This window comes from Mycobacterium gordonae, assembly GCF_017086405.1.
Classification (GTDB): Bacteria; Actinomycetota; Actinomycetes; order Mycobacteriales; family Mycobacteriaceae; genus Mycobacterium; species Mycobacterium gordonae_D.
The window spans coordinates 6,217,340-6,447,149 of record NZ_CP070973.1 but is presented as its reverse complement, the minus strand read 5'-3'; the positions used below and the strand labels follow the sequence as shown (position 1 = coordinate 6,447,149).

The window sequence follows — 229,810 nt, the reverse complement described above, 5'->3', positions numbered from 1 at the left end:
CGCCGGCGCCGCCGAAGCCGCCGTTGCCGAAGAGTCCCGCCGAGCCGCCATTGCCGCCGGGTTGGCCTGCCGCGCCCGCGGCACCGCTGCCGCCGCTGCCGAACAACCATCCGCCGTCGCCGCCGTCGCCGCCCGGCGTCGTCGCGTTGGCGCCGTTGCCGATGATCGGCCGCGACAGCAACGCCTGGATCGGGTCGGTCGCGGCGGCCGCGGCCAGCTGCAGGTTGGCCGCCTCAGCGGCGGCATAGGAACTTGCGCCGGAGGTCAGTGCCGTCACGAGCTGCTGATGGAACGCCTCGGCCTGCCCGGCGAGGGCTTGATAACCCCGTGCGTGCTGGGAGAACAAGGTGGTGATGGCGGCCGACACCTCGTCTGCTCCAGCCGACAGCAGGCTCGTCGTAGGAGCGGCCGCCGCGTGGGATGCGGCGCTGATGTTCGATCCGAGACTGGCCAGATTGGTAGCCACCGTCGTCACTGTTTCCGGCACTACCACCAGGTATGACATCCGGCACCTCGCAAGAAAACTAAGGCGGCCCGGCGACGGCCAGGCAAGCATCGATGCAAGCGTTAGGCGCGGATAGTATCGCGTCTCCGCAGCCCGTTGTTGGATTCGGGCGCAATAGCGTAATTCAACCCGAAACTCACCCGTCTACGCTGCTCAACGGGGTTGACGCGGTCGACCGCCGCCCCGCCGAACATCAATGGCCACAGGTGGATTGAGGCCGGAGAGCGGGCATCTGGCCGGCCACCCCAGTCGGGGTCGGATTTACCAGCGGTTGCTTTCGCGCCGGTGTGGTGCTAGCGCGGAATGGCAAATACCGGTTCGCCACAGTCGACGCCCTCGGCCGACAGTTGTCGTTTGAGCACCTTGAAGGTCATCGTGCCCGGTAGTCCGGCGCTGATCCGCACGTAGGACGGCCACTGCTTGCGTCCCAGGTCGTCCTGCTCGGACAGAAACGTCCGGAACTCCTGCGCATCGAACTGCGTGCCCGGCGCCAGGACGACGGCCGCCATCACCTGGTCGCCGACCACCGGATCCGGCACCGGGTAGACCGCCGCCTCGGTCACCGCCGGATGGCGTAGCAGCACCGCTTCGATCGGGGCGGTACCCAGGTTCTCGCCGTCGACGCGCATCCAGTCGCCGAGCCGGCCGGCGAAATAGACGTAGCCCGCTTCGTCGCGGTAGGCAAGGTCGCCGCTGTGGTAGATACCGCCGGCCATCCGCTCGGCTTCGGCGGCCGGGTCGTTGTAGTAGCCCTCGAAACCGCCGGCGCCTTTGGTGTTCACCAGTTCGCCGACCACTCCCGGGGGGCAGGGCTTGCTTGTTTCCGGGTCGACGATCTCGACCCCGTCCGGCAGCGGGCCCAGCGAGCCCGTCGGGGTCTCGGGCGTGCGGGCGATGGCCACACCGAGTTCCGTCGAACCGAAGCCGTCCTGAACGCGGCAGCCGAATCGGGTCGCGAACCGTTCGATGTCGCGGGGCACTCCTTCGTTGCCGTACACCGCCCGCAGCGGATTGTCCGCGTCGTCGGGCCGCTCGGGCGTGGCCAGCACATACGACAGTGGCTTTCCCACGTAGTTGGCGTAGGTGGCGCCATACCGCCGCACGTCGGGCAGAAATCCGGATGCCGAGAATTTGCGCCGCAGAGCGATCGAGCCCTGGCATGCCGCGGCCACCGCCCACCCCACCAGCACGGCGTTGGAATGAAACAGCGGCATCGACACGTAGCACACGTCGTCGGCGTTGAGCCGGAAGCGCTGGGTCATCCCTATGCCGGCTCCCGCGACCTTGCCGTGGCTGCACTTCACCGCCTTGGGCTCGCCGCTGGTTCCCGAGGTGAAGATCAGCATGAAAAGATCTGTGGCAGAAGCAGACTGGAATAAAAGCTCGGTGTCCCGGTGCGCGGCGACCGCCTCGGCCCAGTCGGCCGAGTCGACGTTGATGTGATCGATGCCGTCCAGTGCCGCGGCGGAATTCGTATCGGACAGCACCAGCTGGCAGTCCGCATGACCGATGTCGCGGGCCAGCGCCGCACCGCGGCGCACCGGGTTGAGACCCACCGGCACGATGCCGTACAACCCGGCCGCGACCAGCACCGTCGAGAAGGACGGTGTGTTCTCTAGCAGCACGCCGACGTGTGCCGGACGGTCGGGGTCGAGGCGCTCCCGCAGCGCCGCCGCCAGGGCCGCGGCGTCGCGTAGGTGGTCCCGCCAGCTGGTGAAGGAGTCCTCGAAATACACTCCGCGGTCGTCGATCTCGGCCAGGGGGCGCAGCATTGCGGTGACCGTCGGTTCGCTCAAGTTACTTCCTCTTCGTCACGACGGCAGCCGGCCTCGCTCAAGCAGGCGTCTCAGCCAGTTCGCGGCCGATCTGCCGCAGCTGTCCGGTGGCGCCGCCCAGAGCGAACTCGGTTTCCTTGGCGGACAGGAAGTATCGGTGCACAGGGTGGTCGGTGTCGACGCCGACGCCGCCGTGCACGTGCACGATGGTGTGCGCGACCCGGTGCCCGGCGTCGGCCGCCCAAAACGCAGCCGAGGCCACATCGATCTCGGCCGGGATGTCCTCGGCGACCTTCCACGCGGCTTGGGTCAACGTCAACCGCAGGCCCTTGACGTCGATGTAGCCGTCGGCCAGCCGCTGACCCACCGCCTGGAAGCTGCCGATCGGTCGGTCGAATTGCTCACGGGTGCGGGCGTATTCGGCCGTCATCTGCAGGCCGCGCTCCAGCACACCGAGTTGGTAGGCGCTGCGGCCCAGGGTGGATATGGTGCGCAGCCAGGCAACCACCTCGGCGCCCCCGACTTCGCGCGCCGCGTCCACCGGCACCCCGTCGAGCGCCAGATGACCGACACTGCCCAGTCCGGTGGTCTGCAGCGGGGTCACCGTCACCCCGGGGTCGTCGGCGGCGACCAGGAAAACGACTGTGCCGGAATCGGTTTCGGCGGGCACCAGGAAGGCGTCGGCGGCAGGACCGTAGAACACCTGGGTACGACTGCCCGTCAGCCGGCCGTCGACGGCCTGTACGGGCCCGTCGCCCATCTCGCCGTCGAGCGCGACCGTCAGGATCTTCTCGCCGCGCACCGCCTCAGAGCCCCAGCTCTGCTGCAACTCCTCAGAGCCGAACCGGGCCAACGCGCCGGCGGCCAGCACGATTGACTCGAGATAGGGCACGGCCGCCAGTTGGTGCCCGAGCGCGACCAGGATCGCCACCTGCTCGAGCACCCCGAAACCGTCGCCGCCCACTTGGGTGGCGGCCGCACTGGTGAGGATGTCGCTGTCGACGAGCTTGCGCCACAAGTCTCGGTCGAAGCGCGGGTCGAGCTTGTCCAGCTCGCGCTGGTGTTCGGGAGTGCACACCGAGTCGACGATGGTGTCGACCAGACCGCCGAGGTCCTGGGCCGCTTCGGTTGTCGTGAAATCCATGAATATCCTTCTCCTGCTGGAAATTCAGCGATTGGCTCGGGGCAGTCCGAGGGCAACCATGCCGATGATGTCGCGCTGGACTTCGTTGGTCCCGCCGCCGAAGGTCAGAATCAGGCAGGCCCGGTGCATCCGCTCGACGCGGCCGCGTAGCAGTGCGCCGGGGGAGTCCTGTCGCAGCGTGGCCGCGGTGCCCAGCACCTCCATCAGCAGCCGGTATGCCTCGGTGGCCAGCTCGGTCCCGAACACCTTGGCGGCCGAAGCGTCCGCGGGGGACAGGTTCTCACCCGAGGACGACGCGAGCTCCCAGTTGATCAGCTTGAGCACCTCGACCTTGGCGTGCACCCGGGCCAGGTTCAGCTGCACCCACTCGGAGTCGATGAGCCGTCCGCCGCCGGCGTCCTTGGTGTTCTGAGCCCATTCGCGAACTTCCCGCAGGCACATGAAGATCGGCGCCGGCGAGACGAGCGCGACGCGCTCGTGGTTGAGCTGGTTGGTGACCAGCTTCCAGCCCGCGTTCTCCTCGCCGATCAGGTTGGTCACCGGCACCCGCACGTCGCTGTAATAGGTGGCGCTGGTGTCGGGGCCGGCCATGGTGTGCACCGGCGTCCACGAGAACCCCTCGGCAGTGGTGGGCACCACCAGCATGGAGATGCCGCGGTGCTTCTTGGCCTCCGGGTTGGTGCGTACCGCAAGCCAGACCCAGTCCGCGTAGGCGATCAGGCTGGTCCACATCTTCTGGCCGTTGATCACGTAGTCGTCGCCGTCGCGGACGGCGGTGGTGCGCAGGTTGGCCAGGTCGGTGCCCGCGCCCGGTTCCGAATATCCGATGGAGAAGTGCAGCTCGCCCGCCGCGATCTTGGGCAGGAAGAACTTCTTCTGTTGCTCGGTGCCGAAGGCCATGATCGTCGGCGCCACGCTGTTGATCGTCAGGAACGGCACGGGCGCACCCGCGATGGCTGCCTCGTCGGTGAAGATCAGCGAGTCCATCGGCTCCCGGTCCTGCCCGCCGTACTCCTTTGGCCAGTTCAGGGTGAGCCACCCGTCTTTGCCCATCTGCGCGACGGTCTCGCGGTAGACGTTGCCGGTGCCGTATTCGCCCTGCACCGAACTCAGCGCCTCGCGCCGCTCCGGTGTCATCAGCTTGGTGAAGTAGGACCGCAGCTCGCGACGCAGCTCCTCCTGTTCGGGGGTGTAACTGATGCGCATTCCCGCCGCCTCCGATCGAGCGATCGTTTCTGTGTGTCGGCCGCCGACACACACGCCGGCGGCCACCCATTCGTTCTCCCGGTTGTAACACGTTCTAGTCTGGGAATCCAGCTGCCGTGTGGCACGGTACCGCTGGCCTGGTGTGGTGCTACATACTGATCGAGTTCGTCCGCAGGCGTGTTTGCAAGCTTCAGTGCAGGTTCGAGGAGGGTGCAGTGCGAGTGATTGTCGACCGTGACCGGTGTGAAGGTAACGCGGTGTGCTTGGGAATTGCACCGGATATCTTCGACCTGGATGACGAGGACTATGCCGTCGTGAAGACCGATCCGATACCGCCGGATCAGGAGGATCTGGCCGAGCAGGCGATCGCCGAATGCCCGCGCGCGGCGCTGTTGCGCGAGGACTGACCGGAAACTAGAGGTATTCATAAATTGAACAGCAATAGCAAGGCGACCGATCTGTCCGGGAAGGTCGCGGTGGTGACCGGTGCCGCGGCGGGCCTGGGACGCGCCGAGGCGATCGGTCTGGCCCGCCTCGGCGCCACCGTCGTCGTCAACGACATCGCGGCGGGCCTGGACGCCTCCGACGTCCTGGACGAGATCGCCTCCGCGGGTTCCAAGGCGGTAGCGGTCGCCGGTGACATCAGCCAGCGCGAGACCGCCGACGAACTCGTGGCCACCGCTGACGGGCTGGGCGGACTGAACATCGTCGTGAACAACGCCGGCATCACCCGTGACCGGATGCTCTTCAATATGAGCGACGAGGACTGGGACCAGGTGATCGCCGTGCATCTGCGCGGTCATTTCCTGCTCACGCGCAATGCCGCCACCTATTGGCGCACCAAGGCCAAGGAGGCCGACGGCCGGGTCTTCGGCCGGATCATCAACACCTCGTCGGAGGCCGGTCTGGTCGGTCCGGTGGGGCAGGCCAATTACGGCGCCGCCAAGGCCGGCATCACGGCGCTGACGCTGTCCGCGGCGCGGGCGCTGGGCCGCTACGGCGTGTGCGCCAACGCAATCTGTCCCCGGGCCCGCACCGCGATGACGGCCGACGTCTTCGGTGCCCCACCCGAAGACGCTGAAATCGATCCGCTGTCGCCCGAACACGTGGTGAGCCTGGTGCAGTTCCTGTCGTCCCCGGAGGCTGCCGCGGTCAACGGGCAGGTGTTCATCGTCTACGGTCCGCGCGTGACCCTGGTCGCCGCACCCACGGCGGAGCACCAGTTCGACGCGGGCGCGCCGGCCTGGGAGCCGACACAGTTGAGCGCGACGCTGCAGGGCTACTTCGCCGAGCGCGACCCGGAAGTGAACTTCGCCGCAACCGGTCTGATGGACTGACACTCCCACGCCTGCCCTGCGGGCACACGTCGAGAGGAAATACCAGCTAGGCATAATTGCCGCAAAATTTTTCGAGCTTCATCGACACTCAGAACTTGTTCTAGTTAGTATGAGCCGGCTCACACCAAGCAACGAGTCATCCAACGGTGTGTTCAGGGCAGACAACACTTCGCCGCGAGCAACAGATTGGGGGGACCGGGCTTGTTGCAGAAAGTTGCCGTACCGGCCCGGGCCGTTGGCGGGTTCTTCGAGATGTCGATCGAGACCGCACGTGCCGCCTTTCGGCGGCCGTTTCAGTTGCGGGAGTTTCTCGACCAGACCTGGATGGTCGCCCGGGTGTCGCTGGTCCCCACGCTGCTGGTGTCCATCCCTTTCACCGTCCTCGTCGCCTTCACCCTGAACATCCTGCTGCGTGAGATCGGCGCCGCCGACTTGTCTGGTGCCGGAACGGCATTCGGCACCATCACCCAGCTCGGCCCGATCGTCACCGTGCTCGTGGTGGCCGGCGCCGGCGCCACCGCGATCTGCGCGGACCTGGGCGCCCGCACCATCCGCGAGGAAATCGACGCGATGCGGGTGCTCGGCATCGACCCCATTCAGCGGCTGGTGGTGCCCAGGGTCCTGGCATCCACCCTGGTCGCCTTGTTGCTCAACGGCCTGGTGTGCATCATCGGCCTGTCCGGGGGTTACGCTTTCTCCGTTTTCCTGCAGGGCGTCAACCCCGGTGCGTTCATCAACGGGCTGACTGTGCTCACCGGGCTGCGCGAGCTGATCCTCGCCGAAGTCAAGGCGCTGCTGTTCGGAGTGATGGCGGGTCTGGTCGGTTGTTACCGTGGCCTGACCGTCAAAGGCGGTCCCAAGGGAGTCGGCAATGCGGTCAACGAAACCGTTGTCTACGCGTTCATCTGTCTTTTCGTCATCAATGTCGTCATGACCGCCATCGGCGTCCGGATCTCGGCCAAGTAGGGGCGGGTAACAGATGACGGCGAACGAGCGATGGTGAAGATGCGATGAGCTACGACGCCACCCTCCGCTTCAAGCGCTTCTTCACCCGGTTCGCCCGACCGGTCGACAACTTCGGCGAGCAGGCGCTGTTCTACGGCGAAACCGTGCGCTACATCCCCAACGCCGTCACGAAGTACCGCAAGGAGACCATCCGCCTCATCGCCGAGATGACGCTGGGCGCCGGGGCCCTGATCATGATCGGCGGCACCGTCGGCGTCGCGGCCTTCCTGACGCTGGCCTCCGGCGGTGTCATTGCCGTGCAGGGCTATTCATCGCTGGGCAACATCGGTATCGAGGCGTTGACCGGCTTCCTCTCGGCGTTCCTCAACGTTCGCGTGGTCGCACCGGTGATCGCCGGCATCGCGCTGGCCGCCACCATCGGCGCCGGCGCCACCGCCCAGCTGGGCGCCATGCGGGTCTCCGAAGAGATCGACGCCGTCGAATGCATGGCGGTGCACTCGGTGTCCTACCTCGTGTCGACCCGGCTGATCGCGGGACTCGTGGCGATCATCCCGCTGTACTCACTGTCGGTGCTGGCCGCGTTTTTCGCGGCGCGCTTCACCACGGTGTTCATCAACGGACAGTCGGCGGGCCTGTACGACCACTACTTCAACACCTTCCTGATCCCGTCGGACCTGCTGTGGTCGTTCCTGCAGGCCATCGCGATGTCGATCGCGGTCATGCTGGTGCACACCTACTACGGCTACAACGCCAGCGGTGGGTCCGTCGGCGTCGGTGTGGCCGTCGGTCAGGCCGTGCGCACCTCGCTGATCGTCGTCGTGGTCATCACCCTGCTCATCTCGCTCGCGGTTTACGGAGCGTCCGGCAACTTCAACCTGTCCGGGTAGCGGCGATGGCAGTCTTTGCATCACGACGGACAGCCGGCCGGGTGGCGGCGGCGGTGCTCGCGGGACTGGTGGTGGCGGCGGCGGTCCTGACTTACCTGTCCTATACCGCGGCGTTCACCTCCACCGAGACCGTCACGGTCGCGTCCAAGCGCGCCGGCCTGGTCATGGAGCCCGGGGCCAAGGTCAAGTTCCGCGGCATCCAGATCGGCAAAGTGGAGGACATCAGCTACAGCGGCGACCAGGCGCGTCTCAAGCTGGCCATCTACAGCGACGACCTGCAGTTCATCCCGTCCAACGCCACGGTGCACATCGCCGGCAACACCATCTTCGGCGCCAAATCGGTGGAGTTCATGCCGCCGCAGGCCCCGGCCAAGACTTCGTTGCGCCCGAACGCCACCGTGGCGGCGTCCGCCGTGCAACTCGAGGTCAATACGCTGTTCCAGTCGCTGACCAACCTGCTGCACAAGATCGACCCGGTCGAGTTGAACGGCACCCTCAGTGCGCTGTCGGAAGGCTTGCGCGGCCACGGCGACGACCTCGGGTCGCTGCTGTCGGGGCTCAACACGCTGACCCGTCAAGCCAATCCGAAGCTGCCGACCCTGCAGGAGGATTTCCGCAAGGCCGGCATCGTGACCAATATCTACGGTGACGCCGCTCCCGACCTGAACACGGTGTTCGCCAACCTGCCGACGATCAACAAGACCGTCGTCGACGAGCAGGCCAACCTCAACACCACACTGCTGGCCGCGATCGGCCTGGCCAACAACGGCTACGAGACGCTGGCACCCGCCGAACAGAATCTGATCGACACCGTCAACAGGCTGCGCGCCCCACTTAAAGTGGCGGCGGACTACTCACCGGAATTCGGCTGTCTGTTGGCCGGCATCGATCGCGGCATCAAGGAGTTCGCCCCATTGATCGGTGTGCGCAAGGCGGGTCTGTTCACCTCGTCGAGCTTCGTCATCGGCGCCCCCGCCTATACGTATCCGGAGAGCCTGCCCATCGTCAACGCCTCCGGCGGCCCGAATTGCCGCGGGCTGCCCGATATTCCGACCAAGCAGACCGGCGGCTCGTACTACCGTGCGCCGTTCCTGGTGACCGACAACGCGCTCATCCCGTACGAGCCGTTCACCGAGTTCCAGTTCGACGCGCCTTCGACGTTGCAGTTCCTCTTCCACGGCGCCTTCGCTGAACGGGACGACTTCTGATGGCCGCTGGGAAGATTCCGTCGCACCGGTCGATGGTGATCAAGGTCAGCATCTTCGTCGTCACGATGGTGCTGGCGAGTGCCGCCCTGGTGGTGGTGTTCGGCGACTTCCGGTTCGGTTCGGAGAACACCTACCACGCCACCTTCCTGGATGCCTCGAAGCTCAAGGGCGGTCAGAAGGTACGTATCGCCGGGGTGCCCGTCGGCGCGGTCTCGGGCGTCAAGCTCAACCCCGACAACACCGTCGACGTCGAATTCGGTGTCGACGCCCGCTACACGCTGTACTCGTCGAGTCGTGCGGTGATCCGCTACGAGAACCTGGTCGGCGACCGCTTCCTGGAGATCACCTCGGGCCCTGGTGAGCTGCGTAAATTGCCGCCGGGCGGGACGATGAACTCTCAACACACCCAGCCCGCACTGGATCTCGACGCGCTGCTGGGTGGGCTCAAGCCGGTGCTGAAGGGCCTGGACGCAGACAAGATCAACACCATCAGCAGCGCCGTCATCGAGCTGCTGCAGGGTCAGGGTGGCGCGTTGGCCAACGTGCTCGCCGACACCAGCAGTTTCTCCAACGCATTGGGCAAGCGCGACCAGCTGATCGGGGATGTGATCACCAACCTGAACACGGTGCTGGGGACCGTCGACCAGCGCAGTGCCCAGTTCTCGGCCAGCGTCGATCAGCTGCAGCAGCTGATCGAGGGGCTCGCCAAGAACAAGGACACCATCGCCGGCGCCATCCCGCCGCTGGCCTCGACCACCACGGATCTGACTGAGCTGCTGCGCAATTCGCGTCGGCCGCTGCAGGGTGTGCTGGAGAACGCGCGGCCGTTCGCCACCGAACTCGACACCCGAAAGGCCGAGATCAACAACGACGTCGAGCAGCTCGGCGAGGACTACCTGCGGCTGGCCGCGCTGGGCACCTACGGCTCGTTCTTCAACATCTACTTCTGCTCGGTGACGATCAAGATCAACGGACCGGCGGGTTCCGACATTCGGCTGGGCCTCGGCGGCCAGGTCGATTCCAGCAAGGGGAGGTGCGCCTTTGCCAAATCCTGAGAAGCCAAGCAATAAGAAGCCAGGCAGCAAGCGCGACCAGGACCCGTTGCGCACCGGCACCATCGGTCTGGCTGTGGTGACGTTCGTCGTCCTCATCGCATTCGGTTACTCGGGGCTGCCGTTCTGGCCGCAGGGCAAGACCTACACGGCGTACTTCGGCGACGCGGGTGGCATCACGCCGGGCAACAACGTGCTGGTCTCCGGCGTCAAGGTGGGCAAAGTCTCCGACGTCGCCCTGGCCGGCGACTCCGCCAAGATCACCTTCAGCGTCGATCGCCACGTGGTCGTCGGCGACCAGTCGCTGGCCGCGATCCGCACCGACACCATCCTGGGCGAGCGTTCCATCTCGGTGAGCCCGGCCGGCTCCGGTAACGCGACCACCATTCCGTTGAGCCGGACGACCACGCCCTACACCCTGGCCGGCGCGCTCGAGGATCTCGGGCAGAACGCCAACAACCTGAACAAGCCCCAGTTCGAGCACGCGCTGAAGGTGCTTACCGAGACGCTGCATGACGCCACCCCCGGGTTGCGCGGCGCACTGGACGGCGTGACGACGCTGTCGCGCACCCTCAACAGCCGCGACGAAGCGCTGCAAGGTCTGCTGGCCCATGCGAAGTCGGTGACGACGGTGCTGTCCGATCGTGCCGGGCAGGTCAAGAAGTTGGTGGACCAGGGCGACCAGCTGTTCGCCGCCCTGGATGAGCGCCGGTCGGCGTTGAGCGCGTTGATCTCCGGGATCGACGACGTCTCGGCGCAGCTGTCCGGCTTCGTCAACGACAACCGCAAGGAGTTCGGTCCGGCCCTGACCAAGATCAACCAGGTGCTGGCCAACCTCAACGAGCGCCGCGACTACATCACCGAGGCCCTCAAGAGGTTGCCGACGTACGCCACCACGCTGGGCGAGGTGGTCGGTTCGGGTCCCGGCTTCAACGTCAACGTCTTCGGCGCCATCCCGGCGCCGCTGGTGGCGACCATGTTCGACGCCGTTTTCCAGCCGGGCAAGCTGCCGGACAGCTTTGCCGACTACCTACGCGGCATGATTCAGGAGCGTTGGACGATCAGGCCGAAATCACCATGACGACACCGAAACGCTTCGGCAGCAAAGGCCTGCGGACCGTCACCATCATCGCGCTGGTGGCGGCGCTGGTGGGCGGCGCCTACGTGCTGTTCTCGGCCGGCGGCGGCGGCCGCAAGCTCACCGCCTACTTCACCTCGGCCGTCGGGCTCTACCCGGGTGACCAGGTTCGCATCCTGGGCGTGCCGGTGGGCGAGATCGAGTCGATCGAACCGCGGCCGTCCGACGTCAAGATCACCATGAACGTGTCCGACGGCATCAAGATTCCCGCGGACGCCAAGGCCGTGATCATGTCTCCGAACCTGGTGGCGGCCAGGTTCATTCAGCTCACCCCGGCGTTCACCGGCGGCCCGGCGCTGCCGGACGGCGCCACCATCGACCTGACCCGCACCGCCGTTCCGGTGGAGTGGGACGAGGTCAAGGAAGCGCTCACCCAGCTGTCCGTCTCGTTGAGTCCGGCGGCCGGCGAGATGCAGGGTCCGTTGGGCGCGGCGATCAACCAGGCCGCCGACACCCTCAACGGCAACGGCGACTCGTTCCACAACGCCCTGCGCGAACTCGCGCAAGTGGCTGGGCGCCTCGGGGATTCGCGCGGCGACATCTTCGGTACGGTTAAGAACCTGCAGGTGCTCGTCGACGCGCTATCGCAGAGCAACGAGCAGATCGTGCAGTTCGCTGGCCACGTCGCCTCGGTGTCGCAGGTGCTCGCGGACAGTTCGCGGGACCTCGACCACACCCTGGGTTCGCTCAACCAGGCGCTCTCGGATGTCCGGGGCTTCCTGCACGAGAACAACTCGACGCTGATCGAGACGGTCAACCAGCTCACGGACTTCACCCAGACCCTGAGCGACCAGAGCGAGAACATCGAGCAGGTCCTGCACGTGGCGGGTCCGGGCATCGCGAACTTCTACAACATCTACGACCCCGCGCAGGGCACCCTGAACGGTCTGCTGTCGCTGCCCAACTTCCTGAACCCGGTCCAGTTCATCTGCGGCGGTTCCTTCGACACCGCGGCCGGGCCGTCCGGGCCGGAGTACTTCAAGCGTGCCGAGATCTGCCGAGAGCGGCTGGGCCCGGTGCTGCGCCGGCTCACCGTGAACTTCCCGCCGATCATGTTCCACCCGATCAACACGATCACGGCCTACAAGGGGCAGATCATCTACGACACGCCCGCCACCGCGGCAAAGGCGGAGACCCCGGTGCCGGAGCTGACCTGGGTTCCGGCCAAGGGTTCGGGCCAGCCGGCGCCGAGCAATGTCACGGACCTGCAGAACCTGTTCGTCCCGACCGCGCCAGGTCCGGGCCCGGGTTCGCCACCCGGGTACGGACCGGCGCCCGGTCCGGCGCCCGCGGCACCGGCCGCGGCCCCCGGCCCGCTGCTGGCCGAGCAAGGAGCGGGTCGATGAAGCGAATCCTGTTGCGCGCCGGCGTGTTCGTCACGGGCAGCACGCTGCTCGCCGGGTGTTCGTTCGGCGGGCTGAATTCTCTGTCGTTGCCCGGCACCGCCGGGCACGGCGGCGGCGCCTACACGATCACCGTCGAACTGCCGGATGTCTCGACGTTGCCGCAGAACTCGCCGGTCATGGTCGACGACGTGACCGTGGGCAGTGTGTCGGGGATCTCGGCCGAGCAACGTTCCGACGGATCTTTCTACGCCGCGGTGAAACTGGCGCTGGACAAGAATGTGGTGCTGCCGGCGAACGCGATCGCCAAGGTGGCTCAGACCTCGCTGCTGGGGTCCCTGCACATCGATCTGGCGCCGCCCACCGACCAGGCCCCGACGGGCCGATTGGGCAACGGGTCGCGGATTCCGGAGTCCCGTACGGGCCGCTTCCCGACCACCGAGGAAGTCTTCTCGGCGCTCGGTGTGGTGGTCAACAAGGGCAATGTCGGTGCGCTGGAAGAGATCACCGACGAGACCTACCAGGCCGTGGCGGGCCGGCAGGGCCAGTTCGTCGACCTGGTGCCGCGGCTGGCGGAGTTGACCTCGGGCCTCAACAAGCAGGTCAACGACATCATCAGCGCGGTCGAGGGGCTCAACCGCGTCTCGTCGGTTCTGGCGCGGGACAAGGACAACCTGGGCCGCGCGCTGGACACCTTGCCGGAATCGCTTCGCGTGCTGAACAAGAACCGGGACAACATCGTCGCGGCCTTCAGCGCCCTGAACAGGCTGGCCACGGTCACCTCGCACGTTTTGTCCAAGACCAAGAGCGACTTCGCCGCCGACCTCAAGGATTTGTACTCGGCGATCAAGGCGCTCAACGACAACCGGAAGAACTTCGTCACCTCGCTGCAGATCATGCTGACGTTCCCGTTCCCCAACTTCGGCATCAAGCAGGCGGTGCGCGGCGACTACCTCAACGTGTTCACCACGTTCGACCTGACGTTGCGCCGGCTCGGTGAAACGTTCTTCACCACCAGTTACGCCATGGACCCCAACATGATGCACATGGACGAGGTCCTCAACGCGCCCGACTTCCTGATGGGCGAACTGGCCAACCTGTCCGGACAAGCGGCCGACCCGTTCAAGATTCCGCCCGGCACGGCGGCGCAGTAGAGGCGGGAAGATGATCGACAGACTCACCAAGATCCAGCTGTCCATATTCGCGGTCATTACCGCGATCACCCTGACGGTGATGGCGATCTTCTACCTGCGCCTGCCGTCCACGTTCGGCATCGGAACCTATGGCGTGAGCGCCGATTTCGCTGCCGGCGGCGGTATCTACAAGAACGCCAACGTCACCTACCGCGGTGTCGCGGTCGGCCGGGTGGAGTCGGTGCAGCTCAATCCGGATGGCGTCACCGCCGAGATGCGGCTCAACAGCGGCACCCCGGTCCCGTCGAACGTCACGGCGACGGTCAAGAGCGTGTCGGCCATCGGCGAGCAGTACATCGACCTGGTGCCGCCGGCCAACCCGGCACCGGGCAAGTTACGCAACGGAGCCAAGATCGACCGTGCCAACACCCGGATCGGTCAGGACGTCGCCGACCTGCTGAAGAAGGCGGAGACGCTGGTCAACAGCCTCGGTGACACCCGGTTGCGCGAGGTGTTGCACGAGGCGTTCCTGGCGACCAACGGCACCGGTCCGGAGCTGGCCCGGCTGGTCGAATCGGCGCGGCTGCTGGTCGACGAGGCCAACACCAACTACCCGCAGGTCTCGCAGCTGATCGACCAGGTCGGCCCCTTCCTGCAGGCTCAGGTCCGCGCCGGCGCCGACATCAAGTCGCTGTCCGACGGGCTGGCACGCTTCACCTCCGAGGTGCGCCGCGCCGACCCGCGGTTGCGCGACACGCTCGCGACCGCGCCGGGTGCGCTCGACGAGGCCAATGAGACCTTCGCCGGCATCCGTCCGTCCTTCCCCGCGTTGGCGGCCAACATGGCCAACCTGGGCCGGGTCGGGGTGATCTACCACAAGTCGATCGAGCAGCTGCTCGTGGTGTTTCCGGCGCTGTTCGCCGCAATCACCACCGCCGCCGGCGGCGAACCGCAGGACGAAGGCGCGAAGCTGGACTTCAAGCTCGACCTCAACGACCCGCCGCCGTGCAGCACCGGTTTCATTCCCTCGCCGTTGATGCGCACACCCGCCGACGAGACGGTGCGGGAAGTGCCGCGCGACATGTACTGCAAGACGGCGCAGAACGACCCGACCACCGTGCGTGGCGCCCGCAACTACCCGTGTCAGGAATTCCCGGGCAAGCGGGCACCGACGGTGCAGTTGTGCCGTGACCCGCGAGGCTATGTCCCGGTCGGCACCAACCCGTGGCGGGGACCGCCGATCCCGTACGGCACGCCGGTCACCAATGGGCTGAATATCCTGCCGCCCAACCACTTCCCCTACATCCCGCCGGGTGCCGACCCCGATCCGGGCATCCCGATCGTCGGCCCGCCCCCGCCCGGGGTGACGCCCGGCCCGGGTCCGGCTCCCAACCAGCCGGCTTACGACCCGCCGCCGCCCAACAACGTCCCCCCGCCGCCGGGTAACCCGTCGTGGATGCCACCGAATTATCCGCCGGTGCCCCCACAGCTGCCCTACCCCAAGTACATCGAGCCGCCCGGGCCGCCGCTGGGCACCGGTCCGGCGCCGGAGGCCAACGGGGCCGGCTACACCGCCACCTATGACCCGTCCACCGGCCGGTTCAAGGATCCGGCGGGCGGCACTGGTATCTTCGCGTCCGGCGTTGCCGGTACCTCCGGCGCCGAGAGCTGGGTGGACCTCATGCTTGCTCCGAAAACCTTTTAGTGGATTCAGTGGTGACAGAAGAACAGGCGACGACTCAGCGCGTCCGCCGCCGGGCCTCGCGCGCGGCCGGTCCGCCCAAAGGCGCGTCCGTGGGCGCCGCGGGAGCCGACGACAGCGGGACGACCGCGGGCGGTGCGGACACCACCTTCGAGACCAGGCAGACCAAACCGGCGCCCAAGCGGGCGGTTAGGGGCAGGAACACGCGGTCGGTCGGCGCCCGGCCGCCGCGGCGGCGCCGACCGCATGGCGCGATGGTCGGGTGGGTCTGCCTGGCGGCGTCGGTACTGCTGATCGGCGGGCTGGTGTGGGGCGTCGCCGTGCTGGCCGGGCAGCACCGTGCCGCGCAGGCGCGGCAGGCCCGCGAGCAACGCTTCGTCGACACGGCCTCGCAGACCGTGGTCAACATGTTCAGCTACACCCAGGACACCATCGACGAGTCGGTCAACCGGTTCGTCAATGGCACCAGCGGTCCGCTGCGCAGCAAGTTCGGTGCGGAGAACGTCGAGTTCCTCAAACAACTGTTCCGCAAGACCAACGCCACCTCCGAAGCGGTGATCAACGGCGCCGCACTGGAAGGCATCGACAACGTCAGCGACAACGCGTCGGTGCTGGTCGCGGTCCGGGTCACCGTCGCCGACATCGACGGGGTGAACAAGCCGTCCCAGCCGTATCGGTTGCGGGTCATCGTGCACCAGGACGAACGCGGCCAGATGACCGGCTATGACCTGACGTATCCCGACGGAGGCAACTGATGCGCCGGTTGCGGTGGCTGTTCACCGTGGCCGGTGCTCTCGCGGCTGCGGCCGTGGTGGCGCTCTCGGCCGCCGGCGGCTGGTTCTACTGGGACCGGATCGAGACCCAGGGTGAACAGGCCGCCCGGGCGGAGTTGCCGAAGCTGGCCGAGAAGGAAATCCCGCAGTTCTTCGGCTACGACTTCCAGACCATCGAGCGCAGCCTCAACGACGTCTACCCACTGCTGACGCCCGACTACCGCCAGGAGTTCAAGAAGGTCGTCAACGCGCAGATCATCCCCGAGGCGAAGAAGCGGGAGATGGTGGTCCAGGCCAACGTGGTGGGCGTGGGAGTCATGGCGGCCAAACGCAATTCGGCGACCGCGATGGTGTACATGAACCGCATCGTGACCGACAAGTCACGCGAGCCGCACTACGACGGCAGCCGGTTGCGGGTCGAGTTCACGCGCGTCGGCGGCAAGTGGCTGATCTCCTACATCACACCGATCTAGAAGCTGATCGCGATCTAGAAGCAGATCGCGATCTCGTTGCAGTCCATCGGGTAACGCTGCACCGGGCTGGGCGGCGGACCCACGAGTTGCAGCGAGAACGATTCCTTCTTCATGTCCGGCTGCAGTCCGCACACCGCACCGTGCAATGTGGTGTGGGTGCCGGTCAGGGTTTCGTCGCTGAACGCGTAGGTCTCACTGGTCTCGCCGAAGCCGCCGCCCGGGCAGGACACACCCTCGGGCTTGCTCACGGTGAAGGTCCACAGCATGCTGCTCATGCGGGCCCTGGCGCTGAAATTCTGCAGATGTTCGGCGCGGCTGTTGTTCGCCGGGGTCGTACTCACCACGTTCAGCGCGCAGTTCATCGCGAACACGATGGGGTCGGAGTAGTCATTCATGTTGCGGGTTCCCGACGGCTGCGCACACAGGGCCGTGATGTTCCAGGTGGTGCCGGAAACGCCCGCCTCGTTCAGGGTGTAGGCACCGTCCGCAGGCGGGCCGATCGCATACGCGGGACTTTCCGATTCCAGAGCCATGCCTGCTGCGACGGCCGAACCGATGGCGGCACCGGCGGCCAGCCCGCGACGGATTTTCACCCGTCCAGTATCACAGCGATCAGCCGCGAAAACCATCGAATCGGACGCTCAGGAGCGGGCACCCGGCTGCGGGTCTTCCGCTCCTGAGGCGAGCGCGTCCAGAAACGCGCGGGCCCAACGGTCTACGTCGTGGGCCAGGACCTGGCGGCGCATCGCGCGCATCCGGCGCCGGCCCTCCTCTTCGGTTTGGGTGAGCGCCGCCTCGATCGCGTCCTTGACACCCTCCAGGTCGTGCGGGTTGACCAGATAAGCCTGCCGGAGCTCTGCTGCGGCGCCGGTGAATTCGGACAGGACCAGAGCGCCGCCCAGGTCGCTGCGGCAGGCGACGTACTCCTTGGCCACCAGGTTCATCCCGTCGCGCAGTGGGGTGACCAGCATGACGTCGCTGGCGACGAAGAACGCGATGAGTTCGTCGCGGGGGACCGGGCGGTGCAGATAGTGCACGACCGGGTGGGCGACCTCGGCGTATTCGCCGTTGATGTGGCCCACCTGTCGCTCGATGTCGTTGCGCAGGATCTGGTAGCTCTCGACGCGCTCCCGGCTGGGCGTGGCCAACTGGATCAGCACGGTGTCGTCCCGTTTTGCGCGACCTTCTTCGAGCAGTTCGTTGAAGGCGCGGAGCCGGACGTCGATGCCCTTGGTGTAGTCGAGCCGGTCGACGCCGAGCAGCACCTTGCGCGGGTTGCCGAGCTCGGCGCGGATCTCGCGGGCCCGACGGCGGATGTTGCGGTGCCGGGCGGCGTGGTCGAGCGCGCCGGAATCGATGGAGATCGGGAACGCTCCCACGCGCACCACACGGGAGTCGTACTCCACCTCACCGAATCGCGACCGTACTCCCACCGAACCCCGTGAGGTGTTGGCGCCGATCAGTTGCCGAGCCAGCACCAGGAAGTTCTGGGCGCCGCCGGCCAGATGGAACCCCACCAGATCCGCGCCGAGCAGGCCCTCGATGATCTCGGTGCGCCACGGCATTTGCCGGAACAGTTCGACCGGTGGGAACGGGATGTGCAGGAAGAAGCCGATGGTCAGGTCCGGTCGCAGGGTGCGCAGCATCTTCGGCACCAGTTGCAGCTGGTAGTCCTGCACCCAGACGGTGCCGTTCTTGGCGGCCGCGCGGGCGGTGGCCTCGGCGAACCGGCGGTTGACGTCGACATAGCGGTCCCACCATTCGCGGTGGTAGATCGGCTTGACGATGACGTCGTGGTACAGCGGCCACAGGGTGGCATTGGAGAAGCCCTCGTAGTACTCCGCGACATCCTCGGCGCTCAGCCACACCGGATGAAGTTGCAGCTCGTCCTGGACGATCGGCTCCTCGTCCGGCTCGGTGACGTTGTCACTGACGAGGCCGGGCCAGCCGATCCAGGCCCCGCTCCGTTTGCGCAACAGCGGCTCGAGGGCCGTGACCAGTCCGCCGGGGCTGCGCTTCCAGGTGGTGCTGCCGTCGGGCAGTCGTTCCATGTCGACCGGGAGTCGGTTGGCGACCACCACGAAGTCGGAGTCTCCGAAAGCCGTTGACGTGGCCTGTGAGGCTCGGCTGCCTCTGGCAGCCATTAGTTGTCGTGCTTCGCCGGACCAATACCGAGCATGGATAGAAAGACGCGGCACTCGTCGGCGTCGGTGGCGTAGGCGGCGACGACGCGCCGGGCCTGGCTTGCGGTGCTGTCGGCCAGCGGTTCCACGTCGCCGATGTCACCATGGTCCGTTTTTGTGGGCATTGGACAATGCTAAGCCAAGTCGGGTAATGGCCCCTCGTGAGTCCGCCGAGAGCGCAAGTGCGGCCGGCCGCCGTAGCGCCGGTGTCCGCATCGGCCGACGCCGGCCAGGTGCCCAACACCCTCAAGTATGTAGTTGAATACAGGAGATTAATTTCATGTAATATTCCTCGTTGAAGGGGCTGACGGAGGAAGGCTGACCACATTCATGGCTGCGGAAGCACGCTCCGATTCCCACGCGAGCCGGCGTGAAAGCATTCTGGGCGCCGCTTATGCGCTGTTTGCCCGATACGGCGTCCGCGCGATCGACCTCGACGACGTCGCCACTGCGGTCGACCTGAGCCGGGCAGAGCTCGGGCGGCATTTCCCGGATACGCAGGCATTGACCTCGGCCGTGCTGCGGCGCCGCGACCAGCTGTGGACGTGTTCTCAGCTGGAATTCAAATCACGGCTGCGAGGAGATACGGCGCAGGGTCAGATTTTGGCGATTTTCGACGTGCTGCACGACTGGATCATCGACTTCGACGGGTGCGGGGGTGGGTCACCGTTGAACGTGTTGATTGAAATGGGCCATGAACAGCACGTCGATGAGATCAGCATGAACTGCCTGTACAGCATCTGTGAAATGGTTCGCGAGCGTGCTTTGCAGGCCGGGCTGACGGACGTGAGTTCGTTCGTCGGTTCGGTGAACATACTACTCATCGGCGCTGTGATCGCCGGGTCGGAAGGTGACCTTTGCGCTGCTCGGCGAGCTCGGGGTATGGCGCACGCGCTGATGGTTCGGCATCTGACCTCGACCGGCGGGTGATCAACCTGCGACTGCGGGCGGCCGTGGCCCGCCCAACCCCATGACACGTCGCTTACATACTCGCCGTAATGTGTAAAGCCCAAGCCCGTGACAAGTGAGGTGGGGCGGAATGACAGTCTCCGATCAGACCAACGTTGGCGCTGAGTCGCAGAACGCCGAAACCCCGCAAATGGTGGTCTACGAAACTCTCGACGAGGGACGCATCGCGCGGATCTGGCTGAACCGGCCAGACGCCCACAATGCGCAGAACCGCACTCTGCTGGTGCAGCTCGACGCGGCGTTCGCCCGCGCGGAGGCTGACGACACGGTGCGCGTAGTCATACTGGCGGCGCGTGGGCGCAACTTTTCCGCCGGCCACGACCTCGGATCTGAGGAAGCGGTGCTGGAGCGCGCGCCCGGGCCGCACCAGCATCCGACCTTCCGCTCGCACGGCGCCACCCTGGAGCCGATCGTCGAAAAGCTCTACCACCAGGAGTGGCACTTCTTCTTCGAGAACACCCGGCGCTGGCGTGATCTGCGCAAGATCACCATTGCCCAGGTGCAGGGCAACGCCATCTCGGCTGGTCTGATGCTGATCTGGGCGTGCGATCTGATCGTGGCCGCCGATAACGCCAAATTCAGCGACGTCGTCGCGGTCCGGTTGGGCATGCCAGGCGTCGAATATTATGCGCACCCCTGGGAATTCGGTGCCCGCAAGGCCAAAGAGCTGCTGCTGACCGGTGATTCGCTGGACGCCGACGAGGCCTACCGACTGGGCATGGTGTCCAAGGTTTTCCCGCTCGACGAACTCGAGCAGAAGACACTCGAATTCGCTCGCCGCATCGCCGAACGCCCCACCATGGCTTCGCTTCTGGTGAAGGCCTCGGTCAACGCTGCCGCCGACGCCATGGGCTTCACCGAGGCGCTGCGGCATGCGTTCCATGTCCACGAACTCGGACACGCCCACTGGGCGGCCCACAACGAAAACAGATTCCCCGTCGGCCTACCGCCCGACGTCGAGGACTGGCGCACCGCCCGGCCCACTAAGGTTGCCCGCCGCGATACGCCGTAGCGGCCATGGTTGCATAGTTGGAACCTGTTTCAGTTTCAGCGGAAGGGCCGGCAGTGCAGCTTTCATTTCAGGACCGGACGTACCTGGTCACCGGGGGCGGCAGCGGTATCGGCAAGGCCGTGGCAAGCGGGCTGGTCGACGGCGGGGCGTCCGTGATGATCGTGGGCCGCAACGCCGACCGGCTGGCTGCGGCGATCGCCGAGATCGAAGGTCTGCAACTGTCCGGTTCCGTTCGCTACGAACCGGCCGACGTGACCGACGAAGACGAGGTCGCCCGCGTGGTGGACGCCGCAACGGCCTGGCACGGGCGGCTGCACGGGGTCGTGCACAGTGCCGGTGGCTCCCTGACGGTCGGGCCGATCACCCACACCGACTCGGAGGCATGGCGGCGCACCGTCGACCTGAACGTCAACGGCACCATGTACGTGCTCAAGCACGCCGCGCGGGAAATGGTGCGTGGCGGCGGCGGGTCCTTCGTTGCGATCTCGTCGATCGCCGCCAGCAATACCCACCGTTGGTTCGGACCGTACGGGGTCACCAAGTCGGCGATCGACCACATGATGCAGCTGGCCGCCGATGAGCTCGGGGCGTCCTGGGTGCGGGCCAACAGCATCCGTCCCGGGCTGATCCGCACCGACCTGGTGGATGCCAGCGTCATCCAGTCGCCGGAGATCAGCGGGGACTACGCGCGCTGCACGCCGCTGCCCCGGGTGGGCGAGGTCGAAGACGTCGCGAATCTGGCCATGTTCCTGCTCAGCGACGCGGCGAGTTTCATCACCGGCCAGTGCATCAACGTCGACGGCGGCCACATGCTGCGGCGCGGCCCGGACTACTCGTCGATGATGGAGCAGATGTTCGGCGCCGACGCGCTGCGCGGTGTGGTGTAGCGCCGCCGTCCCCGCTGTCGAGCCCGCACCGCGCCGAATGTTTATGGCGTTGTACCAAGTGCATTGCTGCACCCATTTTGGTACGCGCGTTGCGCATTGCCGATAATTTGTGAACTCCTTTGACATAGCGGGGTCGCGTGTTCAAATAACGGGTTTCCGTCTACCTCCTGGACCAGCGCGTGTTAGGTTCTGGCCGATGCGTTCGTTATCCGTTCGATATATGACCGTTATTGGCAAACCCGCCGGCTGATCCAAGGAATTAAACATGTCTTATGTGATAGTCGACCCAGAACTGTTGGTGTCTACCGCGGCGGATGTCGCCGGCATCAGCTCGACGCTCAGCGCTGCCAATGCCGCGGCCGCGGCTCCGACGACCGGCCTGGCGGCGCTCGGCATCGACGAGATATCGGTCGCGATCAACCGGCTGCTCAACCTGCAGGCCAGGCAGTACCAAAACATCAGCGCCCAGGTGACAGCGGCCGTGAATGCCCGGATCGTGCAGGCGCTCAGCGCAGGTGCGCAGTGGTACGCCGGCACCGAGACCGCCATTGCGACCTCGTTGCGCGGGGTCGAACAGCAGTTGCAGGGCGTGATCAGTCTGTTGACGGGCCGACCGGCGCCCACCACCCCGTCGACCCCGTCCACGCCCACCACACCCACGACACCCACGACGCCGACCAATCCAACGACGCCCACCACACCCACCACGCCGACGACGCCCACCACGCCGACGACGCCCACCACGCCGACCACACCGAGCGGGTTGTCCGCGACCTACACGACGGCCTCGCAATGGGACGGCGGTTACATCGGGAAGTACACGATCACCAATTCCGGCGCGACTCCGATAACCAATTGGCAGCTGCAATTCAATATGCCCACCGGTTCGTCGGTAACCAGCGCGTGGGGTGGCCAACTGGTCTCGACGGCAGCCCCGCAGTACAGCGTGACCCCGGCGAGCTACAACGCGACCATCGCGCCCGGGACCTCCGTCGACGTCGGCTTCCAGGCCGCCCACACCGGCACCTACTCGCCGCCGACCAATCCGTTGATCAACGGCACCCCGGTCACCGTCACACCTCCGACGACTCCGACGACACCCCCCACGACGCCGCCGACGACGCCGCCGACCGGCGGAACCGTCATCTCGACCCAGTACGGGACGACGACGGTCAACGGCGGCTACGTGGTGCAGAACAATGCGTGGAACAACCCCGCGGGCCAGACCATCAACGTCACCCCGACCGGATTCTCCATCACTCAAATGAACGGTTCGGCGCCCACCAACGGCGCCCCGCTGGGATACCCCTCGATTTTCGAGGGGGTTCACTACGGCACCTCGTCGACGGGCACCAACCTGCCCATCCAGCTGGGGCAGATCAACACCGCGATGACCAGCATCGACTACAACTACCCGACCACGGGCGTCTGGAACGCCTCCTACGACATCTGGCTGGACTCCACCTACACCACCACCGGGGTCAACGATCAGGAGATCATGATCTGGTTCAACCACCAGGGCCCCATCCAGCCGGTGGGATCGCCGATCGGCAGCACCACGATCAACGGCAAGAGCTTTGTGGTCTGGGACGGCAGCAACGGGCAGAACAACGTGATGTCCTACGTCGCCACCCAGCCGATCGAGGTGTGGAGCTTCGACGTGATGGACTTCGTCGACCACACCGCGACGATGGAGCCGATCACCGACTCGTGGTACCTGACGAGCATTCAGGCCGGCTTCGAGCCGTGGAACGGCGGCGTCGGCCTGGGCGTCGATTCCTTCTCGGCGACGGTGAACTGAGGCATCCAGGCCGCGTTACGCTTCCGGCATGAAGCGACTGGACGGCCAGCGAATCCTCGTGACCGGCGCCGGGTCGGGCATCGGCCAGGCCACCGCCCTGCGCCTACTCGACGAGGGTGCCGTGGTGGTCGGCGCGGACATCGCGGTCGACGGGTTGGTCGCCACGCGGGACCGGGCGGCGGAGTCCGCCGAGCGATTCACCACCAGCGTGATCGACGTCGGTGACGAGCGTTCGGTCACCGCCGGGGTGCGCGGCGCCGTCGACAACCTCGGGGGACTGGACTCCCTGGTCAACGCCGCCGGCATCCTGCGCGCCGCACACACCCACCAGACCAGCCTCGAACTGTGGAACAGCATCCTCGCTGTCAACCTGACCGGCACGTTCCTGACGGTCCGCGAAGCGTTGCCGGCCCTGCTGGACAATTCGTGCAGCACCATCGTCAACTTCAGCTCCACCTCGGCGAACTTCGCGCACCCGTACATGGCGGCCTACGCGGCCAGCAAGGGAGGCGTTCAGGCGTTCACCCATTCGCTGGCGCTGGAATACGCCGCCGCGGGACTGCGCGCGGTCTGTGTTGCCCCTGGCAGCATCAAGTCCGGCATCACCGACGCCACCGGCGGCTATATACCGAAGGACGCCAACTGGTCGCTGTTCAGCCGGTTGATGCCGATCCTGCCCACCACGGAGAAGTCCAGCGGCGCCGGTATGGCGGATCCGTCGGTGATTGCCGGCGTTATCGCCATGCTGGTCTCCGAGGACGGCAGATTCATCACCGGAACCGAGATCCGCATCGACGGCGGCACGCACGCCTGAGAGCGCTCGGCGGCAGTCAGTTCACGCAGGGCACCCCGCCGCCGTCGATCGGCTTCCCCTGATCGGGCGTCGGGTAGTTGGTGAAGGTGCCGTTGTAGTAGTAGCCGGTGCTGGTGGGCTTGGGGGTGGTGGTCGTCGTGGTGGTAGTCGTCGAGCTGGTGGTATCCGACATCTCGTCGGCGGCCGGCAGGGAGAAGTTGGTGTCCACGGTCACCCGGATGTGCCCGGGCGCGATCGACGAATCTGGTTGCCTGGGCGCGTCGACGCCGAGCAGGTCCGCCATGTTCCGCGCATCGGCTTCCGCGCCCACGCCGTACTGAATCGTGGTCGTCGAAGGGTCGCCCGATTCCCGGTCGCGGACCTGTCCGGCGGTGTAGCCGCGCTTCTTCAGCGCATTGGACACCTGCGTCGCCAGGCCGCTGATGCTGCCGGCATTGACGACGTCGACGATGGTCGACGGGTTTGGCTTGGTGCTCGTGGTGCTCGGCGCTGACGTCGGCGAGTCCGCCCCTAGCGCCGCCGCAATCTCGGCTTTGATCGCCGCCGGATCGATGATGTTGACGTCCTGGCCGTCGATGTTGTCGTAACGCACCACGGGCAGCGTCCGGAACTCGACCTGACTTTGACCGGGGCCGCCCGCGAGTTCACCCATGCGGCGGAACAGCGCTTCGTCCCATCCGGCGGACAGCACGACGTCCTTGCGCGCGACGGCCATCAGGCTGTTGAGCCGGTCGAAGTTGGTGAAGGTGCCCGAGTCCTGCAGTTCACGCATGACCGAGGATAGGAACGCCTGCTGGCGGTGGGTGCGGTCCAGGTCGCCGTTGTCCAGGCCGTGCCGCTGACGGACGAAGGCCAGCGCCTGCGAGGCGTCCAGCCGTTGACGACCGGCCGGGAAGTCTGCCCCGGAGTACGAGTCGTAGACGGGGTGGTTCAAACACACCTCGACCCCGCCCAGCGTCTGGGCCAGATCGTAGAAGCCGGCCAGGTTGACCTCGGCGAAGTAGTCGATGGGAACACCGGTGAGGCTGCGTACCGCGCGCAACGTGGCGGCGCGGCCGGCTTCGCGGCCCCGCGTCTCGAGCTCGTGCTGGGAGCTCACGCCCTGGTTGGCGAGCTGGTTGGCGACGTACTGCTTGGTGAGCCCGTACGCCTCCTTGATCTTGATGTGGTTGTAGCCGGGAACGCCGTTAAACGGCACCCAGTCGTCACGCGGGATGGAAAACGCGACGACCTTTCCGTCCGCGCCGACGTGCACGACGATCAGGGTGTTGGTGTTGTAGCCGCCCTGATCCGAATCGCCGGCGTGCAGGTGCTTGAGGATCGACCAGGGCAGGTCGTTGCCCTCCTGGTCTTTGCGCGAGTCCAAACCGATCAGCAGGATGTTCATCGTGTTGCCGGTGGACCGGGGATCCTCGGCGGTCAGGGCCTGCGAGATGGTGATGCCGCCGAGCGCGCCGTGCGCCACGTAGTAGCCGGCGCCGGTCATGCCCAGCGCGACCGCAGACACCAACGTCATGAAGCCCCGCGACAGCCGCCGTCGCAGCTGCGACGGCCGTTTTGTTGCACGTTGATTCTTCTGCAGGCGGTGTGCGCCGCCGGATCTCCCCACTAGCGGCCCCGACCAGACACCGGCTCACCGGCCGGCACCGGGCCGGTGGTTTGCGGTGGAGTCGTTCGGCGCATGGCGTCTAGTATGCGGTAGCTTGCTGCGAACTCCCCAACAAAAAGTTGCTGATGTGGGCAGATTCACCTGGACACGCCGTCCACGCCCGCGTCGCTAAAATGTTGCTACCAGCAGTTTCGGGCTACAATCCGCCGAGTTCGGCGAGCGTGGCGTGCTGGTGACCGACGATATGATCGGAAGGGTCTTTTCAGGGATGGTTGCTGAACAGGTCGACCCGGACTGGCCGCCCCCGGCCTACGACCCGTCCGACGACCTGGATACCACCCGCCCCGGCGCTGAACGGCCCACGCCGCGACGCGCCGTTTGGCTGGTCGCCGCGCTGGCGGCGCTGGTGTGCCTGTCCGCCGTGGCGGTGTTCGCGTTCGGCGGCGACGACCGGGGCGCGCGCAAGGCCACGTCGGCGCCATCCTCGAACCCCGGCGCCTCGTCGGCGCCGTCGACCGGCAACGCCCCGCCGACCGCGTGCGGGCCGGACGAGGCCACAGCGCTGTCCGCGGCCCTTGGTCAGGTGCCACCGGACCGCAAGACCGGCAAGCCGTGGGATCGCAAAGCGTCGTCCGGCAACTACAACGCGTGCGCGGACCTGTCCGCGATTGTGGTCACCGTGCAGGACGGCACCAACAGTTCGCCTGACCTGGCTTTGATGTTCCATCGCGGCGCTTTCGTCGGGACCGCCACCCCGCGGGCTTACCCGTTCACCGAGCTGGAGGCCCCGGCTTCCACTAACGACATCGTGGTCCTCACCTACCGGACCCAGCAGAGCTGTTCCACCTGCACCGACGGCACCCTGACCACCGTCGGGTTCCAGTGGCAGGGTGACAAGGTGCAGATGCTTGACTGGCCGCCCGAATCGTTGGATTCGCCGCCTTAGCGGCGCTACCGTTGCCCACCCCTGATGTCCGCCGATCGAATGGAGCTTGACCGTGCCGACTGCACCGCCGGCAGGCTGGTACGTCGATCCCGACGGTTCCGGGGGGCAGCGTTACTGGGACGGTGAAAGTTGGACGACGCACCGGCGGCCCGAGCGGCCGGCGTCGCCGTCGAGGATGCGCGGCCGGTGGGGCGCCCTGCCAGGTCCGCTTCGCGTCGCGCTGTCGGTCATGCTGGTGGTGGTACTGGCCGGCGTCGGATGGGTCGTCTTCTCGGACCCGACGCGCGACGATTGGGCCAGTCTGCCGAACCGGTTGACCTGCGAGACGCGGGACGGTCCGAAACCACCCGAGAACATCACCGTCTCCGGGGTCGAGGTGAAGCATCCCCGCAGCAGCGTGTTGCAACTCACCGTCCACTTCGCCAGGCCGCTGCCGCCGTCGCCGATCGGGACACAGTCCACCAGATTCGTCGGTTACGTCCTGACGTACAGCGTGGCGAATAACGGCACGAAGTTCGCTCAACTCGGACCCGAACACGACACCGACGACCTGGCCGTCACCAGCACTCTTGCCGCCGACGGGAAAGACTCGCGGGTGCGTCCGGACCGCGACACCAACGCCCGCAGGGTGGCGCCGGACACCATCCAGATCCTGCTCGACCTCACACGGCTGGGCATCGACAATCAACCCGTGCGGCCCGACGTCACGCTCGACGCCCAGTTCGACACCCCGTCGACCACGACCGTCCGCTTCGCGACCCAAGAGTGCCGCGGCTGAATCAGCAGTACTGGTAGTCGATGTGCCAGCGGCCATTCACGTAGTCGGCGACGAAGTGTCCGCCGAGCTGGGGGTTCGAGTCGGTGATGTGTCCCGACCCCCCGGCATTGGGGGTGAACCCGGGCGGATCCCAGGTGACCGACTGCGGGTTGGCCGGTGAGTCGGGGGTACAACCGGCCTGCTTGGAGACATAGCCGTCGATGATCCGGCGTTCGGCAGTGGTTTGGTCGCCGCTGTCGGGAGCGGGATCCGCCGGGCACAGGGAGCCGCCCCCACAGATGTTCTCGTGGGCGGTGACCAGCGCGATATCCGTTACCGGGACCGATGCGATGGCTCCGCCGATCAACATCGCCGAAGCGACCAGTGCTGCTATGCGTGCGTGCCCTGCCATTCAGCGGACCCTCTCGATTTCCTCGCCGGACGTGTAATACAACGGGATATTCGAACCGGTAACACTTTCAATAAGGAATATGCCGAACGGCTCCACTTCGTAGTAATAGTGTACGTCGCCGCCGGCGTCGACCGCGGTGGCGCAGGAACGGCCCGGGGCCCCGCATCGCTGCTTCACAGGCATGGCCAGTGCGGCGATCACCACCAGCACGGAGACTGTGATCATCAGCGGCTTCGTCATCGAAGCGCGGAGTTTCGCCAGGGCTGCACCCCCGGGAGTGTAGGCGACGGTAATTCCCGGTGCCGTCTTCGCGAAATGTTCTCCCGATCTGCGACGGCTCGCGAGCACCGGCAGTAGTTTGCTCAGCTATGGCCACTCCCAGCCCCGGCGACGCTCCGCCCGAACCGGACGAGCCGCACACCCGCGTCGAGGTCCTGGGCAACATCGGACCCAACTGGTTCGCCTCGGTGATGGGCACCGGCATCGTCGCCATCGCCGGTGCCACCTTGCCCGTGCACGTCCCCGGGCTGCGGGGATTCACTACCGGCGTCTGGGTGCTCGCGGCCGCGCTGCTGGTGGCGCTGATCGTGCTGGTCGGTGGCCACTGGCTGCGTTACCCGACGGTGGCGCGCACCCATGCCCGCAATCCGCAGATGGCCCACTTCTACGGTGCCGCACCGATGGCGCTGACGACCCTCGGGGCCGGCGGGGTGTTGGTGGGCGGCGACCTCATCGGCCGGCGCCTTGCGGTCGATCTGGACTGGGTGCTGTGGACGGCGGGCACGGTCGGCGGGTTGTTCACCGCCGTCAGCATCCCGTTCTTGATGTTCACCCAGCTGCGCGTCGAGCCCGACGCCGCGTTCGGCGGCTGGTTGATGCCGGTGGTGCCGCCGATGGTGTCGGCCGCGACGGGAGCGCTGCTGCTGCCGCATATGCCGCCGGGCACCGGACGCGAGACCATGCTGTACGGCTGTTACGCCATGTTCGGCCTGTCCCTGATCGCCTCACTCAACATCATCGCGATGATCTGGAGCCGGTTGGTGCTCTACGGCACATCCGGTTCGGCGCGGGTGCCGACGCTGTGGATCGTGCTGGGTCCGCTCGGCCAATCCATTACCGCCCTCGGGCTTCTCGGGACGGCGGCGGCGGGTGCGCTCGACCCTCGACTTGCGGCGGCGTTGAACGACTTCGCCGTCATCTTCGGGGTGCCGGTGTGGGGGTTCGCGGTGCTGTGGATAGCGCTGGCGACTTCGTTGACGGTGCGCACGCTGCGGCGCGGCATGCCCTTCGCCTTGACCTGGTGGAGCTTGACGTTTCCGGTGGGCACCTTCGTAACCGGCACGTCCCAGTTGGCCGCGCACACCCATCTTCCGGCATTCAAGGTGGCGGCCGCCGCCGCCTACGCGGGCCTGCTGCTGACCTGGATCCTGGTCACCGTCCGCACCGCACGCGGCAGCCTGCGCGGCAATCTGCTCACCCTCCCGCCGAGCTCGGCTCCGGTCAAAGTCCGTAAGGAAGACCCGATTACACGCGCGCACCCCGTTTGACGGGTGATCGCCCGCGTTCAGTGCGAAGATTGCTGCCCGTGACAGGAAATTGGGGCTCGCTGCTTGCCACGCTCATTCCGCTGGCTCTGGTCATCGCGGTTTCTCCGTTGACGATCATCCCGGCGGTGCTGGTGTTGCACGCGCCGCGGCCACGGCCGACGAGCTTGGCGTTTCTCGGTGGTTGGACACTGGGACTGGCGGCGCTGACCGGCATCTTCGTCGCCGGATCGGGCCTGTTCGCGGGATTGCACAAATCACCGCCGACCTGGGCGTCGTGGTTGCGTGTGGGGCTGGGTTCGGCGCTGATCCTGTTCGGCATCTATCGGTGGGTGACCCGCCACGGTCATGGCGAGGCGCCTCGGTGGATGCGGGCGTTCGACACCATCACCCCTCGCCGGGCGGGGATCACGGCAGTGGTGCTGACGGTGTTGCGACCGGAGGTGTCGCTGCTCTGTCTGGCGGGTGGGTTGGCTGTCGGCACCAGTGGACTGGGGGTAGGGGGCAAGTGGGTGTTCGCGGCGGTGTTCGTCGCTCTGGCCGGGTCGACGGTGGCCATCCCCATCCTGGGTTACGCCAGTGCCGGTGACCGGCTGGACGAGCCGCTGAACCGCCTGAAGGAATGGATGCAGCAGAACCATGCGGCGATGCTGGCCGCCGTGCTGGTGCTGATCGGTGCGATGGTGGTCTACAACGGGGTCAGCGCGCTGAAATAGCGCATGTGCGATCGGGTGCAGCAGGCTGTCACCGTCGGCCGGGTCTGGCGACCGCCGTCAGGGTGACGGCAAGCGCGATCGCGCCCACGGCGGCCAGCGGATGCCACCACTGCGCGCCCAGCCAGTACGCGTGAGCGCCTACCCACCCGGGGTGGGTCGCATCGCCGAACAGCCGGCCGCGCACCGTCGGGGTAGCCAGCGAAAGTGTCCCGCCGACAAGCGTCGTCGACAGCAGCGCGAACAGCACTCGACCGGAGAACTGCCAGGTGCCCAGGACAACCAGGTAGGCGCCGACGCCGGCCGCGGCGAGCCCCAGCCCGCCGAACGTGCCGGCGGACGCGATCGCGGCTGCCGTGCCGAGCACCAGCAGTGTTGCGCCGGCGATCAGCGTCCACTTGGCGACGCCGCGCGTCAGCGACACCACCCGGTATCCACCGAGCGCCAGCGTCCGCAACGTGGCCAGCGGCGGCTTGACCACGCCGGGGAGTTGCCGGATCGAACCGGCCGCCCCGGAGGCGGTCGCGGCCGCCTTGGACACCGTATGCGCCATCAGCGGCGAACCCCTGTCACTGGCGAAGGTCTCGCCCGCCACCGCATTCTCGTTCAGCAGCGCGTACTTCGCCGGACCGGGCCCGACGGACCGCACCTTCCTGGCCCAGGTTCGGGAGGTAGCCGGACTCCAGTCGGGCCGTTCGCCTTCGGTGCCGATCACCGCGGCCGCCACTTCGTCCAGTTCCTCGTCGAGAACTCGTTGCTGCCAGGCTTGCGCCAACCACAACGATGTCCGCGGCAGACTCGGCGGCACCGTTACCGACGAGTCGTCGAGGAAGGCCAGTTCGGCGAGCAGCATGTCCTCGGTCAGCCGCTCCGATTCCTCACCGCCGGCCGGCAGCCGGTAGCCGGACTTCGGAAACTCCGGCGCGCCGAGCTCCTTGAGGCGGTCGAGGAACCAGTCGCTGGCGCGCTGTGATGGCGCGCGCTGGTTCACCATCCAGCGCACCCGGCGCGGATCCAGCAGCGCATGAACCAGCCATCCGGCGCCGTCCAGCCGGCCCCACATCCAGTCATTGGCCCGCCACGACCGCTTGTAAAAGGCGCCGAAATGGTGGAACTGCATTCCGGTGAGCTTCTGCTGGGCGGTCTGCCAGTCCGGTGCGAGCAGGCTGCGCGAATCGGCGCTCACCTGCACGAGTTCCACCGATTGTTCGATGTCCGCCTCAGCCGGAAGCATCGCGCGCTGCGTCGCAGCCAAGTCGAACAGCGCTAGTGCGGTGGTGTCCGCACTATCCGCCTTGTCCAGATAGTTCAGATACGTGCGTAGCGGGCCCGCCGCGTCCTCGGCTCCGGAACCGTTGGACGCCAACCGCGTCAGGGTTGCGAAGCTGTCGAACAGAACTTGGCCGAGCTGGCTCCAGCCGGCGGCAGGCACCGTGATGTGCTGCAGATAGTCCACGGCGATCAGGGCAGCCGCGCTGGCCAGTGATCCTTTCCGGACCGTCGCATCGGTGCACACCGCGCGCACCAGTGCACCGAGGTCAACCGGCGCCTTCGGCGGCCACGCCGCATGGATTCCGCGGGTGAGTTCGGCCAGTGCCGCGACATCGGCATCGGACCGGGCCCGCTCGTACCCGGCGAGCACGACGGCCAGCGCGCAACTCTTGGCAAGGTCGTAGGCGGGTTGACCGTACCGGGCCAGATCGGCAGGGACCTGCGGCAGCGTCTGACCGGGCGGCAGAGCCCAGCGACTGGTGATCGATTCGGTGATCCGGTGCCGGCATGCCCGGTCCGAATCGCCGCCGACGGCCAGCTCCGGCTCCCAGTTCTTCGGAATGCTCTCGGCGAGGTCGCTAGGGGAGGGAGGCCAGGTACCCAACTGCCGCAGCAGCGTATCGGTGAGCGTCTGCGCCTGCCGGGTTGCCTCCCGGGTCGCATAGTCGGCGAGCAGGGCGGGGGTGACTAAGCGCGCACCATGCGGCAGTGTCGCGGCCATTTCGGCCAGCCGCAGCTTGGTGTCCGTGCGGGCTTCCATCCGGTCCTGGTGGGCCCGGATCGCGCGCAGGTCGGCCGCAATCGACTGGGTGGTGATGGCGGCCAGGTCCTTGAGGAGTCCGTCGAGAAGTCCGAGCGGCGCGTTGACGTCGTCGGGCGTGGGAGCGGCCACCAGATCCGGTGCCGGCCCGGCGGAGGGCACGACGAATAGCAGCACCCGTCGCACCGGGCGTCGGGCCGGTCGGTCGAAGATGCGCTTGAGCAGCACGTCGATCGGCCGGTTGTCGAGCAGACCCCCGTCGGCCGCCCAGTGTGGCCGGGTGATGTTGGCGAACGGCGCCATCGGCGGCCGTGCCGGCACCTTCCCATGGGCCGGCGTGGCCTGGTTGAACGGCAGAAACGACGGTTCGAACGCGATAGGGAAGGAGGCGGAGCTGCGCGCGGCCAGTGCCAGGGCCCGATTGGTGCCGGGCTTGGCCAGGTCGGTCTCGGTGAAGGTGAACAGGCCGCGCCGGTCGACGTCCTGCACCAGGGTGCCGAACGAGTCGGTGAAACGGCTGGCCTCGCCGGTCAGCAAGGTGGTCGTCACATACAGCGTGGTGGACGGGATGCGTGCGCCGCCGGGAAACTCCGCCGGCGGAAATGGGCCCGTCGCCAGCTTCGGGATTTGCTTGGCCAGTGCGGCGAACATCCGCTCGTCGCCGTACAGCAGCGACGGAGTGTACTTGTCGCGCGGGTCGCGTAACAGGTCTGTCAGGGCGCCGAGGTCGAGCCAAAGGTCGCGCAACCCGCCTAGGTCCGCCCCCGAAACCCGGGACGACGCCAGCAGCGCGGCGTTGATTCCGCCGGCGCTCGTCCCGGACAGGATGTCGACGTCGACGATCACGTCGAGCAGTTCGATCAGGCTCGCGTAGAGCCGCAGCGCCGCCGTCGACTCCTTGCCGAGACGGCCCTCGGCGGGGAACGGGCCACCCGCCCGGCGCCACTGCGACGCCTGCGCGAGCAGGTTGATTTCGCGGGCGACGCCGGCCATCCAGACGGCCAGGCTGACCCCACCGGTCATGGTGGTCGCAAGTCGCACTTCCTGCGTCAGTTCCGTAACCGGTGACGGTGTGTCGAATGCCATGTGTGCACCCCCTCGACCTACATCGGGAGTTTCCGGCTCTACGTTTCAGTCTGCGCTTCGTCCGTCCTGCTGCGCCGCGCTATCCGGGATTCCCGGTTTCGTGCTTAGCTTGGCAATACGGCTGTGCATCCTTGCCGGTGCGGCATTAATGTTTTTGCTGCCTATCCACCGAGACTTTCGCTGAGGGGGCGGAGTGCAAGGTACGACATTCGGCCGCTACCAGTTCATCGAGTTGCTGGGTCGCGGCGGTATGGGCGAGGTGTGGCGTGCCTACGACACCGAGACCCAGCGTGTCGTCGCGGTGAAAGTGCTGCCCGCCAACCTTGCCAACGACCCGACCTTCGAGCAGCGATTTCGCCGCGAGGCGCTGGCTGCTGCCGGGCTCAACGACCCGCATGTGGTGCCCATCCACCACTTCGGCGAAATCGAAGGCCGCCTGTATGTGGACATGCGACTGGTCGTCGGCCGCGACCTGCAGGCCGTCATCGCCGAGGGCCCGCTGGAACCCGAACGCGCCGTCAACATCATCGAGCAGATCGCCTCGGCGCTGCGGGCCGCCCATCGGATCGGCCTAGTGCACCGAGACGTCAAGCCGTCCAACATTCTGGTCACCGAAGACGACTTCGCCTATCTGATCGACTTCGGCATCGCTCGCGCGGCGGGTGATTCGCACATGACCGGCACCGGCAATGTGATCGGCACCTGGGCTTACATGGCTCCGGAACGCGTGACCACCGGTCAGACCGATCCGAGTGGCGACACCTACGCCCTCGGCTGCGTGCTGCACGAATGCCTGACCGGCAGCCAGCCGTTCCCGGGTAACAGCCTTGAACAGCAGATCGGCGGACACCTCAGCCTGCCGCCGCCGCGGCCGTCGGCGATCCGGCGCGGCATACCCGAAGAGCTCGACAATGTCGTCGCCACCGCGATGGCCAAGACACCGCAACAGCGCTATCCGACGGTGACCGACATGGCCGCGGCCGCCCGGGAAGCTGTCACCGGGACCCGGCCGATCCCGTTGCGCCGGGCCGAACCGGCGCAGCAGCGAACTCAGCTGGCGCCGCCGCCCAAGCAGCCGCCGCCGGGTCCGCCGCCGCCGAGACAGCCGCCACCACGGCGCGGTCCCGGGTATGTCGACCCGGCGCAGCGTCGGCCGCCGCCCGAGCCGCAGCGCCGCCCCCCTCCGGAGCCCGGTCCGTACCGACAGCCGTCGGAGCCGAAACTGTACCGGCCGCCCATGGAGCCCGGCCCGCAGCGGCCCCCCACCGACCCGACCCAGCGCCGGCCCAACCTGGATCCCAATCAGCCCCGGCACCCCAACGAGGAGCCGACGCAGTTCCGGGTCAGCAGCGAGCCTGCGCCGGCAGCCGCGCCGCCGTCGTCGGCGGAGACCCCGACCGGCAAAACGGGCAAGAACCGTCGCACCCCGCTGATCCTCGCAGGTGCGGCTGTATTGCTGGTGGTCATCGCGGTCGTGGCCGGCATCGTGCTGAGCAACGGTGGGAAGAGCGGTGACAACCAGGCCGCCGAGCATTCGAGCACCGGAGAGCCGTCGTCGGTGCCGGGCAACGGTGGGCCGTTCACCGGTACGTACACGGCCGACTTCGGCCCGAAGCTCTCCCTGGCCGGCAAAGAGGTGGCGAATTCCGAACCACCGGCCAAGGAGACCTGGATACTGCGGTCGACATGCACCGGCGACAACAACAGCGGATGCGTCGCGACCGCGCAGCGTACCGACGGGCCCTACAACCACACCCCGAAACTGGTGTTCGACGACGTTCGAGGACGCTGGATAGCGGTGGCGCTCGAGGGTGGTAACTGCAACGACAAGCCGATCGAGAAGTGGAATTACGTCTGGCTGCAACCGCACGCCGACGGCACCATGGTCGGCGAATGGATCACCGATTCGCTGGACTGCTATAGCAAACGCTCGGTGACCTTCACCCGGGTCGGAGACGCCGATCTCAACAGCCTGCCCAATCCTGCTGAGGAGTCCGCCCGCGAGATTTCTCCAGCCGAGGCGTTGCACGGCTCTTACCACCTGTTGACGACCTACACCGGCGCCAATGCGCCCAAGCCGCAGGAAGCGGACTACAACGTCGACACCATCTGTCTGCGCACCGGGGATCGTTGCCTGAGCCGATTCGTCCGCAACGGCAGCAGCGGTACCCAACTGCTGTTGTTCGCCAACAACGTGTGGACGCGCGACGACGAGTACGACGCGTCCTGTCCGGCCGGCGGAACGTCGCACGTCAGGATCAAGGGCTCGTTCCCGCTTCCGGAGCCGCAGCAGGATCCGATCACGGTGCTCACCGGCAGCGGCACCAAAGACGAGTCGGGAAGTGCGTGCAAAGGCGGCCCCTACGACATGAAGTTCAACCGCACCGGCGGCTGACACCCCGCGGCGTCACGACACGATTCCCGCCTGAACCAGGCTGTCGATGCCGTCGGCGCAGCCCCGCATGAAGTCGGAACCGTCGAATTCAGGCGACTCCTCGACCGATCGGGCTTCGCTGGCGCAGACGGCCGCGGTGCGGCTGGAGATGTCGACGTCTTCCAGGGTGAATCCCTCCGCACGCATCCGGCTGGCAAGTATCTGGAGGTCGTTGGAGGTCTTGTGGTAGCCCAGTTGATACGACGAGCTGGTCGTGTCGGCGCTGTCGCTGCGGACGCTTTCGACGGGGTCGGCGCTTGCGCTGCCGGCCGCCAGGACCGCAGCTCCCACTGGGGTAAGCGCCAGAATCATCAGCCGCTTGCAGGTGCTACGCCCTGCTGACGGCTGGGGCTGGCCGAGGCCGGAACGATCCTTCATGGTGCCCTCCGGGTGGTCTGGTTGCTATTCCGCTAGTGGTCTTTGGTGCCGATTCGAACACTGATAGAGATGATACAAGACAATGTTCCAAAAATGGAACAGATATCCGAAAACTGCCCGCGTGGTCGCCCGGTGAGTCTTTTGACTGACTTCTGGGTAGGCACTACCGTTCGTGAGGTGCCAAGGACAAACCGGGCCGGGAGAGATCTGCGCCGGGTACTGGAGTGGTTGCTTAACCGAGATGTGCCGGACGGCGAAATCGGCGCGGCCCTGGACCTGGCAAAAGCCACTTACTCGCGGCGCAAGGAAGCCTCGGACTTCCCGAATTTCGCAGAGCTGATCGCAGTGGGCGAGGCATTCGGCGTCTCTGCCCGGGTATTGCAGATCGCCTTCGGCTGGCGTGGCGAGGACGAGCTGGTCCTGCTGGACACTGACGAAATCAGGCAGTTCATGGATCAGGCCGGGGCGGCCTTGTTCGCGAACGAAAGAGTCCGTCGCTACATCGAATCGCGCACGGATGGCGGTGACTATCCACTGGCCAACGCGGTCCTGAAAATGGGCGAGCCGCACATGAAGCCTGGCCGGGACAGTGATCCAGGAGAGCCCGAGAGTAGCTGAGCGTCGGCGGGAAGCCCAGTCGGTGCCCGGGGCGCCCGTGCCGGCGAAGTCGTGTGCTGCGGCACGGTTGTTTTGAACGACGCGCGCGGCGGGTAGGCATCGGATCAGGCATTGACCGTGTCATGACAGGCGCGCGAGAGGTCGAGCCATGAAACGCCACCACAGAGATTGGAGAGCGCATATGCGCGCCGAAGAAGGCGATGAAAGCGTCAAGGACTATGCCATCGAGGGCGAGCAGACGCTGAACAGAATCAACGATTCGCGGCGGTCCTCGGGCAACCCGTTGACCCGTATCGGCCGGCGCCTGGCGAAGCTGTTCCCCAGTTCGCGCGGCTGATCCCGCGACCACACCCCGGTAGCGCCGCCCTCGGTCGGAGTCGGACGGGCTCTAGGATCGCCACTGATGATCACCGAACCCGAGTCGTTTGCCACCGAGGGGGTTGGCGGCGTCCGCATCGTCGCCGATCGGCAAGGTGATCCGGCCGCGCGCCCGGTGGTCTTCCTGCACGGCGGCGGCCAGACCCGCCGATCCTGGGGGCGGGCGGCGGCCGCCGTCGCCCGGCGCGGGTATCAGGCCGTCACTGTCGACTTGCGCGGTCACGGCGAGTCCGACTGGTCCAACGAAGGCGACTATCGGGTCACCAGTTTCGCCGCCGACGTGGTCGAAGTGCTGCGCGGCCTGCCGCCGCAACCGGTGCTGGTGGGCGCCTCGCTGGGTGGGTTCACCTCGATGCTGCTGGCCGGGGAGACCGCGCCGGAACTGGCCAGCGCCGTCGTGCTCGTCGACATCGTGCCGAACATGGAGCAGTCGGGGGCGAACCGGATCCACGCCTTCATGTCGGACCGGGTCGAATCGGGTTTCGGCTCGCTGGAGGAGGTCGCTGACGCGATCGCCGAGTACAACCCACACCGTCCCCGCCCCACCGACCTGGACGGCCTGACCACCAATCTGCGCCGGCGCGGCGATCGTTGGTACTGGCACTGGGACCCGAAATTCATCAGCGGCACCGCAGCTTTTCCGCCGTTCGAGGTCACCGATGCCGATCGCATGCACGCCGCGGTAGCGGCGATCCTGAGAAACGGCTTGCCCATGTTGCTGATTCGGGGCCAGATGAGTGACCTGGTGAGCCAGGAACGCGCCGAGGAGTTCCTGGCGCGCTTTCCGCAGGTGGAGTTCGCCGACGTCCGCGGTGCCGGTCACATGGTTGCCGGTGACCGCAATGACATCTTCGCCGGGGCCGTACTGGACTTCCTTGCCCGACACATCGGTGACTGACCCGGGCTCGCCCGCACCGGACAGTTCGAGCGTCGACGGCATCGCGTCGTCGACGCCGCGGCTCGGGCCCCGAACTCGACGGGTCCGCCATGCACACTTTGGGCTACGGTCACATCACGCGGTGACATCGCCAGACCAAGGAGGTAGCCCGTGAGCAAGACCGCCCGGCGGCTGGGTCCGCAAGACATGCTGTTCCTGTACGGCGAGACGTCCAGCACGATGATGCACGTCGGCGGGCTGATGCCGTTCACTCCGCCGCCTGACGCGCCGCGCGACTTCCTGCGCCAACTCGTCGACGAGAGCAAGGCCAACGACGTCGTCGAGCCGTGGAACCTGAAGCTCAGCCACCCGGACCTACTGCTCAGTCCGATCCAGTCGTGGGTGTACGACGACAAGTTCGACCTGGACTACCACGTCCGGCGCTCGGCGCTGGCTAGCCCCGGCGACGAGCGCGAGCTCGGAATCCTGGTGTCGCGCCTGCACAGTAACGCCCTGGACCTGCGCCGCCCGCCATGGGAGATGCACTTCATCGAGGGCCTCGAGGGCGGACGCTTCGCGATCTACGTGAAGATGCACCACGCGCTGATCGACGGCTATACCGGGCAGAAGATGTTGGCCCGGAGCCTGTCGACCGACCCGCACGACACCACGCACCCGCTGTTCTTCAACATTCCCACCCCCGGCCGGGTTTCGGCGGTGACGGAGGATGGCGGCGGCGGCGGCGTTGCGGGCAGTCTGCTCAGCAGCCTCGGTGGCGCGGTGGGCAACCTGGGTGGCGTGATCAGCGGGGTGGGCAGTGTGCTCGGTTCCGTCGCGGGCGCCGGACGGTCCACGCTCGATCTCACCAAGGCGCTGATCAACACTCAGCTGCGCAGCGACAACGAGTACCGCAACCTGATCGGCTCGGTGCAGGCGCCGCACAGCATCCTTAACACCCGCATCAGCCGCAACCGCCGCTTCGCCACCCAGCAGTACGAGCTGGATCGGCTGAAGAAGATTGGCTCAGCAAATGATTCGACGGTCAATGACGTAGCGCTGGCAATATGCGGCGGCAGTCTGCGGCGATTCCTCGACGAACTCGGGGAATTGCCCGCGAAGTCACTGATCGCGATGCTGCCCGTCAATGTGCGCCCCAAGGACGACGAGGGTGGCGGCAATGCGGTCGCCGCCATCCTGGGAACGTTGGGCACGAACATCGCCAACCCCCTGGAGCGGTTGGCGGCGGTCACGGCGACGACCCGCATGGCCAAAGCCGAACTGGCGAAGATGAACCGCGATGCGATCCTGGCCTACACCGCCGCGTTGATGGCGCCGTTCACCATGCAGTTGGCCAGCGCGCTCAGCGGGGTCAAGACCCCGCTGCCGCACGCCTTCAATCTGACCGTCAGCAATGTGCCCGGCCCCCAGGACATTCTCTACCTGCGGGGCAGCCGCATGGAGGCTTCCTACCCGGTGTCTCTGGTCGCGCACAGCCAGGCGCTCAACATCACCCTGCAGAGCTACGCCAGCACGCTGAATTTCGGGTTCATCGGGTGCCGCGACACGCTGCCGCACCTGCAGCGGTTGGCCGTCTACACCGGAGAGGCCCTCGACGAGTTGGAGGAGGCCAGCGGTTGCTGAGCCGTTGCCGGCCGCCGTGGCAGATGGGCGCTCCTGCGAGACGTTGAGTGACGAAGACACGAGCACGGTCGGGAAGCGCGGATGAACACAGCGGAGGGTAGTTATGTCAGACTCGCGTCGAACAGCGGCGTGTCAACTATCCAGCTGATTAATTCAGAACCGCTGAATATCATTGGCAGCCCCGCGATTTCAGAGCTCACCAATGCGTTGCGTACGGCCGGACAAGACCGCGATCTGCGCGTCGTCGTGCTGCGCGGCTCGGGTGAGCGGGCCTTCATCGGCGGGGCCGACATCAACGAGATGGTCGCCCTCGACCAAACAAGTGGTGAAGTGTTCATCCGGTTGTTGTCGGGCCTGTGCGAGGCGATCCGCGAGTGTCCCGCGCCGGTCATTGCCCGTCTTGCCGGCTGGTGCCTGGGCGGTGGCCTGGAAGTCGCGATGTCCTGCGATCTGCGGGTCGCCGAGTCTGGTGCCAGGTTCGGCATGCCGGAGGTGGCCGTCGGTATTCCGTCGGTGATCCACGCGGCACTGATGCCGGCGCTGATCGGGGCCGGGCACTCAGCCTGGATGCTGCTCACCGGCGAGACGATCGATGCCGCCACGGCCCTGAGCTGGGGACTGGTCCACGAGGTGGTCGCGCCCGAAGAGCTTGATGCCCGCCTCGCGCAGCTCACGACGCGACTCAGCGGATTCGGGCCGGCGGCGGTCCGGCAGCAGAAGCGGCTACTCAACAAGTGGTTCGAAATGCCGGTGCACGAGGCGATCGAGGACAGCGTGGGGGAGTTCGGCCGGGCGTTCTTGACAGGCGAACCGCAGCGACACATGCAGTCGTTCCTCGCCCGGAAAAGCCGAAAAGCGTAACGGCAACCGCACGCTCATCATCTGGTCAGACAATTCTCCGATACTCGCTCTTTTTCCCGCGCGGGACGCGATGATGACCTCAAGCGCAATACCAACGAAGGTGGGCGATGTCATATGTGACCACGGCGCCGGGCTTGTTGACGACGGCGGCGACAGACCTGGCAGAGATCGGTGCGGCCCTGCAGGCCGGGAACCTCGGTGCGGTCCTTCCGACGACCGAACTGGCGGCAGCGGCCGCCGACGAGGTCTCGGCAGCAATTGCGGCGCTGTTCGGCACGCACGGCCTGCAGTACCAGGCGGCGGCTGTCCAGGCGGCTTCCCATTACGAGCAGTTCCTGCAGAACCTCGGCGTTGCGGCGGCGTCGTACGCGGGTGCGGAGGCCGCGGCCGCGCAGACCCTCGGTGATCTGGATTCACTTGCCGCTCAAGGGTTTCAAAGCCTGGTCTACGGTCCGATTCATGCCGCCGGCGACGCCTGGATCGCCAGCCCCTTCGGTCAGGCGCTGGACCCGATCATCAACACGCCCACGACACTACTGCTGGGCCGCGGGCTCATCGGCCACGGGGCGGCCGGCACTGCGGCCAACCCCACGGGTGGGGCCGGGGGCATTCTGTTCGGCGATGGTGGCACAGGGTACTCCCCGACCGCCGGCGTCACGCCGGGCGGCGCGGGTGGGAACGCGGGCCTGATCGGCAACGGCGGCGCCGGGGGTGCCGGTTTTGGCGGCGCGATCGGCGGCACCGGCGGCGTCGGCGGCTGGCTGATGGGCAACGGCGGTCTGGGTGGGGCCGGCGGTACCGGAGGTGCCGGCGGTCAGGCGCTGTTCCTGGGCAACGGCGGCGCCGCGGGCGCCGGCGGGTTCGCCGGTCGGGGCGGGCTATTCGTCGGCGTAGCCGGGGCGGGCGCACTTCCTGCGGCCGCCCCGAACACGCCCATCCAGATCGACTTCGTGCGCCACGGGCAGTCGATCGCCAACGCGCAGGGCTGGATCGACACCGCGGTGCCGGGCGTCAGCCTGACGCCGCTGGGTCAGCAGCAGGCCCAAGCCATCGCGAATGTCCTTTTCCCGCAAGGCCCGTATGCCGGAATATTCGAGTCACAGCTGCTGCGGACGCAGCAGACCGCCGCGCCTTTGGTGGGCATGACGGGTCTGGCCCCGCAGATCTTGCCCGGGCTCAACGAGATCAATGCCGGCCTCTTGGAGGGTCTGCCCCAAATCCCCTGGGGCCTCCCCTATCTCGTGGGCCCGGCAGCCTGGGTGCTCGGCTTTCCGCTGTTCCCGATGTTGGCTCCGGGATCCACCGACATCAACGGAATAGTGTTCAACAACAACTTCTCCGGTGCCGTGGAGACGATCTACAACACCTCGCTGGGCAACCCGGTTCTGGCCGCGAACGGCAACATCACCGCAGCCGCGTACTCGAGCGCGTTCACCATCGAGGCGGGCACCCTGATGAACGTCAACAACCCGAACCCCTTGCTGTTGCTTACCAATCAGCTCAACAACACCAGCGTCGTCGTCGTTCAGGGCGACCCCAAGGGGGGCTGGAACCTGGTCAGCTGGGACGGTGTGCCGGTGGGTCCGGCAAACTTGCCGACCAAGCTGTTCGTCGATTTCCGGAACCTGATCGTGCCCCCGCAGATCGCGGTGTGGAACGCGGTCACGGGTCTGCTCTCCGGCGACCCGACCACGTTCGCGATCGCGGTCCGCGACGGCCTCGAAGGGGTCGGCACCGCGACGGCGAACTTCCCGTTGGCGGTTGCCGAGGACTTGGTCGAGTCCCTGACTCACCCCAGCCTGAGCGGTCTGACCGGCCTGCCCGTCCCGGTCTAGCCGGCAGTACCAGCGGATTAGCTGGGGGGGTCGATCGTGGTGAAGACGTGGTAGAAGTACGTGACGCTGTCGCTCTCGCCGTTGTCGACCCGTTTGAACGCCTTCCATATGGGGCTCGCATGCGCTCGGGTCGAGGCGCGGTAAACGGTCAACATCCCGAGCTGCTTGGCGAGATCGGGTGGTGTGTCGACCCACTCGTAGCCCGCATTACGAACCATGACTTCGCCCAGATAGCAACCGAATACAAAGATGGACTCGGCCACCGCGTTCGATCCTGGTTCGCGGAAACCGTCCAATATCCGGTCCACGTGTCGCAACGATTCCGGCTTGTAATCGAGCTCGATCGCGTCCACGTTTCGGGCGGCATCAGCCGCGCGTTGTGCGAGGTAGGCCGCGTTCGCTGGTGTAGGCGTTGCCGGGAGTCGCAGGCTGCGACCCGCCCATGGTGGTCCGTAGGCAGGAGCCACGAATCCTCAATCTCTGATGCGCGTGAAGACCTGATCGTAGGGGCCGCCCTTGCAAGCGCTGCCCGTGGCGTCCTCCAGGCCATGTCCGGAGAGCGAGGTGATCGGGTCCTGGGCAGGCTTGGGCAGCGGGAACACTCCGGTCATCCTGACCCGGCTGGTGCCGCCGGCCGGGCACGGGACGTCCTCTTCGGAGTTCTCCGTCCATGCGTTGTTGGCGAAGATGAACAGCTGATGATCGGTAAAATCTGTCAGCACGAAACGGCTCAGGCACCGGTCTCCGGCGCGCAGGCAGAACGTATCCACACTGAAGTCCTGGTCGCCCAGCTTGGGTTGGCCGGTTGCTGTCGTCACTCTCGAGCGGTAGAAGCCGCGAAGTCCCAGTGCCGGGGACGCGACCCGGGCGGGCAAGGTGGTCGGGTCGGGCAGGCCAGCGATGTCAGCGTCGCCGGTGCGGGTGAACGTCACGCTGCGTTTGCTGTAGCACCTGACGGAGTCGTCGATCCACTCGCCGGCCAAGCTGCCGTCTGGACGCGGTAGAAGGTAGATCCAGTGCCACTCTTCGATGTCTTCGTTGCCGCATCTCTCGGTGTCGAGCGCCACCGCGATCCAGCGTCCGTTGATGTCGTCGAATACGAGAGTCGTCGGGTGTTTGAAGGATCCGGCGCTTCTGGCCGCCGTAGCCACGCAGCCCTTCGCGCCGCACACCGATCGCAGATTCCACGTCTCCTGCCCGGGTGGTTCCATGCCTGGCTCTGGCTTACCCGACAGGCCGATGCTGGGGCCGAAGCTGACGGTGTAGGCGCCGGTTATCGGCCCGGAATTGGCGAGCGGGGTGGTCGCGGGACCACTTTTGTCATCCGGGATCAGCGCGAAGACGGCGACCAGGGCGATGACGGCGATCGCCGCGAGAATTCCGCTCGCCACGACAGCGCGTCGACGTTTCCGGTTCGGCGGTCGCGATGACGTCGTCGCTACGGACCGGGTTGGGCTGACGGGCGGCGGGTTGGAGCTGGGCGGGACATCGGGACCGGCGGCAGGCGGCACGTATTGCCGGTACTGCGTCGCATCGGTGTTGGAAACCGGCGCGGCGGGATAGTAGTTCCGCGGCACGCTGGCTTGCACCGGCACCGGCGCCGGGGTGTGGTGTTGGGCGGGCGCCTTGCCCGGTTGACTGATTGCCGCACGGGCCGCCGCGGCCATCTCGACGGGAGTCGCGTAGCGCTGGTCGGGATTCTTGGCCATCCCGATCGCGATGACGCCGTCGAGTTGGATGGGCAGACCTTTGCGGAACGCCGAGGGCCGCGGCGTCGGCAAGCCGAGATGGCCGCCGATCTGTTGTTCGATACTGGTCCCTGGGTACGGCTGACTGCCGGTCAGGCACTCGTGCAGAACGCAGGCGAGCGAATACGTATCGCTGCGCGGGTCCGTTTGACCTTGATTGAGCCGTTCGGGGGCCATATAGGCCCAGGTGCCGATCACGCTGCCGGTATGAGTCATCCGTGCTTCGCCCGCGGCGCTGGCGATCCCGAAGTCGATCAGGTAAGCGAAGTCGTTGGGTGTGACCAGGATGTTGGACGGCTTGACGTCCCGGTGCACCAGCCCGATCTGGTGCGCGCTGTGCAGTGCCGAGGCGATCTGCTCGATGATCGTCACCGCGCGTCCCGGATCCATGACACCGTCGGCGATCATGCTCTGTAGATCGCGCCCGTTGATCAGGCGCATGTCCACGTAGAGGCGGCCGTCGATTTCGCCGAAATGGTGAATCGGGATGACGTGGGGGTCGTTGAGCCCGGCCGCGGCTAGCGCCTCCCGTCGGAACCGCTGCACGAAAGTCGGGTCGTTGGCGAGGTTCGCCGACAACACTTTGACGGCGACCACGCGTTGGGTCTCCGTGTCGAAGGCTCGCCAGACCTCACCCATGCCACCGCGGCCAATCAGCTCGATCAGCCGATAGCGGCCGAACGGCGTGCCCTCGTCGTCCACAACACTCCCTGAACCGAACGTCACGATCTTGCCAACAGATTGAAGCCGCAAAGTGAAGCCACTGGGCCGTGGCCGACGAGACTCAGAGAATAGTCATATGTTTCACACAAATCCGGCTTCCGCCGACCGGTGCTCGAAGGATTCTCTAGCCGCAGAGGGATTCGTCCGGAGTAGGCACCGCCTGCAGGTGCCGGCGCGTGCGTTGCCGGCTGACCCGCGGTGCGGCGTGCTCAGACCCGGCGCGCTGCGCTGCCGACCAGTCGGCCAGTGACACGGCCGCCTCCCGGTGCTCCTCCTGCGAGCTGATGAATTCGGTGATGAGCCGGGCCACCGTCTCGGCGTGCTCGGTGTGGGGATGGTGGGCGGCGCCCGGGATGATGCGCAGTCGACTGTGCGGCATCGCCCGGTGGGCGGCGTAGGCGTGGTCGACCGGGATCACCGGGTCCTGATCCCCGGTGATGATCAGCACCGGCCGGTCGGCATTGGAGTGCAGACGGGTCAGCGCGCAGACCGCCTGTCCGCTGCCGTCGACGACGGCGCGCAGCGTGCGCAAAAACGCCTGTCGGTTCTCCCGGTTCGCCAGCGCGGCGTGCGCCTCCCAGTGGTGGCTGAGGTCCGATCGGTTGCCCAGCGCCGCGACTGCCATCCGGACTTTGATCACCGGCCTGGCGGACGCCAGTTGCAGCAGCACACCCGAACCTGGCAGCGATGCCAGCCGCAACGTCCGGTTCACCTCGTTGCCGAGGCCGCCGCTGCTGATCAGGATCAACCGTTCGCAGTAGTCAGGGTGCTGATGGGCGAATTGCATCGCGATGCCGCCGCCCAACGAGTGGCCGACAATCGTCACTCGCGGAATGCCAAGGGTGTCAAGGAGATCCCGCAGCCACACCGCGAAAGCGCCCAACGAGTAGTCACCCCGTGGCTTGGCGGTCTGACCGTGGCCCAGCAGGTCCGGCGCGATGACGCGGTACTTTTTGGCCAGCATCGGGATCATCGGCCGCCAGTTGTTCGAGTTGCCGCCCATTCCGTGGATCAGCAGCAGCACCTCGCCGGCCCCTTCGTCGCGGTACGCGACGCGGTCGCCGTGCAGTTCAATCGTTCGGAGAGTAGTCATGTCGGCCTGCTTGGTCACTTCGATGTGGACGGATTGATCCCGGTGAACTGAAGTGTGTGGGGCAGACCTTGTACGTTTCTTGCGTCCTTCTAAATGCTTTCTAGCCAATCCGGTCCAGGTAGCCGCGGCGGCGCTGTTCGTCGAAGTGCCCGGGTGGTTCGTTTCGGGTTGCGATCCGTTTGAGGCGTTGCATCAACGGTTCTGGCGTCACTTCTTCAATGGCTCCGAAGGGTGCCAGCCACCACGGCACGGTGACTTCCCGCCCCGGCCGGCGCGCACTGTCGACGATCGCCGCGGCGATCTGCTCGGGTTGGCGGGTGGGTAAGAGGTCCAGTGACACGCCCGCGGTCAACTCCGTGTGCACGGCGGTCGGCATCAACGTGGTGATGGTGACGTCGGTGTCGGCGATCTCGGCGCGCACCGCTCGCGAAAGTGCCGCTACCGCATACTTTGTCGCGCAATAAACCGAGATTCCGGGGGTGGTGACCTTGGCTGCCATCGACGCGACGTTGACGATATGGCCGTAGTTACGCTCGAGCATGCCGGGCAGGAACTGGTGCATCCCGTTGATGACACCTACGAAGTTCACCGCCACCTCACGGTGGTATGCCGACAGCTGCTGCTCGACGAATGGTCCCATGTATTGGATGCCGGCATTGTTGACCAGCATCGAAACCGGGCCGGCCGCGGATGCGGCGCGGTGAAACGCCGCGACGCTGGACTCGTCGGTCACATCGAGATGAGCCGCATTGACCCCGATTTCGCGCGCGGTGCGGTGGCACTCGTCGGCGTCCAGATCGCCGATCCACACGGTGGCTCCGCGCGCGGCGAGTTCGGCGGCAGTGGCGCGTCCGATGCCGCGTGCGCCGCCGGTAACGCACACGACGGCACCCTTGAGCTTGATCATCGAGTCGCGCTCTCGTCGATGAACTCCCGCAGCGCGAAGTAGGCGATGAGCCGGATTTCGCCGCTGTGCAGTCTCAGCAACGCCCGCCCCAGGTAGAGGCCGGGCAGGAGTTCTACGATCTCGTCACGGGTTCGCTTGATCGGGAAGGTGCGCACGCTGGGATTGCGGTATTCATCGGGGCTGTAGTCCAGTGCACGCACCGTGTTGTACGGCGAAATGGCGGCGGTCTCGATGCGGTGATTGAAGCCGAAGCCCACCATCTCCGGTCCCACCCTGCGTAGTCCCCGGTAGAGCGGGGCGATGACGGGCATCGCGTACCTGGCCAGTGGGGCCAGGCGATTGAAGCCGGTATTCGCCTCGAAGGTCTTGCCGCGCCAGGTGGGGTCGACCTTCAGGAGCGGGTTGGCCAGGTACGCCTCCGGGATGCCGAACAGGTTCCCGACGATGAGGCCCTCCAGCGCGCCCCGCGGTCCGTCGGGGGCGTTACCCCGGGCGAACAGCGCGGCGAGCTGATCACGTCGACCGCTGCTGCCCAGTTCTCGCAGGTAGTCCCAACCTTGGCGGCGCGCCAACACCGGCGCGGTCCGTGCCAGCTGCCGGAGGTCGCTAAGTGCCGATGTGTTCAGCTCAGGCGTCTTGGTGTTGGTGGCTGCTTTGGTCATGGGGCTCTCCGATCGGCGCAATTCTGGTACGAAACAGTGCCAAATATCTGGTACCAGAATGTGCCAGACTTTGCCGGTGTTGTCAACGGCTGCGAGGATCTGACGGTGTCCGAGTCAACCCAGCGTGCCTATGGCGGCCAGTCCGCCCAGGAGCGTCGACGCCAGCGCCGCAGCCGTCTGTTGGACGCGGCGGTGGACGCGATGGCGCGCAACGAATGGCGCGGTGTGACCGTCGACAAGCTCTGCGCCGCAGCCGGTTTGAACAAGCGGTACTTCTACGAAAGCTTCACCGACGTCGATGCGTTGTCTGCCGCGGTCGTCGACGACATCGCGGAAGAGGTGCGCGCGGCCACCCTGGCGGCCGTCGGCGATGTCCTGGAGCAGCCGTTGGAGACGCAAGCGTTGGCGGGCGTGGCGGCGGCGGTGCGAGCCCTAGTCGATGATCCTCGCCGGGCGCGGGTCCTGCTCGCCGGCGTAGCAGCCTCACCGGAATTGCAGGCGCACCGCAATACGGTGATGCACCGGCTGACCGACGTTTTGATCGACCACGGTCGCGCGGTACACGGCGTGGAGCTGGAGTCAGATCCGCTGGCGAAGGTCGCGCCGTCGTTCATCGTCGGCGGCACGGCCGAAGCCATCCTCGCCTTCGTCAACGGTGACGTGGACCTGTCGCTGGATGAGTTGATCGGTCAGCTGGCGACCCTTTGGCTGATCACCGGCAACGGCGCGGTGCAGGTGGCCCGGGCTCGGATGACCTAGCCCCGCCGCTCGGGCGATGAATCCGCAGTTCTGCAAGGGAAAGCGATCGGCTGTCGGCTGCACGTGGTGTCCGGCCCACGCAGGGTGGGGAGCGCCGTGACATGGCGACCGGCCAGATCTGCCCACCCGGCGCTCGGGTGACGTGACGATCCTCAGCTGAGGAAGGGATTGAGAATCGGCGGAATGATCTGGTTGCCGGTCACGCCGGTGAGCCGACACCAGATTTGGGCGGGGATGTTCAGCGATTGGTAAATGCCGGCTCCGATCCAGGACACCGGGAACTGCAGGAATTCCGGCACCGCATCGACGATGTCCTTGATCGGGCCGTACACCAGATAAGGGATCGTGGCCGCGACCGTCCGCGAGTCCAGCAAGTAGTTGGTGACGGGGTCGGGGTAACCCTGTGCGCCGAATGAGGCGTTGAGCACGTTGAATATGTTGTTTCCGGGATCAAAGTAGGTGTTGTCGAAGACGTGCGATGTCAGCGGCGCACCCTGCATGTACGGCAGCGGCGCAAGGCCGAATTGCTGCATGATTGTCGGCGTCACACTGACGGTTTGCCACGAGTTGTTGATCCAGCCGTCGAGCGAATCGTTGTAGGACTGATCGAACATGAGGAACGTCTGTGTCTCGCGGGGGGATTGGAAGCCGTGGCCGCGGCCGAACTGGTCGGGTCCTATTTCACCGTGGTCGGTGACGATGAGCGTGGACCACTGCTCGCCGTGATCCTGCTCCCATTGCGCCACTGCGCCCAAGATGCCGCCACCGCCTATTTCCTGCTTGCCCAGGTTGTAGTCCAGGTTTCGAATGGCTTCGGCGTATTGCGGTGAATCTCCGCCGTATTGGTGGGCGTTGTTATCGACGCCTGCGAAGGACGCGAATATGAGATTGCCCTTGCTTGAACTGGCTGTCGCGATCGCGGCTTGGGTCTTCGCACCGACCAGGTTCTGCGTCGCTATCCAGTCTGTGTCGCCCGGGACCTGCGGCACGAATTCGATGTAGTCGGCGGGGTTCGAGCCGGCACCTGCAATTCGGGTGTTGATGCCGCTGGTGGTGCCCTCGCCGTTGGCGATCACTGTGGTGTCCACCAAGGGGCCCCAGGTGGCCTCGAGTTGGTTGTACACCGTCGACCAGGTGTCGTAGGTCCACGGGGTGTAGACGTTGTTGCTCACGCCTGCCGTCTCCATCCACACACCTGTCTGAATCGTCGTCCATGAGGGGTTGGAGATCGTGGTGTGTCCGACGATCGTCGACGCGGAGGTAACGCTTTGCTTCATGAAGGCGTGAAAGTTGGGAGTGCCGGCGGGGTCGGCCAGGATCTTGGTCAGGTTTGTACCGTCGGTGCCGATCAGCAGAAAATTCATGTTGGGTGCGGTCGTGAGCAACGCAAGGGCCTGTTGTTGAGACACCTGCAGCACGGCTGGATGCTCCCCCGCGGCGCCGGCGGCACCGGGCGTGCCGAATAAGGACAGTGCCCTCCCGCCTGCCCCACCGCCCCCAGCGGTGATGGAGCCCAAGCCGATCCCTCCGACCCCGCCGACCCCGCCGTTGCCCAGTAACCAGCCGCCGGTGCCGCCAGTGCCGCCGGCCCCACCCCCGATACCGCCGCCGCCGCCCACACCGCCGTTACCGATCAGCCCGGCACTGCCGCCGGCCCCTCCACGCTGGCCCAGCGCACCCGATCCACCCGCGCCGCCATTGCCCCACAGGATCCCACCGTCGCCGCCGCGCTGGCCGCTACCGGGCATGGCGTCGACGCCGTCGCCGATCAGCGGGCGCCCCAACAGGAAATTCGTCGGCGCGTTGACCACGCCCAGGAACTCGTCGATCACGGGCTCCAGCGGCCCGGCCGCCTGCGCGGCGCCGGCTGAGGGCAGCAATGAGGCGACGATCGCTCGCTCCGTGTCGGCGTAGGTAGTCTGCGCGGTGTTCAGCAGCTGAGCCAACCGGGTCTGGCCCCATACCACCTGATCGCTTGCGCGAAGATATGCCCGCCCATGATCACCGAACAATTTCGCGATCGCTGCCGACACCTCGTCCTCGGCGGCAGCCAACAGGTCAGTAGTCGGTAACGCCGCGGCGATGTTGGCGCGCGTCACCGCCGCTCCAATGCTCGATACGTCCGCTGCGGCGGCCGCAATCTGCTCAACACCAGCGATGACAAATGACATCCCGACTTCCCCTTGCCCGGCGAACGCGCCTGCCCTGTTCATCGAAGTTGGAAACTGACGACAGGAGCATCTTGCCAGCGGCACCAGCTCAACGACAGCTCATCGCGGCCCAAAATGGGCCAGCGCGTCGGCGGCTGTGGCCGACTCGGCCAGCGAGCCGCCGGCGGGTACCCGGCCTACCGCGTCGACGAGAGCAGCACTCGCGGCCCGCCCGCACATTTCGAAATAATGCAGAGCACAACGTAATTCGAACAGCGGCGCATCCTGTTGGCGGGCCAGTTGCCGGGCGCTGTCCAGGTCGGCGAGCCGCGCAGCGGTATCCGTCTGAAGCGCCCTCGAGTCCCGTCGTCGCCCCTGACGTGGAGCGTTGCCTGCAACTCGGCGGTGCCGACGCGGGGCAAAGCAGTAAACCTGTCGGCATTGTTCAGGTCCGAGTGAGTTGCGGTTTCGTGCTTAGACGGAAGCCCGTTCACCGGTCAGGTCGAGGGCGATGTCGACGAGCACATCCTCCTGGCCGCCGACCAGTCCGCGGCGTCCGGCTTCGACCAGCAGCGAACGCGCGTCGACGTCGAACCGCTCGGCGGTTGCCTCGGCGTGCCGCAGGAAGCTGGAGTACACGCCGGCATAGCCCAGCGTCAGGGTCTCGCGGTCGACGCGCACCGGGCGCTCCTGCAGAGGCCGCACCAAGTCGTCAGCCGCGTCTTCGAGCGCGTTGAGATCGCAGCCGTGCTCCCAACCCATCCGGGTGGCCGCCGCGATGAAGACCTCCAGCGGCGCGTTGCCAGCACCGGCGCCCATGCCCGTCAGCGACGCATCGACGCGGTGGCAGCCGTACTCGACGGCGACGATCGAATTGGCCACCCCGAGCGCCATGTTGTGGTGCGCGTGGATGCCGACTTCGGTTGCATCGCAGAGGCTGTCGCGGACGGCCTGCACCCGTTCGGCGACATCGTGCATGGTCATCGCGCCGCCGGAGTCGACGACGTAGACGCACCCGGCACCGTATCCCTCCATCAGGACGGCCTGTTCGGCGAGCTTCTGCGGGGTGGTCAGGTGGCTCATCATGAGGAAGCCGACGGTGTCCATGCCGAGTTCGCGTGCCGCGGCGATGTGGTGCGCGGAGATGTCGGCCTCGGTGCAGTGCGTCCCGACCCGCACGACACTGGCTCCCGCCCGCTGCGCGGCGGTGAGGTCGCGGACGGTCCCGATGCCCGGAAGTACAAGGGTCGCCACCTTGGCCCTGTGCACAGTCCCAGCCACGGCTTCGATCCACTCCAGGTCGGTGTGGGCAGCGAACCCATATACGCAGCTGGACCCGGATAACCCGTCGCCGTGGGCGACTTCGATCGAATCCACCCCGGCCGCGTCCAGCGCTCGGGCGATTTCGGTGACCTGTTCCAGGGTGTACTGGTGCCGGACGGCGTGCATCCCGTCGCGCAGTGTGACGTCGCTGATGTAGAGCGGCTTGGTCATTGTCGAACCCTCGCCGTCGATTGGGCGGCGACTCGCTCCGCGGCGGCCAGGGCGGCCGACGTCATGATGTCCAGATTGCCCGCGTACGCAGGCAGGTAGTGCGCTGCGCCGGTCACCTGCAACATCACGGTGACCCGGGTGCCGATGAACTTCCCGGTCTCCGGGATGTGCAGCGGCCGTTCGGCTTCGAAGGTTTCGAACTGGACAGGCCTGGTGAGTTGGTAGCCCGGAACGTATCGGGTGACCGTTTCCACCATTTCGGCGATCGAGTCGTCGATGGTCTCGTGGTCGCAGTCGCCCTCGATCAGGCAGTACACGGTGTTGCGCATGAGAACGGGGGGATCGGCCGGGTTGAGGATCATCACCGCCTTGCTTCTTTGCGCTCCGCCAACCACTTTCAGCGCGCTGGCGGTCGTCTCGATGAATTCGTCGATGCTGGCGCGCGTGCCCGGTCCGGCCGACTTGGAAGAGATCGAGGAAACGACCTCGGCGTACGAGACGGGGGTCGCAGTGTTGACGGCGGCGACGATCGGTACGGCGGCCTGCCCTCCGCACGTCACCATGTTCAGGTTCGGCGCGTCGATGTGGTGTTCTAAGTTCACCACCGGCACGCAGTAGGGTCCGACGGCCGCCGGCGTCAGGTCCAGGAGACGGATCCCGCTGTCCCGCAGTATGTTCCAGTGCCTGACATGGGCGCTAGCAATCGTGGCGTCGAACACTAGCCGGATGTCGCCGAAGTGGGGCATCTTCAGCAGCCTCTCGATACCCCCCGAAGACATCGGGACACCAAGGCGTTTCGCCGCGGCCAGCCCGTCGGACCCGGCGTCGATGCCGATCATCGCCGCCATCTCCAGCGGTCCTCCGCTGCGCAGGACCTTGATCATCAGGTCGGTGCCGATGTTGCCGGACCCGATGATGGCGACCGGATACCGTTCACTGCGCACCGGAAGTCGCTCCTTACTCGAAACTGACGCTGACGGAACCGAGCCCGCTGACCGTCGCCGACGCGCGGTCTCCGGCGGCGACGAACATGGCCGTGGTGTAGGAGCCGGACATGACGAACTCGCCGGCCTCGATGGTGGTGCCGTACATTGCGAGCGCGTTGGCCAGCCAGGCGACCGCCGCGCCGGGATGGCCCATCACGGCGGTGCCCGCACCGGTGGCGACGGTCACGTCGTTGATGACGAGTGTCGCGGTGGTCTCGGGGAGCGCGGGCGCCCGGCCGATCGGCACCCACTCACCCAAGACCACGGCACCGGAACTGGCGTTATCGGCGATGGTGTCTGCCAAGGTGATTCGCCAGTCCGCGATCCGGCTGTCGACGATCTCCAATGCCGGGGCCACCGCTTCCGTCGCGGCCAGCACATCGCCGATCGTGATTCCCGGACCGTGCAAGGGTGCGCGCATCAGGAAGGCGACCTCCGGCTCGACCCGCGGTGCGCAGAACGCGGCGATCGGCACGTTCGCCGCGTCGGGCAGCACCATGTTGTCCAGGATGTAGCCGAAGTCGGGCTCGTCGACTCCGAGCAGTTCCTGCATGGGCGCGGAGGTCAGGCCGATCTTGTGGCCGCGCAGCACGTGACCGTCGGCGAGGTAGCGAGCCATGTTGCTGCGCTGCACCGAATAAGCCTGCGACACAGTCATGTTCGGGTTGGTCTGGGTCAGTGGCTGAATCGGGACTGCGGTGCGCCGAGCCTCGTAGAGCAGTCGAGCCGCGTCGGTTGGCTGCGCGGATTGGACGGTCATGCCGGCTCCTCGGGCCGTAGCAGCTTGGCCGCCATGTCGAAGACGATCCGAACGTGCAGGTTCAGCAGTTTGACCAGGTCGACGGAGTCCCCGCCCACTTCCTTGGCGATGAACAAGCCGTCGGCGCCGGCGATCGCGTACGTGGTGAGCAGGCGCACACCCTCTTCGTCGAGCTCTGGCGCCGCCTGCCGGACGATTTCCTGGAACCGGTGGAACGCGCGGTCGCGGACCTCGAGGAACATCTCCCTGGCCCGGGGTTCGACGGGCCGACGCTCCAGGCTCAGCATGAGCCCGAGGCGCAGGAAGTCAGGCGCGTCGAGCAGCGCCTTGGCTACCCGGCCCCCGAACTCGGTCAACCACGTGCGGTCCACCGTCACGTCCTGCAGGTCGAGTTCGGCCAGCCAGCGCCGAAAGCTCCGCTCGATCACCGCCGCGATCAGGTCGTCCTTGTCGGTGAAGTGCCAGTAGATGGACGTGGGGGGCAGGCCGCTCTTCTTGCTGACCAGCGAGATCGTCGTGCCGTCGTAGCCGCGTTCGGTGGCGACTTCGGTTGCCGCGTCCAGGATCCGCTCGCGCGATTGCTCTCCGTTGGCGCGCCTGCGTCGCTGCGGACGGAGTTCGGCGGCGTCCTGCTCGGCCGACTTCTGCTGTGCCACGTTCCCTCCCGTTGAGGTATTGACGACCACTCTGCTCCGAGCTTACTGTAGGGAACGCTACATTAACAACCCACCGTCGAAGGTTCCCCTCATGTCAGACCAGCCGATTTATGACGTAGCGATCGTCGGATACGGGCCCGTTGGCGTCACCGCGGCCAACCTGCTCGGCCAGATGGGCCTCAAGGTCGTCGTCGTGGAACGCGATCCGAACATCTACACGCGCGCCAGAGCCATCTCCACCGACGAAGAGGTCGTGCGCATCTGGCAACAGGTCGGCCTGGCAGACCGCCTCAACGCCGACATGCAACCCGGTAACGGCGCGAATTTCGTTGATGCCAAGGGCGTGCCGTTCGTGCGGCTGCTGCCGGTGTCGCGGGGGAATGGTCACCCGCCGCAGCAGTTCATCTACCAACCCGCGCTGGAGAAGGTGCTGCGCGAGGGGGTGGACCGGTTCCCCAACGTCACGGTCCTGCTGGAGCACGAGTGCCTGCGGATAGTGCAGCGCGACGAGCATGTCGAATTGATGCTGGCCGATCTTCGCGTCGACGAGTTCCGGCGAATCAGGGCGTCGTACGTGATCGCGGCTGACGGCGGGTCGAGTTTCATCCGCGGCCAACTGGGCATCGGTTTCAGCGGGCGCACCTTCGCGGAGCGCTGGATCGTCATCGACACCAAGGTGCTCAAGGAATGGCCGGGCCACGACCGGCTGCGTTTCCACTGCAACCCGCAGCGGCCCACCGTGGACTGCCCCACCCCATTGGGTCACCACCGGTGGGAGTTTCCGGTGCGTGACAACGAGGACGAGAAGAGCCTGCTCTCCGAGGAGGCGATCTGGAAAGTGTTGAGCGCGCAGGGCATCTCACCTGAGAACGTGAAAATCCTTGGGTTCGCGTGCTACAGCCACCACGTCCGCTTTGCCGATCGGTGGCGGGTTGGGCGCGTCTTCCTGGCCGGTGACGCTGCGCACGCGATGCCGCCGTGGATCGGGCAGGGGATGTGCGCCGGGGTGCGCGACGTCGCGAACTTGTGCTGGAAGCTGGCTGCGGTGTTGACCGGATCGCTGCCCGAGTCGGTGCTCGACACCTACCAGGCCGAGCGGCTGCCACACGTGCGAGAGGTGACCAATCGCGCGGTCAAGACCGGCAAGCTCATCATCCAGCACGACCCGCGTCGCGCCGCCGCACGCAACCACTTCTTCCGCGCCGCCAGCAGGGTGCCCGGCTTCACGTCCTGGCTGCGTCAGCACCGTTGGCTGCCGCACGCGCGGTATCGGACGGGGTTGTTGGCGCAGAACGGGAACGGCGCGGTCGGCTGGCTGATCCCGCAGCCGTGGGTCCTCGAAGAGAAGGGCGACGCGGTGCGCCTGGACGACGTCATCGGCGGCCGCTGGACGGTGCTGCATCTCGGAGCCGCCCCCGATCTGCCGGGCTGGCGTGATGCTGGCGTCCCCGTGCTGAAAATCCTTGTCCCCGGAGCCGTTCCGAGCGCGGATAGCGTCGTTGACGCCGACGGCATCTTGACGCGCTGGCTCGACAAGCGAGGTGCTTCGGCGGTGGTGGTACGGCCCGACGGGTTCGTCTACGCCGCCGCCAAGGAAGACCAGCTGCTGCCGGCACCCCCGACCGGACTCAAGGCGTGAGGGCGGATTCGATGACCAGCAACACCATGACCGAGCGCACCGTGCGCGTCCACGGCAAAGACATCTTTCTCGTCGAGCGGGGAGACGGTGCGCCGGTGGTCCTGCTGCACGGCGGTGGACCGGGCGCGTCGGGCGTGTCGAACTTCTCGCGCAACATTGAGCACCTGGCCGAGAACTTCCGGGTGATCGTCCCCGACCTGCCCGGCTACGGCCGCTCATCTAAGGGCGTGGACCGCAACGACCCGTTCGGATACCTGGCCGGTCACATCCGCGGCATGCTCGACCAGCTCGGCATCCAGCACGCGCATCTGGTCGGCAACTCCTTCGGCGGTGCCTGCGCGTTGCGCCTCGCGCTGGACGGTCCGCACCGGGTCGACAAACTGGTGCTGATGGGGCCGGGCGGTGTGGGCACTACGCGCGGGCTGCCGACCGCGGGCCTGAAGAGCCTGCTGTCTTACTACGGCGGTGACGGTCCCAGCCCCGAAAAACTGCGGACCTTCATCCGCTCCTATCTGGTCTACGACGGCGACGCTGTGCCGGAGGACCTGATCGAGTCGCGCTACCGGTCGTCCATCGAGCCCGAGGTCGTCGCAAACCCGCCCCTGCAACGCCCGGCGGGGCTCGGCGCGCTCTGGCGGATGGATTTCACCCGCGACCGACGGCTCAACCGCCTGGCAACGCCGACGCTGGTCATCTGGGGCCGCGACGACAAGGTCAACAAGCCCAGCGGCGCGACGATGCTGGGCGAGCGGTTGCCCAACGCCGACGTGCTCGTTACGGCGAACACCGGCCACTGGGTTCAGTGGGAACGCGCCGACTTCTTCAACGCCGTCACCACCGCGTTCCTGACAGCCTGATCGTTGACAAGGAAATCTCATGACTACTGATGTCTTCGGCAACGTCCACCTGGGCTATGTCGTGATCGAAACCAACAAGTTCGCCGATTGGAAGCGCTTCGGCCGTGACGCGATCGGTATGCACCTCGACGAGATGCTGCCCGACACGATGCGGTTTCGGCTGGACGCCAACGAATGTCGCTTCCTGGTGCGACGAGGGCCGGCGGAGGACGTCGTCGCCCTGGGCTGGCATCTCGACGACCACGCCACTTTCGATGAGGTGTGCCGCAGGGTCACCGACCACGGTGTGCCTGCTGTCGAGGGCTCCGACGACGACGCCAAACTCCGCGGCGTCGAACGTTTCCTGCGGTTCCCCGGACCGAACGGCCTCACCCAGGAGGTGTACACCACCGCCCGCACCGCCCCGCTCGGGCTGGACATACCGGGCAGCGGGTTCGTCACCGGCGCGGGCGGACTCGGCCACGTGGCGATCGCCACCAAGAAGCCGCATGAGATGCGCGGCTATTACAACCAGGTGTTCAATGCGCGCCTGTCGGACTACATCGACGAGACGATCAACGGGCTGAAGCTGAAAATCCGCTTTCTGCGGGTCAACGAACGGCACCACTCGGTGGCGATTGCCTCGGTGAACATGTTGCCGGTCAACCCGATTCGCACGCGCGTGCAACACGTGAACGTCCAGGTGGCCACGCTTGACGACATGGTGACGTCCTATCAGCGCGTCAAGGCGTTGGGATTTGACATGGCGCTGTCGGTCGGGCAGCACACGAACGACAAGGAACTGTCCTACTACGCGTTGACCCCCTCTGGATTCGAGTGGGAGGTCGGCTGGAACCCCATCGTCGTCGATGAGTCCGTCTGGAAGCCCACAACCCACCGGGGCATCAGCATCTGGGGGCACAAGCCGGAGGGGCAAACCGTCATCGACAAGCTCGAGATGTTCGCGGTAGCCGCGCGGTCGGTGGTGCGCCGCGAAGCCACCGTCCCGGCGCTCAGTTCCCCGCCGATCGCTGACGACTGAGTTGCGGCAAGCCAAACACGCCCCGCAAAGAGTCCGACTCCGCCGCCTGATGGGACCGCCTAGGCTGGCTGCGCGGATCCGAGGACTTTCCCTCGGGGAGCGGTCATCCCGAGCAGCGAGGTCCTCCCTGGCGACGGCCGGCCGCACGGATTCAGGAGCGCTGAGCGGTTTCAGCGCCCCCTCTTCAACGCCCCTGTTCAGAGCCCCTGTTCAGAGCCCCTGTTCAGAGCCCCTGTTCAGAGCCCTGTTCAGAGCCCCCTGTCAGGATTGAACTGACGACCGCTCGCTTACAAGGCGAGTGCTCTACCACTGAGCTAAGGAGGCCGGTAAAACCGGTGCCAGCCTAACTGGTCACGGCTCGCCCTCGACGATGCGTTGCGAGCGCACCGGTCGCGACGACGAACGGGGCCGCCGCCCCGGCAACGGGATGCGGTCGGCGATGGTGCTCAACGGGTTGACCACCATGGTCAGCGAGATGACCGCATCCTGCAGGGTGGCGATCGCGGGTTCCAGGGCCTCCATCCCGGGCGCCAGCCGGGCCAGGGTGTCGGCGACATCGGCTAGCTGTTCCAGCGGCCCGTTTTTGGCTGTCAGCTTGTCCACCAGGCCGCCCTCGGAGAGCAGCTTGTCGGCCAAACCGTCCTCGGCCAGCATTCGCTCGATCATGCCGTCGGCCCCCAGCAGCTGGTCGGCCAGGCCGCCAGGCTGCAGGGCGCGCTGCAGGCCGCCACCTTCTGCGGTCAGCCGGTCGACAAGCCCACCCTCGGCGGTCAGCAGATCGACCACCCCGCCCGGGCGCAGCATCCGGTCCATCGGACCGTTGGGGGCCACCGCCCGTCCCAGGGGCATGTCGTCGTCGAGCAGGCGCGCCAGCCGATTGGCCCGCGCCAGCGCGTCGTCGATGCCGAGCATGTTGGCCATCGCGTTCGATCCACTCGGCCCGCTGGTATCGCCCAACGCCTGCTTTGCCAGACCCACCCCCGCGCCGGCGATATTCAGGCTTGCTTCCGCGGCGGCCAACCCGGCGCGCGCAGGAGCGGTCGCAACACCCATGAGGGCTTTGACGAGGTTCATTCTCCGAGTCTATTCGCGGCTTGTGCCCGGCCAACACCGCGCGGTTCCCGATTCACTCCGCGACTCCTGGCAGACTGCTAGCAGATTGTTTGCACCGACCTTTCAGGAAGTTTTCAATGACTCTGAAGCTAATACTCAACTTCGGGAGATTGACGTGACACTGGGACATCCCGGCGGCGAGAACACCAAACCGGAGGCTCGCATCCTCGTCGTCGACGACGAGGCCAACATCGTCGAGCTGCTGTCGGTGAGCCTGAAGTTCCAGGGCTTCGAAGTCATCACCGCGACCAACGGGGCCCAGGCCCTCGACCGGGCCCGTGAATCCAAGCCGGACGCGGTCATCCTCGACGTGATGATGCCCGGAATGGACGGGTTCGGAGTACTGCGCCGGTTGCGCGCCGACGGCATCGACGCCCCGGCCCTGTTCTTGACGGCCCGCGACTCGTTGCAGGACAAGATCGCCGGTCTGACCCTCGGTGGCGATGACTACGTGACGAAGCCGTTCAGCCTGGAAGAGGTGGTAGCCCGGTTGCGGGTCATTCTGCGTCGCGCCGGTAAGGGCACCAGCAACGAACCGCGCAATGCCCGGCTGTCGTTCGCCGACATCGAACTCGACGAGGAGACGCACGAAGTGTGGAAGGCCGGCGAACCGGTCTCCCTGTCGCCCACCGAGTTCACGCTGTTGCGTTACTTCGTGATCAACGCCGGCACCGTGCTGAGTAAGCCGAAGATCCTCGACCACGTCTGGCGCTACGACTTCGGGGGTGACGTCAACGTCGTGGAGTCCTATGTGTCGTATCTGCGCCGCAAGATCGACACCGGGGAGAAGCGCCTGCTGCATACCCTGCGAGGGGTGGGCTACGTACTGCGCGAACCACGTTGAGATGACCGGCCGCTACCGCCGTGGCGTGCCCCTGCGGGTGAGTCTGGTCGCAGCGACATTAGTGCTGGTCCTATGCGGGCTGCTGGGCTCGGGGGTGGCGGTGACCTCTATCCTGCGCCACAGCTTGGTCAGCCGTATCGACTCGACCCTGATGGACGCCACCCGCACCTGGGCGCAGGCCCCGTGGAAGCACACCACGTCCAACGGGCAGGGCTTCGATCCGGCGCGGCCGCCGTCGAAGTTCTACGTGCGGGCGATCAGCCCCGACGGTCGCCCCATGACCGCGATCAATGACCGCAACGCCGAGCCTGCGCTGCCCGCCAACAACGATGTCGGCCCCAACCCGACAACGCTGCCTTCGGTCAGCGACTCGGACATCCGGTGGCGCGCGGTGACGGTCCGCGGACCCCAGGGCGGGATCACGACGGTGGCCATCGACCTGTCCGATGTCGACCACACGGTCCGGTCGCTGGTCTGGTTGCAGGCCGGTATCGGGACCGCGGTGCTGGTTGTGGTCGGCATCGCCAGCTTCGTGGTGGTGTATCGCAGCCTGCGGCCGTTGACCGAAGTCGAGCAGACGGCGGCCGCGATCGCCGCGGGCCAGTTGGACCGTCGCGTCACCGAACGCGACCCGCGCACGGAAGTGGGTCGACTTTCCTTGGCGCTCAACGGAATGCTGTCCCAGATTCAACAGGCGGTGGCCGCCTCGGAATCGTCGGCCGAAACCGCTCGCGATTCAGAGGAACGGATGCGACGGTTCATCACCGACGCCAGCCACGAACTTCGCACGCCGTTGACGACGATCCGCGGCTTCGCCGAGTTGTACCGGCAGGGCGCCGCCCGGGACGTCTCGATGCTGCTGTCGCGGATCGAAAGCGAAGCCAGCCGGATGGGGTTGTTGGTCGACGACCTCTTGCTGCTGGCCCGCCTTGATGTGCAGCGGCCGCTGGAACAGCACCGGGTGGACCTGCTGGCGCTGGCCAGCGACGCCGTGCACGACGGGCGCGCGATCGATCCCCAGCGCACCATCACCATGGAGGTCTTCGACGGGCCCGGCACCCCGGAGGTGTTGGGCGACGAAGCGCGTCTGCGTCAGGTGCTGGGCAACCTCGTCGCGAACGCGATCCAGCACACACCGGTGACCGCTGACGTCACCATCCGGGTCGGCACCGACGCCGACGACGCCTTGCTCGAGATCGCCGACAAGGGACCAGGCATGAGCCAGGAGGACGCGGACCGGATCTTCGAGCGCTTCTACCGCACCGATTCGTCCCGCGCGCGGGCCAGCGGCGGCACCGGGCTCGGGTTGTCGATCGTCGACTCGCTGGTCAAGGCACACGGCGGCACCGTCACGGTGACCACTGCGCCGGGGGAGGGCTGCTGCTTCCGGGTCGCACTGCCCCGGGTGAGTGACGTGGTCACCCCGTCGAGCCTGCCCGGACTTGTTGAGCCTGCCCCAGACGCATCGAGCCTGCGCTGAGGGTAGACGACACGCGGCACCTCGAGCCCTGATGCAGGTTCGGCGCAAAGCGTCCCTACAACAACTCGGCCAGCGCCGCCTTGATCTTGGCCTGGGCCTCGTCCAGCGACTCCGGTGACGGGTTGCGGTCGACGTGTGCGAAGCCGAAGTCGCTGAGGTTGCGGGCCGGAAAGACGTGGACGTGCAGGTGCGGCACCTCCAAGCCGGCGATGATCACGCCGGCGCGGTCCGCCGAGAACGCCTTGGTCACGGCCTTGCCGATCAGCTGGCTCACTTGCATGACACGGGCGAATACCGGCGGGTCGATGTCCTGCCACTGATCGATCTCGGCCCGTGGCACCACCAGGGTGTGGCCTTGCGTCATCGGCTCGATCGTCAGGAACGCGACGACGTCGTCGTCCTCGTAGACGAAGCGGCCGGGGAGTTCGCGGTTGATGATCTTGGTGAAGATCGACGCCATTGCCTCAGCATATGTGCGCCCTGCCCAATAGGGTCATCCGCATGCAGCTCCGGATCGGCCGACGCCAGATGCTCGCGCTCACCGCCGCCGGTACCCTCGGCGCGCTGCTGCCGGCCTGCGGCGCCCAGGACGAAGAGCCCTACGAGCTGACCTCCTACGGTTACGACTCCGACGTCTCGGAGCCGGGAGCGCCCGAGACGCCCGAGCGCCCGGGTCGGCTGCCCGCGGCGGCCTCGGTCAACACGGAGTGGCTACCACCGGTGGGCAGACAGACCATGCCGAACTGTTTCGTGTGGGCCACCGTGTACGGCCTGGCGACGTTCTACGCCGCCGGCAAAAGCGCCACTGCGCCAAGCACTCCCGCACGCCGCGCCGGTCCCGACTATGCCTACATCCGATACCAGTTGGCGAACAAACTCACCGAGAACACCTGCAAGGGCGGCCAGATGGTCAAGTGTCTCAACTGGTTACAGTCCAATGGCGGCACGCCTTCGCTGGCTGCGGCACCCAATGTCGGCAGGCGCAGATCCACCACATCGTGTGAGGCCAACTGGGCCGACTACGGTTCACGCACCGTCGACCCGGATCCGATGTTTCGGATCCCCGGGCACACACTCATCCGGATCACCGGACCGGAGGGCCTGAACAACCTACGCAGCGTGATCGTGAAAGGTCTGCCGGTGGCCTTCGGCGTCAACCTCTACAGCGACTTTCCGCACTACCGCGGCACGCCGTCGCCGTACGTCGGTAACGGACAGTGGCTGATCAACGCATCCGGCAAGAAAGCCGGTCACGTCATGGTCATCACCGCGTACGACGACAACAGGAGCGCCGGCGCGGTGCGAATTCAGAACAGCTTCGGAAAACGTTGGGGGGAGCAGGGATTCATGTGGATGGCATACGAAACCTTGGCCAAGATGGCGCAGGGAACCGGGGTGTACATACCGGACCGGGCTTGACGCCGCAAATCGGTGCGGCCGAATCGTTAACGCACCGTTGCCGTGTCGTTCTCCGTGCCCGCCAGAATGCCATGTGACTCAATTCACGGGAGGCGACCTTGGTGCGTTTTCCCACAGCGCTGCTGGCGATTCCGGTGGCAGTGCTGACCGCATGCGCGGTGTCCCTGATCCCCGCCCTCACGCCGGCCCGGGCGGCCGATGCCTACGGTCCGCTCGCGCCGCCGAACCCGTACCTGGCGCCCAACGGCCTGGCCTCGATGCACAACGACGCTGGATCGGCCGATGCCGGACCGCTCCCCGGTCCCGGCGCGCGCCTGGTGCCGATCTTCGCATTCCCGCTCCTGGCCGCATGTCCGACGATCACCCAGGGCACCGACGGTCTGGTGCTAGCGCTGTGCACCACGATCACCCAACAGGCTCCGGTACTGCATCTGCTTGATCCCGGCGGCATCCTGCCGCAGGTAATTCCGCTGGCCAGTCTGGACATCACCAAGGGCGGCCTGCTCGGCGGCGTCTACGCCTACCTGGACAACAACAACCAGATGGTGCTGATCGACGGCGTCAACCACCTGTTGCGCATCGCGCATACCAGGGACGAACGGGGTCGCTGGCAGTTGGTCGTCACCCAGTCCACGGACCTGTCCGGCGTCATACCCCCCGGTGACAGCTCGGTCGGCGTGGTCCCCGACTATCAGGGCAACGTCTGGTTCGCCACCGCCGGCGGCGTGGTCGGGGTCGCGAAAGCCGCTGGGGGCGTTGCCAGTCTGCAGCTGCCCGCCGGACAGCAAGTGGCCAACAGCATCTCGGCGTCACCCCTCAACCGCATCGCGGTAGCCACCACGTTCGCCGTCTACGAGATCAACCTCAACGGCGGCGGTAATCCGCAGGTCCTGTGGAGCCAGAACTACGACCGGGGGCCGGCCCGCAAACCGGGTCAGCTGAGTTGGGGGACCGGTTCCACCCCAACGTATTTCGGCCCAACCGGCGCCGACTACGTGACCATCGTCGACAACGCCGAGCCGCAGGTGCACGCTGTGGTTTACCAATCCGGCACCGGCAATATCGTATGCCAGCAGACGGTCCTGACGCAGGGAGGACCGGGCAGCGAGAACTCACCGATCGGTGCGGGCAATTCGATGTTCATCGCCAGCACTTACGGCTATCCCTATCCCGCGGTCCCGCCGGGTGCGGGTCCGGCGGTGCCGCCGACGGCGCCGTTCGTCGGCGGGATGACGCGAGTGGACATGGACAGCCCGGGCCCTGGCTGTCACACGGTGTGGGAGAGCAAGGTTCGCAGTGCCGCGCTGCCACACCTGTCCACCGGCGACGGGCTGATCTACACCATCACCCGGATCGGGCTCGACCAGACTACGCCGGCCGACATCTTCGCCTACTCGGTTATCGACCCGACCACCGGGAGATTGATGCACCAGCAACCGAAGTCGGCCACTCTGCTCAGCGACCCGATTCAGACGGCGTGCATGGTCCTGATGGGCGGCAAGATCATGCAGGGCAATATCACCGGAATCGGCCGCATCGGCTAGTTTCTCGCGCGGGGTTACTCCTGCGTGAACTTCATCATGTCGAGGTTCCAGTACCCCCGCATGCTATTGATCAGACCGTCGTCGTTGACGCGATAGGTGAACACGCCGCGCACCTCGCTGGTGAAGCCGCCCTCGAACTTGCTGTTCAGCACGAGGATATGAGCGATCTCGTGGGGTGAACTGGAAGGGAAGGTCTCTTCGCAGGTGATCCTCAGCTGGTTGGCGGCGATGTTGGTGTCATAGAACGTGGCCACCCCCTCTTTGCCCTTCACGCCGGTGCCGTCCGGATTGGTGACGGCTTTACCGATCGGGTCCTCGATCACCACGTCGTCGGCCATCAATGCCAACCAACCTTCGCGATCATGCGCTTGCACACAGCGCCATGACGATTGCGAGGCTGTCAGCGCCGGGGATTGGGCGGTTGGGCTCATTGCGGGTCTCCTTCTCTAGATTGCACACGCGGCACGAGCGCCGTCTTCGGTGGCTTTGCGGATCAGGCCCAGCCCGGTGCAGTCGCCCGCGGCGTGAACCGGGGTGTCGGGCAGTGCGTCGACCAGCGCGTTGAGCAAAACGGTGTCGGGTTCGACGGTGCCGGCGATGACGACGGTGTCGGCGGCCAGTTCGCGGACGACGCCGCCGGACGGTGTGAAAATCACTGCGCCGGAGGTGATCCGCTCGACTTCGGCGCGCACGTGCACGGTGACGCCCAGCCGGTCCAGGCGATCGGTGTGTTCGGTCTTGCGCTTGTTGCCGATCTCGGGTGCGATGTCTGCGTCGCTCTCGAGTATCGAGACCAGTCGGCCGCGTGCCGCCAGGAACTCGGCCAGTTCGAGCGCCACCAAGTCACCGCCGATGACCGTGACCCTGCGGCCGAACGGCATCCAGGCGCGGCTGGCCATCCGCACCGCCTCGGGACGCAGCAGCCGCCGACCGTCGAGCATGCTGCGCAGACCGGGTCCGGTGTGCACGTGCGGTAGCTGAGCTCCCGGAATCGCCGGCACCGCGACCCGGCCGCCGGTGGCCACCACCACCGCTTCCGGTGCCGACGCGACGACGTCGTGCACCGCAACATTCCGGCCCAGTACCGTTTCAGCGCCGCTGAGCCCGACCTCCCGGCGCAGGTACCGCAGGAAGGGCCGATTCTCGGGGTGCAGCACGCTTGCCCAGCGCAGGGCACCGCCGAGTTGCCGGCCGCGCTCGAACAGCGTCACTCGGTGGCCACGGCCGGCAGCCACCCGCGCCGCCTCCAGCCCGGCCGGTCCTCCCCCGATCACCACCACCCGCTTGGCGCGCGCAACCGCGGGTGCCGCGAGTGCGCGTTCCCGGCCGGTGCGCGGATTCACCGCGCAGTCGACCGAGAAGCGTTGTTCCATTGCATCGATACAGTTTTCGCAGGAAATGCACATGCGAACCCGGTGCGCCTGACCGGATCCCAGCTTGCGCGGCAGCTCCGGGTCGGCGAGCAACGGGCGACCCATGGCGATGAAATCGGCGCGGCCGTCGGCCAGGATGCGTTCGGCCCGCACGGGGTGGTGGATGCGTCCGACGGCGATCACCGGCACATCGACCACCTGCTTGACGGCGCCAGCGGCGCCAACGTTCACCGCTTCGCCGTCGTCGGCGCTGTTGACCATGCCCGTGACGAGCCGGTCGATCACGCCGCCACTGACGTGAAACGCGTCAACGCCCGCGGCGACGAGTTCTGGTGCCATCCGGGCGGTTTCGTAGATGGGCCGGCCACCCGCAACGCGCTCGTATCCGGAGATGCGCAGGGTTATCGGCAGCGCTTGGCCGATCTCACTACGGATCGCGGCCAGCGTTTCCAGCACCACTCGCAGCCTGCCGTGTGCGGTGTGCCCGCTGTAGCGGTCGGTACGCCGGTTACGTTGTGGCGCAAGGAAAGAACCCAGCAGCATGTAGCCGTGCGCGGCGTGCAGCTCGATCCCGTCGTAGCCGGCTTCGACGGCCCGGCGGGCGGCTGCCTTGAACAGGTCGAGCACCGCGGTGAGCTGGGCACCGGTGATCTCCACCGACGGACGCCCGGTGAGATATGACGGAACCACCGACGGTCCCAGCGACGTCGCGCCGAACATCTCCGGTCCCAGGCCGTCGGGCCCGGCATGCACGATCTGCGGCTGGATCTTGGCGCCGTGTGCGTGCACCTCCTCCACCAGCGCCCGGTGTGCGTCCACGGCCGCGTCGGTGCCCAGGTGCAGCCCGCCCGGAGTCTCCGGGTGCTGCGGGTCGACTCCGGTGGCTCCCAACGTGATCAGACCGACGCCGCCCTTGGCGCGGGCGGCGAAGTAGTCACGTGTGCGCGCAGACGGCAGGCCGTCGGGGGTGCCGTACATCGTCTCCATCGGAGACATGACCATCCGGTTGCGCACGGTCATGGCGCCGATTCGCCCCGGCGCCAACAGGTGCGGAAAGCTGGTCACTCAGGACCAGGGCTACCGATCAGCGTCCGTGTAGCGGATCACGCCGCGAATGTTCTTGCCTTCCAGCATGTCCTGGTAGCCCTCGTTGATCTGCTCGAGGCGGTACTGGGTAGTGACCATGTCGTCCAGGTTCAGCTTGCCGGCTTTGTACATCGACAGCAGCTGCGGGATGTCGTATTGGGGGTTGCCACCGCCGAAGATGGTGCCCTGCAGGTTCTTCTGCATCAGGGTCAACATGGCGAGGTTGAGGGTGACGTTGGTGTCGAGCAGGCTGCCGATGGCGGTCAGCACGCAGGTGCCACCCTTCTGGGTGATGTTGAGGTAGTTGTCGATGTCGGAGCCTTGCAGCTCCCCGACGGTGACGACCACCTTGTGGGCCATCAACCCGTAGGTGACTTCCATGATGCCCATCAGTGCGGCGTTGATGTCCGGGTAGACATGGGTGGCGCCGAACTTCAGCGCCTGGTCGCGCTTCCACTCCACCGGGTCGATCGCGAAGATGAAACGTGCGCCGGCATTGACCGCGCCCTGCAGGGCCGCCATGCCGACGCCGCCGACGCCGACGATCGCGACATCCTGGCCGGGACGGATGTCGGCGGTGCGCACCGCCGAGCCGTAGCCGGTGGTGACGCCGCAGCCGACCAGCGCGGCAACCTCGAACGGGATGGATCGGTCGATCTTCACCACTGAACTGCGGTGCACGACCATGTACGGCGAGAACGTGCCGAGCAGCGTCATCGGGAAGACGTTCTGACCGCGGGCCTGGATACGGAACGTGCCGTCGCTCACGGCCGCCCCGGCCAGCAAGCCGGCACCGAGGTCACACAGGTTGCGCATGCCGGACTGACAGGTCGGGCATTGTCCGCAGGACGGGATGAAGGACAGCACCACGTGGTCGCCCGGGGCAATGTCTTCAACGCCGGGGCCGACCTCGGTGACAATGCCGGCGCCCTCGTGGCCGCCGAGCACGGGGAAGCCCGCCATCGGGATGCCGCCGGTCACCAGGTGGTGATCCGAGTGGCACATACCGGCCGCTTCCATCTGGATCTTGACCTCGTCCTTGGCGGGGTCGCCAATTTCGATTTCCTCGATGGACCACGGCTGGTTGAATTCCCAGATCAGTGCGCCTTTTGTCTTCACGGTGGACCTGACCCCATTTCGCCTTTGAATTGAGAGTGCCTGGCCCCATCATGCCCGGCACGGTGGTGATGAGTGCCACAGGGCACTCCTAACGGCCAGCATAGCGCGTTTAACAAAACAAATGCTTGGTTGGGTGGCGGCGACTGGTGTAACGCCTCACCAGAGCGGGACCGGCGCCTTGCCCAGCGGGTAGTAGCCGGGCAGCTTCTCGCCGGCGAGGCTGCGCTCGATGCGCTTCTGCATCCCCGGGGACAGCTTTCCGGATTTCATCAGGTCCAGGTACAACGCCTGCACATGGCCGAAGTCGAAGAAGTCGCGTTGCCACTCGATCTTGGCGTCGGCGTCGAGCCGGAACCAACTGCCGCCGATGCCGTAGATCTCCGAGCGGCCGCCGTCGGAGTCGATGGCGACCTGCTTCCAGAAGCCGACGATCTCGCCCAGCTTGTCATCGATGAGGACCTTCTGGTACGGGTACTGCCAGTTCTCCAGGCCCGCCATCTCCAGGCCCAGGGCGATGTCGCGGATCTCATCGATGCCGACGCACATCACGTCCTCTTTCGGCCCGATGTTCCAGCCGTAGGTGGCGTCGTCGGCGTAGAAGTCGGCCAGGGGCTTCCAGTCACCCTCCCGCTCGGCAACTCGATTTGTTTCCAGCCAGCGGTCGACCCAGTCTTCCAATACCTCGCGGGGGTGTGACGCCATCAGCTTTCCTTCTTTTTGATGAACAGTGCCTGGGTAGGACACGACTCGACGGCCCGCTCCACCTCGCCGCGGGCCTCTTCGGGCGGGTCGGCGTCGAGAATCTCGACCTTGCCGCGCTTGGGGACCCGGAAGTAATCCGGGGCCTCCAGTTCGCACATCGCATGGCCCTGGCACAGGTCCAGATCCGCTTCGATCCTGAATCCCATCGCCGTCAGTCCTGCACACGCTTGCGGTAGCGGACCTTTGCCGGCCGGGCCAGCTGCACCACCATCTTGGAATGGTCGTTGTGATAGCTGTCGGGGGGTTGTGCCATCTCGAACTCGTACTCGCGCAACAAGACCGAGAAGATCGCCTTGATCTGCATCTGGGCGAACGCGGCGCCGACGCAGCGGTGCCGGCCCGCCCCGAACGGAATCCAGGTCCAGCGGTTGACCAGGTCTTCCTGTCGCGGCTTCTCGTAGCGGTCGGGGTCGAAAGAATTGGGATCGGGGAAATCCTCCGGGATCCGGTTGGAGATCGCCGGGGACGCGGCGACGAAGTCGCCCTGGTGAATCGGGTAGCCCTCCACCTCGAACTCGCCCTGGGCCACCCGCATCAGGATGATCAACGGCGGGTGCAGCCGCAGCGTCTCCTTGAGCACGTTCTCTAGCTTCGGGATCTGGCGCAGCGCATGGAAACTCACCTCCTGGCCGTCGGCGTAGAGCTCGTCGAGTTCCTGGACGACCTCGGCGTAGGCCTGCGGGTGGCGCATGAGTTCGATCAACGTCCAGGCCGAGGTACCGGAACTGGTGTGGTGGCCGGCGAACATCAGTGAGATGAACATGCCGGTGACCTCGTCGGCGGAGAACCGGAGGTTGCCGTCCTCGTCCTTGATGGACACCAGCACGTCGAGCATGTCCCGGTCGCTCTTGTCCTTGGGCGGGTTGGCAATCCGCTGGTCCATGATCTCCTGCACCAGCGCCACCAGGCCCACCCGGGCTTCGTCGCGGACGCGGAAGCTCTCGATCGGCAGGTTGGGGTCGACGTAGCAGAGCGGGTCGGTGCCGCGCTCCAGCTGGTGGTAGAAGTGCGCGAACCGCGAGTCCAGCTGGTTGCGGAACTTCAGCCCGATCAGACAGGCGGTCGAGGTGTAAATCGTCAGCTCGGCGAAGAAGTCGAGCAGGTCGATCTCGCCTTCATCGCCCCAATCAGCCACCATCTTGCTCACTTCTCCCTCGATGGTGACGGCATGGCCCTTCATGTGTTCGCCGCGCAGCGCCGAATTGTGCAGCATCTCCTTGCGCCGCTCCGGGCTGGCGTCGAACACCACGCCCTTGCCGAAGATTGGCGTCATGAATGGGTATGCCTCGGCCTGATCCAGATCCTCGTCGGCCGAACGGAAGAAGAACTCGTTAGCCCCCGCGCCGGTGAGCAGGATGACGTGCTTGCCGGCCAGCTGGAACCAGCCGACGTCGCCGCATTCGTCGCGGACCCGCTGCATCAGGCCGATCGGGTCGGTGCGGAATTCCTCGAGGTGGCCGTGTTCCTCTTCGCCGCCGGAAACCCGTGGCACGGTCAGTTGGGTGGTCATGGATTCAAAGCCTTCTCATCGACTTTCAACTGTTGACGCTCTTTGTTGGTCACCAACGGCGCTTCGGGCTGCAGCTCCATGTTGACCACGAACCCACCCCGCGGCGTCTCGGCAACGAAGGTGATCGCCCGGGCCAGATCTGACGCCCGCAGGAAGTAGTCGTGGCGGGCCTGTCCCCACTTGGCCCAGTCTTCCAGCGCGGGACCGATCAACTCGGCCGGCAGGCTCCAGCCCATCCCGGTCTTCGTCGGCCCTGGGTGCACGATCGACGCGCGCACGCCGGTGCCTTCCAGTTCCATCTGCAGGTTGGTGACCATGGCGATCAGTCCGGCCTTGGCCGCGCCGTAGGCGCCCATGTGCGGGCGCTGCCGTAGCGCGACATCGGAGCCGACGAAGATCAGGTCGCCGCGCTGACGCTCCAGCATGCCCGGAAGCACCGCTGTGGCAAGCCGGTTCGCCCCGATCAAGTGGATCTGCAGCTGCGACTCGAACGCCTCGCTGTCGATCTCGTGCAGCTTGCCGAAGTACGTGTCGCCGGCTCCGGCCACCAGCACCTCGATGTCGCCCAGTTGCTCGGCGGCTTGCCGCACAAAGCTTTTGACCGACTCCGGGTCGGTGACGTCCAGGGGCAGCGCGACCGCCTCACCGCCCTCGGCGCGGATCTTCTCGACGAGCTCCTGGCATTTGTCCACCCGGCGCGCGCCGAGCGCCACCGGAAAACCATGGGCGGCAAGCTCAACCGCGGTCGCGGCACCGATACCCGAGGACGCGCCCGCGACAATGGCGGGCCGGCGAGCGGGATGCGGGTCGAAGCGGGGCATCAGGCAACCTCCACGGTGACCGGTAGGTGAGCGAACCCGCGGACATTGCTGGAGTGGACGCGGACGGCGCTGGCCTCGTCCACCTGGTATCCGCGGATTCGCTTGAACAACTCGGTTAGTGCCACCCGCGCTTCCATCCGGGCCAGGTGCGCCCCTAGGCAGAAGTGCGCGCCACTGCCGAAACTCAGCAGCTTCGAACCGATGTCACGGCCGATCAGGAAGTCGTCCGGCCGGTCGAACACCCGCTCGTCGCGATGGGCCGAGCCGGGCAACAGCAGCAGTACGTCACCTTCGGGAATCGTGGTGCCGTAGAGCTCGAGTGGACCGGAGACGGTGCGGGCCAGGATTTGGCTGGACGTGTCGTAACGCAACGTCTCCTCGACCCACAGCGGAATCCGGGACGGATCGGCGTAGACCGGGGCCAGCTGATCGGGATTCTTGTGCCCCCAGAACGCAGCGTTGGCCAGGAGTTTCGTGGTCGTCTCATTGCCGGCGATCACCATGAGGAACATGAAACCGAGGACTTCCTCGTCGGTGAGCCGGTCGCCGTCGATCTCGGCCTCCAGCAGCGCTGAGGTCAGGTCATCGGTCAACTTCGTGCGGCGTTCGGCGATCATGCCCTGGTAGTAGACGATCAGGTTGATCGACGCCTCGATCGCCGATGCCGGCACATCGGTGACGCCGTCCTCGCGGTGCATGACGCCGTCGGCCCAGGCCCGGATCTGGTCGCGGTCGGCCGCCGGCACGCCCATCAGTTCCGAGATCACGTCCATCGGCAGCTTGCCGGCGAATTCGGCGACATAGTCCACCGTGCCGCCTGGTCCGGCTTTGTCCAGCATGACGTCGAGGTGCTGCACGGCGAGTTCGGTCACTCGCGGTTCGAGTTCGCGAATCCGGCGCGGTGTGAACCCTTTTGACACCAGGGTGCGCAGCCGTAGGTGTGCCGGGTCGTCCATGGCCAGAAACGACATGGTCTTCGACGCGTGCGGGCCGCGGGATACGGGGTCCAGGGATACACCATCGCGGTTGGACAGCGTGGTGCTGTTGCGAAATCCTTGGTGCACGTCAGCATGCCGCGAAACCGCCCAGAATCCGAGCGCTTCGTTGTGGTAGAGCGGGGCCTCGTCGCGCAACCGGCGGTAATACGGGTACGGGTCCTCGTGGAAGTCGTAGTCGTAGGGGTCGAGTACAAGTTCTGGATCCCCGACGTGAATCGTCATGAGTCAGTGCCTTTCTCGGCCCCGGCCAGAATGAGCCTCACCACTTCGGCCAACCGGTCGGCAATGTCGTGATACGTGAATTCGCCGCTGCCGGCCTGGACCAGCGCCCCGAAGAAGGCCATCTGTAGGGCGGCAACGGTGCCGGCCTCGGCGCCCGGCCCGATGGCCGAGGCGATGCGGCGGTGGATCTCCGCACCGATCCGGTCGCGGACGGCCCGCACCGCGGGATCTGTGCCACCCCCCATGAGTGCGGCGGTGCACGCCGCGCCCACCTCCGGTTCGTCGGCGACGACCAGTGCCAGGTGCCGCAGCGCTTGATCCACGCGGGCGTGCATGGCGACGTTCACGTCGGTGAAGTAGGGCACCTGCCGCACCAGATCCAGGTAGACCTCGGCGATCAGATGGTTCTTGGATGAGAAGTACGTGTAGGCGGTGGCGGGCGCGACCTTGGCCTTGGCCGCCACCATCCGCACGGTCAGATCGGCGTAGGTGTTCTCTCGCATGGTCTGCATGCCGGCGGCCAGTACCTTGCGGAAGGTTTCCTCTTGGCGGCGGTTACGTGGGGTTCTGCCGGCCGGCTGCTGAGCCTGGTCGGCCACCGAAACCGCAGTATCGCTGGACACATGTCCAAGCTAAGGGATGGTCGCACCGCTAAGCAACCCCTGCAAGGAAAAGCCCTTTTCAATCGCGTTTCCGAACCGATGACGGCCAATCACATTGCCGGCTCTTGCACCGCCACCGACTTCGGGGCTATGGTTCGACGAAACAATATCGGACAGTTGTCCATTCGGCTTGGTCGTCAGCTTCGGACGGCTGAGCGCACCTGGTGGGAGTGTTAGATGGCCCTGTTGGCCGACGGCGTGAGTGCTCTGTTCATCGACGGAACGTTCTCGGAGGGCGCGGCAGGCACCTTCCCGACGGCGAACCCGGCCACGGAGGAGGTGCTGGGCGTCGCGGCCGACGCCGATGCGCACGACATGGGCCGCGCCATCCAGGCGGCGCGCCGTGCGTTCGACGACACCGACTGGTCGCGCAACACCGAATTGCGCGTTCGGTGCATCCGACAGCTGCGCGAGGGGATGCAGAAGCACACCGAAGAACTACGAGAACTCACCATCGCCGAAGTCGGAGCGCCGCGGATGCTGACCTCGATGGCTCAGCTGGAAGGACCGGTCAACGATCTGGCGTTCGCGGCGGACACCGCCGAAAGTTACGTGTGGAACCAGGATCTGGGCCAGGCGTCGCCGATGGGCATCCCGACCCGGCGCACCATCGCCCGTGAAGCGGTCGGTGTCGTCGGCGCTATCACCCCGTGGAACTTCCCGCACCAGATCAACCTCGCCAAGCTGGGTCCCGCCTTGGCGGCCGGCAACACCATGGTGCTCAAGCCCGCACCCGACACGCCATGGTGCGCAGCGGTGCTCGGAGAACTCATTGCCGAGCACACCGACATCCCGCCGGGTGTGGTGAACATCGTTACCTCCAGCGATCACAGCGTGGGCGCCTTGCTCGCTAAAGACCCTCGGGTGGACATGATTTCGTTCACCGGATCTACCGCCACCGGCCGCAACGTGATGAGCGATTCGGCGGCCACCATCAAGAAGGTGTTCCTGGAGCTGGGCGGAAAGTCGGCGTTCGTCGTACTCGACGACGCGGATATGGCCGCCGCGTGCGCGATGGCGGGGTTCACCGCATCCATGCATGCCGGGCAAGGCTGTGCGATCACCACGCGTCTGGTGGTGCCGCGGGCGCAGTACGACGACGCCGTCGCTGCTGCGGCGGGAACCATGTCCGGGATCAGGCCGGGTGACCCCGACGACCCCGGAACCGTCTGCGGCCCTTTGATTTCGGCGCGCCAGCGCGACCGTGTGCAAAGCTACCTCGATTCGGCGATCGCCGAAGGCGGCACCTTCGCCTGTGGCGGCGGTCGCCCGGCGGGAAGAGATGTCGGCTATTTCATCGAACCCACCGTGATCGCCGGTCTGGGTAACGATGCCCGCGTCGCCCGGGAGGAGATTTTCGGGCCGGTGCTCACGGTGATCGCCCATGACGGCGACGAGGACGCGCTGCGGATCGCCAACGACTCATCATATGGCTTGTCGGGCACCGTGTTCAGTGCGGACCAAGACCGGGCCGCCCGCTTCGCCGCGCGGATGCGGGTGGGCACCGTCAACATCAACGGTGGAGTCTGGTACTCCGCGGATGCGCCGTTCGGCGGATACAAGCAGTCCGGTAACGGCCGCGAGATGGGCGTGGCCGGCTTCGAAGAATACTTGGAAATCAAAACCATTGCGACTATGGCCATTTGAAAGTGGAGTAGAGGAGCGCAGCGTGCAGTTCGAGAACAAGGTAGCCATCGTCACCGGGTCCGGTGGCGGTATCGGCCAGGCGTACGTCGAGGCGCTGGCCCGGGAGGGTGCGGCTGTGGTGGTGGCCGACATCAACGCCGAGGCGGCAGAGGGGGTGGCCAAACAGATTGTCGCCGACGGCGGAACCGCTATCAGCGTTCCGGTGGACGTGTCCGACCCGGCATCGGCCAAGGCGATGGCCGATCGGACCCTGGCCGAGTTCGGCGGGATCGACTACCTGGTCAACAACGCCGCGATCTTCGGCGGCATGAAGCTGGATTTCCTGCTCACCGTCGACCCGGAGTATTACAAGCGGTTCATGAGCGTGAACCTCGACGGCGCCCTGTGGTGCACCCGCGCGGTCTACAAGAAGATGGCCAAGCGTGGCGGCGGGGCAATCGTCAATCAGTCGTCCACCGCGGCGTGGCTGTACGCCAACTTCTACGGCCTGGCCAAGGTCGGCATCAACGGCCTCACCCAACAACTTTCGCGGGAGCTGGGCGGCCAGAACATCCGGATCAACGCCATCGCACCCGGCCCCATCGACACCGAGGCCAACCGGACCACCACGCCCAAGCAGATCGTCGACGACATCGTCAAGGGACTTCCGTTGTCGCGCATGGGAACCCCGGACGATCTGGTGGGCATGTGTCTGTTCTTGTTGAGCGATCAGGCCCGTTGGATCACCGGGCAGATCTTCAACGTCGACGGCGGACAGATCATCCGGTCGTGACCACGCGCCGACGACGATGCAGAGCGGAGCGATGAGGAGGAGTGGCGCCAGTGTCTGACGCGCCGACGACGATGCAGAGCGGAGCGATGAGGAGGAGTGGCGCCAGTGTCTGACGCGCCGAAACTGGGATACATCGGGTTGGGCAATATGGGCGCCCCGATGGCCAAGAAGATGTCCGAATGGCCGGGCGGCCTGACGGTTTACGACGTTCGGGCCGAAGCGATGGCGCCGTTCGCTGACCGAGGCGCCCGCCTCGCCGATAGCGTGGCCGACGTCGCGTCCGCCGACATTATCAGCGTGACCGTGCTCAACGACGAGCAGGTGCGGGACGTGGTGCATGCACTGGCAACGACCGCAAAACCCGGCACCGTGGTCGCGATCCACTCGACGATCAGCGACACCACCGCCGAAGAGTTGGCGGGTGAGCTGAATACGCAGGGCGTTTACGTCATCGATGCGCCGGTCAGTGGTGGTGGTCGCGCCGCGCGTTTCGGTCAGTTGGCGACCATGGTCGGGGCGAGCGATGAGGTGTTCGCCCGCGTGAAAGAGCCGTTCGAGCATTGGGCGGAGCTGGTGGTGCACGCGGGGCCGCCCGGCGCGGGCACGCGGATGAAGTTGGCTCGCAACATGCTCACCTTCACGACATACGCGGCGGTGGGAGAGGCATGGAAGCTGGCTGAGGCTGCCGGCCTGAACCTGCAGGACCTCGGCAACGTGGTGCGTCACACGGATAAACTGACCGGCGGAGCCGGGTCGATCATGTTCCGCGACGACACGAAAGATCTTGAGCCGGGCCACTTCCTCTACGACGGGTTTACCCATACCCGTGGTCTCGGCGAGAAGGATCTGGGTCTGGCCCTGGCCCTTGCCGAATCGGTCTCGGTCGACCTGCCGCTGGCTAAGCTGGCTCTCGAATGGCTGGCGCCGGGCCTCGGGGTGCCGCATACAGAGAAAGACGCGTGATGGACGAACTGCGCCGCAAGGGCCTGGAGAAGATGAACGAGGTCTACGGCTGGGAGATGCCCAATATCGAGGGCGACCCCTACTTCGACCTGACCGTCGACCACCTGTTCGGTTCAATCTGGACGCGACCGGGGCTGTCGATGCGGGACAAGCGCATCATGACGCTCACCGCGGTGACCGCCGTCGGGAATCGCGATCTGGCCGAGATCCAGATCAATGCAGCGCTGCTGAACGGGGAACTGAGCGAGACCGAGCTGAAGGAAATGGCTCTGTTTCTTACCCACTACCTGGGCTTCCCGCTGGGGTCGGCGCTCAACGGCGCAGTCGACACCGTGGTAGCCAGGCGCAAGAAGGCGGCGGCGAAGGGCGCGGAAGAAGACAAGAAAGCCAATGTCGAGCGCGCGCTCAAGATGAACTCGGGCGGGGCCTGAGCTCGCCGTCGGACAGGGCGGGTTGCCACCCACGAATTGACCGCTTCCTGACACTTCACTCGTCCTGCGTCCGCGGCTGCCTTTAGCTTGCACAGGGCGAGGCAGGCAGCAGATTGCTGTGAAGCTCAGGAAGTGGAGACCTCAGTGGGTCATACGATCGAAAAGACTTTTCGATTCGATGCGGGTCATCGATCGTTGGGATTCGACTATAAAAAAGAAGAGACGATCCATGGTCATACTTGGCAACTGAAGCTGGTATTAGAGTTCAAAGGTGAGTTGAACGGTATGAAAACCGTCTTCGACACCAATGACTTGGCCGTCATCGTCAAACCGGTCATCGATGATTTGGACCACTCTTTCATCATCTGGGACAAGGACCCCATATTCGATGAGTTCGTCAAAGTCTGCGAACTGGCGCATATCGAGGACAAGATTTACCAGGTCGATTTCAATCCAACTATCGAAGGCCTCGTGCAACATATCTACGAGCGAATAAGCGGCAAACTGCAACTCGACGGTTGCGCGCTCAGACGCGCAGAACTCCGCTGCGCTTCGACACTTAATGCCAGTTACGGGCTCGACTAGTGGACGAAGGGGAAACATGCCCTACACCATCAAACAAACCATCCGGCTGGAGATGGGACATCGTACTTGGACGCACGATATGCGCACCAGTCGCGGTGGCAGTGAGCTCTACACACCGGACCTGATTGCGAACAAGTGCGCGAATCTGCACGGCCACACCATATTCGTCTCGGTAACCCTTGTCGGTGACGCGCTGGACGAGCAGTACTTCCTGCTCGACACCGACCTGCTGGAAAATGCATTTCGGCCGATACTCGACGAGGTGGATCACGCGTTCGTGGTCGATAGGAGCGACCCGCTGTACGACGATATCGCCGCGGTGGCCAAAAAAGGTGGACTCAAATTGTGCACCGTGGACTTCTCACCCACTTTCGAGGCGTTGGTTCGGCATTTCTATGACCGCCTGCAATCGACCATCAATGTCAACGGGTTGGCCGACCAACTTCGGATCGCCGAGATGAAGGTGCTCGGTGAACAAACCGTCGAGGCCACCTACTGCGGCGGGTAGGCCCGGTGTGCGGCCGGACATTGCGCCGGTCGCCGGCCCGCTTCGCAGTGCACTAGGACAACCTGCGAAACCCGTTGTTGCCGTGATGCCGCTAGTGTGACCTGTCGTGCGCGTCCTGGTGATCGGCTCCGGTGCCCGTGAACATGCCCTGCTGCTGGCGCTCAGCAGAGACCCGCAGGTCACGGGTTTGGTCATCGCGCCCGGCAACGCCGGCACCGCCCGGCTGGCCGAGCAGCACGACGTCGATATCACCTCCGCTGACCAGGTCGTGGCCCTGGCGCGCAAGGTCGAGGCCGACCTCGTCGTCATCGGTCCCGAGGTGCCGCTGGTTCTCGGGGTGGCCGACGCCCTGCGCGCCGCCGGCATCGTCTGTTTCGGACCCGGCCGGGACGCGGCGCGGATCGAGGGCTCCAAAGCCTTCGCCAAAGAAGTCATGGCCGCGGCCGGAGTGCGGACCGCTGCCAGTGAAATCGTCGACAACCCGGCACATTTGGACGCCGCGCTCGGACGCTTCGGGCCACCGGCCGGTAACCCCGCCTGGGTGGTCAAGGACGACTCGCTGGCCGCCGGAAAAGGCGTGGTGGTCACCGCTGACCGCGAGGCTGCTCGCGCTCACGCCGCCAGCCTGCTCGAGTCGGGTCATCCTGTGCTGCTCGAGTCTTTTCTGGACGGGCCCGAGGTCTCCTTGTTCTGCGTGCTCGACGGCGCGACGGTGGTGCCGTTGCTGCCCGCGCAGGACTTCAAACGGGTCGGTGACGGTGATGCCGGCCCCAACACCGGCGGCATGGGGGCATATGCGCCGCTGTCGTGGCTGCCCGAAGCCGTCTACCGCGAGATTGTCAACCAGGTGGTCGAACCCGTCGCGGCCGAGCTCGTTCGGCGCGGTAGCCCGTTCAACGGCTTGCTGTACGCCGGCCTGGCGATCACCTCCACCGGCCCGGCCGTGGTCGAGTTCAACTGTCGCTTCGGTGATCCGGAGACGCAGGCGGTTCTGGCACTCCTGGAGTCGCCGCTGGGCCAGTTACTGTATGCAGCCGGCAGCGGAAGGCTGGCTGACTTCGAGCCATTGCGGTGGCGTGACGGTGCTGCCGTGACGGTGGTGTTGGCCGCGGAGAACTATCCCGGGCGGCCGCGGGTCGGCGATGTCATCGTCGGCTCGGAAGCCGACGGCGTCCTGCACGCCGGCACCGCACGCCGCGGCGACGGCGCGATTGTCTCCTCCGGCGGCCGGGTGCTGTCGGTGGTCGGCACCGGTGTCGACCTGGCCGAGGCGCGTGCCCGCGCGTACGGAATCCTCGGCTCGATTCGATTGCCCGGCGGGCACTTCCGCACCGATATCGGACAGCGAGCCGCCGAAGGGAACATCAACCTCTAGATCCGGTCTCGCCGGCACGGTCACACTCTGCACCTGACTTGAAATCGCGGTCCGGGGCGCCTATCAACGTCATATCGCCGCGCGGGTGGCGAATCGGATCGCTTGGTGATCGGGCGTGAAACGGAGGGAGTCTTCGTGCTGTTCCTCGGACTGGCGCTGTTTGTGATCGCTGCGCTGCTGGTGTATTTGGCGCTTCACCCGCGGGAGGCGTTCTACCTGGATGAGGGTTGGAAGTTCGAGGCTCCCCCCGAGCCATCCGAAACCTATGTCACGGTCAACGTGGCCGGCCGAATGATCGGCGCTGCACTGGCGGTCGGCATCGGTGTCTGGGTGATCGTCGAAGGCTTTCACGAGCATGCCGTCGCTGATCAGCACCATGCCCTGATCGCCTCGACTGAGCGGTGCAAGCAAGAGGTTCAGCCACGCTTCACGGCCCAGGTCAAATGGGAGGCGGCGTTGGTGGCCAATCCAGACGAAGTGAGACAGCTCGCCCGGGACCTATCGGTGGACGTGGAGATCACGCGTGCGCAACGGCCCGACTATGTGAGCGGCCGCGCCGACCGGACCGTGCCCTATGACGTGGTGCGGGTGTTTGACCCGAAGAGGACGGGCAATAGCAAGGACCTGTTCGTCCTTGATGGCAGCTCCCACATGTGGCAGGTCGATGATCGACCGCTGACCTCGTGCAGATGAATCGTGACCATCCTTGCGTGGCGCTCTTGGCAGCGATATGCGCCGGCTATTGCTGAAATTGCGGACAGTAGACGGTGATCGCCGCGTTGACCCCGGCGGCCGCCTGAGCGGGCGTGACAGTGTTGTTGCCGTTCACCGTCGCCTGCACGGAATCATTGGGCGTCCCACCGTTTTGCAGGCTCGTGCACACGGCGCGGCCGGTCGCGGCGGCTGCGGCCGGATCGGTGACGGTCAGACCAGGGATGCCGGACACCATGTTGACGAAGGCCTGGTCCGGGTCGGCGGGCCGCTGCGGTGGGGGCGCCGGCGCCTTCGGTGGTGACGGCTGAGCCGGAGTCGCCGCGGCCGGCGCGGCCGGAGGGGACGCAGCGGCGGGAACGGACGTCCGGTGTGGAGTGGCTGCGGGCGCCGGAGCCGGCGCCGGAACGGGGCTTGAGGCAGTGTCCTTCGGCGGCAACGCCATCGGCTGCGCGGCCGCCGCGGGTGGTGGCACATTCTCGGCTGCCAGCTGAGGTTGCGTGGAAGCCGGGGACGCCGCGGGCGGCCCGGCGTCAGGCCTGTCGTCGATCTGGTAGCCGCTGGCCGCGATGCCGGTGAGTGCGATGACCGTTGCTGCGGCCGCGATGGTCTGCCGATTCCGCCGTTGTGGTTGGACGGCGGGGGCGGGCTGCTTGGGTGTCCGGACCGCGATGGGTCTGGGCATGGTCCATACCGAGTTTGTTGATTGGCCGATCGAGTGGACGGCGCGTGTGAAGGCATCGGCGAAGTCGGTGCATCGGATGAATCGATCGGCGGGATCTTTGGCCAGCGCGATGGCGAAGACCGGGTCGAAGGCCTTGAGTGTGGGCCGGATGTCGGCCAGGGCGGGAGGTGGCGTGCTGAGGTGGCGGCTGATCACAACGGCGGGGTTGGTGTGCGGGAACAGCGGGGCGCCGGTTAGCAGGTGGTAGGCGGTTGCGGCCAGAGCGTACTGATCGGCGCGGCCGTCGATGGGTTCGTCGGTCAATTGCTCAGGCGCTGCGTAGGGGAAGGTGCCGATCATCATGTTGGTCGCGGTCAGGCCGCCGATGTCGCCGATGTTGCGTGCTATGCCGAAGTCGCTCAACAGGACTCGTTGTTCGCCGGTGTCCGGACCGGTGAGCAGGATGTTCGCCGGACCGACATCGCGGTGTAGCACGTCATGATGGTGATGCGCGTAGTCGAGCGCGCCTGCGATCGCCTGGATGATGTCGGCTACCTGATCGGCCGGCATGCCGACCGGATACTGGGCGCGCAACAGGCTCGCGGCGTCGGTACCGTCGACGAAGTCCATCGAGATCCACAGTTGCCCGTCGAACTCGCCACGGTCGTTGATCCGCACGATATTCGGATGCCACAGTGCGGCAGCCAGGTCCGCCTCTCGGATGAAGCGCTGACGATAGGCGTCGTCGGCAGAGATGTCGTCGTTCAGGACCTTCAGCGCCTCGCGGCGTGGCAAGCGTGGATGCCGGACCAGGTAGACCTCGCCCATGCCGCCGGCGCCCAACAACCGGTCAATCGTGTATCCGGCGAACACATCTCCGGCACCCAAACCCATGCCGGGGCTTCGATGAACTGAGCCAATCATCGCACCGTCCGTAACAGGAATGCCGAGCGCAGCCTCGGCGCCAGCCCGCAATTGCTCATTCGATAGTACCCAGCGATTCATCGCCAAGTCATCTATAGTTTCCTATGAGTTTACCTTTAGTTCACCTTATCTCGTCGGGTGAAGGTCCGAGACGGGGTTGACGGGTGGGCCGCTGATCGTGAGAACCTCAGCGGCTCAACGACCGTCGCGGGATCGGTGACGGTGAAGCCGGGAACGTCGGCAAGCTGGTTTAACGGAGGTCTGGTCCCGACCGACCGCTATGTGCTGTGGGGTGTCTTCGTCCGCGACGCGGCCGAGATGGGTGCCAGTGGCTGGTAGCACGCGCGAGGCGGAGCTGCCGCTGGTGTCGGAACGCGCGCCGGGAAAGGCGACGGCGTGGCTTGCCGTCAATCGATGCCTACGGCCGGGCCAGGGCTTCGCGGCGTCAGAGCGCGGCGGCCTGCCCGTCCCGACGCGGGTCGCTGGCCGCGAGATATCCGTCGTCCAAACGCCAGATCGCCTGGCAACTGCCGAACGCGTTGTAGTCATCCACGGTGAGCAGTTCATGCCCACGCTGACGGAGACCGTCGAGGGTCTTCGGTGGAAATCCGTTCTCGCAACTGACTTCCATGCCCTGTACCCAACGGAAGCGCGGGCCGTCGCAGGCGGCCTGGGGGTTCTGGCCGTAGTCGGCGATGCGCACCAGAACCTGTACGTGGCCCTGTGGCTGCATGGGCCCGCCCATCACGCCCAGGGTCATCACGGGCGCGCCGTCCTTGGTGACGAAGCCCGGAATGATGGTGTGGTACGGGCGCTTGCCCGGTCCGACCTGGTTCGGATGACCCTGTATCGCAGAGAAATTGGCGCCACGATTGTGCAATGATATGCCGGTGCCCGGCACCACCACGCCGGAGCCGAAACCCATGTTGTTCGACTGGATCATCGACACCATCATCCCCGCGGAATCGGCGGCGGTCAGATAAACCGTGCCGCCCTTGGGTGTTCCGGCCGAGGCGGGGTTGGCGCGGGCGGGATCGATCAGTGCGGCCCGCTGCTTCAAGTAATCGCGGTCGAGCAGCTGCGCGGCGGTGACGGCCATGTGGTCGATATCGGCGACGTAGGCGTGTGCGTCGGCGAAAGCCAGTTTCAGCGCTTCGATCTGCAGGTGCACACTGTCGGCGGAATCGACTGGCCGCGAGGCCATGTCGAAATGATCGAGGATCCCTAGCGCGATCAAAGCCACGATTCCTTGACCATTGGGCGGTATTTCGTGCACCGTGTACCCGCGATACTCGTTGCTGATCGTGCCCACCCAATCGGCTCGGTGCGCGGCCAAGTCGTTCGCGCGTAGCGCGCCGCCGTTCGCCGTGGAGTGCGCTTCGAGCGCCGCCGCCAACTCACCGCGATAGAACTCCACCCCACCGGATGCTGCGATCTTCTCCAGCGTGTCCGCATGGTCGGGAAAAGTGAACAGCTCGCCGGCTTTCGGCGCCCGTCCTCCCGGCAGGAAGGCTTCGGCGAACCCGGGCTGCTCGGCGAACAACGGCACCTGGGCCGCCCACTGGGTGGCCACCATCGGCGAGACCAGAAAACCGTTGCGGCCATATGCGATAGCGGGTGCGAAGAGTCGCTCGAACGGGAGCCTCCCGAACTGGGCATGCAGTTGTGCCCAGGCCGATACCGCTCCGGGTACCGTGACGGAGTTCCACCCGGCAGCCGGAACACCCTGCCCGCCAAAGTATTCGGGTGTCCACGCTGCCGGTGCGCGGCCAGACGCGTTGAGGCCGTGCAGACGCTCACCGTCCCAGACGATGGCGAAGGCATCCGACCCGATGCCGTTGGACACCGGTTCGACCAGCGTCAGGGTGATCGCGGTGGCGACGGCCGCGTCCACCGCATTCCCGCCGTCGGCGAGCATTCGGAGACCTGCCTGTGCGGCCAGTGGCTGCGATGTGCAGACCGCATTGGCAGCCAGCATCGGCGTCCGAGGCCAGCGGTACGGGTTGTTCCAGCCGAATGGTGTGCTCACGGGGGGAGCGTAGCGGCGCACTGGCCGCACAACCAGGGTCTACGCCGTCAGCAGGGGCGCCATCCAAGTCAACTCCGCCGGCAACTGGGAGCTCCAGAAACCGCCGTCGTGACCGCCCGGGGAGAAACCGCCCGCCGGCGGATTCGGGAGTTGGGCGATGAACTGCTTTGTCGCCGAATAGAAGGGGTCACTGTCGCCGCAGTCGATGCGGATCGGGATCGCACCCAGCGCCGGCATGCCCCACACCGAATTGGCCGCGTAGTCGTCGGGCCCGTCGAAGGCGCCGGGCGCGGCCGCGCCCGAGGATGTCCACAGCGCGGGGCTCACCGCGCAGATCGCGGCGGTGCGTCCGGCGCCCAGTCGGCCGCCGAGCAGTAACGCGCCATAGCCGCCCATCGACCAGCCCAGGAATCCCACCCGCGAAGTGTCCAGGCCGTGGCTGTCCAGCATCGGAATCAGCTCGTTGAGCACCATCGACCCGGCGTCGTCACCGTCGGCCCGTCTGTGCCAGTAGCCGCCGCCGCCGTCGACGGCGACCACCGCGAACGGCGGTAACCCGGCATTGACGGCTTGCGCCAAGCCCTGCTCGACACCGCCGGCCATCACGGCCGCGGCATCGTTACCTTTGCCGTGCAGGGCAATGACCGGCCGCAGCGGTTTGGTCTGGCCGGGCGGACGCGCGATCGCCCAATTCGTCGATATCCCACCCCGTGCTGCCGAGGCGAATGAGCCAGTCACCATGGTCGGAGCCGCCTGCGCGGGGGGCGCGGGATCCAGCGGCCGTGTCGGCGCCAATGGAACGTTTGTCCCAGTCCGGGCAACCGGCGCGGCGCCCGACGTTTGTGGGTGAAACAGCACGTCGAGCGCATATGCGCCGCCCGCGCCGCATGCGGCGGCGGCGCCGAGGCGCAGCACGGCACGGCGGCTGATGTCTGGCATGCGGGTCATCATGCCATGTTCGTTTCGCGAAAATGGCAATGCAGTACCACTTTGACTGGCAGCATGGGTGGACGTGACAGCAGCAGTTACTCCCAAAGGAGAACGTCGGCGGTACGCGTTGGTAAGCGCTGCCGCCGAGCTGCTCGGCGAAGGCGGGTTCGAAGCGGTGCGCCATCGGGCGGTCGCTCGGCGAGCCGGCCTGCCCCTGGCGTCTACTACCTACTACTTCTCGTCGCTCGATGACTTGATCGCCCGCGCGGTCGAGCACATCGGAATGATCGAGGTGGCGCAGCTGCGGGCCAGGGTCAACGCCCTGTCCCGCCGCCGCCGGGGGCCGGAGACCACCGCTGACGTGCTGGTCGACTTGCTGGTTGGGGACGTATCCGGACCAGGGCTCGCCGAGCAGCTGATATCGCGCTATGAGCGTCATATCGCCTGTACCCGTCTGCCTGCCTTGCGGGAGAGCATGCGGCGCAGCCTGCGCCAGCGCGCCGAGGCGGTCGCCGAGGCCATCGAGAGGTCGGGTCGGGCGGTGCAGATCGAACTGGTGTGCACCTTGATCTGCGCCGTTGACGGGTCGGTGGTCTCCGCTCTGGTCGAAGGGCGCGATCCGCGCGCAGCAGCGATGGCGACCGTGATCGATCTGATCGAAGTGCTTGCGCCCGTCGATCAACCGCCGGTGCGGGTCATCAGCACGTCGTTGGGCAACGACGGCGTCGCGATCTAGCCCGTCGCCGCGTCGCCGCAGCTGGCTCGTGCCCGCCGCGCGGTCAGCACGTCGTCGTCGGTACGGACGGCGCTGACACTGATTGCAGTCCGCCGTGGTCGACGGCGGCTACCCCGGTCGGGTCGCAGCCTGTTCACGTTAGGGCGACGCTGGCGGAGTGCATGATCGAAGGTGCCTATCGGTAGGCGTGGAGTGCCGCTCCCGCCGGCTACGTCAACCCGTCAAAACCGAACAGCAGACCCCCGGCGCCCGGCGTGCCGCTCTTGCCAAGGATGAAGCCAGTACCGCCCTTACCGCCGTTACCGCCGTTGCCGATCAGGACGGCATCGCCGCCGGCTCCCCCGGTACCACCGGTCCCAAAGCTCTCGGCGCCGGCGCCGACGCCGCCGGCGCCGCCGTTACCGAACAGTCCGGCGGCCCCGCCGGCACCGCCATTCGGGCCGGACCCACCTGCGCCACCGTCGCCGTACAATCACCCGCCGGCCCCACCGGCGGCCCCGGACCCCGCCGCCGCGTTGGCGCCGTTACCGATCAGCGGGCGCCCGGTGGCCGCGAGGAAGGGCGCGTTGATCGCGTTGAGTAGCGGACTGGTTATTGACGCGGCGTTGGCAGCCTCGGCTGCCGCATAGGACCCGGTGCCCGCGGTCAAGGCCTGCAGGAACTGTTCGTAAAACACCGCAGCTTGCGCGCTCACCGCCCGGTAGGACTGGGCGTGCGTGTCGAATAGCACCGCCACCGCCGCTGATACCTCATCAGCGCCCGCGGCCAGCAACCGTTGGGTGTTGGCCGCACAGTGTTGGCCGCCCCGATCGTCGACCCGATACCCGCCAACTCCGTGGCGGCGGCGGCCATCCACTCCGGGGCAGCGATCACATATGACATCGGACACCTTCCCCGATGAGGTCACGGCCCGATGGACTGGGACGACCCGCGAGATGCCCGGTTACCTGCAACCCACGGGTAGCGCCAGCATATCGCCGTAAGCAGTGCCAATTCCCGGTTTTGTCTTGATCGGCAAACCTCCACGCCGCGCATTCGTTGGCTCAAACGAGAATGACCACGGCGGGGCGCCAGGCCGCAAGCGCAGGGATCACGATTCGCCACCAGCGGGCGGACAGGCCGGCCCCATCGGCCCGGGTCTGGCGTCCGGCCGCGCTCCCGGACGACAAGTCAAGGCTCCGCGCGACCGTAAGCTGTGTCCGTGACAACCCCAGTGAGCATTCCGAACGTGCTGGCCAGCCGGTACGCAAGCGGTGAGATGGTGGCGATCTGGTCGCCGGAGGCCAAGGTGGTCGCGGAGCGGCGGCTGTGGCTCGCCGTGCTGCGGGCCCAGACCCAGCTGGGTGTGGATGTCCCCGCCGAGGCAATCGACGACTACCAGCGCGTTCTCGAGAACGTCGATCTGGCCTCGATCGCCGCGCGCGAGCGGGTGCTGCGCCACGACGTCAAGGCCCGCATCGAGGAATTCAACGCGCTCGCCGGCCACGAGCACGTACACAAGGGCATGACCAGCCGCGACCTGACCGAGAACGTGGAGCAATTGCAGATCCGGCAGTCGCTGGAACTGGTGTTCAGTCACACGGTGGCGGTGCTGGCCCGCCTTGCCGAGCGCGCGGTGGCCTACCGGGACCTGGTGATGGCCGGGCGCAGCCACAACGTCGCCGCCCAGGCCACCACACTCGGCAAGCGGTTCGCTTCGGCCGCGCAGGAGACACTGATCGCGCTGACCCGGTTGCGGGAGCTGATCGACCGCTACCCGCTGCGCGGCATCAAGGGGCCGATGGGCACGGCACAGGACATGCTCGACCTGCTCGACGGCGATTCGGTCAAACTCGCCGCCCTCGAGCAACAGGCGGCTGAATTCCTCGGATTCACAACGGTATTGCGCAGCGTCGGGCAGGTTTATCCGCGTTCGCTGGACCACGACGTGCTCTCCGCGCTGGTCCAGCTGGGCGCGGGACCGTCGTCGCTGGCGCACACCATCCGGTTGATGGCCGGGCACGAACTGGTCACCGAGGGGTTCGCCGAAGGTCAGGTCGGCTCCTCGGCGATGCCACACAAGATGAACACCCGCAGCTGCGAACGGGTCAACGGACTTCAGGTGGTGCTACGCGGATACGCCTCGATGGCCGCCGAACTGGCCGGCGCGCAGTGGAATGAGGGCGATGTCTTCTGCTCCGTGGTGCGCCGAGTTGCATTGCCGGACAGCTTCTTTGCCGTCGACGGGCAGATCGAGACGTTCCTGACGGTGCTCGACGAGTTCGGCGCTTACCCGGCTGTGATTCAGCGCGAGCTGGACCGGTATCTGCCGTTTCTGGCCACCACGAAGGTTCTGATCGCCGCCGTGCGCGCCGGGATGGGTCGCGAAGCCGCGCACCATGTGATCCGCGAACATGCCGTCGCCACGGCCCTGGCCATGCGGGAGCGCGGCGCCGAGCCCGACTTACTGGACCGGTTGGCCGCCGATGACCGGCTCCCGCTGGACCGGGCGGCCCTGGATGCCGCGCTCGCCGACAAGGAGGCCTTCGTCGGTGCGGCCGGTGACCAGGTCGACGAGGTGGCCGCCCTGGTGGACGAGCTCGTGAGTCGCCACCCGGAGTCGGCCAAGTACTCGCCGGGGGCGATCCTGTGACCACCGCGGTGACGAACATCGACTTCACCGACCTGGACAACTTCGCCAACGGGTTCCCGCACGAATTGTTTGCCGTCCATCGGCGCGAGGCGCCGGTGTTCTGGCACGAGCCCACCGACAACACCCCCGACGGGGAAGGCTTCTGGTCGGTGGCCACTCACCCGGAAACCCTTGAAGTACTGCGTGATCCGGTCACCTACTCCTCGGTCACCGGTGGCGCCCGTCCGTTCGGCGGTACACTGCTGCAGGATCTGGCGATCGCGGGTCAGGTGCTCAACATGATGGACGACCCTCGGCACTCCCAGATCCGGCGCCTGGTCAGCTCCGGGCTCACGCCGCGGATGATCCGCCGGGTCGAGGACGATCTGCGGGCCCGGGCGCGCCGCCTGCTCGATGCGGTGGTGCCCGGCGAGCCGTTCGACTTCCTGGTCGACATCGCCGCCGAGCTGCCCATGCAAATGATTTGCATTCTGTTGGGAGTGCCTGAGAGCGAACGACATTGGCTGTTCGAGGCCATCGAACCGCAATTCGACTTCGGCGGCTCACGAAAGGCCGCGCTGTCCCAGCTCTCGATCGAAGAGGCCGGGTCGCGGATGTACACCTATGGTCAGGAGCTGATAGCCGCCAAGCGTGCGCAGCCGACCGACGACATGCTGTCAGTGGTTGCCAACGCCGCCGTCGAAGACGAAAACTCCCAAGCCCTTTCCGATCTCGAGGTCTATCTGTTCTTCAGCCTGCTGTTCAGCGCCGGGGCGGAGACGACGCGCAACGCGGTGGCCGGCGGGCTGCTTGCGCTGGCCGAACACCCGGACCAATTGCACTCTCTGCGCGGCGATTCCGAGCTGTTGCCCACCGCGGTCGAGGAGATCATCCGGTGGACCTCCCCGTCGCCGTCGAAGCGGCGCACCGCCACCCGCGACGTCACTCTCGGGGGACACCGGATCGAGGCGGGCCAGAAGGTGCAGATCTGGGAGGGCTCGGCCAACCGCGACGACAACGTCTTCGAACGCGCGGGCCAGTTCGACATAACCCGCAAGCCCAACCCGCACTTGGGGTTCGGTCAGGGCGTGCACTACTGCCTGGGCGCCAACCTGGCCCGGCTGGAACTGCGGGTGCTGCACGAGGAGATGTGGTCGCGGTTCGGCGCCGTCCGGCTGGTGGAAGCTCCGGAATGGACACGCAGCAACCGACACACCGGCATCCGGCACCTGGTGGTGGAACTGCACGAGCGGTAGCCAGGCCGCCGCCCGATGTGTTCGCCTAGCCGGGCTCAGGGCATTCGCAACCTGATCCCGGCAGCCCTCAGTTCCAGTGCGGCCAACCCGCGGATGACCATCGGATCCTCGTGGCGCCAGCCGCCGACCGGGTCGGCACTGACCCCCGCGAGCTTCGCCGGCGACCGGTTGGCCAATGCCCGCAGCGCCAACAGTTGCTGCCCTGCCGCGGTCGCGGCCAACGCGGTCACCACCCACTTGCGCCGGAAGAACCGCCACCGCAGCAACAGCCAGGGCACCGTCACCGCCAGAATCGGCGGCGACGCGACCGCCAGCGCCAGGACCCAGGCGAGCCAGCTCGCCGTGGTGTCCAGGTTGTGGCCCGCGCCGGCCACGTCCAGGGCCGCCTGACTGGCCGCGTCTAGCGGCTTGCCGAGCGCATCGCCGAGCAGCGGAACACTGTGTGCCCCGTGCCCCGCCGCGGCGAGGTTGCCGGCGAGTCCTTTCGAACCGCTCTCCACTTGCCGGCCGGCCTCGGCGATCGTCGCAATCGCATCGTGCACCGCCATGCCGACGAGCACCCAGATCACCGTCCACAGCGAAATGGTGATATCGCTGATCAGTTGACCGAACAGGCGAAGCGGGCGGGTGGAGTACGGCAGGAACCTCGTCATGCCTCCGATACCAGCACAGCTCTCCCCGAAATGGTGCCGGCTCGCCCGATAGGCTGACCCGATGCGACCCCCTTTGTCCGATTACCCGCACGTGGCCAGTGGCAAAGTTCGGGAGATCTACCGCGTCGACGACCACCATCTGTTGTTGGTCGCCACCGACCGGATCTCCGCCTACGACTTCATCCTGGACAGCGCCATTCCCGACAAAGGCCGCATCCTGACGGCGATGAGCGTGTTTTTCTTCGGGCTGGTGGACGCCCCGAACCACCTCGCCGGTCCCCCCGATGACCCGCGGATCCCCGAGGAGGTGCTCGGTCGCGCGCTCGTGGTGCACCGGCTCGAGATGCTCGAGGTGGAGTGCGTCGCCCGCGGCTACCTGACCGGTTCGGGACTGCTGGACTACCAGGCCACCGGCAAGGTCTGCGGTATAGCACTGCCACCGGGCCTGGTCGAGGCCAGCAAGTTCGCCGAGCCGCTGTTCACCCCGGCCACGAAGGCGGCGTTGGGCAGCCATGACGAGAACATCTCGTTCGACCGGGTGATCGAATTGGTGGGCGCCGTGGCGGCCAACCAATTGCGCGATCGCACACTGCAGATTTACGTGCAGGCCGCCGACCATGCGTTGACCAAGGGAATCATCATCGCGGACACCAAGTTTGAGTTCGGCACCGACCGTAACGGCAATCTGCTGCTGGCCGACGAGATCTTCACCCCGGACTCGTCGCGCTACTGGCCGGCCGACGAATACCGCCCAGGAGTGGTGCAGAACAGCTTCGACAAGCAGTTCGTCCGGAACTGGCTCACCAGCGGTGAGTCTGGCTGGGATCGGCACGGGAGCGAACCGCCGCCACCGCTGCCACAGGACATCATCGATGCCACCCGCGGGCGGTACATCGAAGCCTACGAACGGATTTCGGGGCTGCGCTTCGATGACTGGATCGGCGCATGACCGACGCGCTGGTACCGCCCGCGGCCAAGCGGGTGGAGACTCGCCGCGAATTCCACGGCGACGTCTTCGTCGACCCCTACGAGTGGTTACGGGACAAGGACAGCCCCGAGGTCATCGGCTACCTCGAGGCGGAGAACGAGTACGCCGACCGGAGCACCGCGCACTTGGAGTCGTTGCGGCAGCAGATCTTCGACGAGATCAAGTCGCGAACCAAGGAGACCGACCTGTCGGTGCCCACCCGGCGCGGCAACTGGTGGTATTACGCCCGCACCTTCGAAGGAAAGCAGTACGGCGTCCATTGCCGGTGCCCGGTCACCGATCCCGACGACTGGAACCCCCCACAACTCGATGAGCACACCGAGATTCCCGGTGAACAGGTCCTGCTCGACGAGAACGTCGAGGCCGACGGTCACGACTTCTTCTCGCTCGGAGCGGCCAGCGTCAGCCTGGACGCCAATTTGCTGGCCTACTCCATCGATGTCAAGGGCGACGAGCGATACACGCTGCGGTTCAAAGACTTACGCACGGGTGAGCGCTATCCCGACGAGATCACCGACATTGGCGCGGGAGCCACCTGGGCGGCCGACAATCGCACCGTCTACTACAGCACCGTCGACGAGGCGTGGCGGCCGGACACGGTCTGGCGTTACCGGCTGGGTTACGGCGGATCCCCGGAACGCGTCTATCACGAACCCGACGAACGGTTCTGGCTCGGGGTGGGCCGCACCCGCAGCAACGCCTACATCGTGATCGCGGCCGGCTCCTCGGTGACCTCCGAGGTGCGCTACGCCGACGCGGCCGACCCGGACGCCGAGTTCACCGTGGTGCTGCCGCGCCGCGAAGGCGTCGAGTATTCGGTGGAGCACGCCACGGTGGGCGGGCAGGACAGGTTCCTGATCCTGCACAACGACGGCGCAGTGAACTTCACCCTGGCGGAGGCTCCGGTCGCCGACCCCGCCCAGCAGCGCACCCTCATTCCGCACCGCGACGACGTCCGCATCGATGCCGTCGATGCCTTCGCCGAGCACCTGGTGGTCAGCTACCGTCGGGCTGCGCTTCCGCGGATCCAGTTGTGGCCGTTCGGCTCCGACGGCGGTTACGACGAGCCGCAAGAGATCGCGTTCGACTCCGAGCTGATGTCGTCCGGGCTGGGGGCCAACCCGAACTGGCGATCACCCAAGCTGCGGGTGGGCGCGGGATCGTTCGTCACGCCGGTGCGGATCTACGACCTCGACCTGGCTACCGGTGAACGCACCCTGCTCAAAGAGCAGCCGGTGCTGGGCGGGTACCGCCGTGAGGACTACGTCGAGCGGCGCGACTGGGCGCAAACGGCGGACGGCGCCCGGGTTCCGATCTCGATCGTGTACCGCGCGGGCATCGAATTCCCGGCTCCGGCACTGGTTTACGGTTACGGCGCCTACGAGATTTGCGAAGATCCGCGGTTTTCCATCGCGCGCCTGTCGTTGCTGGACCGTGGCATGGTGTTCGTCATCGCCCACGTCCGTGGTGGGGGCGAGATGGGCCGGTTGTGGTACGAGCACGGCAAGCTGCTGGAGAAGAAGAACACCTTCACCGACTTCATCGCGGTGGCACGGCATCTCGTCGACACCGGGCTGACCACACCGCGGCAACTGGTGGCGCTGGGGGGCAGTGCCGGGGGGCTGCTGATGGGCGCGGTGGCCAACATGGCGCCGGAACTCTTCGCCGGCATTTTGGCGCAGGTGCCGTTCGTCGATCCGTTGACCACCATCCTGGATCCCTCGCTGCCGCTGACCGTGACGGAGTGGGACGAATGGGGAAACCCGTTGGCCGACAGTGAGGTCTACGCGTACATGAAGTCCTACTCGCCGTATGAGAACGTCGAGGCGAAACGGTATCCGGCGATCCTGGCGATGACATCGCTCAATGACACCCGGGTTTACTACGTGGAGCCTGCCAAGTGGGTGGCCGCGTTGCGGCACGCGAACAGCGGTGCCGGTGCGCAAGGCAGTCCGGTGTTGTTGAAGACCCAGATGAAAGCCGGGCACGGCGGAATCAGCGGCCGTTACGAACGGTGGAAGGAGACCGCCTTTCAGTACTCGTGGTTGTTGACGACCGCGCAGAACGGCTAGCTAGGCGGCGGGTTTCTTGGGCAGGAACGAGGCCGGTATCAGCGTCACTGCCACCAGCGCGACGGCGATCAGCAACACCACCGTGTAGGCATGTGAAAGGTCGTGCAGCAGGCCGGTGGCGAAGTCTGGCTGCAGCGTCCGCTGGGGTACCGTTGACGGGTCCACAGGTATCCCGTGTCGTACGGCCTCCTCCTGGCGACGCGCCAGTTCGTTTGCTGCGCAGATGTTCGCACTGCGGTTGAACTGACTGGTCAACACCATGGACATCAGCGCCGTCCCGATCGAGCCGCCAACCTGGAAATTGACGCTGATCAGTGTCGAACCGCGAGCGATCTCGTGTGGCGCAAGGGCCTGCACGGAAGCCCCCGACAGCGGCATCATGGTGCAACCCATGCCCATGCCCACAACACCCAGGCCCAACAACAGAACAGGTGAGTATTCGGCTTGCCGCGCGACACCGAAGGTGAAGACGCCCAACCCGATGGTGATGAGCGAGATGCCCAGGAGAACGCTCCGGCCCGGCCCCTTGCGGTCCATGAAGATTCCGGCCCACGGCATGGTCAGCATGGCGCCAAGCCCCTGCGGAATCAGGTGGAGACCGGACTGCATCGGAGTCTGACCCATCACCTGCTGGAGGTAACTCGGGATGAGCAGCAGGGACCCGAAAAAAGCGATCGAGAAGATCAATGCCGTGACATTGGCGTGGGTGACCGCGGGGATCCGGAACAGTCGCAGATCGATGAGCGGGTGATCCGCCCGGTGCAACGCGTGCAACACGAAGGCCGTGATCAATGCCAGACCAATGATCGCCGGTACCAACACGTGGCGGTCGGCCAGCGTGCCGCGGCCGGGGATAGACGATACCCCGAACAGAAACATGGCGAGGCCGGGTGAGAGCAGCAGCACGCCGACAGCGTCGAACGTTTCAGATGGCACTGGTTGATCCCGCGGGAACACGAACTTGGCGAGCAGGAAAGCGCATAACCCAATTGGCAGATTGATCAGGAAGATCCAGGGCCAACTGAAGGCGTTGAGCAACCATCCGCCGAGAATCGGTCCGCCGATGGGGCCGAGCAGCATCGGGATGCCCAGCACCGACATCAGGCGGCCCAGTCGTTTCGGGCCGGCTACGCGCGTCAGGATCATGAACCCCAACGGCATCAGCATGCCGCCACACATGCCCTGGACCGCCCTGAAGATGTTCAACAGCAGGATGCTGGGCGCTACGGCGCACAGTAGTGAGCCCACCATGAACGCCACCACCGAACCCATCCAGAGCCGCTTGGTCCCGAAGCGGTCGGCCGCCCAACCGGCTAACGGAATCACCGTGGCAAGGGCCAGCGTGTAGCCGGTCATGGTCCAGCCGACCACGGTCTGGGTCGACTCGAACTGCACGATAAAGGTGCGCTGCGCCACGCTGACGACGGTGGTGTCCACCGACAGCATCACCGAAGCCAGGATGCACACCCCGGCCACGCGGAGGGTGGCAGCGTCGAGCTTGTCGGGATAGTCGAGCGGGGTCGACTCTCCCGTCGCGGTGGTGGGCAGCACGGCGTCGGCCGGTGCGGATGGCGCCTTGTCCATGGCGTTGCTGAGCATATCTAACGGATTGTGACGTCCGGCTCAAGGGAGCCCCGTTCGACCTGATCACAGGCTTGATATACGTCTGCCGTCCGTGTGTCCTTCACCGTCTCGACACCTGTGCTCGGCAAACTGCAAATATGTCTGGAAAACTGATCGTCTCGGTTTCGGGAATCGGCGAGCAAACGCTGACTGACGTCGCCGACTTCTGTGCTCAGATGGACGCCCGTGCTGTTCCCGTGTCACTGCTCGTGGCACCGCGGCTGGGCAGTGACTATCGACTCGACCGCGACACCCGCACCGTGGACTGGCTGAGCGAGCGTCGCGCTCGCGGCGACGCCCTGGTACTGCACGGCTACAACGATGCCGCCACCAAGAAGCGGCGAGGTGAGTTCGCGACGCTGCACGCGCACGAGGCCAACCTGCGCATCAAGGCCGCCGACCGGGTGCTCGAGCACCTCGGCCTGCGCACCCGGCTGTTCGCGGCGCCGGGCTGGCTCGTCTCCCCGGGAGTCGTCAAGGCCCTACCGCACAACGGTTTTCGGCTCCTCGCCGACGCTTACGGGATTACCGACCTGGTCCGCGACCACACGGTGCGGGCCCGCGTCCTGGGTATCGGCGAAGGGTTTCTGGCCGAACCGTGGTGGTGTCGGATGGTGGTGCTGTCCGCCGACCGGATCGCCCGGCGCGGCGGGGTGGTACGCATTGCCGTCGCGGCGCGTCACCTGCGCAAGCCTGGCCCACGGCAGGCGATGCTGGATGCCGTCGACCTGGCCCTGTTACAGGAATGCACGCCCACCGTGTACAGCTGGCGACCGCGGAGGGCGATGCTCGACGCCGCCTGATACTCGGCGGGTCTGATCTCGCACCGGGCGCTACCCTGTTTCGACATGAGCGATGCGGTTTCGGTTTCGGAGGACTTCACAGCCGATGCGATCATCGTCGGAGCCGGACTTGCCGGGCTGGTCGCGGCCTGCGAACTGGTGGACCGCGGGCTGCGGGTGCTTATCGTCGATCAGGAGAACAGCGCCAACCTCGGGGGCCAGGCTTACTGGTCGTTCGGCGGCCTGTTCTTCGTCGACAGCCCTGAACAGCGCCGACTGGGAATCCGTGACAGTCACGAACTCGCGCTGCAGGATTGGCTGGGCACCGCGGCCTTCGACCGTCCCGAGGACTACTGGCCGGAGCAGTGGGCGCACGCCTACGTCGACTTCGCGGCGGGGGAGAAGCGCAGCTGGCTGCGGGCGCGCGGTCTGAAGATCTTTCCGGTGGTCGGATGGGCCGAGCGTGGTGGCTATGACGCGCAGGGACACGGTAATTCGGTGCCGCGGTTTCACATCACCTGGGGGACGGGACCGGCGCTGGTGGAAATGTTCGCGCGGCAACTGCGTAACCGGCCCCATGTTCGTTTTGCCCACCGCCATCAGGTCGACAGGCTGATTGTCGAAGGCGATGCGGTCACCGGCGTCCGGGGTACCGTGCTGGAGCCGTCCGAGGAACCGCGTGGCGTGGCGTCGTCGCGAAAGGCGTTGAGAAAGTTCGAGTTCCGCGCCTCGGCGGTGGTGGTGACGAGCGGCGGCATTGGCGGTAACCACGATCTGGTGCGCAAGAACTGGCCGCGTCGGATGGGCCGGGCCCCCAGGCAGTTGCTCAGCGGAGTACCGGCCCACGTCGACGGCAGGATGATCGGCATTGCCCAGAAGGCCGGCGCGCGGGTGATCAACCCAGACCGCATGTGGCATTACACCGAGGGAATCACCAATTACGACCCGATCTGGCCGCAGCACGGCATCCGCATCATTCCGGGCCCGTCGTCGCTGTGGCTGGATGGCGCGGGAAACCGGTTGCCGGTGCCGCTGTTTCCCGGCTTCGATACGTTGGGAACCTTGGAGTACATCGCCGCCAGCGGCTATGACTACACCTGGTTTGTGTTGAACGCCAGGATTATCGAGAAGGAATTCGCGCTGTCCGGGCAGGAGCAGAATCCCGATCTGACCGGGCACAGCGTGCGCCGGCTGTTACGGGCGCGCGCCAGGTCCGGGCCACCCGGTCCGGTGCAGGCGTTCATCGACCGGGGCGTGGACTTCGTTACCGCCGACTCGCTACCGGAGCTGGTGGAGGCGATGAACGGGCTGCCCGACGTGGAGCCGTTGGACTACGAGACGGTGGCGGCCGCGGTCACCTCACGCGATCGCGAGGTGGCCAACAAGTTCACCAAGGACGGCCAGATCACCGCGATTCGGGCCGCCCGGGGCTATCTCGGCGATCGCCTGGGCCGCGTGGTGGCGCCGCACCGGCTGGTCGACCCGAAGGCCGGGCCGCTGATTGCGGTCAAGTTGCACATCCTGACGCGAAAGACGTTGGGCGGCATCGAAACCGATCTGGATTGCCGGGTGCTCAGGTCGGACGGCACTCCGATCAACGGGCTATACGCGGCGGGCGAGGCGGCCGGTTTCGGCGGTGGCGGGATGCATGGCTACCGGGCCTTGGAGGGAACCTTCCTGGGCGGCTGCATCTTCTCCGGCCGCGCCGCAGGCCGCGGTGTCGCCGAGGACATCACCTAGCTCGCGAGGGAGCGGGCCCACCTCAGAAGGTGACGGCCTCCTCCTCCGGAAGAACCTGAAAGTCCGTGCTGGTCATCTCGGTGAGCCGGCCGTAGTAAATGCCCCGCGCCTCGGGCGCCACCACACCCTGGTGAATGGGCACCGCCCGGTCGGGTGCGACCGCCCGCAGGTAGTCGACGGCCTCCGAGATCTTCATCCACGGGGCGGCGGCCGGAGTGGCCAGGACATCCACCGGTTCCTTGGGGACGAACAACGCGTCACCGGGATGCATCAACCGCGCGCGGTGCTCGCCGTCGCCGACGAGAAACGAAATGTTCTCTATCACCGGGATTTCCGGGTGAATGACGGCATGTCTGCCGCCGACGGCCCGGATACTGAGCTGTCCGACCGCGAGTTCGTCGCCGACATGCACCGAACGGCACGGCTCGCCGAGTTGCTCGGTGGTCTGCGGGTCGGCGTACAACACGGCATCAGGATTGCCCTCGAGCAACGCCGGCAGCCGTGAGACGTCGACGTGGTCGGGATGCTGGTGGGTGATCAGAATCGCCGACAGGCCGGTGATTCCTTCGAAGCCGTGGGCGAAACTGCCGGGATCAAAAAGAATCTTGGTCTGACCGAACTCGGCAAGTAAACAAGAATGCCCGAAATGCGTCAGTTGCATGTCTACGATTGTGCCTTGATGGGGGCCGTGCAGCTGAGAGTGTTTCTGGCGACCATGATGGTCGCCGGTAGCTTCGCGATCGCGCTCGTCGCCGCTACCCCCGCACCCGCCGAGCCCGAGACCTGCCCGCCGGTGTGCGATCAGATCCCGAGCTCAGCGTGGATCGACCGGCGGTCGATACCACTGCACTCGGTGTACGACTGGCCGGACCTCGGCGGTATCGACACCGCCGTGACAGGTGGCGGAACCCCGCAGTTCAAGTTCGAGCAGGTCTGCAACACCACGGCGCTACCGAAGGACAGCCGCAACTCCGCTGTCACCGCACGCGCCATGGTTGCCCAGCCAGACGGTCAGTGGCAGCTGTACGCGCAGATAGTGCACTGGCGCGGGGACACCGCCCGCGGCGGCGCGCTGGCCGCCTCGGTGTTCAGCACCGCCGTCGCCGCGCTGCGCGGATGCCAACTGGGGGCGGCCGCGCAGTCGCCGTCGATCACCGACGACGAATCGACCCGGATGGCTGCCGTGGTCAGCGGGCCGCTGATCTTGCACACCTACCTGGTAGCGCACGTGGCGAGTAGCACAATCAGTGAACTCACATTGTGGGCAGCGGGGACGCCGCGGGTGCCCTGGCCAGTGCTCAACGATGCCACCGTACTGGACGCCCTGATCGCCCCGCTGTGCGGGGCCTACATCGCATCATGTCCGTGATATCAACTGGCGCAACGAATTACGCATAGTTCGCATGGTGAAAATCGACATTCTCTACAGTGCGGCCAGGCATCCCTGGCCGCAGTTGCTCGACCGGGTATTGCAGGCTGAGGCCGACGGCTTGGGTAGAGCGTGGGTTTTCGACCATCTCTGCGGCGCGATGTTGTCGGGAACCCGAATGTTGGAGTGCTTCACCTTGGCCGGCGCGCTGGCGGCCGCGACCTCCACCATCGGTATCGGCACCCTGGTGGTCAACGCGGCCAACCGGCCGGCCGGAGTCACCGTCGCGGCGGCCGCTTCGGTGCAAGAGATCAGCGGCGGCCGCTTCGTGTTCGGACTGGGCGCCGGGGCCGCTCCCGGCACTGCCTGGTCCCGGGAGCATGAATTGCTCGATATCCCGCTGTATGACTCGGTAGAGCGCCGCCACCAGCACCTCATCGACGTCATCGACCTGTGCGACGCCCAATGGGACCCGGATCGAACGGACACCTGGGCAGCTTTTCCGCTGCCGTCGCCTCGCCCGCCGATATTGCTCGGGGTCAACAGCACGGGCCTGGCCAAGATTGCCGGCACGCGATGCGACGCCATGAACATCGCGCTGGATCACCCGCGATTCGAGGAGTTCATCGCTGCGGCCCGTACCGCTCGCGCCGCGTCTGCGCTGGCGGATCGTCCCTTCGAAGTCACCGCATGGACCCCGCTGCGCGACGCCGCCCTGGATCCGGACGGGGATGCGCACCGCCGCGTCGCCGAGGTGGGCGGCGACGGCTTGGTTCTGGTCGCCTAGGGCGCGGCGGGGTCGGTAGAGTTGGCGCGGACGCGCAGTCGTCGGAGCTGAGGAGGAACGCAGTGGCCCGGGTGGTCGTACATGTGATGCCCAAAGCGGAGATCCTTGACCCGCAGGGGCAGGCGATTGTCGGCGCCCTGGGGCGGTTGGGTCATCCCGGAATCTCAGATGTCCGTCAAGGCAAGAGATTTGAACTAGAGGTCGACGACACGGTAGATGACTCCCAGCTCGCCGAGATCGCGGAGTCGCTGCTGGCGAACACGGTGATCGAGGACTGGACCATCAGCCGGGACCCGCAGTGACGGCACGGATCGGCATCATCACCTTCCCGGGAACCCTCGACGACGTCGATGCCGCGCGGGCGGCCCGCCTGGTGGGCGCCGAGGCGGTCAGTCTGTGGCACGCCGACGCCGACCTCAAGGGTGTCGACGCCGTGGTGGTGCCCGGCGGCTTCTCCTACGGCGACTACCTACGCGCCGGGGCGATCGCCAGGTTCGCGCCGGTGATGGGCGAGGTGGTGGCCGCGGCCGACCGCGGCATGCCGGTGCTCGGAATCTGCAACGGTTTTCAGGTGCTCTGCGAGGCGGGCCTGCTCCCCGGTGCCCTGACGCGGAATGTCGGGCTGCATTTCATCTGCCGCGACGTGTGGCTGCGCGTCACATCCACCTCGACCGCGTGGACATCGCGTTTCGAGTCCGATGCCGACCTGCTGATTCCGCTGAAGTCGGGCGAAGGCCGCTATGTCGCGCCCAAGGAGGTGCTCGATCAGCTCGAGGGCGACGGACGGGTGGTGTTCCGTTACCGCGACAACATCAACGGCTCTCAGCACGACATCGCCGGCATCAGCTCCGCCAACGGGCGCGTCGTAGGTCTGATGCCGCACCCCGAGCACGCCATCGAGGGATTGACCGGTCCGTCCGACGACGGCTTGGGCCTGTTCTATTCGGCACTCGACGCGGTGCTGACGGCCTGATCCGTCAGGCGGACATCCGGTCGTAACGCGCAGTGGGGCAGCGTAGTTCGTAGAATGTGGCGCTCAGTGCGTCGGTCGCGTCAGGCGGGTCGTCAAGCGTCTGGTCGTCGGTGAGCCGTGTCCGGACAGGTGCTGACTGGGCGCCTGGGCTAGCTCGCGTCGAGCAGCAGCGGCGGCGACGGCAGCTCCGCGGCCACGGTCAATCGGCTGAAAAGATCGATGCCCGCCGCGGTGGCGCGGTCGGTGAATGCCGCGAGATCGTCGAAGCGGACCCGCTCACCGATCCACCGGGACTGCTCGGCCGCGACGCCGATGCGTTGCGGGTCCGACGAGCCGTGCACGATCGCGGTGACGTCGCGATTATGCTCGTTCCAGGCGTCGGCGAGGGCGGTGAGCCGCGCGCGATCCGAGGCGGGGAAGAAGTACGCCGGGGTGACGCGGATGGTGAAAACATCGGGGTGCAGGGGCGGGATTTCTAGATGCACATGTAAGCGCAGAGCGGTGTTGAGAACGAAGAAGAACTCGCCATCGTGCCGGCCGCGGAAGTAACGCCGCGCCCGGGTGCACAGGTAGCGCTCGATCAGGTTGGTGTTCAGCGGCTCGCCTACAGGCTCAGACATGGTCCCATGCTCCGCTACCCGACTATGCGGATCCTTGAGCCAGAGCCAACGATTCCAAAGAATCAGTTGAGAATTCGCTGAGGGGTGGGGCTTCAGTGCGACCTCGCCAGGGGGATGATGTCGCGTCCGACGGTGTCGAGGTACTCGGATTGGACCACATGGGGAATCGCGAACAGGAACTGGTCGACACCGCAGCGCTGGTATTCGCGGATGCGCTCGACGCAGCTGTCGGGGGAACCCACGATGAGCCCCGATTCGGGGATCGAGGCGAACTCGGCGCGGACCCGTGCCTCCTGTTCGGCGGATTCGGTGGGTGCGAGCAGGGCCGTGACCGACAGGCGCAGCGTCGCCGGGTCGCGGCCCGCGGACTCGCAGGCGCGGCTGAGGAAGTCGCGGCGCGCGGCGATCTGTCGAGGCGACCACCACCGCACGTTGAGACCCTGGGCGGACTTGGCGGCGATGCGGTGCACCCGGTCGCCCTCCCCGCCGATCCACAGCGGCGGATGGGGCCGCTGCACCGGGGGTGGATCACAGATGGCGCCGTTCAAGGTGTAGAACTGCCCGGCGAACGTGGGGTTCGGCTCGGTCCACACGGCCTTCATCACTTCCAGCGACTCGGCAAGCGCCGAGACCCGTTCGCGCACTGGCGGAAAGGGGATGCCGTAGGCGTCGAACTCACGCTGGAACCAGCCGGCGCCCATGCCGAGATCGAGCCGTCCCTCGGAGATGACGTCGAGTGTCGCAGCCATCTTCGCCAGCACCGAAGGATGACGGTAGGAGTTGCACAGCACGCTGGTGCCCAGGCGCAACCGGGTGGTGTCCCGCGCCAGAGCACTCAGCGCCGTCCAGCACTCCAACAGCGGAAGCGAGGCGGGCGGTCCGCCCGGGTCCGCACCGCTGGATTCAACGGCAATGCCCGCGTCCTTGACGTAGTCATCGGGACTGATGGTGAGGAAGTGATCGCACAGCCATACCGAATCGAAGCCGCATTGCTCCGCCTGCTGGGAGACGGCGACCATGTCGCGATATGCGCTCACCGCAAGCCCGTTGACCGTCAGCGCCAAGATGAGGCCGAACCGCACGTCGGAATTCACTGGTTAGTCTCCTCGATGATTCCGGCACCCGGACCGACGATCGTTCGCGGCAGCGTGACGGCGAACCTGTATCGCTCCGGACGGTGGTGGAACTGCACCACCTCGAGCGGTTTGTCGTCCTCGGTGTAGCTGATCCGGTCGACGACGAGCACGGGTGCGCCGGTCGTCAGGTTCAGCGCTGCGGCGATGTCATCGGAAGCGCCGGATGCATGAATCTCGTAGGTGGCGCGACCGATGTGCACGCCGAGCTCCTGCTCCCACATGGTGTAAGTGGTCTCGGTCGGCGCGCCCGCGAGTAACGGCTCAACGGCCTGCCCCAACGCCGTCGGAAGGTATGCGGTGACCACGGCGAGTGGTTCGTCGCCGGCGCGATAGAGCCGACGCAGACATAGCACTTCCGAGACGCCCAAGATGTTGCAAACCTGTTGCGGCGCCGCAATTGCCGCGCGAGACAGCACGTCCACCCGGGGAGTGATGCCGGAGTCTGACAGCACCTCTGTGATGGTGCGGACGCCGGACGCGAGCTCCTGCCTGACCGGTTCGGCGACGAAGGTGCCCAGGCCTTGCCTCCGCACCAGCCACCCCTGGCTCTCGAGCAGCCCCACCGCCGCGCGCACGGTCACCCGGCTCAACCCGGTCCGGTCGATCAGTTCCTTCTCGCTGGGCAAGCGCCCACCTCGCGGTAGCCGTTGGGCGACGATCTGCGCTTTCAAGGCCTCGGCGAGTTGGGTGGTCGCCGGCACGCTGCCACGAGATATCTCCAGCTCAGCGGCGTCGAGGTCTAGGCGGGCCTCCGCAGATGACATAATACGTATTAAAACGTCTTAATACGAGTCCGTCAAGGCGACCGTGGGGGCACCGGGGCCCCGGTGCGGCGTTCAGAGCGGGTAGAGCTCCGGCAGGTTCACCACGATGGCCTCCTGGCTGTTGCGGGCGATGACCACCTCGGCGGGAGTGGTCGGGTCCGGGTTCTCCTCCCGATGAGGCACGAACGGTGGGACGAAGATGTAGTCGCCCGGCTCGGTCTTGATGCGCACCTCCTGGACGCCATCATGAAAGACGAACTCCGGGTTGCCACTTCGCACATAGATCGCCGTCTCCGACTCGCCGTGGTGATGGTTGCCCGACGCCGTGTCCGGCTCGATGTACGTCTCGCCCATCCACAACTGCTCCGCGCCAACCGACTTGCCGCTGATGGCGGCGAAGCGCTGCAGGCCGTCCGTCTGGGCGGTGTCCGAATCGAGTTGAGACGCTCTGATGTGATGAACCTGCGTGCGACGCACGTCAACGTGCCGGGAGTCGAAGTCCGGGTGGAATCCGTCCGATGTTGCCATCCAGCACTCCTTTTCGTCAGACCACGGTGATGAACGAGTCTCGATACGCCTCAAGCAGTCTCAGCCACAGCTCGCTGATCGTCGGAAAACACGGTACGGCGTGCCACAACCGCTCGACGGGCACCTGCCCGGCGACGGCGATGGTGGCCGCGTGCAGCAGCTCGGTGACACCCGGGCCGACCAGGGTCACACCGAGCACATGGCGGGTATCCACGTCGACCACCATGCGGGCCCGGCCGGCGTATCCGTCGGCGAACAGCTTGGCGCCAGTGACGACGTCACCGATCTCGACGTCGATGATCTTGGCACGACGGCCCTGCTGGGCAGCCTGCTCAGCGGTCAGTCCGACGGCCGCCGCCTCTGGATCGGTGAAGAAGGCCCGCGGCACGGCGTGATGGTCGGCGGTGGTTGTGTGCTCGCCCCACGGCGCCGTGTCGAGCGGGCGTCCGGCGGCGCGGGCGCCGATGGCCGCGCCGGCCACGCGGGCCTGGTACTTCCCCTGGTGGGTCAGCAGCGCCCGGTGATTGACATCGCCGGCTGCGTAGAGCCAGCCGTCCTGGACGGCGGTCACCCGACAGGTGTCGTCGACGTCGAGCCAACTGCCCGGGGTCAATCCGATCGACTCCAAACCGATGTCGTCGGTCAGCGGCAAACGGCCAGTCGCGAACAGGATTTCGTCGACCTCCAGCTCACGTTCGTCATCGAGCGTCAACCGCACCGGGCCGTTCGGGTTGGGTCTGTTCAGCGCCCGAACCGAGACCCCCACGCGCACATCGACTCCCGCCGCCGCAAGTCCCCGGCCCACGAATTCACCGACGAAAGGTTCCATCCGGGCGAGCAGCGCGGAACCTCGCACAAGCAGGGTCACCGATGCGCCCAATCCTTGCCAGGCCGTGGCCATTTCGACGCCAACCCCGCCGGCGCCGACGATCGCGAGCCGGCGTGGGACCGAGCTGCTGTCGGTGGCGCGGCGATTGGTCCACGGCTTCGCTTCGTCGACGCCGGGCAGATCGGGCAGTGCGGGGCGGCTTCCCGTACAGACCACGACCGCCTGGCGCGCCGACAGCGTCACCGTTTCGCCGCTTGCGGTGGCTACCGCGACGCGCCGGGGGCCGGCCAAACGCCCGTGGCCGCGGATCAGGGTCGCGCCGATCCCGTCCACCCAGTCGGCCTGGCCGGTGTCGTCCCAGTCGCTCACATAGCGGTTGCGGCGGCCGAACACACCGGCGGGATCGATCGATCCGGTGACCGCCTCCCGCGCGCCGTCCACCCGACGGGAGTCGGCGACGGCAAGGACGGGGCGCAGTAGCGCCTTGCTCGGAACGCAGGCCCAGTACGAGCATTCGCCGCCGACGAGCTCGCGCTCGACCACCGCGACGCTCAGTCCGGCGGCCCGGGCCCGGTCGGCGGCGTTCTGACCGACCGGACCGGCCCCCAGCACCACCACGTCGTATTCTCTTTCCGGCACTACTCGAATCCTTCCAGGGATGGGCGGGGCAGCCGGCGGGCCAGCTCGTGCAGATCGCTGGCCACGAAATCCGGTTGCGGCAGCGCTTCGACCGGCAGCGGGGCATTGCCCGGCCGGGTGATCAGCGCCGTGCCGAAACCTACGTGGTGAGCACCCAGCAGATCCCACACGTGGGACGCCACCATCAGGCAGTCGGCGGGCGCCACGCCGAGTTCCTCGCACACGCGCCGGTAGACCGTCGGGTCTGGCTTGAATGCGTGGCAGGCATCGACCGTGAACCGCCTTTCGAAGAGTTCCGCGAGCCCGGCGTTCTCCAGCGCAGTCGGCTGACCCGGCGGATGGGGCGAATTCGTCAGGGTCACGAGTCGAAAACCGTTGTCGCGCAACTGGGTAAGTCCGTCCACGCTGTCGGGGTAGGCGGGCATGGTGCGCATGCTCGCGGCCAGGCGCTCGACTGCGTCGGCGGCGATGTCCGCCTGATGGATGTCGGCCAGCATCCGCAACACTCCGCCGCCCAGCGTTGCGAAGTCGACGTAGTGGCCGGACACCGTCGCCGTCATCGAGTACATGACAAGCTGATTGAACCAGTCCCGCAACACTCTTCGATCACCGAACAGTTCGTCGAACAGCGGTGCCATGGCTTCGATATCGAGCAGCGTCTCGTTCACGTCGAACACCAGCACGGGTGGTACGGCCACTGTCAGGCTCCTACCCTCATTTGCGATCCATCACCACCACCATCTTCCCCCCGGCTGCACCGGCCTCCATCACGCGGTGTGCCTGGTGAATCTCGTCAAAGGCGAAAACCCGGGACGGTCTCGCGTCGAGCTCGCCGTTCTCGACCTGTTTTGTGATGTGCTGTAGGGGCACGTCAGACAGCGGAAAGCCGGGAGTGCCGAACACGAAGCTGCCGAAGAAGTTCAGGTTGACACCACTGGCCATGCGCAGCAGCGGGTTGAAATCGCCGGTGGGTTCCAGCCCACCCAGCCAGCCGGCGAGGCACGCGGTGCCACCGCGACGCAGCATGTCGAGAGAGTCGAGGATGGTGCTGTTTCCCACCAGGTCCAGAACGGCGTCCAGCCGCTTGGACTCCGGCAGGTGAGCGGCCAGATCCGTTCTCTCCAGCTCGACGCGCGCAGCGCCCAGCGCCTCGAGCATCCGAAAGCGGTTGGGGCTGCGTGTGGTTGCGATGACGAGGGCGCCGGCGGTGACCGCCATTTTCAGCGCTGCCTGGCCGAAAGACGAAGTCCCGCCGCGTAGCAGCAACGTTTGTCCAGCCGTCAGCTCGAGGTTGCGGAACAGACAGGTCCAAGCTGTCGCGTATGTTTCGGGCAGAGCCGCCAATTGCGACCACGGCAGCTCGGATGAGATCAGCGCGACGTTCTCGGCACGCACACGGGTGTACTCGGCGTAGCTGCCATTGACGGTGCGCCCCAGGCCGCCCATCAAAGCCGCCACCTTCGCGCCGACCGGAAACTCCCCACCAGGGCAGGCATCGACGATCCCGACGCATTCGATGCCGCTCACTTCAGCGGCCTCGGCCCATTCGCCGCGACGCATGTGCATCTCGGCGTGGTTGATGCCGAAACCCTTGACTTCGATGACTACCTCGCCATCTTTGGGCAGTGGCTTGGGTATGTCGGTGTAGACCAGACTGTCGAGTCCACCGAAGCCCTCCAAAATAATTGCCCGCATTGTCGTTTCACTGTGCTGCTCGCGTACCACGGCTGGCGCCGTCGGTAGTGGGCTGGATTCGTGCGTGAGGGTGTCCATCGTGTCTCCCTCCCAAGACCAATGGGCGATGTATCCCATTATTGTGGGCCCAGCATCCCAATTTGTGCACGCGGTGGTATGGCTCAGCGCCCGTCGGCGAAGGAACCCACGTAGTCGACGGCGGCGTTGAGTGCCGCACGCATGGGTTCTGCGCGACCGGTGGCATGGGTGAGCATTGCCCCACCCTGGTGGGCGACGACCAGCGACACGGCCAGGTGTCGCGGGTCGGCCTCGGAGCGCAGATCACCCCGGCGGCGCATGGAAGCCAACCCGGTGGAGAAGATGTCGATCCACTCGTCGTACCCACGGGCGACGTCGGCATGGATCTCGCTGTCCGCGTCGATCAGTTCACCTGCCAACGATCCGTACACACACCCACCGAGTCGATACACGGTGTCCACGTCAGCCATGCAGGCGTCGGCCCAGGCGCGCAAGGCATCTACAGTGTCGAGCGCGCCCACGCGTGCCTGGGTGTGAAATGTTCGCACGTCTCGGCGACGGGTGGCGACGACCTGGCGAATGAGATCGCGTTTGTCCCGAAAGTAATGCGTGATCTGCGATCCGCTCACCCCCGCGCGGGTGCGCACCTGGTCGATGCTGGTGTTGGCCACTCCCCGTTCGAAGACGAGGGCGGCCGCAGTGTCGACGATCCGGGATCGGGTGGCCAGTCCCTTCCGGGTGAGCTGGGCAGCGGTCTGGTCGTCGGACCGGGGCGACGCGCCCGTGATGCGGGGACGTGGGGCCGGGCGGGGCGCGCGTTCGGCGGGGTCGGTGGCGAACATGCGCAAATAGTTGACGGCGAACCGCGTCGCATCGGCGTGCGGCCACTCGGCCCGATACGTGAAGGCCAGGGTGCCGCCCCCTTGATGAGCGCACACGATGACCCACGCCAGGGCGCGCGGCTGCACGTCGGCGACCAGCGTCCCCTTGTCCTTCATCCGCTGGATCGCCTGTTCGAACAGCTTCATCCACTGCTGATACCCGGCGGCCAGGGCCAAGCGCGTTGAGTCATCGGACTTGGCGAGTTGGGCGGCAAGGGCGTGATAGGTGGGCGTGCCGGTGTACTCGATCCGTCGCAGGTAGTGCATGTTGAGGTCAACCCAGCGCTCGTAATCCTCGAATGCGTCCAGGTTTCCCAGCTTTGGCTGGCGGTGGAAGTCCAGCACGACACCGATTTGTCGGCTGATGACGGCCCGGATCAACGCACGCTTGTCGGCGAAATAGTGTGCGAGTTGGGAACCGCTCACCGACGCGGCTTTGCGGACGTTCTCCATGTTGAACGCCGCCAGGCCCTCGGCGACGATCAACTCGGCGGTGGCGAGCACGATGCGGTCGCGGGTGGCGCGCCCCTTGGCGGTCAGCCGCTGCTCGGCGTCCGAATCGGCCATCGCGCCAGGCTAACCCGCCACCGCCGAGAGCTATGGGACATTCAGCCCATTAGTCGCGTCATGCGGCCATGCGGTTCCCGGCCAGGAAGGTGCGGCTCAGCTCGGCAACCTCGGCGTGCGCCGACTCCAACAGGAAGTGGCCGCCGTCGAGCAGATGGATCTCGGCGTGCGGCAGATCCGTGCGGAAGGCCGTGGCGCCGGCCGGGCCGAATATCTCATCACCCCGGCCCCAGACCGCCAGCAACGGAACTTCCGACGTGCGGAAATACTCATGCAGCCGCGGATACAACGGCGCGTTGGTCGCATAGTCGCGAAACAGCTTGAGCTGCAACAGATCATTACCGGGGCGGGAGATCAGCGCGAAATCGTGGTGCCAGCATTCGGGATCGACCAGTGTCTCGTCGGGCACGCCGGTCAGGTATTGCCAGCGGGTGGCGTCCAGCGTGAGGAACTGTCGGACCGCAGCTTCGTTGTCGGGACTCGGGTCCTCTTGATACGCCCATATCGTCTTCCAGAAGCTCTCGACGAAGCCCGCGTCATACGCGTTGCCGCTCTGGCTGATGATCGCGGTGACGGCAGACGGGCGGCGCAGCGCCAGGCGCCACCCGATAGGTGCGCCGTAGTCCTGCACGTACATCGCATACCTGTCGATGCCCAGGTTGCTCAGCAGTCCGGCGGTCACATCGGCGAGTGCATCGAAGGTGTAGTCGAACTGGTCGGCGGACGGCGCGTCGGACAGTCCGAAGCCCAGGTGGTCAGGTGCCACCACGTGGAACTGGTCGGCGAGCTCGGGAATGAGATTGCGGAACATATACGAACTGCTTGGAAATCCGTGCAGCAGAACCACTGTGGGTGAGCGCGGGTCGCCGGCCTCGCGGTAGAACAGCCGGTGGCCGTCGACGGTGGCGTAGCGATGGTGGACGGTCGGCATGGCGAGCTCCCTCGGACGGGCATTTTGGGTTGCACAACCCATTATGCACGCCGCAGTCGTCGGCACTAGTCTCAGTGTTTTGACGGATTCGCCGTCGGCCGAGGAGGCACCGATGGGAAACTTGATTTCAGTCAACGTGGGCATGCCCAAAGATGTGCAATGGAATGACAAGACCGTGCACACCGGAATCTGGAAGACACCGGTCGACGGGTCGCTCGTGGTGCGTCGACTCAACATTGACGGCGACGGACATGGCCGACGTCGACGCGCTGCTTTACCTACCCGATCGCAACACCGGGCAACTGCGCAAGATCGTCGACGTCGCTGCGTTGAGTCCCGGATGGCACCAATCCTTCACCGACTTGCTGGCTGAGCAAGACGGAGTGACGGCTCTGCACACCATCCGGATTCCGGATACCGAGGTGTTCGCCGCGGAGATCACGGATCTGCTCGCGGCCATGCCGCAGGCGATACGGCGTGTGTTCTACACCGAAGCGCGGAGTCGCCTGCACCGGCGGGAGGTGTCCGCACTGGACCAGCCGAGCACTGGCACCGCCTATCTGGTGGGGGTGCCGGACACTCCGAATCATGCGACGTGCCAACGCGTTTCTCATGCCGCATCGGAGTGTGTCACATGTGTGCCACCAACGTCCTGGCCGGACTGACGATCTATGTCCGGCCGCCGCTGGAACCGCCCGAGTCGGGCGAGGTGCTCATCTGCTCCGCCGTTCCCCGACAACGAGCTGGTGCTGGACCGGTGGCTATCGGGCGAACGAGGTCTCGCCGCCGGTGACGTTGAAGATCGCGCCGTTGACGTAGCTGGCCTCGGGTGAGACGAGAAATACTACCGCGCTGGCGATTTCGCCGGCATCGGCGACGCGGCGCAGCGCGGTGACCCCGGCCAGCTTCTCCAGCAGGTCAGGGATGCCCTCCGTTCCCGGTGTGTCGGTGGGGCCGGCCGCCACGGCGTTGACGCGGACGCCGGACTCGCCGAATTCGTCCGCCCACACCTTGGTCAACAGCTCCAGGGCGGCTTTGGTGGCACCGTAGATCCCGCCTTTGCGCTTGGGGGCCGAGGCGGCGAGCGTGCTGATGTTGACGATCGCGCCGTGGCCCCGTCCGACCATCCCGGGTGCGAGTGTCTGCACCAGTAGATACGGGGCGCGCATGTTGACGTTCACGTGTTCATCGAAGACGGCGTCGTCGGTGTCGACGGTGTCGCCGAAGATGAAGACGCCGGCGTTGTTGATCAGGATGTCGACGTCGCCCGCTTCGGCGGCCAGTCGCCGCACCTGCGCGGCATCGTTCAGCTCGGCAGCGATGAAACGCGCTTTGCCGCTGCTATTTTCGATCTCCCGCACCACTTCGGCGCCGCGTTGCGCATTGCGCCCGTGCACCACCACCTCGGCGCCGCGCTGCGCGAGCTGCAGTGCGATGGCGCGGCCGATTCCGGACGTGGCGCCGGTGACCAGCGCCCTATGGCCGGCGAACGTCGTCATGGCGCTAGTCTCCGGGGGGAGTGAGGGCGACCGATGCCTCGGCGGTGTAGCACAGGAAGGTCAGCGTCTCCTGCAGGTAGAGGTGCACGGTGTCGGCGTCGTGACTGAGATAACCGATCGCCACGTCGGTGCCCAGCTGCAAGTCGAAATCACCACCGCGAGTGGTCAACACGAATGCGCCGTCGATGGCCGGCGCCCAGATGATGTCGCCGTCGACCAATCGGTTGAGGTGCTCGAGGATCGGATAACCGTGTTCGGTGGTCTCGCTCACCTTGGTGTAGGCATCGGCGGACAGCAGCACCGAGTACGGGCCGTCGACGCCGGCCAACCGCAGCTCGGTCAAAGCCTGGGTGATCACGTCCGGGATGTGGCGGGGGTCGTCCGGCAAGGTCAAGGGGGGGTTCGAGCTACAGCTGCGGATGCCCTGAATCGATGCCGGGGCATATCCCTCGAAGATGCCGCGGTCTTCCACAAACGCCAGCTTCTTGGCGGCGACCTTGACCGGCTCCCAGTCCGAGTCGCTGGAGCCACGCTCGACGTCGTCGATCTCGTTGCGGGACAGGGTGAACGGGACGCGCAGCCGCACCAGCGGGCGACTGTCGCGTAGGTGGGCGATCACGCCGTCGGTGGGCGACTCCAAGTCGATCAGCCGGCCAGTGCTGACCGCCGCCGTCACCGGGCCGCCCGGCCCGCTGACGTCCACGACCCGGCGACCGGCGATATGCCGCTTGAACGTCCGTGCCGCCTCCAGTTCGATTTCAGCCCAGGCGGATTCGGTGATCGGCGCCAGGTCGCGATAGAGATTGTTCATTGGGAGGTTCCTTTCAGGCTGCCGATCGAGAGTGAGCCGTCGGAGGAGGGCCGGGTCGCGGCCGGCGCCGGCGCCGGCGACAGGGGCAGGGCGGGCGGATCGTCGAGGAAGTCGACGGTAGGGGAGAAGAACAACCCGCCGGTGACGGCGGTCGAGAAATCCAGTACCCGGTCGGTGTTGCCCGGCGGATCTCCGAGGAACATGTTGCGCAGCATGCGCTCTGTCACCGCCGGCGCACGCGAATAGCCGATGAAGAACGTGCCGTACTCGCTCTTGCCCACCTCGCCGAACGGCATGTTGTGGCGCACGATCTTCAGTTCGGTGCCGTCGTCGTCGGTGATGACGTTCAGCGCGATATGAGAGTTGGCGGGCTTGACGTCGTCGCCGAGTTCGATGTCTTCCAACTTGGTTCGGCCGATGACCCGCTCCTGCTCGGTGACCGACAGGGACTCCCAGGAGGTCATGTCGTGCACGTACTTCTGCACGTGGACGTAACAGGATCCGGCGAAGTCGGGATCCTCCTCCCCGATCGTCGTCGCGCTGGCGGCGATGGGACCGTGCGGATTCTCGGTGCCGTCGACGAATCCCAGCAGGTCGCGGTTGTCGAAGAAGCGGAAGCCATGCACCTCGTCGACGACCGTCACCGCACCGGCCATCGCCTTGAGAATGCGGCCGGCCAGTTCGAAACACACGTCCATGGACTCGGCCCGGATGTGGAACAGCAGGTCGCCCGTCGTCGCGGGTGCGCTGTGGCGCGGGCCCGTCAACTCGGTGAACGGGTGCAACTCGGCCGGCCGCGGACCGGAGAACAACCGGTCCCAGGCGTCGGAACCGATGGAGGTGATCGCCGACAGTCGTTTGGTCGGGTCGCGGAACCCGATCGCCCGCACCAAACCGGAGATGTCGGGCAGCGCGGCATGGACCGCCTCCTCGCCGCCGTCGTCGATGGTGGCTACCAGAAAGATGGCGGCCGGGGTCAACGGCTCGAGGATGGGCTGCGGCTGAACTGCGGGCACAGGCAAGACCCTAACGCCCTTGTGCAGGCGACGGTGCCTAACCTTGCTACATGGTGGCCACTGCCCCCGGCCTGGGTGAATTCATCGACGCGTCCCCGTCGCCGTTTCACGCGTGCGACACGGCGGCCGCCCGGCTGCTCGATGCCGGATATTCCGAACTCAGCGAATTCGATCGCTGGCCCGTGCGGCCGGGGCGCTATTTCATGCGCCGCGCGGGCTCGCTGGTGGCGTGGAGCGCAGGCGCAGGTCTGATCCCGTTCCGGATCGTCGGCGCACACACCGACAGCCCCAACCTGCGGGTCAAACAGCAGCCGGACCGCTGCGTGGCCGGCTGGAAGGTGGTGGCGCTGGAGCCCTACGGGGGTGTGTGGCTGAACTCGTGGCTGGATCGCGACCTGGGCATCAGCGGTCGGTTGTCGGTGCGGGATGGCACCGGGGTGAGCCACCGGTTGGTCCGTATCGACGAGCCGATTCTGCGGATTCCGCAGTTGGCCATCCATCTCGCCGAGGACCGTCAGTCGCTGTCGCTGGATCCGCAGCGACACCTCAACGCGGTGTGGGGCGTGGGTGACGCAGCCGAGTCGTTTGTCGGCTACGTCGCCGAGCGGGCGGGAGTGCCCGCAGGAGATGTGCTCTCCGCTGATCTCATGACGCACGACCTGACGCCCGCGACGGTGGTGGGCGCCGACGGCAGCCTGCTCAGCGCGCCTCGGTTGGACAACCAGGCCAGCTGCTATGCGGGACTTGAAGCTCTGCTGGCAGTTGCACCCGATGCGTTCCTGCCGGTGCTGGTGCTCTTCGATCACGAGGAGGTCGGTTCGACGTCCGACCATGGCGCGCAATCGAACCTGTTGAGCTCTGTGCTGGAACGGATCGTGCTGGCCGCGGGCGGCACTCGCGAAGACGTCCTGCGGTTGCTGCCCGCATCGTTGCTGGCGTCGGCCGACATGGCGCACGCCACCCACCCCAACTACCCGGAGCGCCACGAGCCGGGACACCAGATCGCGGTCAACGGCGGACCGGTGCTCAAGGTGCACCCGAATCTGCGGTACGCGACCGACGGACGCACAGCCGCGGCCTTCGCTCTGGCCTGCGAGCAGGCGGGGGTGCCGCTGCAGCGTTATGAGCACCGGGCCGACCTGCCGTGCGGGTCGACGATCGGGCCGATGGCCTCGGCGCGTACCGGCATTCCGACGGTCGACGTCGGCGCTCCGCAGCTGGCCATGCATTCCGCGCGGGAGTTGATGGGCGTGCGCGATGTCGGTGCGTATGCGACGGCACTGCAGGCGTTTCTGGCGCCGCAGGAATAGTGTCGAGCGTATGGCGCTCAAACTGGAGATGGTGACGTTCGACTGCACCGAGCCGGCGACGTTGTCCGGCTGGTGGGCCGAGCAATTCGGCGGCACGACGCACGAGCTGCTGCCCGGCGAATTCATCGCGGTAGCCACGCCCGAAGGGCCGCGGTTGGGGTTCCAGAAGGTGCCCGATCCGACGCCGGGCAAGAACCGCGTGCACCTCGATTACATCGCCGCGGATGTGGACGCCGAAGTCTCGCGACTCAAAGACGCCGGGGCAACCGAGGTCGAACGGCACAGCATCGGCGACAACTTCCGCTGGGTGGTGCTGGCTGACCCCGAGGGTAACCAGTTCTGCGTGGTTGGTCAGTAGCCCAGACCGAACAACGGCCGACAGCGGTCGAAGCCGTCGATGCGCACGTCAACTGGGCGACGGCGCTCCCAGTCACCCCGGGTCAGCCGGAACCGCAGCTGCTCGGCCATGACTCCCTCCCGCGCAACGCGCTCCACGCCGTCGTCGCGGTAGCCGATGCGACGCGACACCGCGATCGAGGCAGGGTTGTCGACGAACGACGCGGAGGTTGCCACCTCGGCCCCGAGCGCTGCGAAGGCGAAATGCACCACCGCCGCCCGCATTTCGGTGCCGTAGCCCTGGCCCTGGTAGCGCAGGCCCAGCCACGATCCTGATTCCACGCGCCGGGCGACCGGAAATTCCTTGGCTATCAGTCCCTGTACGCCCACCGCTTCGCCGTCGATGACGACCGCCAGCGGCAGATGCCAATCATGCGGGTGAAACCTGGCCAGTTCCCGCCACAGGAAGGAGAGCGTGTTGAACGGAAGCTGCTCGCGCGCAACCCGGGTCCAGGGAACCGCGAACGGCATCCGGTCGGGCTCGTGCACACCGTCGAGCGCGGCGTCGATCAGCTGGTCGATGAGGTCCTCGGTGGGCAGCCGCAGCTGCAGCCGCGGCGTGGTGATCCGCAGGTCGAACAGCGGCCAGTGACGAGACATCCGATCATTATCTGGACCGCCGCGGCGGAAGTCAGCCGGTTTTCCGGCGGGAACCTAGACTGTGCACCGTGACGAGCCCCCACGCGACTGACACCGTCGAGCACGCCGCGACCACCCCCGACCAGCCGCAACCGTTCCACGAACTGGGCCTCAAAGACGACGAGTACCAGCGCATCCGCGAGATCCTCGGCCGCCGGCCCACCGACACCGAGTTGGCCATGTACTCGGTGATGTGGAGCGAGCACTGCTCGTACAAGTCGTCCAAGGTCCACCTGCGGTATTTCGGTGAAACCACCACCGAGCAGATGCGCACCGGAATGCTGGCCGGCATCGGCGAGAACGCGGGCGTCGTCGACATCGGCGACGGGTGGGCGGTCACCTTCAAGGTGGAATCGCACAACCACCCTTCGTACGTGGAGCCCTACCAGGGCGCGGCCACCGGCGTCGGCGGCATCGTCCGCGACATCATGGCCATGGGGGCGCGACCCGTCGCGGTGATGGACCAGCTGCGGTTCGGCGCCGCCGACGCGCCCGACACCCGCCGGGTTCTCGACGGCGTGGTCCGCGGCATCGGCGGCTACGGCAACTCGCTGGGCCTGCCCAACATCGGGGGCGAGACCGTCTTCGACGCGTGTTACGCCGGCAACCCTCTGGTGAATGCGTTGTGCGTCGGCGTGTTACGGCAGGAGGACCTGCATCTGGCGTTCGCCTCCGGCGCCGGCAACAAGATCGTCCTGTTCGGTGCGCGCACCGGGCTGGACGGCATCGGCGGTGTCTCGGTGCTGGCCTCGGACACCTTCGATGTTGAAGGCGCCGGAGACGCTGCGCGCAAGAAGCTGCCGTCGGTGCAGGTCGGTGACCCGTTCATGGAGAAGGTGCTCATCGAATGCTGCCTGGAACTGTATTCCGGCGGCCTGGTGATCGGCATCCAGGACCTCGGTGGTGCCGGATTATCCTGCGCCACTTCTGAGTTGGCGTCGGCCGGGGACGGCGGTATGGCGATCGACCTGGACGCGGTGCCGCTGCGGGCCAAGGACATGACCCCCGCCGAAATCCTCTGCAGCGAGTCCCAGGAGCGGATGTGCGCGGTGGTCGCTCCGGAGAACGTCGAGGCGTTCATGGCCGTGTGCCGCAAGTGGGAGGTACTGGCCACCGTGATCGGTGAGGTCACCGACGGGGACCGGCTGCGCATCACCTGGCGCGGCGAGACCGTCGTCGACGTGCCACCGCGCACGGTGGCCCACGAGGGCCCGGTGTACCAGCGTCCCGTCGCCCGCCCTGACACGCAGGACGCGTTGAATGCGGACTCGTCGAAGACGCTGCCCCGTCCCGTCACCGGTGACGAGCTGCGCGCGACTCTGCTTGCGCTACTGGACAGTCCGCACTTGTGCAGCCGCGCCCTGATCACCGAGCAGTACGACCGCTACGTACGCGGTAACACCGTGCTGGCCGAGCACGCCGACGGCGGGGTGCTGCGCATCGACGAGTCCACCGGCCGCGGTATCGCTTTGTCCACCGACGCCTCGGGGCGCTACACCAAGCTCGATCCCTACACCGGCGCCCAACTCGCGCTCGCCGAGGCGTACCGCAACGTGGCCGTCACCGGCGCCACACCCGTCGCGGTGACCAACTGCCTCAATTTCGGCTCACCCGAGGACCCCGGCGTGATGTGGCAGTTCTCGCAGGCGGTGCGCGGCTTGGCCGATGGCTGTGCGGCCCTGGGTATTCCGGTCACTGGCGGCAATGTCAGCTTCTACAACCAGACGGGCTCGACCGCGATCCACCCGACCCGGTGGTCGGGGTGCTCGGTGTCATTGACGACGTCAGCCGGCGTATCCCCACCGGCTTGGGTACCGAACCGGGGGAAAGCCTGCTGCTGCTCGGCGATACCCGCGACGAGTTCGACGGCTCGATCTGGGCACAGGTGACCGGCGACCATCTGGGCGGGCTGCCGCCCGCGGTGGACCTGCTGCGCGAGAAGCTGCTGGCCGAGGTGCTGGCCGCCGGCTCGCGTGACGGGCTGATCACCGCCGCCCACGATCTGTCCGAAGGCGGCTTGGCGCAGGCAATCGTAGAATCGGCGCTCGGGGGCGAAACTGGTTGTCGCATAGTGCTTCCCGAGGGTGTCGACCCCTTTGTGACGCTCTTCTCCGAGTCGGCGGGCCGGGCGCTGGTCGCAGTGCCGCGCACCGAGGAGAGTCGGTTCCGGTCGATGTGCGAGGCGCGGGGACTACCCGCGGTCCGGATCGGTGTCGTCGATCAGGAGTCGGACGCCATCGAGGTGCAGGGGCTGTTCACGGTGTCGCTGGCGGAGTTGCGCGAGACCTCGGAGGCGGTGCTGCCGCGATTCTTCGGTTAAGACTCCCCGCTCTGGGCCTGGCTGCCGCCCTGGTCGGCTGGAGCCTGCTCAGCCCGCGGGTGCCATCCCCCTACCGGACACCGGCGCAGGCCGCTGCCGGCGGCCTGCTGGCCTTGCTGACCGGTGCGCCTTTGGGTTTCCGCGCACCCCAGGTGTGGGCGGGAGTGCGATTGGGCTCGACGGCGGCGGCACTGGTCGCAGCCACGATCGCGGCGACAACGCCGGTGCCGAAGGTGCGGCTGTCGATGTCGGCTCGGGAGCTGCCCGTGTCGGTGCCAGGCTGGTTGGGGTGGCAGATCCCGGTCGGCACGGTATGGGCCGAGGAGGCTGCCTTTCGCGGGGCCCTGGGCGACACGGCCGCGAAGGCGTTCGGCCCTACACGCGGACGGCTCTTGCAGGCCGGCGTGTTCGGGCTGTCGCACATCGCCGACGCCCGCGCGGTGGGCGAACCGCTGCTGCCCGTCGTGCTGGTAACCGGCGCGGCCGGCTGGGTGTTCGGCTGGCTGGCCGAGCGCAGCGGAAGCCTGGTTGCGCCGATCCTGGTGCACCTGGCCATCAACGAGGCCGCTGCGATAGCCGCTATTTCGGTGCAGCGGCGAACGTGGGACGGCTCACACGACGCGCGATCTGGCGCCTAAGCCCCTACACTTGTTAATTGCTTGTTAAATCCCCAGCTGGAGAGGGCGGCACCCCCGGTGCACAGACTCAGGGCCGCGGAGCACCCACGGCCGGATTACGTACTTCTGCACATCAGCGACACCCACCTCGTCGGTGGGAACGGTCCGCTATACGGCGACGTGGATGCCGACGGTCGCCTGGGTGAACTGCTCGGACAGCTGAACAGCTCCGGGGTGCGCCCTGACGCGATCGTGTTTACCGGTGACCTGGCCGACAAAGGTGAACCGGCTGCCTACCGCAAGCTACGTGACCTGGTGGAGCCGTTCGCGGCCGACCTGGGCGCCGAACTCATCTGGGTCATGGGCAACCACGACGATCGGGCCGAACTGCGGCGCCTGCTGCTGGACGAGGTGCCGTCGATGGCGCCGGTGGACCACGTACGCCTGGTCGACGGGCTGCGCATCATCACGTTGGACACCTCGGTGCCGGGGCATCACCACGGTGAGATCCGGGCAACTCAATTGGCTTGGCTCGCGGAAGAACTGGCGACGCCGGCCCCTGACGGCACAATTCTGGCCCTGCACCATCCGCCGATCCCGAGCGTGCTCGACATGGCCGTCACCGTGGAACTGCGCGACCAGGCCCCCCTGGGGCAGGTGCTCAAGGGCAGCGATGTTCGCGCCATCCTGGCCGGGCACCTGCACTACTCGACCAATGCCACCTTCGTGGGAATCCCGGTATCGGTCGCCTCGGCGACCTGCTACACCCAGGACCTGACGGTCGCCGTCGGCGGAACCCGCGGCAGGGACGGCGCTCAGGCCTGCAACCTCGTGCACGTGTACCCGGAAACCGTTGTGCACTCCGTCATTCCACTGGGCGGCGGGAACACCGTGGGCACCTTTGTCTCCCCGGTTCAGGCGCAACGCAATATTGCCGAGGCCGGCATTTTCATCGAGCAGTCGTCGCGGCGCGACTCCCTTTTCACCCACCCTCCGATGGTGCTGACGTCGACGGCACCGCGAAATCGGGCCGACTGACGTCAGCAGCGACCTTCTCCCAGGGCGCGGGGATCGGGAAGTAGCGCTCCAGGAAGTTGACAACCTGTCTGGCGCGCTCGGCCGCGCAGACTTCGGGAAAACTGCTGTCGTTGAGGCAGAAGAAATCGTAGCGGCGATTCTTGCGCAGCTCGGGCAGTAGCCGCAGTCCCGCCTGCGTGGTGGTGTTCACATACCGGACTCGGGCCTTCTCCTGCGGTACGGCGCGTCCGGTCATCAGTGCGTAGTAGTGATAGAAGGAATTGGTCACCGAGATGTCGGTGCTGGAACGAAACGCGCTGGCCTGAGTCCGGGCGAAGTCTTCCGGAAATTCCTGTTCCATCTCTTGCAGCACGCTCTTGCGCAGCGGAGCGGCGGTGTGCTCGAGATGGCGGGTGATGATCTGCCCGAACCGTTCGAACAGCAATTGTCGGTTGACCCTGGCGGCGTTCTCGAAGCCGCTTCGGGAGGTGTCGTTGGCGCCCAGTCCGATCCGGGTCTTGGCCTCGATGAATCTGCTGACGCCGCCGGGGGAGAAGAACATGCTGGCCTTCAGTGGCCGTCCGAAGAACATGTCATCGTTGGAGTACAGGAAATGCTCGCTCAGGTCGGCAATGTTGTGCAGTTGGCTCTCCACCGCATGGGAGTTGTAGGTCGGTAGCGCCGCCGGATCCGAGAAGTGTTCGACGGCAGGCACGATGGTGATCTTGGGGTGCTCGGCCAACCACGCCGGCGGCGCCGAATCGGTCGCGATGAAGATGCGACGTATCCACGGGGCGAACATATTCACCGAACGCAGCGCGTACTTCAATTCGTCGATCTGGCGGATTCGTGCTTCGGCGTCGTCGCCTTCGCCGACGATATGCCCCGACATCTGCGCTGCGCGCTGGGCGCGAAAGGCCGGATCGCTGCCGTCGACCCACGAGAACACCAGGTCGATATCGAAGGTGACATCACTGGCGTGCGGGGTGAACATGCCCTCCAGGGTCGGCCACTTGTACCCGTAAAGCTTGACGGTTGCCGGGGTGACTTCGGCCCGCGGCAGGAGTCTGCGGGTCAAGGAGTTCTCGACCGGGCATTCGATCATGGTCTCCTCGAAGACCCAGAATTGCAGATCGACTCCGAAAGCGGGGCCGAAGCGAAAACCCCCTGGTGCGATCCGACGCCGGTACAACCGCAGGATGCGTGAATCCGGCGCCGCGGACAAGCGGCCGTCGGCCAGCAAAGAAGGGGAGATCCCAGCCACGTCAAGAGTTTTGGCGTACATCGGTTCGGTGGCGCAGGCGGTGGCCAGCGCACGCTCTACCGCGGAGCGCAGTCGGATGTCGACGGCGAGAACTGGGCGGTCTCGGTGATTACGGATCAGCAGGAATGGAATATCGGCCCGATTCAACGTCTTCCGAAGAAAGATCAGGTCCTCGATCTGCGCTTCATGCGGGGTCAGGCTCGATTCCATCCGGGCGATCTTGCCGCGGCGGGTCACGACGATGGGGTTCAACGAGCGTGGGCCAGGATGGCTACCGTCGCGTGAAAAGATCTTGGGCATCAAAACACCGCCTCAGCTCGAAGTGACCACAGCAACCGGAGAATTTCATACTTCATGCGTGGGCGCGCGTTGGAGCAGGGCGACGTCGATAACTGTTGCAGGACAGTCGATTTAGTTCAGAAACTGACATCCACACTTAATCCCGGGGTTACACCGGTGTCACAGAGAGTTCAGTTCCTGGAAAGATTCCAGTCACTTCGGAGTGTACCCGATGTTGGTGGTCCGCCCCGACGCTGTCGTTCTGCCCTCTGTATGCGGTGAAACTCGGTTTGCCGATGTCGTCTCGGAATCGGCTCGGACTCTCGAGCTCATGGGTTGATCGTGTTGTCGCCTATTTGCCGGCCCCACACGTAATCGAGAAACATCGGCGAACCGATTTCGAAGTGGTTGTAGGGGGCCAGGTCGTAGCCCGCGTCCATCACCAGATACGGAGCGGGCCACAAGTCCCTGGTGATCTTCTTCCAGCAGCCCGGTTTTCCCCCGGGGCCACCCCTGGTGTTGGTCCGGGGCAGGTTCTCGGGGTAGATGTACGGGCCCGGTGCGCCCGTGATGGCGCCCGACGACGACGCTCCGAGAGCGTAACCGTTGAAGCCCAACGCATTTCGGATTCGGGGCGCGACTTCGTCGTAGTTGTGCAGGGTGCACACGATCTCGGGGCTGTACTCGTCGAGCAGCTGGGCGGTGGGAAGCAGATCGGCGGCGCCCCGCGCCAGATACGGTCCCGCCCGCTCGAACACCGGTGTCGCGGTGCCGGCGAGCCCGGCGGCCGCCAGCAGAGCCGAGTCCAATTCGTTGCGCTGTTGGCTGACCGTGCGGGCCGTGGTCGCCGCCTGGTCCAGAGCCGCCAGCAGCTGCGGTGCGGCGTCGGCGTAGACGTCACCCAATGCGGTGAGCCGCTGCACGTCCAGGCGGGCCGCAGGCAACTGCGGGTTCAGGTCGTCGAGGATGGCGTTCCCATTGGTCAGCGAGGCGCCCAACTTGTCGCCCAGCCCGGCCAGCGCCAGACCGGCGGCGCTGAGCGTCAGGTTGAGTTTCACCGGATCGACCTTGTCCGCGATGGCGGTCAAGGTTTGGAACAGCGTGTTGAATTCGGTCGTCACCTTCGTCGCATCGATCACGGTTGACGGCGTGATATGCTGCGGTGCAGGCATTTTCGGCGAGCTGAGGGCCACGTACTTGTTGCCGAACACCGTCGTCGCCTTGATCTCAGCGTCAACATTCGCCGGGATCTGCGCGATGTACTTCGGGAAGATGTCCAGGACAAACTGGGCGGCGGGGACGCCGTCACGGGTGATCTCGGCAATCGTGGCCACCCGTCCGATCTGGACGCCGTTGTAGGTCACTTTCGCGCCCGGGTCCATCACCAGACCGGCCCGCGGCGCCACCATCGTCAGCTTTGTTTTCGGGGTGAAGTTCCCCCTGAACTGCCAGTACAGCGCGCCCAGGACGAACGCCAGCACCACCAGCGCGATGAGGCCGATGGTTCGATAGGGTGGCCGCGCGCCCGAGCGACGACGCTCCATGATTCTGAGACCCTAATGGTATGGCTGCCCGTCCCAAGGTCGATCCGGCAAAGACGCGGGATGCCGTGTCGGCAATCGCGGGATGGCTGCGCGACGAAACCAGCCCCGCGCCGCAACGGGCCGACCTGGCAAACGCCGTCCGGCTGACCGCGCGCACCCTGGCCGAGCTGGCGCCCGGCGCCAGCGTGGAGGTGCGGATTCCGCCGTTCGTCGCCGTCCAGTGCGTATCCGGTCCCCGGCACACCCGCGGCACTCCGCCGAACGTGGTCGAGACCGACGCGCGTACGTGGCTGTTGGTGGCAACGGGACAGCTGGGGTTCGACGAGGCGGCGGCGAGCGGCGTGCTGGCCCTTTCCGGCTCGCGGGTTTGTGAAATAGAACACTGGTTGCCGCTGTTACGTTTGGCGCCCTAACCTGGTTTGACCTGGAGTTTCGTGGTGACACGTCGGTTTCGCCCGCCGCAACACGCCCGTCGGCATTGCGCGGGCGGCCGGAGGTGCCCGTAGACTCCGTATCGTCACCAACCGCGCCCTAGGGAGCCGCCACACCGTGACCGCGCAGCAGCCCGAAGAAGACTTCAGTTCGCCTCGTGAAGAGTGTGGCGTATTCGGGGTCTGGGCCCCGGGTGAAGATGTCGCCAAACTCACCTATTACGGCCTTTACGCCTTGCAGCACCGCGGCCAGGAAGCCGCAGGCATCGCCGTGGCCGACGGATCCCAGGTGTTGGTATTCAAGGACCTCGGACTGGTCAGTCAGGTGTTCGACGAGCAGACGCTGGCGGCCATGGAGGGTCACGTCGCCATCGGCCACTGCCGCTACTCCACCTCCGGTGACACCACCTGGGAGAACGCCCAGCCGGTTTTCCGCAACACCGCCGCCGGCACCGGAGTTGCCCTGGGGCACAACGGAAACCTGGTCAACGCCGCGGAGCTCGCTGCCCGCGCCCGTGACGAGGGCCTGATCGCCAAGCGGGCACCCGCCCCCGCGACCACGGACTCCGACATTCTGGGTGCGCTGCTGGCCCATGGGGCGGCCGACTCCAGCCTCGAGCAGGCCGCGCTGGAACTGCTGCCGACTGTGCGCGGGGCGTTCTGCCTGACATTCATGGACGAAAACACCCTGTACGCATGCCGCGACCCGCACGGTGTGCGCCCGCTGTCGCTCGGCCGACTGGATCGCGGCTGGGTGGTGGCCTCCGAAACCGCTGCCCTCGACATCGTCGGCGCATCGTTCGTCCGGGACATCGAGCCGGGCGAACTGCTCGCGATCGACGCCGATGGGGTGCGATCCACCCGCTTCGCCAATCCGACGCCGAAGGGCTGCATCTTCGAGTACGTGTATCTGGCCAGGCCGGACAGCACCATCGGCGGCCGGTCGATACACGGTGCCCGCCTCGATATCGGTCGTCAGTTGGCCCGCGAATGCGCCGTCGACGCCGACCTCGTCATCGGGGTGCCGGAGTCCGGCACCCCCGCTGCCGTGGGATACGCGCAGGAGTCCGGTATTCCGTACGGTCAGGGGCTGATGAAGAACGCCTACGTCGGGCGCACCTTCATCCAGCCGTCGCAGACCATCCGGCAGCTCGGCATCCGCCTCAAGCTGAACCCCCTCAAAGAGGTGATCCGCGGTAAGCGGCTCATTGTGGTCGACGACTCGATCGTGCGCGGCAACACCCAGCGGGCGCTGGTGCGCATGCTCCGCGAAGCGGGAGCCGTCGAGGTGCACGTGCGGATCGCCTCGCCGCCGGTCAAGTGGCCCTGCTTCTACGGCATCGATTTTCCCTCGCCGGCCGAGTTGATCGCCAACGCCGTCGAGGACGAAGGGGAGATGCTCGAGGCGGTGCGGCATGCCATCAACGCCGACACGCTCGGCTACATCTCGCTGCGCGGCCTGATCGCAGCCACCGAACAACCCGCGTCACGCCTGTGCACGGCATGCTTCGACGGCACTTACCCGATCGAACTGCCCAGCGAGAGCGCGCTCGGCAAGAACGTCATCGAGCACATGTTGGCCAATGCGGCGCGCGGCGCCGGCCTGCGTGACCTGGCGGGCCAGGACGCTCCGGAAGTTCCGGTCGGGCGCTGACGGAACCTCTGCGGAGGTAACCGTCACCAGGGTGACTGCCGACCGGTAGCCTTTATCGCGATGACGGATCCCGAACAAAGCGCCAAACGCGGCGCGGGCAACCAGGGCATCACCTACGCATCGGCCGGGGTGGACATAGAAGCCGGTGACCGCGCTGTCGACTTGTTCAAGCCGCTGGCGGCCAAGGCCACCAGACCCGAGGTGCGTGGTGGGCTGGGTGGCTTCGCCGGGCTGTTCGCGCTACGCGGTGATTACCGCGAACCGGTGCTCGCTGCCTCCAGCGACGGTGTCGGCACCAAGCTGGCGGTCGCCCAGGCAATGGATAAGCACGACACCGTAGGCCTGGACCTGGTCGCGATGGTGGTTGACGATCTCGTCGTCTGCGGCGCCGAACCGTTGTTCCTGCAGGACTACATCGCGGTCGGCCGGACCGTGCCCGAGCGGGTCGCGGCGATCGTGAGCGGCATCGCCGAGGGCTGTGTGCGCGCCGGCTGCGCACTGCTGGGCGGCGAGACCGCCGAACATCCCGGCCTGATGGAGCCGGACCACTACGACATCTCGGCCACCGGCGTCGGCGTCGTGGAAGCCGACGACGTCTTGGGACCCGACCGCGTCAAACCCGGTGACGTCATCATCGGGATGGGGTCCTCCGGTCTGCATTCCAACGGATACTCGCTCGCCCGCACGGTCCTGCTGGAGATCGACCGGATGAACCTGGCCGGCTACGTCGAGGAGTTCGGCCGCACACTGGGCGAGGAGCTGCTGGAGCCCACCCGGATCTACGCCAAAGATTGCCTGGCGCTCGCTGCCGAGACCCAGGTCCGCACCTTCTGCCACGTCACCGGGGGAGGGCTGGCCGGAAATCTTGAACGCGTCATCCCGCACGGTCTGGTCGCCGAGGTGGATCGGGGCACCTGGACGCCCGCACCGATATTCGCGATGATCGCGCAGCGCGGCCGCGTCGCCCGGCCCGAAATGGAGAAAACCTTCAATATGGGCGTCGGCATGATCGCCGTGGTCGCGCCGGAAGACACCGATCGCGCCCAGGCGATCTTGATGGCGCGGCACATCGACTGCTGGGTTCTGGGCACCATCTGCAAAGGCGGAAAAGACGGCCCGCGGGCCAGCCTTGTCGGGCAGCATCCGAGGTTCTGACGGGTTCGGTGCCGTTCGGCACGTGGTGTCAGATTAGCGACGCCAGGTGTCCTCGTCGTCCCATGAATCGCCCTCCCCGTGGTCGGATTCATCGGTGCTCGTGCTCGTCCCTGACAACTCGCGCTGAAGCCGCGTGAAGTCGGTCTGCGGGGAGCTGTATTTCAGTTCTCGAGCAACCTTGGTCTGCTTTGCCTTAGCCCGGCCGCGGCCCATGGGGGGACCCCCTCGCGAAATAACGGAGCGGCCTACAAGTAGGCGGCTCCGATCTCTAGTGTCGTTATTGTCCTGCCGACAGCTTACCGTGCCGCGCGGCCGAAGGTGGGCGCGCCCTGCCCAGCCACACATGGCGGATGTCACGTTGACTCATCGGGTGCCGCCGCGTAACCGGTCGACCGCCAGCCGTCCGGCACCCACCCCATCCGCCGGCGGCAGCGAGTCAGCGTCGATCACGGCCGCGACCTCGGCGTCGGCGCCCGTCGTCAACTGTGTGTCGGCCGGGATACCGCGCTTGACCAGTGCCAGCGCCACCGATCCAAGGTCGACGTGCTCGACGACCGTGCCCAGGCGTCCTACGGTGCGCCCCGCTGCGAGCACCGCGGCACCGGTGGACGGCCGGTCCGCCGAACCGTCGAGATGCAACAACACCAGCATCCGTGGCGGCTTGCCCAGGTTGTGCACGCGTGCCACCGTCTCCTGGCCGCGATAGCAACCCTTGTCCAGGTGCACCGCAGCCACCCCGGGTCCACCGATCCAGCGCACTTCGTGCGGGATTGTGCGCTCGTCGGTGTCGACGCCCAACCGCGGACGCAGGGCGGGCACCCGGTGGGCCTCGTAGGCCCACACGCCGGCCGGACGCACACCGGCCCGGGTCAGCTTCTGTCGCCAGTCCGCGGCTGTATCGCGTGGCACCAGCAGGTCCAGTTCGATCGGGCCGTCCGGAGTGGTCGGCATCCGGCGCAGGAACCCACCGGTCGATAGCGGCACGGCCGACCACTCCGGCGGTAGTGCGTCAACCCCCAGCGCAGCCAGTACCGGCGCCTGCGCCAGTCGCGGCCCGATCAGCGACAGCACCGCCAAGTCCGCGGCGGCCGGTGCGACATCGGACCAGAACACCATCTTGCGCAAGTAGGCCAGCAGTGGTTCGCCGCGCCATGGCTCAGTGTCCAGGTAGGTGGTGCCGCCCAACTCGGTCTGCAACCAGTGATCCTCCACCCGGCCCTGGCCGTCGAGGCTGAGGTTCTCGGTGCCGGCGCCCTCGGGTAGCTCACTGACGTGCTGAGTGGAAATGTTGTGCAGCCAGGTGCGGCGATCCGCGCCGGTCAGCGTGATCACGGCACGGTGCGAGCGGTCCACGAGTACGGCATCCGTTTCGCCTGCCCGCTGCTCGCCGAGCGGGTCGCCGTAGTGCCAGATCGCGCCGGCGTCGGGGCCGGGATCGGGGGCGGGGACTGGATTCACACATCAACTCTACGGCGGGGCGGCACGCTGCCTGCCGAGTGAAGCCGGCCGCACACTCGCCGAGCGCCCGGCCCGTTAGGCTCACTCCTCATGACGGGTGTGGTCGTCACTCTGGACGGCGAAGTTCTCGACTCGGCAACGCCACTGCTGCACGCCGACGACCTGGCGGCCGTGCGGGGCGATGGAGTGTTCGAGACGCTGCTGGTCCGGGACGGCAGGGCTTGTCTGGTCGAGTCGCACCTGCAGCGGTTGACCCACTCGGCGAAGCTGATGGACCTGCCCGAACCGGACCTGCCGCAGTGGCGGCGGTCGATCGAGACGGCGACTAGGCAGTGGCTGACGATCACCGAGGACGAGGCCGCTATGCGGTTGATCTACAGCCGCGGCCGGGAGAGCGCCTCGGCGAGGACGGCGTCGACGGCATATGTGATGGTCAACCCGGTCCCGGAACGTGTCACCGCGGTACGTCGCGACGGCGTCGCGGCGATCACGCTCGATCGCGGCCTGCCGGCCAACGGCATCGACTCGATGCCCTGGCTGCTGGCCGGCGCGAAGACACTGTCCTACGCAGTCAATATGGCCGTGCTGCGACACGCCGCGCAGCAAGGCGCCGATGACGTCATCTTCGTCAGCTCCGACGGATACATCCTGGAAGGCCCCCGATCCACCGTGGTCATCGCCGTCGACGGTGAGGACGGTCGCCCGTGTCTGCTCACCCCGCCCCCGTGGTATCCGATCCTGCGGGGAACCACCCAGCAGGCACTGTTCGAAGTTGCGCGCGGCAGCGGTTATGACTGCGACTACCGCGCGCTGCGGACGGCTGACCTCTCCGCGGCGCAAGGCATTTGGCTGGTGTCGAGCATGACACTGGCGGCGCGGGTGCACACCCTTGACGGACGCTGGCTGCCGCGGGCCCCCTTCGCAGACACCTTCGCCGAATTGGTCGACGCGGCCGTCGTCATCGATCGCTGAGCGCTTAATTCTGTTGTCGCCGGACCGGAGTCGCGGTAGCGTCGGCTTTACACAAGGAAGGAGGTGGTCCGCGAAATTGATAGCTTCATGGACATGTGAGGTGGCTGCGCGCTAGCTGCATTGGCTCGGAAGAGTCAGCGATCTACGCGCGCTGGCGAATTTCCCGCAGCCACCCGGCCCCCGAGCTTCCGGTCTGTCCAACCGGAGCGCAGCTCGGGGGCCGCTCCATTTCTGCAGCGGCTCCGGCGGTGGCTACTTCTGCGCCCTGGCCGCGATCTGGTCGGCCAACTTCGCACCACCGTCGGTGATGTCGTTACCGCACGCCTGAACCTCGATGACCAGGTCGCCGGCTGCGCTGAGTGCATGCTGGCAGGTTCGGGTGTTGTTGTCGGTCTCCGCGCGCGTCATGGTGATCTTCGGCGCGGCGCCGTTGACCTCACCGAAGTTCCACTCCGTGCTCTTGCTGGGACCGGTGAACGTAACGGTCTTGTTGGCGCAAGCCCGCCACTTGCCCTCGGATGACTCGACGAACGCACGAGCCTTCTCGGCCGACGGGAACTTGGCGACGGCCTGGACCACCCGATGGGCGTCCCCGGACGACTGAACGACCTGGGTGTGAATCCCGGTCGGGTCGTGAGGCCGGTACACGGACTCCTGGAACGGCTCGAAGGCCGACAGACACTCCGGGTCGGACAGGGTGCCCTGCGGGGCGCGCAGCTGGTCGCTGTGGGCGCTTTCCTTCATATTCGGGTCGCCCAGCACATTCCCGATATCGGCGGCGCCGAGCAGAAGGGATCCGGTTTCGGCTGGCGCCCCGCCCGTGTTGGTGGACCCGCCGGCAGCGCCGCTGGGCCTGGCCGTCGCGGGCTTCCGAGTATTGCCACCGCTGGTGGCGAAGACCACGATCAACACGATCGCCACCACGGCGGCCAGCGCCGCACCACCGATGATCAGCAACTTCTTGTTCGGCTGCCCGGAGCTGGGCGCGGGTGCGGCGTGACCCGCCGCGGGACGGGCCGGCGGCGCGGCCGCGGCAGCACCGGCGGCAGGGGCGGCCGGGGCTGTGGCCGCGGGAGCGGCGGGGGCCTTCGCGGCCGGTGCGCCGGCCTTGGCCTCGATCTCGGCCAGCACGTTGTCGATCTCGGTCCTGGTGCGGTAGGTGACGTCGTGCCGCATCCGCAGCATGCGCAGCAGTTGGGCGATGTCGCTGCGGGCGCTCGGGTCGTCGCCGTCTTCGTCGAGTCCGGATCGCAACTCGACCAGCAACTGCAGCTGCTGCTGGGGCGTGAGTTCCTTCTCCGACAACGTGTTGCCCAACCGCATGATGTAGCCGAACGGCACCGGCGGCTCGTCTGGCAACGGCGACGGCAGCGGAGCAGCCTTGGCGCTCATCGCGTGGATGGCGGTGACCAGCTGGATGCCTGCGTCGACGGTCGGGTTCTGGTAGTCGATGATCTGCAGTGTGGAGACGGGGTTGACCCGCACACTGTCGACCGGTCCCACCTGCACGGGCAGGATGGGCCGATTGAGGGCTTGGGCGTAGCGCAGTTCGGCCTGGCTCGGCTTGGATTGCAGCCAATTGTTGGACAGCGCGACGATGAACACATCGCAGGACCGGATCTGCTCGAGGATCGCGTTCCACCAGGCGTCTCCGCCACCGAGCTCCTGGTCGAACCACACCTTCTGTTGGGCCCGCTTCAAGGCGGTCGTCAGCGCGTCGAGTGACGTCCTGTCCTGGCTCGAGTAGCTGATGAATATGGCCACGGCAGTCTCCTCAATTGAGGGCAGGGGGAGGCGGATACGGCGAAACCGTCATGCGACGGTAGCGCATGGCACTGGTCGCAGCAATCGACCCGGGCATACCGGCTGGGCCCGTAACCGCCGTCAGTCGACTGCGGGAACGTGCGTTTCATCCGAGGGCTGGAACTCCGCGTATCGCTGCGCGAACTCCTGGGCGGGCACCGGCCACTGTTCGCCCTCGGCGCCCCGGACCACCCAGTCGCCGTCGGCCGCATTCGTCGGGCCTTCGAGGGTGTTGATCGACTCGCCCGGTTGCGCGGGACGGGCCTGGACGCGTCCTTTTCGGCGCCACCTTCCGTCGCCGGCCGGCTCGTAGGTGGCGTGGAAGATGTCGTCGCGCACCGACCAGGTTTTGTCGTCCGATCGCACCTCCCAGTCGCCGGCCTTGGCGTGCATGGTGTGTCCCGAATCCGATGTCCAGGTCCACGGCGCGGTGCGTTGTTCGGCCAAAACGGTGCCCACCCGGGTGAAGGTCCGCCAGAGCGGGCGGGACCGGTAACCGAGTTGGCGCAGGCTCCACAGGGTGGCGGCCAGGCTGCGCACGGCGGCGTTGAGCAGATCCGGGTTGCTCTCGACGGCGGACCAGTCGACCAGCTTGTCGTGGATCTTGCGGGCGTCGTCTCGCGGCGTGCCGTACTTCCAGCCGTTACGGCGGTAGTAGCGGCACCAGTCCTCGTGCTCCGCCTGGGCCATGGCCAGCGCCGAGTACCGGTCGAATCCCATCAACGCGAGCTGCTCCAGCGGGGGCGAATCCGCCATGTCGCGCCCGGACAACTGCGCGGGTGGGCTGCCCCAGGTGTTCCAGGTGTGGCCGGCGATCTGTTCGACCATCCACAGCGCGTTGCGCACCTGGCGCCGGTTGGAGCCGCGATAGAACTCGTCGAGCTCGATCCACGGCACCGAGGCCGGCCCCCGTGGCCAGCTGGGGTCGATGGTGGCTACATAGCGCTCGTGTATCAGCCGGGCCGCCCGTTCCCAGGCGTCCTGGACCTGACCTTCGCGGCTGTCCAGCACCAGTGAGTACGACTGCAGCATGCCGACCACCTGGATCGAGTCGTCGGCGATGCTGGTGTTCAGGTCCGAGGTGTAGACGGGCATTTCGGGGAAGCGGGCGGCGAGCCTGGTGCCGGTGGTGGCGGTATGGGTGTCGACGAGGATCACGGCGCTCGTGGTGGGGTCGGTGTCGCCGATCAGCCGCAGGATGGTGGGAATCGTGGGACCCTCCGACACCGCATCGATCGACGGTCCGTCGGACGCGAATCCTGCTTGCTGGCGGTAGAACTCGTGATCCTTCAGGTACTCCTCGGCGTCGCGTTCCACCAGGGTTAGCGACGGCAGCGGGACCGCCCCCGGCGGCGTGTAGAAGTCCCGTTCCAGTGCCCGGCGGGTCAGGTCCGCGCATAGCGCCAACGTCAACTGTGATGTGCCGCAGACGAATACACGTTTGGTGCGCCCGGTCGCAATGATCCCGTCAAGGAGTCGGCTCGCGGTGACCTCGTACTTGCCGACGACGTCGGCCGCCCATCGGGTGTCGGAACCGCCGAACTGCTGGGCACGCCATGCCTCGGCGAGCCAGGGATCGTCGATCCGCACTATGAGGGGTAGCCGCCGCTTGTTGGCGACCTGTGACAGCCGCCTGCTGATCAGGTCCAACCACAACAGGTTGATCGCCGGGTCGGGTGCCATCAGGTAGAGCCGGCCCAGGTGACGCCACAGCCGCAACGACACCAGCGTGGCGGGCGCGTTGAAGTCGACCAGCACCACCCGGGCGCCCATTCTGCGCAGGCGCTGTACCCGGTCGTCATTGGCGCTGGTGACTACCACCAAGGTGCTGCGCCGGTCCAACGTCCGCGCGACGCCGCTGACCATCGATTCGGTGTCGTCGTCGACTCCCACGATGGCGGTGACCGAATCCGCGAAGTTCGCCCGCAGCCGGTCCACTTGGGACCGGAACACTCCGACCACCACGCCGCCGAGGCCGGTGAAAATGGCCGAAACCGCCGCCATGCGCGCCAATTCGAGACCGACGGGCGTCGGGCTGGGGCAGATGTGCCCGCCCAGCGAATAGTCGCTGCTGCTGCCCTTGATCAACTGCGCGGTCAGCATCAGCGGGGTGAATACCGCGGGGTGGTTCTCGTCGTGACAGTTCCAGTAGGAGCTGAGCCCCAGAATTGCGCTCATGGTGATGAGCACCGCGATCACGGTGAACGACACACCGACCAAACGGTGGCTGGAATTGGACCGGAAGGTCATGACGCACACCGCGACCAGGACGCCGACCACGATCGCGGTCGTCGCCATCGATCCCGGCCGGCCGAACCAACCCACCCCGGACGGCAGCAGATCCAGAATGGCGGGCTGGAGCGCCACCGCGGCGAGATAACCGATCAACAGGACGGCCAGCACCGACATGGTCCAGCGCACCGGGGGTGGGGCGATTCTTTTCTGACCCATCAAACCTGCCTTCGCCGGGCCTCTTTCGGGCCTTCTTCAGGGCCTGCTCGGACGCGAACAGTACACGCGCAAGTGCGCGGGAAGGCAACAGCGAGATCTCTTTCGCGGCGGCGGGTTTCAGCCGACGAAACGGGACAACCGCGCCGATAGATGGGGAACCAGTCCGCCGTCGGCGTCCACCCGCTCTTCGACGTAGGCGAGATCGCCACCCTCGACGATGCCGTAGAGCCGTTTCGCGCCGCCGACCAGCACGCCGGACCGGCTCCGGGCCAGCGCATCGGTCACCAGTTCCCACGACGACTGGTTGCGCGGGCGCCCGTAGAACAGCTCGACGTAACCGGACGAGTGCGCCAGCAGCAGCTCGATGGCCTGCGACTCGCTGGGGTCGTCGGGGTCGGCGACGAACCGCCAGAATCCCGTTTCGCGCAGCGCCGGCTGGTGGTACTCGCCCGCCTCGTCGAGGCGCCAGGAGCGGGCCTCCCAGTTCAGGTAGTCGCCGCCGTCATGGGACACCACGATCTGCTGTCCGAATCGGTAGTCGCCGTCGTGAGCGCGGCCCTCGCCCTCGCCGCGCCAGACGCCGACCAGCGGCAGCAGCGCCAGCAGAGCGTCGTGCAGGTTGGCGCCTTCGCGCAGGTTCGCGGTGTCAGCCGGCACCGGCAGGTCGTCGTAGGCGGGGATATTGCGGGTAGCGGTCAGTTTCGCTCGCTCGGCCGCTTGGGACAACTCGTCAGCGGCGTCGTCTCCCTCGGTGGAGGTCACGACTCGTCGGTGATCAACCGATACAGCGCATACAGCGCGAACCAGGAGATGACCACAGTCGCAAGGACCAGCATGATCTCGAAGAACAGCACCACGGGGACGAGTCTATTCGCCTTTTGCCGTTGAGTCTGCGTTGAGGGCGGCGACCACTCAAACTTCTTCGCCCTCAGCGCAGAGGAAACGGCTGCCGGTCAGGCGACCTTGATGTCCACCTCGTGGATGCCGGCGCCCGACGGCGCCACCACGGCGTCGCCGTTGCCCACCCGGGACAACGCGCGCAGTGTCCAGGATCCCGGCGCCGCGAAGAACCGGAAGTCGCCCGTCGCCGATGCGACAACCTCGGCAGTGAATTCGTCAGAGGAGTCCAACAGGCGGACGAATGCCCCGCCGACGGCTTGGCCGTCGCCATCCACGACGCGGCCGGTGATCACCGTTTCCTTCTCCAGGTCGACGCTGGCCGGCAATGTCAGTCCTTGCTTTGGTGCAGTGCACATGTCAGTTTCCCAACTCGATCGGGGCACCCACCAGGGAGCCGTATTCAGTCCAACTGCCGTCGTAGTTCTTGACGTTTTTGTGTCCGAGCAATTCCTGCAGGACGAACCAGGTGTGCGACGAACGTTCCCCGATCCGACAGTAGGCAATCGTTTCCTTCTGTCCATCCAGGCCGGCGTCGGCGTACAACTTGGCCAGGTCCTCATCGGACTTGAAGGTGCCGTCCTCGTTGGCGGCCTTGCTCCACGGCACGTTGATGGCGGTGGGGACGTGGCCGGGGCGCTGGCTCTGTTCCTGCGGCAGGTGCGCGGGCGCCAGGATCTTGCCGGAGTACTCGTCCGGAGACCGCACATCGACCAGGTTCTTGGTGCCGATGGCGGCGATGACCTCGTCACGGAAGGCCCGGATGGAGTTGTCCGGGGCGGCGGCGGTATACGAGGTGGCCGGCCGGTTCACGGCGTCGCTGGACAGCGGGCGACCGTCGAGCTCCCATTTCTTGCGGCCGCCGTCGAGCAGCTTCACCTTGTCGTGGCCGTACAGCTTGAAGTACCAGTACGCGTAGGCCGCGAACCAGTTGTTGTTGCCGCCGTAGAGGATCACGGTGTCGTCGTTGGAGATGCCACGCTCGGACAGCAACTTGGAGAACTGCTCGGCGTCGACGAAGTCGCGCTTAACCGGGTCCTGCAGGTCGTCGCGCCAGTCCAGCTTGACGGCGCCGGCGATGTGGCCGCCGTCGTATGCGCTGGTGTCCTCGTCCACCTCGACGAAGACGACGTTTTCGGCATCCAGATTGCTCTCAGCCCAGTCGGCGGAGACCAGGACGTCGGAGCGTGCCATGGGGGATCCTTTCGATTTCTTCTGATCAACAGCTTGGGGTCCGGGTACGCCTGGTGCGCGAGAGGAAGACATGCCACGGGGAAGGGGCCCTGGCCGCTTCGAGCGCTGCGCAGATCGGCGCGGCTACTCAGCAGCTACAGCAACAGCAACAGCACGCGACGCGGCACAGCTGGACTGCGCGGCGCTTGGCGAGCATGAGCTCGATGCGGGCTGACACGTCGGTCAGCTTACCCAATGAAACAGTGATCAAGCCAACAGCCGCCGGCGGGCGCCGTCACGACCGCTGGAAACCTTCCAGCGTCACGGTGACCCCCCGGGTGATGCCCTCGATGATGACGTCGGAGCCGCGCGCTCCCACGGTGTTCGGCGCCACCCCGAACGGGAGCCTCTGGTTGGGCAGCCGGCTGGCGAATGCCCGCAATACGGCCTCGCGTCTGTCGTCGGGAACGGTCTGGTTGGCGGTGTCAGGCCCGGTCACCACGCCGGTTGGGGTGATCACCAGCGTTGCCGCATCGTCGGGGGAGATGGACAGATCCACCGAGACGCTGACGCGGCGGTCGAAGTTCGCCGATTTCGGTGTGCCGCTGAACACCAGGCCGTGGCTGCCCGATATCCCGGATTCGGTGGTTCCCCCGGTGGCGTCGTTGGATTCCTGGGGCGGTGCCTCCACCATCAGGTCAGTGATGCCCAGATAGCGGCCCAGGTGTACCGAGTCGATGATGATGCGGCTCTCCAGTTCGCCGACCGGAAGCTTGGCTTCCGGCCTGATCAACCAGGACGCATCGGTCAGGTCGATCGAGTGCATGGTGGCCTCGAGGGTGGCCTTGCCGACCGGCGCGTGGTCGACGGCTCCGGCCTTGATCTCCAGCTCGTTGTAGTGGTGGCGCATCGCCTGGGGAATGAACGGAAAGGCCAGGATGGCCACGAACGGGTCGGATCCCAGGTTGGCGGCCTTGCGCACGTTGGTCGACAGTCGGTATTCGGCGTAGATGCTCGAGCCGTAGTCGACGCCGATGGCCGCCAGGGCGAGGACGCCAACGGCGATCGCCGCGGCAGTGGCACCGGCCAGGACTTTGCGCACGCGGACATTCTGACATCGCGGGGCCGTGTTGGGTTGCTCACAGTGCTTTCGCGGCCCGCGGCGCCCGCCGCAGGTCGTGGGGGCTTGGGCTAGCTGAGGGCTAACTGCCCGACTGCCCGCCGCCACCTGTTGAGAGGCCTCGTCGCCAGGCCGAATACCACGCGGCAAGTTATCGTTAGATGATCTTGCCGCTAACGTCATATGTCGCGATGAGTCTGGGAGGCCTTGCCCACGACGCTGGAGGGGCGTGTTGGAGCTATTACTGCTGACCTCGGAGCTGTATCCCGACCCGGTCCTACCCTCGTTGTCCCTGCTGCCGCATAACGTGCGGACGGCGCCACCGGAGGCGTCCTCTTTGCTGGAGGCGGGTAACGCCGACGCCGTGCTCGTCGATGCACGAAACGACCTCTCCGCGGCGCGCGGCCTGTGCCGGCTGCTGAGCACGGCGGGCCGCTCCGCGCCGGTGCTGGCGGTGGTGAGCGAAGGCGGTCTGGTTGCCGTCAGCGCCGACTGGGGCCTGGATGAGATCCTGCTTCCGAGCACCGGGCCGGCCGAGATCGACGCACGGCTGCGGCTCGTTGTGGGCCGCCGCGGCGGTCTGGCCGACCAGGAAAGCGTCGGCAAGGTCAGTCTGGGCGAACTGGTGATCGACGAGGGCACCTACACCGCGCGACTGCGTGGTCGCCCGCTCGACCTCACCTACAAAGAATTTGAGTTGCTGAAGTATCTGGCCCAGCATGCCGGCCGGGTGTTCACCCGCGCGCAACTGCTGCACGAAGTCTGGGGTTACGACTTCTTCGGCGGCACTCGCACCGTCGACGTGCACGTACGTCGGCTGCGAGCCAAACTTGGCCCCGAGCACGAGGCGCTGATCGGCACCGTGCGCAATGTCGGTTACAAGGCGGTCCGGCCCACGCGCGGCCGGGCCCAGGCCGCCGAACCCGATCGCGAATCTGAGGACGACGAATCCGACGCCGACACCGACTCGCTTGCCGACCCGTTGCGCAGTCAGTGACCGCGCCGCAGTGGCGCACTGCCCTGACCGCCGATGAGCAACACCAGATACGGGAAATCATCACGGCGGCGACAGAATTCGATGGCGTAGCCCCGGTCGGTGAGCAGGTGCTGCGGGAGCTGCCGCAGGACCGCACCGACCACCTGGTGGCTGCGGACGCGACGGCGGGAATCACGGGATATCTGAACCTCACCCGGCCGCGAGATGGTGCCGGCGCTATGTCGGAGTTGGTGGTGCATCCGCACGCCCGGCGTGTCGGTGTCGGCGCGGCGCTGATCCGTGCGGCGCTGGCCAAGACCGACGACAAGAGCCGCTTCTGGGCGCACGGCACCCTGGGGCCCGCCCGGGCCACCGCGTCGGCACTGGGATTGGTCACAGTGCGTCAACTGGTGCAGATGCGCCGGCAGCTGCGCGGTATCGCCGATCCGGCGCCTCCCGACCGCCTGCGCGAGGTGCGGATCCGCACCTACGCCGGCCCGGCTGACGACGCCGAACTACTACGGGTCAACAACGCCGCTTTCTCCTACCACCCGGAACAGGGCGGCTGGACCGAGCGCGAGATCGACGAGCGGCGTGGCGAGTCGTGGTTCGACCCGGCGGGTCTGTTCCTGGCATTCGACCGCGACGACCGGCTGCTGGGCTTCCACTGGACCAAAGTGCACCCCGACCCGGCCGGACTGGGCGAGGTCTACGTGCTGGGCGTCGACCCGTCGGCCCAGGGCAGCGGCCTGGGACAGCTGCTGACCTCGATCGGGCTGGCGTCGCTGGCACGGCGGTTGGCCAAGATGCCCGACCCTGGCGCGATGCTGTACGTGGAATCCGACAACACGGCCGCGGTGCGGACGTACGAGAAGACAGGTTTCACCGTCTACAGCGTCGACACCGCCTACGCGGCCGGCTGAGCGGATTCAGGCTTTCTTTCGGCGCGGAGCATAGTTTCCGAGCTACCTGGCAATGTTCCAATGAGTGAAAATCGGCTCGTTACTGGGAGCGACGGCCGTTGCCATGACGCTCTGCGGTACGGCGGTGACAGCCTGCGGCAGCGACGACAACCGCGGTGCTTCGATACCTGGCCAGGCAGCCGCCGGTGGTGGCTCGTGCGGCGGCAAGAACGCGTTGACCGCTGAGGGTTCGACGGCGCAACAGATCGCGATGGCGCTGTTCAACCAGGTGTGGGGCCAGCTGTGTCCGGGCAAGACGGTGTCCTATAACCCCACCGGGTCCGGTGCCGGACGCGAGCAGTTCATCGCCGGCCACGTCGATTTAGCCGGATCGGAATCGCCGCTGGTCGCCTCCCAGATCGGCCCGGCTACCCAACGGTGCAACGGAAGTGCGGCCTGGGACCTGCCGCTGGTGTTCGGGCCGATCGCGTTGGTGTACAACCTGCCGGGCGTTGCGAAACTGGCCCTCGACGCCGAGTCGCTGGCGAAGATCTTCAGCGGCGGCATCCGCACTTGGGACGATCCGCTGCTGGTTGCACTCAACCCCGGTGTGGCACTGCCCAAGACGGCGATCACGCCGATCTACCGCAAAGACTCCTCGGGCACCACTGACAACTTTCAGCAGTACCTGACCGCCGCCGCGCCACAGACTTGGACCAGGGGTGTGGGCACCGAGTTCCAGGGCGGCGTCGGTGAGGGCGCTCACCGGTCGGCCGGTGTGGTCGAGGCGGTGCAAGCCACGCCGGGAGCGATCGGATACGCCGAGAAGGGTTTCGCCGACCGCGCCCGGGTGCCGTTCGCGCAGATCGACACCGGCAACGGCGTCGTCGCGCTGACCTGGGAAACGGCCCGCAACGCCGCCGATGCCGTCACGTTCGCGGCTCAAGGCAACGATCTCGTGCTGGAGCTTGACTCGATGTACACGAGCCAGGAGCCGGCGTCGTACCCGTTGGTCCTGGCGACCTATGAAATCGTGTGCTCCAAGGGGTACGACCCGGACACCGCCGCAGCGGTGAAGGCATTCCTCACCACCGCCGTCGACAAGGGCCAGACCGCGCTTGCCTCCGCCGGCTATGTGCCGTTGCCGGATAAGGTCAAGGAGCGCCTGGTCGCCGCGATCGACGCATTGCAGTAACCGCACGGAGAACTTCGACGGGATCACCAGTGACGACGCCAAACCCTGCCGATGCGGGTTCTGGTGACGTCGTCGCCGCGCCGTTCCCGGAACCGCCGATCGTCCCGATCAGTCCTTGGGGGTACGGCAGGCCGTCGCTGGGGGACCGCATCTTCCGCCGGCTCTCCGAAGGGGCCGGCCTGTTGATCGTGGCCGTGATCGCCGGCGTCGGCGCATTCTTGTGGTGGCGCGCCGTTCCGGCCCTCACCCGCAATCACGAGAATTTCTTCACCTACCGCGGCAATTGGGTGACAACCGACCCCTCCGCGATGCGGTTCGGCATCCTCGAACAGCTGCACGTGACATTCTTCGTGTCGGTGTTCGCGCTGGTCCTGGCGATGCCGGTGGCGCTGGGGGTGGCGATCTATCTGACCCAGTACGTGCCGCGCAGGTTGGCCGCGCCGCTGTCGTACTGCGTGGATCTGCTGGCAGCGGTGCCGTCGATCATCTACGGCGTGTGGGGCCTGTATGTATTGGCGCCGCACTTGCGGCCCGTGGCCAGCTGGCTCAATGTCCATTTGGGGGGTGTGTTCCTGTTTTCCACCGGCAACGCGTCGGCGGCCGGTGGCGGCACCATCTTCACCGCCGGGATTGTTCTCGGCATGATGATCCTGCCGATCATCACCGCGGTCACCCGTGAAGTGTTCGTCCAAACGCCGCAGGACGAGATCGAGGCCGCGCTCGCCCTGGGCGCCACCCGCTGGGAAGTGGTCAAGACGACGGTATTGCCCTTCGGCCGTTCGGGTTTCATCAGCGGGTCGATTCTGGGGCTGGGGCGGGCCTTGGGTGAAACGGTGGCGTTGCTGATCATTCTGCGCGGCACGCAGGCGGCATTCGGGTGGTCGCTGTTCGACGGCGGGTCCACCTTTGCGACCAAGATCGCCGCGGCCGCGCCCGAGTTCGATAACCAGTACAAGGCAGGCGCATACCTGGCGGCGGGTCTGGTGCTCTTCGTCCTCACCTTCGTGGTCAACGCTCTGGCGCGTGCGGCGGTGGCCGGGACCCGAGTCGGAGGGACGCGCTGATGACCTCGATGCTGGACCGCCCGCTGAAATGGCGGACACTCGGCTCGCGCGGATGGCGCCGTCGCGTCGCCAACAGCGTCGCCACCATCCTGGTGACGCTGGCGATGCTGATCGCCTTGGCGCCATTGTTCTGGTTGCTGTGCTCGGTGGCGGTCAACGGATTCCGGGCGCTGACATCGAGTACCTGGTGGACGCATTCCCAGGCGGGTACCACAGCGTTGAATCCCGGTGGCGGTGCCTACCACGCCATCGTCGGCACCCTGCTGCTGGGTGTGGCGTGCGCGGCGATCTCCATCCCGATCGGTGTCCTAGTGGGCATCTACCTGGTGGAATACGGCGGCCGCAGCCCGCTGGCGAGATTGGTCACGTTCACGGTGGACATCCTGGCGGGGGTGCCCTCGATCGTCGCGGCGTTGTTCATCTACGCGGTGTGGGTCGCGGTGTTGGGTCTGCCACGGTCCCAGTTCGCCGTGTCGTTGGCGTTGGTCCTGATGATGCTTCCGGTGATCGCGCGCGCGACCGAAGAGATGCTGCGGATAGTCCCCATGGACCTTCGGGAAGCCAGTTACGCACTTGGGATACCGAAGTGGAAGACCATCGCCAAAGTGGTGCTGCCGACCGGTCGATCGGGCATTCTCACGGGAATTCTGCTGGCGTTGGCCCGGGTTTTAGGTGAGACTTCGCCGCTGCTCATCCTGGTCGGCTATTCACGCGCTATGAACTTCGACATGTTCAGTGGGTTCATGGGGTCGTTGCCCGGCATGATGTATGACCAGACGACCGCTGGCGCCGGCACCAACCCCGTTCCCACAGATCGGCTGTGGGGCGCCGCGCTGACGCTGATCTTGTTGATAGCCATCATCAATATCGGTGCGAGGGTGGTCGCGAAGATCTTCACCCCGAAGAAGGCTTGAGTAGGTAACAGGCAGGAGCGGTATCAGTTGGCCAAACGGTTGGACCTCAAAGAGGTCAACATCTACTACGGGTCGTTCCACGCGGTCGCGGACGTATCGCTGTCGGTGCTGCCGCGCAGCGTGACAGCCTTCATCGGTCCGTCCGGGTGCGGCAAGACCACCGTGCTGCGCACCCTGAACCGGATGCACGAGGTGCTGCCGGGCGCCCGGGTCGAGGGCAGTGTGTTGCTCGACGATGAGGACATCTACGGCGCGCGCATCGACCCCGTCGGTGTGCGAAGGGCCATCGGCATGGTGTTTCAGCGGCCAAATCCCTTCCCCGCCATGTCGATTCGCGACAACGTCGTGGCCGGGCTGAAGCTGCAGGGGGTTCGCAACCGTAAGGTGCTCGACGAGACGACCGAGCACTCGCTGCGCGGGGCCAACCTGTGGGACGAGGTCAAAGACAGGTTGGACAAACCCGGTGGCGGCCTGTCCGGTGGCCAGCAGCAGCGGTTGTGTATCGCGCGCGCCATCGCGGTGCAACCCGACGTGCTGTTGATGGACGAGCCATGCTCGGCCCTGGACCCCATCTCGACCATGGCGATCGAGGAACTGATCAGCGAGCTGAAGCAGGAATACACCATTGTCATCGTCACGCACAACATGCAGCAGGCGGCGCGGGTGAGTGACCAGACGGCGTTCTTCAACTTGGAGGCCGTCGGCAAGCCCGGGCGCCTGGTCGAGATCGACGACACCGAGAAGATTTTCTCCAACCCCAGCCAGAAGTCCACCGAGGACTACATCTCTGGCCGCTTCGGGTAGCGAGACGCTAGCGCGTCGAGCCCGCAAATTTGCAGTGAAAATACGCGAGTGGACCCCGCCAGATCTGCGGGCTCGTGGCTAATGCGAGGTGGGGCTCGGCTCGCCCTCGGGGAATTTGCCGGTCGCCTGGAAGATCACCCGGCGCGCCACCTCGACGGCGTGGTCGGCGAAGCGTTCGTAGAAGCGTCCCAGCAGCGTGACGTCGACGGCCGCGGCCACGCCGTGCTTCCACTCCCGGTCCATTAACACGCTGAACAGATGCCGGTGCAGGTCGTCCATCGCGTCGTCTTCTTCGCGGATCCGCGCGGCCTTTTCCGGGTCTCGGGACAACAGCACCTCTTGCGCGCTGTTGCCTAATTCGACTGCGATGCTTCCCATTTCGGCAAAGTAGCCGTTGACCTCTTCGGGCAGGGCGTGCTGCGGGTGTCGGCGGCGGGCGATCTTGGCGACGTGCAGAGCCAACGCGCCCATCCGGTCGATGTCGGCGACGATCTGAATTGCGCTGACGATCGACCTCAGGTCGCCGGCTACCGGCGCCTGTAGAGCCAGTAGGACGAAGGCGCTTTCCTCGGCCTGGGTGCTGAGGGCCGAAATTCGTTCGTGGTCGGTGATGACTTGCTCGGCCAGCACCAGATCGGCCTGCAACAGGGCTTGGGTAGCCCGCTCCATTGCAATCCCGGCCAGCCCGCACATTTCGCCCAGTCGCTCGGACAAATCCGCGAGCTGCTCATGGTAGGCGGTTCTCATGTATAAAGCCTACGTTCTGCACATAGCCGATGGCGGGCAGCGGCACGTCCTTGTTCACAAACCTTGTTGAGCTATTCGCAGGTGGTATCCGCGGCGTTGGTGACGGTCAGGTCCTCCGGCAGCCGGGTCGGCGGGCTGCTGCTGTTTCGGCTGATCTGCATGCTGACCGAGGAACCGCTGGGCGGCGGCGAAGTCACCGCGCTGAAGTCCGGGCCGAGCACCACCTGAACCACCGAGCCGATCCCGGTCACCCGCTCGACCTTGGAATTGCCGAACGCCGCGGCCACCGTTGCGGCGGCCTGCTCGTTGCCGGGAGAGAAGAAGACCGTGGTCGTCTTCAGCGAACTCGGGTAGTCGTCCGGCGTCATCACGTTGAAGCCGTTGCGCTTGAGCTGGCTCGCGGCGGTCGCGGCCAGCCCCTCGGTGCCGGTCCCGTTGGACACCTGGACCGTGACCTCTTGCGGCGAGGTCGTCGTCACCTGCTCACGGTGAGTGTCATTGACGGGTGCCGGCTGGGGCTGGGGTGGCTTCTTGGTGGAGCTGGGGCTCGACCCCGACGTGCCCGTTCCAGAGGTCTGTGAGGTGCCCAGACTCTGCGCGTTCTGGTCGTTCTCCTTGGGCAGCGGGTCGTCGTTGATGATGGCGGTGAACAGCGCCTTCATGTCCGCGGTGCGGGGCGGCTCGTTGCCGTCCTGATCCGTCACGCCGGTGGGAACGGTGACGAACGTGACGTGCCCCGCCGCCATGTGCTGCAGGGATCGGCCGAGTTCGACCAGGTCTTTGGTCTTGACGTTATCCACGTAGCTGTTGCCGATGAACATGTTGACGACGTTGTTGAGCTTGTTGAGGTTCATCAACGTGTCTTCGGAGATCATGGTCCGCAGCAGCGAGGACAGGAACAGCTGCTGACGCTTGATCCGGCCGTAGTCGCCGTTGCTCTCGGTGGTGACCTGACGGGCGCGTACATAGTTCAGCGCGGTGGGTCCGTCGATGACCTGCCGTCCGGCATGGTCGAGCACTGTGCCCAGCTCGTAGTCCTTCAGCGGCGTGGTGCTGCACACCTCGACGCCGCCGAGGGCCTCGACCATGCGCCCGAAGCCGACGAAGTCGATGGCGATGAACCGGTTGACGCTCAAGCCGGACAGCTTTTGGACGACTTTCACCAGGCATTTGGGGCCCCCGAAGGAGAATGCCGAGTTCAGCTTGGTCTCGGTGTAGACCATCCGGGGACCGGTCTTGCCGGTCTTCGGGTCGTAGATGGGCCCGTACTTGCCGTCCTCGGGATTCCATGCCTCGCACTGGATGGGACTGATCGCCAGGTCGCGGGGAAACGACACCGCGACCACGCGCTTGCGGTTGGCGGGAATGTTGACCAGCATGACCGTGTCCGATCGCGCGCCCCCGGCGTCCTCGGTGTCGCCCGCCCCCACATTGGCATTGGCGCCCAAGCGCGAGTCCATGCCGACGATCAGGAAGTTCTCGTCGCCGTACTGCGCATTCGGGTCCACGATGTCGGACGACCCGGGTCGAGCGCGCTGACAGTATTCAGCTGATTGTTCTTCGACGAGCTCCAATGCCACGCGCCGCCGGTGAGCACCAGCGACAGCAAGGCGATGACGGCCACCATTGAGCGGCCGGCAATCAGGATGGGCCGCCGGCGGGACTTCCGCTTCTCCGGGGCTGCCGACGCGCCGGCGGGAGCGGCGGCGCGGTTTCGCCTGCGGCGCGACTGTTTGTCCGTTCCGGCATCTTCCGGGTAGTTGGCCGCCCCCAGGTCCGGGATTTCGGAGAGCAGTTGCAGGGAGTACGCCGGAGTGGGGATGACCTGGGTGTCCAGCAGCTCGTCGCGTTCGGCGATCCCGGGGTCGGCGGCGGCCTCCGGCTCGTCGTCGTCGGCCTCTGGTTCGTCGGCCACGTGATGGTTGGTGGGACGGTCCGGGAGGGTCGCGCCGAGTTTCGCGATCAGATCCGCAACGCTCAGGACTCCGTCGTTGTGGCTGCCGGGCCGGGGGTCCTCGGGCCTGTCGGGGGTCTCGGCTCGGGTCAAAGTTGCCGCCGACCATCGGCTCAGCTCGTCGTCGGCCGCCGGCGCCGTGAAGCGCTCCCACGGCGCGGCGCCTCGCAAAGGCTGCGCGTTTGCGGTAAGGAAGTCAGCATCACCGGTGTCCGGCGCGCGCCGATGGTCACGAGTGGCGTCTTTCTCGCCGTCACTCATGTCCTATCGGCCTCCGAAGTCACTATGCGGACGTCCCCGTCGATGGGGTAATTGCTCGGGCACAACGCGCACATGGGAACGCAGCACCGCCGTAGTCGGCGCCGCGAAAGTGCATTAAGGCTCATATCGTACTGATTTATCGGCGGAGACGCGATTTCGAGAGTGTCTCGGTTCAGCCACCCCTCTTGCGGGTCAGCCGCCTGAGTGCATGACGTCGGCGCCTTCTGGCACGCGACAGTCGTCGGGGTCGCTGAGCCAGCCGTCGGGCAGCGACACCCGGGCCGGCGAGCCCTGGCGGCCGCGAGGGCCGTTGCCGGCTTCCGGAAACGGAATGTCGCCGTCGAGCTGGTTGAGCAGCCCGTCGAGTTCGTCGAGCGTCTTGACCAGCGCCAACGCGCGCCGGAGATCGGATCCGGCGGGGAAGCCGTGCAGGTACCAGGCGACGTGCTTGCGGATGTCACGCATTCCTTTGTCTTCGCCGAAATGGGCTGCCAGCAATGCGCCGTGCCGTCGGATGATGTCGGCGACCTCACCCAGGCGCGGCGGCGTGGGCGCCGGCCTGCCGGTGAACGCGGCCGACAACTCGGCGAACAGCCAGGGCCGGCCCAGGCAGCCGCGGCCGATGACCACGCCGTCGCATCCGGTGGCCGCCATCATGGCCAGGGCGTCGCTGGCGTCGTAGATATCTCCGTTGCCCAGCACCGGAATGGTGCCCACCTGCTGTTTGAGCAGGGCGATCTGATCCCAATCTGCGGTGCCGGAATACCGCTGTGCGGCCGTGCGGGCGTGCAGTGCGACGGCCGCGGCGCCCTCGGACTCGGCAATGCGTCCGGCGTCCAGGTGAGTGTGGTGGTCGTCGTCGATGCCGATGCGGAACTTGACGGTCACCGGAATGTCGGTGCCGGCGGTGGCACGCACCGCGGCGGAGACGATCTGGCCGAACAGCCGCCGCTTGTAGGGCAGTGCCGCTCCGCCACCGCGCTTGGTCACCTTGGGCACCGGGCAGCCGAAGTTCATGTCGATGTGGTCGGCCAGCCCCTCGTCGGCGATCATCCTGGCCGCGGCGAAGGTGGTGTCTGGATCCACCGTGTAGAGCTGCAGCGACCGTGGCGATTCGGCTGGGGCGAACGTTGTCATGTGCATGGTGACCGGGTGGCGCTCGACGAGTGCCCGCGCGGTCACCATCTCACAGACGTACAGTCCGCTGACCGTGCCTACCTTCGACTGCTCCAGTTCACGGCACAGCGACCGGAATGCGACGTTCGTCACACCGGCCATGGGCGCCAGCACGACGGGGCTGGCCAGCTCGATGGTGCCGATGCGCAATGGGCACTACCGCCCGCTCAGCGTCAGCTTGCCCGCGGTCTCGTGCAGTTCGAACGCGGTGGTCTTCTTGCCGGTGCGCAGTTCACGGTCGAGTTGGCGCTGCCTGGACACCTCGAACTTGTCGCAGGACGCTTCCAGTTCCTTGATCAGCACTCCCAGGTCGTCGCGAAGCGCGGCGGCTTCGCCGGTGAAGTCCTCGCGCTCGAAAATGCGCCACTTCTTCAGCACCGGCAGTACGACGTCGTCGAGGTGGATCCGCGGGTCGTAGACGCCGCCGACGGCGATGAGCACCGCTTTGCGGCGGAACTCGGGCACCTGGTACCCGGGCATCTGGAAGTTGCGCAGGATCTTGTGCAGCGACTTCATCGCCTGGTTGGGCGCAATCTCGAACCCGGCTTCGCTGACATCGCGGTAGAAGATCATGTGCAGGTTCTCGTCGGCCGAGATCTTGGCCAGCATTTGGTCGGCGATCGGCTCGTCGCAGGCCTTGCCGGTGTTGCGGTGCGAAATCCGAGTGGCCAACTCCTGGAAGGTGACGTAGATGACCGAGTCGAACAGGCTCTCGGCGAACAGGTCATCGCGAACCTGGTGGTTCTGGCCTGGGCTGAAACCCCGGTTCACCACCTCCATGCGCAGCTTTTCCAGCTCGTAGGGGTCGACCGCGCGGGTCACCACCAGATAGTCGCGCAGCGCGATCCCGTGCCGGTTCTCTTCGGCGGTCCACCGGTTGACCCACTGGCCCCAGGCGCCGTCCAGGCCGAAGTTCATGGTGATCTCGCGGTGGTATGACGGCAGGTTGTCTTCGGTCATCAGGTTCTGCACCATCGCAACCTGAGCGATGTCGGACAGCTTGGACTGTCCGGGTTCCCAATCCTGTCCACCGAGGGCATAGAAGTTCTTCCCGTCCGACCACGGGATGAAGTCGTGCGGGTTCCAGTCTTTATGCATGCTCTCGTGCCGGTTCAGGTATTTCTCGACCATCGGCTCGAGTTCCTGTAGCAGCTGCAGATTGGTCAGCTCGCCTGACATGGCAACTCCAGTTATCTGTGTCTGTTGGTTGCAGTCAATATATCTGTGCCTATCAGTAGCATCAAGTTTGCCGACGGTGTGGCGTATCACGGTGCGGTCAAGGATGATCGGCTACCGCCGGAGGGATTCCCGAGGTAGAGCGCGGTTAATCGTGCGGCGCCGACGCTGTTGTGATGTCGGCCGATGCCTGTTCGACGTAAGTCGCGGCCGTCCCCAGCAGCATGTCGACGCAGTAGTCGATGAACTGCTGGCGAGTGGCGCCCAGCTGGTTGTTCAGGTAAGCGGTGAACAAAGCGGTCAGTGCGCCGATCAAGCTGGTCGCGACCAGCTTCTGCGTCACCGGGTCGACGATCCGCGACAGCTTGTGCTGGAGCAGGTCGATGAAGTTGGGCATCCACTCCGCACCGGAGCGGGTCAGCACTGGTTCGACCGCCGGCGCCAGCAACAGCACGCGCCCGCGTACCGGGTCGTCGACCATCAGCGCCACGAACTGTTCGACGGCCTCGCGCGCCGTCTTGGCCGACGTCAGCGTCGCCATCGCCCGGGTGCAGACGTCGTCGTAGACCGCACGAACGAAGTGCTCGCGATCGGTGAAGCTCTCGTAGAAGTACCGCTCGGTCAGATTCGCCTGACGGCAGACGGCGCGCACCGTGAGCGCGGGCCCGCCCTCACTGCCGAGCAGTTGGACACCGGCGGTGACCAAGGTGTCGCGGCGCAATGCGTGGCGGTCTTCCAGGGGGACGCCCGACCACCGCCCCCGTCGTTGACCCGCCTGCACTTCGCTCCTAGAATCGATTCTGACAACGCGCGTAGTCAGAATTTGGACAGCTGAGGAAAAACCAGTGACTCAAGATACTTCTGCGGCCTGTCCGGTGACCAGCGCCGACGGCCTTGCTTCCGGCGTGGCCTCCAGCGCGCAGCAGGTGGGCCAGAGCGTGGCCGCCGGGTGTCCGGTCTCGGGGCAAGGCTACGAGGCGCCGCCGACACCGCTCGGGCCCGGTTCGTTGACCTGGAAATACTTCGGCGACTGGCGAGGCATGCTGCAGGGGCCCTTCGCGGGTTCAATGCAGAACATGCACCCTCAGTTGGGTGCCGCGGTCAAAGACCATTCGACCTTTCTGCGGGAGCCGTTGCCGCGGGTGATGCGGTCGCTGTACCCGATCGGAGGGGTGGTCTTCGATGGTGACCGCGCGCCGACCACGGGCGCCGAGGTGCGCGACTATCACGTCGACATCAAGGGCGTCGATGACCAGGGTCGGCGCTACCACGCGCTGAACCCCGACGTTTTCTACTGGGCGCACTCGACCTTCTTCGTCGGCACGCTGCATGTGGCCGAATGGTTCGGTGGCGGCCTGACCGAAGGGGAGAAGCGGCAGCTGTTCGACGAACACGTCCAGTGGTACCGGATGTACGGCATGAGCATGCGGCCGGTGCCGAAGTCTTGGGAAGAATTCCAGGACTACTGGGATCACATGTGCCGCAACGTGTTGGAGGACAACTTTGCAACCCGGGTGGTCCTGGATCTGACGAGGTACGACAAGCCGCCGATTGCGCCGTGGCTACCGGACTGGCTGTGGTCGGGCCTGACCAAGCTGACCGCGCCGTTCTTTCTGTGGCTGACCGTCGGCCTGTATCACCCGGCCGTACGTGAACGGTTGGGCTACCGGTGGTCGCGCCGCGATGAGTGGCTGCACCGGCGCTTCGGCAACCTGGTGCGGGTGGTCTTCACGCTCGTACCGCCCAGATACCGCAAGCACCCCCGGGCTCGGGCCGGTCTCGACCGTGCATCCGGCCGCATCCCGGCCCACGCGCCGCTGCCGCAGACGCCCGCGCGCAACCTGCCTCCGCTGGATGAGCGCGGGGATCCGAAGCATTACTGCCCGGTGGTGTGAGGGTCAGTGCGTGTGGCTGTGCACCTCTTCCAGGCCTGCCTGGTGTACGTGTTCGTGCGTGTGTTCGGTGCCGTCGCCGTGTGAGTGGGTGTGCTCGTGCGCGACGTGCTCGTGGTCGTGAGTGGTGTGGGCGTGGCTGTGCTGCACGTCGCCGTGCTGATGTTCGTGGGCGTGCGCCTCATCGTGACTGTGCTCTGACATCATCTTTCTCCTTTTCGTGAAATGTGTTGTGACGCTTACTTGTTGATCGCCTTCAAGGCGTTGTCCCCGCGGTGGTGACCCGGCACGCCTGGGCCGGCGTGCTCGGCGTTGTGAACCGCGTCGATGACGAGCTGGCGCACGTGGTCGTTCTCCAGGCTGTAGAAGATCGTGGTGCCGTCGCGGCGGGTGCGGACCAGACGTGCCATGCGCAACTTCGCCAGATGCTGGGACACGGAGGGCGCCGGCTTGCCCACGTGCTCGGCGAGTTCGTTGACCGACATCTCGTGCTTGGCCAGCGACCACAACACCTGCACCCGAGTGGCGTCGGCCAGCATGCGGAAGACCTCGACCACCAGTCCGACCTGATCGTCGGGCAGGCATCCTGATCTATTATCTGCGTGCATACGTAGATAATAGGTAAAGCGGGCAGGTCGGTGTCAAGCCGGGAAGCCCGTCAGCCGCGCGGAACGACGGTCGCCTGGCGTCGTCCGCCGTTGCGGTCCTGCCAGAACCGGTAGACGTCCACAGCTGCGGTCCTGATGTCAGGGCGGGTTTCCGCGCGCATCGGGAGGCGACGCGCGTGCCAGTCCTTGGCGAATTCGTCGTAGAACGTGGCGAGTTCGAAGTACTTGCGGTCGTCGACGTAGTGCGGTTCGTAGGCATCCCGCGAGGTCAGGAACACGACTTCGTCGGGTGAGCAGTAGTACAGCGACCCCAGGCACATCGGGCAGGGATGCGCGAGCACGTAGATGGTCGTACCGACTAGATGCTCGGTGCCGAGCGTGGTGCATGCCGCACGAATCGCGAGGATCTCAGCGTGTGCCGTCGGGTCGTTTGTCTGTGCCACCATGTTGGCGCTTTCGGCGAGCACCCGGCCGTCCTTGACGATGACCGTCGCGAAGGGCCGACCCCCGTCCGCGACGTTCTGACGGGCAAGGTCGATGGTCCGCTGTGCGAAGTCGGTCACACCCCGCAGGGTAGCCCCGCAGAATCATAGGCGGTTATGTGATAGTAACTAGGTTATCTATATTTCTCGAGGCGAGGGAGTGCACTGGTGCGTACCGATCGGGATCGCTGGGATCTTGCGACGAGCGTCGGTGCGACGGCGACCATGATCGCCGCCCAGCGCGCGCTGGCCTCCGATCCCGCATACGCGCTGATCGACGATCCGTTCGCGGCGCCGTTGGTGCGCGCGGTCGGCATCGACGTTTACACCCGCCTGGTCAACGGGCAGATCCCGGTCGAGGACGACTCCGAGTTCGACCCGCAGCGGATGGCTCGGGGCATGGCCTGCCGAACCAGGTTCTACGACGAATTTTTCCTGGACGCCACCCGCGGCGGGATCGGTCAGGCGGTCATCCTGGCATCGGGTCTGGATGCGCGTGCCTATCGCCTGCCGTGGCCGGCTGGCACCGTCGTGTATGAGGTCGACATGCCCGAGGTGATCGAGTTCAAGACGCTGACGCTGAGCGACCTGGGCGCGGAGCCGACCGCCGAGCGCCGGACGGTCGCCATCGACCTACGTGACGACTGGGCGTCGGCCCTGCGGGCGGCCGGATTCGACACACAGGCGCCGTCGGCATGGAGTGCCGAGGGCCTGCTGGTCTATCTGCCGGACGACGCCCAGGGCGCGTTGTTCGACAACATCACCACGATGAGCGCGCCCGGTAGCCGGCTGGCGTTCGAGTTCGTCCCCGACACCCGGATATTCCAGGACGAGCGGTGGCGCGCACACCACGACCGGATGGCCGAACTCGGCTTCGAGATCGACTTCAACGATCTGGTCTACCACGGCGAGCGCAGCCACATCCTCGAGCACCTGACGCACGCCGGTTGGCATACCTCGCCGCAAACGGTAAAAGAGCTGCACGCCGCGAACGGCTTCGACTACCCCGATGACGAGCTCGCCGAAGCGTTCGCGGACGTGACATACACCAGCGCGGTGTTGCAGCCCTAGTGAGGCTTACTGCCCGCGGAGCAGCTCGTCCTTCAGTCGGGGCGTGAGCATGTCCTGGAAGACCGTCTGCGCGGGCGCGTAGAGATCCCGGTAGGTCGAGACGAGCGCTTCCCGGTTGTACTCCGGGATCGCGCCGGTGGGCGGGGTCCAGAAGCTGTCGATGTCCATCAGGAAGAACTGTCCGGTCTGCGCGGGGGTGACCCGACGCAGGTGGTAGCTCGGGTCGAGCGCCTGACCGACACCAGGTCCGTAACGCACGATGAGTGACTTACCCGGCTGGGCTTCGCGGTAGACGGCGGCGCCCTGCCATTCGGTCAGGGTCAGCCCGCCCGGCGCCAGGCGTTGGGGTCCGAGCAGGCTTTCGTCGATCCAGTTGGTCCATTCGATCCGGCCGTCGACGCCGGCGGGAACCCGGATCTCCAGGACGTAGCGCAGACCGATCCGTTCAATGCCCACGATTGACGAGACGGCCGAACGAGCGTCGACCACCCGCATAGCGATGTCGAGGAAGGTGTCGAAATTGCTGTATGCGCTGGTTTCGACGACGATCGCCTGGTTCTTGAGCGAGGCCGCGGTGGTGTTCTCCCGGTTGGAGTAGCGGACGAAGCGATCCGCTACCGGTTGCGGCGGCTGACCGGGGGCAGTCATGCCCCACTGGACATCCTGGGCCTGGCGTTCGATCGGCAGGTCATTGACCAGCAGCTGCTTGAGTTCGCGGCTTGCCGACTCGGTCAGGGAGTCTGTTGCCGGGTGACGGATCTCCAGCGTCACCAGGGCTACGGGGGCGTTGGGTTGTACCTCAGCGGGATTCACGTCGGGAAGCATAGCCGCGAGCATAACCAAGCGTGATGGCTATCACCCGAAGCGTCCGATTTCGACTCGACCTTGCGGCTTCTGGCCCCTGGCGTAGCAGGTCGGAGCCGGTTGACGCTCGTTCGGTGCCCCCAGTAGGACTCGAACCTACGACCTGCGGATTAAAAGTCCGTAGCTCTACCAACTGAGCTATAGGGGCAGCGGAGAATCACAATACTGGGTGCCGGCGGAGGGCTCGTTTGAGGATTGGGGCCGGGGTGACCTAAGCTGGCTTGGCTCCCAACAGTAATCGCGTTGCGAGTGCCCCGGAGAGATTCGGTTCTGGCCCCCTTCGTCTAGCGGCCTAGGACGCCGCCCTTTCAAGGCGGTAGCGCGGGTTCGAATCCCGTAGGGGGTACTGGCTACGCGGGCACCCGCGGAGCACAGCAGTACAGCAAGGCCCTGTGGCGCAGTTGGTTAGCGCGCCGCCCTGTCACGGCGGAGGTCGCGGGTTCGAGTCCCGTCAGGGTCGCCAGCACGGCGAGGCACACGCTGCCTGCCGGCTTTCGGCCAGGTAGCTCAGTCGGTACGAGCGTCCGCCTGAAAAGCGGAAGGTCGGCGGTTCGATCCCGCCCCTGGCCACCACGTTCTACCTGCATAGGCACGGTTCATGCACTCGGTTGTCGGATTTATTCGTCCGGTTCTTGTCCGGTCTTGGGTGGTTGCGTCTCGGCCGCGTGAAGCTGATCCAGATTTGTTGCCACCTGGTCCAGTTCGTCCGCATAAAGGTCAAATGGTGACGTCGGGTATTGGAACTGTCCGAATGCCCCTACGCTCTGGTCGGGCGCTGGCTGACCTCGGCGGCGTAGCTGGTCCAGTCTCCTGCGGACAGGCGTTGCCAGGCCACGGCGACGTCGGTGTGGATGCCCAGGGTGCGTGCCAAGATCGCGGCGGGGATCTCGGTGGCGAGTTGGAACAGGGCGGTGCTGCGAGCGGGGCCGGGGCGGATTCCGAGTCGGTTGAGTCGATGGGTCAGCTGGCCGGTGCTGATCGGTCGTCCGGGTTGGCCGCCGGGAAGAAGCCAGGGCGAAGGCGATAGAGCGCCGATTGTGGCGTGGCCCTTGCGGTTGGCGACGACGGATCGGGCGATCTCGGCGACGGGCTCGGGGAGATGGATGGGTGCGCGGCCTAGGTGCAGGCTGACCGGGTCGCTGGTGGTGTCGATGTTGGTGACGACCATTCGGCAGATGCTGGCCGGGTTCTGGGCGTAGAGAAGGACGAGTAGGCCAGCGAGGCGGTCTTCGGGTTTGAGGTTGGTGTCGTGCAGGAGGCGTCGCGCGGTGTTCCAGCGGTGCTGTTCATCGAGGGATTGGGTGGGGCCTGTCCATCGGTGCGTCCGGGCTCGGACGCTGGTCAGCTTGCTGTTGTGGGCCCAACGGATGAAGTGCCCGGCTGGATCGCGATATGTCGTGGTGTGGTCGGTCAGCCAGCGATCGAGGTCGGCTTGCCCGCAACTGCTGAGGGTGAGCCCGTTGACGGTGAGCCAGTCCAGGAAAGCGACAGCTCCGTAGGTGCGCTGACGGATGCACGCGAACTGCTGGATGGTGGTCGGGCGGCCGTTGTTGCGTTGCCGCAGTCGACGAACAAGGTGCCAAGTTGTGTAGTGGTGCAACACTTTCCGCAGTTCGGGGTCGGCATGGGCAGCTAGTGTCTGGCTGACGAATCGTTCGATCCGGATCATTTGTTCATCGCGGGCGGGCAGGGCGCCGACGCCGATGAGGACCTCGCGCAGGTGCGCCAGCGGCTGGCTTTGGGGCAGTTCGTCGAGCGCGTCGTGTGTCACATCGCGGCGACCGGCGGCGAGGTCGGCCAGGACCACAGCGACGGGTTTCTTCTTTAGCCATCGTATGGCGGTGATGGGGTGTTCGGCGGTGGCGATGTTGTGCCGTAGCGCTTGCAGACCGGGATGAAGCGATGCCGACGGCGGGCCGAGGATCTCGTTGAGTGAGCTGTTGATCAGGCAACGGCCGCATTGGCCGGGATGGGGGTAGGAGGGGTCGTTGCAGGTTGGGCAGTCGTGCCAGACTTCGCCGGTGGTGCAGTCCTGGCAGCGTGGCTGGGTGCGGGTGCCCGAGATGATGGGTGCGGTCTGTCGGCAAGAACAGCATCGTGCTGTGTGGTGCTGGCAGTCTGGGCACCACGGCCGCCCGGTGATTCGGGATGTGCCGCAAGGTCTTTCTTCACCGCAGATCGAGCAAGTCGTGATCGGCAGGGGCGGGCAGCATCCGCAGATCGGCCCGTCCGGCGTTCGGAGGCTGACCGGGCGTCGTCGACCGCAGTTGAGGCAGATTTCGAGGTTGTCGGGGTCGGTGATCAAGCAGTTCGAACACAACGGCCGACCGTTGCGGTCGCGAGTGGCTGGTTCGCGGTGCGCCCCACAGCGTGCGCATTCCTGGATGCGGCTGTGGGCGATGCAGGTGCGGCAGACCCGCTGCCCATCGAGGGGTTTGTCGACCTTGACGACGCGATGACACCGCGGACACGCCGGTGCCACGATGCCACCGATACCCGCGGCGCGAAGCGCATCGATCAGCGGAACGATCGCGCGCACGGGAGCGAGATAGCCAGCTCCGGTGAGTAATTCGGGTTGCGCTTCTAACGACCAGCCGATCTTTCGTTGGTGTGCCGGCCGGGATGCCAGCGTGCGGACCGCTGTTGCGATCACGTCGCGGTCGGCGGCCGGATCCAGTTGGGCGATCACGTCGTAGATGACCGAGATCGGATCGCGTTCATCGCGATCGGGACATTGCGCGCATCGCGGCCCTCCGGCGCGATCACGGGTGGCCACGCGTTGGCGTTGCCCGCAGGCCGCACATGCAACCGTGCGCAGGCTGCACGACCCGCAATACCAGTCCTGGCCCATCCGCTGCAGAGCCCGCAACTGCTTGTCGCAGTCCGCACAGACCGGCGCCGACACCGACGCACCAGCAGAGCGCAGCGCGATCAATAGATCACCGATCACCCTGGGTGCCGGAGACCTCCCGTCGCGCAACACCGCCGGATGGTCGGCGAGAAAAGCTGCCAGACGCCGCGACTTTGCCCGACCGCCGGCGATCGTGGAGACGATGGCGCGGATCTCTTCGGGAGCAAGCCGATCATCGACCGCCACCACCAGCTCGGTGATGAACTCGACCGGATCGGTCACCGCGCGGCCGTGATCGATGTGGGTCACGGCAGCTCGGCGCCGCGAACGCGTGCCCGCTTGGGCCGCAAACTCCCGATGCCGACTTCAGCTCCCGCGGCTTTCTTCCGCGATGTTCCGGCCGTAGCGGGCGCAACCGGCTCGATCAGGTCATCCAAGGCGCAGTCCAGGATATCGAGCAGCGCCATCAGAACCTTCAGGCTCAGCCGTTCGGGACGATCGACGACCAGCCGGTAGACCTGGCTCGAGGACAAAACGATGCCACGCTCGTGCAGCGGGACGATCAGGTCGGTGGTGGCGAACATTCCGCGCTCAGCCATGACCTTGCGCAAGTGCCATTGATAATCGAGCTTGGCCGACATCAGCTGTCCTTGTCTGCCGGGACGCCCGCATCGAGCGCGGGCGCGAGCGCTCGTTGCAGCATCGTGTTCATGTAGTCGGTGCTGACGTGGGTGTAGATCGCCGTCGAGCTGTCGCATTCGTGCCCAACCTGGGATTGAATAAATCGCCGGTCGACACCATCCTCGGTGAGATGTGTGACGTACGAGTGGCGAATTGAATGCAGCACAAGCGCTTTCGGCAACTTCAACGCGTCACGGTAGGCCACGAACCGAGCGTTGATCTCCACGGACTTGATCCGCCCACCCCGCTCGGTCACCCACAGGGCCGGGTGGTCCTCACAGCCGAACTTCGGCCGGGCATTCTCGACGTAGTCCGCGACCGCCTCCACCGCCCAATCCATCACCGACAACACATTCCGACGCCGCGGTGGCTGGCCCCTCTTGGCCTTGCCGTAACGGACGTTGAGCATCCCGTAGCGCCCGAACTGCGGAGCCCTGGGATTCCGACCGAAATCAACCAGGTCAAGCTTCGCAGTTTCCGTGCGCCGCAAACCCCAGCCGTAGATGACTTTGAAGATTGTCGCGTCGCGATAGGCAGCAAGGGCCCCTTTGCGTTTCACCCGCACAGCGCGCTCGACCTGATCGTCGGCGTAGTCGAGGAACCGCTGGATCTCCGCACGCGTGAACGCCCGGGCCTCCGGGCGGCCCTCATAATCGTTGAGGTGCGCGATCGTATTCCACTCGTGGCAGATCGGCACAGGATGTTTCCCCGGCCCGAACTGTTTCTCGCACAAGGCAACCCACCCGTAACGGGCGTCGCAGAGATACTCTGTGAACAACCGCAGTTCGGTCTGGTAGCCGCGGATCGTCGACGGCGCCAGATGCGCCTCAGCTGTCAACGATTGGGTCCACTCGTCGACGTGGCCGGGCAGCCAGTGCCACGGATACTCGTTGGTGAATTCGACGAACCGGCGCACCAGCCGCTCGCGTGGCGTGACGGTCTCTTCCTGCAGCCCGCGCGCGGTCTGCTGGGCCCGCCAGCCACGCAACATCGCCTCCACCATGGCGTCCTCCGGGCGCAGTTGTACCACCCCGGAGACCAGCTCCAGATGCGCCGCACCGGCCAGATCCGCTCGTCCCACACCTGCCTCCAACCCAGAATCGATGCGACCCTTTGACGCACGGATCGTGCATCAAACGGGTTAGCGACTCAAGCAATGCAGGTGATGCGGCGTGTCGAACTCGCGACGCGGAACCATTCCCGCACCCCGCTCAGCTGGCGACCTGCGCAAACGCGCCCATCTGATGCAATTCCCGAGCTTTGCTGTAGATGTTCGCCGTGACTGTCGGTGTCGAGTGGCCCATCGTTTTCTGCACGTAGCGCAGGTCAGCCCCAGATTTACGGGCCAGGCTGGCGTAAGTGTGACGTAGATCATGGATAGTGAGCGGGGCCAGGTCAGTCTTCTTCAGGGCTTTGTTCCAGTGCGTATGACGGCGCTAGTCGTTGGAGCGCAGCATTGTTCCGTTCGATGAGGTGACGGCAGGCTCGTCGGGCGCCCGACCGCCGATCCGTGTTTTGAGGATGTCGACGACGACCTGGGGGAGCGGGACGGTACGGATACCGGCGCGGGTCTTGGGTGGCCCGATGATGATGCGGCCTTCGACTTCGGGCGCTGCCCGTCGGACGTAGAGCCGACGGGCAGCCAGGTCGATGTCCTTGACGCGGAGGCCGACGAGTTCGGACCAACGCAAGCCGGTGTAGGCGAGGATGGTCACGACGTCGCCCTGGTCTCCGCATGCGGTAGCCAGGGTCTGGATTTCTTGTGCGGACAGGTAGCGATGGCGATCCCGCTCGGGAATGCGGCCCGCTGAGACACCAAGGGCGGGGTTGCGGTGGATGCGCCCGTCTTGGTGGGCGACATCGAGAATTGAGCGCATCAGCCGCAGCGTGGAAACCTTTGCCCACGGGCCAACCGTCAGGCCGTCAACGAACGCCTGGACGTCGGCGCGGGAGATTTCGTCGACGGGGATGTGACCAAACCGGGGGGCGATTCGCAGTTCCCAGTGTTGGACGTATCCGCTCCAGGTCTTCGGTGACACCGCGGGCTTTTTGGAATCGGAGAACTGCGTCCAGATCTGGTTCAGCGGTGTGCGTCCGAGGCGTGGGTCGAATCGACGTGCACCGAGCGCGGCTTCGTTATCGCGGTCGGATTTGAACGCCTTTGCCTCGCGCAGGGTCGGAAAGGTGGCCGACGTTTCGACCCAGCCCGATGGCGCGTCCGGATCGCGGATGAGGTAGCGGACTTGGTAGCGGGGCTGGCCGGCTGCGTTGAGGCGCTTGCGGATGCCGCGAGGGGTGTTACCCGCCATTACCGACGCACCTGCTTCAGCCAGGACCGGACTTCGGCGCAGTCCCAGCGCCGCAGGCGCCCTGACAATGTGTAGCAGGGTGGGCCGATCTGTTCGCCGGTGGTTTCGCGGAGCGCCGCCCAGCGGTTAAGGGTCGCAGCGGAAACGCCTAATAGCGCTGAGACCTGTTCGGCAGTAAGCAATTCTGGGAAGTTGCCCGTGTTGACGAGAGCCTCGCGCAGGCCGTGAGTGACCACCCTCTCACCTCGCTGCACGGATGGAGTCGAACCAGGCTTGGGTGCGCAGCAATCCGGCCTCGGCGTCGGCTTGGCCGCCAGTCATTCCCCATAGATCGAATGCCCACCGCTCCAGCGCGGAGTGCCTGGTCTCGCCGCAGCGCTGGAGCTCGGCGTCGTCACCCAGGACAAGGGCGGTTCCGATGACTTCGCCGCACGACCAGAGGCGCCGATACCGGCCCCATCCGTCTCTGCTGACGAGCTGGGCGCGGTGGATGAGATCGGCGTGCCTCGCCAACTTATTCTCGTCGGGTGATTCGAAGAGTGGCCAGTCGTCACTCATCGCTCTTTCCTCCAGGTGTGCGTGCTCGGCTGTATCGCTTTGCGGTGGTGCGGATTTGGTCATCGCTCCAAAAGTCGGATCGGACCTTGGTCACCTGTCCGTCTTCCGCGATGACGTAGCCGGTGCCGGGTTGGTCGGGGCTGATTCGGTGCGCGGGCGCTTTGTCGACCATGCCGTCGCCGAGCACCATCGCGACTTCGTCGCGTGAACGCAGCCGCAGCGCGATGGTCTGGGTGAACAATTCCCGCATGGGGATGATTTCCTTGCGGGGATCTTGTACGAATGCGGCCACCACAATCCCCAGGCCGCGGCCTTTGGACAAGATCCGCGACAACGATGCTTTGCCCGCTTTGCACATGGCCGGATCGGACAGGTAGTTGGTCAGACCGGCGAGTTCGTCGATCAGCAGCACCACCAACGGCGTATCACGACTCGCGATGTGCTGGCGTGAGCGTCCAGCCATACGTTGCCCGCGCTGGTCCATCAAGTTCTCCAGCGCGGCAAGGGTTTCCACGGCATCGGCTTCCGTGATGGCGATCTTCGTGAACAGCTCAGAGCCGACCGACAATTCAATGCCGTATTTCAGGTCGATTCCCACCAGACGAACCACGCCGGCGGCGACAGCAGGACCGAGACCACAGGCGATGCCCCAGAAGACGGAACCTTTGCCTGCCCCTGAACAGCCCACCGTGAGGGTGTGTCGACCGCTCAATTGCAGACTCCAGGCTGAGCCGTTCTCGCAACGCCCGAGCGTGACCCGCGCTGTCGCTACCGTCGTCGGCGGCACCGCGTTGCCTACTGTCGAGAGCTGTTCCCGCATGACCAGTTCGATCCGCAGCGTGCCGGGGTAGACGACAACCGACCGTGCCGAGTGAGCGCCCGCAGCGTCGCGAATCGCTGGAACCGCACGCTCCAAGTCTTCGACAGTCTGACCCATCCTGGCCCGGACAGTCAGACGCAGGGTGGTGCGAAATACGTCTGTTGCCAATAGCTTTGGATGAAACCAACGGGTTGACGTGAACTGTCGACCTTCGCTGTCGCGGCGCGTGATCTGCTCCGCAGCGGACAAGCCGCAGCGCTTGCAGAGCTTCTGCCATGAGAGGTGCGCCCAAAGACGCCAGCGCAGGAGTCGGGCAGGGGTTGCGAACCGCTCTTCGTACGTCTCTGGTGAGTGCAGTCGCCAGCAAATGAGAGCGGCGCCGATGACGATCGCGATGATCGCTACGCACAGGGTGAAAGCGGTGAGGAAATTCAGCACGTGGTCGATCCGAAACGGGGTATCGGGATCGGTCAGTTCGTACGGGTCGGGATTCATGCCGACACCCGACCCGAGTTCGACGCTGCGGACGGCTTGCCGGGTGCCGTCATGCCCGCGGCGCGGAACGACCAGGCGATCCGTGAGAAGTCGCCGGACCGCTCGATGTACGGGAGGGTCATTAGGCCTTCGAAAACAACTGGGGTGAAAGGTGTTCCGCTGGAATTGGTGGGTGCCGCCGGCTGCGTCGGCGCGGCGAACTTGACGGTCACCGTGCGACTTCGCTTCGGCGCGGCGGGATCACCGTCGAGTGCTTCGACCTGCCACATGGGTAAGCCAGTGTCGCGGTCCCTCGCCTGCACGCGGTTCTCGCCGGAGGACTTGTCGAAGTCGATCATTGGAGTGACCTCGGATACGAGGAACGCACCGAGGGAGAACACTTGGTCGTGGCCGATCTGGAGCCATTTGGGAATGGACATCGTTGAACCTTTCAACTGGATTGACTAGATGACTACTCAACCTAGTCGTCTAGAGGAGTAAGTCAAGCGTTAATGTGCATTTGGTCGTTTCGGGAAGTTTCAGCGCGCTGAGAAGTCGTATTCCAGCAGGTAGGCCGATGCCACCTTCACCGTGTCGCACACCTCGACGGCTGCATCGTTGGTGTCGTAGGCCGTCCGAACCACCGTCAGGACAGGCGCCCCTGCCGGGAGTTGCAAGGCGCGGCGCTCTTCGGGGGTGGGCATACGCGCGCCAACTTCCTCAGTGAATCGCGCGAGGGTGTGGCCGGCCTCTTCGAGGCGCGCGTATATGCCGCCTGGCCCGGTATCGGTCTGTTCGATCTTGGTGCCCTGGGCGAATGAGGCAGGAATGTATGAAGTCGCCGTTTCTACTGGCTTGCCGTCGGCAAGGTAACGCCGTGATCGAACCACAACTTCATCATCGTTTGTCAGTCGAAGGCGTTCGGCCACGACAGAATCCGGCTTCTCGCGCGAAACGGTGATGTTGTCGACCTGATGAGGTGTGTAGCCGGACTTCTCCGCTTCGACGGTGAACGCTGCCTTACCGCTGGCGCGATGTTGCCGCGCGAAGCGATCCGAGGCGAGCCGCCTAATTGGGGGAGCTGGCCGCACGAACACTCCGCGACCGTGCTCGGATATCACCAGGCCTTCGGCGCGCAGATCCTGAACTGCCTGGCGAACTGTCATCCGCGCGACCCCGAAATGCTCAATCAGCGCGGCCTCGGAGGGTAGGCGTTCACCTGCTCCTAGTTGGCCAGAGCTGATGGCGTCACGCAACATGCTGGCGATCTGTCGATAGGGCGGTTTGTCGTCCGCCCGGTCGATATGGCCAAGTTGCAGCACCTGAGAGCCTCTCCATACATGTCTAGGCGACTAGTCTAGGGAAACGACACGTCCCCTGTCACTAATGGAGTCGGCCGCAGAGGAGTCTCACGCATGGCAGCCACACCAAAACACTCGGTCAGCGTCGCTGGCATCGTGGTCCGCGACGACGGCCGCGTACTCGTGATCAAGCGCGACGACAACGGCCACTGGGAGGCGCCCGGCGGTGTGCTCGAACTCGACGAGTCGTTTGAGTCGGGTGTTCGGCGTGAGGTGTTGGAAGAGACCGGACTTGAGGTCACGGTCGAGCGGCTCACTGGCGTCTACAAGAACTTGACTCACGGAATCGTCGCGTTGGTGTATCGCTGCAGGCCAACCGATGGTGAGCCCCACGCCACTGAGGAAGCTTGTGAAATCCGTTGGATGACAATAGAAGAAGTGCAGTCAGCCATGGTGCCGGCTTTCGGGGTACGTGTCTTGGACGCGTTCGAAGAGTCGCCGAAGTCGCGGGCGCACGATGGAGTTGACCTCCTATAAATGCTGCAAAATGCTGCCGCTATTGGTTGGTGCTACATGTGGTCGACCGACAGCGCAGCTATGAGATACGACCTGGTCGCCGTGGCGACCGCTCGTCGACTCCGTCCACTCTGAGGTTCAGGTTCCGCAATGTACCAGCGACATTCGCCCCGGCGGATTGGCGCCTTATATGGTGCGTGTGCCACCGTGGAGACATCGTGACCCCACCAAGGTGAGCCAGCACTCCATAATCTGTGAGAGGCGCGGCACTTCACTCTCCGCGATCTGCCTCTCGATAAGCAAAGATGCAAGCGTGTGGATATCTCGTCTGAGGATTACGGGTGGCTTCTTGGAGGGCCTCGATGTGCGCCTCGAGTCCGGTCTGAATGTCGTGATCGGCGCGCGGGGGGCGGGCAAGACAACCCTGCTGGAGTTGATCGGACACGCCCTCGGCACTTCGCACGCAGACCAGAAGCGCAATGATGCCGAGGTCCGCCGAGTTCGGTCGATGCTCGGAGACGGCGAAGTCGTCTTGGACATCGAGGACGGAGATTCGTCTTACCGGCTGGTGGTAGACGCCGAAGGTGGAGGGCGGCGTCCTGAATTTGCAGAGACGGCCTTGGTACTGGGCCAGAATGAGCTCGAGTCAATTGCATCGGACGCCGATAGCAGGCTTCGGTTGATCGACTTTCGCGCGAAATCGGAAATCGGCGATAGTGACATCGATGAGATCGCATCGATCACTCAGCAGCTCTTCGCACTGGGTATCGAGATTCGTGAGATCGAGGAACGAACCAGCCTACGGTCACTTCTTCAATCAGATCTCGCTAACCTGGCCAACGAGGAAAAAATCCTCATGTCTGACGCTTCAGCGTCACTCACCACCCAACGAGAAATATTACGCACCCTCGAGAACACGCTTCTAGAAATTCAATCTCAGCAGAATGTTTCGGAATACGCAGTTAGTTCAATTAATGATCTAACTCAGACCTACGAAACACTTCTCGACCAGGCAAATAGACTGCTCGATATTCCTCTACCCCCTGATGATATTACCCGCGTTCGGCCCTCACTCGTCGAATTTCAAGCGTCAGTCGTCTCACTAAACGCGCACATCGATGCTGCTTCAGAGCGGTTGAATCAGTCGAGAGCCAGGCGTGCAGCACTGGAACTTGAGCTTCGCGCACAGGCCGAGCCGATCAGAAGCGACCTGAACACGGCGGAGCGAGGGCTTGGCGAGCTGACGACAAAGATACGGAAAGTTCGCGCCGAGCTTGAACGTCTAGACGCCGAGAAAGCTAGATCTGAGGAGCTAACCGCCCGGTACAACTTACTCCACGCCCAGCGCGACCGTCTGCTCGACAGGGCCGAACAAGCCGACGAAGAGTTGTATTTGCGTCGGAGAGATATTGCGAGCGCGGTATCCCAGGACCTGACCTCGCGAATCACAGTTGCGATTGAACACCTCGCCGATTCCCGGGCTTTTCGGGACCTTTTAATCACCTCGCTCCAAGGCAGTGGGATGCGGTATGGCTCCATCGCCGATATTTTCTCGAAAAATCTCCTCCCGCGGCAGCTCCTTGACTTTGTCGAGCGCGGGGATATCGACGCGGCTAGTGCCGCGACCGAACTGTCGACTGATCGCGTCAGCCGAGCTCTGGACGCGCTCCGTAATTCCGAAACCTTATCGGCTTTGTCGATCATTAAACTCGATGACATGGCCGATTTCTTACTGCAAGACGGCTCCATGCAAAAAAGCGTCGAAACACTATCAACTGGCCAGAAATGTGCTGTTACATTGCCAATTCTCCTAACTGAACATGCACGCCCCTTGTTATTGGATCAGCCCGAAGACCATCTTGATAACGCTTTCCTTGTCGACACAGTCGTCGTCGGGCTGAATAAGCGCAGTGTGTCTAATGCCCAAACGGTGATAGCGACACACAATGCCAACATCCCCGTGCTTGGGTCTGCTGCGAAAGTTGTCCAACTTGTTAGCGACGGGCGGCGTGGTGAAGTCGAGGCGTCGGGGTCTTACGATGCACCAGCGGTTGTTGACGCTATCACCAAGCTAATGGAGGGTGGCGAAGACGCGTTCAGACGCCGCGCTCAGTTTTACCGTGATCACGGATTTGATACGTGAACGAGGACGAATTTCTGCGGAAGCTCGCATCAGAACTGCCTTCGGAGAGGATGCGTGCAATCCAATGGGCGGTTGAGGAAAACCTCGACCCGAGATTCCGCAGTCGGCTGATTGAGGCCGCGGCTCACGAAGGTGTCCCGCGTATTCGTCGGGCCATTGATGTCGCTTTAAGAAGGATCGACGATAAAGAAGCTCAATCGCAACATTCAATTGAGCATCCGACAGATCGCGACGCAGACACGACGGCAATACTCGAAGAGTTATCCGGCATCATCCGGCATGAGATGCAACCCGCGATCGGCTGGGTACGTTATTCTGCCGACAAAGAGTTGCCAGATTTTGATTCCAGCGCAACGAATAGCGCCATCGAAGCATTGCGGAGGCGCGTAGAAGGTTTGAGCAGTTTGGCTGCTGCTCATCGACTGCCGCAGCGGCAGCAGGTGTCACTTAGTGAGATTGTAAATGCGTGCATTTCGGACGAGTATCCCTCTTCAATGTTCACACTCGAACTTCCCGAGGAGTCGTCTGATGGAATCTTCACTGACCCTGGACTTCTGATGCTAATTATGACCAACGCTATTCACAACGCTGTCGACGCGGCCCGTGAACTCAACACGAGTGAGGGTCAGATACTGATCGCAACTAATGTTGGCGATAGCACGTTCTGGATTACTATTCGAAATCGCTTCTTGGGTACGACTTTTGACTATACGAAAATATCTGCGACAGGTCGAACGAGCAAGAGGGGCCATCGTGGTCTCGGTACTCGAATCATTGAATTGGCCTCAAGCCGACTTGGATATGATTTCGACCTCTCCGCATCAGGCGGGACTGTGACGTTCTTACTCAGAGGGGGCAGATTTGCCTAGGTACGCAATCATGGTTGAAGACGATCAGGAACAGATTTACTTCAATCGGGCGGTGTTGTCAGAGCGGGGATTTGATGTAATGGTATTTGAAAACTACGAGGCCGCGGTAGAGGCCGTCGATGAGATCAAGCGGCCGGTGGATCTCGTGGTCTTGGATCGACGATTACCACGCTCTGCCTCGGACGAGCCGACAGATCAGACGGGCGACGATCTATTGAATGTCATGCTCGACAAGTTGCCCGACACCCCGTTTATCGTTTTTACCGGTCACACGGATTTCATACACGCACAATTCACTTTGAATAGAGGCGTTATTCCGGTTGGTCCGGCTGGAGAACACATTGTGAGGGTATATCCATTCGAGAAAGAACAAACGCTGGAATTTGGACGCTATATCGATGAGCTGAGAGGCTATCTCGACAGGCTCAGCGATATCCACGTTGACGGCGTGATCGGCGACGACCAGCCCAGAAGAATAAGCCGTCGACTGCTCAGATGTGTTGCGCGGCATTTCGGCGGCACATCGATTCGCGCAGTCCCCCTCACAGGCGGCTTGGGCGGCAAACTAGTGTGGTGGTGCCAGGTTGTAGACCGCCAGGGTCGGACCATCGCGTCAATTGTGGTCAAACAGTCCGACCGCATTCCAACCACCGCCACCGGAGGTCTAAGGTCGCTGCTGCCAGCACGATTCGTCGCCGCATCTGTCGCGTCGATAGGCGGTCTCTGTGATGCGCGGAATGCTCAAGTTTCGCAATTGGCCGGAAGCGAACCTCGGCCTTTACTCGACCTGATCCTCTCTGATGATCAACTTGCTTCACGCGGACTCGCGGAGATCACGCACGCAATGCGGGAGGCTCTTCATGGTGCTGCTGTCACACACACCCTGGAGGAACTCATGCGACCGCTGATCGCGTGGACCAAGGCACGTGATCTACTCGCCGGCGAAGGAATCGCTTGCCCAAGAGCGACGTTAGGGGTACCCACGACTATCGTCGCGCAGCATGGAGACCTGCATCCAGGCAACATATTGCTAGTGGGTGGCAGTCCAATTCTGATCGACTTTGACGACGAGAAGATGGCTTCTCGTCTCGTCGATCCGGTGACTGCGCTGCTATCGCCGTTATTTCATCGTGCGTCGCCGATTCGCGACGGGCAGTGGCCTACCCCTGATCAGTGCAGAGCGCTAGGTACTGAGCGCTTTCTTGACGATTGTCCAATACCTGAATGGGTTGGCGTTTGCCAAGATTGGCTAGCAGATGCCGCGACCAGTGACCGTGAGATATGGTCGATCGTTCTTGGCTACGCTGCCCGTCAGTTGAAGTATCCGGATGTAATTTCGAGCGCGGCCGCAAAGGGTCACGCAATCGCCTTGGGAACTGCGGCGGCCGAATTTTTTTCTGCGGACGAATGATTTTCGCTATCTGCGGTGGAGTTCTGTGAAGCTCACGTCTCTTCGAACCCCGACTGATCGAACTTCAACGTCTGCACATTCTCCGATATCGTCCGGATCTTGCTCTCGTCGAAGCCGTCCGCATCCGTGGCTTCGATCTCGATCTTCACGACGAGCGACGCGCCTGAGTCGCGTAGGTGCGAAAGGACTTCCTCGGCGACGTTCTTGAAATCCAGCGCAATCTTGTCGGAGCTGAGGGTCTTGACCCCGTAGAAGCGGGTCTTCGGCGGAGGAAATGCGATATCGACTGATGGCTTCGTGGTCTTGTCTACTTCAGGCGGCGTGGTGTCGTCACCCGGATATGGTGGCGGCTTCACCTCGGAGTCGCGCTGCTTCGCCGCGACGTCGGGGCGCACCAGCAGCAGTGAGTCTGTCGCTGCCGGGGCGGTGCCGCTGTCATCGGGTGTCCATAGCCCGATATAACGCTTTGCGGCCTCATCGAAGCCGGTGGCCAGTGCGAACGCATCTGTCTGCCAGATCATTGGCATGTCGACGATGCCTTCATCCAGCACTCGGCGGTCGCGCAAACGCGGCATGTACGGGTACTGGCTGTATAGCCGCCACAGCGCCCCGAGGGATACGTGGCCGTCCTTCCAGATCTGGGGAACCTTGCCAATCGCCAGTCGTATGGTGGCCGCGGCTTGGCGGATCGACAGGTCTCCGTCGTTGCCGAGCCGGCGTGATACCCGCTCTGCCAACGACTCCGACTGTCCTTCGACTTTTGTCTCGCGCACGATGAACGGAGCGCCGGCGTCGGGTTGCGACGGCACCAGTGCCCACGTAAATGTCTGTAGCAGGCGGGAATTCACCGTGCCATCGGCCTGGGACTGTCGCTGGGTCGCCTGGTTCCTCTGGTTCTGAGTCAGGTCAAGGTCGACTTCGTTATTCAGTACATGTGCCCAGCCCAGGTACTCGCGTACCGCGGAGTCGAGTTCATCGAGGCGTGCCTCATCGGCGGCCAGATATACGAGCATGTTGCGGCTGGTTCTGTGGGAGGTACCGCGGTGCTCTGTGGCGTTCTTGGCGAATTCCCTTGCGGCTGAATCGGTTCCCCGTTTGTGAGCGACCTTGGGATGCAGGATGACCAGGCGCGCCTCGTCGGTGTCAGGGATGTCGGCGTTGGTTTCGGGGCACACATGCACCCCGGCGAAATCGCCACGCGTTTTTGCCTGACTCTGCAAGCGCCGCGCTATTTCCGCCCATACATCTTCTTTGTGGAGACGCTCGGCCTGATCCTTGGCAGTGCGGGTGATGTTGGCGTGCAGGTCGTACCAGTATTTGCCGGAGCCGGAGTAGAAGTACGTTGCACGGTCTCCGAGCTGTGTGAGAGCGGAGTGGAAGTTACCCGGCACGTCACCGGGCACTGCGGTACCTAGGAATACGCGTTGGGTTTCGATCCCCTTGTGGGCTGACCCGATCGTGGGTGCGGCACCGAAGAAAACCGTGCGGGCGAGGCGTTTTGTCAACGACCGCTGGCCGAAGAGTGGTTTGTCCTTATCGATCCGCGCCGGTTCTGAATGGGGTCCATCGACATCGGCATCTATGACCGCCTTCCATGAGTCATGGAGATACTGGGTGAGTTCCTGGTTCACGCTCGCGGTGGCAATCGGAATCGATCCGGGCATGATCAACGGTGAAGCGTCTTCTCCGGACCACAGTGCGTGGATTACCGTACTCATCAATCGCAACACGCCCCGGGTCCGCTGGAAGCGCTCCAGCGATGACCACTCCTCGTAGAGCCGGTCGAACAGCTCAGGATGAATGGGATATGTCCGTTTGATCCGGTCTTCGTATGTTGTATCTCGGGAGTCTCGGGGGAAGTCATCGCTGTACTTGCGGTACATGTCGATATACGCCCGGGCTGTCGCGCCGATGGCGGCAAGTGCTGCCGCATCAGGTTGCTTGAATAATCGTTGCCGCACAATCTGATACGCCTCGGTGGATGAGGCTGGTCGCCACTGGTCGGCAACACGTCGCACTACGTTCTGCAAGCGCTTCAACGCTTCCAAACCGTGTGCCCCACCGACCTCCTCGGCACTTCCAGCGATGGCCTCGGTGTCGTCGCCGGACTCGGATGCGGGAATAGAGATCACCAGTAAGACACCGGATGTGCCTTTGGTGGCTTCAGTCAGCGACTGAGCGAAGGTGAACTGATCGTCGAAAGTACCGCCGGCCAAGTCGTCACGACCGACCAATGATCTCGCATAAGCCACCCATTCGTCGATAAGGATGACGGCCGGCGCATATTTCGCCAAAAGATCGTGCAGCGCATCACCCGGCGTGGTGCGGTTAGCATCGGCCTTGGCCACAAGCGCAAACGCATCCGGCCCGCCGAGCTGCCAGGCTAGTTCGCCCCAGATGGTGTTGATCTGGGTGCCGTCGTCTTTGGTCACGCCGGCAGGGCTGAAGTGGTTGCCGACGATGGCAACGCGATTGACATTGCTGCCGGTGTAGCTGTTCTTCGTGAGCAGCTCCTGAGTCTCCTGGGGGAACTCGCCGACTGGCAGGCCAGCTGCGACGTGCCACAGCGCGAGCATTGAGTGAGTCTTGCCGCCACCAAAATTGGTTTGCAGGTTAATGACTGGGGGAGCGTTGTCGTCGCCGGAGAGGCGGCGTACCGCTCGCCCGACCAGATCGGTTAATCCCTCCGTGAGGTAGGTGCGGCGAAAAAACTCGACAGCGTCGGCATAGTCGACGTCCTGCTCGCCGCCGAAAGCCACTTTGTATAAGTCGGCGGCAAATTCGGATGCGGCGAAGTTTCCAGTGGCGACGTCATCGTGGGGCGGCAGAACTTCGCGCCATGGTTTAAGGCCGGTGGACTCGGGGTTGTCGACAGCGGCTTTGAGGACTTTTTTGTCGTCCTTGTCGGCGGCGACCCGGCGTAGGTTGAGTCGGATGGCTTGCAACTCGGTTGCCTCGTCGGTTGCATTGATCAGTCTGAGCAGCCGCTCGCCTGTGTCGAGGGCTCTATAAGCATCGTCGTCGGTGAAGGTTCCGTTGTGCGCCCAATTGTTTCGGACTTCGCGCAGCTCAATTGCGAAGGATTCACCAGCTTTGCCCAGCTTCTTGCTGAAGGGATACCAGCCCTTCTTGAACCCCGAAGTGATGTTCGACTCGGTGAGGAGACGAAACTGCACCTGTGGGTCGTGAGCGCTGTACGTTTTCGTGCCGGATGCCCCATCTTTGGCTTGCACGAGTTTCGGCCAGGCCGCACCGACCGCCGGGTCGCCCTGTCCAATCACTAGGGAGATGAAGTCGTCCAGAGGTGGTGCGATGATCTCGAACATCTTGTTGATGCGGTCACGGTTGCTCAGTGCCATCTCAGTCTGCGTCTTCCTCGAAATCGAATGAGCCCTGGGAGGTTGTCGGCTTTTCCGACCGGGCGGCGGCAATGATCTCCGGCCAGCTGGTGACCAGGCTGTTGAAGCTGAGTGCATCCTTGGTCCAGCTGTTGGCCTCAGCGATCCGGAACAGCAAGTGCGCGAGTTCCTTGACCAGGTCGGCATCGATCGCACCGTCTGGACGGGACAGCGCAGTGCGCAAGAAGTTGCCCGCGGGGGTAATGCCGTCCTCCTCAAGCAGCTTGACGAGGTGGTGCAGTGCTTCCCAGTTGCTGGTGTGAGGATCGACTAGGAGGTCGTAACCCGCATCGAGATCTGCCGGTCTAACCAACGCAACCTCCCCTGCACGCGACATCAGAATCCCGTCACGATCCATGGAGTTAACGCTGGTATTCCGCGCGCGCGCGAGGTTGTCGGCATCACCAAATTTTCCTGTGCCATAGCCGTGCTGGCGGTACCAGGCGATGGCAAAGCGGCTTGTCGCGTCGAAGTCTCCTTCTTGCTCGTTCAAAACTTGATCAAGTATCGCGTTGATGCGAGCTAATGCGGATCCGACGGACATGGTTGAGCCGTCGGGCTCGAGAACGTCTTTATAGGAGCTGAACACGCTCATGCCTGGCCCAATTGCTGCCTGCGGAAGGTCGACCGGAGCAATTCGTCCCTGCTGCAGTTTGCGCAACGCTGTCGGGAGCTCGCGTTCAAGATGGGCGATAAACTCGCGGCGGCTCGTCCGCGGTGCCGTGATGGCACGCGGACGTAGGGACAAGACAATCGAAGACGCCAAGGCATTCGACGAAATGTCCCTCATTCGTCCACCGCGTTCACTTCTTAGCGGCCAGGTTCCCGTGATCTGCCAACCGCTTCGAATCATACTTTCTAGCAGGACTTCCCAGCCGGTTGGCACGTATCCCGACTCACTGCTTTCAGTTTGTCTGAAGGCGTAGTACACCGTGATCGGGGCATTGGGGTAGGCCGTTTTTCGGGCCTTTGTGAATATTCGTTCGAAGCCATGTTTAAAGAACTCGCTAGCGCCGTCACGGCCACCATGTCGATAGGGATTAGCCACTAGTTCGTCTGCCTTCGGAACAAGCATTGTTGAAAACAACGTGGGATAGATTTTTTTCAGCGAGCGTCGTAGCCAGACGTAGAAGAAGTCCGATAAATCGGAGTATTGAACGTAGTCGTAGTACGGCGGGTCCGTTGAAATCAGGCACCCATCGAACTTTGCTTTTGCGGCGTCACATTGTGTTACCTGCCCGGGGTGCGTTGTGTTCAGTTTCTCGAATGATTCGCTGACCACTTTCACAGATCGAGTCCATCCGCCCCCAATCTCGGACAGTGGGTTCAATTCGGTGAAATTCCATGCCATCGGGATTGCCTGAAGGGCAAACAGATTCTTGGGCCGATCTTCCTGTGGATACCAGGGTGCTAAAGAGTTCGAGTAATCTGCCACTTTACTCAGCGACATTGCTAGCAACGTTGCGATGGCTGCTGCTTGCGAGGTGGAACCGCCGTCAGCGATGACTTTGCTCTGCACCTCACCAACGAGATCCGAGAACCCAATCAGCGCAGTCAACTGCCTCGCAGTGAATAGATCCGAGTACTGCTCAAACCCGTACCCTTGCACGCGGAACCCAAGTGCTTGTTCTGGAAGATCGCCAGCCGGCGCGCTGTCCGGCACGTTGATCAATGCGGCTGCCTCGTGGGCTTTCGTCGGTGGCGTGTACTCGCGGCCACGTTGCCCTTCGACGACGATCGCAGTTAGGCGCTGCGACAAACGTCCACCCTGTCCCTCGGCGCGGATGTAATTCAATGGAATTGCTGCTGAACAGGCAACGCATCGCGCACCTTGTCGGCCGATGGTCCCATCGTTGGCGGCGGTGGGAGCCCCGGCTTTGCCGTGACGCAGCTCAAATTGCACGCGCTTGCCGCAGCTATCGTTGGGATCGGCGACAATCTGGGGTTCGACGTAGCACTCTCGCCCTTTGCGTTTCGAAACCCACCATGTATGAGTCAAGGGTGTTTCGATTCGGCACGCTGGGTTTGGGCACCGTGCGGTACGTGCCCACAGCCATGCAATTACCTGCTTTCCCTCGACGCTCGGATACTGGTCACCGAATCGCGCTACGGCTTGATCCCGTAGCCAGGATCCGTACGCCCGGACATCTGCAGCAAGTCCTTCGGCGGCCTTCCACGTCCGAATCTCCGATTCAGCGAGACCGGGGTACAACGGCGGCTGATCGCAGAACCCTGGAACGAGTTCAATGAGTACCTTGCATATGAGCACGGCGATAGGGTTGAGGTCGGAGGCGTGAGCTTGCAGCCCCAGCCGTTGTGCCTCTAACGGAATGGTGCCGCCCCCCGCGAAAGGATCCAATATTGGTGGAGGATTTCCATCGGTCGACTTGTGGATCTCAGTATGAGCTTCTTTTAACAGCTCGTCGTTACTCGCGTTCTCCCACACAACGAGGCGCTCGATCAACGAATGCAGGCGCTCTCGCTCCTTGCGCTGCAACTCCTCGGTGGGAAATTCTTCGGGACGTGCGGACGGATCGTCAACGAGTTGGGCGAAGAGTATAGCTCTCGCCGCGGCGAGCGGCTTCTGGGTCCACCATTTATGGACTGAAGAAGGATTCCCCTTGTAGATGTAGTTCTCCCGTGTGGACTCCCGATTTATTGCCTCCAGTGGAAGCGCAACCTCTATCAGCTTGCGCTTCTGCGCGGTCTTCTGTGTTTTCATCAAAACGGCTCCGATCCGCGTGCCCACATTTTCGCCCAATCGCCGCGGATACCGGTCGAGTCGAAATCGCCGAGATCGGTTGTTGCGAACGGGTCGTCGAGATACCGCACCTCGTCGTGCTGCACCCCACGCGGATCGACCGTCACCAGGGCGAGCCGGTACCGGGGCGCTGCGTTCTTGCCGACCATTACCTCGTTGTGGGTGACGAAGAAGTCTTTTGCGCGGTCGATGCGCGCCTTGACTTCGATGCGGTAGGTGTCACCATTGGGCGCATACGATAGGACGTCAAAACCCTTGTTGTTGAAGGCCTGTTCGACCGGGGTGCGCCCGAGCTGTCGTTCTCGGGCGAGCACCAGGTCCACTCCGCGGCGTTCGACTTCTTTAGTTTCCTTCGCATGGATCGGCGCCGTCGCTGGCAGATCTGCTTCAAGCATCCTGACCGGCAGAACGAGCGCCGCAGTGAGGATGCGTGGCGGCTTTGTCGACATCTGCGCCTGCTGATCGACGGTTGCCAACCGCCTGCGCAGCCGGGCGTCCAGCTCGACGGCTTTGCGGTTCAAGCTTTCAGCCGACTCCTTAGCCTTCTCACCGGCTTGCTCCTTCTCGGCAGCAACCGTCGCATCAAGGATTAGTCGATCTCGTTCGTGTTCAAGGCGTTTCGTGACTAGCTCGCGAGTCTTGGTCAATTCGGCGGCACGCCTGGGCTGCACCTCGGCCAGGTACGCCGGGAGCTGGTTGGCGATGATCCAACTGATCGCCCGGTCTTCTGCGTCGGCTAGCCATGGGAGCTGCCGCGCGGCCAGCACCACCGACACGTCGGGGGCGGCCACGCAGTCAAGGTAGGGCGCTGGGCCGGCCGGGCTCACCGTGCCCATGCTGTCGACATAGGCGTACCCGAACCGTCGCGACACTGTCGCGCCAGTCGCGTCGGCGACCTCCTCGACCACACCAACCAGCAGGTGCGGTTCCTCCAGCGTGGAGGACACCAACACGGTGCCGCTGTTCAAGACAGCGCCGTGGCGGCGAATCGCCTCATCCATCACCGCGTCGTGCAGCGGATGTCCGGGCGCGAGCAGGTCAGCACGGACCAGTCCGTCGGGCTGGACTTGCCCGAGGTCGAATGTGACTCGGTCGTACCTGGTGGCAATCGGCCCGAACTTGCCTGACCGGACCTGTGCAGGGACGTTCGCGATTTCGTAGCGGCCCCGCTCACGTTTGACGATGCGCCCGCCCAGCCTGGTAAATGCAGACTTGAAAGCCAACTCGATGTAGTGCGGCTGGAGCCGGCGTGCTCGGGCTTCGTCCATCGCAGCGCGCAGCTCCTCCAGGTCGGCCTCGGCGAGATGTTCAGAAGCTAGGGAACGTTCTTCGAGCAATTCTTTCAACCCTTCGGACACCTGCCCGTCGATCACCTCGTGCATCTTCGCCTTCACCTCGGGCTGATCGCCGTAGCGGATCGCTTGCAGCAGCAGGTCCCGCAACGAAGTTTCGGCAAACGCCTCTCCGAGTACGTCGAAAACCTTGCCGCCATAGGCCTTTCGCTGTTCTTCGATCTTTACCAGCAACCGCACAAACACGTCACCTTCGCGAGTGTTGCTCGCAACCAGGTTCCACAGTCGACACACTTCCTCTTGGCCGATCCGATGGATGCGGCCGAAGCGCTGCTCGATGCGGTTGGGGTTCCACGGCAGGTCGTAGTTGACCATCAGATGCGCGGCCTGCAGGTTTAGACCCTCGCCGGCGGCGTCAGTGGCCAGCAGGATCTGACAGCCGCGATTCTTGGTGAACTCCTCGGTGATCACTCGGCGTTCCAGCCGGCGAACACCGCCGTGGATGGCCTGCACCGCATCCGGCTTGCCGAGCAGCGAGCGGATCCTCGCGGTCAGGTAGTCCAACGTGTCGCGGTGCTCGGTGAAGATGATGAACTTGCGCGGCACCCCGTCCTTGTCGGTGGTCAGCGCGTTGTCCTGCAGGATCGTGCTCAGCTCGGTCCATTTGCGGTCGGTGCCCGAGTCGCGAACCTGCTTGGCGACGTTCGTCAGCTCGGCGAGTTCGAGCAGCTCGGCGTCGAGTTCCTCGACGGTTTGGGCGGCGGTGGCGGCGTCGAGCAGCTCTTCCTCAAGCTCTTCGATTTCGTCGGCGTTGTACTCGTCAGCGTCTAGGGCGCTGACGTCGATACTGGGGTCCTTCTCGACGTAGGTGCCGTTGAGGATCTCTTGCTTCTTGCGTTCCAGGCGCTCGGTGCGGCGGACGAGGCTGCGGTAGATGGCCTCGGGGCTGGAAGCAAGTCGGCGTTGCAGCACGGTGAGGGCGAAGCCTACGGTGTTCTTGCGCTTGCCGCCGACCCGGTCGGCGCGGTTCATGCCCTCGCGGACGTAGGCGGTGACCTGTTCGTACAGTTCGTATTCCAGCGCGGTGAGCTCATAGGGGACGGTTTCGGCGATGCGTTCGGGGAAGAGTTTCTTGCCCTCAAAGGTGAGCAGGTCTTCCTTGACCATTCGGCGCATGATGCCGCTGGTGTCGGCGGTCTTCTTATGCTTGCCTTCGAAGCGGTCGCGGTCCAGCAGGGTGAGGAAGAGCTGGAAGTCTTCTTCCTTGCCGGAGTGCGGGGTGGCCGTCATCAGCAGCAGGTGGCGGGTGATGGAACCAAGCAGCTCGCCGAGCAGGAAGCGCTTCGTCTTTTCCAACTTGGCGCCGAAGTAGTGGGCGCCCATGCGGTGGGCCTCGTCAACGATCACCAAGTCCCACTCGGTGTCCTTGAGCTGCTTCTGCAGCTCCTCGTTGCGGGACAGCTGGTCCATGCGGGCGATCAGCAGCGGGTTGGTCTCGAACACGTTGAGGTTCACGTTGGCGTCGATCAGCTGATTGGTCAGCAGGTCGAAGCGCAGCCCGAATTTGAAGAACAGTTCGTCCTGCCACTGCTCGACCAGTCCGCCCGGTGCGACGATAAGGCACTGCTTGACGTCGTCGCGGAGAATCAGCTCTTTGATGTAGAGGCCGGCCATGATGGTTTTTCCGGCGCCCGGATCGTCAGCGAGCAGGAACCTCAACGGGGTGCGGGGGAGAAGCTCGCCGTAGACCGCGCGGATTTGATGCGGCAGCGGACGCACGTCGCTGGTGGCCACGGCGAGCATCGGGTCGAATAGGCCAGCCAGCTGGATGCGCTGAGCCTCGGCGACGAGTTTGAAGTCGGATGCGGCGGCATCGAAGGGTCGGCTGCCGGATTGGGCGATTGTCAGTGCATCCTGGTCCTTGCGAAACAGGACTTGTTGGCCAAGGTGACCTGCCGCGGTCTTGTAGGTCAGCTCAAGGGCATCGGTGCCGTGCCATTGGGTGGCGACGACCGTGATTACCGCGGCCGGGATCAACCCGTCGACACGCAGCCCCGGCTTGAGCTCCTCAAGCAGCACAGTGGCCTCCCCTCTCGATAGCCAAATTACGGTAGTCAAGGGGTCCGACAAGTGCGATGGCGTTGTTGGGGTTATGCGCGCCGCCTCCAGCGCTGCGAATAAGGCAGGTCAATCACCGACCAGAACCTGATTGGTGGGCAGTTAGCCCGCTTGGTGAGGCGGGTCTTCGGTATCCGGCAACAGCGGGAGTAGTATCTCGGCGACCTCGGTCATGTTGTGCCGCGTCACTAGTAATTCGAGGATCTGCTCGGCGGTCTGCGGCGGGTTGGTTCGGCGATTCGACATCTCTCGCAACGCACGGGCCCCTGCATGCGGGTGTGCTGACACCGTGTTAGCGGCGAACTGATGTGGGTGCACGGTTTCGATGTCGGCCTCCACCAGCACGCCCGCTGCGCTGAACCCGGCCCGGCGATCATCTGTGACGATGGCGTCGACTTTGCCGATGATCGCGGCGTGGGCGACGTGGCCGTCATCGGGATCGGCTAGCCCGTAGTTGTATTCGCGGTCTTTGGGTGCGTGAACTTCTGAACCAGGGAACGCCTCCTTTAGCTGGTCGAAAAGGTGCTGACGGCGATTGGCGCTATCGGTGATCCCGCGCCTGTCGTGCAAGCTGGCGAGGACGTAGTCCAGCTCAAAGAGGATCCCAGACCCCCAAACAGGCGCGTAGGCCTCCTCGGTGGCCAGCTGCAACAGAAAGTCGCGCTGAAGGCTCGGCACGAGGGCGCAGGTGTCGAGGACGGCGCGATACACGCGGGTGAACCTTTCAGACGCCGCGGACGGTCAATGCTTGCGTTTTGCCTCGGCGAGTAACTCGGCGACTTCGTCGGCGTCGGCATCCGCGAACTCCGACGAGCTCTCGGTGATAAACCGGTTGCGTCGGGCGCGAAGCTCCTCGCGGTAAGCAAGAACATCGGCAAGCCGCAGCTTGCGACGCACAGCGCCGGGCACGTGCGCGTGCAACTCGCCGTCCTCGATCAGGCGAACTACCGTGGGGCGGCTCAGGCCGAGGATCTCGGCGGCCTGCTGGGTGGAGATTTCGCGGTCGCGAGTCAAGATACTTATGGACTGGCCGTGGCTGAGGGCGTGGGCGACACGCTTGAGGACTTCGTAAAGCTGCTCGGTCAGTTCGACACGATCGTGCTCGCCCGCGCCGGACAAGAAGAAGGCAGGCTCGGGAGATGTCCCGTGACGGGCCTCGTGCGCCTCCATGAAGCTGAGGACATCGGCAAGCCCATCGGCATCGGCCGGAACCGGGCTCACAATCTCCGCGGAGGCGTTGCTCATGGGTCTCACTTCCTCTCATCTCACCGTCGGAACCCAACCAATCGTAGCAGAGTTGCGAAAGTTACGAAAAGATCGCCCGCCTTAGACTCTGCGTCGCAATGTCTATTTTTCGACGCTAATCGTAGGTAACACGGTTGGCGCCAGCGGCTTTTAGCAGCCGGTCCCGTGATTCGCACAGGTTGTCGAGAGCGGAATTCAAGTCGAGGGCGGCGTTGGCCAGTTGGTGGCGCGCTGCAGGATCGCCGTGTGAAGCAAGTATTGCGGTCGCCGAGCGGAGCCTGTCCACGTAGAGCAGCGCATCAACGGTGTAGCGAGCCGTCTGCATTGGGGTGGCACCACCAGATCGTTGGAGGTGGTTGTTCATGAGCGCTGTCCAGTCGTCGATTATGCACCTGTCGAAGCCGTGCAGTGCGTTGAGCAACCAACGTTGCCAGGCTGGCGGCCGTCGCCGCAGTGGACGCGAATGTGTTGACGGAGAGGTCATCTCTAAACCCTAAGATCCGTACTCACCGTATCGCCACATCCGAACGAATCAGATTTCACAGGCGCTGCGCTGAATGCCGCGGCTAGCGAGTTCGCGCCGCTGTCAGAATTCGGTTCAGCGATGCCGGCGGGGGTAGCCCCGATCGTTCGCATCCTGTCAGGGCGCGCCGGTAGCGTCTAGTGGTGGGGTGACCCGGAGGGCCGATCAATGGTCTCCATTCAACGGAGCAAAAAGATGAGTAACGAGATCGAACTGGTTACCGACGGAGACGGGTTGGCCGTCATCGGCAACGCGGCCGATGTTGAGCGCTTCCTGCTCGACCAAGGCCTAGACGGGGCGCCCTCAAAAGTGCTGGATGCTCGCCGTCTTTCGTCGTTCGTGGGCACGAGTGGGACGGCGATGCAAGTCGGCTCGGAAGTGGCCGCAAACTCGGGACGCTGGGTCAAGCTGACTGCTGAGTCAGCGCAGGCCGTCAAGCAATACGGGCTGATGCCGACCAAGACCCCCGGTATCAGCCACGCGATGATCGGTAAGCCCGGCGAGGTCAAGCAGTGGCTTCAGATCGCTCAGGCCCCGACGAAGCTGCTTGCTGGCCCGTTGGCCCTCTCCGCGCTGTCGACGATGATGCAGCAACAGGCGATGCAGCAGCAGATGAACCGAATCGTGGAGTATCTCCAGGAGATCAACGAGAAGGTCGAGGACATCCGGCGTGCCCAGAAGGATGCGGTTCTCGCGGACATGATTGCTGTCGGCCTAGTTGTCGAGGATGCGCTGACGGTCCGCGACCAGGTCGGCCGGGTTTCGGAGATCACCTGGTCGAAGATCCAATCGGGCTCGTTGGTGCTCGCTCGGACGCAGGCGTACGCCATATGCCAACTTGAGGCCATCGCCGAGACTCTGGAGAGGAAGGCCGACCTCGGCAAGCTTGCTAAGGACACCAAAGAGGCCGAGCCTAAGGTGCGCGAGTGGCTGGCGGTTATCGCACGCTGCTTCCAGCTTCTGGACGGGGTGGCCGTGCTGGAACTCGATCGGGTGCTCGATTCCGCTCCCGAGGATCTCGACAGTCACCGGTTGGGCCTGACCAAGGCCCGGCAGAAACGGCTGGACGATATCTCGAGCGCCACCGCCCGGTTGCTGACTCAAATGAACGAGACGGCCCGCAACGCAAACGCCAAAGTGCTGTTCAATCCGCGCGACGCGCCCGCGGCTGTGAGGTCGAGCAACGAGGTCGTGAAGGGCTTGATGGCTTTTCGCGATCGACTGGGCATTGAGTCTGGTGACGCGCCCAGTGATGCGAAGCGATGGAGCCAGGCTGCGGGCGAGGTGGTGAACAAAGCGCTGGCGACCGGGTCAGCGGGCGCCACCGCGGCCAAAGACAAGGCCGCGGATCTGACCGACACGGCCAAGGTCAGAGCAACTGATTTGACCGATGCAGCCAGAGATAAGACGGCCGACCTCAGAGACTCCCTCCGAAGACGGTTCCGGCGCAAGTAATGCCGTTCCAGCGCGGCGCGCTGTGAAGACTGATTGAAGTTCCGAATGATGGGCGCCTACGCGATCGCGCGCGCAAGCTGGACGGCGAAGGTTGGGCCGTCATTCACGAGCGCGTATCCGCCGGCCAAGCCACCGTGAGTGCAGAGCGTTCGTCGTCGGCGAGCCGCGTCGCTGAAACTCTAGTTTCCAGCTATAGCGAGCTAGCCCACAGCATTCACGTTCGAAACGTTTGCACGCAAACCATGTGCCGCTTCGCGCTGGCGCCATCGGGGGTCAACCCCACCTCGCGGCAAGTCCAATATCGAGGCCCTCACTTTCGCTCGATGTGTTCGCGACTCTGACTTGCAACTGTCCGATTCGTCTTACGCCGGTTGTTCCAGGTTTTTTCGCCGAAAGCTTCATTCCTATTGGGTGACAACTTCGGCTTGGATGCCTGATCCTTTTAGACCGCCTCGTCATCATCCGCCGAGCGACGCCGCGTGGCCGAAGGCCAAGACAGCGACGGCGATAGAATTCGCGACTGCGGTGAGCAGGGCGATATCGCGGAAGGGATGGGGACCAAATGGGCGGTGTCGATGCATCGGCAGGCTTCGCCTATCAGCACTCCCGGGCAGTGCAAATGGCCTTGACATCGCCCCAGACCCTCAACGAGCAGCATCAGGAGCCATTTGCGCTTTGCGAAGAGGCGCGTTGAGTAGGAGAACCCCACAGTCCTGATGAGTCATTAGATTCCTCGGATTCTTCCATGTTTATCCAGCTCAACAGATAAATCTGCGCATTCTTTAAAGATCTTTCCGTGTATATCCTCGGCCGTCCACCTTATAAATTCTTCATCTGTATCAACAAGAACGATAAACCCAGCCCAGAAACGCAAGTGACTCCAGAGCTCGTCAATCTTAGAAACGTCAACAATACCTTTCGTAGAACATTTTTTTACATGAACATTTTTGTCTGTGTAGAGCTTAAAGACGATCTCACTCATCTTCCTAACTCACTTCTCACTCTAGCCCTCGCTGGGCTTGCATCCGTTACCGCGAAAGCAACCATTGACTGTCACCGAACCAACAAATGTTTGCCCCGACCCTTCCCTTTGTCGCAATTGAGCTTTCTGGTAGATTACTCACACTCCTTTGCCGTTTGTAGCAGTATTGCAAAATTGAATATAAAAAATACCATAATCTGGAACTGAGTTGCCTCCTAAGTCGCCAGCAAAAGAATGGGTTCTACTTTTCGAAATGCATTTCTCGAAAGTATCACATCGATCCTGGCTTTCCCATATGCATCTCTTGTTCTACGTCAAATTGCCGATTCTAGACAAACGGCCCTTACGTGTGCTGCTGGGCATGGGTAACCAACGATGCGGAAGCCTGGTCGAGGTCCACCAGCATGTGGAGCTTTGGGCGTTCTCGGCCTCGACACGACTGGCATGCAGGCTGGGCCCCGTAGAGTGGGCTCCCAGTGCTACCGACGCGCCTGGACGGCACCTCAGCCGTGCACACTTACGCGCCCGACGATTTCCGTGGGGGCTTTTGACGGCGAGATACTCGACCAGGCGCCGGACGCTAACCCCGCGGCGAGTTGAGCCGCAAACGTTGGACCGTCATTCACAAGGGCGTAGCCACCGGCCAACCCGCTTTGGCAACACAGCGTTCGTCGTCGGCGCACCCGCCGGTGCACTGCGACGCCTGACTTGCGGTCGAGACGCGAAACCAGGCGTATGGCCGTGCGCGGCACAACCGAAGTGGGGAAGCGGCTGCCTGAATCGCCGTAAACCGCTTGGTTGCGTGACCAGCGCCGGACGATACGGCGAGCAGCGATGTATGCGTCCTGAGCGACCTCGACCACGGTGATGGCTTTCTTGAGTCCGTACACGCCCCAGAATCTGCCGGGGCCGCGTCCGGGTTGCCGCCACAGTTCGGGAACGATGTGCTGATATTCCTTGTCGCCGTGCAGATTTGGCGATGAATGCTTGGTGAAGTAGATGGCCAGCCGTTTAGGGTCGCAGGCCTTCAGTCCATTACGCACGTCGATGGCTGTTCCGGCGAGCCGGTGGCGAGCTTTCTGCACCGGGTCGGGGTGGTCGACGATCTGTGCCCAAGTCTCGGACAGCCACTGTGCGAAGCCCCGGCCCGAGCGGCCCGGTGACATGGGTGGTGCCATCCAGAGATGAATGTGAGGGGCGCCGCGCCGCTGAAACTCCAACTTCCAGATGTAGCAGGCTGATTCGCAATACTCACGTTGAAAGCGCTTGCGCCACAACACCATGTGTCGCTTCACGCTGGCGCCATCCGGCGCGACGACCTCCCAGTCACCCGGATAGGTGAGCGTGACCATCGCCGGGACACGATCAGACTCCACTAGCGGGCTGTAGTCGAGTTCGGCGAAGGTGCGGCACATCGCCGACCGTGATTTTCGGGACCACTCGGTGATGACACCACTGGAACTGTGCTGGGCGTTTTCCGTAGGACTCCGTCGTGTCGAAGACACGACGGCCTGAGCATCGTTCCCGCCTGTGCTGGCGAGGTCGTCTCTGATTTTCAGCTTGGCATCCTCGACGTCACGTTGGTGATGACCAACGGCCCGCTCGGCGGCTTTCGCGACCCGGACGGGATTGGTCCACCCGAGTCGCACGACGCCGGGGCCGACGGTGATGCGAAAACGTCCCGATTCAGGTTCGGTGCCTCGACGGTCAGGACCGGAAGCCCACGGTGCCGCCGGCTCGAACAATGCTGCGGCTGCGGTGACCATCTCGGGGCTGGGGAATCGCAGCCCCAATGCGTCGATCGCCCGCAGATCGCCAGTCGCGACCCCGTCGGCAAGCGAGTCGCGGACATTTTCGGCACATATAACAAGCCCGCCGGCCGGGGCCGGGTTGAGGCCGTTGCCTCGGTCGACGTCCGGCCGACCACTGTCGCTCTCGCGCCCTGCGGCCTGGGCGGCCTCGGGCGCTCGCGACCTACCGCCAACCGAGGCGCCGGCAGAACCGTGCCGCAAAGACTGGTGTTGCGATGACGATGCCGAGCCCTGCGTCGAGGGTGACGGTATGGCGGCTGATGAGGCGATGCTGGGCATCGGGATGCCTGCTCCCCGGAGCCCGCGCAACCGCGCACAACTCAGGCGGCAGCACGGAAGCTCCTGATAGGGAGTGCAAGCACCGTGTCCGGTTTATGTCCGTTCGCCGGACAGGCTGAATGCGTCAGCGCAGCTCAATGCGGCGCATACGACGAACAGAATCAGATAAACCGCAGGTCAGCGGCTAATCCGTCCGCCTGAAAAGCGGAAGGTCGGCGGTTCGATCCCGCCCCTGGCCACCAGGTTTGACCTGCGCCACCGTAGTGGGCATTACTCGGCTCAGATTCCGGCCAATGCCAAGATAATCCGACCGGCTTCTCGGCAGGGCGGGCTCTGAGACGTGCGACCACATTTCGGGAACGTGACGTCCTTCACAGCTGCAGCCATCCTGCGCCTCGAGGTGACAACACAAAGGCTCGTCCATGAGGATCTTTGCAAGCCGTGGTCTGCGCATCGTCGACACCGCAGATCACCCCTTCGAGGGTGAGGGTGTGGAAGGGCGGCAGCGTCTTGAAGGCCGGTCCGTTTGCAGCAGCAATCGGCGTGCTGGTTCGCCGCAGACCGACATCGGTCCTGATCGAGTTGACGCCTTCGGACGGGTCCACCGCTGCGGGTGGGATACCGGGAAAGTTGTTACCGGTGCATCCTGCAGCGGCCGGTGCGCTGGTGAATTTGCAGCTGATGCCGTCGGGCGTGCGGAAGTAGAACATGGGAACCGGCGGGTGACCCGGCGTGGCGAAGGGTATCTCGTAGTCCTGTGGGTTGGCTGCGGTGTATTTGCTGAGATCGGGAAACAACGGCAAGTCGGCCTGAGATGCCGGTCGGCATCCGCCAGCGGCCAATCCAGCAGCTGCCGCAATGCCGATCACCGCGGCGCGTAGCGCATTCATGGCTTAGCCGCATCCTTTGCCTGCATGTCGACGCCGATGCTACGCGGGAGGCGGGCTCGAATTGCGTCTTGGCGTTCGAGCAGGCGCCCTTTGTCGGCGATGCAAGCTCCATAGGCGCCCTGTTCGGTCGGCAGGATAATGGTGCGCGCGCACCGCGCGTTGTACCTGCCCATTTCACTGTCGATATCGGCCCATGCTGCGCGAGCCTGCTCCGCGGTCATAGCTTCGGCGTCGACCGGTCTCGACGGCGGCGGGTGTTGTTTGTATGTGTGGTTGTCGACGGCGCGGACTTGGCTGCTCGTGGGCGGCATGGCAGGGGCGGACAGTTGCGGGAAACCGTCACCGACCCCGGCTACCGCGGCGGTTACTCTGCCGGCGACTAGGGCGTCGAGGCCCTATTGGTTGTGAGGCGCGCCGACGGATCTGGCCGGCGAAGACGTGGGCTTGTGCACGTCAGACCGTCCGCTGGGCAGCTGACCGGCCAATCATCCGATCGGTGACCGAAAGATCCTCGCCCACTTCGAATCCCGCTGTACGAGCGTCTTCGACGGCGTAGCGCACACGGGAACGGGCGGCATACAGATCCGAGGCCCCCACTGCGCGCCACGCGGGCCGCCGCCCGCATCTGGTCGACCGCTGCGCTGGTGGTTTGCAGGTCGGCATGCGTGGCGGCGATCAACGCCCTGGGCGGCTTCGCCGCTCCAATCGGCCGACACGACGTCCCGCCAGACCTGTTGGGCGACGACGGAATTGCGCCGCTCACGCTGTCCCAATAGGCGAGCGCCTCGGTGAGATGGTTGGTGGGGGCAACCGCGTCGGTCGGTTCACTTACCGAAGCACCCCGTCGCCCAGCCGCCCGAACAATCTCGATATCCACACGCAACGACGGCTGCAGACAGCCGAATAGAAGTTTCGTTCCCCAAGGGATTGGATGGATTTCCCTGTCGCAAGCACTAGAGAAACGACACACGGCTACGCACGTCCGCCGGCGTCGCGGCTCGAAGGATCCATGTCCGGTCTCAAATTTGACTTGCGACCGCCGCCGCCGAACCGATCCTCGCGCGGACACATCGGCTACTACCGCGGATAGGGCACCGCCGCGTCGGATCGCCGATGGTCACCAAAGACGGACGACCCGCATACCCGTCGTCCAGCCGATTCACAACTGGGACAAAGCAACTAGCCGTGACCGCGCTGCGTGTTGCGATCCTCGGTCAGCTGGCTAACGGCCCGGGCCAGCTCCGGGCACGGCACGCGGCCGAGTACGAGTAGGAGTCCGAATCCCTCAGCTCCAGCCACGCCGATTCTCGGTGCGGCCACGCTTGCCACGACGCCGATGCGAAACCGTGACCGCCAGCGCCCACTTCGCCGGGACAGCAGAAAGCGCACAGCGCTGCTTCCAGCGTCGGGTACCCGCACGCGGGGCAGATGTTGGTGATCATTCGCTGCGACTCCCAGTGGACGTGTGCCGGACCTTGTGGCGACTACCCTCGGCCCGGGCAAGGTAAACGCTTATGTGACACGGCTATCCATTGGCGCCGTGCGCAGCTGCCCGGCTTCGACCCACCGCGCGTGCCCGGCGAACGGGCAAAGCCCAGCGTATGGGCCGCTAGTTGCCCGGCTCGACGGGGTGGCGCGGCCAGGTCGGGCTGCGCTCGGGGTCGGAGTCGCGCAGGACGTCGGCGCGGGCCAGATCGCGGGCATTGGACGGATATGAAGTGTCGACACACCACCATGCGTCACAGATTTTCGCCCACCACTGCGGAACCGGTAGCGGGGAGGCGCCGCAGGCCAGCACCCCGTAGGAATCCGGGTCGCCATTACCCGGCCCGGATGCGACGAATTGATCCACCATCGTCTCGACTTTGCCGTCGACATTGATCTCGCAATGCACGTTGGCTGAATACGGCGGTGGAATGCTTACCTGCACACCCGCTTTCGCCGAGTCAGCCAGCATGGTGCTGGTTGTGAATTCCCGGCCCGTTGCGCTCAGCGGAGCCGTCGCCGTATACCTGTCGTTGACCATGTAGATCACCCTGGCGCTGGAAACCGGAGCGTCAACCTTGACTGTGTAGGTGATGTCGTGCGGACTGTGCGGGTCAGCAAGCGCCGTCCCGGGGCTCACCAGTGAACTGGAAACGGCGCAGGTGACAACGGCGGACAGCGCCAGTCCGTGAGTCTGCAAACTCATGACGGCGGATACTACGCCGCTCCCTTTCCCACGGCCAGGCCTTTCTGGCATCCTCGGATCCGCTTCTACTTGCAAAGAAATTTCAACCGAATCGTCGTCCGGCTGACACGTCCTCACGGTGCCGAAATGCGAAAACAACTGCGCCTTCCGCGCGCTGTCCGTTCGGGTTAGGCTCTGCGCCAAGCTTCAGACAACCGAGGATGCACAATGGATTCTGCCTTTCTCCGGCGTCGCCTCTGGGAAAGTCCGGTGGACCGCAGGACTTTTCTGGCGTTGGCTGCTGCAACGGCCGGTGCGGGCGTCATCCGAAGTGCCGCTCCGGCACGGGCCGGAGGCGAAGAGCTTCGGGATCTGGACCAGGTGTCCAGCCAGGACGGTGTCCTGGACTACACCCTGGAGGTGGTGACCAATCCGGTCGACCTGGGTGGTCGGCAGGTGACGCTGGAGACCTATAACGGCCAGTTCCCGGGACCGATCTTGCGGATCAGGCAGGGGGACAACCTGCGGTTACTGCTCAAGAACCGCATCGTCCCGGTGGGGATCCCGACCAACAACGTGTTCATGGTGCCCTACTGCGCCTCCAAGTCCAACGACCCGCGCTTCGATACCCGGCGGGCCTGCGTCCACGACTTCTGGAACCGTTGGGAGAGAAGGGCAACCATCCTGCAGGAGCTGGTGGACACCAACCTGCACACGCACGGGTTGCAGGTCTCTCCGGAAGATCCAGGGGACAACGTCGGACTTCAGCTGGGCCCCCTGCAGGATCACCAGTACAGCTACAACATCGCCGCCAACCAACCGACAGGCCTGCACTGGTATCACCCACATTTCCACACGGCGACAGCGCATCAGCTGTGGAACGGGCTGTGCGGTCCCATCATCGTCGAGGGCGAGATCGACGCGGTTCCCGAGATAGCCGAGATGCGGGAACGCACCATCGTCATTAACGAGATGTGGATCGCGGACGACAGCGCTGAGGTGCCCTTTGCCGTCGTGGTCCCGATGGCCGGTCACGCGCCGTTCGAATCCATTCCCGCGGTGCCGTCGTCGATGTATTTCCCGCTCAACGGTCAGGTACTGCCGGACATCAGCATCAAACCGGGCGAGGCGCAACGCTGGCGGGTTCTCAATGCCTGCCCACATCGCTCGATCTGGTTGCATGTCGAAGGCCACACCCTGCATCAGATCGGCACCGACGGAACGCCCTATCCCGCGCCCAGACCCCGAGCGAACATCATGCTGGCCGCGGGCAATCGGGCGGAGTTCATCGTCAAAGGCGGCGAGCCCGGACGGTACCGGGTTTACGCCGCAGCCTACGATCAGGGCCACCCCGGCGGCCCCCGTCCGGCCATGGCGCTGGGCACGTTGGTGGTGCGTGGCGCCTCCGTTACCAGCCGCATGCCTACAACCTTGGTGGAGCCGCCTCGGATGCCCAACCTGCCGGTGGCCCGACGCCGCACCATGGTGTTCTCCGGTGACATCACCGGCCGGACCGGCATGGGTGTGCAGTTTCTCATCGACGGGCAGGAGTTCGACCACCACCGGATCGACGCCGAAGTGGAGGCCGGCACGATCGAAGAGTGGACCCTCATCAACGAGGATGTCTTTCAGCACCCAATTCATATACACGTCAACCCGTTTCAAGTCGTCGACATCCACGGCATTCCGGACGGCGACACGAGTTGGCAAACGGAACCCGATGTTTGGTGGGACACTTTCCGGCTACCGCCGTTCGGTCGCTACACCCTGCGCATGTATTTCCGCCCGGACGTGACGGGCACGACCGTCTACCACTGCCACATCCTGCCGCATGAGGACAGAGGAATGATGGGCCTGCTGAAGATCGATCCGCCCGGACAGCACGAACAGCACGAACACCACACGATGGGGTGACGATGCGCCGTCCATTGTTCCTAACCCTCACGCTGGCGGCGTTGTCGGCCATCGGCATCGCCACCGCCGAGCCGTCCCAGCAGCCTATGCAAAACCAGGGCCGCTACAGCTTCAACCAACAGCATCGCGACAACCTGAGTTGGTGGAACCGGACCTGGGTTCCTCAGCTCATCCCCAAGGGCGCTCTGCTGGAGGTGCAGCTCCCCAGCGATCCGATCCACTGGATCCCCTATGGCGAGCCACAGTGTCAGCCCAGCCCCGGCTGGAACTGGGCTGAATTGAGCGGATCCTGGTACCCCGACGGCCCCTCCAGGCATCAGCGGGTGGCGGTGGAACTCGAAGGACAGCGAACCGTCCCGAACCAGAACCGCTACCGGGAGTCAGCAAACCCCTACGAACTGCCAGGCGTCTATGTCCCGTTCGACAAGCGGGTGATTGGCAGCTCGACCATCACGATCTTCGATTACCGGCTCCTGCCAGGACCGCCCGACGACTACTGGGCAGGCAGGGGTCTGGCGACGATCTGCCTGCGTCCGGACCCGATCCCTGAAGACGTACGGGTGCTTGGCTTTCCGCCCGACACGCCACCCACCTTTGTTCTCACACTGGTCGTCGGCGTGCGGCAGGCATCTTTCGGCGGTGGCCTGCCGCCCACCCCGCTGCCCCTGCCTCCAGAGGTGCACTTGGAACCGGACCCACCGACTCCGCCCAACGAAGCTCCTCCCGGCTAGGTGAGCCGAATCCGGGCAGCGACGAACCCGAAACCGGACAGGGGGTCGGCGGCGAAACCCAAAACTATTGGGCGAGAGCGGCTAAGCCATCGCGGTCGATGATGTCGATGACGGCATAGCCGACCTTGATCACGTTATTGCGCTCGAAGTCCTTGATCACCTTGTTGATCGACGGCCGCCGGACACCGAGCATCGCTGCGATGGTGCGTTGGGCGAGTTCCACACGCGACTCGACCGCCTCGTCGAGCAGCAGCTGCGCGAGTTGCGCAGCCAGTGGGCGGCCCAGCATTGCGATCAATCTGGCCTGACTGGCCGTCACACGCTGCGCCACACTGGACAGCCAACGTCTCGCGATCGCCGGGTGGTTGACGAGCAGTCGATCAAAGGCTCTTCGGTCCAGCAGCAGACAACTCGAGCCGGTCAGCGTCCGCGCAGTGTAGGGCGGTGGGACGTCGAGCAATAGTTGGATATCACCGTCGACGTCGCCGGGCCGCAGTACGTCGACCACGGCGCGGCGCCGGCCGGAACCGACGGCAAGTTCTATCCGTCCCTGCCGCACAATGCATACGCCAGTCGCCGCCTGGTCCGCGCGGAATACCACCGTCCCCGGTGGATATGTCCGGGGTTGCAGATGCTCCGCCAAGGCCGACAGGTCGCTGGGATGCAGTGGCGCCGACGCCCCGCGGCCGACACACCGCGCCACCCAGGCCGCGTGCCTCAACTGAAGATCCCCGACCGCCTCCCCGCCCCCCAGTGATTGCGCAAGATCTCTCAGCGGATCTGTCGGTTCTTTCGACATGTGCCTCCTCGATGCGTCGATGATCATGTCACTCATGTGCCACCCGCGCCTATGAATACGCGGAAACCGCGCCCAGGATGCCGGCCAGAACACCACGCCGTAACTGTCGCGCGGTCAACAAATGTCCTCGGTATGACACTTCGCATGCGTGCGGCAATCAAATAGCCTGCAATGGTCGAGACAAGCTCACAGAAGGTTGGCGAAAATGATTCGTGCGCTCTGGAATGGGGCCGTGCTGGCGGAAGCGTCGGAAACCGTTCGGCTCGAGGGAAACCATTACTTCCCACCGGATTCGGTGCGCCACGAGCATCTGACCGAGAGTTCGACCACCACCATCTGCCCGTGGAAAGGCACGGCTCACTACTACACCGTGTCCGTTGACGGCGAAGTGAATCCGGACGCCGCCTGGTACTACCCGACCCCGAGTGATCAGGCCCAGCAGATCAAGGACCACGTCGCATTCTGGAAGGGCGTGCGGATTGAGAGCTAGCGGCAAGGAACACTTGGCACGCGCCGTGCCGGGCGAAAGCGGGCGGCTGCCGGTCTGGCGCATCGGTATCACCGGGGGTGTGGTCGGCATCCTGTGCTGCGTCGGTCCCACCGTGCTGGCAGCCTTCGGCATCATCAGCGGCGCAACGGCATTGGCGTGGGCGAACAATCTCTACGGCAACTACGCATGGTGGTTCCGGCTGACCGGCCTCGGTGTGCTCGTGCTGCTGGCGGTGATCGCGTTGAGGCGACGCGATCATTGCAGCCTGGGCGGAGTACGCCGACTGCGCTGGCGGCTAGCGACGATGGTGGCGATCGCCGTCGCCACCTATGCCGTCTTGTACGCGGTGACCACCTGGCTGGAACGATTCGCGTGATTGCGTTGCGGCATGAAAGGTCTTGCCCCAAGCCATGTTTGGTGGAAGCCCGGGGTCAGCGCCGATAGATCGAAAGGTTGGCCGCGAGCTCGTTGAACAATGCCTGATTGAGGTTGAAGGCCACGCGTACCTCGTCGACCGCGCGCTCGATGTCGTCGTTCCCGAGATCGAGATCGTCGAGCCTGGCGCGGTAGGCATCCTTGTACGGCTTGGCGCGCACCGGGAAGTTGTAGAAGGCCAGGCCGGCTCCGTCCAGCCCGAACGTGCGGTCGAGAATCCTGCCGATCGCCTGTCCGCCCGAGAGGTCACCGAGGTAGCGGGTGTAGTGATGGGCAACCAGCGCGCCGCCCCAGGAGGCGCAGGCCAGTCGGTCCCGGTATGCCCGAGCGGCCGGAGAGTCGATCTGGCGCGCGGCGTTCGGTGCCCAGTACGCCAGGTCGGTGTCGATCGCCGCCAGGCGTTCCAATGACGGGTCGTACACCGCGGCCACGAGAGGGTCGTCGCGGTGAGCGCGCACCGCCGCCTCGAGTGCTTCGTAGATCACCCGCAGCCGCAGCAGGTAGTCGGTGTAGCCGCGGCGGTTGACTCGGCCGGAAAGCAATTCGGACACATATGGTGAGTGCTCCGCCGCCTCGTGTTCGGCCGTCGATCCTTCTTTCATCGCAACGGAGAAGGGGCGGACGGCCTCGGCGGTCCTCGGTCGCATCTCGGCTCCACATCCCGGTGCACCCCGGTCAAGTTTTTTGACAATCTGTCAGAAACTTACCACATGCCTGCCGGGTCCGCTCCTACTATGGAGTCCCGCCCAGCGCGCGCAGCACAAATCGCTCGATCGTCGCTGCCGGCAGATCCCGCGGACCCAGACAGGCGTGAATCAGCGAGATGGTGGCGGCCTGGTCCTCGATGACGAACTGCCCGCAGGCCACGCCGTCGGTCAGGATCTCGCGCAACACATCCTCGATGGCGAGCACGTGGTCGCGGATGGCGTGCCTGGCGTCGTATGACAAAGCGCCGTAGAGCTGGGGGCCCAGGCCCATGTGGAACTGTTCGCCGGCGTTGAGCTGGTGCCTGATGTAGATGGCCAGGCGCTGCACCGGGTCGTCGACGTCGGCCAGGTCGGCCCGCAGGCCGTCGATGTAGCGGCTGGTCTCGTGCGAGGCGAATGCGACGACCACCGCTTCCTTGTCGGCGAAGTGGTGATAGATCGCGGTGCGGCCGATGTCGGCCGCTGCCGCGAGCTTGGCCATGGTGATGGCATCGAAGCTGTGCGCGGCCATCAGGCTGGCGAACGCCTCGAAGACGCGTCGTTGTACCTGCTCGCGGTGCTCCTCCACTGACGACGCGCTGATCTTGGGCACGCGGCGACTCTAACCCCAACGTAAGATGACAAGCGGGTAAGGAAGAGCAGGGGACAGGGGCGGGTGCGCTCGCCCGGGGAACGTCGCAGCCATTGCGTCGCCGACCGCGGACCGAAGTCCGCAGAGAACGGCTTGTCATGACGTCATTGATGATGAGGCCACTACGGGGGCTGATCGCCTGCTGCGCGCTGCTGACGGTCGTGGCCTGTTCGCATGGCGGCGCCTCGGCTCACCACAGCGCCCCTGCCGCATCCCGGGCCGACGCGCTGATCATCAGCATCGAAGAGGTCCGTCGTATCGCCAATTACGAGGAGCTCACCGCGCATTCGCACGCGGATCTGCGGCAGCCGCCGGCCGGAGACATCAACGCGCCGGGGCCGTGCCGGGCCGCCGGAATCAGTGACGTCACGTTTGGCACCGGCTGGTCGGAGTTCCGCAGTGCGGGCTATCACGGCATCACCGACGACCTCAAGCCCGGGGGACCCGCCATGATCCAGACGGTCAGCCAGGCCGTCGCCGTGTATCCCGATTCGAGCACCGCCCGCGGAGTTCTCCACCAGCTGGAAACGTCCTTGCAAGCGTGCGCCGCGTTGGGCGACCCCCGCTACGACTTCACCCTCGACCGGCCGGATTCGGGCACCCTGCGGATCAATGCCCGTGCCTGGAGCCATGTCTACCGGGAGAAGTCGGCGGTGTTGCTGTCTGTCGGCGTGTTGGGACTCGAGCCGGCCGACCAAATCGCACGGACCATTCTCCAGACGGCCACCGAACGCATCGGTTAGCTGCGACCGGCTACGCCGCTCTTGCGATCGCTTCGAGATCGATGGTCGCGATCCGCTGCGACCGGCTACGCCGTTCTTGCGATCGCTTCGAGCACTGAAAGCAGCAACCGCGACGACGAGCGCACGGTGTTGCGGCTGCTGGTGCCGACGCTGGCGTGACGGAAGTTCATGATCGCCGGGATGGACGGGTCCTGGTCGTCGCTGGCGAGCACCAGCCGGATGCGGTGCCCCGGCCGGAGCCGTCGAGCATTGGCCACCAACGGGATTCGATATTCGACGTCTTCGCCGATCGGCACCGCCTGCGGATTCCGGCACGGCAGCACCGGCGCGCCGGGGCGGCTGGCTGCTTGGTCGACCTCCCGCAAGCTGGCGCGCAACCAGCCCGCGGTCACGTCGGTGACGTGTCCGTCGGGCGCCACATCCTGCAGCGTCACCATCCAGGCGGTGTCCATGGCGGTGGCGGATGCGACCAGGCGCAGTTCGAAGTCCCCCACCAGGTCGAGGTCGCCGGTGAGCGGGGCGCTGGTCCAGGTCAGCAGCGCGGGTGGGTCGATCGCGCTGGGCTTGACGCGACCGAGGCCCGCACCTAGAACCAGGTATTCGCAGGCGCCCGGCGTGCCCTCGTCCTCGCTGAGGGTGCCGTCGGCGCGCAGCGCGAATTCACGGTATGTCGCCTCCGGCGGCGGCCACGACTCGGCGGTGCGCCACTCGTCGGCTCCGGGCAGGAAGTAGCGGACGGGCGGACCTTCGGTGATGCCGGTGTCGCGGCCCTTGAGCCAATGGTCGTACCAGGCCAGCGCTTCGGTGTGCATGCTTTCCCACGGCCAGGTCAGTCCGAACTTGTCCAGCATGCCCATCCGCACGCAGGCGTTGTCCGACAACCCTTTCCACGCGGCGAACGTGGACGGCAGATGGAGCGGCACGTTTTCCCAGTCGCACCCCAGATAGACCGGAATGTCGATCTCCTTCAGCAACGGCAACAGGTTTCGCTCATCCCACCACTCGTCGCGGGTGGGGTGGTTGACTGCCGTGTCGAGCCACAGCTCATCCCATGGGTGTGGGTTGTGCGGCAGCTTGATCAGCTGGCGCAGCATGGTGACCGCGGACTCGCCGTTCATGGTGGCGAACTTCTTGTGCAGCCGGGGCGTGTGCAGCACCCGCCGGATCAGGCTCACCGGCAGACTGCGCCACAACTTGTCGCTGCGTTCGGAGGTCAGGCCCGTCATCGCCAGGAATGGGGTGACGAAGGATGAGCTGAACAGGCCGTGGTGGCTGGCCGCTTCATAGAGGTCCGCGGTCACGGCGACCGGGAAGATCGCCTTGAGGTGCGGCGGTCGCTCGACGGCGGCCTCGAGCTGAGACATCGCGAAGTAGCTGATGCCGATCATGCCGACGTTTCCGTCGCACCAGGGCTGGGCGGCGACCCACTCGACGAGGTCGTACATGTCCTGGCGCTCCTGGGCATCGAGGAAGCCGAAGGTTCCGCCCGAGCCGCACGTGCCGCGCAGGTTGGCGATCACGTGCGCGTAACCGCGCGGCACCCAGAAGTCGGTCACGCCGGCTTCGATGAATCCGGCCGGGGCGCCGAAGTCCTGCATCTGACGCGGATACGGCGACGCCGCCAGCAGCGCGGGGAACCGGCCCTGTGAGTCGGGCCGGTGGACGTCGGCCAGCAGCGTGACGCCGTCCCGCATGGCGACCGGCACATTGTTATCCCGCCGGCAGCCGTACTGCGGCTCGCTGAGGTTGCGGTAGTCCCGGCCGGTGGTCTGCGGGCCGTTGAGCGCGTTCGGCATAGTTTCACGCTACGTTGAAATTAATTTCAACGCAAGGGGAAACTCCGGTTCGGAGCGGTGCTGCTGGCGTGGCGGTGTCGGTGGGGTGCCCAACGGGCCGGGACAATGGCCCGGTGCGTTGTCTGAAACCTCTGCTGATGGCAGGCATGATCGCGGTGTCGGCCGGCTGCCAGGTTGTGCCGTCGGCATTTCCCGGCGCCCCGTCGGATGTCCGTACGACCACCGTGGTGCCCGTCCGGCCCGTGGGTACCACGGCCCCGACCGGTCCTGGCTTGCCGCCGCTGAGCCAGGAGGCCCATGCCGCGGAGTTCGTCGACGTCCGATCCGTGGTGCCCGACGCGATCATCGACCTGCGCTATGCGACGACGAACAACTTCACCAAGACGCAGTTGTATCCCGCCGACGCGCGGTGTCTGGTGCATCAATCCCTAGCGCCCGGTTTGGCCGCCGCAGCCAACGCACTGCGCCCGCAGGGCCACGTGCTGGTCTTCTGGGACTGCTATCGCCCACATGACGTGCAGGTCAAAATGTTCCAGATAGTCCCGAACCCGGCCTGGGTGGCGCGGCCCGGACCGTATGCGACGAGCCACGAAGCGGGACGATCGGTTGACGTCACCTTCGCCGGCGGGCGGCCGCAATGCCCGACGCAACAACTGGTCACCGGGATATGCCTGGCCGACATGGGCACCGACTTCGACGACTTCACCTCGCGCGCAACTGCATTCGCGACCCAGGATGTCAGCGTCGAAGCACAGGCCAACCGCAAGCGGCTGCGCGACGCGTTGAACTACGGAGGGCTTACCGTCTATTCGGGCGAGTGGTGGCACTTCGACGGTCCCGGCGCCGCTGCGCAACGCCCGATCCTCAACGTGCCGCTCGACTAGCGTCTCACATGACGAGACATCAATCTCGAATAGTGAGTGATAGCGTTAAGCTGGGCAGCCATGAGCGAGCCGCATCGAGCCGTCTACACGCACGGGCATCACGAGTCGGTATTGCGGAGTCACCGGCGACGGACTGCCGAGGACTCCGCGGCCTACTTGTTGCCGCACCTGCGGCCGGGGCTGTCGTTGCTCGACATCGGTTGCGGACCGGGGACGATCACCGTCGACCTGGCCACCAGGGTGGCGCCGGGGCCGGTGACGGCTGTCGAACTCACCGACGACGCGCTGGACCTGGCGCGCGGCGAGGCGCAACGGCGTGACGCGTCCAACGTCGCATTCGTCACCTCCGATGTCCATGCGCTCGACTTTCCCGACGACACCTTCGACGTCGTTCACGCACATCAAGTGCTGCAGCATGTGGCCGATCCGGTCCAGGCGCTGCGCGAGATGCGACGTGTCTGCGTGCCGGGCGGACTGGTCGCGGTTCGCGACGCCGACTACGCCGGGTTCATCTGGTTCCCCCGTATTGCGCAGCTCGACCGTTGGCTGGAGCTGTATCAGACGGCGGCACGCGCCAACGGCGGCGAACCGGATGCGGGCCGCCGGCTGTTGTCGTGGGCCCGGCAGGCCGGCTTCAGCGACATCAGCCCGACCGCCGGGATGTGGTGCTACGCCACCTCCGAAACCCGGCAATGGTGGGGCGGCATGTGGGCCGATCGGATCTTGCAGTCGGACCTGGCGGCTCAGCTGGTGGCTTCAGGTCTGGCGAATACCGCTGAGCTCGAGGAGATTTCGGCGGCCTGGCGAGCATGGGCGGCGACGCCTGACGGTTGGCTGGGGATCCCCCACGGTGAGATCCTCTGCCGGGCCTAGTTTTACCGCGACAGCCTGCTGCGGGTGAAGTCCGCGGCCTGGTTGGCCATCCCGTTGTCCCGGTAGGAGCTGTGGGCGGCCCGGTCACGCCCGCCAGGCGCGCACACCGGATCCCCGTCAGCGCACAGTTGCAGGGTCTTGGCGGCATACAGAGGGCCGATGCTGATGGGTGGCGCGCTGCGGTCGACCAGGTGCAAGAACCCGTCCGAGGGGGGCGCGAAGAGCACTACGGCGGCGACCTTGGAGGCGACGGCAGGCGGCATGGGGCCGGTCCCGTCGGGCAGGACAACACCGTCCGGCACGGAATCGGTGGTGGTGTAGGCCGCGACGGCCGCGCCCTGGGAGTAACCACCCAGGACAATTTTGGTGTTCGGGCAGTTGGCCGCGGTGGCCTCGACCTTGCTGCTCGCGTCGGCGACGCCGTCGACCGCGCGGCCGAAGTCCAGCGACGCCGGATAGTTGACGGGATCGACTGACACCGTCTTGCCGACCAGGCGCGCATTGAGGGCATCGACGAACGCCTGACCGGTGGCGCCCACGCCGGGCGCCTCGAAGGTGCCGCGGGCGAAAACCACATCGACGTCGGGACATCCGGGATCGGCGGCCGCTCGCGGCACGGTGCCCCAAGGTCCGACCAGGGCCACGACGGACATGACTACCGTGGCCAGCCAAGGCGTCACCCGAGGCAACGACAGGGCAGGCAATCTGCTGCAGCTCAAGGTCGGCTCTTTTCGGTCGGGTGAGGGGGTCCGCCAAGTACGAACCTGTGGCGGGGGCAGTTTGTTCCAGCTTGATGCGCGCCCGTCTTCTCCAGGCGCGTGGTGAGCCTAAAACACCGCGCGGTGAACTGCAGTGCGCGAGCGAGGCGGCCACGATGCCCGCCCGGCCGGCCGGTTGGCGGCATTTGCGCAGTTGGTTGGCGGTGGCGGACGGCGCGGCGACGTTTGTCGGCGGACTGGCCAGTGTGCTCATGCTCACACGATCCGCCGCGGCCGGTCGCCTGCGCCTGGAATCAAGGGTGCGGAGCTGCAGAACGCCCGTCTGTGAGCGGCCGTTGTGGCATATGGCCAGCTCAGGTTGCGGTATTGGCATTCTCTTTTTTTGCAAGTACGTTATGCAACGATGGATAACGCAGCCCAGACCCCATCGGGCATCCCGCTTGCGCCGGTGTATGGACCGGCGGATCGACGCGCCGACCCTTCGCCGCCGGGGGAGTACCCCTTCACCCGGGGCAACTTCGCGTCGGGATACCGCGGCAAGTTGTGGACTTTTCGGCAGTACTCGGGATTTGGCACGGCCGAAGAGTCCAACCGCCGTTACCGCTACCTACTCGACCAGGGCGGTACCGGCTTGTCCGTCGCGCTCGACTTGCCGACCCAGTGCGGGTATGACTCTGACGACCCGGACTTCGGTGAGGAAGTCGGCCGGGTCGGTGTCGCGGTCGACACCCTGGCCGACTTCGAGATCCTGTTCGACGGCATCCCGCTGGACAAACTCAGCACGAGCATGACCATCAACGGCACCGCGGCCATCCTGCTGGCCTTCTATGTCGCCGCCGCGGAGCGCAAAGGCATACCCCGGGCCAAGCTCACCGGCACCATCCAGAACGACATCCTCAAGGAATATGCCTCGCGCGGGACCTGGATCTGGCCGCCCGAGCCCTCACTGCGGCTGATCGCCGACACCATCGAGTTCTGCGCGGCCGAGGTGCCGAGGTTCAACGCAATCTCGGTGGCCGGGGCGCACTTTCGGGATGCCGGCGCGACCGCGGTACAGGAGATGGCGCTCACCCTGGCCGACGGCGTCACCTACTGCGACACCGTGGTGCAACGCGGCCGGATGAGCATCGACGAATTCGCCCCGCAGATCTCCTTCTTCTTCTACACCCACGGCGACTTCTTCGAAGAGGTCGCCAAATACCGTGCGGGAAGACGGCGTTGGGCCACCATCGTGCGGGAGCGCTACGGGTCGAGCAAGGACAAGGCGTCGATGTTCCGGTTCGGCTGCGTCTGCGGCGGGGCATCCCTGTACGGGCCGCAGGCGCGGAACAACGTAGTGCGAGTGGCCTACGAGGCGATGGCGGCGGTTCTGGGCGGAGTCCAGTCGATGTTCACCGCCGCCTGGGACGAGCCGTTCGCGCTACCCTCCGAGGAGTCCACCACCCTGGCCCTGCGCACCCAGCAGATCCTCGCCTATGAAACCGGCGTCGCTGCCGTCGCCGACCCGCTAGGTGGTTCCTATTTCGTGGAGGCGCTCACCGACGCCACCGAGGCCCGCATCATCGAGATCATGGCCGACCTCGAGCAGCACGGCGGCATGGTCAGCGCGATCGAAGACGGCTATCTGCAGTGCCTGATCGCCGATGAGGCATACAAGATCCACCAGGACATCGAGTCAGGCGCGCGTCCGGTGGTCGGGGTAAACCGGTTCGTGTCGCAGGAGCCGGAGCCCGACGTCGTCAGCTACGAACTCGACGCCGAGGGGCGTGATCTCCAGCTCAAACGGCTCGCCAAAGTGAAGGCCGAAAGAGACAGCGCCGCGGTGCATTCCACACTCGCCGCGTTGTCGCGCAGCGCCGAAGGATCCGACAACCTGATGCACAAGCTGATCGACTGCGCCAACGCATACTGCACCGTGGGTGAAATGGTCTCCGCGCTCAAGAGTGTCTGGGGCGAGTTTCAGCAACCGGTGGTGTTCTAGGGTGGCCGCCCGGATTCTGGTCGCCAAGCCCGGTTTGGACGGGCATGACCGTGGTGCCAAGATCGTCGCCCGTGCGCTGCGCGACGCGGGTTTCGAGGTCGTCTACACCGGAATCCGGCAGCGCATCGAAGACATCGCGTCCATCGCGGTGCAGGAGGACGTCGCCGTGGTGGGTTTGAGCATCCTGTCCGGCGCGCATCTGGCGCTCACGACGCGCACCGTCGAGGCGCTGCGCGCCGCCGATGCCGCGGACATCGCCGTCGTGGTCGGCGGCACCATCCCGCACGCCGATGTGCCCAAGCTGTTGTCCGCCGGCGCGGCGGCGGTCTTTCCCACCGGAACGGCACTGGACGTTCTGGTGCGCGACATCCGCGCGCTCACCGGGACGGCCGAACCAGTGCAGGAGGAACCGTGCGCGTCGGAGTGATGATCGGCGCCGAGCGAGGCGACATGACCCGCAAGGTGGCCAAGCTGGTCGCCGACATCGAGTGGGCCGAATCCGCCGGACTGGACACCGCGTGGATGCCGCAGGTGCCCGATGATTTCGACTGCCTGACCATGGTGTCGCTGATGGCCGCGCACAGCTCACGCATCGAGCTGGGCACCGCGGTGGTGCCGCTGCAGGCCCAGCATCCGATTGCGCTTGCCCGCCAAGCGCTCTCGACGCACGCGGTGGCCGCCGGCAGGCTGGCGTTGGGCGTCGGACCGTCCCACCACTGGATCATCCGCGACATGCTCGGCCTGCCGTATGAGAAGCCGGCCGCCTACACCCGCGATTACCTGCAGGTGCTCAACGCGGCCACGGCGGGAACGGGATCTGTTGACGTCGAGAACGATTCGTTCACCGTGCACAACCCGACGGTGCTGGCGGCCGACCCCCCGATGCCGGTGCTGGTGGCCGCGCTGGGGCCGGTGATGCTTCAGTTGGCCGGTGAGCTGGCCGACGGCACCGTGCTGTGGATGGCTGACGAACGCGCGATCGGTGATCACATCGCGCCGAAGATCACCAAGGCCGCTGCGGCCGCCGGTCGCCCGGCGCCCCGGATCGTCGCGGGCATCCCGGTATGCCTCTGCGCCCCTGGGGAAGTCGATGCGGCCAAGGAACGGGCCAACCGCATTCTGGGGGAGGCGGAGGTGTCGCCGAACTATCAGCGATTGCTCGAACGCGGCGACGCCCGCGACGTCGGTGATCTGTGCGCGGCCGGCGACCCCGAGCAGATTCTGGCCCGGATGCGCCGCTTCGCCGACTCCGGTGTGACCGATCTGTCGGTGCGGCTGCTGCCGATCGGTGACAATCGCGACGAACTGATCGCGTCGAAACGCCGGACGCGGGAGATGATCGCCGAATTGGCCGCGGAGTGGCGGTGAGCGGACACAAGAGTACTCCGGAACACGTGTTCCAGGGTGCTTTCACGTCTGCTCGCGAGGGGGAGGGACCGCTGGCAGGCATCCGGATCTTGGAAGTCGGCACCATGCTGGCCGGCCCGTACGCCACCATGCTGCTCGCGGATCTGGGCGCGGATGTCACCAAGATCGAGCCGGTCGGCGGTGAGATCTCCCGCAGAGTCTCCGACAGCTACTTCGCCAGCCTCAACCGCAACAAGTCCAGCATCTGCCTCGACCTCAACTCGCCGGACGGGCAACAGCGATTGGGTGAGCTGGTCGTGAGATCGCATGCGCTGCTGGTGAATTTGAAGCCATCGGCCATACACAGGCTGGGACTGACTTACGAGGCGCTGCGGCGCCATAATGACAAGATCGTATGCGTCGCGATCACCGGCTTCGGGCTGAATGGCGGTGACGATCCGGCGTTCGACTACGTGGTGCAGGCCGGTGTCGGCATTGCCGCGCTGACGGGCGATCCGGACGGTCCGCCGACACTGCCCGGCTACTCGTCGGCCGACAACTCCACCGGAATGTGCGCGGCGCTGGGTCTTTTGGCCAAGATCGTCTCGGGCAGCGGTGGACAGGTGGATGTGTCGCTGCGCGACGTGATGTTCTCGCAGCTGAATTACCATGCGGCAGCCTATCTCAACGGCGGCGTCGAGCCGCAGCGGCGTCCCTTTGGCGCCCACTCGTACTACGTTCCCGCTCAACTCTTTCCGACTGCTGACGGATATCTGGCCCTGTTCATCACGCATGACGGATTCTGGAAATCATTCGCCGCCGAGGCCGGCGTCGACGGCTTCGAGACGATGACACAACGGGTGGCTCAGCGCGACGATGTCTTGGCCGTGGTCACCGCGGCACTGGCGACCGACACCGCGGCACACTGGGAACGGCGACTGCGCCCCCTGGGCGTGCCGGCGGCGGCGGTACGGACACTGCCCGAGGCATTGACGGCGACACCGGAAGTGGTGGTGCAGGCGGGCGATTTCCGGTTGGTCGGCAGCCCGATCCAGATCAAGGGCTATCAGCCCGGCTATCGGCCACCCCCGCGGCTGGGGTGCTGAGCGCCGCCCACCGTGGAATACTTTCCGGGCGATCGCAGTTCCTTCATGCACAACGAGGGAGCTGGTCCTGTGTCTCATCGAGCCGCTGCGGTCGGCTTCCACACCGGCGAACTCGCCGTGCAACGACAGGCTGGCGTGCAGGACGCTGCGGCACGGTTGGCGCCGATGGTCGCTGATGGCGAGTTGCGCGCCGGTGCGAGCGCTTTCCTCGCCAAGGCCAATTTCGCCGCGCTGAGCGCCCGCGACGCAGCGGGACGGCTTTGGATATCGCCCTTGGTCGGCGACCCCGGCTTTCTGCAGGTGGTCTCGCCTACCCGACTGCTGATCGCGACAACGCCACCCGCGGCGGACCCGTTGCGCGAGTTGCCCGGTAACCAGCCGGTCGGTCTGGTGGTGATGGACTTCTCGACGCGCCGTCGCCTGCGCATTAACGGCATGCTGTCTACCGCCGACTCCGGTGCGCTGGCGATCGATGTGGACCAGGCCTACGGCAACTGCCCGCAATACATCCACCCGCGCCAGCTGCGCCGACACTCCGGCGACAGCCAGCTGAACATGTTCCACGGCAACGTGTTACGGCCGCAAGATATCGAACTGGTGCACGCCGCCGACACGTTCTTCCTGGGCACCACCCATCCCGAATCCGGCAACGACGCATCGCACCGCGGTGGTCCGGCCGGTTTCGTCCGCGTAGTTTCCGGTCGGCTGTCATGGCCCGACTACCCGGGCAACAACATGTTCAACAGCTTCGGGAACCTGTTCAGCGACCCCACCGCCGCCCTGTTGTTCGTCGACTTCGACAGCGGCGCCACGCTTCAGCTCTCCGGCACAGCCACGCTGCGCTGGGACGTAGACGCGACGGCCACCGGGCGGTGCGTGGTGTTCACACCCCAGGAGGTCGTCGCTTCGGGATCGCTCGCCTAGCCTTCCGAGTCACACTCGGCGATCACCTCGAGCAGCCGCGGTATCGGTGGCGGATCGAGTTGCAGGGCGCTCGACATGGTCAGCCTGGCCTCGCTCATGCCGGCCAGGACCGCCTGCAGATCGTCACCCTCGATCTCATACAGCGCGACGTAGGGCCCTTCGTCGTCGACCGGTCGCAGCCGGCGCGCCGAGACGATCCCGTCGACAGCCACCAGCTCCGGTAGGTGGATGTCGTCGTACCACGAGTTGTACTCCTGTTCACGGTCCGGCGAACTCGGATAGGTTTCGACGTAGATGATGCCTTTCGCCATAGTCGCTGGCCTTTCGTGACTACTCGTAGTGAACGGTGATCGGCGTGGTATCCGGAATGCCTTGGCACGTCAGAATGTAGCCGTCGGTCACCTCGTCGTCATCGAGCGCATCGTTGACGCGCATGGTCGCACTGCCCTCGCTGAGCCGGGCCATGCAGGTGCCGCAGTTGCCGGCCTCGCAGTTGAATGGTGGATCCAGCCCGGCCCGCCGCGCGGTTTCCAGCAGCGTCTCGCCGGGCACCAGCGGCACCGATACTTTCCTGCGGTCGAGGTGAATCGTCACCACGGCGGCATCCGTCATACGCACCTTCCACCCACTTGTATTCTTCTCCATTGAGAATACTATTCTCACTAGAAGATAGGACCTTCTCAAGACCGCCGGAAGGATCGAGACGTGACCGAACCGGCCGCGCTCGTGTTCGGGGATCGGCGCTTGCGCCTGCCGGAACTCGATGGGTTGACCGACAGTCTGGCCGGAAGCCTGCGCAAGCGAGGTGTCATGGCCGGTCAGCGCGTCGCGCTGATGGCCTCGAACCGGCCCGAGTTCATTGCCGCCGTGCGCGGGATCTGGCGGGTCGGCGCGGCGGCGGTGCTGATCAGCCCGGCCTGGAAACACGACGAGGTCGAGCACGCGCTGGCTCTGACCGACCCCGCCGACGCGGTCGGCGACCATCCGGTGCTCGCCGGCCTGATGTCCATGCTGCATCTGGACGAACCAGCCGTCCCGGCCACACCCGAACCCACCCCGAGCCCGCCCGACGGAGATGCCGTGCTGGTGTTCAGCTCCGGCACCACCGGGCTGCCGAAGGCGGTTCGGCACACCCATGCTTCGCTGGACGCGGCGGTGCGGCATTGGCGCGACGCGCTGGGATTGACCGAGCGGGACCGCCTGCAGGTCACCACCCCGCCGTCGCACATTCTCGGTCTGCTCAATATCATCACCGCGCTGCGCACCGGGTCTTCCGTCAGGTTGCATCCGCGCTTCGACATCGACCGAATGCTGCGGCACATCGAAACCGACCGCATCACAATCGAAATGGCGGTCGCACCGATCGCGTTGGCCATCGCGTCGCACCCCGGCCTGGAGTCCTACGACCTGTCGTCGCTGCGGTACATCATGTGGGGCGCCACGCCGGTCACCGCCAGCATCGCCGAGACGGTGACCCGTCGCACCGGTATCGGCTGGGTTCCGGCCTACGGCACCACCGAGCTGCCGGTGATCGCCTGCAACCCGTTGTGCGGTGCGCGCCTGGACTCCGTCGGACGCGCGGTGCCCGGCGTGCGGCTGCGGGTGGTTTCGCTGGACACCGGCGAGCCCGTCGGTCGCGGCGAGGTCGGTGAAATCCAGGCGCGGGCCGATTCGCTCATGGCAGGCTATCTGCCCGCCGCGGCGACCGCCGAGGTCTCCGACGATGGCTGGTATCGCACCGGGGACGTCGGATCACTGGACGACGCAGGCTGGCTGCGGATCACCGACCGCTTGAAGGAAATGATCAAGGTCCGCGGCTTCCAGGTCGCCCCCGCCGAAATCGAAACCGTGCTGCACGGCCATCCGGCGGTGAAGGACTGCGCGGTCTTCGGCGTCCCGGACGGCGCGAACGGCGAAGCGGTGATCGCCGCGGTCGCCACCCACGTCCCGGTCGATGCCAAGGAACTCATTACCTGGGTGGATGCGAAACTCGCGTCCTACAAACGCCTGAGTCGGGTGGCGTTCGTGGCCGAGATTCCGCGGCTGCCCTCGGGCAAGGTGCTGCGCAGAGTGCTCAAGGAGAGTTATGGATGTACGTCTGACCGCTGAACAACAGCAGTTGCGCGACGCAGCGGCCAGAATGGCTGACGACCTCGGCCCCGGCAGTGTGCAAGAGTTGGCCGACCAGGCCCGGATCGCCCGTCTGGACAAGCGGATTGAACAGACGGGCTGGCGTTCGCTGCGATCGGACGGGGCCTCGGGGGTTGAAGTCGCCTTAGTCGCCGAGGAATTCGGCCGCCGGTTGGTCGATGCGCCGTTTCTCGGGCCGGTGCTTGCCGACGATCTGGCGCGTCATCTCCCGGGTGCGGAAGCCTCCGGTGCCGGTGCCGGTGCCGGTGCCGGCGCCGCGACCGTGGCGGTCGGTGATATCGCCTTCGACACCCGGGGCTATCGGCGCGCGTTGCTGCTCTCGGGCACCACGCTGCTGGCCGTCGAGTTCGAGGGTGACGGCGATGGTGCGGACCTGACCCGCACCTGCACCGGACTGGCCGGCGGGTCAACGCAACTGGGCGAGGTGCCCGCCGAGGTTGCCGACCGGTGGGTGGCCCTGGCGTTGGTCGGCACGGCCGCGGACCTGGTCGGCTGTGCCCGCGGCGCCCACGCGCTCGCGTGCGACTACGCCAAGATCCGCGAACAGTACGGCAAATCGATCGGGTCATACCAGGCCGTCGCCCACCTGCTGGCCGAAAGCCTGGCGTTGATCGAAGGCTCGGTCAGCATCCTGCGGCACGCCGCCTGGGCGGTGGACGAGTTGGATTCGGCCGCCGCGATCCACGCCGCCCGGGTGGCGAAAATCTACTGTGCCCGGGCCACCAGAACGGTGTGCGAGACGGCGATACAGGTGCACGGCGGCATCGGCAACACCTGGGAATGCCTGGTGCACGTGTACCTGCGCCGGGCGCTGACGTCGACCGAGCTGTGGCCGGTCACCCTGAAGGAGGTCGGCCGTGGACTTTCGTGACTCGCCGCAGGAGGCCGAGTTCCGGCAGCGGCTTCGCGAGTGGCTATCGTTGCATGCCAACGAGTTCAGTGGCTCGGGAGACGAGTACTGGGCCCGCCAGGCAGACTGGCACCGCGCGCTCTATGAGGAAGGCTTCTTCGGGCTGTCCTGGCCACGTGACTACGGGGGGTTCGAGCTGCCGCCGGTCTACGACGTCATCGTCGACGAGGAGCTGGCCCGCGCCGGCGCTCCGTTGCGTCCCAGTGTCGGCTATCTGGTCATGGGGATCGGCCGCCACGGCAGCGACGGGCTGCGGCAACGTTTCCTGCCCGGCATCATCAACGGTTCCGAGCGATGGTGTCAGGGATTCAGCGAGCCGGGGTCGGGTTCGGACCTGGCGTCGTTGACCACTGCCGCGACCCGCGACGGCGACAACTACGTGATCCACGGCCACAAGATCTGGACCAGCTACTCCGACGTCGCCGACTGGTGCCTGCTGCTGGCCCGCACCGACCCCGATGCCAAACGTCACCGCGGTCTGTCGGCTTTCGTGCTGTCGATGAAACAGCCCGGCGTGCAACAACGTCCGCTGCAGATGATCAACGGCGTGACCAACGAATTCGGTCAGGTGTTCTTCGACGGCGCCACCGTGCCGGCTGATCGCATGGTCGGTGCCCCCGGCGACGGGTGGGCCGTCGCCATGACGGTCGTCGGGCACGAACGTGAGCCGTCCACCCTCGGTTACGCGGCCCGCTACAACAAGCTGGTCGCCGAGTTGGTAGCCCGCAGCGACGGCGAGCCGTCTGACGAAGTGTCCTGGGCGGCGGTGCAGGCGGAGATGCTGACCCATCACGTGCGTCGTCGGCTGTCCGAGCAACTCGACGGGGTGTCCCACGGCCCGGAAGGTTCGTTGGACAAGCTGCTGATGACGTGGGTGGAACAGTCCGTTGGACACGCTGCGCTGGCGGTCGGCGGCACCCGTGACCCCGGACTGTTCGGCGCCTACCTGTACAGCCGTGCGCAGAGTGTGATGGGCGGGACATCACAGATACAGAAGAACATCATCGCCTCGCGAATCCTGGGACTGGGAGTCTGACATGTATGACATGCCAAGCGAAATCGACGTGCGCGCCGACGGGCCGTTGCGGATCATCACGCTGAACCGGCCGGATGACCTCAACGCCGTCAACGACAGTCTGCACGTCGGGCTGGCGCGGTTGTGGCAGCGACTCACCGACGACGCTTCGGCCCGGGCCGCTGTGCTCACCGGCAGCGGCAAAGCCTTCTCGGCCGGCGGCGATTTCGCGTACCTGGCCGAGCTGGCCGAAGATGCCGCATTGCGCGCCAAGACGATTCGAGACGGACGCGAGATCGTGCTGGGTATGGCGCGGTGCCGCATCCCGGTGATCGCGGCCGTCAACGGGCCGGCCGTGGGCCTGGGGTGCAGCCTGGTGGCGCTCAGCGACATCGTCTACATCGCGCCGGACGCATTTCTCGCCGACCCGCACGTGCAGGTGGGCTTGGTGGCCGCCGACGGTGGTCCGTTGACCTGGCCGCTACACATCAGCCTGCTGCTGGCCAAGGAATATGCGTTGACGGGCACCAGGATTCGTGCCGAGCGGGCGGTCGAACTCGGCCTGGCCAACCACGTGGCCGACGACCCGTTCGCCGCTGCGGTCGAGTGCGCCCAGAAGATCGTGGAGTTGCCGCAGCAGGCGGTGGAGAGCACCAAGCGGGTGCTCAACATCCATCTGGAGCGGGCCGTACTGGCCAGCCTGGACTATGCGCTTTCGGCCGAGCATCAATCGTTCGTCACCGAGGACTTCCGGGCGATCGTGGCCAAGCTCAACGCCGACAAAAACTGAAGCCCGGCGAGCAGACACAAAAGCACCCGAAATCGCTTGGTTTGCGGTGCTTTTGTGTCTGCTCGCGCGGGCAAGCTCAGCCCAGCGCGACTAAGTCTTCCACCGAGTCGCGCGGCAGCGGGTCAGTGGTGACCGCGGTGATCACCGACTCGGTCAACTCGATGGCGCCCCCGTGATTGTCCAGGAACGCGGTGTCGGCGGCGTCGCGCCCGGTGGCGATGCGCAGCATCGTCTGGCGCGGCGCCAGGCAGGTCGCATCCACCACCTGCCACTTGCCGTCGATCAGGGCTTCGGCGACGGCGTGGAAGTCCATCGGGTCACAACCCGGTGCGTAGACCGCGACCAGGCGGGCGGGCACGTTGACCGCGCGCAGCAGTGCGACCACCAGATGTGCGTAGTCGCGGCAGACGCCGGCTCCCGCCAGCAGCGTATCCGTCGCGCCGTCGATCGGATCACTCGACCCGGGAACGTAATTCAGCCTCGTCCCGACCCAGGAGGAAACCTTCTCCAGTAACGTCACCTTCGAGTTGGTGTACCGGCCGAATTCGGTGGCCGCGAAGCCGAAGAACTTGTCGGCCTCGGCGTAACGGCTGGGCCGCAGGTACGTCGACACGTCGAGGTCGCGGACCGCGATCGGATCGGCTCGCCCGGTCACCGTGGCCTCGTAGGCGACCTGCAGATCGCCCTTGCCGACATCGGCAGTGTGGATGCGGGTTCCATGCTCACCGGCAATCTCGCGCACCGGGACCGGTTTGCCGTCCAGGTTGACCGTCAAGGACTCGTCGATCTGCAGTCCGGGTAGCGACGCCACCGCGATCTGGAACTCAAGGGTCGTGGGGTCGGTGACGGTGACCCGTAGGCTGGCCCCGACCTCACGCTTCAACAAGGTGTCCCCCTTTGTGACGATCCCGCCTCAACTTCATTGTTCGTAGCCAACCACAGCTGACCTGTACCCGCATTCGCTGGCGATCAAGCCCCGTCGTGCGGGGCCAGGAAGGCACGCATCACCGCGTCGAAACGGTCGGGCTCCTCGATGAACGGCAGGTGGGCGGTGTTGTCGAAGAACTCGAACCGGGAGCCTCTGATGAGTTCGTGCATCTCCCGCATGTGCTCCGGCGAGCATTCGTCGAACCTGCCGGCGATCAGCAGGGTGGGGAGCGTGATCTCGCCCAGTCGGTCAACCACATCCCAGTCCCGGATGGTGCCGACGATATGAAAATCGCTGGGTCCGAACATCGTTTGGAAGATCTCAGCGCCCATGTTCTGAAAGGCCCGGTAGAGATCGCGCGGCCAGGGCCGCGAGCGGCACAGGTAGGTTTCGTTCCAGGTGGTGATCGCCGCCTGGTATTCCGCGGAATCGGTGGTGCCCGCGGCTTCGTGGCGATCGATCGCGTCCTGGGTGGCGGCGTCCAGTCCGGACTTCAGCCGGATCACGTTCGCGGCAAACACGGGGATCGAAGCGGCGCTGTTGGAGATGGTGAGGCTGACGGCACCCGAGGGCACGTCAAGGACGTACTGCTGTGCCAGCATGCCCCCCCACGAGTTACCGAAGATGTGGAAATCCCTGAGCCCCAACGCTTGGATCACGGTGTCCATTTCGGCTACCGAGCGCCGCATTGTCCACAGGTCGGGGTTGGAGGGGTGCTCGGAATTGCCGCAGCCAAGCTGATCCCAGAAGATGACTTCGCGTTGGTCGGCCAGGCGCTCCAGTGCACTGAGGTAGTAGTGCGGCAGGCCAGGTCCGCCGTGCACCACCAGCAAGGGAAGACCGTCGCCCGCGCCCACTCGCTTGAACCACACCCTGCCGCCCGGAACCTCAATTGTGTTCACGCTGCCATTATGGTGGCGCGAGCAGACGCAAAAGCACCCGAATGGAGTCGAATTCGAGTGCTTTTGCGTCTGCTCGCGGGAAGCTGAGAGAATGGGGTTTTCCTCACTGCCCTGCCCGGCCGAACGGACGCAATGCTGGACATCTCCGACTTGATTGCCAAGGCGCGCAACGGTTCTCCGCGCGCCGCCGGACGGCTGCTCAGTCTCGTCGAGGGCGAGCGCCGAGACGAGGTGCTGGCCGCCATCGGGCCCGCCGCGCCGGTGCGCGTGATCGGTATCACCGGGCCGCCCGGCGCCGGCAAGTCGACGACGATAGGCGCGCTCGTCGGTGCCTATCGGGCGCAGGATCACCGGGTTGCGGTGCTGGCCGTGGATCCGTCGTCGCCTTTCAGCGGCGGAGCGCTGCTGGGCGACCGCATCCGAATGACTGCGCATATCAACGACTCCGATGTGCTCATCCGTTCGGTGGCCAGTCGGGGCCATCTCGGTGGGCTCGCCGCCGCAGTTCCTGCCGCCATCCGGCTGCTCGGGTCCATCGGTTATTCCGTCGTGTTGTTGGAAACCGTCGGAGTGGGCCAGTCCGAAATCGAGATCGCCGCTGTTGCGGACCCCACCGTCGTGATCCTCAACCCCGGAGCCGGAGACGCGGTGCAGGCCGCGAAGGCCGGTCTGCTGGAAGTCGCTGACATCGTGGCGGTGAACAAGGCCGACCGCGACGGCGCCCAGCAGACCGTGCGCGATTTGCGCGCCGAAACCGACGCGCCGATCGTCAGTTTGATCGCGGCCCGGGCTGAGGGAGTCGAGGATCTGGTGGCCGCCATCGACGCCCATCACCGCTCCGACAACCGCGCCCGGCGGCTGGCCCGGGCCCGGGCGCAGATCCTTTCGCTGGCGCAGACCCGACTGCGGACCCGCACCGACCTCGACTCACTCGCCAGATCGGTGGTCGACGGGCACGAGGATCCCTACGCGGCCGCCGAGAGACTGCTGTCACCGCAACAGGGGTGACGTTCGATCCGCGCGTGCCCGTTAGCCGGGGGCATTACGTCCCAGATGTGGCGGCGCTGTCGGCAAAGCGTCCGTGCGCGGTGTTCTCGCCGATGGCGCGCACATAATTGCGACGCAACTGATCCGTGGCTGACGTCCAGCCCCACCGCTCGGCTTCCTGGCGCGCAGACCGACTCATCGCCTTGCGCAACGCGCCATTGGCCAACAGCCGTTTGCTCTGCGCGAGTAGCTCTCCGGGACGGTCGGGTTCGTACAGAAAACCTGTAACGCCATCCTGGACGACGTCAGGAATTCCGCCCCGATTGGCGGCGATCACGGGGCAGCCCGCAGCCATCGCCTCCAGCAGCACCAGGCCCAGAGTCTCGGTACAGGAGGTAAGCATGAAGGCGTCGGCACTGGCATAGGCTGCCGCCAACTGTTCGCCGCGTAGGTACCCCAAGAAGGTGGTTGCGGTGCCGGCGAAATACTTCTCCAGCTGTCTTCGGTGCGGGCCGTCGCCAACCAAGGCCAACCGAGCGTCAGGCAACCCATCGAGCACCACGCGCATCTGTTCGATCTCCTTCTCCACCGCCAACCGGCCGACATAGAGGAGAAGTGCGCCATGGTCGCTGTGGTTTCCCAGCAGTCGATTGCGCCACTCCGACGACGCGCGGTGAGGATGGAAGAGTTCGGTGTCCACCGCGCGTGGCCACTGTGTGACGCGCTGGACGCCTCTGCCGCGGAGGTCTGCCCCAAGCGGCGCCGAGGTACAAAGTGTCAGCCTCGCCTGGTTGTGGGCCGTCTTGACGAGTTGCCAACTCGCTCGCTTCACCGGCCGGGGCCACCCATAGAAGTCGGCGTACTTGAGAAGATCGACGTGATAGCTGGCAACCAGCGGTATTTTCTTGCGCTTGGCTAACCAGATTCCTCCCACGCCCAGCATGCCGAACGCGTTGACAACGTGGATCACATCCGGCTGAAAGCGTTCCAGCGCAGCGGAAATGGTGTGAGTGGGCAGCGCCAATTTCACTTCCGGGTACGACGGCAAGCGCACGGACGGCAAACCTACAATTTCAGCTTCCCGGTAGGTGGACGGCGCATCGCCGGGGCAGAAGATCTGCACTTCATCCCCGCCGGCGGTGAGATGCTTGACCGTCATGGTGAGCCTTGTGACGATACCGTCGACTTTCGGCAGGAAATTGTCGGTGAAGATGGAAATGCGCATCAGGTGAACCTCGCGTTCGGGGAAGGGGAGCGGCGTGCGCCGCTGCGTCAAGATCCGTGCGGGGACGGGCGCTATCTCATAGTTCGGAGGTGAGAGCGCCCAACGGAATCATCGACGCGCCGCCGATCTCCTTCTCTCCGCCACGCGCAGTATCCAGCCATGCGCTCGTACATGGCACCCGAGCAGGATCGCACCGGTAAGCGAAGCGCTTTGCGACGTCTACGAGTTCGGTCATCAAACCTTCGCTCAGCGTGGTAGGCCGTAGCCCGAGGTCAATCAAGTGCTCGTTCTTCACCTGCAAGTCGTTCTCCGCAGCTTCCTTGCGCGGATTCGGCAGGTAAGCGATCTCAGCGCCGGTGAGGGCAGCCACCTTCTTCGCCAGATCCCTGATTCTGTGAACTTCCGTCATCTGGTTGAAGATGTTGACTCTTTCCTCGCTGCCCGGCGGATTCTCCAGCGCGAGCTGGACGCAGCGAACGGAGTCAGTGATGTGGATGAAGGCACGGGTCTGCCCGCCCGTACCGTGCACCGTCAGCGGATATCCGATCGCCGATTGCATCAGGAAACGGTTGAGCACTGTTCCGTAGTCGCCGTCGTAGTCGAAACGATTGATTAGTTTCGGATGACGCTTAGTTTGTACGGTGTTCGTGCCCCAGACAATTCCCTGGTGCAGGTCTGTGACCCGAAGTCGATCGTTTTTGTTGTAGAAATAGAACAGCAGTTGATCGAGGGCTTTTGTCATGTGATAGACACTGCCCGGGTCGGCGGGATAGAGGATTTGTCTCCGGGATGGACCGGTAGCGCCGTCGGGAATCTCGACGTCCAGGTATCCCTCATTCCTCACGAATCCGGGATATCAACAGCATGTTGTAGTCGGCGCCGACCGCGACCAGACAGACGAAAGACAAGCCGGGCAGGCTCCAATGTAAGTCCTGTCCCAGGATCAGTTGGAGAACAATGACGCTGAGTCCCAAGGCCGAGAAGTAGGAAATGAGAACCGAAGCGATCAACTACAGCGGAGCGACCATTGCTCTCAGCAGCGCCGTTAGGATGAGAAACACGATGATGACGGTCGCGACGAAGATGAACTTCATGTCGCGTTGGTAATAGTCGTGTGTGTCTTTCAGTCCGGCGGTGATGCCGGTCAACGCGATCGAGGCGTCCACCAGTTCAGTGTTGGGCTGAGTGGACTTCGCGGCGTCGATGATCTCGCTGATTTGGTCCATCGCCTGCGCGGTAAAGGGATTCAGTGCGCTTTGGACAAAAAACCGAGCCGAGTGGCCATCGTCTGAGAGGAAGAATTTCGCACCGCTTCTGTACTCGTCGGTGCCCATGAACTGCGCCGGAATATAGAAGCCGGTCATGGACCGACGATGCGCGTCATGCTTGATGTCGAGCAGAAATGCGGACGCGTCGCTCAGTCCCGTCCCTAGCTGCTTGGTCCTGTCGACCAACTGCTGCACCCATCAGCCACCGCTGCGCCGCCGTCGGCCAGAGCATCGGCTCCGTGCGCCATTTGAGCCATCCGGGAACGTAGTCCGCCGGCTGTTCTCAAGAAGTTGACGGTCTGACTCAGTTGTTGGGCGAGCTTATTCATCGTCAGGGTGACGGTCCCGAGATCACGCGTTTCCCGAAAACTCGCGGCCAGCGCGGCAATCGACCCGAGAGTGCCATCGTTGTCGGCGGTGACGATTGACGCCAATTCGTTGCGCGAGCGCACGCAGGCAGGATCGGTGCTGCACTCGGGGCTGGATGACAGCGCAGCCACGATAGGGCCTGCCCACCCGCCGGCTCTGCTCGCCCAGCGGGTCAGGTGAAACATGGCTACCGACAAGCGCTTTGCGACCCTCGACTGACGCTGCTGGCGGTGTCGAGCCTGGCGACGCTGATGGGCGTTTTCGCCGCGGTGCCGCTGTTGATGTCTGATTCCGGACTCGGCGCCGGCGCCTACGGTTTCGTGCAGTTCGCCAATGCCGGGATCGTGGTAGTCCTGACGCCGGTGCTGACACCGTGGCTGACGCCAGACTGGCGAGCGGGCCGCGGCTGGACATCATGGCGGTCGCGGGGGTTTGGCTGGCGCTGTGCATGGCAGTGGCGGTGCTGGCCCACACCGCGGCGGTTTTCGCATTGGCCACCGCGGCGTGTTCACCGGCCGAGATCGCCTGGTTCGTCGTCGCTGCGGGCGTCGAGCACCGGATCGCGCCGGTCGCCAATAGCGGCTTCTATCAAGGAATTTGGTCGATGACCACCGCGGTCGCGGCCGTCGTTTCGCCGACCCTGGTGGCATGCGCACTACCGCTTGGCGGACGTCCTGTGTTGGCGGTCGCCATGGTGGTGGTGGGCCTGATCGGGCCGGCGTGCTGCCCGCAGCTGGCGCGTTCGTTTTCCAGTGTGAACAGTCGGTGAGTACGGTGTTTCGGTGGCTTTCGGTGGTGACGTGGAGCTCGACCGAGTGCGCAAGAATCATCAACTGCGCGCATATCGGGTCGTTGCCATCCTGCGGGTCGGAGTGTTGGCATTCGTCATCGGCGCGATGGTCGTCGCCGCTCCCCGATACGAATGGGGTAGTCAGATCGCCCTGGTCAGCCTGTACGCATTCGCGACCGTTTCTGCTCTGATACTGGCGTTCACGCCCTTTCACCGACTCGGTATCACCCGCTTCCGGGTAGGCCGGATGGAACCGTTCGCCTTCACCGCGATCGACGTCATCGTGCTGACGGCGCTGCAGCTGCTTTCCAGCGACGGCGTCTATCCGCTGCTGATCATGATCCTGTTGCCGGTGCTGGTGGCGGTGGACATGTCGGCCAGGCGGGCGGGGGTGATACTGCTTTTCACCATGGTCGGCTTCGCCCTGGCCGGGGTCCAGGACCACTTGCAGAAACGGGCGATCGGGTGGCCCGACACCGCCTTCCTCTTTGGGCTCTATGCGTTCATGTGCGTCGCCGCATTGGTGGCGGTGCGCATCGAGGAGCGCCACAGCCACTCGGTCGCCGCGCTCAGCGCGCTGCGTGAGGAGTTGCTGGCGCAGACGATGACCGCCTCGGAGGTGTTGCAGCGCCGGATCTCGGAGGCGATCCACGACGGGCCGCTGCAGGACGTGCTGGTCGCGCGGCAGGAGCTCGTCGAGTTGCAGCTCGACGACCCCGAGGACGACCGGGTCAGCCGTGCGCTGACCGGGTTGCAGAGCGCGTCAGAACGTCTGCGGCAAGCGACTTTCGAGCTGCACCCGGCGGTCCTCGAGCAGGTCGGGCTGGGGGCGGCGGTAGAGCAACTGGCCGGATTCACCGCCAAACGCTCGGGCATCGAGGTGAGCACTGACATCGACTACCCGATCCGCAACGCGATCGATCCGATCGTGTTCGGCGTGGCGCGGGAATTGCTGTCCAACGTGGTACGGCACTCCCAGGCCACGAACGCCTCGGTCACACTCGGTATCACCGACGGCACGTGCGTGCTCAACGTCGCCGACGACGGAGTGGGCGTCAACGACGACACGGTGGCGCGCCGCCTGGGGGAGGGGCACATCGGTCTGGCGTCGCACCGCGCCCGCGTCGAAGCCGCCGGTGGCTCCTTCGTCTTTCTCGGGGCGAGCAGCGGCACCCGCGTCTGCGTGCAACTGCCGCTGAAGAAGTGACTGCGTCGCACGCAGTGGCGCTCAGTCCAGCAGCTTCTGGCGCATCGCTTCTGCGACGGCGGCGGCACGGTCGCTGACGCCGAGCTTCTCGTACAGGCGCTGTACGTGCGTCTTCACCGTCGACGGCGCCACGTACAGTTCGGCGGCGATGGCCGGAATGCTCTGGCCACGAGCGATGCGGTGGAGCACCTCACGTTCCCGGGCGCTGAGCACCGGGGCGCTCGGAGCCGCGCGCTGGCGGATCTCCCCGGCCAAACCGCCGACCAGAGACGGCGCCACGACGTCGCGGCCCTTGGCGCAGTCGAGCACGGCCTTGACGATTTCGGTGCGCGTGGAATCCTTGAGCAGAAAGCCGGCGGCTCCCTGCTGCAGCGCCTGATAGACGATCGCCGACTCGTCGTGCGCCGAGATCAACAACACGCGGGTCGGCAACTCGTAGCTGCGCACGGCGGCGGCCACCTGGGCGCCATCCATCCCAGGCATGCGGTAGTCGAGCAGGGCGACGTCGGGCTTGTGCACCTTGATCAATTCGAGGGCCGCTGAACCGTCATCGGCTTCGCCGACCACGTTCACCGAGCCACTGAGTGAGAGCGCGCGGACCACGCCCTCGCGGAATAACGGGTGATCGTCACCGACCACCACACGGACCTTCTCGGGGGTCGCAGAGCCGACCATGGCGAAAGTGTAGCGGCTGCCGGCAAAGATCCGTTCACAATTGCCTCAGTAATCGCCACCGATCACGACATGTTTGCTCCTGGCCGAGTCTGGGGCCCCTTGCCGCGGGTCTGATGAGTACGGTGTTCTCGTGGCGACCAGTGACGTCGAACTGGACCGCGTGCGCAGAGTGCACCGGTTGCGCTCCTACCGGATCGCTTCTCTGCTGAGGGTCGGCGTCGTTGCGCTGATGATGGCCGCCATGCTCATCGGCACCCGCCGGTCCGAATGGGCTCAGCAAAGTGTATTGATCACGCTCTACGCCGGCATCGCCCTGTGCTCGCTGGTGCTAGCCTTTGCGCCGTCGCGGGCTTGGGTGGGCATGGGCCCGCTGGTCCGGATGCGCCGACTGGAACCGTTCGCGTTCACCGCAATCGACGTGGTTGCCCTGACGGGCTATCAGATGCTGTCCACCGACGGGATCTATCCGCTGCTGATCATGACCCTGTTGCCGGTCCTGGTGGGCCTCGACGTGTCGACCCGCCGGGCGGCGGTGGTATTGGTCTTCACCCTGGTCGGGTTCGCGCTCGCGGTCGTCGAGGATCCGATAATGGTCAGGGCGATCGGCTGGCCCGAAGCAGTCTTCCGGTTCGCGCTCTATGCGTTTCTGTGTGGCACCGCGCTGGTCGTGGTGCGCATCGAGGAGCGCCACGCGCGCTCGGTCGCCGGCTTGAGCGCGCTGCGTGAGGAGTTGTTGGCGCAGACCATGACTGCCTCGGAAGTGTTGCAGCGCAGGATTTCCGAGGCCATCCACGACGGGCCGTTGCAGGACGTGCTGGCCGCGCGGCAGGAGCTCATCGAGTTGGAACTCGATCACCCCGACGACGAGCGGGTGAGCCGGGCGTTGTCGGGGTTGCAGACCGCGTCGGAACGCTTGCGTCAGGCTACCTTCGAGTTGCATCCGGCGGTTCTGGAAGAGGTCGGGCTGGGGCCTGCGGTGGAGCAATTGGCCGGATTCACCGCCCGGCGCTCGGGTATCAAGGTCACCACCGACGTGGACTACCCGATCCGCAATGAGATCGATCCGATCGTGTTCGGTGTGGTCCGGGAATTGTTGTCCAACGTGGTGCATCACTCGCAGGCCAAGAGCGCCTCGGTCATGCTCGGCATCACCGACGAAATGTGTGTGCTGAACGTAGCCGACGACGGGGTGGGGGTCAACGGTGAAACGATGGCGCGGCGGCTGGGGGAGGGCCATATCGGTCTTGCTTCGCACCGGGCACGGGTGGACGCCGCCGGCGGCACCTTCGTCTTCCTCGAAGCTCCCACCGGAACGCACGTGTGCGTAGAGGTGCCTCTCAAGGCCTGACGGACTCGCCTTCGGCAACGTTGTGCGCCGCCGCGTACCCGGCCCGGTACCCGAAAACCATTGCCGGCCCCAAGGTTCCACCGGCACCGCCGTAGGCCCGGCCGGTCGCCCCGGCCATCGCGTTGCCCGCGGCGAACAAGCCCGGAATCGGTCGGCCGCTGACGTGCAACACGCGGCCGTCGGGATCGGTCCGCGGACCGCCCTTGGTGCCCATCGATCCCACGCAGACCGGTACCGCGTAGAAGGGCGCGGCGTCGATGGGCCCCAACGTCTTTCCGGCCAGGGTGGTGGCCCTCTCGTCGCCCCAGTAACCGTCGTACGCACTGGACCCACGCCCGAAGTCCGGGTCGCCGCCGGCGGCGACGTTGCGGTTCCACCGCTCGATGGTGCCGGTCAGACCGGCGGCGTCGATGCCGGTCTTGGCGCCCAGCTCGGCGAGATCGGCCGACTCGCAGAACCAGTCCGGAACCGATTCTCCGGGTGCGACACCGAGAAATCCGTAGCTGCGCAGATGAATCGAGTCGAAGACCATCCAGGCGCGATCGTTGACATAGCCGCCGCGAGGATCGAGGTAGTGAAAGGCGCCGGCCATCGAGTTGTATTCGCCGGCCTCGTTGACGAACCGCTTGCCCGCCTTATTGACGATGATGCTGCGTGGGCGGGTGCGTTCCAGCCGCACGCTGCGGCTGCGCTGCCTACCGGCGATGGTGTCGCCGGGGATGCGCACGATCGGCACCCACCAGGCCTCGCCCATGTTGGCTAGATCCGCGCCGAGCGCCATCGCCATGCGTAGCCCGTCGCCGACGTTGTTCGGGGGTGAAACGGCCCCGTGCATCGGTCCTCGTAGAAAAGCCTTGACCAGCAATGGATCCCATTCGAATCCGCCGGTGGCCAGGATGATCCCGCGGCGCGCGTGGACGGTCATGCTCTGTTCGGGACCGGTGACCCGTACGCCCGTGACCGTTCCGCCGTCGACGACGAGCTCGGTGGCTCCGGCGTTGGTGCAAGGAGCCACTCCCACGTCGAGCAGGCCCTTGAGTAGACCGGCGATCAGCGCGGTACCCGCCACGCACAACTCGCCCGACCGCTCGATATCAGCGTGCAGGCGTGCCCTGGTTTCGGCGTCGAACCCGACGTTGGACCAGTCGGCGGGGAATGCGGTGATGTGGGCGGCCCAATCGCCGACCCGGCTGAGATCGAACGGCGCCGCGCTCAGCGAACGGCCGCCCGACGGTTGTCCGCCGGGCAACTCGGGCTGATAGTCGGGAAAGCCCTCGGCGATCTCAAAGCGCAGGCCGCTGTGTTTCTCCACGAAGTCGAGCATTGACGGCCCGGTCCGCACGAACTCCTCCACCAGGGCGTCGTCCATCGAGCCGAAGGACTGCGCGCGCAGGTACCGTAGCGCGTCATCTACCGTCAATTCCCCTGCTGGAGAACGGTTGTGGGCGGGGATCCAGGCGATCCCGCCGGACACAGCGGTCGTTCCGCCGACGGTGTCGGACTTCTCGAACACACCCACCGTGGCTCCCGCGATCGCCGCGGTCAGCGCCGCCGTCAGGCCGGCGCCGCCGCTGCCGAGCACGACGACATCGTATTCGTGGTCCCAGTCCGGTTTCTCACCTGACGGCATACCTGAAAGCCCTTTCAGCTCAGTAGCGCAGACAATTGCTCGGCGGCCTTGATGACCGCGTCCTTGCCGCGCATCACCACGTCTTCGCGGTGGGAGATCAGATTGATACATGTCGGCGGGGCCGGTGCTGGACGACGAACCGGCACCGCGAGGCCGTAGGTGTTCGGCTCGATCTCGCCGTGGGTAGTGACCCAACCGCGCTGTCGTGCGGCGGTGACCAGGTCCCGCTCGCCCGGACGCGGCGGCATGTTCGCGAGCAGCGCTATCCCGGCCGCGCCGCGGTCCAGCGGGTAGCGGCTGCCCTCGTGGAAGGCGAGCTGGTAGGCGACCTGGGTCGGCACGATTACCGCGATGGCCACCTGCTCGTCGCCCTCGGCGATCAGCAGTGACACCGTGGTGCCCAGTTCGTCGGCCAGCGACCGCAGCGTGGGCAGGCAGAGCTGACGGACGTTGTGGTCGAAGGACGCACCGAGCGTCGCGAGGCCTGCGGCCGGGCGAAAGCGGCCGTCTTCCCCTTTGGTGACCAGTCGAAACTCCGCCAGGGTGGCCAGCAAGCGGTATGCGATGGTCCGGTGCACGCCGACCTGGTCAGCGACCTCTTGCATGGTCAGGCCGGTGGGGGAGGCCGCCACCAGTTGCAGCGCGTTCAGGCCCCTGGCCAGCGTCTGGGAACCCGTCACGGTCTTGACAGACCTTTCTGCGAGAGCGAAGCTCTATATATATCGCACATTAATGTGCGATATTAGCACATAGGCTAGGTCGAAAACGAGAACGGGATTTCCGGCGGAAGGAATCGTGACCGAGTTCGAAAGCGTGTGGAGTGACCTGCAAGGTGTCGCGTTCTCCCAGGGCTTCCTGGCGGCCGGCGGCGTCCGCACCCGCTACCTGCAGGCAGGCGACCCGGGCCGGCCGGTGCTGATTCTGCTGCACGGTTCCGGCGGGCACGCCGAAGCTTATGTGCGTAACCTGGCCGCGCATGCCGAGCACTTCTGGACCTGGTCGATCGACATGCTGGGGCACGGGTACACCGACAAGCCGGGCCACCCGTTGGAGATCCGCCACTACGTCGAACACCTGATGTCGGTGGTCGCCACGATCGGAGCCGACCGCATCCACCTGAGCGGAGAGTCGCTGGGAGGCTGGGTGGCCGCCCGCGCCGCCGTCGACCATCCGGCCGTCATCGATCGCCTGGTCCTCAACACCGCGGGCGGCTCGCAGGCGGACCCGGTGGTGATGAAACGCATCATCACGCTGTCCATGGCCGCCGCCGAGGACCCGACCTGGGAGACGGTCCAGGCGCGCATCAAGTGGTTGATGGCGGACAAGTCGAAGGATTACGACGACCTGGTTGCTAGCCGGCAACGCATCTACCGGCAACCCGGTTTCGTCGCGGCGATGCGCGACATCATGGCTCTGCAGGACCCGGAGATCCGCGCCCGAAACCTGTTGGGGCCTGACGAATACGGAGCCATCGCCGCCCCCACGCTGGTGCTGTGGACCAGCGACGACCCTACCGCCGACGTGCCCGAAGGCCGGCGCATGGCCTCGATGATCCCCGGCGCGCGCTTCGAGGTGATGCCGGGTTGCGGTCACTGGCCGCAGTACGAGGACCCCAAGACATTCAACCGCTTGCACCTCGACTTCCTGCTGGGCCGCGGATGACCGCCGGGCACGGGACAGACGTCGACGTACTCATCGTCGGTGCCGGACCGGTGGGATTGACCTTGGCCAATATCCTTGGCCTGCAGGGTGTCCGGACGCTGGTGGCCGAGGAACGCTCGACGCTCATCGACTATCCCCGCGGTGTCGGCCTCGACGACGAGGGGTTGCGCACCTTTCAGTCCATCGGTCTGGTGGAGCGGGTTCTGCCGCACACGGTCCCGAACCAGATCCTGCGGTTCTACGACGCCCGCCGCCGGGTGCTCGCCGAAATGGCGCCGCCGGACGCGCGATTCGGCTGGCCCAAGCGCAACGGCTTCGTGCAGCCGCTGGTCGACGCCGAGCTGTTGCGTGGCCTGGATCGGTTCGGCCACGTCCAGGTGCGGTGGAACAGCCCGATGGTCGCGTGCACGCAGTCCGATGACGCGCTGCTCGCCGAACTCGTTGGCGCACAGCCGCAAAGCGTGCGGGCCGGCTACGTCGTCGGCTGTGACGGCGGGCGCAGTGTGACCCGCGCCGTGATGGGGGTGTCTTTCGACGGCACCACGTCACCGACCAGGTGGCTGGTCGTCGACATCGCCAATGATCCACTGGGCCACCCGAACAGTGAGGTCGGCGCCGACCCGGAACGCCCGTACGCCTCCATCTCGATCGCGCACGGAATCCGGCGGTTCGAGTTCATGATTCACGCGCACGAAACCGACGAACAGGCCGAGGACCCGGCATTCCTGCGCCGGATGCTGACCCGCATGGTGCCCTATCCCGACCGGGTCGAGGTCATCCGGCGCCGCGTCTACACCCACCACTCGCGGATCGCCGGCGCGTTCCGCAGTGGCCGGATGCTACTCGCCGGCGACGCGGCACACCTGATGCCGGTGTGGCAGGGGCAGGGCTACAACAGCGGCATTCGCGACGCCGCCAATCTCGGGTGGAAGCTGGCCGCGGTGGTCCGGGGACGGGCGGATGAGCCGTTGCTGGACACCTATGACGTCGAGCGGCGCAAGCACGCCCGGGCGATGATCGACTTGTCCACCTTGGTCGGCCGGGTGATCTCACCGACCAATCGCCGAGTCGCCAGGGCGCGGGACGCGGTCATCCGCTCGGCCTCGATCGTGCCGTCCCTCAAGCGGTACGTGCTGGAGATGAGGTTCAAGCCGATGCCGCGCTACGAGCACGGCGCGGTAGCTCACCCGAGCGGTGTGGCGCCGCGGCCGGGCTCGCCGACCGGCACGCTGTTCATCCAGCCTCGGGTCGACACGCGGACTCAGCGTGACGTTCTGCTCGACGACGTGCTGGGCGCCTGGTTCGCCGTGTTGTGCTGGAACAACAACCCGCGCAGCATCCTCGGTCAGCGTGCCTTCGAAGACTGGAAGGCACTGGGGGCGCGCTTCGTTGCACTGCGACCACTGACCCAGCTGGAGTGGACCGGGCAGGACGACGCCGACGTGGTGGTGGTCGGCGACCGCGACGGGCACCTCAAGGCCTGGTTCGACCGGCACGACGAGTCGGTGGTATTCCTGCGCCCCGATCGCTGTATCGCCGGCGCCTGCATCGCGCAGCGCTCTGCCGAGCTGAGCGCCGCGCTGATCGAGGCCCTCTCCTTGACGCCGGGGGGAGGTGAATCGAACAGTGGCACTGGCTCTTTGCTGTATGTCCCACAGCCCGCTGCTGAATCTACCGGGGCCGCCGCAGGATCTGCTTGACGACGTCGACGCTGGGATCGCGCGGGCCCGGGACGTCGTCGCCGACTTCGACCCCGACCTGGTCGTCACGTTCGCCCCGGACCATTACAACGGCTTTTTCTACAAGGTGATGCCACCGTTCTGCATCGGCCTGGAAGCCGATGGAGTCGGTGACTACGGGACCTACGCCGGCGCGCTGCCCGTCGCCAAAGACCTTGCGGCGCAATGCGCCGACGCCGTGCTCGATGCCGGCGTCGACGTCGCGGTATCGGCGAGCATGGACGTCGACCACGGCACCGTGCAGCCGCTGGAGAAGCTGTTCGGTTCAGCCACTTCGCGCCCGGTGATCCCGATCTTCGTCAACGCGGTCGCGGAGCCGCTGGGGCCACTGCACCGGTGCCGGGTGCTCGGCAGCGCCGTCGGGGAGTACTTGGCCACCCTAGGCCGCAGGGTGCTGATCCTCGGATCGGGCGGGCTCTCGCACAGCCCGCCGGTACCCACCCTGGCGACCGCCGCTCCCGCTCAGCTGCAACGGATCGTGCACGGCCAACCCATGACCGTCGAACAGCGCCGAGCGCGGCAGGCCCAGGTGATCGAGGCGGCCAGACTTTTTGCCGGCGGCGCCAGCGATCTGCAACCCCTCAACCCGGCCTGGGATCAACGCTTCCTGGGCATCGTCGACAGTGGCCACCTTGCCGACCTCGATCGATGGTCCAACACGTTCGTGACGCGCGAGGGCGGCAGCTCGGCGCAGGAAATCCGCACCTGGGTAGCGGCTTTCGCAGCGCTGGCGACGGCCGGCCCGTACCAAACCACGGTGCGCTACTACAGACAGGCGGACGAGCTGATCGCCGGATTCGCCATCCGGACGGCGGTGCCGATTCGATGACGTCCTTCGATGACTTCGATCACATGGTGGACGTGTTGATCGTCGGTTCCGGCGGCGGCGGGATGACGGCAGCGCTGACAGCGGCGTGGTGCGGACTGGACGCGCTGGTCATCGAGAAGTCGCCGCAGTTCGGTGGTTCCACCGCCCTGTCGGGCGGCGGTATCTGGGTGCCGGGGGCCCCCGCGCAGCGGCGGGCGGGCTACTCACCGGCACCGGAGGAGGCGGTCCGCTACCTCCGGCGGATCACCGAAGGTCTGGTCAGCGACGCACGGATCCGCCAGTACGTCGAATCGGCGCCGAGGATGCTGGAGTTTCTGGAAGGACTGAGCCCCTGGCTCGAATTCGTCTGGAAGCCCGGCTATGCCGACTATTATCCAGAGCTGCCGGGCGGCTCCGAGCTTGGCAGCACCATCAACGTACCGCCGATCGATCTACGCGAACTCGGCGCCGACGAGCCCAGACTGCTGCAGCCACTGGCGCTGGTTCCCAAGGGGATATGGCTGGGGCCCAAAGAGTTACGCTCCTTCTACCGGATCCGGCAATCCTGGTCCGGCAAGGTCGTCCTGGTGAAGCTGATTGCGCGGATGATCCGGGCGCGGCTGTTCGGCGAGCGGATCGCCGCGATCGGACAGTCGCTGGCCGCGCGGCTGCGATTGGCCATGAAGGAACGCGATATCCCGCTGTGGCTGGACACGCCGTTGAGTGACCTGGTCGTCGACGCCGACGGATCGGTGGTCGGTGCCCGGGTACGCCGCGGCGGCGCGCTGCAGCGGATCGGGGCACGTCGCGCCGTGATCCTGGCCTCCGGCGGCTTCGACCACGACATGGCCTGGCGCAAAGAGCATCAGCCGGTGGTCGACCAGGACTGGAGCTTCGGCAGTCCGGCGGCCATGGGTGACGGCATCCGCGCCGGGCAGGAAGTCGGCGCCGCCGCGGACCTGCTCGACGAAGCCTGGTGGTTCCCCGCCATCCAATGGCCGGACGGGCGAATGCAATTCATGCTCAACGAGCGCATGATGCCCGCGCAGTTCATCGTCAACGGCGACGGCAAGCGGTTCATCAACGAAGCTGCGCCCTATATGGACTTCGGTCACGCCATGATCGAGGGCCACAAGTCCGGCGTCACGCACATTCCGTGCTGGCTGATCACCGATCAGCGGTCCTTCAACCGTTACGTCATTGGCGGGCACCTGCCGATACCGAAGATTCCCGGTGCCCCGGTGCCCACCGGGCGCAAGGTCCCGAAGGCGTGGCTGGACTCCGGCGTCGTCAGATCCGCGACCACCTGGGCCGAACTGGCGGCCAAGATCGATGTTCCGGCAACACAACTGGAGGCCACCGCGGCCCGGTTCAACGAACTCGCCCGCGCCGGACATGACGACGATTTCAACCGCGGTGACAGCGTCTACGACAACTACTACGGCGACCCGACGCTGCCCAACCCCAATCTGTATCCGCTGGGCGACCCGCCCTACTACGCGTTTCGCATCGTGCCCGGTGACCTCGGCACGTCCGGCGGCCTGCGCACCGACGAGTTCGCCCGCGTCCTGCGTCCCGACGACACCGTGGTGCCCGGACTGTACGCGGTGGGCAACACGTCAGCCCCGGTCATGGGCCGCAGCTATGCCGGCGCGGGCGCGACCATTGGACCCGCCATGACTTTCGGCTTCGTCGCCGCCAAACACGCAGCCACACAGACCCTTAACTCCCATAGGAGGTAACCGTGAAGATTTCCCTGTTCTACGAGTTCGCCCTGCCGCGGCCCTGGGCCCCTGACGACGAGCGGGAGATGCTGCACGACTGCCTCGACGAGGTCGAGGCCGCCGACAAGGCCGGATTCTCCACCGTGTGGCTTACCGAGCACCACTTCCTCGAGGAGTACTGTCACTCCACGGCGCCGGAGATCTTCCTGGCCGCGGCCAGTCAGCGCACCAAGAACATCCGGCTCGGGTTCGGCATCATGCATCTGCTGCCCGCGGTCAATCATCCCGCCCGAGTCGCAGAACGCATCGCCACCATCGACCTGCTGTCCAACGGGCGGGTGGAGTTCGGCACAGGTGAAGGTTCCTCGGTGGGGGAACTCGGTGGATTCGACGTCGACCCCGCCGACAAGCGCGCGCAGTGGGAAGAGGCCCTGGAGGTCTCGATCCGCTGCATGATCGAAGAACCGTTCACCGGATTCAAGGGTGAGCAGATCCAGATGCCGCCGCGCAACGTCATCCCCAAGCCGCTGCAAAAGCCGCACCCACCGGTCTGGGTGGCCTGCACGCGGCCGGCCAGCGTACAGATGGCCGCCCAAAAATGCATCGGCGCACTCAGTTTCGCCTACACGGGGCCCGGCCCGCTGACCGACCGGGTCAATGGTTACTACCGGGAGTTCGAAGAGAACGGCGTGCCCAGCACGCCCCAGATCAACCCGAACATCCTGGCCATCGGCGGGGATCTGTCCATGATGGTCGCCAAGACCGAAGAAGAAGCGCTGCGACGCCTGGGGCAGGGCGGCGGATTCTTCTCGTTCGGGATCATGCACTACTACCTGACCGGCATGCACGTCCCCGGCCGCACCGGAGTCTGGAACCGCTACCTCGAAGAGGTGGAGAAGGACCCGACCCTGGCCTATGGCCCCGGACGCGGCGCCATCGGTTCGCCGGACACCGTCCGCGAGTTCTTGCGTGGCTACGAGGAAAGCGGCGTTGACGAGATAATCCTGCTGCTCAACCCGCGCAGCCACGAGGGAACCATGGAATCCATCGAACTGATGGGCAAAGAGGTGCTCCCGGAGTTCATCGAGCGGGACGAGAAAGCGGTGGCGGCGAAGGCCAAGCGGCTGGCGCCGGTCATCGAGAAGGTTGAGGCACGCCGGCCCAGGTCGACCGCACCGTTGTTCGACGAAACCTACGCCTTCGGCGGGCTGCCCACCGGGCGCGACAAGTTCACCGCGAGTGAGATTCCCGAGGCCATGGCGGAAATCAACCAGGGACGTGTCCAGGCGGCGCAGCGGTTGAAGGAACAGCAGGCCAAGTGACCCCGGAAGCTGGCTGACCGTTGGCCCGAATCGACGAATTGTGGCGCTACGACGGTCGCCATGCCGTGGTGACCGGATGTGCGTCGGGTATCGGCGCGCAGGTGGCGCATCAGCTCGGCGAACTCGGTGCCCGGGTGACCGGACTGGACCTGCGTCCCGCGTTGGGGGTCAACGACTTCCGCGAGGTCGACCTGTCCGATCCGGCGTCCATCGACAGCGCCGTCGCGTCCATCGAAGACCCGGTGGACGCGCTGTTCAACGTTGCTGGTGTGTCTTCGGGGATCGGTGACCCGCTGAAGGTGGTCACGATCAACTTCCTGGGGCTGCGGCATCTGACCGAAGTGTTAATCCCGCGAATGCCTGCGGGGTCGTCGATCGTGAGCGTGTCGTCGCTGGCCGCGGCGGCCTACCGGGAGCACGGACAACAGGTCGCCCCGCTGCTGCGGACGGCGACGATGCAAGAGGGCGTGCGCTGGTGTGCACACCACCCCGACGCGCTCGGCACGGGTTACCAACTGTCCAAGGAAGCGATCATTCTCTACACCATGCGCAGCGCCGTCGGACTCGGGAAGCGGGGCATCCGAATCAACTGCACCGGGCCCGGGGTCACCGAGACCCCGATCCTGCACCAGCTGCGCGACGCATACGGACCGGCCTACCTCGACGACATCGCCAAGCCGCTGGGACGGGTCAGCGACCCGGCCGAGCAGGCCGCGGTGCTGGTGTTCCTCAACAGCCGGGCAGCCAGCTACATTTCGGGTCAAGTGGTGTGGACCGACGGCGGAACGGTGGGCGCCGCCATCGGCGCCGAACTGGAGGAAGGACGGGCCTGATGGCTTCCATGACCGACTTCCGGCGGGCCGCCGAGGATCTCCGCAACTGGGGCAGGTGGGGCCCGGACGACGAACTGGGCACCCTGAACTTCATCACCCCCGAAAAGGTCCGCCAGGCTGCCGGCCTGGTCCGGCACGGCAAGGTCTTCCCGCTCGGCGTGGACTTCGGCTCATCCGGGCCGCAGGGTGCTTTCGGTTTCCGGCACAACCCCATTCACGTCATGACAGTGGACGGCGGCGATGCGGACTCGCTGGCGCGATACGGGCCGGGCTGGGACAAGAATCCGACCGCCGCGCAGCTGAGCAGTTACCTGGCCGATAATCCGTTCCGGTTCAACGACGACATGGTGATCATGCCGCTGCAAGCCGCCACGCAATGGGATGCCCTGTCCCACGTGTATTACGAGGACAAGCTCTACAACGGCTTTCCCGCCGATTCGGTGACCAGCCTGGGCGCCTTCCACTGCGGCATCGACAAGGTGGACGTCAAGGGCATCACCTCGCGTGGGGTGCTGCTGGACCTGGTGCGCCACCGTGGTGCGGAGGTGTTCCTCGAACACGGAAATCCGATCATGCCGGCGGAATTGGACGACGTAGCACGGGCCCAGGGCGTGACGATCAGCAGCGGTGACATCGTACTGATCCGAACCGGTTGGTGGGCACGGTTTCTCATGACCGGCGACAAGATCGAGCCCTACTCCGGGCTGGACTGGAGCTGCGCCCGCTGGCTGCACGACAACGAGGTCGCGGCGGTTGCCGCCGACAACCTTCAGGTTGAGGATCCAGTGTCGGGTGTCGAAGGATTGTTTCTGCCGTTCCATCTGCTCTGCCTGCGCGACATGGGGTTGATGCTCGGCGAGTACTGGGATCTCACCGCGCTGGCCGAAGACTGTGCCGCCGACGGCGTGTACGAGTTCCAGCTGATCGCGCCGCCGCTGAGGTTCACCGGCGCTGTCGGTTCCCCGGTGAATCCGATCGCCATCAAGTGATGGAGATACACCGCAGGACCGTCGAGGTCGACGGCCTCGTCACGAGTTACCTGGAGGCCGGCGCCGGCGAGCCCGTCGTATTGCTGCATGGCGGTGAGTTCGGGGCCAGCGCGGAGCTGGGCTGGGAACGCAGTATCGGCGCTCTGGCCACCCGACACCGGGTGCTGGCGCCCGATCAGCTCGGCTTCGGCCAGTCGGCGAAAGTCATCGACTTCGTCAACAGCCGCGCCATGCGGATCCGCCACGTGGCGCGGTTCTGTCAGCTGCTCGGTATCGAGAGTGCGCATTTCGCCGGGAACTCCATGGGCGCCATCAATCTGCTCAGCGACGCCACCGCGGAGGAGCCGCTGCTACCCGTGCGCAGCATGGCGATCATCTGCGGCGGTGGAGAAATTCAGCAGAACCACCACTTCGACGCCCTGCAGCACTACGACGCAACGCTGCCCGCGATGCGCAACATCGTCGAGGCGTTGTTCTGCGACGCCGGGTATCCGGCCGACGAGGACTACGTGTGGCGCCGCTTCGAATCCAGCACCGCACCCGGCGCGTGGGAAGCGGTGGCTGCGGCGCGCTTCCGCCGCCCGAACGCGGCGGCACCCGGGGCGCCGTCCAGTACCCGGGCCTACGAGCGGATTCGGGTGCCGACGCTGATCGTCGAGGGGAGTGGCGACAAACTCCTGCCGCCCGGGTGGGCGGGGCAGATCGCGGACCAGATCGTCGGCGGCCGCTCGGTGGTCGTCGACGATGCCGGGCACTGCCCGCAGATCGAGCAGGCGCCGGTGGTCAACGAGCTGCTGTTGGACTTTTTCCGACGATAGCGGGTCAGCGGTGCGCGTCGTCGTGGTCCGCGCGTCGGGCAGCGCGCCGAGTGCCTGGGTGAATCCCTCCGCGATCTCCCTGATGTCGGGCACGTGGTCGCCGCACGCCTGCATGCCGACGGTCATTTCGTCGCCATAGCTCCAGCCGGTGAAGTTCAGGCCCTAGGGATACACCATCGGAAAGTTCATCGAGCACGAACCCGTCGATCACTTCCGGGCGGTGCTCGACGTGAACCTGGTGGGGGTGTTCAACAGGATCCAGGCGGTCATTCCCGCGATGCGGGCCTCCGGCGGCGGCTCGATTGTCAATATCTCTTCCACCGCAAGTCTTTTCGGGCTGGCCTTCACCGCCGACTGCGGAGCGTCGAAGTGGGGGGCCGCCATGAAATGCGCGATGGGACGGTGACTCAGAAAACGTAGTCGATTCGCGTCTGCATGCCGGCCTCTTGGTGATAGGTGTTGTGGCAGTGCATCACCCAGGTGCCCGGATTGTCGGCGACGAGCACGGCGCGCAGCTTCTGATTGGGGAGCACGATGACGGTGTCTTTGCGGGCACCGAGCGTGCCATCGGGCCTGATCACCTGAAAAGTGTGACCGTGCAGGTGCATCGGGTGCCACATCATCGTGGTGTTGTCGAAGGTGAGCGTGGTGTGCTCGCCCTCATGGACCTGCAGCGGTTTCGTCCTGCTGTACGGCTCTCCGTTGATCGTCCAGTCGTACCTGGCCATCGTGCCGCCCAGAACGACGGGCAGGTCTAGCCGGGGATCGGGACGGCCGAGATTGGCGGCGGTGACCGCGGTGAACATCTCGACGGTGCCGACCCGGCGGGTGAGTTCACTGGGCCGGAACTGGGGGTCGGGTGGGCTGCCCTTGCCGGTCACCAGCAACGAGCGGGCCACCGCGTTCTTGCCTTCGGCGGAGGCTACCAGTGGGAACACGCCGTCAGCGGCGGTCACCACCACGTCGTAGCGCTCGGCCATGCCCACTAACAAGGCGTCCACCGGTGCCGGGAGCACCGGGAAGCCGTCGGTGTGGGTGACGGTCATCGAATGCCCGGCCAACGCGACGCGGAATGCGGTGTCCGAGGCGGTGTTGATGATGCGGATCCGGATGCGTTGGCCCGGCTTGGCGTTGAAAGTGGTGGCGGCCTCGGGGACCCGTCCGTTGATCAGGTAGTAGGGGTAAGCGATGTCCCCAGCGTCGCCGCCGAGCAGGTCGCTCTTGCCAACCTCACCCATGCCGGGCATTCCCGGCATGGGGCCGGCCGGGCTGGTCGGGCTGGAGGACGTGGAAGTGGTAGTGCCCGTCGGGGTTCGGCCTGTCGTCGAAGGTTCCGCCGAACTGGTAGTCGTAGTCGTCGTCGGAGTTACCGGGGACTCCGGGGCGGGCGGCTTGTTAATCAGCGCGTCGTAGAGCTGCTGGGGGGACTTGCCGACGCCATCCGTCCAATCATCAAGGACGACAATCCATTCGGTGTCGTAGCGCCCCACGTCGGTCGGATCGTCGACGATGAACGGCAGGTAGAGGCCCTTGTCGCTGTCCAGCCCCGTGTGCGGATGCGCCCAGTAGGTGCCGGAGTTCGGCACCGAGAATCGATACGTGAAATCCTGTCCCGCGGGGATGTTCGGAGTGGCGGGTTCAGCCCCGTCCATATCGTTACGCAGCGCAATACCGTGCCAATGGACCGACGTCGGGTGGTCGAGCTTGTTCGAGACGGAGACGACGACCTCGTCTCCCACCGTCGCTCGTAGCAGTGGCCCCGGGATGGTGTCGCCGTAGGCCAGCGTGTCTACGATCCGGCCACCGATGTCGACCTTGGCGGGTTGTGGTGTCAGGCTCGCGGTCACGGTACGTCCGCTGTGCGGGCGCGCGGCTTCGGCCGCGTCGATAGCGGCGGCCATCGGCGAGTTCGCTGTCTTCGATCGACCGCATCCGGCCAGCGCGAACCCACCGGCGATTCCGGCGGCGATGAAGCCGCGCCTGCTCAGGCGGGCCGTGTCAAAGGGGTTGACGCTTGTCGGCATGGCCGGCATTGACTGCTCCCTCCTTTGAGTTGTGGCGATCGTGGAGAACGCGTCTCCCACCCTGCTCAGATCCGGGGCATACCGCAACCCGCCCTACCTCCGAGCTCCGTCCACGATACCCCGGACGGGTATATCGAGTGGCAGCTGCCCGCAAGCCGCCGCGTCCTTATGGCTGGTGATCGAGATCCAACGCCACCATCGAGCCACCCCGGCCGCGCCAACTGGTCCTCGGGCACTGCGTCCAGGAGCGCATCCAGCGGCAGCGGAGGAATCAACTCCCCGTTGGAGTTTCATGTGAGTTCCGTCAGCGCCGGCCGAACCTCGATAACCTTGACTTAACGCGAGGTTAACGAAAGATGAACACAAACCACAGCGTCGGGTAACCGGTGAACCGCATGATGACAGACAACTGTCACTCCGGCAACGCGGAGCGACCGGGTGCCCGGCAAGCCGCTCGGAGGTAACGGCATGGATTTCGGAGAGGTTTGCCCGGAAGTCATTTCCGGGCGAATGCACGCCGGTCCTCGAACCCGGTCGCTGCTGCATGCGGCCGACGCCTGGGAGCGGCTGGCTGACGAGCTCAACGACACGGTGGCCTCGTATCGCGCCGCCATCTCGGCCCTGACCGGCGATGGCTGGCGGGGCGCCGCAGCGGAGGAGATGGCAGCCGCCACCGCGCCGTACCTGCGCTGGCTGGCCCGGACCGCCGCGAAGGCCGATGAGATCGCCGGTCAGGCCAGGGCGGCCGCCGGCGCTTTCGAAGACACCTTCGCCGCGATCGTGCCGCCGCCTGCGATCGACTCCAACCGAACCCGGCTGGCTGCGCTAGCCGCCACCAACCCACCGGTCACGACACACCGGAGATCGCTGCCCTCGAGGCCGACTACGGCGAGATGTGGGCGCAGAATGCGGCCGCGATGTACCGCTACGCCGCGGCCTCGTCGACCGCCACGACGCTGCCGACACTGGAGCCTCCGCTGCTGGGCTACAACATGCCGGCGCTGATGGGCTCCGACGACGACACCGCACCGGAGATGCTGGCTCCCGCGCTGCCGGCGATCCCCTAGGCGCTGAGAAGCCTTGCGCGCCCGGTGCGTTCGGCCGCGGCGAATTCCGTGATCGCCCGGTTGCTGCGGCAGTGCAAGTTCAGCTCGCCCGTGCGTGCATTCGCGTCGGCCATCAGTTCACCGACCAGCATGACCTCGACCGGTACTGCCACGGCTGCGGCCACGCCGGTGCGGATAACCGCGGCGATCGGCCGGGGCACGGTGGTCGGCAGATTGGTCGTACCCCCCAGCTGGGGCGGGGTGGCAATGGGTGTTGTCCGGGCCATCGCCTGAGTGCACAGGCTCAGACCGCCGCACCCCCGCCGTCGACGTGCAGTGTCGAGCCGGTGATGAAGCTGGCCCGCGGCGAGCTGAGGAACAGCACCGCCTCGGCGATCTCGGCCGCGTAGGCGGTGCGGCCCAGCGGCAGCGCCTTGCCCAGTTCGTCGTTGACGTCACCCCATTCGGCCGCGACGCCGGCGGTGCGAGTGGGTCCGGGTGCCACGCTGTTGACCCGGACCCCGCTCGCCCCGAACTCCGCGGCCCAGGTCCGGGTCAGGGATTCCAGTGCGGCTTTCGAGGCGCTGTACCCCGACGCGCCCGGAATCCCTTTGAAGGCAGCCATACTGGTGATATTGACGATGCTGCCCCGGCCGCGTTGCAGCATGCCCGGCACCAAGCCCGCGACCAGGAAGTAGGCGCCGCGGACGTTGGTGTCGAACATCCCCTCGAAAGCATGCGGGACTTGGTCGACGGTCAGCGCCGACGGGAAAGTGGCGGCGTTGTTGACGATGATGTCGACCTCCCCGCACCGCTGTACCAATGCACTCACCGACTCCGCGTCGCCCATGTCGACCGGAATGAACCGCGCGCCGGCGCCGATGGCCTCCGCCGCCCGCTCACCCCGGGCCTGGTCGCGACCGGAGATGACGACAGTCGCGCCTTCGCTGGCGAGCAGCCGCGCGGATTCCAGTCCGATGCCGGCTGTTCCCCCGGTGACGATCGCGGTGTGGTCGATCAGTTCCATCGGGTCCGGGTCCCCTCAGTGCGCTGCGCCGGACAGGTGGGCTTTGGCCCAGTCTTTGAAGTGGGTCTCGTAGATCGTGACATCTTCGCCGTCGATCGGAACGATGCTGCGGTCGTCGAGTGCGGCGCCGAAGTACTGGGCCGACGGGTCGGTGACCACTTCGCGGGAATCACCATGAGCGGCAAGCGCATTACGCGCCA

Annotated in this window: 215 protein-coding genes, 6 tRNA genes and 11 pseudogenes (2 of these 232 cut by a window edge); 116 read left to right on the top strand and 116 right to left on the bottom strand. The window is 65.5% G+C overall.

Annotated features, from left to right (window positions below; all coding sequences use genetic code 11):
• From JX552_RS27745 to JX552_RS27730, 4 genes are all read right to left on the bottom strand, one after another.
• Positions 1–505 carry the beginning of a PE family protein gene (locus tag JX552_RS27745; RefSeq protein ID WP_205874961.1) on the bottom strand. Its footprint begins 3,671 nt before the window's first position, so 505 of the gene's 4,176 nt are visible here — the first part of the coding sequence; the start codon lies at positions 503–505; its stop codon lies beyond the left edge, outside the window.
• A gap of 293 nt (positions 506–798) precedes the next feature.
• Positions 799–2,301: a long-chain-fatty-acid--CoA ligase FadD17 gene (fadD17, locus tag JX552_RS27740; protein WP_277396013.1), complete on the bottom strand. Its 1,503-nt coding sequence runs from the start codon at positions 2,299–2,301 to the stop codon at positions 799–801.
• Between the two features lie 37 nt (positions 2,302–2,338).
• A complete protein-coding gene (locus JX552_RS27735) occupies positions 2,339–3,424 on the bottom strand; it encodes an acyl-CoA dehydrogenase family protein (RefSeq protein WP_205874960.1) in 1,086 nt (361 codons plus the stop codon).
• A gap of 24 nt (positions 3,425–3,448) precedes the next feature.
• Positions 3,449–4,630, bottom strand: a complete 1,182-nt coding sequence (locus JX552_RS27730; protein WP_205874959.1) for an acyl-CoA dehydrogenase — start codon at positions 4,628–4,630, stop codon at positions 3,449–3,451.
• 215 nt (positions 4,631–4,845) lie between these two features.
• Between JX552_RS27730 and JX552_RS27725 the strand changes: the two genes are divergently transcribed.
• From JX552_RS27725 to JX552_RS27670, 12 genes are all read left to right on the top strand, one after another.
• Positions 4,846–5,037, top strand: a complete 192-nt coding sequence (locus JX552_RS27725) for a ferredoxin (protein WP_055581977.1) — start codon at positions 4,846–4,848, stop codon at positions 5,035–5,037.
• Positions 5,038–5,061: 24 nt separating this feature from the next.
• Positions 5,062–5,967 (top strand): 3-oxoacyl-ACP reductase, encoded by a 906-nt coding sequence (locus JX552_RS27720; RefSeq protein WP_205874958.1) that lies wholly within the window; start codon positions 5,062–5,064, stop codon positions 5,965–5,967.
• 201 nt (positions 5,968–6,168) lie between these two features.
• A complete protein-coding gene (locus JX552_RS27715) occupies positions 6,169–6,933 on the top strand; it encodes an MlaE family ABC transporter permease (protein WP_205874957.1) in 765 nt (254 codons plus the stop codon).
• A gap of 44 nt (positions 6,934–6,977) precedes the next feature.
• Positions 6,978–7,820, top strand: coding sequence for an MlaE family ABC transporter permease (locus tag JX552_RS27710; protein ID WP_205874956.1), 843 nt, complete (start codon positions 6,978–6,980; stop codon positions 7,818–7,820).
• Positions 7,821–7,825: 5 nt separating this feature from the next.
• On the top strand, positions 7,826–9,028 hold the full coding sequence (locus JX552_RS27705) for a virulence factor Mce family protein (protein WP_205874955.1): 1,203 nt from the start codon (positions 7,826–7,828) through the stop codon (positions 9,026–9,028).
• Positions 9,028–10,083 carry an MCE family protein gene (locus JX552_RS27700; protein ID WP_205874954.1) on the top strand — a complete coding sequence of 352 codons (1,056 nt, stop codon included), beginning with the start codon at positions 9,028–9,030 and terminating at the stop codon, positions 10,081–10,083. Before JX552_RS27705 ends, JX552_RS27700 begins: the two co-directional genes overlap by 1 nt.
• Entirely contained in the window at positions 10,070–11,161 is a 1,092-nt protein-coding gene (locus tag JX552_RS27695) for a virulence factor Mce family protein (protein ID WP_205874953.1), read from the top strand. The genes JX552_RS27700 and JX552_RS27695 overlap by 14 nt, the downstream gene beginning before the upstream one ends.
• The gene (locus JX552_RS27690; protein ID WP_205874952.1) at positions 11,158–12,564 is read left to right on the top strand and encodes a virulence factor Mce family protein; all 1,407 of its coding nucleotides are present in this window, start codon (positions 11,158–11,160) and stop codon (positions 12,562–12,564) included. Before JX552_RS27695 ends, JX552_RS27690 begins: the two co-directional genes overlap by 4 nt.
• The gene (locus JX552_RS27685; protein WP_205874951.1) at positions 12,561–13,715 is read left to right on the top strand and encodes a virulence factor Mce family protein; all 1,155 of its coding nucleotides are present in this window, start codon (positions 12,561–12,563) and stop codon (positions 13,713–13,715) included. Before JX552_RS27690 ends, JX552_RS27685 begins: the two co-directional genes overlap by 4 nt.
• Before the next feature lie 10 nt (positions 13,716–13,725).
• Positions 13,726–15,399, top strand: coding sequence for a virulence factor Mce family protein (locus JX552_RS27680; RefSeq protein WP_205874950.1), 1,674 nt, complete (start codon positions 13,726–13,728; stop codon positions 15,397–15,399).
• Positions 15,399–16,151 carry a mammalian cell entry protein gene (locus JX552_RS27675; RefSeq protein WP_205874949.1) on the top strand — a complete coding sequence of 251 codons (753 nt, stop codon included), beginning with the start codon at positions 15,399–15,401 and terminating at the stop codon, positions 16,149–16,151. Before JX552_RS27680 ends, JX552_RS27675 begins: the two co-directional genes overlap by 1 nt.
• Entirely contained in the window at positions 16,151–16,642 is a 492-nt protein-coding gene (locus JX552_RS27670) for a mammalian cell entry protein (protein ID WP_205874948.1), read from the top strand. The genes JX552_RS27675 and JX552_RS27670 overlap by 1 nt, the downstream gene beginning before the upstream one ends.
• 14 nt (positions 16,643–16,656) lie before the next feature.
• Here JX552_RS27670 and JX552_RS27665 read toward each other — a convergent pair whose 3' ends face one another.
• The 3 genes from JX552_RS27665 to JX552_RS27655 are packed head-to-tail and all read right to left on the bottom strand — an operon-like array spanning position 16,657 to position 18,950.
• On the bottom strand, positions 16,657–17,235 hold the full coding sequence (locus tag JX552_RS27665; protein WP_205874947.1) for a hypothetical protein: 579 nt from the start codon (positions 17,233–17,235) through the stop codon (positions 16,657–16,659).
• Positions 17,236–17,283: 48 nt separating this feature from the next.
• Positions 17,284–18,786, bottom strand: a complete 1,503-nt coding sequence (locus tag JX552_RS27660; protein ID WP_205874946.1) for an alpha,alpha-trehalose-phosphate synthase (UDP-forming) — start codon at positions 18,784–18,786, stop codon at positions 17,284–17,286.
• Positions 18,786–18,950 (bottom strand): hypothetical protein, encoded by a 165-nt coding sequence (locus JX552_RS27655; RefSeq protein WP_142283886.1) that lies wholly within the window; start codon positions 18,948–18,950, stop codon positions 18,786–18,788. The genes JX552_RS27660 and JX552_RS27655 overlap by 1 nt, the downstream gene beginning before the upstream one ends.
• A 205-nt stretch (positions 18,951–19,155) precedes the next feature.
• On the opposite strand from JX552_RS27655, the gene JX552_RS27650 reads away from it, so the two are divergent.
• From JX552_RS27650 to JX552_RS27630, 6 genes and pseudogenes are all read left to right on the top strand, one after another.
• A complete protein-coding gene (locus tag JX552_RS27650; RefSeq protein ID WP_205874945.1) occupies positions 19,156–19,755 on the top strand; it encodes a TetR/AcrR family transcriptional regulator in 600 nt (199 codons plus the stop codon).
• A gap of 169 nt (positions 19,756–19,924) precedes the next feature.
• Positions 19,925–20,806, top strand: a complete 882-nt coding sequence (locus JX552_RS27645; RefSeq protein WP_431196012.1) for an enoyl-CoA hydratase — start codon at positions 19,925–19,927, stop codon at positions 20,804–20,806.
• A 53-nt stretch (positions 20,807–20,859) separates the two neighbouring features.
• The gene (locus JX552_RS27640; RefSeq protein ID WP_205874943.1) at positions 20,860–21,693 is read left to right on the top strand and encodes an SDR family oxidoreductase; all 834 of its coding nucleotides are present in this window, start codon (positions 20,860–20,862) and stop codon (positions 21,691–21,693) included.
• A gap of 265 nt (positions 21,694–21,958) precedes the next feature.
• Positions 21,959–22,744 (top strand): annotated as a pseudogene (locus JX552_RS32855) (cellulose binding domain-containing protein); the annotation flags it as partial.
• Positions 22,745–22,879: 135 nt separating this feature from the next.
• Positions 22,880–23,494: a GH12 family glycosyl hydrolase domain-containing protein gene (locus JX552_RS32850; protein WP_241011222.1), complete on the top strand. Its 615-nt coding sequence runs from the start codon at positions 22,880–22,882 to the stop codon at positions 23,492–23,494.
• Positions 23,495–23,522: 28 nt separating this feature from the next.
• Complete coding sequence (locus tag JX552_RS27630) at positions 23,523–24,308, top strand: SDR family NAD(P)-dependent oxidoreductase (RefSeq protein ID WP_205874941.1); 786 nt, start codon at positions 23,523–23,525, stop codon at positions 24,306–24,308.
• A 16-nt stretch (positions 24,309–24,324) separates the two neighbouring features.
• On the opposite strand, the gene JX552_RS27625 is transcribed toward JX552_RS27630, so the two are convergent.
• Complete coding sequence (locus tag JX552_RS27625; RefSeq protein ID WP_205874940.1) at positions 24,325–25,824, bottom strand: LCP family protein; 1,500 nt, start codon at positions 25,822–25,824, stop codon at positions 24,325–24,327.
• 361 nt (positions 25,825–26,185) lie between these two features.
• On the opposite strand from JX552_RS27625, the gene JX552_RS27620 reads away from it, so the two are divergent.
• On the top strand, positions 26,186–26,863 hold the full coding sequence (locus JX552_RS27620; protein WP_205874939.1) for an LppP/LprE family lipoprotein: 678 nt from the start codon (positions 26,186–26,188) through the stop codon (positions 26,861–26,863).
• A 52-nt stretch (positions 26,864–26,915) separates the two neighbouring features.
• Positions 26,916–27,641, top strand: coding sequence for a DUF2510 domain-containing protein (locus JX552_RS27615; RefSeq protein WP_205874938.1), 726 nt, complete (start codon positions 26,916–26,918; stop codon positions 27,639–27,641).
• A gap of 1 nt (position 27,642) precedes the next feature.
• Here the strand turns inward: JX552_RS27615 and JX552_RS27610 are convergent, their stop codons facing one another.
• Both JX552_RS27610 and JX552_RS27605 read right to left on the bottom strand, forming a co-directional pair.
• Positions 27,643–28,032, bottom strand: a complete 390-nt coding sequence (locus JX552_RS27610; protein ID WP_205874937.1) for an integrase — start codon at positions 28,030–28,032, stop codon at positions 27,643–27,645.
• Positions 28,033–28,272 (bottom strand): hypothetical protein, encoded by a 240-nt coding sequence (locus tag JX552_RS27605; protein WP_205874936.1) that lies wholly within the window; start codon positions 28,270–28,272, stop codon positions 28,033–28,035. It lies immediately after the preceding gene.
• Positions 28,273–28,400: 128 nt separating this feature from the next.
• Between JX552_RS27605 and JX552_RS27600 the strand changes: the two genes are divergently transcribed.
• The gene (locus JX552_RS27600) at positions 28,401–29,579 is read left to right on the top strand and encodes a TDT family transporter (protein WP_205874935.1); all 1,179 of its coding nucleotides are present in this window, start codon (positions 28,401–28,403) and stop codon (positions 29,577–29,579) included.
• Between the two features lie 38 nt (positions 29,580–29,617).
• On the top strand, positions 29,618–30,292 hold the full coding sequence (locus JX552_RS27595; RefSeq protein WP_205874934.1) for a GAP family protein: 675 nt from the start codon (positions 29,618–29,620) through the stop codon (positions 30,290–30,292).
• 28 nt (positions 30,293–30,320) lie between these two features.
• Here JX552_RS27595 and JX552_RS27590 read toward each other — a convergent pair whose 3' ends face one another.
• A complete protein-coding gene (locus tag JX552_RS27590; RefSeq protein ID WP_205874933.1) occupies positions 30,321–33,407 on the bottom strand; it encodes a patatin-like protein in 3,087 nt (1,028 codons plus the stop codon).
• A 193-nt stretch (positions 33,408–33,600) separates the two neighbouring features.
• Here JX552_RS27590 and JX552_RS33530 point away from each other — a divergent pair, with 193 nt between their 5' ends.
• Positions 33,601–35,802 (top strand): serine/threonine-protein kinase, encoded by a 2,202-nt coding sequence (locus tag JX552_RS33530; protein WP_205874932.1) that lies wholly within the window; start codon positions 33,601–33,603, stop codon positions 35,800–35,802.
• 12 nt (positions 35,803–35,814) lie between these two features.
• Here the strand turns inward: JX552_RS33530 and JX552_RS27580 are convergent, their stop codons facing one another.
• Positions 35,815–36,219, bottom strand: a complete 405-nt coding sequence (locus tag JX552_RS27580) for a hypothetical protein (protein ID WP_205874931.1) — start codon at positions 36,217–36,219, stop codon at positions 35,815–35,817.
• Positions 36,220–36,312: 93 nt separating this feature from the next.
• Here JX552_RS27580 and JX552_RS27575 point away from each other — a divergent pair, with 93 nt between their 5' ends.
• The 6 genes from JX552_RS27575 (at position 36,313) to JX552_RS27550 (ending at position 42,429) form a co-directional block, all read left to right on the top strand.
• Complete coding sequence (locus JX552_RS27575) at positions 36,313–36,837, top strand: hypothetical protein (protein WP_241010749.1); 525 nt, start codon at positions 36,313–36,315, stop codon at positions 36,835–36,837.
• A gap of 181 nt (positions 36,838–37,018) precedes the next feature.
• Entirely contained in the window at positions 37,019–37,174 is a 156-nt protein-coding gene (locus JX552_RS27570; protein ID WP_205874930.1) for a hypothetical protein, read from the top strand.
• Positions 37,175–37,240: 66 nt separating this feature from the next.
• Complete coding sequence (locus tag JX552_RS27565) at positions 37,241–38,113, top strand: alpha/beta fold hydrolase (protein ID WP_205874929.1); 873 nt, start codon at positions 37,241–37,243, stop codon at positions 38,111–38,113.
• Positions 38,114–38,263: 150 nt separating this feature from the next.
• Positions 38,264–39,733: a WS/DGAT/MGAT family O-acyltransferase gene (locus tag JX552_RS27560; RefSeq protein ID WP_205874928.1), complete on the top strand. Its 1,470-nt coding sequence runs from the start codon at positions 38,264–38,266 to the stop codon at positions 39,731–39,733.
• Between the two features lie 81 nt (positions 39,734–39,814).
• The gene (locus tag JX552_RS27555; protein WP_205874927.1) at positions 39,815–40,594 is read left to right on the top strand and encodes an enoyl-CoA hydratase; all 780 of its coding nucleotides are present in this window, start codon (positions 39,815–39,817) and stop codon (positions 40,592–40,594) included.
• Between the two features lie 107 nt (positions 40,595–40,701).
• On the top strand, positions 40,702–42,429 hold the full coding sequence (locus tag JX552_RS27550) for a PE domain-containing protein (protein WP_205874926.1): 1,728 nt from the start codon (positions 40,702–40,704) through the stop codon (positions 42,427–42,429).
• Positions 42,430–42,446: 17 nt separating this feature from the next.
• Here JX552_RS27550 and JX552_RS27545 read toward each other — a convergent pair whose 3' ends face one another.
• The 5 genes from JX552_RS27545 to JX552_RS27525 form a co-directional block, all read right to left on the bottom strand.
• Positions 42,447–42,782 carry a hypothetical protein gene (locus tag JX552_RS27545; RefSeq protein ID WP_241010748.1) on the bottom strand — a complete coding sequence of 112 codons (336 nt, stop codon included), beginning with the start codon at positions 42,780–42,782 and terminating at the stop codon, positions 42,447–42,449.
• Positions 42,783–42,902: 120 nt separating this feature from the next.
• Positions 42,903–44,903 (bottom strand): serine/threonine-protein kinase, encoded by a 2,001-nt coding sequence (locus tag JX552_RS27540; RefSeq protein ID WP_241010747.1) that lies wholly within the window; start codon positions 44,901–44,903, stop codon positions 42,903–42,905.
• Positions 44,904–45,024: 121 nt separating this feature from the next.
• A complete protein-coding gene (locus JX552_RS27535; RefSeq protein WP_205874924.1) occupies positions 45,025–45,993 on the bottom strand; it encodes an alpha/beta fold hydrolase in 969 nt (322 codons plus the stop codon).
• A gap of 100 nt (positions 45,994–46,093) precedes the next feature.
• Positions 46,094–46,900 (bottom strand): SDR family NAD(P)-dependent oxidoreductase, encoded by an 807-nt coding sequence (locus JX552_RS27530; protein WP_205874923.1) that lies wholly within the window; start codon positions 46,898–46,900, stop codon positions 46,094–46,096.
• A complete protein-coding gene (locus JX552_RS27525; protein ID WP_205874922.1) occupies positions 46,897–47,562 on the bottom strand; it encodes a hypothetical protein in 666 nt (221 codons plus the stop codon). The genes JX552_RS27530 and JX552_RS27525 overlap by 4 nt, the downstream gene beginning before the upstream one ends.
• Before the next feature lie 105 nt (positions 47,563–47,667).
• Here JX552_RS27525 and JX552_RS27520 point away from each other — a divergent pair, with 105 nt between their 5' ends.
• A complete protein-coding gene (locus tag JX552_RS27520) occupies positions 47,668–48,321 on the top strand; it encodes a TetR/AcrR family transcriptional regulator (RefSeq protein ID WP_241010746.1) in 654 nt (217 codons plus the stop codon).
• A 152-nt stretch (positions 48,322–48,473) separates the two neighbouring features.
• On the opposite strand, the gene JX552_RS33525 is transcribed toward JX552_RS27520, so the two are convergent.
• The 5 genes from JX552_RS33525 to JX552_RS27495 form a co-directional block, all read right to left on the bottom strand.
• Complete coding sequence (locus tag JX552_RS33525; protein ID WP_205874921.1) at positions 48,474–50,492, bottom strand: PE domain-containing protein; 2,019 nt, start codon at positions 50,490–50,492, stop codon at positions 48,474–48,476.
• A 453-nt stretch (positions 50,493–50,945) separates the two neighbouring features.
• Entirely contained in the window at positions 50,946–51,965 is a 1,020-nt protein-coding gene (dmpG, locus tag JX552_RS27510) for a 4-hydroxy-2-oxovalerate aldolase (protein WP_205874920.1), read from the bottom strand.
• Positions 51,962–52,909: an acetaldehyde dehydrogenase (acetylating) gene (locus tag JX552_RS27505; protein WP_205874919.1), complete on the bottom strand. Its 948-nt coding sequence runs from the start codon at positions 52,907–52,909 to the stop codon at positions 51,962–51,964. Before JX552_RS27505 ends, dmpG begins: the two co-directional genes overlap by 4 nt.
• 13 nt (positions 52,910–52,922) lie before the next feature.
• Positions 52,923–53,711, bottom strand: a complete 789-nt coding sequence (locus tag JX552_RS27500; RefSeq protein ID WP_205874918.1) for a 2-keto-4-pentenoate hydratase — start codon at positions 53,709–53,711, stop codon at positions 52,923–52,925.
• The gene (locus JX552_RS27495) at positions 53,708–54,367 is read right to left on the bottom strand and encodes a TetR/AcrR family transcriptional regulator (protein WP_205874917.1); all 660 of its coding nucleotides are present in this window, start codon (positions 54,365–54,367) and stop codon (positions 53,708–53,710) included. Before JX552_RS27495 ends, JX552_RS27500 begins: the two co-directional genes overlap by 4 nt.
• Positions 54,368–54,458: 91 nt before the next feature.
• On the opposite strand from JX552_RS27495, the gene JX552_RS27490 reads away from it, so the two are divergent.
• Genes JX552_RS27490 through JX552_RS27480 form a run of 3 tightly spaced genes read left to right on the top strand, consistent with a single transcriptional unit; the run spans position 54,459 to position 57,884 of the window.
• Positions 54,459–56,006 (top strand): bifunctional 3-(3-hydroxy-phenyl)propionate/3-hydroxycinnamic acid hydroxylase, encoded by a 1,548-nt coding sequence (locus JX552_RS27490; protein ID WP_205874916.1) that lies wholly within the window; start codon positions 54,459–54,461, stop codon positions 56,004–56,006.
• 11 nt (positions 56,007–56,017) lie between these two features.
• The gene (locus JX552_RS27485; protein ID WP_205874915.1) at positions 56,018–56,863 is read left to right on the top strand and encodes an alpha/beta fold hydrolase; all 846 of its coding nucleotides are present in this window, start codon (positions 56,018–56,020) and stop codon (positions 56,861–56,863) included.
• A 19-nt stretch (positions 56,864–56,882) separates the two neighbouring features.
• Positions 56,883–57,884: a VOC family protein gene (locus tag JX552_RS27480; RefSeq protein ID WP_205874914.1), complete on the top strand. Its 1,002-nt coding sequence runs from the start codon at positions 56,883–56,885 to the stop codon at positions 57,882–57,884.
• A 252-nt stretch (positions 57,885–58,136) separates the two neighbouring features.
• On the opposite strand, the gene JX552_RS27475 is transcribed toward JX552_RS27480, so the two are convergent.
• Positions 58,137–58,208 (bottom strand) — tRNA-Thr (locus tag JX552_RS27475).
• 27 nt (positions 58,209–58,235) lie between these two features.
• The gene (locus JX552_RS27470) at positions 58,236–58,958 is read right to left on the bottom strand and encodes a hypothetical protein (protein WP_205874913.1); all 723 of its coding nucleotides are present in this window, start codon (positions 58,956–58,958) and stop codon (positions 58,236–58,238) included.
• 154 nt (positions 58,959–59,112) lie between these two features.
• On the opposite strand from JX552_RS27470, the gene JX552_RS27465 reads away from it, so the two are divergent.
• Complete coding sequence (locus tag JX552_RS27465; protein ID WP_205874912.1) at positions 59,113–59,841, top strand: response regulator transcription factor; 729 nt, start codon at positions 59,113–59,115, stop codon at positions 59,839–59,841.
• A gap of 1 nt (position 59,842) precedes the next feature.
• Positions 59,843–61,321 (top strand): sensor histidine kinase, encoded by a 1,479-nt coding sequence (locus JX552_RS27460; RefSeq protein WP_205874911.1) that lies wholly within the window; start codon positions 59,843–59,845, stop codon positions 61,319–61,321.
• Between the two features lie 55 nt (positions 61,322–61,376).
• Here the strand turns inward: JX552_RS27460 and JX552_RS27455 are convergent, their stop codons facing one another.
• Positions 61,377–61,781 (bottom strand): HIT family protein, encoded by a 405-nt coding sequence (locus tag JX552_RS27455; RefSeq protein ID WP_205874910.1) that lies wholly within the window; start codon positions 61,779–61,781, stop codon positions 61,377–61,379.
• A 41-nt stretch (positions 61,782–61,822) separates the two neighbouring features.
• On the opposite strand from JX552_RS27455, the gene JX552_RS27450 reads away from it, so the two are divergent.
• Both JX552_RS27450 and JX552_RS27445 read left to right on the top strand, forming a co-directional pair.
• On the top strand, positions 61,823–62,740 hold the full coding sequence (locus JX552_RS27450; protein ID WP_205874909.1) for a C1 family peptidase: 918 nt from the start codon (positions 61,823–61,825) through the stop codon (positions 62,738–62,740).
• A 101-nt stretch (positions 62,741–62,841) separates the two neighbouring features.
• Entirely contained in the window at positions 62,842–64,284 is a 1,443-nt protein-coding gene (locus tag JX552_RS27445; protein WP_205874908.1) for a hypothetical protein, read from the top strand.
• Between the two features lie 14 nt (positions 64,285–64,298).
• On the opposite strand, the gene JX552_RS27440 is transcribed toward JX552_RS27445, so the two are convergent.
• From JX552_RS27440 to JX552_RS27400, 9 genes are all read right to left on the bottom strand, one after another.
• Positions 64,299–64,715 (bottom strand): ketosteroid isomerase family protein, encoded by a 417-nt coding sequence (locus tag JX552_RS27440; RefSeq protein WP_205874907.1) that lies wholly within the window; start codon positions 64,713–64,715, stop codon positions 64,299–64,301.
• A gap of 15 nt (positions 64,716–64,730) precedes the next feature.
• On the bottom strand, positions 64,731–66,722 hold the full coding sequence (locus JX552_RS27435; protein WP_205874906.1) for an FAD-dependent oxidoreductase: 1,992 nt from the start codon (positions 66,720–66,722) through the stop codon (positions 64,731–64,733).
• Between the two features lie 12 nt (positions 66,723–66,734).
• On the bottom strand, positions 66,735–67,862 hold the full coding sequence (locus tag JX552_RS27430; protein WP_205874905.1) for an NDMA-dependent alcohol dehydrogenase: 1,128 nt from the start codon (positions 67,860–67,862) through the stop codon (positions 66,735–66,737).
• Between the two features lie 156 nt (positions 67,863–68,018).
• Positions 68,019–68,564: a Cif family virulence factor gene (locus JX552_RS27425; RefSeq protein WP_205874904.1), complete on the bottom strand. Its 546-nt coding sequence runs from the start codon at positions 68,562–68,564 to the stop codon at positions 68,019–68,021.
• Positions 68,564–68,770, bottom strand: a complete 207-nt coding sequence (locus JX552_RS27420; RefSeq protein ID WP_205874903.1) for a ferredoxin — start codon at positions 68,768–68,770, stop codon at positions 68,564–68,566. Before JX552_RS27420 ends, JX552_RS27425 begins: the two co-directional genes overlap by 1 nt.
• Before the next feature lie 5 nt (positions 68,771–68,775).
• Positions 68,776–70,134 (bottom strand): cytochrome P450, encoded by a 1,359-nt coding sequence (locus tag JX552_RS27415; protein ID WP_205874902.1) that lies wholly within the window; start codon positions 70,132–70,134, stop codon positions 68,776–68,778.
• The gene (locus JX552_RS27410; protein WP_205874901.1) at positions 70,131–70,955 is read right to left on the bottom strand and encodes an SDR family oxidoreductase; all 825 of its coding nucleotides are present in this window, start codon (positions 70,953–70,955) and stop codon (positions 70,131–70,133) included. Before JX552_RS27410 ends, JX552_RS27415 begins: the two co-directional genes overlap by 4 nt.
• Positions 70,955–72,175: a cytochrome P450 gene (locus tag JX552_RS27405; protein ID WP_205874900.1), complete on the bottom strand. Its 1,221-nt coding sequence runs from the start codon at positions 72,173–72,175 to the stop codon at positions 70,955–70,957. The genes JX552_RS27410 and JX552_RS27405 overlap by 1 nt, the downstream gene beginning before the upstream one ends.
• Entirely contained in the window at positions 72,172–72,798 is a 627-nt protein-coding gene (locus JX552_RS27400) for a TetR/AcrR family transcriptional regulator (RefSeq protein WP_431195899.1), read from the bottom strand. Before JX552_RS27400 ends, JX552_RS27405 begins: the two co-directional genes overlap by 4 nt.
• Before the next feature lie 216 nt (positions 72,799–73,014).
• Here JX552_RS27400 and JX552_RS27395 point away from each other — a divergent pair, with 216 nt between their 5' ends.
• The 8 genes from JX552_RS27395 (at position 73,015) to JX552_RS27360 (ending at position 79,811) form a co-directional block, all read left to right on the top strand.
• On the top strand, positions 73,015–74,484 hold the full coding sequence (locus tag JX552_RS27395; protein ID WP_205874899.1) for an aldehyde dehydrogenase: 1,470 nt from the start codon (positions 73,015–73,017) through the stop codon (positions 74,482–74,484).
• Positions 74,485–74,506: 22 nt separating this feature from the next.
• Entirely contained in the window at positions 74,507–75,256 is a 750-nt protein-coding gene (locus tag JX552_RS27390) for an SDR family oxidoreductase (protein WP_205874898.1), read from the top strand.
• A 105-nt stretch (positions 75,257–75,361) separates the two neighbouring features.
• Positions 75,362–76,219 carry an NAD(P)-dependent oxidoreductase gene (locus JX552_RS27385; protein WP_205874897.1) on the top strand — a complete coding sequence of 286 codons (858 nt, stop codon included), beginning with the start codon at positions 75,362–75,364 and terminating at the stop codon, positions 76,217–76,219.
• The gene (locus tag JX552_RS27380; RefSeq protein ID WP_205874896.1) at positions 76,219–76,650 is read left to right on the top strand and encodes a carboxymuconolactone decarboxylase family protein; all 432 of its coding nucleotides are present in this window, start codon (positions 76,219–76,221) and stop codon (positions 76,648–76,650) included. Before JX552_RS27385 ends, JX552_RS27380 begins: the two co-directional genes overlap by 1 nt.
• A 132-nt stretch (positions 76,651–76,782) precedes the next feature.
• Positions 76,783–77,235, top strand: a complete 453-nt coding sequence (locus JX552_RS27375; protein WP_205874895.1) for a 6-pyruvoyl trahydropterin synthase family protein — start codon at positions 76,783–76,785, stop codon at positions 77,233–77,235.
• A 79-nt stretch (positions 77,236–77,314) separates the two neighbouring features.
• Entirely contained in the window at positions 77,315–77,743 is a 429-nt protein-coding gene (locus JX552_RS27370; protein ID WP_241010745.1) for a 6-pyruvoyl trahydropterin synthase family protein, read from the top strand.
• Between the two features lie 106 nt (positions 77,744–77,849).
• The gene (gene purD, locus JX552_RS27365) at positions 77,850–79,118 is read left to right on the top strand and encodes a phosphoribosylamine--glycine ligase (protein WP_205874893.1); all 1,269 of its coding nucleotides are present in this window, start codon (positions 77,850–77,852) and stop codon (positions 79,116–79,118) included.
• Between the two features lie 105 nt (positions 79,119–79,223).
• Positions 79,224–79,811, top strand: a complete 588-nt coding sequence (locus JX552_RS27360; RefSeq protein ID WP_205874892.1) for a DUF6199 family natural product biosynthesis protein — start codon at positions 79,224–79,226, stop codon at positions 79,809–79,811.
• Between the two features lie 46 nt (positions 79,812–79,857).
• On the opposite strand, the gene JX552_RS27355 is transcribed toward JX552_RS27360, so the two are convergent.
• Positions 79,858–81,417 (bottom strand): serine/threonine-protein kinase, encoded by a 1,560-nt coding sequence (locus JX552_RS27355; RefSeq protein WP_431195898.1) that lies wholly within the window; start codon positions 81,415–81,417, stop codon positions 79,858–79,860.
• A gap of 138 nt (positions 81,418–81,555) precedes the next feature.
• Between JX552_RS27355 and JX552_RS27350 the strand changes: the two genes are divergently transcribed.
• Entirely contained in the window at positions 81,556–81,756 is a 201-nt protein-coding gene (locus JX552_RS27350; RefSeq protein ID WP_205874891.1) for a hypothetical protein, read from the top strand.
• A gap of 106 nt (positions 81,757–81,862) precedes the next feature.
• Here JX552_RS27350 and ggt read toward each other — a convergent pair whose 3' ends face one another.
• Both ggt and JX552_RS27340 read right to left on the bottom strand, forming a co-directional pair.
• On the bottom strand, positions 81,863–83,446 hold the full coding sequence (ggt, locus tag JX552_RS27345) for a gamma-glutamyltransferase (protein ID WP_205874890.1): 1,584 nt from the start codon (positions 83,444–83,446) through the stop codon (positions 81,863–81,865).
• Between the two features lie 39 nt (positions 83,447–83,485).
• A complete protein-coding gene (locus tag JX552_RS27340; RefSeq protein WP_205874889.1) occupies positions 83,486–84,397 on the bottom strand; it encodes an alpha/beta hydrolase in 912 nt (303 codons plus the stop codon).
• Positions 84,398–84,452: 55 nt separating this feature from the next.
• Here JX552_RS27340 and JX552_RS27335 point away from each other — a divergent pair, with 55 nt between their 5' ends.
• A complete protein-coding gene (locus JX552_RS27335; protein ID WP_205874888.1) occupies positions 84,453–85,112 on the top strand; it encodes a TetR/AcrR family transcriptional regulator in 660 nt (219 codons plus the stop codon).
• A gap of 235 nt (positions 85,113–85,347) precedes the next feature.
• On the opposite strand, the pseudogene JX552_RS27325 reads toward JX552_RS27335, so the two are convergent.
• A pseudogene (locus JX552_RS27325) lies at positions 85,348–85,994 on the bottom strand (PE family protein); the annotation flags it as partial.
• Positions 85,995–86,325: 331 nt separating this feature from the next.
• Between JX552_RS27325 and purB the strand changes: the two are divergent.
• The gene (gene purB / locus JX552_RS27320; protein ID WP_205878720.1) at positions 86,326–87,744 is read left to right on the top strand and encodes an adenylosuccinate lyase; all 1,419 of its coding nucleotides are present in this window, start codon (positions 86,326–86,328) and stop codon (positions 87,742–87,744) included.
• Positions 87,741–88,979, top strand: a complete 1,239-nt coding sequence (locus JX552_RS27315; RefSeq protein ID WP_205874886.1) for a cytochrome P450 — start codon at positions 87,741–87,743, stop codon at positions 88,977–88,979. Before purB ends, JX552_RS27315 begins: the two co-directional genes overlap by 4 nt.
• Positions 88,980–89,014: 35 nt before the next feature.
• Here JX552_RS27315 and JX552_RS27310 read toward each other — a convergent pair whose 3' ends face one another.
• Positions 89,015–89,632: a hypothetical protein gene (locus JX552_RS27310; protein ID WP_205874885.1), complete on the bottom strand. Its 618-nt coding sequence runs from the start codon at positions 89,630–89,632 to the stop codon at positions 89,015–89,017.
• Positions 89,633–89,693: 61 nt separating this feature from the next.
• On the opposite strand from JX552_RS27310, the gene JX552_RS27305 reads away from it, so the two are divergent.
• Positions 89,694–90,581, top strand: coding sequence for a phosphoribosylaminoimidazolesuccinocarboxamide synthase (locus tag JX552_RS27305; RefSeq protein ID WP_205874884.1), 888 nt, complete (start codon positions 89,694–89,696; stop codon positions 90,579–90,581).
• Complete coding sequence (locus tag JX552_RS27300; protein ID WP_205874883.1) at positions 90,578–92,692, top strand: S9 family peptidase; 2,115 nt, start codon at positions 90,578–90,580, stop codon at positions 92,690–92,692. The genes JX552_RS27305 and JX552_RS27300 overlap by 4 nt, the downstream gene beginning before the upstream one ends.
• Here JX552_RS27300 and JX552_RS27295 read toward each other — a convergent pair whose 3' ends face one another.
• The gene (locus tag JX552_RS27295; protein ID WP_205874882.1) at positions 92,693–94,291 is read right to left on the bottom strand and encodes a DHA2 family efflux MFS transporter permease subunit; all 1,599 of its coding nucleotides are present in this window, start codon (positions 94,289–94,291) and stop codon (positions 92,693–92,695) included.
• Positions 94,292–94,413: 122 nt separating this feature from the next.
• On the opposite strand from JX552_RS27295, the gene JX552_RS27290 reads away from it, so the two are divergent.
• On the top strand, positions 94,414–95,118 hold the full coding sequence (locus JX552_RS27290) for a DUF2334 domain-containing protein (protein WP_205874881.1): 705 nt from the start codon (positions 94,414–94,416) through the stop codon (positions 95,116–95,118).
• Positions 95,119–95,163: 45 nt separating this feature from the next.
• Positions 95,164–96,837, top strand: a complete 1,674-nt coding sequence (locus tag JX552_RS27285) for an FAD-binding dehydrogenase (RefSeq protein ID WP_205874880.1) — start codon at positions 95,164–95,166, stop codon at positions 96,835–96,837.
• A gap of 22 nt (positions 96,838–96,859) precedes the next feature.
• Here the strand turns inward: JX552_RS27285 and JX552_RS27280 are convergent, their stop codons facing one another.
• A complete protein-coding gene (locus tag JX552_RS27280) occupies positions 96,860–97,498 on the bottom strand; it encodes an MBL fold metallo-hydrolase (protein ID WP_205874879.1) in 639 nt (212 codons plus the stop codon).
• On the opposite strand from JX552_RS27280, the gene JX552_RS27275 reads away from it, so the two are divergent.
• From JX552_RS27275 to purQ, 4 genes are all read left to right on the top strand, one after another.
• The gene (locus JX552_RS27275) at positions 97,475–98,206 is read left to right on the top strand and encodes an ATPase (protein WP_205874878.1); all 732 of its coding nucleotides are present in this window, start codon (positions 97,475–97,477) and stop codon (positions 98,204–98,206) included. The two genes, JX552_RS27280 and JX552_RS27275, sit on opposite strands and share 24 nt — an antisense overlap.
• Positions 98,207–98,243: 37 nt before the next feature.
• A complete protein-coding gene (locus JX552_RS27270; protein ID WP_205874877.1) occupies positions 98,244–98,993 on the top strand; it encodes an LLM class flavin-dependent oxidoreductase in 750 nt (249 codons plus the stop codon).
• Between the two features lie 62 nt (positions 98,994–99,055).
• Positions 99,056–99,295: a phosphoribosylformylglycinamidine synthase subunit PurS gene (gene purS / locus JX552_RS27265; RefSeq protein WP_055581507.1), complete on the top strand. Its 240-nt coding sequence runs from the start codon at positions 99,056–99,058 to the stop codon at positions 99,293–99,295.
• Entirely contained in the window at positions 99,292–99,966 is a 675-nt protein-coding gene (gene purQ, locus JX552_RS27260) for a phosphoribosylformylglycinamidine synthase subunit PurQ (protein WP_205874876.1), read from the top strand. The genes purS and purQ overlap by 4 nt, the downstream gene beginning before the upstream one ends.
• 149 nt (positions 99,967–100,115) lie before the next feature.
• Here the strand turns inward: purQ and JX552_RS27255 are convergent, their stop codons facing one another.
• From JX552_RS27255 to JX552_RS27215, 9 genes are all read right to left on the bottom strand, one after another.
• Positions 100,116–100,586, bottom strand: a complete 471-nt coding sequence (locus JX552_RS27255; protein WP_205874875.1) for a hypothetical protein — start codon at positions 100,584–100,586, stop codon at positions 100,116–100,118.
• Positions 100,587–100,678: 92 nt separating this feature from the next.
• On the bottom strand, positions 100,679–101,680 hold the full coding sequence (locus tag JX552_RS27250) for an LLM class flavin-dependent oxidoreductase (RefSeq protein ID WP_205874874.1): 1,002 nt from the start codon (positions 101,678–101,680) through the stop codon (positions 100,679–100,681).
• Positions 101,677–102,486: an Rv0792c family HTH-type transcriptional regulator gene (locus JX552_RS27245; RefSeq protein WP_205874873.1), complete on the bottom strand. Its 810-nt coding sequence runs from the start codon at positions 102,484–102,486 to the stop codon at positions 101,677–101,679. Before JX552_RS27245 ends, JX552_RS27250 begins: the two co-directional genes overlap by 4 nt.
• 72 nt (positions 102,487–102,558) lie before the next feature.
• Positions 102,559–103,014, bottom strand: a complete 456-nt coding sequence (locus JX552_RS27240) for a cupin domain-containing protein (protein ID WP_205874872.1) — start codon at positions 103,012–103,014, stop codon at positions 102,559–102,561.
• 16 nt (positions 103,015–103,030) lie between these two features.
• Positions 103,031–104,482, bottom strand: a complete 1,452-nt coding sequence (locus JX552_RS27235) for a dihydrolipoyl dehydrogenase family protein (RefSeq protein ID WP_431195897.1) — start codon at positions 104,480–104,482, stop codon at positions 103,031–103,033.
• Positions 104,482–105,180, bottom strand: coding sequence for a haloacid dehalogenase type II (locus JX552_RS27230; RefSeq protein ID WP_205874871.1), 699 nt, complete (start codon positions 105,178–105,180; stop codon positions 104,482–104,484). The genes JX552_RS27235 and JX552_RS27230 overlap by 1 nt, the downstream gene beginning before the upstream one ends.
• Before the next feature lie 16 nt (positions 105,181–105,196).
• Positions 105,197–106,255, bottom strand: a complete 1,059-nt coding sequence (locus JX552_RS27225; protein WP_205874870.1) for a zinc-binding alcohol dehydrogenase family protein — start codon at positions 106,253–106,255, stop codon at positions 105,197–105,199.
• An 83-nt stretch (positions 106,256–106,338) separates the two neighbouring features.
• Positions 106,339–107,643, bottom strand: a complete 1,305-nt coding sequence (locus JX552_RS27220) for a TetR/AcrR family transcriptional regulator (RefSeq protein WP_205874869.1) — start codon at positions 107,641–107,643, stop codon at positions 106,339–106,341.
• 58 nt (positions 107,644–107,701) lie between these two features.
• Positions 107,702–108,574 (bottom strand): alpha/beta fold hydrolase, encoded by an 873-nt coding sequence (locus JX552_RS27215; RefSeq protein ID WP_205874868.1) that lies wholly within the window; start codon positions 108,572–108,574, stop codon positions 107,702–107,704.
• 112 nt (positions 108,575–108,686) lie between these two features.
• Between JX552_RS27215 and JX552_RS34325 the strand changes: the two are divergent.
• The 3 genes and pseudogenes from JX552_RS34325 to JX552_RS33790 form a co-directional block, all read left to right on the top strand.
• Positions 108,687–108,866: pseudogene (locus JX552_RS34325) on the top strand (sulfurase); the annotation flags it as partial.
• Complete coding sequence (locus JX552_RS32830; RefSeq protein WP_241010744.1) at positions 108,826–109,239, top strand: 3-alpha domain-containing protein; 414 nt, start codon at positions 108,826–108,828, stop codon at positions 109,237–109,239. The pseudogene JX552_RS34325 and the gene JX552_RS32830, both read left to right, overlap by 41 nt.
• Positions 109,209–109,367: a hypothetical protein gene (locus JX552_RS33790; protein ID WP_346779291.1), complete on the top strand. Its 159-nt coding sequence runs from the start codon at positions 109,209–109,211 to the stop codon at positions 109,365–109,367. The genes JX552_RS32830 and JX552_RS33790 overlap by 31 nt, the downstream gene beginning before the upstream one ends.
• On the opposite strand, the gene JX552_RS27205 is transcribed toward JX552_RS33790, so the two are convergent.
• Genes JX552_RS27205 through JX552_RS27195 form a run of 3 tightly spaced genes read right to left on the bottom strand, consistent with a single transcriptional unit; the run spans position 109,336 to position 111,906 of the window.
• Entirely contained in the window at positions 109,336–110,073 is a 738-nt protein-coding gene (locus tag JX552_RS27205) for an SDR family NAD(P)-dependent oxidoreductase (protein ID WP_205874867.1), read from the bottom strand. The genes JX552_RS33790 and JX552_RS27205 overlap by 32 nt on opposite strands.
• A 4-nt stretch (positions 110,074–110,077) precedes the next feature.
• On the bottom strand, positions 110,078–110,884 hold the full coding sequence (locus JX552_RS27200; protein ID WP_205874866.1) for a family 1 encapsulin nanocompartment shell protein: 807 nt from the start codon (positions 110,882–110,884) through the stop codon (positions 110,078–110,080).
• Positions 110,881–111,906, bottom strand: coding sequence for a Dyp-type peroxidase (locus JX552_RS27195; protein ID WP_205874865.1), 1,026 nt, complete (start codon positions 111,904–111,906; stop codon positions 110,881–110,883). Before JX552_RS27195 ends, JX552_RS27200 begins: the two co-directional genes overlap by 4 nt.
• Before the next feature lie 44 nt (positions 111,907–111,950).
• Between JX552_RS27195 and JX552_RS27190 the strand changes: the two genes are divergently transcribed.
• Both JX552_RS27190 and JX552_RS27185 read left to right on the top strand, forming a co-directional pair.
• A complete protein-coding gene (locus tag JX552_RS27190) occupies positions 111,951–113,210 on the top strand; it encodes a M18 family aminopeptidase (protein ID WP_205874864.1) in 1,260 nt (419 codons plus the stop codon).
• 10 nt (positions 113,211–113,220) lie between these two features.
• Complete coding sequence (locus JX552_RS27185; RefSeq protein ID WP_205874863.1) at positions 113,221–113,568, top strand: VOC family protein; 348 nt, start codon at positions 113,221–113,223, stop codon at positions 113,566–113,568.
• Here JX552_RS27185 and JX552_RS27180 read toward each other — a convergent pair.
• Positions 113,562–114,206, bottom strand: a complete 645-nt coding sequence (locus JX552_RS27180; RefSeq protein ID WP_205874862.1) for an acetyl-/succinyl-CoA transferase — start codon at positions 114,204–114,206, stop codon at positions 113,562–113,564. The two genes, JX552_RS27185 and JX552_RS27180, sit on opposite strands and share 7 nt — an antisense overlap.
• A gap of 68 nt (positions 114,207–114,274) precedes the next feature.
• Between JX552_RS27180 and purL the strand changes: the two are divergent.
• The 3 genes and pseudogenes from purL to cpdA all read left to right on the top strand — a co-directional run bounded on the left by purL (position 114,275) and on the right by cpdA (position 118,220).
• Positions 114,275–116,565 (top strand): annotated as a pseudogene (gene purL / locus JX552_RS27175) (phosphoribosylformylglycinamidine synthase subunit PurL).
• The gene (locus JX552_RS27170; RefSeq protein WP_205878718.1) at positions 116,553–117,203 is read left to right on the top strand and encodes an Rv0804 family intramembrane glutamic endopeptidase; all 651 of its coding nucleotides are present in this window, start codon (positions 116,553–116,555) and stop codon (positions 117,201–117,203) included. Before purL ends, JX552_RS27170 begins: the two are co-directional and overlap by 13 nt.
• Before the next feature lie 57 nt (positions 117,204–117,260).
• Positions 117,261–118,220 carry a 3',5'-cyclic adenosine monophosphate phosphodiesterase CpdA gene (gene cpdA, locus JX552_RS27165; RefSeq protein ID WP_205874861.1) on the top strand — a complete coding sequence of 320 codons (960 nt, stop codon included), beginning with the start codon at positions 117,261–117,263 and terminating at the stop codon, positions 118,218–118,220.
• Here the strand turns inward: cpdA and JX552_RS27160 are convergent.
• Together JX552_RS27160 and JX552_RS27155 are read right to left on the bottom strand one after the other, a co-directional pair.
• Complete coding sequence (locus JX552_RS27160) at positions 118,165–119,763, bottom strand: stealth family protein (protein WP_205874860.1); 1,599 nt, start codon at positions 119,761–119,763, stop codon at positions 118,165–118,167. The two genes, cpdA and JX552_RS27160, sit on opposite strands and share 56 nt — an antisense overlap.
• A gap of 308 nt (positions 119,764–120,071) precedes the next feature.
• Complete coding sequence (locus JX552_RS27155) at positions 120,072–121,286, bottom strand: MCE family protein (RefSeq protein WP_205874859.1); 1,215 nt, start codon at positions 121,284–121,286, stop codon at positions 120,072–120,074.
• A gap of 20 nt (positions 121,287–121,306) precedes the next feature.
• Between JX552_RS27155 and JX552_RS27150 the strand changes: the two genes are divergently transcribed.
• From JX552_RS27150 to purM, 3 genes are all read left to right on the top strand, one after another.
• On the top strand, positions 121,307–121,699 hold the full coding sequence (locus tag JX552_RS27150) for a sterol carrier family protein (RefSeq protein WP_205874858.1): 393 nt from the start codon (positions 121,307–121,309) through the stop codon (positions 121,697–121,699).
• Between the two features lie 136 nt (positions 121,700–121,835).
• On the top strand, positions 121,836–123,371 hold the full coding sequence (gene purF, locus JX552_RS27145) for an amidophosphoribosyltransferase (RefSeq protein WP_205874857.1): 1,536 nt from the start codon (positions 121,836–121,838) through the stop codon (positions 123,369–123,371).
• Between the two features lie 60 nt (positions 123,372–123,431).
• Positions 123,432–124,526, top strand: coding sequence for a phosphoribosylformylglycinamidine cyclo-ligase (purM, locus tag JX552_RS27140; RefSeq protein WP_205874856.1), 1,095 nt, complete (start codon positions 123,432–123,434; stop codon positions 124,524–124,526).
• A gap of 33 nt (positions 124,527–124,559) precedes the next feature.
• On the opposite strand, the gene JX552_RS27135 is transcribed toward purM, so the two are convergent.
• Both JX552_RS27135 and ygfZ read right to left on the bottom strand, forming a co-directional pair.
• The gene (locus JX552_RS27135; RefSeq protein WP_205874855.1) at positions 124,560–124,739 is read right to left on the bottom strand and encodes a DUF3073 domain-containing protein; all 180 of its coding nucleotides are present in this window, start codon (positions 124,737–124,739) and stop codon (positions 124,560–124,562) included.
• Positions 124,740–124,889: 150 nt separating this feature from the next.
• Positions 124,890–125,984, bottom strand: a complete 1,095-nt coding sequence (gene ygfZ, locus JX552_RS27130; RefSeq protein WP_205874854.1) for a CAF17-like 4Fe-4S cluster assembly/insertion protein YgfZ — start codon at positions 125,982–125,984, stop codon at positions 124,890–124,892.
• A gap of 99 nt (positions 125,985–126,083) precedes the next feature.
• Between ygfZ and JX552_RS27125 the strand changes: the two genes are divergently transcribed.
• Entirely contained in the window at positions 126,084–126,956 is an 873-nt protein-coding gene (locus tag JX552_RS27125; protein ID WP_205878717.1) for an aminodeoxychorismate lyase, read from the top strand.
• 252 nt (positions 126,957–127,208) lie between these two features.
• On the opposite strand, the gene JX552_RS27120 is transcribed toward JX552_RS27125, so the two are convergent.
• The 6 genes from JX552_RS27120 to lmeA all read right to left on the bottom strand — a co-directional run bounded on the left by JX552_RS27120 (position 127,209) and on the right by lmeA (position 134,382).
• Positions 127,209–128,720 carry a sensor domain-containing protein gene (locus JX552_RS27120; protein ID WP_205874853.1) on the bottom strand — a complete coding sequence of 504 codons (1,512 nt, stop codon included), beginning with the start codon at positions 128,718–128,720 and terminating at the stop codon, positions 127,209–127,211.
• 120 nt (positions 128,721–128,840) lie between these two features.
• Positions 128,841–131,210: a RyR domain-containing protein gene (locus JX552_RS27115; protein ID WP_205874852.1), complete on the bottom strand. Its 2,370-nt coding sequence runs from the start codon at positions 131,208–131,210 to the stop codon at positions 128,841–128,843.
• 117 nt (positions 131,211–131,327) lie between these two features.
• Positions 131,328–131,972: a heme-binding beta-barrel domain-containing protein gene (locus tag JX552_RS27110; protein ID WP_205874851.1), complete on the bottom strand. Its 645-nt coding sequence runs from the start codon at positions 131,970–131,972 to the stop codon at positions 131,328–131,330.
• 191 nt (positions 131,973–132,163) lie between these two features.
• On the bottom strand, positions 132,164–132,466 hold the full coding sequence (locus tag JX552_RS27105; RefSeq protein WP_205874850.1) for a DUF1416 domain-containing protein: 303 nt from the start codon (positions 132,464–132,466) through the stop codon (positions 132,164–132,166).
• Position 132,467: 1 nt separating this feature from the next.
• Positions 132,468–133,301 carry a sulfurtransferase gene (locus JX552_RS27100; RefSeq protein ID WP_205874849.1) on the bottom strand — a complete coding sequence of 278 codons (834 nt, stop codon included), beginning with the start codon at positions 133,299–133,301 and terminating at the stop codon, positions 132,468–132,470.
• Positions 133,302–133,575: 274 nt separating this feature from the next.
• A complete protein-coding gene (gene lmeA, locus JX552_RS27095; protein WP_205874848.1) occupies positions 133,576–134,382 on the bottom strand; it encodes a mannan chain length control protein LmeA in 807 nt (268 codons plus the stop codon).
• A 247-nt stretch (positions 134,383–134,629) separates the two neighbouring features.
• On the opposite strand from lmeA, the gene JX552_RS27090 reads away from it, so the two are divergent.
• The 6 genes from JX552_RS27090 (at position 134,630) to pstB (ending at position 140,255) form a co-directional block, all read left to right on the top strand.
• Complete coding sequence (locus JX552_RS27090) at positions 134,630–135,397, top strand: winged helix-turn-helix transcriptional regulator (RefSeq protein WP_205874847.1); 768 nt, start codon at positions 134,630–134,632, stop codon at positions 135,395–135,397.
• Positions 135,394–136,299 carry a mycothiol synthase gene (gene mshD, locus JX552_RS27085; protein ID WP_205874846.1) on the top strand — a complete coding sequence of 302 codons (906 nt, stop codon included), beginning with the start codon at positions 135,394–135,396 and terminating at the stop codon, positions 136,297–136,299. The genes JX552_RS27090 and mshD overlap by 4 nt, the downstream gene beginning before the upstream one ends.
• Positions 136,300–136,402: 103 nt before the next feature.
• A complete protein-coding gene (gene pstS, locus JX552_RS27080; RefSeq protein WP_205878716.1) occupies positions 136,403–137,473 on the top strand; it encodes a phosphate ABC transporter substrate-binding protein PstS in 1,071 nt (356 codons plus the stop codon).
• A gap of 29 nt (positions 137,474–137,502) precedes the next feature.
• Positions 137,503–138,537: a phosphate ABC transporter permease subunit PstC gene (gene pstC / locus JX552_RS27075; protein ID WP_205874845.1), complete on the top strand. Its 1,035-nt coding sequence runs from the start codon at positions 137,503–137,505 to the stop codon at positions 138,535–138,537.
• Positions 138,537–139,451, top strand: coding sequence for a phosphate ABC transporter permease PstA (gene pstA, locus JX552_RS27070; protein ID WP_205874844.1), 915 nt, complete (start codon positions 138,537–138,539; stop codon positions 139,449–139,451). The genes pstC and pstA overlap by 1 nt, the downstream gene beginning before the upstream one ends.
• Positions 139,452–139,478: 27 nt before the next feature.
• Positions 139,479–140,255 carry a phosphate ABC transporter ATP-binding protein PstB gene (gene pstB / locus JX552_RS27065; RefSeq protein WP_205874843.1) on the top strand — a complete coding sequence of 259 codons (777 nt, stop codon included), beginning with the start codon at positions 139,479–139,481 and terminating at the stop codon, positions 140,253–140,255.
• A 78-nt stretch (positions 140,256–140,333) separates the two neighbouring features.
• On the opposite strand, the gene phoU is transcribed toward pstB, so the two are convergent.
• The 5 genes and pseudogenes from phoU to JX552_RS27040 all read right to left on the bottom strand — a co-directional run bounded on the left by phoU (position 140,334) and on the right by JX552_RS27040 (position 146,350).
• Positions 140,334–141,002: a phosphate signaling complex protein PhoU gene (gene phoU / locus JX552_RS27060; RefSeq protein WP_205874842.1), complete on the bottom strand. Its 669-nt coding sequence runs from the start codon at positions 141,000–141,002 to the stop codon at positions 140,334–140,336.
• A gap of 71 nt (positions 141,003–141,073) precedes the next feature.
• Positions 141,074–143,217, bottom strand: a pseudogene (locus tag JX552_RS27055) (LCP family protein).
• 192 nt (positions 143,218–143,409) lie between these two features.
• Positions 143,410–144,543 carry a tRNA dihydrouridine synthase DusB gene (dusB, locus tag JX552_RS27050; protein WP_205874841.1) on the bottom strand — a complete coding sequence of 378 codons (1,134 nt, stop codon included), beginning with the start codon at positions 144,541–144,543 and terminating at the stop codon, positions 143,410–143,412.
• Positions 144,544–144,549: 6 nt separating this feature from the next.
• The gene (locus JX552_RS27045) at positions 144,550–145,572 is read right to left on the bottom strand and encodes an acyl-ACP desaturase (RefSeq protein WP_205874840.1); all 1,023 of its coding nucleotides are present in this window, start codon (positions 145,570–145,572) and stop codon (positions 144,550–144,552) included.
• A 145-nt stretch (positions 145,573–145,717) separates the two neighbouring features.
• Positions 145,718–146,350: a TetR/AcrR family transcriptional regulator gene (locus JX552_RS27040; RefSeq protein ID WP_205874839.1), complete on the bottom strand. Its 633-nt coding sequence runs from the start codon at positions 146,348–146,350 to the stop codon at positions 145,718–145,720.
• Positions 146,351–146,414: 64 nt separating this feature from the next.
• Here JX552_RS27040 and JX552_RS27035 point away from each other — a divergent pair, with 64 nt between their 5' ends.
• Positions 146,415–147,464, top strand: coding sequence for an oxygenase MpaB family protein (locus JX552_RS27035; protein ID WP_205874838.1), 1,050 nt, complete (start codon positions 146,415–146,417; stop codon positions 147,462–147,464).
• A gap of 3 nt (positions 147,465–147,467) precedes the next feature.
• Here JX552_RS27035 and JX552_RS27030 read toward each other — a convergent pair whose 3' ends face one another.
• The 3 genes from JX552_RS27030 to JX552_RS27020 are packed head-to-tail and all read right to left on the bottom strand — an operon-like array spanning position 147,468 to position 148,632.
• Positions 147,468–147,668 carry a zinc transporter Slc39a7 gene (locus tag JX552_RS27030; RefSeq protein ID WP_205874837.1) on the bottom strand — a complete coding sequence of 67 codons (201 nt, stop codon included), beginning with the start codon at positions 147,666–147,668 and terminating at the stop codon, positions 147,468–147,470.
• Between the two features lie 32 nt (positions 147,669–147,700).
• On the bottom strand, positions 147,701–148,069 hold the full coding sequence (locus JX552_RS27025; protein WP_205874836.1) for an ArsR/SmtB family transcription factor: 369 nt from the start codon (positions 148,067–148,069) through the stop codon (positions 147,701–147,703).
• Between the two features lie 50 nt (positions 148,070–148,119).
• A complete protein-coding gene (locus JX552_RS27020; protein ID WP_205874835.1) occupies positions 148,120–148,632 on the bottom strand; it encodes a nucleoside deaminase in 513 nt (170 codons plus the stop codon).
• Positions 148,633–148,716: 84 nt separating this feature from the next.
• On the opposite strand from JX552_RS27020, the gene JX552_RS27015 reads away from it, so the two are divergent.
• Positions 148,717–149,622 carry an SAM-dependent methyltransferase gene (locus JX552_RS27015; RefSeq protein ID WP_205878715.1) on the top strand — a complete coding sequence of 302 codons (906 nt, stop codon included), beginning with the start codon at positions 148,717–148,719 and terminating at the stop codon, positions 149,620–149,622.
• 6 nt (positions 149,623–149,628) lie between these two features.
• Here JX552_RS27015 and JX552_RS27010 read toward each other — a convergent pair whose 3' ends face one another.
• Both JX552_RS27010 and JX552_RS27005 read right to left on the bottom strand, forming a co-directional pair.
• The gene (locus tag JX552_RS27010) at positions 149,629–150,447 is read right to left on the bottom strand and encodes a TIGR04255 family protein (RefSeq protein WP_205874834.1); all 819 of its coding nucleotides are present in this window, start codon (positions 150,445–150,447) and stop codon (positions 149,629–149,631) included.
• Positions 150,448–150,561: 114 nt separating this feature from the next.
• A tRNA-Lys gene (locus tag JX552_RS27005) sits at positions 150,562–150,634 on the bottom strand.
• Positions 150,635–150,759: 125 nt separating this feature from the next.
• Between JX552_RS27005 and JX552_RS27000 the strand changes: the two genes are divergently transcribed.
• The 3 genes from JX552_RS27000 (at position 150,760) to JX552_RS26990 (ending at position 151,059) form a co-directional block, all read left to right on the top strand.
• Positions 150,760–150,832, top strand: a tRNA-Glu gene (locus JX552_RS27000).
• Positions 150,833–150,872: 40 nt separating this feature from the next.
• A tRNA-Asp gene (locus JX552_RS26995) sits at positions 150,873–150,949 on the top strand.
• Positions 150,950–150,982: 33 nt separating this feature from the next.
• Positions 150,983–151,059: transfer RNA gene (locus JX552_RS26990), tRNA-Phe, on the top strand.
• Positions 151,060–151,103: 44 nt separating this feature from the next.
• On the opposite strand, the pseudogene JX552_RS34320 reads toward JX552_RS26990, so the two are convergent.
• From JX552_RS34320 to JX552_RS26945, 10 genes and pseudogenes are all read right to left on the bottom strand, one after another.
• Positions 151,104–151,205: pseudogene (locus JX552_RS34320) on the bottom strand (site-specific integrase); the annotation flags it as partial.
• 38 nt (positions 151,206–151,243) lie between these two features.
• Positions 151,244–153,646 (bottom strand): hypothetical protein, encoded by a 2,403-nt coding sequence (locus JX552_RS26985; RefSeq protein ID WP_241010743.1) that lies wholly within the window; start codon positions 153,644–153,646, stop codon positions 151,244–151,246.
• Positions 153,643–153,978 carry a helix-turn-helix domain-containing protein gene (locus JX552_RS26980; protein ID WP_205874833.1) on the bottom strand — a complete coding sequence of 112 codons (336 nt, stop codon included), beginning with the start codon at positions 153,976–153,978 and terminating at the stop codon, positions 153,643–153,645. Before JX552_RS26980 ends, JX552_RS26985 begins: the two co-directional genes overlap by 4 nt.
• Positions 153,978–155,021, bottom strand: coding sequence for a tyrosine-type recombinase/integrase (locus tag JX552_RS26975; protein WP_205878713.1), 1,044 nt, complete (start codon positions 155,019–155,021; stop codon positions 153,978–153,980). Before JX552_RS26975 ends, JX552_RS26980 begins: the two co-directional genes overlap by 1 nt.
• 235 nt (positions 155,022–155,256) lie before the next feature.
• Positions 155,257–156,327 (bottom strand): annotated as a pseudogene (locus JX552_RS26970) (tyrosine-type recombinase/integrase); the annotation flags it as partial.
• On the bottom strand, positions 156,327–156,563 hold the full coding sequence (locus JX552_RS26965; protein ID WP_205874832.1) for a helix-turn-helix transcriptional regulator: 237 nt from the start codon (positions 156,561–156,563) through the stop codon (positions 156,327–156,329). The gene JX552_RS26965 and the pseudogene JX552_RS26970, both read right to left, overlap by 1 nt.
• Positions 156,564–156,567: 4 nt before the next feature.
• Complete coding sequence (locus JX552_RS26960; protein WP_205874831.1) at positions 156,568–156,885, bottom strand: hypothetical protein; 318 nt, start codon at positions 156,883–156,885, stop codon at positions 156,568–156,570.
• The gene (locus JX552_RS26955) at positions 156,878–158,200 is read right to left on the bottom strand and encodes an FtsK/SpoIIIE domain-containing protein (RefSeq protein WP_205874830.1); all 1,323 of its coding nucleotides are present in this window, start codon (positions 158,198–158,200) and stop codon (positions 156,878–156,880) included. The genes JX552_RS26960 and JX552_RS26955 overlap by 8 nt, the downstream gene beginning before the upstream one ends.
• Positions 158,197–158,619, bottom strand: a complete 423-nt coding sequence (locus JX552_RS26950) for a plasmid replication, integration and excision activator (protein ID WP_205874829.1) — start codon at positions 158,617–158,619, stop codon at positions 158,197–158,199. Before JX552_RS26950 ends, JX552_RS26955 begins: the two co-directional genes overlap by 4 nt.
• A gap of 99 nt (positions 158,620–158,718) precedes the next feature.
• Positions 158,719–159,501, bottom strand: coding sequence for a GntR family transcriptional regulator (locus JX552_RS26945; RefSeq protein ID WP_205874828.1), 783 nt, complete (start codon positions 159,499–159,501; stop codon positions 158,719–158,721).
• Positions 159,502–159,594: 93 nt separating this feature from the next.
• Here JX552_RS26945 and JX552_RS26940 point away from each other — a divergent pair, with 93 nt between their 5' ends.
• From JX552_RS26940 to JX552_RS26925, 4 genes are all read left to right on the top strand, one after another.
• Positions 159,595–160,017, top strand: a complete 423-nt coding sequence (locus tag JX552_RS26940; RefSeq protein ID WP_205874827.1) for an NUDIX hydrolase — start codon at positions 159,595–159,597, stop codon at positions 160,015–160,017.
• A 328-nt stretch (positions 160,018–160,345) separates the two neighbouring features.
• Positions 160,346–162,139, top strand: a complete 1,794-nt coding sequence (locus JX552_RS26935; RefSeq protein WP_205874826.1) for an AAA family ATPase — start codon at positions 160,346–160,348, stop codon at positions 162,137–162,139.
• Entirely contained in the window at positions 162,136–163,008 is an 873-nt protein-coding gene (locus JX552_RS26930; protein ID WP_205874825.1) for a GHKL domain-containing protein, read from the top strand. Before JX552_RS26935 ends, JX552_RS26930 begins: the two co-directional genes overlap by 4 nt.
• A 10-nt stretch (positions 163,009–163,018) precedes the next feature.
• Positions 163,019–164,419 (top strand): response regulator, encoded by a 1,401-nt coding sequence (locus JX552_RS26925; RefSeq protein WP_205874824.1) that lies wholly within the window; start codon positions 163,019–163,021, stop codon positions 164,417–164,419.
• A 32-nt stretch (positions 164,420–164,451) separates the two neighbouring features.
• On the opposite strand, the gene JX552_RS26920 is transcribed toward JX552_RS26925, so the two are convergent.
• The 6 genes from JX552_RS26920 to JX552_RS26895 form a co-directional block, all read right to left on the bottom strand.
• A complete protein-coding gene (locus JX552_RS26920) occupies positions 164,452–167,778 on the bottom strand; it encodes a DUF499 family protein (RefSeq protein WP_205874823.1) in 3,327 nt (1,108 codons plus the stop codon).
• A gap of 1 nt (position 167,779) precedes the next feature.
• Positions 167,780–170,539, bottom strand: a complete 2,760-nt coding sequence (locus JX552_RS26915; protein WP_205874822.1) for a DUF1156 domain-containing protein — start codon at positions 170,537–170,539, stop codon at positions 167,780–167,782.
• Positions 170,539–173,949: a DUF8742 domain-containing protein gene (locus JX552_RS26910; RefSeq protein ID WP_205874821.1), complete on the bottom strand. Its 3,411-nt coding sequence runs from the start codon at positions 173,947–173,949 to the stop codon at positions 170,539–170,541. The genes JX552_RS26915 and JX552_RS26910 overlap by 1 nt, the downstream gene beginning before the upstream one ends.
• 141 nt (positions 173,950–174,090) lie before the next feature.
• Entirely contained in the window at positions 174,091–174,699 is a 609-nt protein-coding gene (locus JX552_RS26905; RefSeq protein WP_205874820.1) for a PIN domain-containing protein, read from the bottom strand.
• Positions 174,700–174,729: 30 nt separating this feature from the next.
• Positions 174,730–175,233 (bottom strand): helix-turn-helix domain-containing protein, encoded by a 504-nt coding sequence (locus JX552_RS26900; RefSeq protein ID WP_205874819.1) that lies wholly within the window; start codon positions 175,231–175,233, stop codon positions 174,730–174,732.
• A gap of 115 nt (positions 175,234–175,348) precedes the next feature.
• Positions 175,349–175,597, bottom strand: a complete 249-nt coding sequence (locus JX552_RS26895) for a hypothetical protein (RefSeq protein WP_241010742.1) — start codon at positions 175,595–175,597, stop codon at positions 175,349–175,351.
• A 354-nt stretch (positions 175,598–175,951) separates the two neighbouring features.
• Here JX552_RS26895 and JX552_RS26890 point away from each other — a divergent pair, with 354 nt between their 5' ends.
• Positions 175,952–177,211, top strand: coding sequence for a hypothetical protein (locus tag JX552_RS26890; RefSeq protein ID WP_205874817.1), 1,260 nt, complete (start codon positions 175,952–175,954; stop codon positions 177,209–177,211).
• Positions 177,212–177,367: 156 nt separating this feature from the next.
• Here the strand turns inward: JX552_RS26890 and JX552_RS34315 are convergent.
• The 3 genes and pseudogenes from JX552_RS34315 to JX552_RS26880 form a co-directional block, all read right to left on the bottom strand.
• Positions 177,368–177,488, bottom strand: a pseudogene (locus tag JX552_RS34315) (rolling circle replication-associated protein); the annotation flags it as partial.
• 447 nt (positions 177,489–177,935) lie between these two features.
• Entirely contained in the window at positions 177,936–178,193 is a 258-nt protein-coding gene (locus JX552_RS26885) for a hypothetical protein (RefSeq protein WP_205874816.1), read from the bottom strand.
• 503 nt (positions 178,194–178,696) lie between these two features.
• Positions 178,697–180,283, bottom strand: coding sequence for a rolling circle replication-associated protein (locus tag JX552_RS26880; RefSeq protein WP_241010741.1), 1,587 nt, complete (start codon positions 180,281–180,283; stop codon positions 178,697–178,699).
• A gap of 174 nt (positions 180,284–180,457) precedes the next feature.
• Between JX552_RS26880 and JX552_RS26875 the strand changes: the two genes are divergently transcribed.
• Positions 180,458–180,525, top strand: a tRNA-Phe gene (locus tag JX552_RS26875).
• Positions 180,526–180,654: 129 nt separating this feature from the next.
• Here JX552_RS26875 and JX552_RS26870 read toward each other — a convergent pair.
• The 3 genes from JX552_RS26870 to JX552_RS26860 form a co-directional block, all read right to left on the bottom strand.
• Positions 180,655–181,173: a hypothetical protein gene (locus tag JX552_RS26870; RefSeq protein WP_205878779.1), complete on the bottom strand. Its 519-nt coding sequence runs from the start codon at positions 181,171–181,173 to the stop codon at positions 180,655–180,657.
• Positions 181,170–181,394 carry a hypothetical protein gene (locus JX552_RS26865; RefSeq protein WP_205874815.1) on the bottom strand — a complete coding sequence of 75 codons (225 nt, stop codon included), beginning with the start codon at positions 181,392–181,394 and terminating at the stop codon, positions 181,170–181,172. The genes JX552_RS26870 and JX552_RS26865 overlap by 4 nt, the downstream gene beginning before the upstream one ends.
• A 1,388-nt stretch (positions 181,395–182,782) precedes the next feature.
• Positions 182,783–183,364, bottom strand: a complete 582-nt coding sequence (locus tag JX552_RS26860) for a hypothetical protein (RefSeq protein WP_205874814.1) — start codon at positions 183,362–183,364, stop codon at positions 182,783–182,785.
• Between the two features lie 207 nt (positions 183,365–183,571).
• Between JX552_RS26860 and JX552_RS26855 the strand changes: the two genes are divergently transcribed.
• Together JX552_RS26855 and JX552_RS26850 are read left to right on the top strand one after the other, a co-directional pair.
• Positions 183,572–185,257, top strand: coding sequence for a multicopper oxidase family protein (locus JX552_RS26855; protein WP_205874813.1), 1,686 nt, complete (start codon positions 183,572–183,574; stop codon positions 185,255–185,257).
• Positions 185,258–185,259: 2 nt separating this feature from the next.
• On the top strand, positions 185,260–185,988 hold the full coding sequence (locus tag JX552_RS26850; protein WP_205874812.1) for a hypothetical protein: 729 nt from the start codon (positions 185,260–185,262) through the stop codon (positions 185,986–185,988).
• A 64-nt stretch (positions 185,989–186,052) separates the two neighbouring features.
• Here JX552_RS26850 and JX552_RS26845 read toward each other — a convergent pair whose 3' ends face one another.
• Positions 186,053–186,787, bottom strand: coding sequence for a Crp/Fnr family transcriptional regulator (locus tag JX552_RS26845; RefSeq protein ID WP_205874811.1), 735 nt, complete (start codon positions 186,785–186,787; stop codon positions 186,053–186,055).
• Positions 186,788–186,992: 205 nt separating this feature from the next.
• Here JX552_RS26845 and JX552_RS26840 point away from each other — a divergent pair, with 205 nt between their 5' ends.
• Together JX552_RS26840 and JX552_RS26835 are read left to right on the top strand one after the other, a co-directional pair.
• Positions 186,993–187,277 carry a DUF427 domain-containing protein gene (locus JX552_RS26840; RefSeq protein WP_205874810.1) on the top strand — a complete coding sequence of 95 codons (285 nt, stop codon included), beginning with the start codon at positions 186,993–186,995 and terminating at the stop codon, positions 187,275–187,277.
• Positions 187,267–187,653, top strand: coding sequence for a hypothetical protein (locus JX552_RS26835; protein ID WP_431195896.1), 387 nt, complete (start codon positions 187,267–187,269; stop codon positions 187,651–187,653). The genes JX552_RS26840 and JX552_RS26835 overlap by 11 nt, the downstream gene beginning before the upstream one ends.
• A 55-nt stretch (positions 187,654–187,708) precedes the next feature.
• Here JX552_RS26835 and JX552_RS26830 read toward each other — a convergent pair whose 3' ends face one another.
• Positions 187,709–188,359 (bottom strand): biliverdin-producing heme oxygenase, encoded by a 651-nt coding sequence (locus JX552_RS26830; protein WP_205874808.1) that lies wholly within the window; start codon positions 188,357–188,359, stop codon positions 187,709–187,711.
• Between the two features lie 85 nt (positions 188,360–188,444).
• The gene (locus tag JX552_RS26825; RefSeq protein WP_205874807.1) at positions 188,445–189,011 is read right to left on the bottom strand and encodes a TetR/AcrR family transcriptional regulator; all 567 of its coding nucleotides are present in this window, start codon (positions 189,009–189,011) and stop codon (positions 188,445–188,447) included.
• Positions 189,012–189,148: 137 nt separating this feature from the next.
• On the opposite strand from JX552_RS26825, the gene JX552_RS26820 reads away from it, so the two are divergent.
• Complete coding sequence (locus tag JX552_RS26820; RefSeq protein ID WP_241010740.1) at positions 189,149–189,793, top strand: sensor domain-containing protein; 645 nt, start codon at positions 189,149–189,151, stop codon at positions 189,791–189,793.
• 65 nt (positions 189,794–189,858) lie between these two features.
• On the opposite strand, the gene JX552_RS26815 is transcribed toward JX552_RS26820, so the two are convergent.
• Positions 189,859–191,589, bottom strand: a complete 1,731-nt coding sequence (locus tag JX552_RS26815) for a CocE/NonD family hydrolase (protein WP_205874806.1) — start codon at positions 191,587–191,589, stop codon at positions 189,859–189,861.
• 137 nt (positions 191,590–191,726) lie between these two features.
• Between JX552_RS26815 and JX552_RS26810 the strand changes: the two genes are divergently transcribed.
• Together JX552_RS26810 and JX552_RS26805 are read left to right on the top strand one after the other, a co-directional pair.
• Positions 191,727–192,473, top strand: a complete 747-nt coding sequence (locus JX552_RS26810) for a M15 family metallopeptidase (RefSeq protein WP_205874805.1) — start codon at positions 191,727–191,729, stop codon at positions 192,471–192,473.
• 60 nt (positions 192,474–192,533) lie between these two features.
• Complete coding sequence (locus JX552_RS26805; RefSeq protein ID WP_205874804.1) at positions 192,534–193,346, top strand: class I SAM-dependent methyltransferase; 813 nt, start codon at positions 192,534–192,536, stop codon at positions 193,344–193,346.
• A gap of 2 nt (positions 193,347–193,348) precedes the next feature.
• On the opposite strand, the gene JX552_RS26800 is transcribed toward JX552_RS26805, so the two are convergent.
• Positions 193,349–193,999, bottom strand: a complete 651-nt coding sequence (locus tag JX552_RS26800) for a cutinase family protein (RefSeq protein WP_205874803.1) — start codon at positions 193,997–193,999, stop codon at positions 193,349–193,351.
• A gap of 469 nt (positions 194,000–194,468) precedes the next feature.
• On the opposite strand from JX552_RS26800, the gene JX552_RS26795 reads away from it, so the two are divergent.
• The 5 genes from JX552_RS26795 to JX552_RS26775 all read left to right on the top strand — a co-directional run bounded on the left by JX552_RS26795 (position 194,469) and on the right by JX552_RS26775 (position 199,423).
• The gene (locus JX552_RS26795) at positions 194,469–196,046 is read left to right on the top strand and encodes a methylmalonyl-CoA mutase family protein (protein WP_205874802.1); all 1,578 of its coding nucleotides are present in this window, start codon (positions 194,469–194,471) and stop codon (positions 196,044–196,046) included.
• Between the two features lies 1 nt (position 196,047).
• Positions 196,048–196,473 (top strand): cobalamin-dependent protein, encoded by a 426-nt coding sequence (locus JX552_RS26790; RefSeq protein WP_205874801.1) that lies wholly within the window; start codon positions 196,048–196,050, stop codon positions 196,471–196,473.
• Positions 196,458–197,414, top strand: a complete 957-nt coding sequence (locus JX552_RS26785; RefSeq protein ID WP_205874800.1) for an LLM class F420-dependent oxidoreductase — start codon at positions 196,458–196,460, stop codon at positions 197,412–197,414. The genes JX552_RS26790 and JX552_RS26785 overlap by 16 nt, the downstream gene beginning before the upstream one ends.
• A 26-nt stretch (positions 197,415–197,440) precedes the next feature.
• Positions 197,441–198,499 (top strand): CaiB/BaiF CoA transferase family protein, encoded by a 1,059-nt coding sequence (locus tag JX552_RS26780; protein WP_277396101.1) that lies wholly within the window; start codon positions 197,441–197,443, stop codon positions 198,497–198,499.
• 69 nt (positions 198,500–198,568) lie between these two features.
• Positions 198,569–199,423, top strand: coding sequence for a pyridoxamine 5'-phosphate oxidase family protein (locus tag JX552_RS26775; protein ID WP_241010739.1), 855 nt, complete (start codon positions 198,569–198,571; stop codon positions 199,421–199,423).
• Here JX552_RS26775 and JX552_RS26770 read toward each other — a convergent pair.
• Together JX552_RS26770 and JX552_RS26765 are read right to left on the bottom strand one after the other, a co-directional pair.
• Positions 199,420–199,734 carry a DUF4286 family protein gene (locus JX552_RS26770; protein WP_205874798.1) on the bottom strand — a complete coding sequence of 105 codons (315 nt, stop codon included), beginning with the start codon at positions 199,732–199,734 and terminating at the stop codon, positions 199,420–199,422. The two genes, JX552_RS26775 and JX552_RS26770, sit on opposite strands and share 4 nt — an antisense overlap.
• Before the next feature lie 19 nt (positions 199,735–199,753).
• Entirely contained in the window at positions 199,754–200,068 is a 315-nt protein-coding gene (locus tag JX552_RS26765; RefSeq protein WP_431195895.1) for a 2Fe-2S iron-sulfur cluster-binding protein, read from the bottom strand.
• A gap of 60 nt (positions 200,069–200,128) precedes the next feature.
• Here JX552_RS26765 and JX552_RS26760 point away from each other — a divergent pair, with 60 nt between their 5' ends.
• Genes JX552_RS26760 through JX552_RS26745 form a run of 4 tightly spaced genes read left to right on the top strand, consistent with a single transcriptional unit; the run spans position 200,129 to position 204,289 of the window.
• On the top strand, positions 200,129–201,532 hold the full coding sequence (locus tag JX552_RS26760) for a class I adenylate-forming enzyme family protein (protein ID WP_205874796.1): 1,404 nt from the start codon (positions 200,129–200,131) through the stop codon (positions 201,530–201,532).
• Positions 201,510–202,445 carry an acyl-CoA dehydrogenase family protein gene (locus tag JX552_RS26755; protein WP_205874795.1) on the top strand — a complete coding sequence of 312 codons (936 nt, stop codon included), beginning with the start codon at positions 201,510–201,512 and terminating at the stop codon, positions 202,443–202,445. The genes JX552_RS26760 and JX552_RS26755 overlap by 23 nt, the downstream gene beginning before the upstream one ends.
• Positions 202,432–203,520 carry an acyl-CoA dehydrogenase family protein gene (locus tag JX552_RS26750; protein WP_205874794.1) on the top strand — a complete coding sequence of 363 codons (1,089 nt, stop codon included), beginning with the start codon at positions 202,432–202,434 and terminating at the stop codon, positions 203,518–203,520. The genes JX552_RS26755 and JX552_RS26750 overlap by 14 nt, the downstream gene beginning before the upstream one ends.
• A 1-nt stretch (position 203,521) precedes the next feature.
• Complete coding sequence (locus JX552_RS26745; protein ID WP_205874793.1) at positions 203,522–204,289, top strand: enoyl-CoA hydratase/isomerase family protein; 768 nt, start codon at positions 203,522–203,524, stop codon at positions 204,287–204,289.
• Between the two features lie 76 nt (positions 204,290–204,365).
• On the opposite strand, the gene JX552_RS26740 is transcribed toward JX552_RS26745, so the two are convergent.
• Together JX552_RS26740 and JX552_RS26735 are read right to left on the bottom strand one after the other, a co-directional pair.
• Complete coding sequence (locus JX552_RS26740; protein WP_205878709.1) at positions 204,366–205,172, bottom strand: transglutaminase-like domain-containing protein; 807 nt, start codon at positions 205,170–205,172, stop codon at positions 204,366–204,368.
• Between the two features lie 86 nt (positions 205,173–205,258).
• Positions 205,259–206,119 carry a proline iminopeptidase-family hydrolase gene (locus tag JX552_RS26735; RefSeq protein ID WP_205874792.1) on the bottom strand — a complete coding sequence of 287 codons (861 nt, stop codon included), beginning with the start codon at positions 206,117–206,119 and terminating at the stop codon, positions 205,259–205,261.
• Between the two features lie 135 nt (positions 206,120–206,254).
• On the opposite strand from JX552_RS26735, the gene JX552_RS26730 reads away from it, so the two are divergent.
• A complete protein-coding gene (locus JX552_RS26730; protein WP_205878708.1) occupies positions 206,255–207,127 on the top strand; it encodes an ArgK/MeaB family GTPase in 873 nt (290 codons plus the stop codon).
• A 34-nt stretch (positions 207,128–207,161) separates the two neighbouring features.
• Here JX552_RS26730 and JX552_RS26725 read toward each other — a convergent pair whose 3' ends face one another.
• The 3 genes and pseudogenes from JX552_RS26725 to JX552_RS26710 form a co-directional block, all read right to left on the bottom strand.
• Positions 207,162–208,331 (bottom strand): glycosyltransferase family 4 protein, encoded by a 1,170-nt coding sequence (locus JX552_RS26725; protein ID WP_205874791.1) that lies wholly within the window; start codon positions 208,329–208,331, stop codon positions 207,162–207,164.
• A gap of 76 nt (positions 208,332–208,407) precedes the next feature.
• Positions 208,408–209,175, bottom strand: a complete 768-nt coding sequence (locus JX552_RS26720) for an NAD-dependent epimerase/dehydratase family protein (RefSeq protein ID WP_205874790.1) — start codon at positions 209,173–209,175, stop codon at positions 208,408–208,410.
• Positions 209,165–209,794 (bottom strand): annotated as a pseudogene (locus JX552_RS26710) (MMPL family transporter). Before JX552_RS26710 ends, JX552_RS26720 begins: the two are co-directional and overlap by 11 nt.
• 547 nt (positions 209,795–210,341) lie before the next feature.
• On the opposite strand from JX552_RS26710, the gene JX552_RS34310 reads away from it, so the two are divergent.
• The gene (locus JX552_RS34310) at positions 210,342–210,737 is read left to right on the top strand and encodes a hypothetical protein (protein WP_205874787.1); all 396 of its coding nucleotides are present in this window, start codon (positions 210,342–210,344) and stop codon (positions 210,735–210,737) included.
• Between the two features lie 13 nt (positions 210,738–210,750).
• On the top strand, positions 210,751–211,965 hold the full coding sequence (locus JX552_RS26700) for a sensor histidine kinase (RefSeq protein WP_205874786.1): 1,215 nt from the start codon (positions 210,751–210,753) through the stop codon (positions 211,963–211,965).
• A gap of 21 nt (positions 211,966–211,986) precedes the next feature.
• Here the strand turns inward: JX552_RS26700 and narL are convergent, their stop codons facing one another.
• Positions 211,987–212,640, bottom strand: coding sequence for a two-component system response regulator NarL (gene narL, locus JX552_RS26695; RefSeq protein ID WP_205874785.1), 654 nt, complete (start codon positions 212,638–212,640; stop codon positions 211,987–211,989).
• A 130-nt stretch (positions 212,641–212,770) separates the two neighbouring features.
• Here narL and JX552_RS26690 point away from each other — a divergent pair, with 130 nt between their 5' ends.
• Positions 212,771–213,988, top strand: coding sequence for a sensor histidine kinase (locus JX552_RS26690; protein ID WP_205874784.1), 1,218 nt, complete (start codon positions 212,771–212,773; stop codon positions 213,986–213,988).
• Here the strand turns inward: JX552_RS26690 and JX552_RS26685 are convergent.
• Positions 213,978–215,618, bottom strand: a complete 1,641-nt coding sequence (locus JX552_RS26685; protein WP_205874783.1) for an FAD-dependent oxidoreductase — start codon at positions 215,616–215,618, stop codon at positions 213,978–213,980. The genes JX552_RS26690 and JX552_RS26685 overlap by 11 nt on opposite strands.
• 14 nt (positions 215,619–215,632) lie before the next feature.
• A complete protein-coding gene (locus tag JX552_RS26680; RefSeq protein ID WP_205874782.1) occupies positions 215,633–216,298 on the bottom strand; it encodes an IclR family transcriptional regulator in 666 nt (221 codons plus the stop codon).
• 115 nt (positions 216,299–216,413) lie between these two features.
• Here JX552_RS26680 and JX552_RS26675 point away from each other — a divergent pair, with 115 nt between their 5' ends.
• The 8 genes from JX552_RS26675 to JX552_RS26640 are packed head-to-tail and all read left to right on the top strand — an operon-like array spanning position 216,414 to position 225,513.
• Positions 216,414–217,280: an alpha/beta fold hydrolase gene (locus tag JX552_RS26675; protein ID WP_205874781.1), complete on the top strand. Its 867-nt coding sequence runs from the start codon at positions 216,414–216,416 to the stop codon at positions 217,278–217,280.
• A complete protein-coding gene (locus JX552_RS26670; protein ID WP_205874780.1) occupies positions 217,277–218,980 on the top strand; it encodes a bifunctional 3-(3-hydroxy-phenyl)propionate/3-hydroxycinnamic acid hydroxylase in 1,704 nt (567 codons plus the stop codon). Before JX552_RS26675 ends, JX552_RS26670 begins: the two co-directional genes overlap by 4 nt.
• Positions 218,928–219,848: a 3-carboxyethylcatechol 2,3-dioxygenase gene (locus JX552_RS26665; protein ID WP_241010738.1), complete on the top strand. Its 921-nt coding sequence runs from the start codon at positions 218,928–218,930 to the stop codon at positions 219,846–219,848. Before JX552_RS26670 ends, JX552_RS26665 begins: the two co-directional genes overlap by 53 nt.
• The gene (locus JX552_RS26660) at positions 219,845–221,569 is read left to right on the top strand and encodes an FAD-binding protein (protein ID WP_205874778.1); all 1,725 of its coding nucleotides are present in this window, start codon (positions 219,845–219,847) and stop codon (positions 221,567–221,569) included. Before JX552_RS26665 ends, JX552_RS26660 begins: the two co-directional genes overlap by 4 nt.
• 2 nt (positions 221,570–221,571) lie before the next feature.
• Positions 221,572–222,873: an LLM class flavin-dependent oxidoreductase gene (locus tag JX552_RS26655; protein WP_205874777.1), complete on the top strand. Its 1,302-nt coding sequence runs from the start codon at positions 221,572–221,574 to the stop codon at positions 222,871–222,873.
• Between the two features lie 20 nt (positions 222,874–222,893).
• A complete protein-coding gene (locus JX552_RS26650; RefSeq protein WP_205874776.1) occupies positions 222,894–223,706 on the top strand; it encodes a coniferyl-alcohol dehydrogenase in 813 nt (270 codons plus the stop codon).
• Positions 223,706–224,695 (top strand): cyclase family protein, encoded by a 990-nt coding sequence (locus tag JX552_RS26645; RefSeq protein ID WP_205874775.1) that lies wholly within the window; start codon positions 223,706–223,708, stop codon positions 224,693–224,695. Before JX552_RS26650 ends, JX552_RS26645 begins: the two co-directional genes overlap by 1 nt.
• Complete coding sequence (locus JX552_RS26640; RefSeq protein WP_205874774.1) at positions 224,695–225,513, top strand: alpha/beta fold hydrolase; 819 nt, start codon at positions 224,695–224,697, stop codon at positions 225,511–225,513. The genes JX552_RS26645 and JX552_RS26640 overlap by 1 nt, the downstream gene beginning before the upstream one ends.
• A 51-nt stretch (positions 225,514–225,564) precedes the next feature.
• On the opposite strand, the pseudogene JX552_RS34305 reads toward JX552_RS26640, so the two are convergent.
• Positions 225,565–225,672, bottom strand: a pseudogene (locus JX552_RS34305) (WS/DGAT domain-containing protein); the annotation flags it as partial.
• A gap of 16 nt (positions 225,673–225,688) precedes the next feature.
• On the opposite strand from JX552_RS34305, the gene JX552_RS26630 reads away from it, so the two are divergent.
• Entirely contained in the window at positions 225,689–225,919 is a 231-nt protein-coding gene (locus JX552_RS26630; protein ID WP_205878707.1) for an SDR family NAD(P)-dependent oxidoreductase, read from the top strand.
• 1 nt (position 225,920) lies between these two features.
• Here the strand turns inward: JX552_RS26630 and JX552_RS26625 are convergent, their stop codons facing one another.
• Complete coding sequence (locus JX552_RS26625) at positions 225,921–227,546, bottom strand: multicopper oxidase family protein (protein WP_205874773.1); 1,626 nt, start codon at positions 227,544–227,546, stop codon at positions 225,921–225,923.
• 459 nt (positions 227,547–228,005) lie between these two features.
• Here JX552_RS26625 and JX552_RS34300 point away from each other — a divergent pair.
• Positions 228,006–228,604 (top strand): annotated as a pseudogene (locus JX552_RS34300) (PPE family protein).
• Here the strand turns inward: JX552_RS34300 and JX552_RS26615 are convergent.
• The 3 genes in view from JX552_RS26615 to JX552_RS26605 are tightly spaced (at most 17 nt apart) and all read right to left on the bottom strand, a layout consistent with a single transcriptional unit that may run on beyond the window.
• Complete coding sequence (locus JX552_RS26615) at positions 228,601–228,870, bottom strand: hypothetical protein (protein ID WP_205874771.1); 270 nt, start codon at positions 228,868–228,870, stop codon at positions 228,601–228,603. The pseudogene JX552_RS34300 and the gene JX552_RS26615 sit on opposite strands and share 4 nt — an antisense overlap.
• A 17-nt stretch (positions 228,871–228,887) precedes the next feature.
• Entirely contained in the window at positions 228,888–229,610 is a 723-nt protein-coding gene (locus JX552_RS26610; protein WP_205874770.1) for an SDR family NAD(P)-dependent oxidoreductase, read from the bottom strand.
• A gap of 15 nt (positions 229,611–229,625) precedes the next feature.
• A protein-coding gene (locus tag JX552_RS26605; protein WP_205874769.1) for an SDR family oxidoreductase crosses the window boundary here: on the bottom strand, positions 229,626–229,810 show its end. The gene runs 586 nt beyond the window's last position; only the last 185 of its 771 coding nucleotides appear in the window; its start codon lies off the right edge, out of view; it ends in the stop codon at positions 229,626–229,628.

Coding starts and splice junctions, on each gene's coding strand:
- JX552_RS27735 (WP_205874960.1), bottom strand. CDS start 3,424: ATGGATTTCACGACAACCGAAGCGGCCCAGGACCTCGGCGGTCTGGTC.
- JX552_RS27730 (WP_205874959.1), bottom strand. CDS start 4,630: ATGCGCATCAGTTACACCCCCGAACAGGAGGAGCTGCGTCGCGAGCTG.
- JX552_RS27710 (WP_205874956.1), top strand. CDS start 6,978: ATGAGCTACGACGCCACCCTCCGCTTCAAGCGCTTCTTCACCCGGTTC.
- JX552_RS27705 (WP_205874955.1), top strand. CDS start 7,826: ATGGCAGTCTTTGCATCACGACGGACAGCCGGCCGGGTGGCGGCGGCG.
- JX552_RS27700 (WP_205874954.1), top strand. CDS start 9,028: ATGGCCGCTGGGAAGATTCCGTCGCACCGGTCGATGGTGATCAAGGTC.
- JX552_RS27690 (WP_205874952.1), top strand. CDS start 11,158: ATGACGACACCGAAACGCTTCGGCAGCAAAGGCCTGCGGACCGTCACC.
- JX552_RS27685 (WP_205874951.1), top strand. CDS start 12,561: ATGAAGCGAATCCTGTTGCGCGCCGGCGTGTTCGTCACGGGCAGCACG.
- JX552_RS27680 (WP_205874950.1), top strand. CDS start 13,726: ATGATCGACAGACTCACCAAGATCCAGCTGTCCATATTCGCGGTCATT.
- JX552_RS27670 (WP_205874948.1), top strand. CDS start 16,151: ATGCGCCGGTTGCGGTGGCTGTTCACCGTGGCCGGTGCTCTCGCGGCT.
- JX552_RS27660 (WP_205874946.1), bottom strand. CDS start 18,786: ATGGCTGCCAGAGGCAGCCGAGCCTCACAGGCCACGTCAACGGCTTTC.
- JX552_RS27655 (WP_142283886.1), bottom strand. CDS start 18,950: ATGCCCACAAAAACGGACCATGGTGACATCGGCGACGTGGAACCGCTG.
- JX552_RS27650 (WP_205874945.1), top strand. CDS start 19,156: ATGGCTGCGGAAGCACGCTCCGATTCCCACGCGAGCCGGCGTGAAAGC.
- JX552_RS27645 (WP_431196012.1), top strand. CDS start 19,925: ATGGTGGTCTACGAAACTCTCGACGAGGGACGCATCGCGCGGATCTGG.
- JX552_RS27630 (WP_205874941.1), top strand. CDS start 23,523: ATGAAGCGACTGGACGGCCAGCGAATCCTCGTGACCGGCGCCGGGTCG.
- JX552_RS27625 (WP_205874940.1), bottom strand. CDS start 25,824: ATGACGTTGGTGTCTGCGGTCGCGCTGGGCATGACCGGCGCCGGCTAC.
- JX552_RS27620 (WP_205874939.1), top strand. CDS start 26,186: ATGGTTGCTGAACAGGTCGACCCGGACTGGCCGCCCCCGGCCTACGAC.
- JX552_RS27610 (WP_205874937.1), bottom strand. CDS start 28,032: ATGGCAGGGCACGCACGCATAGCAGCACTGGTCGCTTCGGCGATGTTG.
- JX552_RS27605 (WP_205874936.1), bottom strand. CDS start 28,272: ATGACGAAGCCGCTGATGATCACAGTCTCCGTGCTGGTGGTGATCGCC.
- JX552_RS27600 (WP_205874935.1), top strand. CDS start 28,401: ATGGCCACTCCCAGCCCCGGCGACGCTCCGCCCGAACCGGACGAGCCG.
- JX552_RS27590 (WP_205874933.1), bottom strand. CDS start 33,407: ATGGCATTCGACACACCGTCACCGGTTACGGAACTGACGCAGGAAGTG.
- JX552_RS27580 (WP_205874931.1), bottom strand. CDS start 36,219: ATGAAGGATCGTTCCGGCCTCGGCCAGCCCCAGCCGTCAGCAGGGCGT.
- JX552_RS27575 (WP_241010749.1), top strand. CDS start 36,313: ATGGAACAGATATCCGAAAACTGCCCGCGTGGTCGCCCGGTGAGTCTT.
- JX552_RS27570 (WP_205874930.1), top strand. CDS start 37,019: ATGCGCGCCGAAGAAGGCGATGAAAGCGTCAAGGACTATGCCATCGAG.
- JX552_RS27565 (WP_205874929.1), top strand. CDS start 37,241: ATGATCACCGAACCCGAGTCGTTTGCCACCGAGGGGGTTGGCGGCGTC.
- JX552_RS27555 (WP_205874927.1), top strand. CDS start 39,815: ATGAACACAGCGGAGGGTAGTTATGTCAGACTCGCGTCGAACAGCGGC.
- JX552_RS27550 (WP_205874926.1), top strand. CDS start 40,702: ATGTCATATGTGACCACGGCGCCGGGCTTGTTGACGACGGCGGCGACA.
- JX552_RS27535 (WP_205874924.1), bottom strand. CDS start 45,993: ATGACTACTCTCCGAACGATTGAACTGCACGGCGACCGCGTCGCGTAC.
- JX552_RS27530 (WP_205874923.1), bottom strand. CDS start 46,900: ATGATCAAGCTCAAGGGTGCCGTCGTGTGCGTTACCGGCGGCGCACGC.
- JX552_RS27525 (WP_205874922.1), bottom strand. CDS start 47,562: ATGACCAAAGCAGCCACCAACACCAAGACGCCTGAGCTGAACACATCG.
- JX552_RS33525 (WP_205874921.1), bottom strand. CDS start 50,492: ATGTCATTTGTCATCGCTGGTGTTGAGCAGATTGCGGCCGCCGCAGCG.
- dmpG (WP_205874920.1), bottom strand. CDS start 51,965: ATGACCAAGCCGCTCTACATCAGCGACGTCACACTGCGCGACGGGATG.
- JX552_RS27500 (WP_205874918.1), bottom strand. CDS start 53,711: ATGACCGTCCAATCCGCGCAGCCAACCGACGCGGCTCGACTGCTCTAC.
- JX552_RS27490 (WP_205874916.1), top strand. CDS start 54,459: ATGTCAGACCAGCCGATTTATGACGTAGCGATCGTCGGATACGGGCCC.
- JX552_RS27485 (WP_205874915.1), top strand. CDS start 56,018: ATGACCAGCAACACCATGACCGAGCGCACCGTGCGCGTCCACGGCAAA.
- JX552_RS27480 (WP_205874914.1), top strand. CDS start 56,883: ATGACTACTGATGTCTTCGGCAACGTCCACCTGGGCTATGTCGTGATC.
- JX552_RS27470 (WP_205874913.1), bottom strand. CDS start 58,958: ATGAACCTCGTCAAAGCCCTCATGGGTGTTGCGACCGCTCCTGCGCGC.
- JX552_RS27460 (WP_205874911.1), top strand. CDS start 59,843: ATGACCGGCCGCTACCGCCGTGGCGTGCCCCTGCGGGTGAGTCTGGTC.
- JX552_RS27455 (WP_205874910.1), bottom strand. CDS start 61,781: ATGGCGTCGATCTTCACCAAGATCATCAACCGCGAACTCCCCGGCCGC.
- JX552_RS27450 (WP_205874909.1), top strand. CDS start 61,823: ATGCAGCTCCGGATCGGCCGACGCCAGATGCTCGCGCTCACCGCCGCC.
- JX552_RS27440 (WP_205874907.1), bottom strand. CDS start 64,715: ATGAGCCCAACCGCCCAATCCCCGGCGCTGACAGCCTCGCAATCGTCA.
- JX552_RS27425 (WP_205874904.1), bottom strand. CDS start 68,564: ATGGCGTCACACCCCCGCGAGGTATTGGAAGACTGGGTCGACCGCTGG.
- JX552_RS27420 (WP_205874903.1), bottom strand. CDS start 68,770: ATGGGATTCAGGATCGAAGCGGATCTGGACCTGTGCCAGGGCCATGCG.
- JX552_RS27415 (WP_205874902.1), bottom strand. CDS start 70,134: ATGACCACCCAACTGACCGTGCCACGGGTTTCCGGCGGCGAAGAGGAA.
- JX552_RS27410 (WP_205874901.1), bottom strand. CDS start 70,955: ATGCCCCGCTTCGACCCGCATCCCGCTCGCCGGCCCGCCATTGTCGCG.
- JX552_RS27405 (WP_205874900.1), bottom strand. CDS start 72,175: ATGACGATTCACGTCGGGGATCCAGAACTTGTACTCGACCCCTACGAC.
- JX552_RS27395 (WP_205874899.1), top strand. CDS start 73,015: ATGGCCCTGTTGGCCGACGGCGTGAGTGCTCTGTTCATCGACGGAACG.
- JX552_RS27380 (WP_205874896.1), top strand. CDS start 76,219: ATGGACGAACTGCGCCGCAAGGGCCTGGAGAAGATGAACGAGGTCTAC.
- JX552_RS27370 (WP_241010745.1), top strand. CDS start 77,315: ATGCGCACCAGTCGCGGTGGCAGTGAGCTCTACACACCGGACCTGATT.
- JX552_RS27355 (WP_431195898.1), bottom strand. CDS start 81,417: ATGATTGGCTCAGTTCATCGAAGCCCCGGCATGGGTTTGGGTGCCGGA.
- JX552_RS27340 (WP_205874889.1), bottom strand. CDS start 84,397: ATGATGACCCGCATGCCAGACATCAGCCGCCGTGCCGTGCTGCGCCTC.
- JX552_RS27310 (WP_205874885.1), bottom strand. CDS start 89,632: ATGACGAGGTTCCTGCCGTACTCCACCCGCCCGCTTCGCCTGTTCGGT.
- JX552_RS27305 (WP_205874884.1), top strand. CDS start 89,694: ATGCGACCCCCTTTGTCCGATTACCCGCACGTGGCCAGTGGCAAAGTT.
- JX552_RS27300 (WP_205874883.1), top strand. CDS start 90,578: ATGACCGACGCGCTGGTACCGCCCGCGGCCAAGCGGGTGGAGACTCGC.
- JX552_RS27295 (WP_205874882.1), bottom strand. CDS start 94,291: ATGCTCAGCAACGCCATGGACAAGGCGCCATCCGCACCGGCCGACGCC.
- JX552_RS27290 (WP_205874881.1), top strand. CDS start 94,414: ATGTCTGGAAAACTGATCGTCTCGGTTTCGGGAATCGGCGAGCAAACG.
- JX552_RS27285 (WP_205874880.1), top strand. CDS start 95,164: ATGAGCGATGCGGTTTCGGTTTCGGAGGACTTCACAGCCGATGCGATC.
- JX552_RS27275 (WP_205874878.1), top strand. CDS start 97,475: ATGCCCGAAATGCGTCAGTTGCATGTCTACGATTGTGCCTTGATGGGG.
- JX552_RS27280 (WP_205874879.1), bottom strand. CDS start 97,498: ATGCAACTGACGCATTTCGGGCATTCTTGTTTACTTGCCGAGTTCGGT.
- JX552_RS27255 (WP_205874875.1), bottom strand. CDS start 100,586: ATGTCTGAGCCTGTAGGCGAGCCGCTGAACACCAACCTGATCGAGCGC.
- JX552_RS27245 (WP_205874873.1), bottom strand. CDS start 102,486: ATGTCATCTGCGGAGGCCCGCCTAGACCTCGACGCCGCTGAGCTGGAG.
- JX552_RS27240 (WP_205874872.1), bottom strand. CDS start 103,014: ATGGCAACATCGGACGGATTCCACCCGGACTTCGACTCCCGGCACGTT.
- JX552_RS27225 (WP_205874870.1), bottom strand. CDS start 106,255: ATGGACACCCTCACGCACGAATCCAGCCCACTACCGACGGCGCCAGCC.
- JX552_RS27220 (WP_205874869.1), bottom strand. CDS start 107,643: ATGGCCGATTCGGACGCCGAGCAGCGGCTGACCGCCAAGGGGCGCGCC.
- JX552_RS27215 (WP_205874868.1), bottom strand. CDS start 108,574: ATGCCGACCGTCCACCATCGCTACGCCACCGTCGACGGCCACCGGCTG.
- JX552_RS32830 (WP_241010744.1), top strand. CDS start 108,826: ATGGCCGACGTCGACGCGCTGCTTTACCTACCCGATCGCAACACCGGG.
- JX552_RS33790 (WP_346779291.1), top strand. CDS start 109,209: ATGTGTGCCACCAACGTCCTGGCCGGACTGACGATCTATGTCCGGCCG.
- JX552_RS27205 (WP_205874867.1), bottom strand. CDS start 110,073: ATGACGACGTTCGCCGGCCATAGGGCGCTGGTCACCGGCGCCACGTCC.
- JX552_RS27200 (WP_205874866.1), bottom strand. CDS start 110,884: ATGAACAATCTCTATCGCGACCTGGCGCCGATCACCGAATCCGCCTGG.
- JX552_RS27190 (WP_205874864.1), top strand. CDS start 111,951: ATGGTGGCCACTGCCCCCGGCCTGGGTGAATTCATCGACGCGTCCCCG.
- JX552_RS27185 (WP_205874863.1), top strand. CDS start 113,221: ATGGCGCTCAAACTGGAGATGGTGACGTTCGACTGCACCGAGCCGGCG.
- JX552_RS27180 (WP_205874862.1), bottom strand. CDS start 114,206: ATGTCTCGTCACTGGCCGCTGTTCGACCTGCGGATCACCACGCCGCGG.
- JX552_RS27160 (WP_205874860.1), bottom strand. CDS start 119,763: ATGCCCAAGATCTTTTCACGCGACGGTAGCCATCCTGGCCCACGCTCG.
- JX552_RS27155 (WP_205874859.1), bottom strand. CDS start 121,286: ATGGAGCGTCGTCGCTCGGGCGCGCGGCCACCCTATCGAACCATCGGC.
- JX552_RS27150 (WP_205874858.1), top strand. CDS start 121,307: ATGGCTGCCCGTCCCAAGGTCGATCCGGCAAAGACGCGGGATGCCGTG.
- purM (WP_205874856.1), top strand. CDS start 123,432: ATGACGGATCCCGAACAAAGCGCCAAACGCGGCGCGGGCAACCAGGGC.
- JX552_RS27135 (WP_205874855.1), bottom strand. CDS start 124,739: ATGGGCCGCGGCCGGGCTAAGGCAAAGCAGACCAAGGTTGCTCGAGAA.
- JX552_RS27115 (WP_205874852.1), bottom strand. CDS start 131,210: ATGGGTCAGAAAAGAATCGCCCCACCCCCGGTGCGCTGGACCATGTCG.
- JX552_RS27105 (WP_205874850.1), bottom strand. CDS start 132,466: ATGTGCACTGCACCAAAGCAAGGACTGACATTGCCGGCCAGCGTCGAC.
- JX552_RS27100 (WP_205874849.1), bottom strand. CDS start 133,301: ATGGCACGCTCCGACGTCCTGGTCTCCGCCGACTGGGCTGAGAGCAAT.
- pstS (WP_205878716.1), top strand. CDS start 136,403: ATGACGCTCTGCGGTACGGCGGTGACAGCCTGCGGCAGCGACGACAAC.
- pstA (WP_205874844.1), top strand. CDS start 138,537: ATGACCTCGATGCTGGACCGCCCGCTGAAATGGCGGACACTCGGCTCG.
- phoU (WP_205874842.1), bottom strand. CDS start 141,002: ATGAGAACCGCCTACCATGAGCAGCTCGCGGATTTGTCCGAGCGACTG.
- JX552_RS27045 (WP_205874840.1), bottom strand. CDS start 145,572: ATGTCAGGCGAGCTGACCAATCTGCAGCTGCTACAGGAACTCGAGCCG.
- JX552_RS27030 (WP_205874837.1), bottom strand. CDS start 147,668: ATGATGTCAGAGCACAGTCACGATGAGGCGCACGCCCACGAACATCAG.
- JX552_RS27025 (WP_205874836.1), bottom strand. CDS start 148,069: ATGCACGCAGATAATAGATCAGGATGCCTGCCCGACGATCAGGTCGGA.
- JX552_RS27010 (WP_205874834.1), bottom strand. CDS start 150,447: ATGCTTCCCGACGTGAATCCCGCTGAGGTACAACCCAACGCCCCCGTA.
- JX552_RS26980 (WP_205874833.1), bottom strand. CDS start 153,978: ATGTCGGCCAAGCTCGATTATCAATGGCACTTGCGCAAGGTCATGGCT.
- JX552_RS26975 (WP_205878713.1), bottom strand. CDS start 155,021: ATGGTGGAGGCGATGTTGCGTGGCTGGCGGGCCCAGCAGACCGCGCGC.
- JX552_RS26960 (WP_205874831.1), bottom strand. CDS start 156,885: ATGAGTGACGACTGGCCACTCTTCGAATCACCCGACGAGAATAAGTTG.
- JX552_RS26955 (WP_205874830.1), bottom strand. CDS start 158,200: ATGAATCCCGACCCGTACGAACTGACCGATCCCGATACCCCGTTTCGG.
- JX552_RS26950 (WP_205874829.1), bottom strand. CDS start 158,619: ATGTCCATTCCCAAATGGCTCCAGATCGGCCACGACCAAGTGTTCTCC.
- JX552_RS26940 (WP_205874827.1), top strand. CDS start 159,595: ATGGCAGCCACACCAAAACACTCGGTCAGCGTCGCTGGCATCGTGGTC.
- JX552_RS26925 (WP_205874824.1), top strand. CDS start 163,019: ATGGTTGAAGACGATCAGGAACAGATTTACTTCAATCGGGCGGTGTTG.
- JX552_RS26920 (WP_205874823.1), bottom strand. CDS start 167,778: ATGGCACTGAGCAACCGTGACCGCATCAACAAGATGTTCGAGATCATC.
- JX552_RS26915 (WP_205874822.1), bottom strand. CDS start 170,539: ATGAAAACACAGAAGACCGCGCAGAAGCGCAAGCTGATAGAGGTTGCG.
- JX552_RS26900 (WP_205874819.1), bottom strand. CDS start 175,233: ATGAGCAACGCCTCCGCGGAGATTGTGAGCCCGGTTCCGGCCGATGCC.
- JX552_RS26895 (WP_241010742.1), bottom strand. CDS start 175,597: ATGAACAACCACCTCCAACGATCTGGTGGTGCCACCCCAATGCAGACG.
- JX552_RS26890 (WP_205874817.1), top strand. CDS start 175,952: ATGAGTAACGAGATCGAACTGGTTACCGACGGAGACGGGTTGGCCGTC.
- JX552_RS26885 (WP_205874816.1), bottom strand. CDS start 178,193: ATGAGTGAGATCGTCTTTAAGCTCTACACAGACAAAAATGTTCATGTA.
- JX552_RS26880 (WP_241010741.1), bottom strand. CDS start 180,283: ATGCCCAGCATCGCCTCATCAGCCGCCATACCGTCACCCTCGACGCAG.
- JX552_RS26870 (WP_205878779.1), bottom strand. CDS start 181,173: ATGAATGCGCTACGCGCCGCGGTGATCGGCATTGCGGCAGCTGCTGGA.
- JX552_RS26865 (WP_205874815.1), bottom strand. CDS start 181,394: ATGACCGCGGAGCAGGCTCGCGCAGCATGGGCCGATATCGACAGTGAA.
- JX552_RS26860 (WP_205874814.1), bottom strand. CDS start 183,364: ATGAGTTTGCAGACTCACGGACTGGCGCTGTCCGCCGTTGTCACCTGC.
- JX552_RS26855 (WP_205874813.1), top strand. CDS start 183,572: ATGGATTCTGCCTTTCTCCGGCGTCGCCTCTGGGAAAGTCCGGTGGAC.
- JX552_RS26850 (WP_205874812.1), top strand. CDS start 185,260: ATGCGCCGTCCATTGTTCCTAACCCTCACGCTGGCGGCGTTGTCGGCC.
- JX552_RS26845 (WP_205874811.1), bottom strand. CDS start 186,787: ATGTCGAAAGAACCGACAGATCCGCTGAGAGATCTTGCGCAATCACTG.
- JX552_RS26840 (WP_205874810.1), top strand. CDS start 186,993: ATGATTCGTGCGCTCTGGAATGGGGCCGTGCTGGCGGAAGCGTCGGAA.
- JX552_RS26830 (WP_205874808.1), bottom strand. CDS start 188,359: ATGCGACCGAGGACCGCCGAGGCCGTCCGCCCCTTCTCCGTTGCGATG.
- JX552_RS26820 (WP_241010740.1), top strand. CDS start 189,149: ATGACGTCATTGATGATGAGGCCACTACGGGGGCTGATCGCCTGCTGC.
- JX552_RS26815 (WP_205874806.1), bottom strand. CDS start 191,589: ATGCCGAACGCGCTCAACGGCCCGCAGACCACCGGCCGGGACTACCGC.
- JX552_RS26810 (WP_205874805.1), top strand. CDS start 191,727: ATGGCAGGCATGATCGCGGTGTCGGCCGGCTGCCAGGTTGTGCCGTCG.
- JX552_RS26805 (WP_205874804.1), top strand. CDS start 192,534: ATGAGCGAGCCGCATCGAGCCGTCTACACGCACGGGCATCACGAGTCG.
- JX552_RS26800 (WP_205874803.1), bottom strand. CDS start 193,999: ATGTCCGTCGTGGCCCTGGTCGGACCTTGGGGCACCGTGCCGCGAGCG.
- JX552_RS26795 (WP_205874802.1), top strand. CDS start 194,469: ATGGATAACGCAGCCCAGACCCCATCGGGCATCCCGCTTGCGCCGGTG.
- JX552_RS26770 (WP_205874798.1), bottom strand. CDS start 199,734: ATGGCGAAAGGCATCATCTACGTCGAAACCTATCCGAGTTCGCCGGAC.
- JX552_RS26765 (WP_431195895.1), bottom strand. CDS start 200,068: ATGGAGAAGAATACAAGTGGGTGGAAGGTGCGTATGACGGATGCCGCC.
- JX552_RS26755 (WP_205874795.1), top strand. CDS start 201,510: ATGGATGTACGTCTGACCGCTGAACAACAGCAGTTGCGCGACGCAGCG.
- JX552_RS26745 (WP_205874793.1), top strand. CDS start 203,522: ATGTATGACATGCCAAGCGAAATCGACGTGCGCGCCGACGGGCCGTTG.
- JX552_RS26725 (WP_205874791.1), bottom strand. CDS start 208,331: ATGCGCATTTCCATCTTCACCGACAATTTCCTGCCGAAAGTCGACGGT.
- narL (WP_205874785.1), bottom strand. CDS start 212,640: ATGGTCGGCTCTGCGACCCCCGAGAAGGTCCGTGTGGTGGTCGGTGAC.
- JX552_RS26685 (WP_205874783.1), bottom strand. CDS start 215,618: ATGCCGTCAGGTGAGAAACCGGACTGGGACCACGAATACGATGTCGTC.
- JX552_RS26670 (WP_205874780.1), top strand. CDS start 217,277: ATGACCGCCGGGCACGGGACAGACGTCGACGTACTCATCGTCGGTGCC.
- JX552_RS26665 (WP_241010738.1), top strand. CDS start 218,928: ATGTCCCACAGCCCGCTGCTGAATCTACCGGGGCCGCCGCAGGATCTG.
- JX552_RS26660 (WP_205874778.1), top strand. CDS start 219,845: ATGACGTCCTTCGATGACTTCGATCACATGGTGGACGTGTTGATCGTC.
- JX552_RS26645 (WP_205874775.1), top strand. CDS start 223,706: ATGGCTTCCATGACCGACTTCCGGCGGGCCGCCGAGGATCTCCGCAAC.
- JX552_RS26640 (WP_205874774.1), top strand. CDS start 224,695: ATGGAGATACACCGCAGGACCGTCGAGGTCGACGGCCTCGTCACGAGT.
- JX552_RS26625 (WP_205874773.1), bottom strand. CDS start 227,546: ATGCCGGCCATGCCGACAAGCGTCAACCCCTTTGACACGGCCCGCCTG.
- JX552_RS26615 (WP_205874771.1), bottom strand. CDS start 228,870: ATGGCCCGGACAACACCCATTGCCACCCCGCCCCAGCTGGGGGGTACG.
- JX552_RS26610 (WP_205874770.1), bottom strand. CDS start 229,610: ATGGAACTGATCGACCACACCGCGATCGTCACCGGGGGAACAGCCGGC.